The organism is Acinetobacter sp. ME22 (genome assembly GCF_022012315.1).
Lineage (GTDB): Bacteria > Pseudomonadota > Gammaproteobacteria > Pseudomonadales > Moraxellaceae > Acinetobacter > Acinetobacter brisouii_A.
Window position 1 is genome coordinate 229,088 of sequence record NZ_JAKLTL010000001.1, and the last position, 230,686, is coordinate 459,773.

Here is a 230,686-nt window from a genome sequence, read left to right on the forward strand (position 1 = left end):
TGAAACAGCATCATTCGGCTTCATAATGGGTAAATCACTTCTTGGTTAAAAAATTAGGATAATTTAAACGCTATCAGGCTCTTTTCTCAAACAAAATAACGTTTATACTTGCTAACTAGTTTACAGTTTGCTTATGCTTCTCTCAACAAAAAAACCCATGGCTTTTTGTGCCATGCTCAGGAGATTATGTAATGAGTTTTCCTCAAGTCGAATTAAACACCAATAAAGGTCGTATTGTTCTTGAGCTTAACAGCGAAAAAGCGCCTAAAACAGTCGCAAACTTTTTAGAATATGTACGTGATGGTTTCTATGATGGTGTAATTTTCCACCGTGTCATCGATGGTTTCATGATCCAAGGTGGCGGTTTCGACGAAAACTTCAAAGAAAAAGCAACTCGTGATTCAATTGAAAACGAAGCTGACAACGGTTTAAGCAACGATGCTGGTACTATCGCAATGGCGCGTACTCAAGCACCTCACTCTGCTTCTGCACAGTTCTTCATCAACGTAAAAAGCAACTCTTTCTTGAACCACTCTGGCAAAACAACTCAAGGTTGGGGTTATGCCGTGTTTGGTAAAGTGGTTGAAGGTATGGACGTTGTTGAACAAATCAAAGGTGTTCGTACAGGCAACCGTGGTTACCACGCTGACGTTCCTCTTGAAAATGTTGTGATCGAAACTGCGAAAATTATCGCTGAGTAATCCCTCCTAGCCTCCCTTTACAAAAGGGAGGAAAGTCCCTCTTTTTAAAGAGGGATTTAGGGAGATTAAAAAAAAGGATACCTTGTGACCTACCTGTTTATCTCTGATTTACATTTGTCACCTAATCACCCTCGACTTGTTCGGGGGTTTTTAGCTTTATTAGATGACTATCAACAAAAACAGACCCAACTTTATATTTTGGGTGACTGGTTTAATGCATGGATTGGAGATGACAACCGATCTGCATGGCTCGATGAAATCGTAGCAGCGCTTCAGAAATTTACTTCACATGGAAATCAAGTCTACTTCCAAGTTGGAAATCGTGATTTCGCATTAAGCCAAAAGTTTCTCAATCTATTTTCAGGTCAACTCTTGCCTGATATAACAACATTAAACATTAATAGTCGTACTTATCGCCTTGAACATGGCGATGCACTATGTACCGATGATGTTGCCTATCAACGCTTTAAAAAGATTATTCGCAATCCTGTACTTGTGTTTATTTTGCGACGAACACCACTGAGTTTCCGTAAAAAACTGGCTGAGGGCTTTCGACAAAAAAGTCATGAATCCAAACAAGAAAAACATGATGAAATTATGGATGTTAATCAACAAGCCGTTGATACTGCGCTAAAAGATGTTGATGTTCTCATTCATGGACACACCCACCGCCCGATGATTCATCATGAAATCAATGATAAACAACGTATTGTGCTTGGTGACTGGCGTGAAAAAACGGGTGAAGCGATGATCTTAGAGATTATTGAAAATGGGCAACCACAATTTAAGTCTTATACGTTTTAATTCATCTCTCATTTTTAAAAACAACAATGGTGCAAGCCTTCAAAGCAAAAAGACTTGCACCGTCATTTTTTAAATTGCTTGATCAAAAAGCAAATCTACTTTGGATTTGTCTGCCAAGTTTTGCATATAGCGATTGACCTTATTGCCAAATTGCAGCCCTTTAACAATCGACAAAGAACGCAAGAGTGGGAAGAGTTTAAAATCAATTAAATGGACATCTTCACGTGTATCGACTAAGTCTTCAAGCTCTAAAAGTTTTTGATTAATTTTCGCGAGATGCTCACCGCTATTCGCCATTAAATCATCCAAATCACCAAAAACTCGGGTTTCGCGTGCAACAAATGCAGCACGTGCTTCATCGGTTGCAACTTCTTTAAACTGCCCTTTGGTAAAACGTGGCACAACCAACTTGTAAATTGCATCTGCACTGTCTTTACACCATTGTTCAAGCTCAGGAGCATCTACTTCCTGCACATAAGATGGCTCAGCCAATTGATCTAAATGCTGAACAATATCCAGACTTTCAGTCATATGGGTACCATCTTGCTTTTGCAAAATTGGAACAACTTTTTTACCCACCAAACGTGTTGGCGTTTCTGCATCGCCTTCCATAATCACTTCATACTGCATATCAAGCTGTTTTAAGCCACTAATCATGCGGGTTCTCAAGCAAAATGGGCAGTGTTCGTAAATATAAAGTTTCATGCCATTCCCTCTCATTGTTATTCAACATTAATGTACCGAATATGATCATTTTCAACTAAAAATACAATTTAAAATAAGAGATTTATCGTTAAAAAATGCTGCTAAATTACCCGAAAAGTCTTATAAAGCAGAACAAAATCCATTCTCTTAGAATTTATGGCTTCATCAATCAACTTCGTTACATTACAATGCTGAAGCAACGTGTAGGCTTTCGGGCAAACAACACGACTGAAAAAGCAATAAGATACGGCATATGACTCAGCATGACCCACAAGGGCTAGATTCCCATCTAAAATCTTGGCTATATGCCTCAGGTTCACTGACTCAACAATTGACTCAGCTTGCAGGTGGCTCATTTCGGGTTGAACCCTTACAAGAATCTTTTCAACGTATGCAACGCCAAGACAGTTTATGGTTAGGCATGCCTCAGCAACATACTTCATGGGTTCGTGACGTCTATTTATATGGCTGTGAAGCTGAACCTTGGGTACGAGCTAAAAGCATTTTTCCGATTTTAAGTTTGCAAGGTAAAGCTCGCTGCTTTCGGCATTTGGGACAACGCCCAATTGGACATTATTTATTTCAACGTACCACGCCCAAATGCGAACGGCGTGTGCTGCATTTGAGTGAAGGCTGGACTCGGCAAAGTTGTTATACTTGGCATGGCTGCAAATTCATTGTCCAAGAAACTTTTTTACCTGCATTTGAACGCTTTATACAAACATTGTAATAAGGACTGCTATGGCAACGGTACAACACACCAGCTGGCAACAGCGCTTACAAGCCTATTATTATCTGTGTCGTTTTGACAAACCAATTGGTACTGAACTGGTTTTATGGCCAACCATGTGGGCGCTTTGGGTTGCAGCAAAAGGGATTCCTGACTTTAAAACCCTGTTTGTGATGTTTCTCGGCGTGGTCTTTATGCGTGCAGCAGGTTGCGCAATCAATGACTTTGCTGACCGTAAGGTCGATGGTCATGTGGCGCGTACCAAACAGCGCCCGTTGGCAACAGGTGTAATTCAACCAATTGAAGCTGTGATGGTTTTCTTGGCTCTGGTTGCTGCCAGTGCTTGTCTGCTGTTCTTTCTACCAATTGCCACATTTTACTGTTCTTTTGGAGCATTAATTCTAGCGTTCATTTATCCGTTCATGAAACGCTATACGCATTTGCCACAAGTGTTTCTCGGTGCTGCATTTTCTTGGGCAATTCCCATGGCATTTACCGCAATGGGACGTCCACTGGATTTAACCTGTTGGTTGCTTTACTTCGGCAACTTGGCTTGGACGGTTGCTTATGACACTCAATACGCGATTACTGACCGTGAATATGATTTAAAAATTGGTGTGAAATCTACCGCAATTTTATTTGGTCGTTACGATATTCCAATTATTAACCTGTTACAGGCAGCCAGTGTCATTCTGATTGGTGCAGCTTTATATCGTGAAGACATCCTGCATCCTTATGGAACAATTGCTTTGTGTATCGTGATTGCAGACTATATTTATCAATGGACACAAACCCGTCAGCGTGAACCACAGCGTTGTTTTAAAACTTTTTTGCATAACCGTTGGGTGGGTATGATTATTTTTGCAGGAATTTTTATCGCTCTACTTTAAAAAATTTCATGTCACTCAGAAACAAAAAGCCCAATCAACAGACTGGGCTTTTTTATTGCTCTGTTGAGACGCCGAAACATCTCAAACCAAGCCAACTAAAACTTAAAGCTGTACCAATTCTTGAATGAATTGAACCGCAGCATCAAAATCAGTTTGGGTCACGCTTGAATCTGCTTGTTCAGCATCATCAACAATCACCACAACACCTGTTTCACGAAGCAAGCTGATTTGTTCAGCAGTGAAACCTGATTTCGCGATCGCAACCACACCAGTTTCAAGTAACGCGCGTTCAAGCTGTTGCGCTTGAGCAAACACTTCAGCAGTCACCGCCAATACCGCAGATTTTTGACCCAAACGTGCAGCACGTTCTTCAGCCGTCACTGGGCTTGTATGCGCAGTCCATTCCACAGACTCTTCAACCATACCCGCGCCAACAGTCACGTTGTTTAAACGGTCGATGAAGATAAATGAACCTGTGTAACGGCTGTCTTGGTAACGGTCAAATACCACTGGCGCATCAAATTCGATGGTCACGTTGGCAATTGCATTCAACTCAAGTGCTTCAACCTGAACATGCTCAAGCGTATTGACATTAGTACGGAAGTTAATTGCTGTCACTTTAGCAGGAACAGTTTGCGTACCAATTTTCAAGTTATACAGCTTGCCAACCACCAATGGGTGATCTGCCATCCACACCACAGTGGCTTTGACTGAACGTGAAATGGTTGGAACACCTTGATCTGCGCGAACCAACATGTTGCCACGTGATACGTCAATCTCATCATTTAAAGTCAATGTGACCGCTTGACCTGCAAATGCATGCTCAAGATTGCCATCAAATGTCACGATTTCTTTGACAGTTGAAGACTTACCAGATGGTAAAGCCACAACTTTATCGCCGACATTAATTTCACCCAGTGCAATCGTACCTGCGAAACCACGGAAGTCGAGGTTCGGACGGTTAACGTACTGTACAGGGAAACGGAAATCATGTTTTGCTGTATTACGGCTGATTTCAACAGATTCCAAAGTACCCATCAACGTTTCACCTGTATACCATGGGGTATTTGGTGATTTGTTGACAACGTTATCGCCATTCAATGCTGAAATCGGTGTAAATACGATGTTACTTGGCTGACGGTCACCCAACTGGCTCACAAAGTTTGCATAGTCCGCTTGGATTTCATTGAAGCGTGCTTCAGAGAATTCCACCAAGTCCATTTTATTGATGGCAACAATAATGTTCTTGATACCCAATAGGCTCGCAATATACGTGTGACGACGAGTTTGAGTTTGCACACCATAACGCGCATCAATCAAGATGATCGCTAGGTCACAGGTCGATGCACCTGTTGCCATGTTACGTGTGTACTGCTCATGTCCTGGAGTATCAGCAATGATGAACTTACGTTTTTCAGTTGAGAAATAACGGTAAGCGACATCAATGGTAATCCCCTGCTCACGTTCTGCTTGCAGACCATCAACAAGAAGTGCCAAGTCAGGCGCATCGCCTGTTGTACCGACTTTCTTACTGTCACGGGTTACGGCTTGTAATTGATCTTCATAGATCAATTTTGAATCATACAGTAAACGACCAATTAAGGTACTTTTACCATCATCGACGTTACCGCAAGTTAAAAAACGCAATAAGTCTTTGTTTTCATGTTGTTTCAAATACGCCAAAATATCTTGGCTAATTAAATCTGATTGATGCGACATCGCTCAAACTCCACAAATTCGTTGAAATCGGCTTTTAATCTTTAAATCCACCTAAATCCTCCTTTGATAAAGGAGGACTTTCCTCCATTTTTTTCGGGAGTTCTCCCCTCTTTATTGAAGAGGGGTTAGGGGAAATTTCTAAAGAGATTAGAAATAACCTTCTTGCTTTTTCTTTTCCATCGAGCCTGCTTCATCATGGTCAATCATACGACCTTGACGTTCAGAACTTGTGGCTAAAAGCATTTCTTGGATAATTTCCGGTAAGGTGTCCGCAGTTGATTCAACCGCACCAGTTAACGGATAACAGCCAAGGGTACGGAAACGTACCGACTTCATTTGTGGAACTTCGCCTTCACGTAATGGGAAACGTTCGTCATCGATCATGATCAATGTACCATCACGTTCAACCACAGGGCGCTCAGCCGCCAAATACAACGGAACCAATGGAATGCTTTCCAAATAGATGTATTGCCAGATGTCTAGCTCAGTCCAGTTCGACAATGGGAAAACACGAATGCTTTCGCCTTTGTTGACTTTACCGTTGTAAATATTCCAAAGCTCAGGGCGTTGGTTTTTCGGATCCCAGCGGTGTTTGCTGTCACGGAATGAATATACACGTTCTTTGGCACGTGATTTTTCTTCGTCACGGCGCGCACCACCAAATGCTGCATCAAATTGATATTTATCCAGCGCTTGCTTTAAGGCTTGCGTTTTCATGATGTCAGTATATTTTGAGCTGCCATGATCGAACGGGTTAATGTTCTGTGCCATACCCTCAAGATTTTTATGTTCGATCAATTCAAGACCAAGTCGTTTGACCATGTCATCACGGAAAGTGATCATGTCCTTGAATTTCCACCCAGTATTCACATGCAATAATGGAAATGGCAATTTTGCAGGATAAAAAGCCTTCATTGCCAAATGCAACATTACTGCTGAGTCTTTACCAATCGAGTAAAGCATGACGGGATTTTCGAATTCCGCAGCGACTTCTCGAATAATATGAATACTTTCAGCTTCAAGCTGTTTAAGGTGAGTTAATCTTTCCTCAGTCATTGATATACCCAGCTACACGGAAATTTTGCGCTTTATGTTAGCATGTCTAGCGCACAATAGTGTGACTCTAAATCATTATGATTTCTGAATACCTAAATCATTTTTTCTGCTTTAGAAGTTTTATTTTTCAAAGGTTTGCTGATTAAGCATTTCGCTCATTTGCAGTTTTATTCATAAGCTATGCATTATATTTTATATAGACCAACCACATCAAAGCAGCCTCTATTTTTACAGCAAAGAATCTTCTTCTATCGCACGGATTAAACTTTAATTTAAAACTGTCACTAAGCTAACTGATCATTACTTCTAAAAGGAATTTAAAAATATTGGAATGCTTAAAATACCTCATTAAAATTTGGTGAGATTTTGGATATTTGACAGATTACAACTTTTCTCCCTATGATCAGAACAAATCATCATAAAAATGAATTCAATAAACAATGCCGATCAACAATAAGTTTCTACCCCACTATCATTTTATAGAAACGCATTCGATAAAAATCGCAGCATCTCAAGCAGATGTGATGCATGCTGTGCTTAATTATCGGGGTGATGATGATACTTTTTTCAAATTGGCGATTGGCTTAAGAGAGCTGCCGATCAGACTGCTTGACAAAATCACGGGGCAACAACGCATTTCTAAACAAGCCTTCGGTTTAGATAATTTCACACGATTAGAACACATCGAACAGCGAGAATTGATGATGGGCTTGGCAGGAAAATTCTGGCAGCTTAATTATGGACAAGTGCCAATTCTTGACGCAGCATCTTTTTTAGCATTTTCAGAATCAGGCTCAGCCAAACTGACCTTGCATTTTGTCGCGGAAAAGATCAGTGATACGCACACACAACTCACGACTGAAACACGTGTTTTTTGTGTTGATCAAAAAGCATTGTCTAGCTTTCGCCCCTATTGGTATCTGATTCGACCTGTGAGTGGTTTGATTCGCAAGCGTATCTTAATCAAAATCCAAAAAAATTCTCAAATTCAAGATACCTAATCTTTAGACTTCTGTCACAAATACCTTTATATTTATATTTATATTTATATTTTTTAATAACAGATTTTATGAAAAACGAAATTATGAGTAAGTCTGAAGTAAATTTTCTTCTTACTTTATTTTTTAGTCTGGCAGGTTACTCTGTATTTATGTTTTATCTTCTTGCAAAAAGAAGCAAAGGAATAAATTATTTCGAAGATTTGTATTCACTAAACCAATTTTTTGCATATTTTTCTATATTTTTAATTTTTATTGTGGGGAAAAAAATTAAAAAAAATGCAAAACAAGAGAAAAAAATTTTAGCTTTAGCTTTTAGTATTGGTATTTTACTAAGTTCTATGTTTTTTACGATAGTTTTATGATTAATAAGAATTTACCACCCGAACTTAAACAATAATTTGATTGTAATACGATGCAGAATCTAGCCATTTCTATGAATTTTTCTATACGTTATAAATTCTAAATCTGCGTTTAGATTCTATTAAAAAGAGATCTTTCACACAATTTTACGCATTCTCTTACGGTAAATTTGTTGTGTTTTGAGAGAATGTCCACATATTATCGAATGATGAGTTAAAACCGAATTATGACCGAATCAGGATAGCATATGGATCTTCTCAATCTCACCCAACAACGCTACACCACGAAAGCTTACGATCCAGATAAAAAAATTCCGCAAGACCAAATCGATTTATTACTTGAAGTGTTACGCCTCGCGCCATCATCCATCAATATTCAGCCGTGGCATTTTATTGTGGCACAAAGCCCTGAAGCCAAACAGCGTATTGCCCAATGTATGACGGGCAAATATGCCTATAATGCGCCTAAAGTTCTCGACTCATCCCATACGATTGTGCTGTGTACCCGTACTGATGTAACAGAAGACTATTTGGAGCATTTAGTCACACAGGATGATGTTGCAGGTCGTTTTAAAGATGAAGCGACCAAACAGGCACAACGTGAAACCCGTGCAGGCTATATCGACTATTATCGCAATGAAAAAGGCAATATTCAGCACTGGATGGAAACCCAGACCTTTATTGCACTAGGTGAATTACTGTTGGCTGCACCGATTTTAGGTATTGATGCTACACCAATCGGTGGTTTCGATGATGCTGCGGTCAATCAGGAGTTCGACTTAGTAAATCAAGGTTTCCATAGTTCTGTCGTGCTCACGCTTGGTTATCGCAGTGAAAAAGATTTCAATGCCCAATTACCAAAATCACGCTTAAGTAAAGAAGAGTTGTTTACGATTCTTTAATTTAACCGTATGACTTAGGCTATTTTGAGCCTAAGTCATACTCATGGCCAAGCAATCCACACCAATTAAACTGAGTAATAATCCAATAACTGTCATCTTATTTGGCTTTTCTTTAAAATAAATCAAACCACTCAAAACACCTAAAGTCACAACACTGACATTCATCACCACAAAGACCACCGCAGGTGCATCTTTGAGTAATTGATGGGCTTGGACATAAAAAGCGATATTGGCAAAGTTGAGGACACCGAGCAAAACACCCGCAGGCAGATTCTTCACTTGCCACTGCTCTAGTTTAGACAGACTGACAAAAATTGCAGATGCAACACCTGCCACCATAAACATCAAATTCAGACTCAAAGCAAATTGTTGACCTAAGCTACTGTTGTATTTCAATAAAATATCCACCAGTGCATAACCTGCCCAAACACTTGCCAAGAACCATCCCGCCTTGCTGCTTTGTGTTTGAGTAGTCGCTTGCGTTTTGGCAACAATCAGGCTCAATACCGCAGCAATACCCAGTGCTACACCCAATAATTTGAGACTCGAAAATTGTTCATGAAACACAAAATAGGCTGCAAGTAATGATAAAACGACCGATAGGCGCTGAGCCACTTCAGTTTTAATAATGCCTGCATACTGTAAAGATTTGGCTAAACAAAAGAAAATACTGGGTAGCAACACACCGAGCACACCAATCAGCCACCACGGCGTATCATGAATATTTAAATGAGCAAAATCGGGTTTAAACCACAACCAACATAAAAGACTTGCGGTGACATAGTTCCAGACAATCATTTGCAAAGCTGAAAAATCTCGTTGCTTGAATTGTTTCAAAACAATCGACACCGCAACACTGCATAGTGCCGCAAAGAAAATGAGAGTCATGTATGAAGATCCATTTTAATGATTGGGAGATAATTTAGGTAGGTGATACACGATCCATCATAAAAAAGGCGATTGTGAAAACCGCCCTGTTCAATCTTAGAAAAATGCTCGCATACTCAGCAAAGTACGATAAACACCCCACAGCAATGGCAAACCTACAGCCATCCACGCCAAAACCACCCAAAGTACAGGCGTTGTCTGTACAGGCTGATCGGTCACTGCATGTAAATTTTGTATTTCGGCGTGTTGTCGATCTTGCATCAATTTCTGCTCAGCAGCCAGTTGTTCAGCACTCATAAAATGCTTGGCAGCCACAGGACGAATCAATAAGTTGCAGATTAGACCGATAACCAGTAAACCCACCAAAATCAACATGGTTTGATTATAGACCTGACTGGCAGGAATTCCCAAAGCCAATTGATAATCACGCATATTGTTGACCACAACAGGGCCAATAATCCCTGCGGTTGCCCATGCCGTGAGTAAACGTCCATGAATTGCACCCACCATTTGCGTACCAAATAAGTCTGCCAAATATGCAGGAATCGTGGCAAAACCACCGCCATACATACTAATGATTAAACAAATTGCAGCGACAAAGTAGAGCTTCTCGCCAGCATTAGCAAAAAATGGAACACTGGCATACAGCAATCCGCCGAAAATAAAAAATACCGTATAAGTTGCTTTACGCCCGATTTGATCGGACAGACTTGCCCAGACAATCCGCCCGCCAATATTAAATAGGCTCAGTAATGCCGTGAAACCTGCAGCAATGGCTGCGACTTTTTTGAGTTGCTGATCATCTAAGGACTGAAAACTTAAATCAGGTAGCCCGATTAACTGCCCTGCAAAAACTTCCTGCAACATGGGAGATGCCATTCCAATGATGCCAATCCCTGCGGAAACATTCATACACAGTACCATCCATACCAACCAAAATTGTGGAATTCCCCAAACTTTACGGGCATGGACATGATGTGGAGTCATCAACTGCTGTTTTTTCGGCTGAGGCTGCCAGTTGTCGGGCGTCCACCCTTGTGCAGGAATACGATATGCCAATGCACCACTGACCATAAATACAAAGTAAATCAGCGCCATGACGACAAATGTCTGTACTGCACCAATACTGGTTGGCGTTGAAAAATATGCCATGAGTTCAACGGCTAAAGGTGAGCCAATCATCGCACCACCACCAAAACCCATAATCGCCATGCCTGTTGCCAGCCCCCGCTTATCGGGAAACCATTTAATCAAGGTACTGACAGGCGAAATATAACCAAGTCCTAGACCAATCCCCCCAATCACACCAGAACCAAGCAGCATTAGCCAAAATTGATGGATATAAATGCCAAAAGCAGAAATGAGCATGCCTCCACACCAGCAGACAGCACTGATTAAACCTGCTTTACGTGGGCCAACCCGTTCTAACCACCCACCCCAGATTGCGGCAGAGCTTCCAAGCAGTACAAAAAATAAGGTGTACATCCAGCCAAGCGTAGAAACTTTCCAATCACAGCTATGCACAAAAAGTTGCTGAAAAAATCCAATATCGGGCACACAAGGAATCGACTGGCTAATCCCTAATGCTTTAGACAATGGCAACCAAAATACCGAAAAACCATATGCCATTCCGATACATAAGTGAATCGCTAAAGCGGCTGGTGGTACAAGCCAACGGTTAAATCCAGTCCGTGCAATAATGCGCTGTTTGGATAAAAATGCAGGGGGATGCTGCTGCGAGTTTGAGGGCATAAAATTCACTCCATTTTTCTGCCCCCCGATATACACGTTTGTGCTCGGCTTGTCCACGATCTTTATCGATGCACAAAAAATTAAATATATAATCTATAGATATTTTTATTCGTCAGGTTTATTTTGAGATAAATCAACTTTTTTATTTCGATGTAGCCCTACAGAAATAAAATAAATATTATTTTTCAATCGTTAGAAGAAAAAGCTATGCGTAGTTTATTTTATTTGATTCCTATAATTTTTATTACAGGATGTTCAAGCACTGGCGTTGTTCCAATAGGACAAAACTCTTACTTTATTGGTAAAAAAGATGGAACTCCAGGAATTGGTATTTCACTCAAAAATAAAGCATATGTTTATCAAGAGGCAAATCTTTTTTGTTCAACTATGCATAAAGAAATCTTTGTTTTATCTGAAATTACAATCCCTACATTACCTGCTAGACTTGGATCAACTGAATTACGATTTAAATGCATTTAGTAAATCTTTTTTGCTTAGTATTTCTCAAATCAAACAGCAAAGTCTAACTAGACTTTGCTGTTTTGCTATATTCACTGCTTGAGCGAACGCTTAGAAATTATAAGATAATTTGACAAAGTAGTTACGTCCATACAGCTTGGTCGCAAAGTAAGTGGTTTTATCTTCCAAGTTAACATCAGTCAAATTGCGTACACCATAGTCCACTGTAAGTTTCTTGCTAACAGGTGTAGAGAAGGTTAAATCATACGTGGTATAGCTTGGTAAACTGATGGTATTTGCTGAGTTATACCATTGTTTCCCAATATAATTTGCTGCAACAGTTGCTTTAAACTGTTCTACGATAGTCCAGTCCAGTGCTGCATTGGCTGTCCATTCTGGACGCTCAGTCAAATCTTTACCTGTCGCTTTGTTTGTAGACTCCAAATAAGTGGCATTGGTTTTAATTCCTAAACGATCATTGAAACGATAACCTGCTGTTAATTCAACACCACGGAACTCGGCACGCGCTGTATTCCCCCAACGATAAGGCACTGTCGCACTATTTGCTCCTGTATTGGTTGTTCGCTCAATCAGGTTTTTGACATCATTTTCAAATACTGTGGCACTCACATTCCAGTTTGGACGGGTGACAACCAATGAAGCTTCATAGTTGGTACTTTCTTCTGGTTTTAAATCTGAATTACCATAAATATAGCAACTACCACCACAACTGATCATTTTATAGTTTGAATCAAGCTGATAAGGTGACGGTGCTTTATAGGCTTGACCAAAACCACCTTTTAAGACCACCCCTGGGGAAAACTCATAGGTTAAATAAGCTTTGGCAGTCGCTTTGCCCTCAAAATTGTCAAAGTCATCATAACGTGCGCCTAATGTTAAAGTCAGGTCATCACGCAGCTTGGTATCATTTTGAGTGAAAATGCCGTAACTTTTTTGCTCATTACCACCACTAGAATAAGAAACTTTATCGGTGATTTTCTGGTTTTTAAAATCAACCCCTGCGGTTGTGCTGTTGATCCACCAGTCAAAGTTAGCAAATGCACGCGCCAGTAAGTTTTCCTGCTTATAACTACGTTGTTGCGGTGTGTCATATTCTGAATCATTATCATCAATATCACTACGCTCATAACCGATATAAGCTTCTGTTGACCCCCAACCCCATTTTCCACGATGCGTCAACCCAAGATTGGTACGATTAATTTCTTGAGATGCATAAGTCGTTGCGCTGTCATAAGTCAATGGGCGCTTATCATGGTTATAACCAACATCAAAGTCGACACTTTGCTGATCACTCACATCCCATGTCAACGTTCCCATGACATTTTGGCTTTGTTTTTCAACAAAATAAGCGCCTTCATAGTTACTGGCTGAAGTGTCTTTGGTATTACGGTACCATGCATCTTTATCAGTTACTGCAGCCGATAAACTGAAGCTGAGTTGATCTGTTAATCCACCTTGTACCGATGTCCCATAACTGAATTGGTTACGCCCATCACCATTTTCAAGACGATTGTATTGGGCATAAGCCGTCCCTGTCAGTTTTCCTGCTTCTGCCTTTTTGGTGATGATATTAATCACACCACCCATTGCATCAGAGCCATACAATGATGACATTGGCCCACGAATCACTTCAATTCGTTCGATACTGTTGAGTGGAATCGCGCTCCAGTCAAAGTCGTTTCCACGCCATAATGCACCCAATGATGACATGCGTTTACCATTAAGCAAAATTAGAGTGTAACTGCCTGATGTATCACGCATACCACGAATCGTGATTTTATCTTGTCCAGTGTTATAGTTAACCACCCCAACTTGTCTCGACAATACTTCAGCCACATTGGTTGCTGCACTGCGGGCAATCTCTTCTTTTGTGACCACACTGACAGATGCAGGTGCTTTATCAACAGATTCTTCTTTTAAAGATGCAGAAACAACAATACTCGGTAACTGAGTGACGTTGTCCTCCTCTGTCTGCGCTGTATCTTCTGCAAAAACCTGACTTGCCATTAAGCTGACCACAGTAAAGGCCAATAATTGTGGATATAATTTCATTTATATTCCTAAAATCATTTTAAATCTGTAAATACAGATGCTGTATCTTGACGCTTAGAAAAATAATGTCGTCAACCTCGATGACAGCACCTCAAAAGATCTTGCTTAAAACGCTCTATATTTTCATAAAACGTTTACTTTTAAGACCTTGGCGATATTAACATAATATTAACGAAAATATAAATAATTCTCATTTATAATTAATTTATTATTAAGTTTTGTGTGCGCAAGACTGCATCTCCACCCCGTTATTTACGGTTAATATTTAATTTTTCTCTATGAATTTTATCGACTTTTTTAAAGATTCAGACGTTGTATTTCCTTTGCAGAAACAACAGCTTCATCATGATGTTTTTTTAGCAAAATCTAATATTGAAATGCTGATTGCCACACAAAGTGGATCATATTTTGCCATGCCAAGCTATATGCAACATGCGAGTGCTAAACGCCAGCATGAGTTTTTTGTAGGACGTCTATTGGCTCAATCACTGCTTTGGCAATGCTATGGTCTACATTACAACATTACGGATGAGAAACAGCGTTTGCCGATTTGGCCCACTGGCACTTTAGGCTGTATCAGTCACCATGCCGAAACTGCCGTTGTTTTGGTGAGTCAGTCTGCACTATATTTGGGGGTGGATGTTGAACGCTATATTGATGCCTGTCAGGCAGATGCGATGCTCCCGCTTCTGTTACAGCGTCAAGAACAGCAAAATTATTGGCGTGTTTTACAACAGCATTTAGGGACAAGCCCCGCATTAACTTTGCTGTTTTCAGCCAAAGAAAGTTTATATAAAGCTATTTATCCGCATGTACAACACTACGTTGATTTTTTAGAAGCCAGTTTAATTGCCTTGGACTTAGAACAACAACGCTTAGGCTTTTGTCTTCGTGCCGAACTCACCAAACAGCATCAACTTTTACCTTGCTACTGGATCTATTGGCAAATGAATGAACATGAAGTGCTGACATGGGCATGGCAAGCCTCAACTTAATACTTTTTATGTCAATAATTAAAAAAATCACCGATCAATAACAACAGCCAGTCGAGCAAAGCACTTGCTGGCTGTTAATTTAGGTCGTTTCTGTGATTTTAGACCACTAATCTACTGATAAACTTGGATCTTGTAAGGGTGCTTTTTGGACACTTTCAAACTTAAATACAGCGAGCAATCCGATCAGCAACGATACTGTTCCAAAGGTCACAAGGCTTTGCGTTAGCGATGTTAATTTACCCAAAACGCCCAATGCCGAAGTGGCAACCGCATCTCCTGAGGCATCTTGTGCTAGCCAAATGGCATTGATCCGACCTAAGTATTCGTCAGGAGTATGTCCTTGTACAATCGTGTATTGCAGTAAGTTTGCTACAGCCATCAAGTATCCAAAGACGACCAATATGGCTAAGGCAAAGCTCAGCTGTGTGATACAACCCATCAAAATGAAACAGGCAAATGTTCCCAAGCAAGCATATAACATGGTCTGCCCTGGACGTTGCAAAGCTGCAACCCAACCGCTAAACAATGCGCCCAATGTCGCGCCCAAAGGTACAGCACTATAAAGTAGCCCCAATTCAAATGCGCCCGCATGAAAAACATCTTCAATCAGTGCAGGAAAAGTGATGCGGATGGCACTCGAAAAGGTCAACACCGTTCCGATCAATACCGTGCCACCCACGACTTTATGCTGTAGTAAAAATTCGATACCTTGCCACAATTGTTTAAGTGGTGAAAATGCCTTGCGATCAAGATCTAGTTTGGGCTTTAGACTCGGTAAATTCAGCAAGAGTAAGACCGTCAGCACTGTGCCAATGGTTGCTACCCAAAAGGTAGCGACCACACCAGTACTGGCAATCAAAATTCCGCCAACCGCGGGAGAAATAACCGTTGCCAAGCGCACAGCAACCATACTGATTGCACGGGCTTGCAGTAAGTTTTCACGCCCGACAATCATCGGCATCACAGACATCATCGCCGTTACACCAATCGCCCCAAAAAAGCCATCCCAAATTGACAAAGCATAAATCGTCGCTAAATGAGGCTCTGTCAGCATGGCATTCACTGCCAAACCCATAAAACCAAAGGCACACAAGCTACGTGCCAATAAAATCAGTCGTTTACGATCATAGCGATCCGCCAGCAGACCACCAAACAGCAAGCCCACAAACATTGCAATTCCCTCACATGCCATTGCAATTGCAACCTGCAAGGAGTCATGCGTCAGTTGAAAAACCTGTTGAGGAATTGCCACCACCAACATGCCAATTGTCAGTAATGATACGGTACGAGCGATAAACACATCTCTAAAATGTCGATTGTGTTTTAACAGACTAAAATCTGTGATTAAAGAACGTTTCATGAACCGCTCACCACAGCCAATGCCTGACACAATTCATGATTTAAAATTTTCCCAAGTTCCACAAAAGTTTCAGGCGCCAATAAATCTTCATGTGTGGCATAAGGCAAACGGGTCAGTTGTAACTCTCCAACCAAGCCTGACCAATCCCGTTCAGGCTGAATATAGTTGGGTAAGGATTTTTCTGCGACTACAACATGTATTTTCCCATGATAATGCGGCGTTTTATGTGCTCTTAACAAGCGTACAGCATCACGATAATTGGCAAAAATATCCGCTTGTAAACGCTCTGTTTCTGCAAGCATGGTTTCATCAGCATCACTTAAAACTTGCTCAAAGAAGTGTAACTGTTCCTGTTCAGCCTCTTGAGTAATTGCCTCTGCATTTTCATCGTCCCAAGGATGAATTTCCGCAGGATAGGTGTCGAGTAGCCCAACATACGCCACCGTTTTACCCAGTGCCTGCAAACGTTCTGCTACACCATAGGCAATCATGCCACCTAGCGAATAACCGAGTAAGCAATATTGACCTTCGGGTTGCAGCGTTAAAATCTGCTCGACATGATACTGAACCAATGCCTGCATAGACTGGCTCTGACTCAATGCGCCTGTTGGGCGTGGTGACTGTAAGCCAATTAAACTAATCTCAGGGTGAATATGACGATTTAAGATACTGTATTGCCATGCTGCTCCTGATCCTGGATAAATACAAAACACAGGTGTGGTTTGTGCCTGACGAATCTGTAAAATTTCGTCTAAACCCGTCTGTTGTACCTGATGTAGCCGATCTTTAAGGGTAATGTACTCTGCCAGTTTCTCAATACTTGCACCTGCCATAATTTGACTGACAGGAATTTGCACCTGAAACTGTTTACGAATTTCAATTGCCAATTGCATCGCCAACAATGAGTGCCCACCTAAACTAAAAAAGTCATCTTGAACGTGCAAATCACGCTGTGTGCCAAGCAATTTTTGAAAAATACTGACCAATGCAACTTCCGTCAAACTCAGTGCTAGACGTTGTGTATTTTGCTGCTGCATGCGTTCAGGCTGAGGTAAGGCTTTACGGTCTAATTTACCATTATGACTGACAGGCAATTGGGCTAGAACGACATAAGCAACAGGCTGCATATACATCGGTAAACGCTTTTGCAAGGTCTGTCGCAATTGCTGTTCTTCAATCTGATTGAGAGCATCTTCACGTTGTAAATAAGCCACCAATTGACGTTGATCACCGAGCGCATGTTGAGATGATGTTGATTCCTCAGCAAAATCAATGGCATGTACCACGACATTTTCAATATCAATACATTGGCGAATTTGCTGTTCAATTTCAGCAAGTTCAATTCGCTGCCCACGGATTTTAAGCTGATCGTCAACCCGCCCGACATATTGCACAGCGCCATTGTCCAGCCAGTAAGCGTGATCGCCTGTGCGGTACATCCGCTCACCCTCAGCAAAAGGATGAGCAACAAAACGCTGTGCGGTCAAAGCCGTTTGTCCCAGATATCCCAATGCCAGTTGTGTTCCCGACAGATACAACTCACCTTCTACGCCCAAAGCCACAGGACGCAAATATTGATCTAAAATATGCAATTGCGTGTTCCAAACAGGGAATCCAATCGGGATACTGTTTGATGTTGTGCCTTGAAGTGCCTGACGTGCATCATAGTAGCTGACATCGACTGCGGCTTCAGTTGGTCCATATAAGTTATGCAATTCGGCACGACTGTACTGAACAAATTGTTTAACCAATGCCGTTGGGAGGGCTTCCCCGCTACAAAATACCCGTTGCAATGGCAACTCGCAGGGTTGTTGTGCCAAGTACTGTACAAAGACCGCAAGCATGGATGGGACAAAATGCACTGTTGTGACACGATCACGCTCAATACACTGACACAATACTTGTGGATCCTGATGGGCATTGACAGGTGCCATCACCAATTGCGCACCGACAAGATATGACCAGAAAAATTCCCAAACTGATACATCAAACCCACACGGCGTTTTTTGTAAAATCACATCTTGCGCTGTGAGTGGATATTGAGATTGCATCCACTGAATACGGTTGACAATCGCCTGATGTGAAACCTGTACGCCTTTTGGTCGACCTGTTGTTCCTGAGGTATAAATCAGATAAGCCGCTGCATGTTGTGAAATCGTATTGGGTTGATAAGTACTGACATCTATCGGTGTAGCAAGCAAATCATTGAACTCAATCTGTATCAACGTGCTTGGGAAATGTGCTGCCAAAGCTGAAGTGGTGATTACCGCTCGTGCCTGAGCATCTTCAAGCATAAACGCCAGTCGTTCATCTGGTAGCTGTATATCAAGCGGTAAATAACATGCCCCGAGTTCAATCACCGCCAAAATCGCCAGACTCAGTTGCACTGAACGTGGCAATGCCACCGCCACAATATCCCCTGCCTGTACACCTTGCTGCTGTAGACGCTGTGCCAAGGCATAAATTTGCTGCTCTACTTGGCTAAAACTCAGTTGATGCTGTTGATCAGCTAAAGCAGGCTGTGTGGCATATTCACGATAAGATTTACGCAATAACTGCTGCAAGGTATTCACGGACAAAGGCTGTGCCGTCTGTTGAATCTGCTGAAGTAGCGCCCGCTCTGCTGCAACCTGTAGCGGATATTGGCACACAGGCAAATCAGGCTGTTGCAGCGCAATCTCAATCCATTGTTCTAAGCGCTGTAAAACATGTACAGGCTGTGACAGTACACCACGCTGCTCTAAAATCAATTGAATCTGCATGTCAGGAATAACCAATAATGCCAATGGATAATGGCTATATCCACGGTTAGAGATATCATTGACCTGCAACTGATCCAATTGATAATTTTCATAACGATGGTCAGGATAATTTTCCACCACTAACAAACTATCAAACAGCGAGTTTTGTCCTGTCAGTGCCTGAATTTCACTTAAACCCAGTGCATCATGCTCCAAATGGCGAACATGTTGTTGCTGCAAACTTGCGAGTTGTGCCCACAAGTTCTGCTGCATGTCTAATTGTACCCGAACAGGCACAGTATTTAAGAATAGCCCAATCTGTTGTTCCAGTCCCGTAATGGCAGCCGAGCGCCCCGCTACAGGTGTTCCAAATACAATATCTTCACGGTGACTGTACTGTGCTAACCACATCGCCCACAGCATTTGCATAAAGACATTTAAGGTAATGCCTTGTTGTTTAAGCTGCTGCTGTAAACGGCTAGACAGTTCAGGGCTCAGCGTATACAGATGCTCTTGGACAGGTTTTTGCTGATTTTTTTCAAATAGATTCAGCCCCGTACAGCCTTGCAAATCTTGCTGCCAAATACTTTGACTTTCTGTCACAGGTCGAGCAATCAATTCGGTAATCACGCGATCATATGGCTGTGCCAATGTCACAAGGGGTTGTTCAAGCTGTTGATAGGCTGCAAAAAAATCGTCCAAGAATAACGGCGTTGACCAGCCATCGGTCATCAAATGATGAACCAAAATCAACAACTCATAGTGCTGCTCATGCTGTAACACCACCGCACGAATCAGACCATACGGCTGATCTACGGTCAAAGGCTGCTGAATCACCTGTTCAATCTGTACAGCCAAATCGGCATGATCGGTTACAAACCAGTGCAATGGAAAATCTGAGGTCGGCACGGTGTCATAAACAAAAATCGCCTCATCTGCCAGTTGCTCATCGAAATGCCCTGAAAGCTGCGGATGTTTGAGCAAGACAGCATTCAGGGCTTTTTGTAAGCGCAACTGATCCAGTTGACCTTGCAAACGAATATGGGTAAATGCGCTATAACGTGCATTGTGTGACTCTGTTTGTGTATGGAACAACATGCCTTTTTGTAAAGGCAATAGTGCAACAGCCTGAGTATTTTCACCCCACTGCTGGCGGACTTTTGCCAAAATTTCAGGGGGTACTGACGCTACAACCGCAGGAGTTTGTTGAGTTTGTTGCTGAACACTATGCTGTAACTGGGCGACACGTTTTTGCTGAAAGACCGCACTTGGTTTGAGCAGATAACCTTGTTGACGCAGTTCAGTACACAGCATGATCGCAGAAATACTGTCACCACCAATCGCAAAAAAGTCATCGTTTACACCAACTGCATCCAATTTCAAGACTTTTGCCATCGCCTGACACAAGCGCTTTTCCAAATCAGTCTGCGGAGCTTGGGCTTTACTGGATGCCTGTGGACGAGGCAAGGCTTTTTTATCAATTTTTCCACTGACATTACGTGGGAACTCAGCCAAAACCATCAAAGCCGAGGGCACCATGTACTCAGGTAAACGCTGATGTAACAACTCCAGATAAAACTGTGCACGCTGCTCGGCAATGTCAGGGGTCAACGTCACATCTCGTACCACACAATAACCAAGCAAACGGTGGCTGTTATGAATTGGCTCAGCAATAACCGCGATACTTTCCACATCAGGTAACACTGAAAGCGCATTTTCGACTTCGCCAATCTCAACCCGATACCCACGAATTTTGATTTGGTCATCACAGCGTCCCATAAACTCAAGTTTACCTTGCTCATTCCAGCGAACCAAATCCCCTGTACGATACATGCGCTGACCATGCAAATATGGATTGGCAATAAAACGGGTACTGCTTAAATCGGCACGCCCCAGATAACCATTGGCAATTCCGAAGCCTGAGATATATAACTCACCAATCACTCCTGTCGCACATGGATTAAGTTTCTGATCAAGCACATAAGCAAAAGTATTCCCAATCGGACGACCAATCACAGGGCGTTCTGTCTGTTTCAGTTCCGCTCGGAAAGTGTCGACTGTATATTCGGTAGGACCATATAAATTGTGGGCAAAGAGTTCAGGTTGAGCGTTGAGCTGCTGCCATAACGACAAAGGTGCTGCTTCCCCGCCAATCAAGATTAAACGCGGATGATGCTGGTGAGGTGCAAATAATCCGTTGCTGATCATCTGTGCACAAAACGAAGGCGGTAAATCCAGTGTATCAATTTGACGCTGCTGAATTTCTTGTACCAATCCATAGGCATCACGGCGCATATTTTCATCAAAAATATGCAGCTCTTGTCCCCAGAGCATCCAGAAAATCTGTAACCATGAGGAGTCAAACGAAAATGAATGGGTATGTGCTGCACGTAGAGTACGCTCAGGGAAACGCTGTGCTACTGCTTCTAGCACAGGTTGATACACGGTTTCGCGATGCGACAAGATCAGGTTCAACAATGAACCATGTGTATTCATCACACCTTTCGGGCGACCTGTACTGCCTGAAGTAAAAATAACATAGGCAACATCTTGGAAAGCAAATTCGCGCTGCTCAGCCCAAATCTGTTCGCTAGGTTGCTGCGCAATCTGTTGCTGCGTTGCGCGATCATCGAGATAAACCTGCCGAACACCCTCAGGCAACTGCTGTTGTAAATGTTGATGGGTCAAGACAAAGAGTGGATGCGCATCTTCACACATCATGCCCATACGGTCGATCGGATAATCCAAGTCGAGTGGCAAGAAACTAGCACCACTGTTGAGTACCGATAGCATCACCACAATTGATTCGGTAGAGCGTGGAATTGCCGCAGCAATCACAGTATTTTTCTTGGCTCCCATCGACCACAAATAGCGGGTCATTTGGTTAATTTTCTGTGCCAGTTCCGCAAAAGTCACTCGAGTCAGTGCTGTGCTTTCACCACTCACCAGCGCTGTACGTTCAGGGTAGCGACTAGCCTGCTCATAGAAAATATCTAAGACATTATTGTATTTTGTCGGATGGCTAAATTGTGGCCCTGTGCCATACGCGAGCAACGCTTTTTCTTCTTGTTGACTACAAATTTTAAATAAATAGCAGGCGGTATTGGGTTCTGCCAAACACTGCTCTAACAATAAACTTAAACGCTGTGCATGGGCTGCAAGTTCAGTTTCAGTATAACGCACCCGATCAGCACGGAGTTCAATCATTAACTTCTGCTGTTGCAGCAAAAATGAAAACTCAAAGTCATCAATTGGTCCCGTGGACACGTGATGCGTAGTTACTGTTTCACCATGAATCTGAAAATCTTCATCAAACGCTTTATAGTTCAATACAGGGCCATATAAGCGCTGTTCAGCATCAACGGCTTTTAAATCTCGTAAAATCTGCTCAGCATCATACGCCTGATGTGGGCGAATCAATTTATTGGTTTGTTGTATATGCTGTGCCAAACTCAGCCAACTGTCCTGTGCTTGAACCTGATATTGCACAGGCAGCACATTCACCGTAGGTAAACTGGCTCGCAGTGCTTTAAAACCTAAACGGCGCATAAATGGCACACCAACCACCAATTGGGTCTTTTGTGTCATACGGTGCAAGTACAGCACACTCAGTGCCATCATCAAATCAGGCAAAGTAAGCTGTTGCTGTTGTGCAAGTTGCTGAATTTGTTGAGTAATCCCTAAACTCAAGACAATTTGATGTTTATAAAACTCGGCTGTCGTGTGTGCTGCCTGATGCTGCTGACTTAGACTGACAGGTGTCGCCAAAGCACGGCTATAGCTGTGCCAAAAGTCTCGATCTTTTTGAAATTGCTCACTCTCTACATAATGCTGTCGTTCTTGCACAGCACTGAGCATCCCTGTAAACGGTGTTGCTGAAACCGCCTGATGTGCCAATAATGCTTTATAAATCTCCAGAACCCGTTTGCTGAGTTTGGTCAAACTAAAACCATCGAGCATAATATGATGATAACGCTGATACCAAAAAATCTGCTCCGAAGTTTGAAACAGCACTTGTCTTAGCAACGGCTGAGATTGCTGTTGTAAAGACTTCGGTTGCAAACGGTCACTGTCCATCCATTCCCAAACACGTTGCACCGCATCGGCTTGGTTCAAATGACGAAAATCAAAGTATTCAATATTGATGACTTTGTCGGGATTGAGCCACAAATATGCCTCTTCAGGCAGTGTAGAATATTCGGCTAATACTGAATCTGCTTCATGCAAACCTTGCTGAATGGCTTGCCTGAAAACATCTAAATTCAACTGAGCAGGCAGCTCAAGACAATGCGCAATATTATATAAGCCTGCCACTTCACTTAAATGATCTGCCAAAAAAATACCTTGTTGTGTCGATAAAAGTGGCAGCTTTAATTCATGTTCTAAAATCTTATTGTTGAGTACTGAGGTCATAAAAATCTCTCTTTCAGTTCAAGGCAGATGACTGAAAAGGCTGAATGGATTGCCAGTGTTGAGTCACATACTCAAGACAGGCCTCACGGGAACTTGGCCCATAGACATTGCTCCAGCCCAAAGGCTGTAATTTAAATGTCGGCCACAGGCTATATTCGCCTTGGGCATTTTTTAGAACTAAAAATTCGCCCTGTGTATCATCAAATGGATTGAGATAATGATCTTGAAGCTCTGACATAACAAAACCTTGTTTTAATGTAATTGAAGCTGGTGCTGAATCCCTTGCAATAACGGATGAAACCAGCACACCCAGTCATGACCACCTTGAAAAGTGCGGTAGTCTATCGATAAAGAAAATTGAAATTGTTGAAAAAAATCTTCGGAATCTTGGCGCATATCCTGCTCCAAAACGCCTGCTGCCAAATAAATACGCGATGGCTGTGCTTGCATGGCAGGCAAAGCTTGAGCGAACAATGCTGAAAATCGTCCCTGCGCATTTTCCCACCACAACGAACTGGACAACGCCACCACACCTGCCAACCTGTCAGGAAACTGACTCAGCATATAGAGCGCAGACAAACCACCTAAACTTTGTCCAGCCACAATCAGCGTAGCCGATGCAGCATCAGGAAATAACTTGGGCAATAAATCCTGTAGAATGGCATTGAGAAAATCAGTATCACAGCTCAACTCTTGCCAACGCAGAGCCACATCAACACTATCGACCAAGACATAACGAGCCGCGGGGATTTGCTGCTGTTGGGTAAGCTGCGCCAAGCTTGGAAAAATAGACAATTGCTCAGCCCATATTTGCCCATCAAACAATAAGACAATCGGCAAGGCGGCTGGTGAGGATACAACGGGGCTGAGTGAACTGCTGTCCCACCACCAGATTTTACGGGGTTGTGCAGCATCTGAACGATGCCAAAAATACAGATTGGGGACTGTCCGAGGTTGATCTAAAAAACAACCTGCTAGTTGTTGTTTCAAATCAATATAATGCACACAACTGCTCATGGCTGTGCGATACCTTAGCGGATTATAAACATCTACCACACTCTCTTGCAGACGCTCACACCACCATGAGCGAATGTGTGCAGGCGCTTTAGGCGGAGGCTGCTGAGTTGCAATCAAGTTATAACTCCCCAACCAATCCGCAGTAAACTCAGCTTGCCAAACATAGACATCGCTATCTGCAATTGCCTCTAGCTCAGTCAACTGCTGAGTAATATGCGCTGTATGTGAATATACATCGATAAAATAGCGTTGCTCTGCCTGCCCTCGTACCACAAAACTCAGACAGACCCGACCATGTGCTAACACTTCACACAGCGGTGTTCCCTGTTGTGACAACAGATTCCACCATGCCTCACTTCCTAAATCAGGATGCTGCAAGAGCGGATGTACAGGCAACGTGTTCAGCATAATGAGACAGGCTAGAAAGCAAAAGATGTCGCAATCTAACAAAATATTCTTGATAATGTAAATGATAATAATTATTATTTTATAAATTTTAAATTTCCATTATTAAATATAAATCATTGTTTTTAATAATTTATACTAAAATTTCAGATTAAAATACAAACAAAACAAATATGAAAAATCCATGAACATTCATCAAATTATAGTAATTTTTGATAATGATAATCATTTGCAAAAATATAAAAAGCATTGAATAATGCCCCTCGTCGCAAGTCAGGAAAACTTTAAAAATGCAAAATAGTGTCATTGTGACTGGCGCTGCTCAAGGTATTGGTGCAGCAATTTGTCAAGATTTACTTCAACACGGCTTTCGTGTGATTGGGATTGATCAACAAGCGATATCCGCATGGTCAATTGACTCTACTCAGGAAAATTTTTCTGCGATTTGTTTGGATATTACACAACAGCAAGAGAGCCAAAACTGCTTACAGCAGCTCCTCAGCACACATCAGGTCGCGGGCTTTGTCCATGCTGTTGGTATTTTACGAATGGGCAAACTCCTTGAAATATCAGAACAAGACTGGGAGGACTCCTATCGGGTCAATCTCAGAGCTCCTGTCTTTTGGCTGCAACAGATTGCTCAACATTTTTGTTCAAAAAATCAAGGCAATATCGTGGTGATCAGTTCCAATGCTGCACGTATGCCACGTATGAATATGGGTGTCTATGCCACCACCAAAGCGGCTTTAAGCCACTATTGCCGTAACCTTGCCCTTGAAATTGCAGGTCATGGTATTCGCTGCAATATTGTTGCCCCTGGCTCAACACGGACAGCCATGCAACAACAGCTTTGGACGAATGATGAAGTACCAAGTCGCGTATTAGAGGGGGACTTAACCCAATTTCGTACAGGCATTCCGCTTGGAAAAATTGCAGAACCTGAACAGATAGCACAGGTGGTTCGTTTTTTATTGTCCGAAGCGGCAACGCAAATCACCATGCAGGAATGGGTGATCGATGGTGGCGCAACATTAGGCGTGTAGCTCACGCAATTGCCAATAATGATTATTGCTTCAGGACACAATTATGTCAGTTTATTCTCCGTCTTTTATCCGTCAGCAACTGGGGGCTGTCTCCCATATTCAACTTGCCAGTGAGGTTTTGAATTGTCGGGATCAGGCACAATTTTTTTATAACACACCAGATTACACCTTAATCAGCGAAAAAGTTCATGCTCAAGTCCAAGCTCCCCTTCAACCCGATACAGCACGACTGCAAGACTGGTTGAATCAAGCCAAATCACAACTACAAGAGGTGATTAAACAAGGACATGTCGATGCCAAAATTATGGGAGGACTGCCCTTTTCAACGGAGCAAGATGCCCCTGAATTATTGATTAGTGACAGCCGATGGATTCAAAAGCTCTTTTTTCAACCACAAAAATCTTCTGACAATAGGCTTAAACATTATCGCTATCATCCTGAAGCGGCAGCTTATCAGGCAGGTGTACAAGTATTGGTCAATGAAATGCAGCAAGCTCAGCTCAACAAGGCAGTTCTTGCACGTTTGGTTGAACTTGAATTTGAGCAATTGATTAATATTTCTGATGTTTTCCAAAGCCTTGTGCAAGACAACCCCGATGGTTATAACTATGCGATTGCCAGTCACCCCCAACAGCACGGCTGGTTTATTGGTGCTAGCCCTGAACTCTTAATCGCAAAACAACAGGCACAGGTTTGGAGTCAACCTGTGGCAGGCACATTAGCACGTAGCCTCGATGCTGTAACAGATCAAGACAATGCGCGACAACTGTTCAATTCTGAGAAAGATCAGCTTGAGCATAAAGTGGTGATTGAAATGATTGCCGATCAACTCAATCCTTTTTGTAAGCAATTACATATTCCTAAACAGCCCTCGCTGATTCGTACACGGCGTTTATGGCATCTTGCGACTCAAATTCAGGGTGAACTTAAACATCCTGACACCCATATATTTGATCTGGTAGAAGTTTTACATCCGACACCTGCGGTTTGCGGGCAGCCACCTCAACGGGCGCGTCAACGCATCCGTGAGCTTGAACCTTTCCAACGTGAACTCTTTGCAGGTGCGATGGGCTGGGCAGATGGCAAAGGCAATGGTGCTTGGTCTGTCACCGTGCGCTGTGCACGGATCTATCAAAACTTTGCCCGATTGTTTGCAGGTGCAGGGATTGTGGCTCAGTCTGACCCGCAACTTGAGCATGCTGAAACTGCCGCCAAGTTCCGTACCGTCCTTGATGGTTTGGGTTTAGACAGCCAGCGACTTCAACCTTAAAAAAAACACACAGAGAATTAACATGTTTAAATTTTTAGACGGCGCTGTGCCTTTTCCCAGTGACTTTGCCGAATACTATCGCCAGAAAGGATATTGGCTTGGGCAAAATCTAGATCAGTTCTTCAAAATCAGCGTAGCTCGCTATCCAGAAAATAGTGCGATTATTTGTCAGCAGCAACACATCAGCTATCAGGCATTAGATGAATTGATTGATCGCTGTGCCAGTGGCTTATATGCCAAAGGCTTACGTGCAGGAGACAAAGCCATTGTACAACTGCCAAATCGCCATGAATTTTACGTGGTCTTCTTTGCACTGATTCGACTAGGCGCACTGCCTGTGATGTCTTTACCCGGACACCGCCATGCTGAACTTTGTAGTTTCTTGCAACAAACTCAAGCGACCGCTTATTTCTGCGCTGATCTTGGGCCACAGAAATTTGATTTTCGTGGACAAGCCCGCATTTGTCAGCAGCAATCTGCAACGCTGAAACACGTTTTTGTGTTAGGTGAAGCTCAAGAGTTTGAGTCATTATCAGACTTGCTGCATAGTCCTGTTATCACTGAAGCCATGCAAGCGAGCCCTGCGGCACAGATCGCTTTTTTACAGTTATCAGGTGGCAGTACAGGCGTTCCCAAACTTATTCCACGCACCCACGATGATTATTTATACAGTGTGCGTGAAAGTGCTGAAATCTGTCAGCTCAAAAGCCACTCTCGTCTATTGATGGTGTTACCCGCAGCACATAATTTTTCAATGAGCTCAGCAGGTGCTTTAGGCATTTTCTATACAGGTGGCTGTGTGGTGTTAGCAGCAGATGCCAGTCCAGAAACTGCATTTTCCTTGATGCATCAACATCAGGTCACAGATGTTTCGCTCGTCCCTGCGCTGATTGCACCGTGGTTAGCTTATGCTGAACGTCAGCAGGATGATATTTTGTCTAAACTTCATTGTGTACAGGTCGGTGGCGCTCGCTTATCCGATGCAGTTGCAGCACGTTTACTGACAGAATTTTCGGTCAAGCTTCAGCAAGTATTTGGCATGGCTGAAGGTTTAGTGCATTACACCCATTTGAATATGAGTCATGAGCAAATCATCCACACTCAGGGTTTGAAAATTTCAGCCGATGATGAAGTGCTGATTTTAGATGATGATGATCAACCCGTAGCCGATGGTGCAATCGGACATTTACTGACCCGTGGTCCATACACCATTCGCGGTTATTATCGGGCAGAGGAACATAATGCGAACTCATTTACACCCGATGGCTTTTATCGGACAGGTGATTTGGTACGACTGCGTGAAGATGGCTGTATTGTGGTCGAAGGTCGTGCCAAAGAACAAATTAATCGCGGTGGTGAAAAAATTGCCACTGAAGAAGTTGAACAAGCCATCATGACGCATCAGCGCGTGGCTTTAGCTGCATTAATTGCGGTTCCTGATGATGTCATGGGGGAAAAAAGTTGTCTATGTGTGAAATGGCAAGTACAGGAGGATGATCCTTCCGCAATTCGCCTAGCAATGCAATTACGTCAGTATTTGCAACAATATGGTCTGGCAACGTTTAAAATTCCTGATCGAATTGAATTCTTAGATCAGTTCCCTTATACCGCATTTGGCAAAATCGATAAAAAACAGCTCAAAACAAAATTTGGCGTACAGCCAACTTCCCTTTCAGTTTAAAACATAGGTATTTTATGGCTATTCCACGTATTGCAAGTTATCCAATGCCTGAGATTGCACAATTTCACAACAACAAGGTCAACTGGCAAGCTGACGCGAAGCGTGCTGTGCTACTGGTCCATGACATGCAGCAGTATTTTCTCGATTTTTATGATCAGACTCAAGCTCCCATTCCTGAACTGGTTGCACATACCCAAGCCTTGATTGAATTGGCACATGCCCAGCAAATTCCTGTGGTTTATACCGCACAACCTGGCAACCAAACACCTGAACATCGTCAATTATTAAGCGATTTTTGGGGAAAAGGTTTGCAGGATGATCCTCAAATTACACGTATTTTGCCGAGTGTTGCCCCTCAGCCTCAAGACATCGTCTTGACCAAATGGCGTTATAGCGCTTTTAAATTTTCTGATCTTGAAGATCTGATGCAAGAGTGGCAGCGTGATCAGCTAATGATTTGTGGCGTTTATGCACATATTGGCTGTCTCACCAGTGCCCTCGAAGCTTTTATGCTAAATATTCAAGCGTTCCTCATTGGTGATGCTTTGGCTGATTTTAGTCAGGCAGAACATGAAATGGCATTAAATTATGTGGCTCAACGCTGTGGTCACGTCCTCTCAACTGCTGAACTTAGCCATGCTTGGAAGAAAACCATGCCTGAAGACCATTCTACTTTTTCATCTGATCAAATCCGCCAACTGGTGGCTAAACAGTTAAACTTATCCGTCACTGACATGGAAGATGAAGATGACTTACTCATGCTTGGACTGGATTCAGTACAACTCATGAGTTTAGTGAGCCACTGGAATGCTTTGGGTGCAGGTCTGAGTTTTGAAGAACTGGCTGAAAGCCCGACGCTTCACAGTTGGATTCAAAAGTTATCCAAAACTGCATCTGCATCATAAATCATTTCTATCGGGTGTGATGCTATTGTCATACCCGACATTTCAAGAAACTTCATGATGAGGCGAACTCGACAAAATTGGACTTTTGTAATTGTTGTTTGAGTTGTTTGACCAAATACTGTAGGTCTTCGATGGCTGTATATGCACCAAAACTAAAGCGAATCGCCTGCTGTGCCAACTCAGTCGAACGCCCTAAAGCGATTAAAACATGTGAAGGCGCTGGATTTTTTGAGTTACATGCAGAACTGCTAGATACCGCAGCTATTTTTTTAATATTTTCAATGATTAAATCGGCATTTTCCCCTTTAAAGCTCACATTTAAATAGTTCGCAACATTCTGCTGCGGATGACCATTTAACACCACTGAACCAAGTTCCTGCAAAGATGTCCATAAATAATGTCGCAACTGTCTTAAGCGAACTTGCTCACGCTGAATATGCTGTGCAGCACGGTGAAAAGCCTCACCCATTCCCACAATTTGATGCGTTGCCAACGTCCCCGAACGTAAACCACGCTCATGCCCACCACCATGAATCTGGGTTTTAATTTGACGTTGTATGCTACGACGTACGTAAAGCGCACCAATCCCTTTTGGCCCATAGACTTTATGTGCAGATAAACTCATTAAATCTACATGTAGCGCATCGACATCAATCTCGACTTTTCCTGCTGCCTGTGCCGCATCGACATGTAAAATAATATTGTGCTGCTGAGCCAGTTCACCAATCGCTTGAATATCGGTGAGTGTGCCAATTTCGTTATTCACCAACATTAAAGAAATTAAAATGGTATTGGCTTGAATGGCTTGCTGGACTTGTTCAGGGCGAATCAAACCTGTATATGGTTCAGGCTGTAAATAGGTAATTTCAAAACCTTGTTCTTCGAGTTCGGCACAAGTATCTAAAATGGCTTTATGTTCAATCAAGCTGGTAATAATGTGTTTGTTTTGATGCTGATGTTGGGCGGTAATGCCTTTGAGTGCGAGATTATTCGATTCGGTTGCACCCGATGTCCAAATCATCTCTTTTGAGTCTGCACCAATTAACTCAGCGACATATTGACGCGAACGCTCTACAAGTTTTTCAGCATCTAAACCATAGTGGTGCGATTGCGATGCAGGGTTGCCAAAATCTCCGTCAAAGGACAAACATCGTACGATTTCATCAGACACCTCAGGTAATACTGGGGTTGTCGCGGCATAATCAAGATAAATTAATTTAGTCATTTTTATCACGGGATGAATGAGTATTTTCTTATTATAGGGTGAGCTTTTGGTTTTGTTTTATAGCAATTTTTTAGAATAACATCATCGATTTAGATAAGCAGATTTATCACTTTTTCTGCTTTGATTATCTCAATTTCAACGCTAAATAAACCCCTCGTAAAAATAAGTTAAAATCATATCTTTAAGGACTTTATTTAACTTTTAACTGAGCTAAAAATAAAAAAAGGCTATGCTGATATAACCTTTTTATTTCAATATTGGATCATTTAATTATGAATAATTTCTACCAGTTTACGTTCTAATAATTCTTGATATTCGATTTGCGCCTGTAAAAACTCAATTCTTTCGGCAAGTTCTTCATCACTGAGCTTTGCATTTTTCTTTTTAATTACTGCCCGCAAAGACTGAATTTTGTTGCCTCGTTGAATGACCACTTTTCTCAGAAAATTCAATTTTCTATCCAAGAGTTGACGTTGAATATCCTTATCAAGCACCTGATCAAATACCGCATTCATAAATTATAATAACTTTCATGTAATAATATGGGGCAAAGAATAGCATTGTCTGTGTAACAAGAACATAGTGGAACTGAAATTTTTCTGTCACATATTTATCATCTGGTCAAATAAACTTTATGTAATCTAAACCATTTATCAGCTTAAAAATTTAAATTTTTAATTCATTGTTTTTGATTTTATAGCTAGATTGGGCTTGAGCAATACGCCATATTCCATGACGTATTTGCATTAATATTATAAAACACGAGACAGAAAATTTCGGGTACGTTCTTCACGGGGATGCTCTAAAACCTGTTCAGTATATCCCTGTTCAATGATTTTCCCTTGATCCATAAATACAATATAATCAGCAACTTCTCGCGCAAATGCAATTTCATGGGTAACAATCACCAACGTCTTGCCCAGTTTCGCCAAGTTCTTAATTACATTCAGTACTTCACCGACCAGTTCAGGGTCAAGCGCAGAGGTTGGCTCATCAAATAAAATAACTTTGGGATCAAGCGCCAACGCCCGTGCAATCGCAACCCGTTGCTGCTGCCCACCCGATAACTGCTTGGGAAATGCCTCTGCCTTTTCACGTAACCCAACCATCATGAGCAACTGATTGGCTTTGGCAATTGCCTGCTGCCTATTGAATTTTTTATGCGCCAACGGTGCTTCAATAATGTTTTGCAGCACGCTCAAATGTGGAAACAAGTTAAAGTTTTGAAAGACATAACCCACCGATTCACGTTGTTTGAGTAATTCTTTTTCTGATAGTTCATAGAGTTTATCGCCCTTGTTTTTATAACCAATAAACTCACCATCAATCTGGATAAAACCACCATCCACTTTTTCCAAATGATTCATGGTGCGTAGCAAGGTCGATTTTCCTGAACCCGAAGGGCCAATAATCACGGTGACTGAACCCGCAGGAATCTCCAGTGATATATCTTCAAGTGCCTGATGAGCGCCATATTTTTTAAAGACATGGCTGATTTTGATCTGACCGCTTTGGGTATTTGTCGTTGCAAGATTAAGACTCATGGCTGACTCCGACCTGACTAATTTTATTTGGCTTCGCCCATTTCAACCATGCAAACAGACTCACGCTTGATTTACGTTCGCTACGTGCCAACAGCGACTCTACATAATACTGCGCTACAGCAAATACACTGGTAATAATGATGTACCACACCGCTGCAACCATGAGCAGAGGAATCACTTCCTGATTGCGGTTATAGATCATCTGTACCGTATAAAACAGTTCAGGCATTGCCAAGACATAAACAATCGCCGTGCCTTTGGACAAGCTAATACATTCATTGACAATCGCAGGCAAAATACTGCGAATGGCTTGCGGCAAAATAATCCGCGTGGTGCGTCGCCACCATGACAGCCCCAGTGCCGCAGAGGCTTCAAACTGCCCTTGATCAACTGCAACAATGCCTCCGCGAATCACTTCGGCGGTATAGGCACTTTGTACAATCGCCAGTCCAATCAGCGCAGTGGTAAATTGATCAAGTGCATTAATGGTTTTATAACTGGCAAAGCTAATATCAGTAAATGGAATACCCAAGCCAATATGCTCATATAAATATGAAAAGTTATATAAAATAATCAGCACCACGATCAGTGGGAGTGAACGAAATAGCCAGATATATAGCCATGCGACACTTCGAACCAACCACGATGAGGACAATCTCATCATGGCTAAAATTCCGCCAAACACAAAACTGAGTAACATTGCAAAAATAGTCAGTTTTAAAGTCAGATATAGACCGCTTAAAATCGCAGGTTCAAAAAACCATTGCCGAAATACCGACCATTCCCATTGTGGATTGAAAAAAACCGATTCAATCAATACCGCAACAATAAACAGCGATACCACAACGCCCAAATAACGCGTAGGATGCTTTTTCGCCACAATTTTATACGTAGGTTCAGAACTCATGGGGAATGCTCCTACAAAGCTTTGCGAAAAGGCAGCGTTCCCTTGAGCGCTGACTCGGCATAGTGTTCAAAGTTAAATTCGGGATTCAGCTCAAACTGCGGTTCATAACCTAAACTTAAATACAGTTTAACTGCAGGAATTTGTTTAAAGCCCGTGGTCAGATACACATGTGAATAGCCTGCCTGTTTGGCACGGCGTTCCAACTCTTTAACAATTTTGGCAGCCAACCCTTGTTTGCGTAAGTCACTGCGTGTCCAGATGCGTTTTAGTTCTGCGGTCTGTTCGTCATAGCGTTTATACGCCCCCATCGCAATAATTTCATTATTACGCTGCAAGGTTATAAACAGACCATTGGGCGGTGCATACCATTCAGCAGGTTCTTCTTTGTCCGATTTGGACTTTTCGGCATACTCATCAGCATGCCCGCGCTCGGCGAAGAAATCTCCATAAATGGCAAAGTATTCATTAAATAGCCCATCAATGAAGGGCTGTACCTGCTGCGCATTGACAGGGACATCTAAAAATTGGTCGCTAAAACTATTCATGTTTTAATCTCCCAAACCTTGCGGATTAATTTCAGAATGACTCACAGCTTCATCCTGCACGCCCCAACGGCTTAATACTTTTGCCAGTGAACCATCTTGAATCACGCCATTGAGTGCCACATTGACTGCATCCACCAAACCTGTGCCTTTTTTCAAGGTCACTGCAATATCCGCAGTTTTTGGCCAGCCACCTGCCAGTGAACCGACACGTTTTAGTGCTGCGCCGTTTTTGATTTGCCAAGCGCCTGTTGAGTTTGGTGTGAGTAACACATCGGCACGACCTGACTGCAAGGCCAAGACTGCCGCAGCATTGTCCTGTAAATACACAGGTTTGGCAGGTTTCAGACCTTTTTTCTTGTTCTGTTCAATCCAGTCCAGCAAGATTTTTTCTTGGTTAGTCCCCGCCCCAACAATCACATTTAAACCTGCAACATCATCCGCCTTTTCGATTTTTTGTACGCTACTTTTCTTGGCACTAAAGAAGCCAAGTACATCATGACGGTACGTAGCAAAGTCGAATTTCTCTTTGCGTTCTTTGGTCACAGTAATGTTAATCAGTGCAGCATCATACTTGCCTGAAGACACACCCAAAGGCCAGTCTTCCCATGAAGTCGGTACAAGCTTGAGCTTTAAGCCCAAACTGTCTGCCACCAAACGTGCCGTATCCACTTCAGTGCCAATATAAGTCTTATTATCTGCGGCAAGTGCGGATAATGGCGGTGAGTTCTGTGCAATCACCGCAACGGTCAAGTAGCCGTCATTGACAAATTTGTACTGCGCAGGAATCTTGGCGATTGCCGCAGGGTTTTTCTGCACATCAATCGGTTGGGTATTTTCTGCCAAAATCTGCTTTTCTGCATCTGATTGTTGTGTTGCTTGTGCTTTGCTCGCAGTAGTGGTTTCTTTGGCTGTTGCTGACTCAGTTTTACTGCATCCCACCAGACTGGTCACAGTTAAACCGAGGGCTAAGCTTAAAACAATTGAACGGTTAAACGACATCGGTGATTTCCTTTTCTGAGTGAGTTTCAAACTGATTCTGTGGTGCTTTTAAATTAAAACTAGAACGTAAGGTCGAGCCTTCATATTCAAGGCGATACACGCCGCGTTGCTGCAAGATGGGTACAACTTTTTCAATAACTTGATGAATAGTATTGGGTGTAACTCCTTGAATAATGAAACCATCAGCCGCACTTTCATTAACCCAAAGCTCAAGCTGATCAGCCACCTGTTCGGCTGTACCATGAAAATGTGGAAATGGCGTGGCAATACGCAATGCCAAATCACGCAAGCTATAGTTGTGCTGTTTGGCCAATTGCTTAATTTCTTGGGTAGTACTGCGGAAACTGTTTTCACCCAAATTTCCAACATCAGGAAACGGTGCATCAAGATCATGCTGAGCAAAGTCATAATGCTCAAAGAAACGTCCCAAATAGTTCAAAGCATCCTGAATCGACACCAGTTCGGCAGTTTGCTGATATTGGCGTTCCACATCGGCAGCATCTTCCCCAATCAACACTGGAATCCCCTGAAAAATCAGTAGATCATCTGCCTCTCGCCCATATTGAGCTAAACGCTGTTTGACATCGGCATAAAAGGCTTGTGCTTCTTCCAAGCTGTTTTGATGGGTAAAAATCGCATCGGAATGTTTGGCTGCCAATTCCTTACCACTTTCAGAGGCACCTGCCTGAAACACAACTGGACGTTGCTGTGGCGTACGTTCAATATTCAGCGGCCCTTCCACTTCAAAGAATTTGCCCTGATGGTGCAAGGTATGTAATTTATGTGGATTGAAGAATTGCCCCGATGCTTTGTTACGTACAAAAGCCCCTTCACCCCATGAATCCCATAAGCCTTTTACGACATTTAAATATTCATCGGCAATTTCATAACGCAGCGCATGTTCAGGATGCTGCTTTTTCGAGAAGTTTTTAGCAGTGCCTTCTAGCGGTGTAGTCACCACGTTCCAGCCTGCACGTCCCCCACTCAAATGATCCAAGCTGGCAAACTGGCGCGCCACAGTAAATGGCTCACTGTATGAGGTTGACACTGTTCCCACTAAACCAATGTGTTTCGTCACACTGGCTAAAGATGACAGCAAGGTTAAAGGCTCAAAACGGTTTAAAAAGTGCGGAATCGACTTTTCATTGATGTATAAACCATCGGCAACAAACACAAAGTCAAATTTGGCTTGCTCAGCGCGAATTGCCAAATCTTTGACAAATTCAAAGTTAATGCTGGCATTAGCAACCGCATCGGGATGGCGCCATGCCGACATGTTGCCACCCGCGCCGTGTAAAATTGTACCTAAACGAATTTGTTTTTTATTTGACATAATCTATCTCTCTTATGATGTATGGAGTTGCTGCAAAGCAGCTTGTGCCAGTACGGCAAAATACTGTGCTGCGGGGAAAATTAAACGGTCATCGGGTTCAAACTGCGGATGATGCAAACCAAATGGACTACCACTGCCAATGCTGACAAATGCCCCTGAAATCTTGTCCAAATAAGCGGCAAAGTCCTCACCACCCAAGTGCAATGCGGCTTGGATAACCTTATAACCTTGTTGCTCTGCCACCTGACTAGCAAAGTCCGCCCAATCTGCTGAGTTAATCACGGCGGCAGGGCCTTGCTGCCACGTCACCTTAATTTCTGCGCCATGTGCTAGCCCCAAACCCTGTGCGATTTGTTTAAAATGCTGCTCGACTTGTAGACGTGCCGCAGCACTATGCGTGCGAGCTGTACCTTCTAGCTCGGCACGTTCAGGCAAGACATTCCACGTATTACCCGCATGCAACTGCGTGACGCTGACAATACAGGTTTCCAAGTTATCCACGACACGGCTCGGAATACTCTGCACCGCATTGACCAGTTGACTGGCAATATAAATTGCATCGTGTCCTTCATGTGGTCGCCCTGCATGTGCACCTTTGCCTTTGACCGTGATATTGAACTTATCCACGTTGGCATAAAATGCACCTTGTCGGGTGGCAAAAGTACCAACAGGTAAATTTGGCTCGTTGTGCATACCAAAAATTGCCGATACACCATCTAAAATGCCAAGTTCCAATACTTCATGTGCACCGCTATAAGTTTCTTCAGCAGGCTGAAAAACGATGCGAACGCGCCCTTGTAACTCAGTCTCTCGCTGTTTAAGTAACAGTGTTGCCCCTAAAATCACTGCAGTATGTAGGTCATGACCACAGGCATGCATCACACCATGTTCTTGAGAAGCAAAGCTTTGTTCGGTTTGCTCAACAATCGGTAAAGCATCGATATCGGCACGTAAAGCCACCACAGTTTGCCCCTGCCCGATCTCAACCACTAAGCCTGTTTTTAACCCTTGTGCATGACTCTCGATGCCATGCTCAGCCAGCCATGCCTGAATCCGCTTCGTGGTCTGATGTTCATTGCCTGACAGTTCAGGATGCTGATGCAGCTCACGACGCCATGTTTGTAATTGCTGTTCGAGCGTTTTAACTTGTGCATTCATGTTGCAATCACCCTACGCCGCAGCCAAATCAGCAACATTTGCCAGTAAGTCCAGTGCAGCCAAACGCTGCTGATGCTCACTCAATGGAATTTCAACAATCAGTTCGTCAATCTGATGCTGCTGATATAAAGCACTGAGCTGTTGGCGAACCTCTTGTGCCGAACCTTTGACAATGTTGAGTGCTTCTTTTTGCAGTGATGCGATTTCTGACTGCGCCTGTTCAGCAAACTCATGTGCCATCTGCTCGCTCAGAACTTTGACTTTTTGACCATTGGCCAGTTGCAATGTCCAGACTGATAAATCCTCTGCCCATTTTTCAGCTTGCTGACGGGTTTCAGCCACCACGATTTGCAAGGCGATAATGGCTTTTTTATGCGAGTTACGTTGTTTAAATGCTGCCAAGGCCTCTTTTAAAACCTGCTGATTGCCATTTAAATGTGCTGCAAACACAAAGTTCCAGTTGAGTTCTGCTGCCAAAATCGCACTTTCAACACTCGCCCCAAGTAAAAATAATTCCGCAGAGTGTTCAGGAATCGGCGTTGCTGGTAAATGCTCAGGATCTTCAGTCAAAGAACGTGCCTGCAAATGCTGCTGTAGCAGTTGCAATTGCTGTCTAAAATCACCTTTTTCATCCTGATGCAGGCCGCGCTGTAACGCTTGAGTCGATTTTGGTAATCCCCCTGGAGCTTTTCCCACGCCTAAATCAATCCGCTGTCCGCCCAATGTGGCAAGCACGTTAAAATTCTCAGCCACTTTATATGGGCTATAGTGCTGCAACATTACCCCACCAGAACCTAAGCGAATGTTTTGGGTTTGTGGTAATAACCATGCAAGCACCAGTTCGGGAGATGGGCTGGCATAACGCTCGGTCAGGTGATGTTCAGCTACCCAGTAACGATAAAAACCTAAAGCTTCAACTTTTTGCGCAATCTCAACTGCATGTTGTAATGCTTGGGTGGCATTTGCACCTTCTGCGATTGGACACTTGTCCAAAAAACTTAATTTCAAACTCATCATTATTCTCAAAAAGAATGTTTGAGCGATTCTTGCATGGGATTTTTTGAAAATTAAATATTAAAAAATGGTTTACTTGTCATAAAAATTTATATGTTTTATTTATTATACTTATATATAAATATTAAAAAAATATATAGAAAAAACAAATATCTATCATTTTTTATCTTATTTGTGATTTTTTGTTTCATTCGTATTATCCGAAAGCTCCTCATCACAAGTGAATCAATTTAAATGAATTTTAAACTTAACCGCTTCGCCATTCTTGGCTTGTTGCTGTCCTCCACGAGCTATGCCCAAGTCAGCCTGATTGACACCAATCAGGTGTTCAACGATCAAGATCATTTCAGTCTGACCACTTCGGGCAGCATTCGTTTACAAGCTTTAAATTTTGAAGATTACAACAGTTCGAACGCATCACAAAAATATCGACGCAATGGTTATAGTGCTGCCAGCCGTATTTATCTGGATGCCGATTATAAAATCAATGACACCACACATCTGATTTCCGAATATGAAACCTATATTAACCCTGCCAAAATTCTGGATTGGGATGGGCATTATTCAAAATCTGACCAAAATTTGAATACGGCACAGCTTTATTTCGGGGTACAAGATGACCGTTTTGGGACATTGAAATATGGGCAAATTTCCAGTGTTTACTACGATGTAGTCGGGGCAAAAACCGATTTATGGGACTACTCACCACTGGCACAACCTGCAACATGGAGTACCCAAAGCGACTATGATGGCACAGGCACATCCCGCAAAACCCTACGCTACGAGAAGAAAATCGACAAACTCAGCGTTTATGCTGCCTATATGTTTAAAGATCAGACTTATCCATCTGCCAATCTGGAATACAAACGCAAAAATGGGTTTGCCTTAGCGACAGACTTAAAAATCACACCAAATTTGAGTTGGGCAACTGGATGGCAACACACCAACAGCGATTTGATTAATACCAGTGATCACAGCAAGAAAAGCTATAAACAGGACATTATTGGCACATCGCTATTTTTCTTAAAAGACCCGTGGATGATCGGGATTGGGGGTGGCTGGTATAAAAATATTCACCCGAGCTACATTTTGGATGGCAATAACAACTACGCTGTCGATCAGTTCCTCGATACTGAATCCTACGGGGTGGAATACTATATCGGCTATAAAATTCCTGTCGACAAATTTGCCGTACAGTATGTACGCCCTTACTTTATGGGTGATCGTTTCTCTTATGTCAGTGGTCGTAAATTTTACCGAAAAGACAATGGTTTAGGTTTATCTATCCGCTTTAAACATGGCATTGGTTTCGACTATGAGCATTTCTTTACCCAAGACTCATACAACACGCCTGACATGGACTTATTCCGCTTACGTTATGAATTTTAAGCAATGCCTTTAAATGCAGATCAGTCTTCATCTGCATTTTTTCTATAAGTTAATCACTTTATATTCTATATCGAATCAAAGACATAGAAGATTTCATCTTCTAAGATAAATCCCGATTACACATCTACAGCATGATATTCAAGGAATCACATGAGCTTAACCATTTGGGGCAGACCCAACTCTCTTAACGTCCACAAAGTTTTATGGCTCGCAGCAGAGCTTGATCTTGAGTTTGAACATATTTTTGCAGGGCAACAACATGGCATCATCAACACCCCTGAATTTCGCGCACTCAACCCGAATGGCTTAGTCCCTTTACTGAAAGATGGTGACACTATTCTTTGGGAATCGCAGATTATTTTGCGCTATTTGACCGAAGTCTATGGCAAAGACTCTTTATGGATTGCCGAACCACGCGCACGTTTTGCTGCGGAAAAATGGCTCGACTGGTATATCACCAGTGTTTTGCCTGTGTTTAGCGTGGTATTTTTTAATTTGGTGCGCCAACCTGAAGATCAGCGCGATTTGGCTGCAGTTGAAGTCGCAGCAGAAAAACTGTCAAAACTACTGGATATTGCCGATGCTGAACTGGCACGCCAACTATATTTGTCTGGGGAACATTTCGGTGTTGCTGATATTCCTTTGGGACTTGCAATACATCACTGGTTTAATTTGGGCTTAGATCAACAACAGCATCCATATTTACAGGCATGGATTGAGCGTATTCGTAGTCGACCACATTTTCATAAAATCGCCAGTGTACTTTAAGCAGCTTGATGCTATTTAAAAAAGCAGGAAGCAAAATGCACACAGATTTTGCTTCCTATTTTTTATTTAAAATTGCCTTCCAAGAATTGTTTTAAACGCTCACTTTTCGGATGAGTCAGGACTTCTTTCGGATCACCCTGCTCTTCGATTTTCCCTTGATGCAAAAAGATCACCTGATTCGAGACATGGCGTGCAAAGCCCATTTCATGCGTCACGACAATCATGGTTCTCCCTTCTTCTGCCAAGCCTTGCATGACTTTCAGGACTTCACCCACCAGTTCAGGGTCTAAAGCGCTGGTCGGTTCATCGAAAAGCATCACCTCTGGTTCCATCGCCAAAGCGCGGGCAATCGCAACCCGTTGTTGTTGCCCACCCGACAAAAATGCAGGATATTTATTTTCCACACTTTCGTTTAAACCAACTTTACGTAAATATTTACGCGCACGTTCTTCTGCTTCCGCACGTTTCACGCCCAGTACATGAATCGGGCCTTCAATCACATTTTGTAAAACCGTCATGTGTGACCACAAATTAAAATGCTGAAACACCATCATGAGCTGGGTACGCATTTTTTGCAGTTGTTTGGGATCAGTTGCTTTCAGGTTGCCATGTTTATCAAAAACAGTTTGTAGCTTCTCACCATTGAGTTTAATTGAACCATTACTCGGCTGTTCTAGAAAATTAATACAACGCAAGAAGGTACTTTTCCCCGAACCCGATGAACCAATGATACTAATCACATCGCCTGCTTTGGCATCGAGAGAAACACCTTTGAGGACTTCATTATCCCCGAAGGTTTTACATAAATCTCGAATCACCAGTTTTGCTGAATCTTCCATCTGTATTCTCCTAATGATCCGATGGTTTTAAAAATGCCAACCAGCGTTTTTCCAGTTTGCGGAATATGCCAATCAAGATAAAAGCCAAACAGGCATACAGCACTGCGGCGATCCCAAAAGCATTAAACGTTTCATAAGTTGCTGAATTGACATCGCGTGCAACTTTCAAAATATCAGGCACAGTTGCGGTAAAGGCGATGGTGGTTGCGTGCAACATCAAAATGACTTCATTGCCATAAAATGGCAAGGCACGGCGCAACATTGAAGGAATAATAATGCGGGTATAGCGTTTCCACGGTGACATACCAAAAGCCTGTGCAGCTTCGATTTCACCGTAAGGAATCGAACGGATTGCCCCTGCAAAAATTTCAGTGGTATATGCACCTGTGTTCAGTGCAAATGCCAAAATGGTACATTTCAAACCACTTTGGAAAAAATCATTTAAAGCTTGATGATCATGCACAAAATCAAAGCTATAAATCCCCGAATAAATAATCAGTAGCTGTACATACAATGGCGTACCACGAAATACATAGGTAAACAGCCATACTGGACCACGAATCAATGGATTACTCGACACCCGCGCAATCGACAGAGGAATAGACAACACAAAACCAATCGCAATCGACAGTACCAACAGCCATGATGTCATGGCAACGCCTGTCATTTGAAAGCCATCTGTCCACAGGTATTGCTGCCAATATTGTTGAATAATTTCAATCATAATTGCCCCTTTTTGACGCCAGCAGAGTAACGGCGCTCAAGCCACATCAAAACGAGATTGGAAACTGTGGTAATCGCAAGATAAATTGCCGCAGCAAGGACACTAAAGTAAAACACCTGCATGGTGCTACGACCTGCATCTTGGGTAATTTTGACAATGTCTGTCAGCCCAATCAACGAAACCAAAGCCGTCGCTTTAATCAGAACCTGCCAGTTATTGCCAATTCCAGGCAATGCAAAACGCATCATTTGCGGAAATAACACTCGACGAAACACTTGAAATGGCGTCATGCCATAAGCATAAGCAGCTTCAATCTGCCCTTTGGGTACAGACTGAAACGCCCCACGAAAAGTTTCGGTAAAATACGCCCCATAAATAAATGCCAGTGTAATGACACCAGCCGCGAATGGATCAATATCGATTTGGTCCATTTGCAAAGAGTCAGTAATTGAATTGAGTCCAAGCTGAAGGCTATAGAATAGAAGCAGCATAATGACCAAATCTGGAACACTACGAATCAGGGTGGTATACACTGTTGCCACATATCGCACCATTTTAATGCGAGATAGCTTACAAACTGCGCCAATTAAGCCAATAATCACCGAGAGTAAGAGCGATAACAGTGCAAGTTTTATGGTCATCCAAGTGCCATCCCATAGCACAGAACCATAACCAGACAAAAACATACTCATCTTCTCCAAGTAAAAACAATCGATCTGATAGTGATGAGAGTAAAGCTCATAGAAAAAGTGTCGGTACTAGACCGACACTTTTCTCTGAATTAATAAATACTGAAAGGGAAATATTTTTTCTCTAATTTTTTATATGTTCCATCAGCAATAATTTGTGCTAAAGCTTTGTTAATGTCATTTTTCAGGTCTACATCTTCCTTACGTAAACCAATTGCCGCACCTACACCTAAAGTTTTGGCATCTACTACATTGCCACCTGCAAAGCCAAAGTTTTTGCCTTTTGGTGATTTCAAGAAGCCCGCATCAACCATCAACGCATCTTGCAAAGAGGCATCTAAACGACCTGACATCATGTCTTGATATAGAATATCTTGGTTTGGATAAGGTACAACATTCACGCCTTGCGTTGCCCAGTAAGCTTTTGCATAGCTTTCTTGCATCGTACCTTGTTGAACACCAACGCGTTTACCTCTTAAAGAAGCTGCTGTTGGTAGTAATGGTGAGCCTTTTTTCGCAATCATACGCGTTGGCGTGTTATAGATTTTATTACTGAATGCGATTTGCTTAGAACGATCGGTAGTCACGGTCATTGATGAAAGAATACCATCAAATTTTTTCGCTTTTAATGCTGGAATCATGCCATCAAAAGAGTTTTCAACCCATACACATTTTGCTTTCAATTTAGCACAAATGGCATTCCCCAAATCGACATCGAAGCCTACCAATTTGTTACCTGGTGCTTTGTATTCGAATGGCGCATAAGAAGACTCTGTACCAAAACGAATAACTTTCCAGTCTTTTGCTTGAACATTTGTACCGAATGCGGTCAACAACAATGTAGTTGATACTAATAGTTTGTTCTTCCAGCTTTTCATCAAAGTTCCCCTGATCAATCAATTTATTGAAGATAATGCAAGAATTTACACACTTACCCATCTTCCCTGATGTACGAAAAAGCAATTTATATGCCAAGAAAAATCAAAGTAACTGATCTTTCTACCAAAGAATATGACGATTATGAGATACATAAAATTATTTTAAAATATTGATTTAAAAACAATATGAATTAAATTTTATGGATTCCATTCCATATTACAGTCAATTCTAAAAATTGCTTATTCCCCAAAAACTGTATCTTATTTTTAATCAAAACTGTATCTGTTTTACAACTTTTAAATTCTCTATCTTGAACTGCAAAGTACAGTTTGCTTGATCTATCAAGTCAACGGACTCAACTCCATAGAGGATATAAATATGTTAGCGTTAATCACGGGTGCTTCATCAGGCTTTGGATATCACATTGCGAAAAAGTTGGTTGAGTCAGGTTATGACGTGATTGGAGTTGCACGGCGTATAGACAATCTAAATCAGCTCCATGCAGAACTTGGACAATCCTTTTATCCGTTGGCTTTCGACTTGACGGACTCCACTGAAAAATTAAAAGAAGCTTTGGCTGCTGTGCCACAAACATTTCAAATCAGTCATATTGATTTACTGGTCAATAATGCAGGCTTGGCGCTCGGCTTAGAATCCGCAGATAAAGCAGACCTAGAAGATTGGTACAGTATGATCGATACCAACATCAAAGGACTGATCAGCATCACGCACTTAGTTTTGCCGTATATGGTGGAGAAAAAATCAGGCTTGATTATTAATATCGGTTCTATTGCAGGTTCATATCCCTACCCAGGGGGCAATGTCTACGGTGCAACTAAAGCCTTTGTGAAACAATTCAGTTTAAACCTTCGGGCAGATCTCTCGGGTACAGGTGTACGCGTTTGCAATATAGAACCTGGGCTATGTGGTGGTACGGAGTTTTCTCTGGTGCGCTTTAAAGGAGATACCGAAAAAGTCAAAGATTTATACGACCACAAAAATCCGATCTTGCCTGAAGATATTGCAAATACGGTGGCATGGGTCGCAGCTCAGCCTGTACATATCAACATCAACCGTATTGAAATAATGCCAACCTCACAGTCTTTTAATCCATTAAAAGTGGTTGAAATGAACTGACTTTAAATATCGAATGTTTCATTTGAATTATGGCAATAAAACCAAAAAATTAAGGAGCTATCACGAGCTCCTTAACTGATCTATCTAACACTGCTGTCAGATAAATTAAATTGAATCAAAGACTCAATTAATAGCGTTCAACCATTTTCTCTAAAGAAATTGGACGAATCTTGTCAGCATTGCCCGCAGTACCAAATGCTTCATAACGATCAACACAGATTTGTTTCATTGCATCAATCGTTTTTGCAAAGAATTTACGTGGATCGAATTCACTTGGTTGTTCTGCCATCATACGACGAATCGCGCCAGTAGAAGCCAAACGTAAGTCAGTGTCGATGTTGATTTTACGAACACCGTGTTTGATTGCTTCAACCAATTGCTCAACTGGCACACCGTAAGTCTCGCCAATGTTACCACCAAATTCGTTGATCACTTTCAACCATTCTTGTGGAACAGAGCTTGAACCGTGCATCACAAGGTGAGTGTTTGGTAATGCCGCATGAATTTCTTTAATGCGGTCAATTGCCAAGATGTCGCCTGTAGGTGGACGGGTAAATTTATATGCACCGTGTGAAGTACCTACAGCAATTGCCAAGGCATCAACATTGGTATCTGCAACGAATTGAGTTGCTTCTTCAACTGAAGTTAACAATTGAGAGTGGTCAAGTACGCCTTCTGCGCCTACGCCATCTTCTTCGCCTGCCATGCCTGTTTCAAGGCTACCTAAACAACCGATTTCACCTTCAACAGAAACGCCACACGCATGTGCCATTGCAACAACACGACGTGTTACGTCAACATTGTAGTCATAGCTTGTTGGTGTTTTGCCATCAGTTCCCAAAGAACCATCCATCATCACTGAGCTAAAGCCCAACTGGATTGAACGTTGACATACGTCAGGACTCGTTCCATGGTCTTGGTGCATTACCACTGGAATATGTGGCCATTCTTCAACTGCTGCCAAAATCAGGTGACGCAAGAATGGTGCGCCTGCATATTTACGAGCACCCGCAGATGCTTGAACAATAACAGGTGAGTTAGTTGCATCTGCAGCTAACATGATTGCACGCATTTGTTCTAGATTGTTTACGTTAAATGCTGGTACGCCGTAGTTGTGTTCTGCAGCGTGATCCAAGAGCTGGCGCAACGAAATAAGAGCCATAGTATCCTCCCAGGTAGTGGGCTTTATTCTACATGTTGCTGAATTGCAATTCAGCATCAAAAAACATCATTTAAAAAAAAATCCCTGCATAGGCAGGGACTTTTATTAAAAAATCAACAAATCATTGAGCTTTTGCTTCAGAAGCAGGGGCATCAGCATCTTGAACGTCTGTATTTTTTTCATCAAGTACAGGTTTATCCAAAGCATTAATTTGAGCTTGTTGCTCTGGAGATGTCGGTTTGTCATCTGCCGATGCAGCAGCAGGTGCTGAACCAGATGCTTGCTCAGTTTTAGCTTCTTCTGACTTTTTTGAACATGCAGTGAATGCAAGTGGTGCAAGGCATGCCAATGCAATGATCAGTTGTTTTTTCATGAAACGCTCCTAGATGGGCTTAGGCGCGCTCAAGTAAAACAGCCACAGCAGGCAAAGTTTTACCTTCTACAAATTCTAAAAACGCACCACCACCCGTTGAAATATAGCTGATTTGAGATGCAACGTCATACTTGTCAATCGCAGCCAAAGTATCACCACCACCTGCAATCGAGAAGCCTTCACTTTCTGCAATCGCCAATGACAATGCTTTTGTGCCTTCGCCAAATTGATCGACTTCAAACACCCCAACAGGTCCGTTCCATAGGATAGTCTTGGATTGTTTCAGTAATGTTGCAAAAGTCGCTGCAGTTTCAGGGCCAACGTCTAAAATCATGTCATTTTCGGCAACATCTTCAACTTTTTTCACAATTGCAGGCGTGTTGGCTAAAGAACCCAAGAAATCTTCAAAGTTGATTTGTGTTGCATCGGCAACCACAACATCGGTTGGTAAAGGTACAGAAACTTTCGCAGCAATTGCTTTAGCCGTGTCGATCAGGTCAGCTTCATACAGTGATTTACCGACATTGAAGCCTGCTGCTGCCAAGAATGTATTGGCAATCCCACCACCCACAATAATCTGGTCACAAATCGTTGAAAGTGAAGTTAAAACATCAAGCTTCGTCGATACTTTAGAGCCTGCAACAATCGCCACCATTGGTTTCGCTGGCGTTTGTAAAGCACGACCTAAAGCATCAAGCTCGGCTGCAAGCAATGGGCCTGCTGCTGCAACTGGCGCAAAACGTGCCACACCTTCAGTTGATGCTTCTGCACGGTGTGCTGTACCAAAGGCATCCATTACAAACACATCACACAGTGCTGCATATTTTTGTGCAAGTTCAGTGTTGTTTTTCTTTTCACCATGATTAAAACGCACGTTTTCAAGCAACACCACCTGACCTGCTTGAACTTCAACACCTTCTAAATAGTCAGTGATCAGTTGTACATTTTGCCCCAATGCTTCAGTTAAGTAAGCAGCAACAGGTGCTAAAGATTGTTCTGGTTTTGGCTCGCCTTCCACTGGTCGACCAAGGTGTGAAAACACCATAACTGCAGCGCCTTTCTCAAGAGCTGCTTTAATTGTTGGAAGTGCAGCACGCAAACGTGCATCACTGGTAATCACACCATTTTTGACAGGCACGTTCAAATCTTCACGAATAAGGACGCGTTTCCCTGTTAAATCAAGGTCTGTCATGCGCTGAAAATTCATGGAATGCTCTCTTTCTGGTTTGCTGAAATTTAAAATCGCGCCATTTTAAATGATTATGCAAAAAAAGATTAGCTTCTTTAGTAGAAAAGCTGTAGAAAAATGTGGTTTTGATTATGATAAAGCATCTTTAAAAAATATTATTGTGTATGTCTATTCATCCAGATCCAAAAATTAACCGACTCAATGTGTTTGGTGAGGCGCTGGCAAGCTGTTGTTTTGACCCGATTACAGGCTACTTTCGTAATGGTTTTTGCCATACGGCAACCACCGACTTGGGACAACATACCGTTTGCGCCCGCATGACGGCTGATTTTCTAAATTTTTCGCAAAAAATTGGCAATGACCTGATTACCCCATTGCCTGAAATTGGTTTTCCCGGACTCAAACCAGGCGACTTTTGGTGTATCTGTGTCAGCCGTTGGGTGGAAGCTTATGAAGCAGGTCATGCACCCAAACTCAAACTGCATGCTTGTCACCAGTCAGTGCTGAGCTATGTGCCGCTTGATGTATTGATGGACTTTGCCGTCTAATGAAACAACCACAGATTATTTTGGCATCAAGTAGCCAAACCCGAAAAGCCTTGATGGATCGTTTAGGCTTAGACTATCTCGCAATTTCGCCAGATATTGACGAGTCAACCCAAAACGAAATCCATGCGGATGATTTGGCAAAACGCTTGGCTTTTGAAAAAGCTCGCGTGATTGCCGAACAATATTCAAATGCCATTGTGATTGGCTCAGATCAGGTGGCATGGCGTGAAACTGCACCACAAGACTTTATCGGTAAACCGTTGACTGTTGAAAATGCCATTCAGCAATTACAACTCAACTCAGGCAAAACGGTGTATTTCAGCACAGGTTTAAGCGTGCAACATCTGGCTTCAGGTTTTGAGCAAACCTTGGTTGAACGCTACCAAGTCAAATTCCGTGAACTCAGTCTTGACGAAATTCAGCGTTATATTGAAAAAGATCAACCACTCCACTGCGCAGGCAGTTTTAAATGTGAAAGTCTAGGAATTAGCCTATTTTCCAGCATGACTGGACAAGATCAGACCACATTGATGGGGCTACCGATGATTCAACTGTGTACACTACTGCGCCAACTACACATTCAAATTCCTTAATCTTTTAAAGGTACTCGCATGTCTCAACCTTTAACCATTTTAGGCGGTATCACCGCAGAACAGTTTCTCAATGAATACTGGCAGAAAAAACCACTTTTAGTTCGTGGTGCATTGCCTGAAATTGCCAATATTTTAGAACCCAATGATGTGATGGAACTGGCGCTTGAAGACAATGTCAGCGCACGTTTGATCAAACAGAAAGACCGTGATCCAAATCAATGGTCAGTGAAATCATCACCTTTAGCTAAAAGTGATTTCCAGAAAATGCCAAAATTGTGGACGCTTCTGGTTCAGGCAGTTGACCATTATTCAATGGATTTGGCAGAACTTTGGCAACGCTTTAGCTTTATTCCACAGTGGCGCCGCGATGACATTATGGTGTCTTATGCACCTAAAGGCGGTTCAGTGGGTAAACACTTCGACTTTTATGATGTGTTCTTGGTTCAAGGCTATGGTCATCGCCGTTGGCAGCTTGGGCAAATGTGTGATGCAGACACCGCATTTGTACCCAATCAACCCCTAAAACTGTTGCCAGACATGGACATCAATTTTGATGAAGTCCTTGCACCAGGCGACTTGTTGTATGTACCACCAGGGTTGTCACACTACGGCGTTGCAGAAGATGACTGCTTAACCTTCTCTTTTGGTTTCCGTATGCCAAATGTCGCCAACATGATGGATCGCGTGAGTGACCAGTTTGCTGACAATGCTTTACTGAAAAATCCATTGGCAGATATTGCACGCACACTGCCTCACCGCGTCGGTCAGATTGATGCCGAAGAACTCAGCTATCTCAAACAGCAAGTTTTAGCCCAATTACAGGATTCACCTTTGCTTGATGCTGCAATTATGTCGCTGATGAGCGAACCTAAATATCCTGATAACGTGCCAGAGCCTGATGAAATTGAAGTCGCTGATTTAGAGGCGGTGCTAGATCAAGGTTATTTACTGCAACTTGAACCTGCATCACGCTTACTTTATAAACAGCAAGAGAATGAAACCCTGTTCTGGGGTAATGGCGAAGCACTGTGCATTTCAGCTGAGTTTACTGAAACTTTAGCAGCCATTGCCGATGGTCAGCGTTTTGAGTTAAATGAGCAATTTGCTCAAGAGGAAATTTTGGAAGATTTAGCACACTTGCTGAACGAATCCATCTTAATGTTATTACCGCCTGACGAAGACGCTGAATAAGCCGAAGGTGTGACTTACATATAAAGTGTAGGTCACACCCTATCAGATTAACGATTGAGTAAACGATAAATTGGTGTCAATGCCAGCATTAAAATCACAAAGAATCCTGCATAATGCACCCATGAATATTGCGAGCCTTTGCCTTGCCATACTTGAAGTTGTATCGAATCTACGGCTAAATTTTCACGTTCTGACAATTCCGCCAATGCAGTATAAGATAATCCCATTTTATCCTGACCAATCGAAAAAGGGTCTGAGGCAATAACTAACAAGACAGGTGCGTTGATTTTATAACCATGATCATCCTCATCACTAAATACTTGTGGTGAATATTGATTACTTTCAGTCATTCGAATCCCTCCAAACCAACGCATATTGACTTTGCCATCTTGTAAAGCATGTCCTTTCACCACGATCACAAAACGGTAAGGATTTTCCTGACGGGTTGGAAAATCAATCGCAATATTCGGACGACTAAACACATCTTTGATCTGAGGCATTGGGCTTTTATTAATTGCATCAATCTGTTCAGAGCTTAACTGAATCGAATTCACCAAAGTCTGACCATATTCGCCTGTTTTCGGCTCATGATCAGCTCGACTGCATCCCCCAAGCACCACACTCACCAACAAAGCAACGAGCCAATACATTGAATTTTTCTGAAAATTTAAATTGATCATTTCATCTTCTTCTTAAATTAAAAAACAACCGCACTAATATGACGATCTAACAGCCAACGCAACACGAGACCACGCTCTTGTTCAGGCAAAGACAGGCTATATTCAAAAGTCCGAATCACTACATCACATTGTTTACGCTTGTCAGATGCAACCTCACCTTGATTGATCATGTCAGCATCTGCGCCATACTCTTGACGCAGACGTTCAGCAACGCCTTGCCATGCCGTTGGCATTTGCATACGTTCCACCACTGAACGTGAGCCCGAATGGGTCAAAATATAACTCAGTGCATCAGCGGTTTGTTTTTGGGTCGAATCAGCTAAAAGTTCACGTACTTGTGCGGGTGGAAGTTTGCTATAAAGCGGAAATGCAATCGCAAAACAGCGATCTGCCCGTCGAGCATCATAAAGTTGTTGTAGATAAGCTTGTGCCCATAAATATTGCCCCTGATCATCGGCTTGCTGCTCAATCACACGGCGTAATGACCACCAAAATGAACCAGAAATCACAGCTCCAACATCATCATTTGGCAAAGCCGTATTGGCGGCTTGCATGGCTTCTTCATAAGGCTTGGCATGGTGTTGTTTAAAAGGCTGCAACAACACCAACTGATTCAGTTTTTGTTCACGTTCAGCAATCGGATTATTTTGAACAACTGCGGATGAATCGGATGATGAAAAACGATTCATCGCATAAAATCCTGCAAAAATAACAGCGATGACAAGAAAGAAATTACGCATAAGTCGATGAATTTATCATATTATTCTTAATTACAAATCTTAACATAAATAAAAATAGTAAAATACAATATATAAAATTTTAATTTAAATAATTCAGAAAGTTTCTCATTCATAACAATTTAAAACTTGTACCACAAGCAGCTTATTGGCAAGTTACTTGATAGTATTCACTTATTTGAAAATAAAAAATGGCTAGCCCTGCTCAAACTATACGACATCGTTTACTCAACACATTTTTATCGCGTCATTCTGTTTGGTTTCTATGCTTATTGATTTTTATTACTCTCAGCTATTTTGAACTATTTGACAATCCTCAATATCCTGAATACTTCTTAAGTACCCCTGTCATTCATAGTCTTTGGTTGATGAGTTTTTTACTGAGTTTGCTTGGTGTCTATGATGTCCTACAAAACCGACATTCCATTTTAAAAAACTACCCGATTATGGGACATTTTCGTTTTCTATTTGAAGACTTTCGTCCTGAGATTCGCCAATATTTTATTGAAGCTGATCAAGATGCATTACCTTTTTCTCGTATGCAACGTTCCTTAGTCTATCAGCGGGCTAAAAATCAAAATGCAGACAAACCATTTGGTTCAATCATCAACGTTTATCAGGAAGATTACCGTTTTATCACACATTCGATGCTGCCGTGTAAACCTGCTGACCCAAGCACCTTTCGCATTCAAATTGGCAATGCTCAATGCCAGCAGCCTTACAGTGCCTCAATTATGAATATTTCAGCCATGAGTTTTGGGAGTTTAAGTGCTAACGCAATTCGTGCCCTCAACTTAGGTGCAAAAATGGGTGGCTTTTATCATGACACGGGTGAAGGTAGCTTGAGTCCCTATCATTTAGAGAATGGTGGTGATGTCGTTTGGCAGATTGCCAGTGGCTACTTCGGCTGCCGTACCCTCGATGGGCATTTTGACCCTGTGAAATTTGCCGAACAAGCTAAGCGCCCACAAATCAAAATGATTGAGCTTAAACTGTCACAAGGCGCTAAACCTGGACATGGCGGCATTTTGCCTAAAAATAAAATTTCAGCAGAAATTGCCCAAATTCGTGGGGTTTCTCGGGATCAGGATTGTATTTCCCCTGCCCGACATTCAGCTTTTAGTAACCCAATTGAAATGCTGCAATTTTTACAACAACTGCGTGAGCTTTCTGGTGGTAAACCTGTTGGATTTAAACTCTGTATCGGACAACCTTGGCAATTTATGAGCATTGTCAAAGCCATGTTAAAAACTCAAATCTATCCTGACTTTATCGTTGTGGATGGCTCTGAGGGTGGCACAGGTGCAGCACCCATTGAACTGAGTGATTATATGGGTACGCCACTACGTGAAGGCTTACGTTTTGTCCATAACACGCTCGTTGGCACCAACTTGCGTCAGCATATTAAAATCGGGGCAAGCGGCAAAGTCATCAGTGCATTTGATATTGCCAGCACTTTTGCATTGGGCGCTGACTGGGTCAATTCTGCACGCGGCTTTATGTTTGCTATTGGTTGTATTCAAGCGCAAAGTTGTCACACAAACCAGTGCCCTGTCGGCGTGGCGACTCAAGACAAAGAACGCCAAAAAGCATTACATGTGCCAACCAAAGCTGAACGAGTGTTTAATTTTCATAAAAACACCTTACATGCGCTGTCAGAATTGATTGCAGCGGCAGGGTTAGAACATCCATCTGAAGTGAAAGCGCATCATTTGGCTCAGCGCCTCAATGACCGTGAAATCAAAAATTATGCGCAATTACACTTTTTCTTTAAAGGCGGTGAACTGCTGAACTGCGACATCAAAGATGAAGAAAACTTTTATTATCGAATGTGGAATATGGCAAGTGCTGAATCTTTTTAGATTCAGCACCAATCTATTTTATTGAACCATTTTCAATTCAGCCAATAAAGCACGGTTAAATTTCACTGGGTCTTGCATTTGCGGTGCATGACCCATATTGGGAAATTCAACCAGCTTGGCATGTGGAATACGTTGAGCCGCCTGTTTTCCCAATACATTGTAATGACCGATTTGCTGTTTGACTTCAGGCGGTGCAATATCACTCCCAATAGCAGTCGTGTCACTGGTGCCAATAAATAAAACTGTCGGCACCTGAATGTTTGGAAGTTCATAATACACAGGCTGAGTAAAAATCATGTCGTAGATCAAAGCTGAATTCCAAGCCACTTTTTTATGTCCTGAACCTGCATTTAAACCTGCCAGCATATCCACCCAGCGGTCATAATCAGGCTTCCAATGCCCCATATAGTAAGTTTTTTGTTCATATGCACGAATACTTTGTACACTCAGCTTTAACTCTCGCTGATACCATTGATCCACCGTGCGATAAGGTACACCTTTGGCTTTCCAGTCTTCCAAACCAATGGGATTGACCAGCAGCAATTGCTGCGTTTCTTTCGGATACATCAGCGCATATCGAACAGCAAGCATACCTCCTGTCGAATGCCCCATCATTACTGCATTTGAGATATTCAAATGTTGTAATAAAGCATGGGTATTTTCAGCAAGCTGTTGGAAGCTGTACTGATAATAGTCAGGTTTTGTTGATGTGCAGAATCCAATTTGATCAGGCGCAACTACCCGATAACCCTGTTGGGTTAAAACCTGTATGCTGTTTTGCCATGTCGCAGCGCAGAAATTTTTCCCATGCAACAAAACCACAGTACGACCATTTGGATGTTTTGGATGCACATCCATATAACCCATTTTTAAGTTTTGTTGCTGTGAATCAAATTGGAAAAATTGTAGCGGATACGGATACTGAAATCCTTCTAAATGTTCGCCATAGGTTGGCGCAGCAAAAGTCGGGAGACTTGTAAAGATACTTAAGCCTAGAATGGCTAAGGTATAGCGCAGCGTTTTTTGCTTCATACAAAATCCTTAAGCAAAGATAAACTGCGCTATTGTCCTCTATTCAAAGTAGAGCTGACTATGACTAGCATGTAAAAATGCAGGAATCAGACCTGTCAGTGCAGCACGAATATCTTCCCGCTCATTAATCAATTGATGCGAACCTTCTTCAAGCATCAACAAGGTCTGTAAACGGAATTTTTTACGAATAAATTCAATATTATATTTCCAATCTACTGTTTGATCGAGTGCACCTTGTGCAAGCCAGACTGGAACACGACAGGCTGGACGTTCTTCCATTTCCTGCATCCATTTTGACATCGCCAAAATCCAGTCCATGCCCATCATTCGTGGTTGCAATGGATCTGTTAAACGAATAAAACGTAAAAACTCTGGGTTGTGGTTATTGCGACGGAAATGACGTGGAACCTGACGACGGACACGGCGAATAATGCCGAGTCCAACAGGGTTATGCCACCATGCAGTTTTGGCAGGTCGAACCAAAGGTGATAGAAGCAGAACCCGATCAACAAAAGGATTTTTCCGCTGTTCAGCATAAGCCAGTAAATGATGCATAAAAATAGCACCTCCTGTACTTTGTCCAATGCCAAGCCATGGTTTAGGTAACTGATCGGCATTTTTCACATAGTGGTAAACAGCACCAAGGACATCTTGATAATGGTTAAAATCCTGAATACTGGCAGGCGAACCACTACTTAAACCATGCCCTGGCAAGTCAAAGACCAACACACTAAACCCTTGTGCTAGAATTTCGCGAATAATGGGTTGGTAGATTCCACTATGTTCTAAATAGCCATGCAGTAAAAATACCGTTCCCTGCACAGGCACATCTTTTGGTTCAAAGACTTGGGTATGTAACTTAAACAAGGGCATTTCGATATAGCCTTGCCAATATTGACATTGCAAACGATCTAAACCATATAGCTTCTGATAAGCCAATAAATCAGGTGATGGTTGATAGGCACGATTTAAGTTTAGTGCAGGCAATAAATTTGCGGTGACTTCTCGACTCGGTACAGGCAAATCCAACTGTTTTAAAATGGATGGCGTTAAAAATGGAATATCAGTCATATTAAGGCACCTCTCGACAATCACTCACGCCAAAAACGACATCGCGAATGCTTGCCAATAATTCATAATTGGCACGGCGACTATGATCATAGTTCTGAACCGATGGTTTCCAACTGGTGAGTCGGGTTGGCATCGGTGCATTGACTGGAATTGTGGTGATTCCATTCATCGCAAATAAACGCCGAGTACGTGGCATATGATATTGATCGGTAATTAGCATCACTTTGGGTGCTCCGCCTTTTTTTTGTAATAATAATGAACTGAAACGGCTATTTTCACAGGTATTCATACTACGATTTTCTAATAATTTTGCAGAAAGCCCATGTGCTTTTAACCAAGTCTGCATATACGGGGCTTCAACACCACTCAAAACAATCGGCAGGTGATTACGTTTTTCGAGTGCTAATGTCGTTTCTAAACGCAACTTCGTGTAATTATTCACCACAATATCTTTGCGATTTTTATCTAAAGTTAACCCCCCCCCTAACACGACAATTGCAGAAGGCTGAGAAGCATCATTACGTTTCATGTCAGCACTCGTTTGTGGTGATGAACTCACTTGCTGTAGCTCACTATACATCTGCTGATTGACGACTTCGCTGGCACTGGTGTCTACAGGATAAGTTTTTAAAAAATGAATATATTTATCCATCAATTGCAAATTATCAGGCATATCCAAGTTAGCAATTTCACTGGCTAGACGCGTATCATCAGCTTGTAATTCTTCACGCAGCTCATGTTTTCTATGTCTAAGTACTTTTTCAATTTGCTGATCAGGCTGTAAGCTATTTTCATGTTCTTGATTACGCTTAATTTCAGACTCTAAAAGGTCATAACGCGCCTGAATCAAGTTTAAACTGGCAGCATCTTGACGACGTGCAGCATCTTGCATGACTTTTAAGTATGCCTGACGTGCAACCCACAAGTCCGAACCTGGTTCCAAGTCATCATGCTCACTCAAGGCTGCCATTTGCTGACTACGGGCTGCAACCGTATTGACTTCAACAGGTACAAAACGGTTCAGTAGAAATAAAATAAACTTTGAATAAAATGGCGTATAAACCAACACGGTAAGACATGCCATCAGTCCAAATAGCACGGCTGCCACTCGGACAAAACTGACCATCCAATGTTGTTTATTGGTCATTGTTACACACTCACATGCGGTTGAATCAGACCCAATTCATTAAACAATACAGGTTCAGGCGCCAGTGTAACACCAAATTTTTGTTGAACTGCGGCTTGTACTGCGCGATAAGTCAATTGCACATCATCCAAACTTGCCGCTTCATAGTTCACCAAAACCAATGCTTGCCGTGCAAACATACCCACTGCGCCCAAACGCTTTCCTTTCCAGCCTGCCTGATCAATCAACCAGCCTGCCGCAATTTTCACCTCACCGTTGGGCTGTGGGTAATGTGGCAGGTTTGGATAAAGTTGTGAGAGTGCCTGATACTGAGCAATTGAAATCACAGGATTTTGAAAGAAGCTGCCTGCATTTGGAAATTCTTTGGGGTCAGGCAATTTACTTTGGCGAATTGCAATCACCTGTTTTTGCAGATTTTCTGCGGTCTGATCTTCACCGACAGCCTGACGTAAATCACCATAAGCCAATTTTAAATTGGGCTGTTTGCAAAGCTTAAATGTCACTGCCACAATGACATAACGGTTTGGCTGTTCTTTAAAAATACTGTGACGATAAGCAAAATGACATTCTGCAGCACTTAAATTTGCAAACTGTTCAAGCTCACGGTCATAGACATGTACTTGCTCAATAAATTCACCTGCTTCCACCCCATACGCACCAATATTTTGTACAGGCGATGCACCGACCAAGCCCGGAATCAAGGCGAGATTTTGTAAGCCAAACCAATCATGTGCTGTGCTATACAAAACAAATTCGTGCCAGTTTTGCCCTGCCCCCACTTTCACCCAAACATACTGATCATTTTCATCAAGCACATCAATACCTTGAAGATGGATATGAATCACCAATGCTCGAATCTGTTGAGGAAGTAACATATTGCTTCCACCAGAAAGGATCAGAACATTCAACTGCTCCGCTTTGGCATAAGCCAGTGCTTCCTCAAGCTCGCCCGTTGAGGCGATCTGTACATAATGTGATGCTGTTGAATTTAAATTTAATGTATTCAACGCTTGCAGTTGAAAATGCTGTTTAACTTGAATCACTGAAACAGAACCTTATTGTTTTTGTGAAGACTTAAAGACAAGAACCCATGCCCGACTGGCAATTTCACACTGATCGAGCACCTGCTCAAACCCTGCTGCACCGCCATAGTACGGATCGGCAATTGCTTGACCTTGAAATTCGCTCGCATGCTCGGTCATCATGGCAACCTGTGCCCGAAGGCTTTGTGTAGAAAACTGCGCTTGGGCTTGCTGTTCAATACGCTGAATATTTTTAAGATTTTGTTCATCCATTGCGAGAATCAGATCAAAATCCTGAAAATCTTGGGGAGAGAGTTGGCGCGCTCGCAAATTAGACAAATCATAGCCACGCTGCTTGGCATATTGCTGGCTACGCGAGTCAGGCGCTTCACCAATATGATAAGCGGCTGTTCCAGCAGAATCGACATGTACATTGAGTTGCTGTTGCTGACAGAAGTGGCGCAGAACCGCTTCAGCAGTTGGAGAACGGCAAATGTTTCCTAAGCATACACACAAAACCTTGTAAGGCTGTTGCGACGACATGTCCGACCTCAATAATTGCTTAAATATCAATTATATTATTTTCATTTCAAAGATGAAATACAGCTCTATAGACTTTGCTTAAACAAACGCTATTTCTTGTAAAGAAATACAACGATCTTGTATCTTGTTCAGCAAAGTCTTGACTTAATCCTGTTTGAGTTGAATCTGCTGAATATCACCATCGAATGTGTTGAGTAATTGCTGCACAATCGGATCTTGATGAATCAGATCAGTAGCACGTTGTTGCGCTTTTTCACGGCGTAATTGTTGCATCATATAGGGCGTGACTTGAGTGACATCCCCATACTGCACTGAAAAACGCGTATTTTGCCACTGGTCTTTCAACGCTTGTTCGAGGTTGTGTTGCTGTTGAGTCAACAATTTTTCATATTGCTGGGGAATATGAAAAATACTTTCACCATTAATTTGTCCATGCATTAAACCATACTGTGCCAGTTCTTGAACAGCAGGCGATAATGCACTATTTCTAAACCAGTATTCCCATTTTTCAACTGTCCACTCACCCTCAAGCTGTTGCTCAGGCAATTTTAAAATATCTTGTGGTAACAGTTGTGCATCTGATTCAACAAACTCATCTTTGTTCGAAGCAGTCACAGATTGCTCAATCACAGGTTCAGAGACTGACTCAACAACAGGCTCAGCAAATAACGAGAATGTATCCGCTTCAGGTTCAGATAGCTGAATATGCTGTGTAGTCTGTTGCTCAAGTTCATCAGGCAATGCAAACGGGAAAAGATTGTCTTCCGTGTAAATATTAGCAGCAATCACTGGATGTTGAGCTGAAGGTAAATCAACCTCAATCAGTGTGCTTTCATCGACTGCATCAAACTCGACTAAGGTTTTCGGTGACTCAACCTGTGGCTCGACTTCACTGACTATTGGCTCAGACTCAGACTCAGACTCAGACTCAGACTCAGGCTCAGGCTCAGGCTCAGGCTCAGGCTCAGGCTCAGGCTCAGGCTCAGGCTCAGGCTCAGGCTCAGGCTCAGGCTCAGGCTCAGGCTCAGGCAAGCTTATCGCAGGTGCATCAAAAGCAACAGATGAAGGAGATTCAACCGTTTGAATCACTTCATTGATTTGTAAGGGACGAAATGCCAGCAAGCGTAAGATGCACATTTCAAAACCTTGCTCTTGTGTCACCGCCCATGTCAACTCGGAACGACCTTTACACGCGATTTGATAATACAATTGCAAATCTTGCGCAGAAACCACTTGAGCCAGTTTCTTAATTTTCTGATTAATTTCCTGACTGTATTTCAAACTTAAATCTGGCAAATATTGCATCAGTGCCAGTTCATGCAAGGTCGAAATCAGCTGATCTAGCACCAATGCCACATCAAGTGCTTGATGACGAAATTGCAGCAATAACTGACTGACCTGTTGAGGTTGATTTTGATGAATCGCCAGAATCAAATCATAAATAATCGAGCGGTCAATCAGACCAAGCATATCTTTAACATCTTGATGCTGAACTTTACCCTGACCATAGGCAATCGCCTGATCAGTTAAAGACAAGGCATCCCGCAGCGACCCTTGTGCCGCTTCAGCAATTTGCCAAAGCGCATCTGGCTCAGCCTGAATCTGTTCTTTAAGTAAAATATCATCAAGGTGATGATGAATTTCATTGGCATCCAAAGGACGCAAGGTAAATTGCAGACAACGTGAAATGACAGTAATTGGTAATTTTTGTGGATCGGTGGTGGCAAACAGGAATTTAACGTGTTCAGGCGGTTCTTCCAATGTTTTCAGCAAAGCATTGAAAGAATGCGTAGAAAGCATGTGTACTTCGTCAATCAGGTAAACCTTAAACCGCCCTTGCGTCGGTGCATAAGGAACGTTGTCGAGTAACTCACGTGTGTCTTCCACTTTGGTACGTGATGCCGCATCAATCTCAATCAGATCAATAAAACGCCCTTCATTGACCGCACGACAGGTTGCACAGGTTTCACATGGGGTTGCTGTCACCCCTGTTTCACAGTTCAAGCACTTTGCCAGAATCCGCGCAATGGTAGTTTTCCCTACGCCACGCGTCCCTGTAAACAAATAAGCATGATGCAAACGTCCACGTTCTAAAGCACTCATCAGTGCTCTAGCCACATGGTTTTGCCCAACTAATTCATTGAAATTACGAGGACGGTATTTTCTAGCAAGAACTTGATACATGTATGCTCCTTTCCACGCTGCTAAGCATACTGTTTTTTTTAGCAATAGTGAATGCAACGCTATTTATTCGCTTAAATAGCAACATGTTTATGCTCAAGATTTGCATTTTCTTGAAATACTTAGGCTATTTATGTGAATAAAAATCTTTCACCTTAATCATGGAATGACTTACAAACTCAAAATTTCACCCACAACATGCGGCTTATGCGATTTGGCGTTGCGAATTAAAAACTGATTGATGGTTTTGCTTTGTTGATGCGTCATCAACTCAACCTCTGAAGGTAAAAATACAGGCAGTTTAAAACTGACATCTGCTTGATATTTTTCAGGCAGGCTCAAGGCAGCCAGTGCTTTGGCTTTTGTCCACATGCCATGTGCAATCGCCTGTTTAAAACCAAACGCTTTTGCAGTCAAAGCATGTAAATGAATCGGGTTGACATCCCCCGAAATCAGTGCATAACGGCGTCCTGTACTCTCACTAATTGACCAGCGATCATGCAACATCCATTCTAAATTGGCTTTTTCTGTCGGTTTTTCTTCAACACGCGCATTATTGGTTTTTTGACGTGCCAAATAAGTACTCACGCCTTGCATCACCACGTCATTACCGACATAAACTTCGGTAATAAACTCAAATTGTTGCCCTTTATGATGCGGCTTCATTTCACCAAAACGACAACTTAAACGATATTGAAAATTGGCTGCCAATGGTTTGTATTGCGTCACCTGATTATGAATGTGTACCAAACCTAAAATCGCAAATGGAAAAGCTTCTTGCGTCATCATTTGCATTTGTAAGCTTTGAGAAAGCACCGCAAAATAAATTGCAGGCACATAACCATTATTTGAAAAACCGCAAATTTGGTTGTAAGAACGTAAATGTTTGGCATCGACATGAAAAGCATCGACCACATATTCAACTTCAGGCAACTGTTGTTCTAGTCGCTTATTTCTTAGGATCAATCCCTGAATCACTTTTGGATAAGCAAAATAGGGTTTTGGAAATTGACTAAAATGACGTGTTCTCATGATGCACCTGTTTTGATTATAAAAAGAAAAATGGGGGATGATTTCTCCCCCAAACTTCGCATGATTTTAAGCGCCAAGCAAGCTTTGTCCACAAACCCGTACAATATTGGCATTCACGCCTGAAGACGCAGGCGCGGCAAACCACGCAATGGTTTCTGCAACATCGACAGGCAAACCACCCTGACTCATCGAGTTCATACGGCGACCCGCTTCACGGATCGCAAATGGAATCGCAGCCGTCATTTGCGTTTCAATAAATCCAGGAGCAACTGCATTGATAGTAATGCCTTTTTTCAAATGTGGTGCGGTGTATTTCACTAAACCAATGACTCCAGCTTTTGAGGTGGCATAGTTGGTTTGCCCTAAATTCCCTGCAATCCCGCTAATTGAAGACACACAGACAATACGCCCTTGCTCATTCAAAGCATTATGTTCAAGCAAATAGTGATTAATCCGCTCAGCCGCAGATAAGTTGATGTTAATCACCATATCCCAAAACTGCTCTTTCATATTGGCAAGGGTTTTATCTCTTGTGACCCCTGCGTTATGCACCAAAATGTCCAGACCACCCTGTTGCTGACAAGCCTGTGCAATTTTTTTACCCGCATCGGCAGCGGTAATGTCGAGCGCCAAGGTTGAACCGCCAATACTTTGCGCCACTCGATCGAGATCGGCTTGTTGTGGTTCAACATCGAGACAAATCACATGCGCGCCATCTCGCGCCAGTACATGCGCAATCGCTTCACCAATACCACGACTCGCCCCTGTGACCAATGCGGTTTTTCCTGAAAGCGGTTTTGACCAGTCGACTGCAATGACATCCGCCTTTTGCACCACAACCACTTGCCCAGAGACATAAGCCGAACGTGGTGACAAGAAAAAGCGTAAAGTCGATGCCAGATTTTCCGCCGCATCTGGCGCTGCATAAACCAACTGCGCCGTAATGCCTTTACGCAACTCTTTGCCCAAAGACTTTACAAACCCGACCAAAGCCCGTTGGGCAATGGCTTGAGAAACTGATTCAGCTCGATCAGGGTCAACCCCAACAATAACAACCCGACCTGAAGTTTGAATTTGTCGGGCAATCGGGTGGAAAAAATTGTAAATATCTTTGAGCTGTTCTGTACTATGGATACCTGATGCATCAAAAACAATGGCTTTAAAGCGAGGACTTTTAGTTTCAGGGCTAAAAACGCTCACGTCTAAATCTGCATTTTTGGCTTGCTCAAGTAACCCTGCATCCTCTACCACATAGGTATTGGCATGTACCTGTCGCAAGGTTTCTGCAATTGCGGATGTAAAGTACGCCTGAGCTGTCGTCCCCAACAAAACTGCCCCCTGAATCACGGGGGTTGCCGTTCGGTAACGTTCCAAATCGACAGGTGCAGGAAGTCCGAGGTGTTTAATGACAAATTTACCAATCGGCGTTGTAGAGAAATGTTGATATTGATCGGTCATAATAATGTTCTCTTCGCTTCGGTGAATCATATAGATACAGCATGAAACACATCTAGAGGGTCGATAATTTTGAAATTATCATACTGAAATTGCGTATGAGATGTGTTGACTTGAATCGTTGTTATTGTGTCATTTCGGTCAATTGCCCGAGTTCTATTCTATGCTATGGTAAAACAAAATTATCTCTAATTTCACTTTATTTTTCCATCCAACCTTTTTTCATTTTTTGCACAGGAACATCACTATGAGTCAGACTACTATTCGTCGTGTTGCAATTTTGGGTGGCAATCGTATTCCTTTTGCCCGTTCTAATGGTCCTTATTTGAAAGCTAGCAATACCGACATGTTCACTGCTGCGCTCAATGGTCTGGTTGAACGCTTCCACTTACAAGGGCAACGACTGGGGGAAGTTGTTGCAGGTGCTGTTCTTAAACATAGCCGTGATTTTAATTTAACACGTGAATGTCTGCTCAATAGTCAGCTTGCGCCTGAAACGCCTGCTTACGATTTACAACAGGCTTGTGGCACGGGTTTACAGGCAGCTTTTGCGGTTGCCAATAAAATTGCACTTGGGCAAATCGAAGTCGGGATTGCTGGCGGTGTCGATACCACCTCAGATGCACCCGTTGCACTCGGCGATGGCTTACGCAAAGCACTGCTTGAACTCAATGTTGCCAAAACTGCAAAAGCCCGCCTTCAGGCACTCAGCAGCATCAACTTTAAATCGCTGATCGAAGCCCCTAAAAATGGTGAACCCCGCACAGGTTTATCGATGGGTGAACATGCCGCTTTAACTGCTTTAGAATGGGGAATTTCTCGTCAGGCACAAGATGAGCTTGCCGTTGCCAGTCATCATAAACTGGCTGCTGCCTATGAAGCAGGTTTCTTTGATGACTTGATCACCCCATTTTTAGGCTTAAACCGCGATCAAAACTTACGTCCAGATTCTTCTATTGAAAAACTGTCAACTTTACGCCCTGTATTTGGTAAAGGTGACAATGCCACCATGACCGCAGCGAACTCAACACCTCTAACTGACGGCGCATCCTGTGTATTACTTGCCTCGGAAGAATGGGCCAAAGCCAATGGACATGAAGTTTTGGCCTATTTAAGTTTTTCTGAAACAGCAGCAGTTGATTTTGTGCATAAAAAAGAAGGTTTGCTCATGGCGCCTGCTTATGCTGTGCCACGCATGCTCGCTCGTGCCAATTTAAAGCTACAGGATTTTGACTTTTACGAAATTCATGAAGCCTTTGCCTCACAAGTCCTCAGTACCTTAAAAGCATGGGAAGACCCTGAGTTCTGCCAACAACGTCTTGGTTTAGCCGAACCGCTAGGTAAAATTGATCGTAGAAAACTCAATGTCAATGGTTCATCTCTTGCTGCAGGTCACCCTTTTGCAGCGACAGGCGGGCGCATTTTAGCCACTGCGGCCAAACTGATTCACCAAAAAGGTTCAGGACGTGCATTGATTTCAATTTGTGCCGCAGGTGGCCAAGGTGTAACTGCAATTGTCGAAAAATAAGATCTAAATCTTTTCTATATGCATTCAACAACAAGTAACCTTGTGCGACACATAAGGTTACTTGTTTGTTTTTTAGCGTCTGTTTATTATTTTGTAAAAGGATGTGTTGATTTCAAACAGCTAGGGAGTAGGCATACATCAGGATATGTAATAAATGATAAGAATAGAATGAATAATGCATTTGTTGGTTCAAAAATTGCACTATTTTAGAAAAATACCAACAACGATACAGGGTGATATATATGTATAGAGCTGATCACATCGTTAAAACTTGGAAATACAGTGCAAGTTCTCGTTACTTAAAAATTTTTTATGCAGATGGTACAGCCGTATTATTTTACTCTGTACCCCGCTTTGTTTATGACAGTATGTTACGTGTGCAGAATAAAACAGCATTTATAGAAAAATATCTCACTTATAATTTACACTTTTCAAGCGTCATGCTTGCTTAACCAAAACACATAAGCCTGCCCCAATCGCCAAGTGACTCATCACAAAATTTGTGTCAGATTTTATCACTGAAATAAATTCTGACACTTCCCTAGCATGCGAAATTACACGATCAATCACAATCATTCCTCGTGGTTTCACGTGTTGGGGTAAATATTGCCAATAAGATAAATATTCACTCCGCTCTGCATCCAAAATAATCAGATCAAAGCATTGCGTTGTCTGCTGCAAAAACTGCAATGCGTCACCAATCCAAAAATCAATCGGTGTTTTTAAGTCAAAGGCTTGCAAGTTCTGCTGTGCAAATATACTTCTCTCAGGTTGTTTTTCCACACTAATCAGATGCCCTGTACTATTTTCAAGCATTTTTGCAACCCATAGTGTGGTAAAGCCTGCGGATGTGCCGATTTCAAGGATGTTCTGACTATTTTGTAAAGTAATGAGTTGAGAAAGAAACAGTACAGACTCTAACTCCATACTGCCATAACGCGCCAAACGATGATCTTGCTGGGAATCATGTTGTTTCAGTTGTAAATACAGTTGTTTTTGTTGCTTTAGAAACTGTTCATCAATCATTCACAACCTCTCTTATTCATCATTATTCTAAGCGTTGGATTAATTCAAAACGTGGACAACTTACGCCATTTTCTAAGCTTACCTGTTCAACAAACATGCTTAATGGTCGAATCCACATGGAGTAATCTCCATATAAACATTGGTATACCACATGTTCTTCCTCAGTTTCACTATGTTTTGCAACTGTAAATACTTGGTAAAGCTGACCTTTATAATGTCGATAGATACCACGTTGTAAAGGCATAAATAAATACTCCAAATTATAGCCAGTTCAATATTGATTTTGATGACATAAAGACATCACGATACTGGCAAAATTGATCGCCAGTTGTGATGGATTTTCCGCATGATACGCCAAGCCAAGACTGACATGTGGCACAGGTGCTTGCAATCGACAATGCTGAATACCCGCCAGTTGCACCTGAATCACGGACTCAGGTACCAAAGAAACACCCAAGTTACCAGAAATTAAAGATAAGATAGACACTAACTGAGGTGCGCTTTGTCCAATTTTCGGGTCAAATCCTGCCTGTAAACACGCTTGTACAATCGCATCATATAAGCCCATTCCTGAAAAAGATTCAGGAATCATAATAAATGGATCATCTTTGAGTACAGTCAAAGCCAAAGCCTGTGCATGTTTTGCTGCAGGATGATGTGATGGCACAACAGCAACCAAAGGTTCATCCATTAAATGCTGAATTTTTAATGCTTCTGGTTGAGGATCTGAAGGTCGGAGGAAAGCAATATCGACTTGTTCATTGAGTAGTTTTTGAATCAATGCTGCTGAATTGGCTTCCTCAATTTTTACTTTCACCTTCGGATAAGTCTTTTGGAACTCACGAATTGCCGTCGGAATCAGTGGGTTTAATGCTGCTGTTCCTGTAAAGCCCAAATTTAACTGTCCAAGTTCACCATTGGCAACTTGTCGTGCGATTTGAATAGCTTCCTCAGCACGTTGCTGCAAAGGCTGTACAGCCTGTAAAAAAGCCTGACCCGCTTCAGTGAGGACGATACCATGTGGATTACGGTGAAATAGGGCTGCCCCAATTTCATTTTCCAAATCGCGAATTTGCATACTTAAAGGTGGCTGACTAATCCCTAAACGCATGGCGGCTTTGGTCAGATTTTTTTCTTCTGCTGCCACTAGGAAGTAGCGTATATGCCGAAGTTCCATATATAAAACATATCAAGGTACATATTTAAATATATTAGAAAAATACCTAGTAAATTGCTAGATTAATCTCGAATAAGTTCCTTATAAAATCTCACCAATTGAGTATTTATCATGTCTAGCGACTCATCATCCAAATCCGTTCAAGTTCCTACAGAAACTTGGACGCATCGCTCATCTTCTCCACGCACCCGCCCCACTACAAAAAATCTCTGGATTCAACAAGGCTCTCAAGACTATTACCGTGCAGGTTTTGCCCTGTTCTTATTGGGCTTTGCCAGCTTCTCCCTGATTTATTGTGTACAGCCGCTTCTTCCTGCATTTTCACATAGTTTTGCAATTAGTCCTGCAACCAGTTCCTTGGCACTGTCCTTAACCACAGGCTTACTGGCATTCTCGATTGTATTAGCCAGCGCATTTTCACAAGCCTTCGGACGGCGTGGCATTATGTTTATTTCAATGGCAGTCGCCTCTGTTTTAAATATCATCGCTGCATTTATGCAAGAGTGGCATGCACTGCTGATTGCTCGGGCGCTTGAAGGATTGGTTCTTGGGGGTGTCCCTGCTGTTGCAATGGCATGGCTGGCTGAAGAAATCGATCCTGCGCATTTGGGTAAAGCCATGGGGCTTTATGTCGGAGGTACAGCCTTCGGTGCAATGATGGGTCGAGTGGGTATGGGACTAATCAGCGAATTTTATTCATGGCGGATTGCCCTTGGTGTACTTGGTATCATTTGTCTCATCTTTTCTTTTGGATTTTTTCAATTACTGCCTAAATCTCGCAACTTTATTGCTCAACCCAGCTTTCGTGTCAGCTTTCATATGCGGACATGGGGCAAACATTTAAAAAACTTGGGTCTTATTCGTCTGTATGCAGTTGGCTTTTGTTTGACCAGTATTTTTGTCACGCTATTTAACTATGCGACTTTCCGCCTATCAGGTGCGCCATATTCATTTAGTCAAACCACCATTAGCCTGATCTTTTTGGTCTATGCATTTGGTGTAGTGTCTTCATCAATCGCAGGAAGCTTAGCCGATCGCTTTGGTAAACGCCCTCTAATGCTGAGTGGTTTTATCATTATGGGTTTAGGGATTTTATGTACTTTGGCAAACCCAATCATTGCAATTATTGCGGGAGTTATTTTAGTCACCACTGGATTCTTTATCACTCACTCTGTGACTAGTGGCTGTGTTGGCCCTACAGCAGGTGAAAATAAAGGACATGCCGCATCTTTATACTTATTATTTTATTATATGGGTTCCAGCATCATTGGCTCAGTGGGTGGCTGGTTTTGGTTACACGGAGGCTGGTCAGCAATTGTCAGTCTCACCCTTGTCTTTGCTGTGATTGGTAGCATTTTATCTTTAGTGCAAGTCAAACATTAATTTAGGTTGTTTATGCTTTCTCCTCGTCCTACCGTCGTTTTTATTCCCGGTTTACTCAATGATAAAAAATTGTGGCAATATCAAACAGATGCTTTGTCACAATACGCAGAAATCATTGTTGCAGACTTGTCACAAGATGACAATTTACCCGCAATGGCAGCACGAATTTTAAATCAGGCACCCGCAAAATTTGCGCTTGTTGGACTGTCTATGGGGGGCTATGTTGCTTTTGAAGTCATGCGTCAAGCACCTGAGCGTGTGACTAAACTTGCACTGTTTGATACCAGTGCCCGCCCTGACAGCGCGACTTCAGCAAAACACCGCCAAGCGACCATACATTCACTCAAAGTCGGTCGATTTATGGGAGTAACCAATAAATTACTTCCTCAAATTATTCATCCATCTCGTGTGCATGAACCCTTCGCTGAAGAAATTAAAGCTATGGCTCAGCGTATTGGTGGCATCGGCTTTATCAATCAGCAAACGGCTATTCTCGCTCGCATAGACTCACGCCCATTATTGGCAGACATTCAAGTTCCAACATTGATTGCAGTGGGTGAAAATGACCTTGTAACGCCTGTAAAACTCGCTCAGGAAATGCATGAAGGGATTGCACATTCACAACTTCATATTTTTAAACAGTGTGGGCATTTACCTCCTATGGAGTGCCCTGAAGAAACAACTCAGTTGTTACGTGACTGGTTACAATAAAAATGAGGCACTGACACTGTTACATTTAGACATTGTGACAGTGTCAAGCAAGATGAAAGTCGTATTGTTCAAATAGTAAAAATGTTTGAGCCTATAATACTCTCGTTAGCAAAATGTAAATTTCACTTTTTCGATTTCAAGAAATCTCTAGACTAAGCTCAAATACAATCATAAATGAGAGGAATTCTTGATGAAACAAATAATTATGCTGAGTAGCATCTGCATTGTCTTAGGTCTAACAGCATGTCAAAAACAGCCAAATCCTGAAACAGGCGCATCGACTGAACAGCATTTAGATAAAGCTGCCGAACAAGCTAAAAATGATTTTAAACAAACAGTAGATACCGTTTCAGCCAAAACCAAACAAGCATCAGACCATGCTGCCAGTGAACTTGATCGTACGATTAATCACACTGAAGACCAAATTCATAAAGCCACAGGGGATCATCAATAATGCTCCCATTTTCATTGTCATATCAAAGTTAATATCTTATGTCTACATTAAATCAGCTCTCATTACAGTACCCAATTTTTCTTGCACCAATGGCAGGTGTATCGACCCCACAACTTGCCGCCGAGGTTTCCAATGCAGGCGGTTTAGGTTCATTAGGTCTAGGTGCAAGCTCAATTGAGAGTTGCCGTGAGCAGATTTTAAAGACGCAGGCATTAACCGATCAGGCATTTCAGGTCAATTTCTTTTGTCATCGTAGTGAAGTGCTTGATCCTGATGTTGCACAGCAATGGATTCAGCATTTACAGCCGTATTTTGCTCAGTTCGGGCACCATGCTCCCGAACAGCTCAACTGTATTTACCCAAGTTTTCTAGATTCTGATGATTATCTTCATCTGATTTTAGAATTACGTCCTGCGGCTGTAAGTTTTCATTTTGGTATTCCACATCCACATCAAATCCAAGCTTTGAAAGAAGCTGGAATTATCACGATGGTGACAGCAACCAATTTAAATGAAGCACAAGCCATCGAACAGGCTGGAATTGATCTAATCATTGCTCAAGGCATTGAAGCAGGTGGACATCGTGGCATTTTCCACCCCCAACGCGATGCAGCATTGAGTACCGCAGAGCTAGTTCAACTTTTACATCAATACTGTAACCTTCCGATTGTTGCGGCTGGTGGCATAATGAATGGTCAGCATGCCCAACATTTACTCGATCTTGGGGCATCGGCCGTCCAACTGGGAACAGCATTTATTCAGTGCTCATCTTCCAATGCCAATACCATGTATCGCGAAGCATTATTTGATGAACCTGTAACACAAATTAGCGCAGCAATTTCGGGTCGTCCTGCACGCGGTATTGTAAATGACTGGCATAAATGGATTGAACAACTTGATCGTCCAGAAATTCCTGTTTACCCTTATAGCTATGATATTGCTAAGCAACTACATCAGCTTGCAGCACAACAACAGCATCAAGGCTTTGCTGCATTTTGGGCAGGAAGTCAAGTTGCTGAAATTCGTCAACTTGAAGCTGCCGAACTCATCTATACCTTGGCAAAAGAAATGCGTTTGGCTTAATGTGTCTCAAGTAAACTGATGGATTCAACTTGCACATCGTCCATATTTTCCCCTTGACCAAGCAATAAATCGAAGTAAGCTTCCACCACTTTCGCTTGTTCAAGGGTCGATTCAACCTTGTACATATTTTGACGAAACTCATTACTTGAATGTAAACCCTTGGTATACCAAGCAATATGTTTACGTGCTATACGACATCCTGAATATTCGCCATAGAACTCATACAGCTCGTTCAAATGTCCAAGCAAAACGGTTTTGACTTCTTCAATACTCGGTGCAGACAAATGTTGTCCTGTTTTTAAATAATGGGCAATTTCACGAAAAATCCACGGTCGACCCTGAGCAGCACGACCAATCATAATCGCATCTGCACCTGTGTAATCGAGTACATATTTAGCTTTTTCAGGACTGTCGATATCACCATTGGCTATCACGGGAATATCAATATGACTTTTCACTTGTTTAATCAGTTCATAACGTGCCGTATTTAAATACATGTCTTCACGGGTACGCCCATGTAGTGCTAACGCTGCAATGCCTGCCTGCTCAGCACGTTTCGCCACCCGCATAATATTTTCATAACCATTCAAATAACCGAGACGTGTTTTTAAAGTCACAGGCACATCGACAGCAGCAACCACAGTATCTAAAATTCGAGCGACCAAATCTTCATCTTGAAGGAGTGCTGAACCTGCCAGTTTGTTGCAGACTTTTTTAGCTGGGCAACCCATATTTATATCGACAATTTGAGCGCCATTCTCAACCTGATAACGTGCAGCCTCTGCCAATTGTTCTGGGTCTGAGCCTGCAATTTGGGCTGAGATTGGGGCAATTTCGCCATCAAAATTGGCGCGATATAAGCTTTTTTTGCTCATGCGAAGTGTTTTGTCAGCAGTCATCATTTCACTGACCGCATGCCCTGCACCAAAGTATTTACATAGTGTTCTGAATGGCCGATCCGTTACACCTGCCATCGGCGCGACCCAAATTTGGTTACGCTTTGTTTTATCGAACAATTCTTCAATAACTTTGTTTTTACTCAATTTTCCAATTCCTATATTCTCAATCATTTTCCAACATTCTGAATCATTCTTTACTATTCATTGCTAAAATAATGCTACAATTTTCTTAATTGTAGCATTATTAAAAAATGTAGCATTCGAATAGGTAAATAAATATGGGAACAATTACAAAACGTCAGAAAATTGATGGGAGGTTTACTTACACAGCACAAATACGCATCAAACGACCAGATAAAACCACATTCAACAAAACAAGAACTTTTGCCAAAGAATCATTAGCCAAAGAATGGATTAAACGAGTTGAAGCAGAAATACTTGTTAATCCCGCTATTTTAAATCCAGAAACTCAAACTGTGTCAAAAACTTTAGATCAGTTTATCGAGAAGTATATCGAAGAAATTGGGAATGAATTTGCCGGGACGAAGAAAGCTGCTTTAAAAAATATTTGTAACTATGATATTTCTCAAAAAGATGTCTATACCCTTTCTCGCCAAGACTTCTCAAATTTTGCTATTGAGCGGCGTAAAGGCAATCCTATGGAAATGATTGATGGTGTTAGTCCATCAACCGCTCTGAAAGACATTTCGCATATCTCGAGTGTTCTAGGCCATGCTGAGCTTGTTTGGGGAGAAGATGTTGCAAACGCCAAAAATGAACTATCTCAAGCAATTATTGGGTTAAAAAAAGCCCGTATCGTTACCAAGTCCAAAGAGCGTGATCGTCTGATTACAACAGAGGAACTTTTCACACTCACAAACCACTTTTATAAAGGCTGGAAGCGCGTCCGTAATGCTATTCCAATGCATTTGGTAATGTGGCTTGCGATCTATACTGGTCGCCGCGAAGGTGAACTGTGTGAAATGCGGCTTGAGGATTTTGATCGTAAAAACAATCAATGGAAGATCCGTGATGTTAAAAATCCTGATGGCTCAAAAGGCAATCATAAATTTGCACATCTGGAGCCTAATGCCCTATTGATCATTGATGAATTACTTGAACCTTCGACACGTAAACGAATGCTAGAGCTTGGTTATAGTGACGAGCTTTTACTGCCTGTTAATGTTCAAACTGTTTCTGACTATTTCCGTAGAGCATGCAGATTGAATAACATCATGGATCTAAGATTCCATGATTTACGGCATGAAGCAGCAACTCGCTATGCCGAAGATGGTTTTACCATTCCCCAACTTCAAACAATCACCCTTCATTCATCTTGGGGTAGCCTTAAACGCTACGTTAATTTAAAGAAACGTGGCAAGCGTATTGAGTACCAAGATGCTATTCAATTTGCAAAAGAACAATTTGGTGAGAATTACTCAAAATTTGCGCTTAAACAGCGTTATATTTCTGCTGCAGATATTGCCGATGCTGAAGAAGCATATTCAGTAATTGAATCACCGAATAACCTCAATACTGACTATCCTTTTGTTAAGGAACTATTAGAAAAGTTCATCAAATCATTTAGACCAACAAAAAGTGTCATTGATTCATATAAGGAGAAATCGAATATTCAAAATATTTTCTCTTGGAATGAGCTGCAGCAAAACTTCGTTGTTCCTTATATTCAGAATGTCTGGGAAAATTGGCTATCAGAAAACTCAGATATTCCATGGGATCTACTCCCTAATGATTCCACACATTTTGGGATCAAAGGATTAGATCTCTTAAGACTAGATGGCAATCGAGTTTACAAATGGGAAAAAGACATTTCTACATGGATCGACATAACTCGTTATTATAGTTATGACCAAACAAACCTTATCCAACGATCTTAACAATTTGCATAGGACAAAAAATGATACCTAAACACCTATCTGATGAAGGATTAACTCAGAAATTGATCCCTGAACGCTTTATCCCTGAAAAGCCAGAAGAGCTAAAAGACAAGAATGTTGTGTACATTTTTGATAGCTCAGACTCTTTCAACTTAACATACGATGAATTGGTTGAAATTGTTAGTAAAGCCCGTGAAGCTGGACCAAGAATGATTCCAGTTTTAGGTACGGTGAAATAGTGAAATACAGCTAACTCACCTCAATTTCAGGAGCACACTAGGGCGTGTCCTCATTTCATTTTATGAGGCAAATTAGCTCTTATTTTATTCAATAAACAATCATATTGTTTGTTAAATATTCAAATATAAGCATAAACATACTCATTTTTGAGCTATTTCCTCAAATGAGGACACACCCTAAAGTAAAAATAAAGAAATTATTACTCACTATCAATTTTCTACTTAAAAGTATCAAGGGGTGTTGTCATTTGGATTTAGATCTAACCAAGATGCAAAAAATTTAAACGATATCTCAATACATCTTAAGTAAATTTCAACTATTTTTGTATTTTTAAAGAGTCGTTTTGACATCATTAATATGATATTTAATGAAAATCAAAAACTTAAAAACATAATTAAAGATCAATTTCTATTTTAAAAATATAAATATATAACAATAACTTAATTCACTTTGTTTCAATATATTTTTAATTATTTCTAAAAGCATAACTTTTTGTTTATAATGACACAAAATGTGAACTAGATAACACTTTATGAAAAAAACGATCATTTCCTCAATCTTAATTCTTTGTTCTGCAAGTAGTTTTTCAGCAACAAAATCAGAGAAAGAAAGTATGTATTGCTATTCTGTACCTCAGAAACAAGGCATCTATATGTGTAAAACTTGGGATGAACTCTCTACAGAAAACACGGATGATGCAGCAAAACTGACAGAATCGAATAAAAACACCCCAAAAACAACCTCGACTGGGATTAACGACTCAAAAAATACTCTTGTCGCCAAAGTTGACAAACCTAAAGACAATACCGTTAAGCCTGACTTAAAAATTAAAGCCGCAATCGTGGCTCAAAAACAGGAAAATGCTGTAGCTCATCCTGAGAAAGCTAAAGTCGGAACTCCATCGGATACTCAGGCGAAAAAAGATCTCAAGCCAGTAGTAAAACCTGCAGATAGTGTAAAAAATAAGCTCACTGATAGCACTGAAAAAAACTGGATGATTCAAGTCGCTTTGGCTGCCAACCAAGAAAAGGCTGATCATATTGTAGATAAGTTAAAGAACAAAGGTTATGCAACAAAAACCAGTGTCACAACAAAAGGCGTTCGTGTTTTAGTTGGTCCAAATGATTATCAAGCTGCAAACGAATTAAAAAGCAAATTGCAAAATGATAACAGTCTAGATGCCCAAGCGGCTTGGCTGCTGAATTGGTCAAAATCAAAACAGTAAGCATAACCTGATGATAATAATAATATGATGCTCAGAAAATACTGATTCTGAGCATCTCAACAATAGTTCTATACAGCAGATTTCCTCGTAAAAATAAGTGAATCTAATTTTAGTTTTTAATCTGTAAATCTGAAAGATACTGGGACAACTGTGCTTGAGTAGTTGTTGCTCCACCACAAACAATTACCAATACATCATCTGTTTCAGCCACACTAATTTTTTGATCATATAAAATCGATAAGGTTGCCCCACAAGCGGGTTCAACTAAAGTACGATGATCATCTAAAAATTTCTGACAAGCCAAAACAGCTTCCCGATCAGAAACAGTCAAGCCTTTTACTTGATAACGCTGGGAAATTTGAAATGCATTTTCGCATACTTGCTTGGCTGCAAGTGTCGTAGCGATACCTGTAACCTGATCTAAAACAATATTTTTCCGCATTTTAATCGAAGTATTTAAAGATGCTGTCCCTTCCGTTTCAATTGCATAAATCGGAATATCAAGTTGATGTTTCAATAGACCTTGCTGTATGCCAGAAATAAGGCTACCACCGCCCACCGATAAAACAACTGCACTTGGTCGAACGCCATCAGCCAGCACCTCATCAATGATTGTAGCAACACCATCCCATAAATATTGATCATCAAACGGATGAATATAAATTGCTTGCGAGGTGACATAGGATAATGCCAATGCATTGGCATCAACCCAAGATGCACCATGCACAATTACTTCAGCATTTTCTTTACGCATCAACTCAATTGCTCTTTGTGATGTTGTTTCAGGAACAACAACGACAACAGGGATATTCAATTGTTTGCCCAAATAAGCAACTGAAATTCCTGCATTTCCACCAGATGAACTAATAAATTTTTTGGCGCCCTGTTTGGCGTACTCTTGACAGGCTTGCCCAATACTGCGCTGTTTAAAGGAGCCTGCGGGTTGCGAAGATTCCATTTTTAACCAGACATTACAGTGATTGAGCTGACTTAAGATACTTGATCGAATTAAGGGCGTTTTTATAGACATGTATTTTAAAAAATCTTGAGTAAAATCTGAAGATTGATACTACCTAATTCAATATTAAGTTTCAAAAAATTATTTTTACTATAGATTTCATGTAACAGACGCTATAGTATATTAATTCCATATTTTTTTTATGGAATTATTTGTTCTCAAGATAACATAAAAAAAACAACCAATTCATGATCAGAATTTTAAAGAGACTCAAGATGGAATGGAATGAAAGTTATAATATTGGAATCGATGTGATTGATCATCAACATCGACAAATTTTAGATTATATTAATGTTTTAGAAGAGATCCGAGTCAATGGTCAGCACGATAAAATCAAAGATGTACTTGATGATTTAATCGACTATACTCAATCTCATTTCAGCTTTGAAGAAAATTTACTGCAACAAGTCTGTTATCAGTACTTACCTTCACACAAAGGCATACACGAATTATTTGTAAAACGATTAGATGACTATCGGCAGCGCTTCAACAATGGAGAGTCGATTGAAAATGATTTGTACCGTTTGTTATCCAAATGGTTAATTAATCATATCCAGCATGATGATCAGGATTATGTAAATTCAGTGCGTGATAATATGTTGCAATATCTACACGCCCAAGAAAAGAAAAAAGGAAAAGGTTGGTTTGCACGGTTTTTTTAGCTGATTTTTCCTGTGATGGCGATCAATCAATTTATATGATTCGTGCTTAATACCATTCAGAGTCACAGCAAATTGTCATATCATGCCCTGCTTTACAATTGACTTACAATTTGCTGTGCTCCTTCTATAAGCGCAAGAATTGGATTTTACTGATAGACCTGATTTGCTAATCTAAAATGAAATCCAATATATCCTGTGTGCAATTATGTCAGCATCTCTAAATTATTCTCGCATTGCAAAAGCAATTGAATATATTCAGCATAATTTTCAACAACAACCCAATTTGGCGGAAATCGCTGCACATGTCCACCTTAGCCCAGCACATTTTCAGCGCTTATTCACTGAATGGGTAGGAATTAGTCCTAAAAAATTCCTGCAATACACCACCATACAACATGCAAAATCCATTCTAAAGCACCCACCTAAGATCACTTTGTTAGATACGACATTCGATGCAGGATTATCTAGCTCAAGTCGCTTACATGATTTATTTATACAAATAGAAGGAATGACTCCCGCTGAATATCGACATGGTGGACAAGCCTTGCAAATTAATTACAGCTTTGCAGAAACGCTTTTTGGCAAAGTACTGATAGCATCAACACTAAAAGGAATTTGTTATTTGGCATTTATAGATAATGAAGAAACTGCACTAATCTCATTGATAGAACAATTTCCCAAAGCCCAGCTAACCGAATACAGTGATGCATTACAACAGCAGGCTTTACAGATTTTTCAGTTCAACCGTGATAATTTATCAAAAATAAAATTACATCTTAAAGCGACTGCTTTTCAGCTTAAGGTTTGGGAAAGTTTGCTTAAAATCCCGATGGGACAGCTCAGTGCCTATGGGGCAGTTGCCAAAGACATTGGTCAAAAAAATGCTGCTCGTGCAGTAGGAACTGCTATAGGTCATAATCCTGTGGCATTTTTGATTCCCTGCCATCGAGTGATTCAAGCCTCTGGAAATTTTGGTGGATATATGTGGGGAACAACCCGAAAAACAGCGATAATTGCGTGGGAAAGTGCCAAAGTCGAACAACTGAGTGATTAAATATCAAATGCAGCTAAGGCAAAACCTTCACAAAGATGAAAATCAGAAAAATTTTCTTAAAAACTTATTTTAATAGCTCTTCATTAAGTTTTAGTAGCCAAGGATCTTTCTTTACCCAATCTAGAAGATCTAATTTCTTACATCTTTCAGACTCATTAATCGATATATACTCACATCAATCCGTTTTGCATTCCCATTGAAGCCATAGCAATACTGAAAAACAATTTTGCCTTTTGGAGAAATTCTGACAGAAAAAAGTCCCTATTAGCAATAACCGCTACTTTTTCTGGTAATTTTCCGTTATTAGACTTTAATCAAGAATCACTAAGTACCATAGTAGTCTTGAAATATTGAAGTGATATACAATTCTAATCCATCAATATATCTGCTTAAATATGTACACAAAAATATTTGGTACATGAATTTCTTAGTTGAACTTTGAAATATTTTGAGAGCCAAGTTTTAAGCAAATACTCTTATTATTCAAAAACTAAAGAAGTTTTTTTATGGAGAGAAATTGAACTTTGAAAAGTTTTAAGGAACCTTAAATGAACAAAACTATCGTCATGTTCGATATGTGCTGTTGATTTTATAAGGTACTGAATTTAATATAAAAATATATAAAATATCAGTATATTTAATTTTTATGTACACTTTTATGTACACTATTTCAAACATCTAATAAAATAGTCAAAGAGCATACTCACATTCAGCTTTTGCATACTGTTCTTGATCTTGCTCGTACAAACCCAGCAGAAATAAAAAAGCAATTCTCAATTGTCGTGGCAAGAACTGTTACGGAGCTGCAAGGTATTTCTTGCATTGAAGTTGAACACACACCACCAAGTAAGAAACAGATTGTGGCCAGTCGCTCTTTTGGATCTCGAGTCACAGAGCTCAACGACTTAAAAGAAGCGATTAGCATGTATGCACAAGATGCCTGCTCTAGATTACGTGCAGGTGAGTTGCTTTGTGGATGTATCGTGGCTTTTGTACAGTCTAATCCCTTTGATCCTAATGTGCCTTTTTATAACAAAGCGATTTCTTATGCTTTTTCTGAACCTACAGACTGTGTCATTGATCTTGTTAAAGCCGCAACTGCGATACTAGATCATATCTACAAAGAAGGCATCAAGTACAAGAAGTGTGGGGTGATGCTAACTGGATTAGAACCTAAAGGTGGCCATACCTTTGATCTTCTCACTGATATGGCCAAGATTGATAGAAATGAAAAGTTAATGTGTGCTTTTGAAAATGTACATGAACGGTTTGGGGAAAAGAAATTAGGTATAGGTGCTTGCTATATACCGAACCGCCCTTGGTCCATGAGTAGAGATAAATTGAGTAGAAATCCATTCACTTGGGATGGATTGATTAGCATTAACTCTTAACTTCAAATTTTTATAAGCTTACAAACAGAAAAGTTATAAGGTAAAATTTTACTAAAAGTTGGTATTGTTATTAGCTGACTACTATGCAACTTATCAGTTGTTTTTACTTCTATAAACCTAACTTCATTATCTTTTACGATTATTAAATCGGGCCAACCATTTCTATATGTATATGGATCCTCAGAAAATTTTCTTGCGACCCTTATAAAAATTTCTAAATCAATAGCATCATACAATGCTTCACAACATTGAAATGATAAATTTGGGTGTTGTGATTTTATAAAAGGCTGCTTAAAAATTTCTCGTAAATTTGATAAATATTTTCCTCTATTAATGCTACGAATCGAATTTATGATCACAGACTCTAGTCCTTTATGAATTGTAAATTGAGCTTCAAGATATCTGCTACAAGCATCATTCCTATCATTAAATGGATTTAGTTGAGTTAATTTATCTAACATCAATGCTTTTAAAACTGTTAGGATTGTATAGCCTTCAATGAATGAGCCAATATAACCCTGTTTTTCATAATATTTTAATAATGCTAATTCCGGTTTAGCATCATAAGCTATTTTAATCTCTTCAAAATCAATCCCAGACTCTATACATTGATCTTTTAATGATAATCTTTTTTTCATATTAATTTCCTATGTACAATAGATTGATATTTTTTATTTTAAGTAAATAACTCAAAGTTAAATTTCATGTATATAATATATCTTAATAAAATTAGTTAATATATGGAATTTTGGAAAAATGAAAATTAGTAAAAAAATAAATTTTATTGGACACAATTATTAATGCAAATATTTGATTTTATTAGTAGAAATAACTCAGCTATAGAAGCTATAGTTGCTATTTTAAATTTAGTTTTGATTGGATTTCTAACATTTAGAGGTTATTTACTCCAAAATAAAGCTCAAACAATGGAGCTTTACTTTAGAATCCAACAAGAATCTTTTTTGTGTATGAATGTTTTCTCCGATTTAGTCATATTTTTTGAAAATATAGAGACTAGCTGCTCTTACTATCTAAGAGACTTACATACTAGAGGGTCAAATGACCCATTCCATGAGGAAAATGTAAAAGTAAATTTATCAAATATTATGATAATCTCTAGAGAGATTTTAATATTAAAAAATAATTTTCAGTCATTTAATGACCGATTAGTCTTAGAAAAAATACCAAATCATATTTTGCAAGATCAAATAATCAAGGTGGTTCATCTTAAAAGTTTATTATTAAATAATAGTCCTAAGAATTCATATGAATCTAATACGAATGGGGCCAAGTCAATTTGGTTGGATGATGAAGTTAATATAGATAATGCATTTAAAGCAACAATCAACTCATTAAAAAGCATCGAAAGCATTATTTCTAATATTATTTAAATAAGCCCTCACTTAGAGGGCTTCACCCCACTTGCGACTACATTTAATTGTTCCTCTAATTTTTCTGCATCAATTTCGTGCCCATCAGCTGCTTTTGCGATTTCTCCACCTCTAGTTGCCAAGTTTTCGAGTACGAGATTGCAGGTTTTGGTGTACTCCGCGATGTCTTCACTGTTGGCGTTGGACAAACGTTGGTTTGCAATACTGATTTGCTCTGACAGCCCGCGATTAGCCAGATCAAGATCATGAGCGGCAACAACCGCATTTTGTATTTTTTGACTCGCATTTTGTTCTACCTGTAAAAGTTGCTCAGCCCATTTCTGTTGCTGTGTGGCAACCGTAGTCTTGGCTGTTTCAATTGCTGTTTTTTGGTCTGCTTTGTATTTATCAAAATCAGCTTGAACCTGATTCACTTTCTCATCACAAACAGCACCAGCTTTATTCAAATCATTAGCCAAACTATTGCTCTGCCACGTCTGGAATACGCCATAAAGCACAAGAACGATAATCAAAGACCAACGCTTATTTGACATGATCCAGATAAAAACCTTGCCTAGAAAATTCCAAATCGCTTTTATGATTAGAACTGCTGTCATGCATTTGCTCCCAAACACTTCTGCATACGTGCATGCTGACGATTCCATACACCTGCACAACCACGGTTTACACGACAATCCACTTTCTTGCCGCCTACACGTGAAAAACGCCATGCCTCCAGTGATTTACAAGCTTGAACGTATTTACCTTGCTTTAAATTGCTCAGCATCTTGGATGATGACCAGGCACCCGTCCCAAACTGATAAGTGAAGTCCATATAAACATCATATTCATCCTGTGAAAGCTTCACGCCTGACAGTGATTTGTTAAAGACTTTCGCATCTTTGGCCATGTGTACTTTTAGGTATTCAAGCCCTTGTTTTTGGGTAATAGGTTGGTCTGTAATCTTGATTTTTGAGCCATCAGGCTTAACTGTTGAGCCAAAACCCTGTGTCACGACTCGGCCCGTGTCATAGTACGGCTTTGAACGCCACCCCTCGTATCCAGATGTCCATAAAACTCCGCCTGAACTGACCATTGATGTAAGCAATACGGCGATTTTAGTCTTGTTCGACATCACGCCCTCCTTTCTCTATTTTTTTCATTTCAAGTGCATGTATCTCTTGGGCGCGTTGGTCTGCTTTGTACTTGTAATACCAAGTCACAACAGAGCCAAAAACACTTACCAAAAGGCCGCTAATTGCAGCAAAAATACTGATTAATAAACCAATATCTAAGCCACCTAGCCACGTAAACACCCCTGTTGCACCACCTGCTACTGCAGTCTTTGCCGCCATTGCTGTCATGCTTGCTGCGGTATCAATTGCTTGCTGATCTGCCACGGTTTCCCCCGATTTTGGCAATAAAAAAAACTCCACGTTTGAACGTAGAGTTTTTAGAAATTGAGGAAATTAAGCGAGGCTTACAGGGGTTGGGTCTTAATTGTCAAAAGCAAAGCGACCTTCATCAAGGATCTCATGATGCTTCCTAGGAATGTAAACACCACTTTCAGCATTATCGATGCGGCGCATACGGTTACGATAGCTTTGCATCGCATTTGGCTTGGTGATACGGCGCGATGGGTTCTTGGCATTGAACTGCTCAATTTCACTCCAAACTTCCGACAATGCTTCTTCATCATCATTCATTTTGGCACGTGAGAATTGTGCAAGTAGCTGAGAACGTCTCGCTTGTAAGCGTGTATTCATTTGATAAATAGCGGATTTCCCCTCAGTCGCTGTACGGACATCAGATGGCGAGAAGCCAAGTGCTTGACCAATCACACCCATGGTACTAACTTCATCCAAAATGCTAATACCTGTCTTATCTTGAGCACCTTCCATTTGATAGCGCATTGACTTTAATGGAGATTTTAAAGCAACTGGCAACATATCTTCCAAACCGCGCCCAAAGTTACCATCGCTAATATTGTTTAATCCTTTTAAAAAGTTTGTGCCAATCCCTGCCACTGGTCCAAGTGCCCCAGCCATTGCGGATTCAGCCCAACGCTGTCCCTCTAAACCCTCCTGAACATCAGGTAAGATCAGACTATTCAAGCCAACACGCCCAGAAATATCCCACGGCGTAGCACGTGATACCCCTTTCGCAATCATATTTGATGCCGTATCACCAAAGAGATCCGCCAGCATGTTACGCAATGCCACCTCAGCATCCCATGGCTCATCATCACTACCACCAATCATGGATGCCCCAGCTAATAACATACCGACTAATGGCAAGCCAAGTACGCCAGATGCTAAGGCATGAGTCGTCAATAGACCTGCTAATGTTTTACGTGCCTGTGCTCGATCTTCTGGCTTTTCTGCCTTAATTGCTTGATATGCTTGGCGTGTCAGCAAATAAACCATGTTTTGGCCAAACTGTTTGAATAGGAAAATAACTTTGGCCACATTGCCTTGCATGAGTCGTGGACGGTTACCTGCACTATAGTCAAAATGACTTTGGTAGGTTACATCTGCTGCCTGATCAAATGCTTCGGTATGGCTTGCTCCACTTTCTTTAGCTAAACGATAACCTGCCATAAAGGTAGCAGATCGGTTAAAGCGTTCCGCGTGGTGAAACAAGAAGCTTGCCCAGCGCATAATCGGGCGTAGTTTCCACATCACACCGCTATCCTCACCTTGAGCAATACCAGCCAAGTCATGTGCCTGAGTGACATCAATCACCCCTCGGCTTACCGCTTCATTGTATGCTTGTAATTCTTCACCAGTAAGAATCTTAGATAGATCATTCTTGGCTTTGACTGCCTGTTCAGATGCCTTTATTAATGCCTGGCTAGATTTCTGATACCCCCACTTTGCGCCCATTACAGGTAAAGTCACTAACGGTGTTTGCAGTAAGTTTACAACTGCTGATGCTGGCGATAGACCAAGGTAATATAGGAATCCGACACTGGTAAGCGTACTCGAGAGTGGATTTGATTTTGGATTCATCAAATTTTCATGTCGCTTTTTCATTTCACCGATGACCCGTTGAGCAGTTGGATGATGATATTCAGCATCTTCCTTGGTCTTGTTATCCGCATACTTTTGCATTTCTAAGAGTTGGTCATCAAGCAAATCTGAATAGCGTAATTTCGCAAGGTATCCAGCACCATGAAGCATGTTCTGAGCAAATGCACGGCGAGCATCTTGGCTAAAGCCAGCAGTCCCTTTGCGGTGAATCCCATGCTTTGCCCAAGATAAGTCAGGCAAAGAAGCTAAATAAAGCTGTCCTAACGTATCTTCTAACTGCGCTTTCTGGCTTGGTGAGATACCTAAATTGTCCAGCTCATTATAGAGATTTGACATAAAGCCACGACCAACCATGTCACTCTTGGCATTGTAATCCTTATCTAAGATGACTTTATCAACCTTACTATCAGGGTATTTCCTGATAAGTTCAGAACGTAATGCGTATGCTTCCGCCTCTGTTTCCGCACGACTCACACTTTCAACTTGATCATTATTGGCATTACGCACAATCACCACATATTTACCAAAACGCGCCAATGGGAAATAGACACCTTTTAATTTGTGGAAAAAGTCTGCATCCATTTGCTGCAATAATTCAGCTTTACGCTCATTACTCATGCTGGCACGTAAGATCCGTTCCCGGATCGCATCACGGATATTTTGATGCTGCTTAGAGTAAGCGTTACGTGCATCGGTATAGACCTTCTGAGCTTCAGGTGACAAGCTTTCAAAACGCTGTCTTAAGGCAACATATTTCAGGTAGTTATCACCGTGCTGGTGAGGTTTAGCTGGGTCAATCTGTGCCAAGGTTGAATCATGCATCAATTCAGCTAATGCATGCTCATCACTCAATTCACCCCATTTACGGGCTAAGGTGTCAGCTTCGGCACCAGCATCGTTTTTATCAGCGTCCATTTGAGCGACTAAATCGCTGTATTTAGTCAACTGCGGTAAAATCTTATGATAGATTTCTGTCAATTGACGGCGACCTAATGCCTGTAATCCGATCTTTGACCAGTCTTTTAGGGTATGCCCCATGCGCCGCTGAATGGATTGTACAGACGCATTTTTAATACTTTCACTGAGTTTATTCAGAGATTCATTAATATCAAAATTACGACTGTATAAAGGATTATCTTGATACTTGACTAAATCTTCATTTGTTTTAATATTAGAACTTGAAAGGTCAGCATCTGATTGTAATTCCTGTGGCAATTGAAGCCCGTTGGTTTTTAGAAATAGCTGGCCTTTTTCTTTATGCCAATATAACAAATCACTATTCAGCGCACGTTGTAGCTGCAACTTAGATCGTCCATAAACACTTACAACATTCACAATTTCAATATCTGAATTGGATTTTTTGACATGTAAAGCTGCAACGACAGGTTTTTCTTTACCAGTTATTGAATCTGTTTCATGCAATTCAGTTAAAACTACATAACCATCACGTGAGGCTGTATCACCAGATTTAAAAATAGCAATTGGATGATTAATTTGCCGAGGCAACTGACGTAATGTTTCAGGTGTTAAATTATGCAAATTACTGTGATTTCCCTGCTCAATACCTAAATGCTCACCCATCACTTTTTCAATGGTTCGGCCATGAATAGTGATCGATGCTCCTGGCATTCCAATCATTTTTAAAACATCAGGTGTTTTACCCAACTTGATAAATTGCTGCGGTGTATGTCCAGCAAGAATACGGTCAATTGCTTTTTGAAATGGCGAGTGTTTGCTTTCATTCAGTGAATACAGAGTGTCGCTGTTCTTCTCAAAGAAATTGACAACATCATCAGGGCTGAGTACACTTTGACCAGAAGCCTTACGGTCTACTACTCCCCGCAATTGGAGCGGGGGAAGCGTCAGATCAGTGAGGCTTTTCTTTTGATTGAAATAAATTACATTCCCTTTCCCATTTTGATTTTTAATCCAAGTCTCAAAATTATTTTTACTATATGCACTGGCAATCTCATTAAAATGATACTTACCTTTTCGCTTATCAAGATGAATTGCGGAAATGAATGGGTTTCCATCTGTATCCTGTAGATTTGTTACGATAACCAATCCACCTGCTGTATCTGATTCCAACACCATTACAGGATTGGTAATTTCACCAAATAGTTGTTTAGCTTGTTCTCTTGTTAATTGATGTGCATAGTCCTGTTTACCATCAACACGCCCCATAATTTTTCTTAAAGTTTGTTTATCCAGTTCTAAAGGTAAATTCTGAATATTCAAACCTTCACGGACAGCATTTAAAGCAAGTAATACTGGTGGCATTTTCATCTTTACAGGCTCTGGATAGCTTTTTATAGACTCAGCCAATCGATCAATTTCTTTAGCCACACGTTGCTGTTCAGCCTCGGAAATTGTAAAAGCATCTGTAAAGACTGACTTATCTTTCTCACTAAAACTGATAGCTTGTTGGTCGGTATGGTTAGCAGATTTGTTAATCATACGCTCAGCCAGTGCCACCATATCATCTTGATTCAAGTTGATATTCATACCAAGACGATCAAAGAGCCAAGCTTTTACATTTGAGATTAAATTGCTGATAAATGATTTCAATGCACCTTTCTGAATCGCATTTCTAATCTGCATGTGACTGGCAAGCGATAGCAAGTAAGGTAGATATTCGAGCTTTTGGGTTGCTGGATCTGACTCACGCTCAGCCAGTCGCTTAGCCTCGGTAAAAACAGGATGGCCACGGCGAACCATCTCATCAAACTGCTTCATCAAGTTTGAATATTGTTCCTGGTTCATCATGTTCTGGAAACCGCCATGACCGCCAAGCTCATGCAGAAATGTCGGGATGATGCTATCTTCGGTCAATGCATCTGCAATTAGAGTGACCTTGCCATTCTGATAAAAACCTTCAATCCCTTGCTGATCATAGGTTTCAAGAATATTTAGCTTACTATCTTGTTCCAATTTTGAAATAATGGCTTCGCCAAATCGTGAAGAAAGCTTATCTCGAATTTGTTCTACCGAAGTGGTAGTACGTGTTTCTGATTGACCACGGCTGAATAATTCATCACCATTATTCTTAGAAATGTCTCGATCTTTATATTTTCCAAAATACTTTTGGTCAACAACCGCTTTACGTGCTTCAGCCAAAAACATCATTAAATCAGCATCGTTATAGCGAGATAATAGTTTTTCAAAGCCGTGATTACGCAACCACTGGCGAAGATAACCCACAACTTCTTTTAATTTCTGTCGAATCAGTGGTTTTTTTTCAGCATTCTGTGCAATGAATGCAAATAACTCCCCTACCAGTGCTTGCTGCACATCTGATTGAGTATAAATGCCATCTTTAGCTGCTTGAGTATACGGTTGGATATATGCACCCTCAAACTGCTGCATATCCACATTATTTTCCTTAGCAATTTTGCGGATACCCTCTAAACCACCAAGTGCATTATAGAGCTGCTGTAACTTGGTCTTATATTCTTGACCAAAGATCTGCTGAACACCCAAATGCCCAATGATTTCATGTGCTAATAATTCCTCATAAGCATCAAATGTAGTAAGCTGCTTGTCACTATCTCCATATACCTGATCGGCAACCACATAGAGTGTGCCATTATGCCAAACACCACTTACATCATAATTTTTGGTATCACCATTTTCATCTTGGTAAGTTGCATCTTGTTGTATTTTCGTTGGAAGTCCATCAAAGCTAGAAATGACTTGAATATTAAAGCCCCCTTTAATTCCAGCAGTTCCAACAGTAATTCGCCCATTCAGAGACGTATCTTGTGTAGCGGACAATTTGAGATGATTAAGAATCGCAAGAACACGCTGAATAGCGGTAGTAGCAGAGAGAGTTCCAAAAATCGTATCCAGTGATGAAACGCCTTTGCGCTCTTGATCAGGTTTTAATCTCTCACGACTAAATTTTTCAATGACTGACGTTCTTTGCTCTACTTCACCCGACTTTCTTGCTTTGATATAAGTTTCTAAATCAACACGATTTTTTAAGAAACGATCTAAAGCACCTGATGAAACAGCTTTTCGAGTACTTCGTTTACCATTAATAACTTCATTTTCACTTTGTTTATGGGCTTTTTGGATTTGTTTATTTAAAAGTTTAAGTGAATTTTCCAAATCTGCTATAGATGCCTTACCGTAAACACCGCTATGTAAATCACTTATGGTTTTTTGACGAATCTTTTCTGCATGAATTTGCTCAATACTTTCTTTTATTGTTTTTGGCTGATTCGACGAACTTTCATTTGATTGGCCAGTTCTTTGTCCTTCTCCTGTTGTGCCGTTCTTTCCAGCATTTGAGTCATTAGCTCTCTGGCTTCTGAAGAGGTTTTGTTGCTGCTTATTTTTTTCTTGGTTGGAGAGTTTTTCATTTACACCTCGAATTAGTTCTTGCCCTGTAAGTTCAGGTTCACCAAATATATTTTCACCAGCTTTAGTTTCTGTAGCTAAACCAACAAAATACTTTAATGCACTCGCAACAGAATCTCGGCCACTTGGACGGTTGTAGTTTTCACCACGGAAAAATAGACGGATAAAATCCTGTGTCACTGGATCAATCTCGCCCTCAAAAATATCACCCTGCTCGATCACTTCTGAAATATGTGTACCAGTCGCACGTGCATGGCGAACTAGCTGTACAGCTTCAACTAAGTTCGGTGTAACATCGACACGGCGCGAAATCGTGCCATTTTCAGATTGTTCACGCATCAATGCCCAATCCCCTGAGACATCGAGCAAAGCATTACCAATCGCTTTAATATCGCTATCGGTATTTTCTAAAATTTCATGCAGTAAGCTTTCATCGCTGTAGGCTTTATACAACAAAGCACCTTGAATTCGACGTACTCCATTTTGTGATAATGAGCCATCATCCAGGATCATATTGCCAGCTTCAGTATGGCCAATCACTTGAGACATGAACTGGCGAACAAAACCTAAATTCTTTGAAAGCGTTAAATCCCCTCCACGATATTGACTCAAAATTGCATCATTCAGTTTTGTTGCATCGCTTTGTGCCTGTTCTGTGGCGCTCAAATTCAATGTATTGGACGTATTTGCTTCTTTGGTAAAGTCCATACGATCTTGCATCGACATCGGTGTCATACGCTCACGAACCAATACAGGATGCTTCATGCCTGTAATGTCATGACCTTCGGATTTCAACCAGTTACGATAATGCTCCGCCTTGCCTTGAGCATACGCTTGGGCAATTGCCAATGTACGACCGTTACCGCTTTCAACAATATTGTCGCTCGATACAATTGGCGCACCATGAGATGCGCTTGGACTTTTCCCTAACAGGTTGGGTTTTAAATCATTGGCAATTGAATTGATCTGATGCAGTGATGCTAGGCGTGTGCGGTCGCGTGGCTGCAACTCTTGAGGGTAAGCCTCGTTGACCGTGCCTGTTGATGTATTAGATGCAATCAGATCCGATGCTTCAACAACTTTTGGGCGTACCTGTAAATCTCGCCCTGCGGCTGTTGTGACTGTTTCGGTCTTATCATCAAACTCTGCTGAAGGTTTTGTGGTATCACCCTCTTTAAGCCACTGTTTAAAACCATTCATGGTCATTGCACGAATGTGGCCAACCTTCCAACCTTTATCGAAATTCGCCTGATATGCCTTGGTTGCCGTGTCCTGATCATTAAAACCAAGCATGACTTTATGCTCATCAAACTTTCCAGTTTTCTGGTCAACCTGGTCTACGACATAAACATGCTGTGATTCAAGATCAGGGCCAATATAGCTATCGACATGATCGCCATCTGCCCCCATGGTCTTTTTAATATAGCCATAGTGGTCAGTCATGGTGTGCCGCCATTCTGTACCGTCTGGACGTTGCCCTGTACGATCAGATCCACGTGGGTTCTCAATCGAAATGTCTAGGCCATGAAATTGGACATGTCCTTTCTTGTAATTTCCAGCCTCCTTTTGTGCCTGTGTCGGCTCAGGCAAATTGTTCTCAGGACTGGTTGCTGCCGTATGTGCTGAAACTTCTAAATCCTTGGCAGCGGATGCAGCTAGATTTGCTTTCAATTCATTAATTTGCTTACGCAGCTTGGTTTTTTGAACAACATTTTTTTCATTAGAAAGCTGATTTTCTAATGCTGTTATTTGATCTTGAGGATCATGTACTTCCTGACCAGCAGCTTGATCAGTAGATTGGTGAGCATTATCCAAAGCTGTTGGGCTTTCACTTGCTGCTTGAGTTTCTGTCTTGCCATTTTGTAGATTGTCTTGCGCGGTTTTTGAGGCATTACTGTTTGTTCCTTCTAAGAAATTATTAAAATCAATCAGTGAACTTGGATATTCACGCTGTTCAATACGGCCTGTTTTTGCGCTGGTGAGTTTTACAATTGCCTTATCACCTGAAGCATTCGGTTCAACCTGAACATTGCTAAATGAAGGGGAGTTTTTGTAGTAGAGAAGATCTGTTGCAGGTCCTTTGCCTGTTAAGGATGATTTAGATTCTTCTAAGGTAGATTTATCACCCTGGTATTGCTGAACAGCCTGTTTCGCAACATCTTGAGCATAGCCAACCGAGCCAACGGCCTGATTGCTGGTGAATGTCGGTTTTACTGAGATTGGAGTAGCAGATTCATTTTGTTGAGGACGTGATTTGCTTGCATTGTCAGCTTGCGTATTTCCTTGCTGTAATGCTGCATTTTCAAAGCCTGTCCCAAAGGATTGTCCATTATTCTGTTCCATTAATTGACGATAATCGCTTGGCACTGCATCACTAAGCGGTGCAACGGTTTGACCTTGTGTTTGCTGCTCTTGTACAAGACTTGTTTGTAATACTGACGAGGCACCTGAATCTAACGCTAAAGCTGCTGCTGATGACATTGGGCCATTATTGGGATCAATACCCATTTGCTCAGACAACTTTTTTTGATTAATTAGAGGTTGTTGAACATCACTAAATGGACTTAGAGTGGGGTAATCAATAAGTGGATTTGGGGTGCTGTGACCATATAAATCATTAAATTCCACTTGTGATTGCAGATCTTTGGTTCTTTTAGAATCAAAATCAATCGAATTATCATAAATTTGGGGGGTGGTAGTATCTAATGACCAATTTGCATGTGCTGGTGTTTGGCTGTAATCAATTCCATTATTTATGTTTTTTTGAAATTCATTTAGATCAGTTTGACTAAGATCAGTTTGTGGTTGCGTGTAATCAACTCCATTTTCATAGCTGAGCGTATCAGGCGGCAGCTTGCCTTTATCGATTACTGGTGCAGGAGGAATACCTGTAAGATCATAAAGTTTACTTTCATCAATAATTGGAGATGAATTATCAAATTGCTCTAAAAATGGAGATTGGATATTACCTGACTGTTCATTAGAAGGTAAGTTTGGTTGCTGTGTTTCTACAGCTGCCTCAGTATTTCCATGACCTGAACGGCGTAATGCTCCACCAGCTCCAGCTAGACCACCACCTAATGCACCCAATGCAGCAGAATCGACATAATCTGTAACTGCTTCTTTACTACCTAAATCTTGTTGTGCACCCCAACGCTCAATTCCTGTCTGAATCCCTTCGGTTGCACCTTCTTTTAACATTCCCATCGGAATAGTTTTTGCAGCACGTTTTAAAATATTGGATGAATTAGAGCCTCCATGTAATACACCCTTTAACATGCTCATATCGGTTAGAGTATCAACACCTGCTGCAGCTAATCCGGCACCTGCAACACGAGCTAAATCACCACCATCAAGTGTACGACCATCTTTCTCAGCTTGCTCTAATGCTTCTGGATAAATTGAACCTGCTTCTTGTACAAAATTACTTGCACCTAAAGCAGTCCCTGCACCATATTTCACACCTTTATTAATTGCTTGTTTTGCTGCTTCCTGTGCTGCAAGACTACCAGCTTCATGCTCTACAGCATTTGCCAATCCTTTTTGTACAATTTTCTTACCAACAAACCCACCAATACCGCCAGTTGCCAGTGCTTGCAGAGCTTGCCCACCAACATAACCCGTACCATAACCAGCCCAATCACCTAGACTAGCATCACCATTTAATACTTTTGTAAATGAGTCACTATCTTTTGAAATATCTTGAATTTTTTGGGACTGATTCTTATAAATATTCATCCCATAGCTTTTGACTGCGTCACTTCCGATTGCATCGCCAGCCAAGCCAATTACACCACCAATCGTTTGTGGCACTTGGCGCATAGCTGTTTCAAAACCACGGCTAAGATTGCCTTGTTCTTCTGATTTTTCATTTTTTTCTTGTGGAATATCAAATTTTAATTTTCCACTTAAAATATCATCAATCTGACCCATGACACACTCCTATCTAGTATGTCATCTATGATTCTTATTTTTGTCTTTTAGGTCATGCCTTAGAGGGGTGGGACTACTAAGCACATCTCAGCGATTAGTTGAATGCCAATAATCTCAAGATGATATAAAATATTAAAAATTAAGTTATTACTTTTTTAAGTCATAGCGTAAATATTTTGAATAAATTCATTTTAAAAAATTATAGATAATGGTTTCACTTATGTTTTGTAATCAATGTGGTCAATCAAATAGTAATGATGCGAAGTTCTGTAGTGGCTGTGGTGCTCGATTAGAAATTTCAAATACTCAAAATACAATTATTGAGCAGCAATCAGTACAAACCCAAATGAAGCAGATTGAACTTTGGAATCCAAATGCTGCTGCAAACTGGAGCCTTTTATTTACACCTATATTTGGCTCATATTTACAATTCAGAAATTGGCAAACTCTAGGCAATAAAGATGAGGCAGACAATGCAAGAAACTGGTTTATTTTTTCAATTTTATTTATTCTTTTTATAAATCTAGGTGCGCCATTTATTTGGGATGATCCTGTTAAATTGGATACATACCCTAGAAGCTTAGGACTTTTATATCTTATTGTTTGGTACTTTTCTTTCGCTAGAATTCAACCTAAATATGTTAAAGAAAAACTCAAAGATACATATGAAAAAAAATCTTGGACAATCCCGTTGTTAAGTGGATTGGTTATTTTATTTGTCAGTGCCTTCATTTTCTTAATTATTGGGGATCTTATAGCAAGCAAAGTTCAATTACAGAAAACTCCAAGCGACTCCACACAAACAACTAGCTCAAAAGAACAACCAGAAAATGGAATTATCCCTCCCATATCTTCCTCTTTAACTTGCAAAGAAGATTCAGGCTCTTCAGCCAAAGGATTAGAATTTTATGGTCCGATCAGCTACAAACTATCTGATAACAACCCAGTAAAAACAGAAATAACATGGGGCGTTAAATATACAGATTTAAATATGCAAAATGATGCACATACAGGGTCATTACGTATACGTCTGTATGCTTTGTCTGAGCCTTATTCTGGGTCTGACTTAAATGGCTATGTTATAGGAGAATACTATCCTCATTTCAATAGCGATGGCTTAGCTTCAGAAAATCAACTTATAGTTAATCATTATGTAGAGAGCATTATTTCTAAAGATGAAAAGCATCTCAAAATACCATCAGGAAAATACTGCACAGTAATTACACTTGAGGAATTTGATCAACAAAATTGCTCAAGTGCTGATAATTTTTGCATTCAGTCGTGGATACAATTTAAGAATCCTTCAACTTTTTTTTAAACAATCACACGATAGATACACTAGGACTTGTCCTCATTTGAGGTAATAGCTCAAATTCGAATATTCAACAAACACTCTGATTATTTCTTAAACAAAATGTAAGCTAATTTGCTTTATTAAATGAAACGAGGATACCGCCCTAAAAGAAAAAGCCGAAAAAATCGGATTGTATTTAAACACGCCACCTTACGGTGGCTTTCCTGTCTTGCTAATTATTTTGATAACCCAAATCAGCAAGCGCCTTTCGCTTACTAGCCTCATCAAGTGATTTATTATTTACAATCGCTTGAGCAGCAGGATTTTGATGGATTGGTATTTGCACTGTTGTATCAACAAATTTCTGCGTCTTCGTATCAAACAATCTTTGTGGCTGAGTAAGTGTCCCTTGAGCTTTATCATCCCACTGCTGTCCACCGCCCACAGTGATATAACGATCTTTACCTGATTCACTCGACTGTTTCACCTGACCACGCAGAGTGGCTAATGCTGCCTCAGCCGCTTGTCGTTCCTCTGGAGTTTTTGCTTGATCATAACGCTGTAAAGCATTTAGCTCAGCACGTTGTTTCATGATCTCTGGTGTATAACGGCTTTGTTCCAATCCAAACTGACGATTTGCCAAATCATTTGTTGCATTGAATTTCTGGGTATCTTGGGCAAGACCAGCAAAGTAACGATTATTTTGCCCACCTTCCTGTAGATCTGCACGATAGTTAGCGCCAGCCTGACCCATTGCTTCACGCTGCAATGCGGCTGCGTTATTTGCATCGGTTTTATAGACATCATTGGCACGATTATCAAACCCATTCTGCAATTCTACAATCTGATTACGTTGGCTTGCTGTCAATCCTTTTGATCCTGGTATTGGTTGACTTACATCATCAATTCTCTTTTGCAATGTATCAGCAGCTTGACTACTATTTCCTAAACTGTAAACACGTGCACCAAATCCACCACCATTTCCAACAGAAGCTTCACGCTGTGCAATTGCATTTTGAATTTGTTGATCATTGGGACCCATTTCACGGGTATTGGCAAGTAAATTAGCCACGCCACGTGGATCACTTGTTCTCCTCATTCCAAACCCAGAATTTTGCAGTTCAGGAATACCTGCTGCATGGGCTTGGGCTGCTGCCGCAGGATTACTATAGCTAAAGCTATTCCCTTTTTGCTGAATCGCATAAGGATTTGACTGAGTGCTTTGCTGGTTTTGCGGCTGATCTTGACCTAAATTAAAAATATTATTAACAGGTGTTTTTGCTGCTGCCTGTTTAGCTGCTGCTTGCTGTGCTGATTTATCGCCAAATGGATTATCTGTCACACCTGTATTGTTATTGGTTGTTGGTACTTTGGGTTTAGGTTGTGCATTTGGTTTGGGTGATGGTGCAGATTGATCTCCACCCGTTCCTAGAAAACCATCAATTGCATTAGCAACTGGTCGCCCAACAGTATCATAAGCCTTTTTACTAACATCGTATGCAGCCGCAGGAACCGCACCCACAACACCACGTACCATCTGCCCTACTCCTTGAGCATAATTTCCCTTACTAATACTGTTTGCAGCAGCATCTCTATTAGTGCGAAGAACATCTGCGGTAAATGAATCATCTGGCACACCACTAGCAGGGGTACCATTCGCAAAAAATAACTCAGGCTTACCACTTTTCCCAATCTTTACATTAGAGCTATTTTGATAGTTTGCCAATGCTTCAGGATTTAAGCCAAGCTGAAGATCATTGCCCTGTCGGGAAGCATATCCAGTACCCTGTTTTAAACCAAAGCCTTGCTGGTCAACTGGTGTATGTGTTGCTTGCTTCATACGATCAAGCACAAAGCCACCTATAGCTTGCAATTGCTGAGGATCAGCTAAATATTCCCCATCTGAAACATTCACACGAACAGATTGGGGACTTCCTAGATTTTTAAGATTTTTTGCACCAATTTTTTGTGTGGAATCTGCTGGCATAATATAACTGCCTACAGGCACATCTTTCTGGATACTATCGGAAGTGCCAGTTCCAGCACCCTGAATCATCCCTGACTCATCTTTCTTTGAGCGTTTTAAACCATACATGTGTTATCACCAAAAATTGCAATACCATGTATGGTTTAGTTTTTGAGCCTTTTTCTCCAGCCTTACAGGGATTAGTAACTATAGCTGTAGCTTGTGCTCGTACTGGTGCTGGTGCTTGTACTCTCGTTGACAGATCCAGAGCCACTAATACTTGCCGAAACATGCATGGCTGACATGGCACCCGAAGCAAGCTGTGCATGCACCTGACCTGTTGCTTTCACTGCTTCAATCGCCAGCTGCGCTTTTTGAATGGCATTCTGCATTTTTGCCTCGTACTCCTTCAGCATCATTTCTGCGTATGCAATATTGGTACGGACGTTCATGTCCATGTACCGTGCCTGTGTTTCAGCGTTGGCAATTTGCGTACGCAAATTCATGTCCACGTATTTAGAGTGCGTTTCAGCATAGGCAATATTGGTTCTGGCATTCATATCCGCATAACGCGCTTGCATATCGGCATTGGCAATATTGGTACGCATCTTCATGTCGATATACTTGTTATAGACATCGGCATTGGCAATCGTGGTGCGTAATGCCAGATCCGCATAATGTTGATGCACCTCAGATACTGCAATCGCTGTACGTGATTTCATATCGGCAAAACGCGCTAAAGCATCCGTATTTGCAATGCCAATACGCATCCGCATCTCTGCGTATCTAGCCTGTGCATCGGCATAAGCAATTTTGGTACGTGATGAGGATTCAATCACGTTGGCCTGAGTGCTGAGCTTTGTTGTTTCTACACTGGCTTTTGCCTTGAATGCTTCAACCTGTGCATTAAATACTGACGTTTGGTTCTGTGCAGCACTCATTTTTGCATCGATGTCAGCTTTGTAGGCTTCGATATTCGCCTGATATTCAGAAAGCCGAATTCTTGCAGCCTCCATGTGCAGATCTGCTTGCTTGCTCTTAATATTGGCTTTGGTTGAAATGCCTTCAACGGTTGAAGCATACATACGCGCCAAGGTGTCATACATTCCAGCCTTGGTCGCTTCCGCCTTAACTTGGGAATCATATACATCGATCTTGAGTTTTTCAGCATTCATCTGTTCAGAATACGCCTGAACTTCGGTTTTATAGACATCAAACTTGGATTGGATTAAAGCGGCTTTGGCAGTTTGCCCTTGCACCATTGCCTTATAAATCTCAACATTAGACTGCACAGCTTCGATCTTGGCTTTAAATAGCTCTACTTTTTGTTGGTTAATTTGACCAATAACCGACTGTGCATCGAGCATGGTCTTATACGCCGTAATCTTAGAGATTGTCCCCTCGATCTTGGTTTTATAGACATTGACCAATGACTCAAACGCCGTATTCTGTGCATTGAATAAGCTGATCTGAGCATTCAAAATACTGATCTTGCTATCAACCTGAAACTTGGCTAACTGCATCACATTGCCAACATAAGCCAGCCAAAGATCCTGCTTCATCTTCTCAAGTGCAATGCCCTGTTCAGTCAGGAAGCGGATATGTTCAAGCTGCTTATCGAATGCTTGAACCATGATGTCACGATTCAACTCAGCCGCTTTCAGGCGACCTTGCTCACGGACGACGGCGATCTGCTTATCTAATGCACCCTGCGGCAATGAAAAGCCACGACTAGCCCATGTTTCAGTAATCTCCTGAACCGCCTTTTCCGTTTCCGCATTGTCACGCTCACGCGCTCGGTTAAATAACGCATCTTCGACCGCTTGCGGCAATCCCAAACCAACGTGCGAACCATCTAGCCACTGGCGGATCTCAAGGACTAGCGGCTTAATGGCACTGTCCACATTTGCCTTGTAGTAGTCCTGACTAACTATGCTTTTGGTGTCTGCCAGAATCACATCTAAATTATCAGGCATCGTCACACTAAAAGTGGGTGCAACCCCATCAAAAATAGGCACTTCCTCATACTGAAATGTTGGCAAGTTGATTTTTTCCAATACATCCATATCAGGAAGTACTAGAGTTGGCGCATCAGGAATGATCACATCATCATTAACCACTGGTCGATCAGGTGCATCAAACTGCGTTAAGCTTGGTACTGTTGGTAAATTTAAGATAGGTGATGCTGGTGCATCAGGAATATCCAAATCACTTAAATCTAACGATGTCAGTAGATTATCTAAATTTACTTTGTCAGGCAGATTACCAGTATCAATATTACTTGCAGCAAAAGCTGGTAATGTTGGTAAATTAATAGTGGTATCAATGTCTGGAATCTGACTTACATCCAAAAATGCTGGGGTACTGAGATCATTGCTTAAGATCGGTGCATCAGGGATATCAATGTTTAAGCCATTGAATGTAGGTGCAACCATATCTGTTGGTGCTTGAATATCAACATTGATCGTTGGTGCTGTGGGGAGATTGGCATTAAGATCAGGAATCGTAATGCTTGGCATCGCAGTAAAGTTACTACTGCTTGGCGTAGGTAAATCTTGAGGCTCATCAACCGCATCGACCTGAATGTTCGTCAAACTAGCCAGAACTGTTGATACTTCTGAAACAAACCCATTTGCCAACTGCTCAAAATAAGCCATCTTATCTTGAACTTGAGTGATCGACTCTTGATATGCATTTTGATATTCACTATCTGCCATGACTTATACTCTCCGCTTCGTTGCGGCAAGGTCAATATTCAAGTCATTGATATAACCGTGCTCACCACTAATATTGATTTCAAAACTAAAATGACGGCCACGTAAGCCACGCCCAAAGAGCACTCGCCCATTGGTTAAATAGTCTGCTGTTTCTGTAGGTAGTTGATAAAAATACGTCTGCTTGACACCCGATTGGGTTGTTCCAACTCCGACTTGGATCTGCTTTGAGCTGCCCGATAATTCATATTCAAGATAGGCTGCTACAGGATGAACCAATTGACCACGCCCTAAATCAATCTTGCCTGTGGTCAACTTTCCTTGTACTGGCATTTCAGCATTCAAGCGATACACACCATCTTCACCCAAACCATAAAGCACACCATCAATGACAGCCAAATCCTGATAGTTATAACCGTCATAGCGGCTCATGGCCCAAGTATCAGCATTGGCAGTCCAAGCATAGCCAGTCGTTGGTTGATTTAGGATGAGATCATCAATAAAGATATGGTCTTGAATATACTGTTTTGCAGTTAAACTCCCTTTGGCCACATCGTGAATGATCAGTTTTTCTGTAATATGCTGCGAAAAAGTGATTGATGATTGGAGTTGATCCGAAATCACAGCTTGTTCACGAATAGCCTCAGTTGCTCGTACACGCGCATTTACTGTATCTGAAACTCGCAAAGCATCCATGACTGTATCAGCATGAACACGTATGCTTCTGTCAGTCACATGAATCTTTTCTTTGACTGTGACATTTGCTTGCTTGTAGCTTCTATCGTAGTCAGCAACATGTACTTGATCCACTATTATTGTGCGACTCTGATCAAGTACAACATCTGTAGCAGTGAACTGCTCTGTAATCACATCAGAACGACTCAAATGATCATTTATAGTATCTGTAATTGAACATTGGTCTACGATTAACTGAGTACGATTCACCACCTGTACCACTTGATCTGCAATGGTACATTGTTCTGTAACAAGGTGAACGGCGTTAATTTCTTGACTTATATCATCGCTGACCGCAATGCTGTCTTTAACAACTTGTAAGACACAATATGTCGTATTTTCAGAAATATAAATTGAGTCTGCAACAAGATCAGTCGTCACGACTGAAGAAGCATTATCATCACTTTGAAAATTAAAGTTAATTAAATCGTCAGAAGTTATAGATGTGCTTGCTAGTTCTGAAAATTTAAAATTAATTAAACCTGAATCATTACTTCCGTGCTTGAAACTAAAATTGATCGAGTCATTAGACGTTACAGATGTGCTTGCCAGTTCTGAAAATTTAAAATTTTGGTTATCATCACTCATTGATTACTCCAATAAAGTGCTGTGCTGTTTCATTGTTGGCAAAAATCGTACTGCCCCATGACTTTCGATCATCAGCACTACTGCTTAGCCCAATATTGACATACTGTTGAGTGCCAAATACAACCCTACAGCCATCAACATAGCGACTAGAATAAAGACCTTGTGAATTGCTTAACTGGACTGCATTATCAAGCGGTGTACCGTGGATCGTATATTCTTGAGTCCAGACACCCCCATCACCTGATTCACCTATTACAGGAGTGTAGTAAGTTGTGGTTGTGGGTGGATAATTTGAGGCTGATTCACCTGTACTGGCCCATGATCCCCCATCATGAACGATCTTGGTTCCATCTGTGGAATATGTAGCTTCCTCGCTAATTACATAGCCTTCAGAAGTTGCTTCATATTTATAGCTATACTGATCCTGTATTTCGCTGGTAAAAGTTTGCTGGTATGAAACCTCAGGAGAGGTGGCAGCATATTTATAGACAAGTCCTGTATTTCGTTGGAACCATGGGATAACAGCAAAACTATTTAAAATACTATAAGTCTTTAATGTATCTATAACATCGAACCCAAAAAGGTACGATCTTGATAGAACTCCATAGCCACCAATCGCGTTATATGCCCCATAGGTTTGATACATTTTGGCCATCTTTGCGCTAACAGATTCAGTTAATCCGAAAACTGAATAAGCCCCATTCAATCTAAAATCCAAATCAGTCGTATAGAAAACACCATTGTTTGTATAGTATTTAAGATCATACGTTCTTTGATAGGTGGATAAACTATTGGGTGGTAACGTCCGATCTACAGGATCGTCTGGTTTATCCCAATTAATATAATATTTAATAACTTTTAGCGTATCGCCAACATAATATCCATAAACAATAGTGTCGCAATTTTTCCGTTTTTCTCTAATCTCATTCTCATCGGTCAAACTCAACCCTGCTGGTGAAATCACATCAAAACTATGATCACTCGCTACATTGGGAAAATAAATCTCTGGATAGGCAAAATAACTCCAAATGTAAACACTCTGCGTGGACGAGGGATTAAGGTAAAATGATGCACCCGATACACCAAGCTTCTTATATTTAAATGAGGATTGATTGAAATCCAGCGTATCGTAATACAGATAACCCTCACCAACTTTGCTCAACACACCAATATGACTTGCTATCGGATCAAGTTCAAGTTCATTCCAGTAATCCACTTCACTATCATTTAGTGTGCTGCCATTGCCTGCTCGTTCAATAATTAAATCAAGTGAACGGCGTAGCTTATACTGAATTGCATTCGCCTTAGCTGTACCCTTGTCCATCAATGCTGATAACTGACCGATATAGCTTGCAACGGAAGCGGCGTTATCCGTAGGCACTGTAATTTTACTAATCCAACCATGTGTCGTTGTCGCTGCATTCAGCGTAAGCGTTAGACCGTAAGCATAACCAACCTTATAACCATCACTATCAGTGGCATAACACGTATTAAAGCCACTACTTCCAGTTGTATTAAACGTCCAACCGCATGAGTCACTATAGGCAGTCTTGGCGTAAAAAGTGCTCATATCGCAAAGCTTAATAATTACACCTGCTCGCTGCCATGCTGCAAAATCATCAGAATCAGTAGGAAAAGACTCACCACTCGGTAATGCTCCAAACCGATTCAAGATGGCCAGTAATTCTGTATCCTCTTTTTCAGTCACATAATCTTTAAATTCACTAGTCGCTGTGGCTGGTATGATCGGTAAAGGCATGGCATACAAACCTGAGCTTGTGATTTGTAATAACCATGGTTCATTATTGGTATCAAAGCCAACAGCGTGAGTCTGAGAGGACTTATAATCATACTGAAATTGTCCATTGCTGGATGGCAAGCCTGTATATCCTGGTAAACGCACTCCATCGAGCTTTTCCTGTATCTGCTCAATGGTTTTATCAGGCATGGTAAATCTAACTGTTTCTAAGATGTTTTCATCTTCATCTGAATTGGTATTTTTCGTGAGCTGCTTGCCATACCCCCCAACAATCTGCATCACCTCAGCCATCGCGCCGCTATACCAGGTTGGGCGTTGTAATACATATTGATGGGATGCGCTGGCAAACTCAGGCACAATCGTTGTGTTTACGGATACGTTGAACCGTTTTAAGGCAAGTGTTTGCTCAGGTAGATCCGCATCATCGTCATAATGCACAAGCCTTTTTTGAGTCAGTGAGCTTACAGTGACCGATACTGTAGCCTCAGTATCGGCAGTATCTACAGCATCGCTACTAATCCCACCACAAAACAGCATTGGGATATACAGTTTTGCTAGGCCGTCCGTAGTGTTGGCAACATCACTTGGCTGCTTGTAGATCATGACTTTAAAGATGCCACCCATGTGCTGCACAATAAAACGCCCACCATCAGGCAGGTCGTAATATTTTCGCATAGTATCTAAGCCGCATGTGTCTTTAAAATTTAAAAAGCTGCGTACTACAGCACTCACATACGCATCATCGCTGGAAGTTAGACTACCACCACCTTCGATGACAAGACCATGCGGTTTAGGGCTATACATAACATTAAACCGAGAGATCTAGCTCATAACCAAGTTGGTACACATCCCCATTTTGGAAAGTACGAGCAGATGCAAACTTAGTTGCAGATACAAGCACTCCGCTTGTTCCACCACGGGTACTATTGGTGAGTAATGCTGCACCTGTGACGCTTAGGGTTGCTGCTGTTGCAATTGTTAAAGATGCTGTTGCTGACAGATTACTAATTGAACCACCTGAAGCTTCGCTTGGTGTCCATGCTGGACGAGTAGCATTGGTGTAGCCTTCAGTTGTACTTGTGATTTCAGATGCAACCGATGGGAAATTTGAGGCAGTCCAATTGGCTGCTGGTGCTGTTGCCCCACCAAACAGCGCCAAGTAATACCCTGCTGGCTTAGCAGTACTACCTAGAGCAACATTTAAGATATGAGTGAGACCTTCAGTAACCACAAGGTTCTTAGTACACGACCATTCTCCATCATTAACACGGTCAAAGTATTTACCTGTGACTTGGATGCCTTGTCGTGGGAAATACAAGCCATCTTCGGTAAGATCATATTGTTCTTGATCAAGAGAGCGTTTAAGTTCTTTGCGTAGTCCGTTGTTCATGTTTGCAACCTAAGTCAGCAATAAAATTGCCCTTAGGTTACTGTGGTTATGATCCTTCGCCCTAGCCTTACAGACCTACTGAGTTTTGCGGTAATGCCTTGAAGCTTGCCAGCTTGGTACTGGATGATCTGCCCTGTTGCTGTACCTAATACATAGCCATTCTCTGCTAGCCATAAAGCCGCATTTGAGTTTTGGGAAACATCATCCCCGACCAAATCCGCATCCACCAATATACAGCTATCGTAAATCGGTGCTTGAGTTGATTTTCGGGTGTAAGTCATATCCTTTGGTTGAGATCCTGTTAGAAATGCAACATGATCGGTTTGGCCAACCCAAATCCCACCATCGACAGGCTGAATGAAGGTAATCCGCTGCGGCATCATCATATAGCCATGGCGTTCATCATAGAGGTGATATGCCATCGGCTCAGAAAATTTGATTACATTACGATCTGCGGTAATCAGGCGACCATTCCAGTACTTCATAAACTTGCCACTTGGCATAGGTGAAAGGTGCTGAAACTGTGCCATTTTTCTTAATCGCCCAATTTCATGGATAGAGACTTGGTTGGTCGATACTGGATAAGTCCCAAACTTGTATAACTCACCGCCATTGCGTTGTGTCACATAGATGGCAACGTCTGTCACGGTATCATCAAGACAAAAAGGCAAAGTCACATTGATGCTCAAGTCATTGGTCTGGTCATAATTGCTCTGGCCAGACAATTCAATATGAGTCATTGCCGATACTGCTGATTCAACCGCATTGCGAAGCCATGAGATAGCGACACCGTATTGACCTGTTTTAAGCGTACCATTGCCATCTTGCTGCAATAACGGCGAAGCTGGTGTATCAATCGTTAAAGGGCTGACCGCTAAACCATTATAAGAAAATAGACCTCTTGAGCTGTTGATATAAACTAAGTTGTTGATCACTTCAAACCGAACATTCTGACCAACATAGATCAAATTCTCAAAAGTCCATGTTTGAGGGTTCACCTTGACCAACTCCCCCTCAACAATAGCGAATACATCTTGATGCAATGGGCTTTGCCATAAAGACTCAAATTTTAACGGCGTGACAAGCTTTCCACCTTTGCGTAAATGCAACTTACCTGTCGGTGAAATATCAACATTCAGGGCATCACGCACAAATAATGTAGGTGCATCACCTCCGCGCTTTAAGGCATCATCATCCTGAACATTGTTCATACCAGCCAGTGGAAATAGTTTCTCTGCCATTGTTGCACTTTCCATCTTTCTGAAATTAAAATTATGAGTAAATTCAGGGCTATTATTAACCCTGAATTTAGTTGCTTGCTATTACGCGATTACGCTTCACCACGTGGGCAAGTACCCCAAACAGGATAATGGTTACTGGTCAATGGGCTACCTACGGCAAATTGATCTGGTAGTGTATTTATATGAGTCACACACCATAACGACAAGTCTTGATTAAATGCTGCTGTGTTATAGAACATTGCATTCATATTGCTTGCGCTCTGCACAGACCATCCAGAAATATTTTGATTAAACGTGCTATTACCTTCAAACATCGACCAGAACATTGTGCCATTCGAGACATCCCAAGAAGCCAATGATTGATTAAATGCCGAATAGGCAAACGTCCCTGTGAAATTACCGACCTGACTCACGTCCCAATTAAGCGGCTGGTTAAAGGCGGTTGCCCCAAAAAAGATGTAAGCTAAAGACTGAACTTGTGAAACGTCCCAATTGGAAATATTCGGATCATTCAAGATTTCACAGCCTGAGAACATCGATTCAAGACTCCGTACATTCGGGCCTTGCTCAGGAACATGGGTCAAATGAATTGATTTATAAGCAGGCAGATATTGGGTTGCAGATGAACCTGCATGCCAGATACGGTTTAAAGCACGGCTTGGATAGGACACAATTTCAGCCAGTGCTGTGCCACCCAGACGCACATCACTGTCTTGATTACTATCAGGTTTGAGAATACATAAGGCTAAACCTGCACGTTCGGCTGAGATATTGGTCAGCCCTGTATTCAGGTTGAGAAGATCACCATTGGCAAACTGGATTTGCTGGATATTCTCACTGACCAGCATGCCTTCAATCAATTGAGCCTGAATGGTATTTTCCGCATCAGACTGAATCTGAACATCGGATAAGGAATTCAGACACACCGTATAATTGCCATATCTGGCATTGGCATTCTGATCCAGTTGTCCGACGGTTGGGTTGTAACCATCATCTGAGTTCATCATCAAACTGACCTCAGCATACTCACTACCTGTCAGTGTTGTTGAATCTGAGCTGGTGCGAAGCTGTAATCGTAATGCTTGATCCGAGATATTCTCTAGTAAAAAGACAAAATTCGGATCATATGAGATATTTGGATCAAGTGCCTGATAATCACGTACTTGCAAGTAATCACTAAGATTCTGGCTGATATAGTCACGAACAGTGTCATGGAAGCGTTGTCCTGCAATCGCATCAATTCGATAGCTTTGCTGGTTTAAGGTAATTTCGGTATATAAACCATCCACTACATCATCTGCATCTACAAAAACAGCGACTTGATGAGTTGCTCCATCACAACTAATCACCGTAGCAGCAGCCACAATCGCGATTCGATCACGAACAAGCCCCTCAAAATCTGGTGAATCATCGTTATCAAGGCAAACCATAAATACCTTTTCACTATTCTCTGCGGTATGGGTGAGTTCATAGTCACCATTCTGATCACTAATGGCACTACCGAGTAAAGCGCCATCAGTCCGCCGATACATAAACAACTGGCAGTTTGCCATGATGTTGCCATCAGGATCGACAATACTGCCTTTAACAGTTCCACTCATGTGTTACCTCGACAAGATGAATATTTAAAAATTAAGGCATAAATGGGATGACGTGATGCGGCACATCTTCGCGTGTAATACGGCGTAGATCGCTATCTGGACGTTGGCCAAAGTATTCCGTAAATGCCTGTTCAGCCATTGCCGCACGATTCGCATCAAAAAACTCTGCATCGGGTACGCTAAATGCCTGAGCTAAAGCCCACTGAATTAAGTGAACATGATGTAAGCTGTTAATCTCAGGCTCATCGGTATCATCCTTCATATTCACCAATGGCACACGATAGCCTTCTAAGCGAATTTTGTAGTCTTTGTCGGGTACGGGTGATAAGTGAAAATTGGTATCGCTCTGAATGATGTACTTAGGCTCGCCTGTCATTGTTCGCCAATCAAGGGAGCAGCCGTTGTAGATACGATCCAATGTTTCAGGTGATACCAACAGTAAGTTTGCTGGTCGATAACTCGGTAAATCTAATAAACGTGCTGATGAAATTTCATATAATGATTCGTGTAATTTATATTGATTTTGCCCAGATAGAACATCAACTTCACAAACATCACTATTAATCCATTCACGAATTAAACGTCCACGAATACACGCTTCTTTGACTGCATCGTTCAGCCACGCGATTACGTCCTCATCATCATTGAAATAAGGTTCAACCTTGTCATTGGCTTGAACACGAAAACGGCGAATCAGATCCTCCAGTTGCATTACACCACTCCAAATTGATGAATAAACTCAGCAACCTGTGTGCGTAAAGTTGCAACATTATTTTGCTTATTGAGTTTTTGCTGATACTTGTTGTAGGCATATTCAATCAAAGCATCTTTGGTCATTTGATTGACGACATCAATTTCATCAAGGACGGCGGTTTGTTCCTGGTCTTTCTTTTCTTGCTCCAGTTGAGCATTGGCAAGGACTGCCGCCGTATCATCAACAGCCTGTTCTGACTCGGTAGAGTCATCACTTTCAGCCACATAAAGCTTAAACTCAGGATGCTTTAACAAATTGGTTGCCAAATCACTGGTTACGTTACGCACCTGCCCTGTGGTGAAGGTCAATGCTGAGTTATAAAGATGGTCTTTAAACAGTGACTTGTTGCCAACGTATTGAATAGCAACTCCACTTGATGTCGTGGTTGTAGCTACTGTAGCAATCGCAGTATTCTTCTGATCTGCTGCCTTCTGACGTAAGCTGATCACTTCCGCACTTAATGCCAGGTAATCTTCGGAGTCAGGCAGATTCTTAACGAGATGTACTGTAGAGCGGAACAAGTAATCTTTGGCTTTTTGCGCTTGTGGTAATTCATCATAAGGCAAGAAACATGGATGCAGTTTATTTTCAACGTCTTTCACTTCGCCGTATGCCCAGCCTTCAGCTTCTTTTTGCTTATACCAAGCTTCGTGGCTTTGCTCTGGTGTTGCGTCAGGATTGGCAATGTGCATTTCTACACCTGCAATAATGCTTTGCTTTTGAGAGTCTGGTGCATCGTCCCATGTCGGTTGACTGGTATCACCCAAAGATAAGCAGTAAGCAGCATTAATTCCGTGGCAAATCATTGCAATCGCTAGAGTTTTCATCTTCTCATCCTTATTATTTTGAATAAAAAAAGGTGATGTAAGCGGCTCTGAAACCTACATCACCAAAAGTGCCAATTATTTAGGACCAGTCAATTCACCTGTTACGGTGAACTTAATGTCACTGGCTTTGTCGTTTTCTGCACCACCAATAGTTAAAATCAAACGTGCTGGCTTGGGTAATGTCACCAGTGTTGAACCATCTGCACGTTTGCGCCCTGCGGCTGCCAGTGATGCGGCTGCCCAAAAGTAGTCATCATCTTGTGGTACTGCTTCAACATCGACATCATCGCTATATTTGAAGCCGAGCTTACCTGTGACCGATGCTGTCATTGGTATGGTAATGAGTGCCTGAGCATCATCGAGACGCATACCTTCAGGGAGTTCACCAAGATCAATCACATCACCACTCGCAAGTGCTGCTGTAGCATCTGAATCAATGACTTGGCCAGTCGCATTGGTTGCTAATAAAAAGGTTAATACCGTTAAGTTGCCATACGGCGATAAGCCACCGAACTGCCCGTAACGTGATGCTGTACGCTTAATCATTGCCATGTTTTAAATTCCTTCCATCAAATTGTAAAAATCGCCTAAACCCTTATGGATTTAGACGAAATTGAATTACTTACCACGACCTAAGCACGGTACAGCCGTATCCACGACAGTTACGCCGTAATCGGTGAACTCATTGCTATCCCCATTATTCACATCAAAGCGGATCTTCGATGTACCCATGATTGAACCAATCAACAATTCCCATTTGTCGCCGTGATCCATCTCTTTCTCAGACCAGAAGAACGGTACACCTGACTTGTCACTTGCAGCCAAAGCTTGAGCAAGCGCCTGTCCACCTAAAATCACAGAACGATCAATCGCAAAGTTTTTACCGTTCTGACTAAAGCTATTAGGCACAACGACACTTGATTCGACTTCACTGTTATATGAAGCGCAGTATTTGATGGTGTCGCCTGCATAGAAACGGATTGGACGTGGCATTTTGCGGATAATAAATCCATTCCACAAACCAACGTCACCTAAGAACAATGGATGTTGTTTCGCTTGGCTTGCTCGCGCAAGTGACGCAGATTGGAATGAACGGAAACCTGGTTGTGCTGCAAATTTGTTGTATTGCGCTGGAGAAACTAACCACACGCGGATTGGGCTATCTTCGGCGGCTGCATCACCTTCAAACTTACAAATCGGTGGTGGTAATGGCATTTCATCCATAACCGACTTCATTGAATCCACGGTATCCATGGTGAAAAAGTCAGTTGTTGAAAGATCAATTTCACCTGAGTTAGTGTTAAAAAGCTGAACACCAGAACCATCTACGATGTAGTGGCGGTTCTTGGTAGGCGCTTTAACACGGTTAATCATGATCTCTTTGAAGTCTTTATGGGAATCAACAGGGACAACCCATTCAATGTTGTCGTGAAAACCACGCGCACCACACATATGCACAAGTGAAGATTGATCCATGTAGCGATCCATCAAGTTCTGTGCAACGGGACGGCCAAGCTTACGCAGATCCGCAGGGCTACGAATCTGTGACATGACGTTGCCCAGATCCACAGGGAAACGTGCCTGATTAACACGTAAGCGGTCTTCATTCAAAGACATACCCACGCCACGACCTTCAGCATAGGCACTGCCCATAATCGGATACGCGCCTACAGGGTTCAGTAAGTGGAAAGTGACTTCATCACCCTTACCTTTCCCAAGATCCTGCACACGGACAATTGGCATATCTGAGCTGGTTTGTTTACGCAGTGTATTTTCAGCACCAGCTTCACCTTTAGGCATTTTCCCTGCCAATCGGTTTAAGGTGCTATTACGTTGCATGTTGGTTGTGAACAGGGCAACGGCCTGTGTCGTCATATTGGTTTTATCGCCGAACGAGGCATTGGTTTTTGTCATGTTTATTACTCTCTACACGTTTGTTTTACACACGGCGATCCATGAATTGCTCAACCTGTTCAGGTGTCCAGTTGCTCATTTCTTCGAGCATTTGCGCTGGTGACATTGCTGCCACGCGCTCATCACGAGAAACGCCTGCTGGTGAACCTGCTGGCAAATCAGTAAGGCTATGTGGTACTGGTGTTTGAGCTTGTTTTACAGCTTGTTGCGCTGCTGCCATGACCGCATCATTATTTGGCTGGGCAGCTTGAGTTGATTGGGTTTCGGCTTTGTATAATCCTAAAAGTTCTACGACCTGAGCCGCATTACCTTGATTAAGAACTGTTTCATACGCAGATTGAACAAAGCTAGGTTGCTTATTAATCCAGTTACCGAACTCTTGTGATTCCACAATAGATTCAGCATCAGGGTGCGCCGTAAAGATTTCATTAAAGTGTGCTTGCTCTGCACTGATCTGCTGCTGTTGGTGCATCGGTGATAGTGCTGCATTCACACGTTGATCAACAAGCTTTTGAATACCTGCTGCCAAGTCCTTTTCACTGAAATCACCAAAGATTGCAGGATCTACACCCTGATCAATCGCTTGCTGAGCGAGATTCGCTTGGTTATCTTGTAGCGTTGCTGCTTGACCTTCTTCTTGACGTTGCTGTGCTTCAGCTCGAAGATGCGCTAATTGTTGCTGCGCCTCATCAAACTTCTGCTTCCACTCCTGACCTTGTGAACGTGCTTCTACAAGCTTTTCAAAAGGAATGGTATGTTTTCCATCTTTTGCCATTACCACGGCGTTTTCAGCATTTAATTGACTTTCATCAACTGGCTGCTGTTGTGCCTGTGCTCCAGCATTCTGCGTATTGCCTTCGCCTTCGATTGGAGGTATTGCTTCTGTCTGTACTTGGGTAGCTACTGGCTGGCCACCTTCTTCCGCATTTGCGGTATCGCCATTTAACGCTTGCTCTAAAAGCTGCGCTGCAAGTTCAGGTGATGCTTTACCACCGTTAGCTTCAATCAACTCGTTTTGTTGCTCTGTAATATCCATGTCTTTCCTACTACTTATCGCTGTAGCCGCTAAGGTCTGAATGGCTAGAGTTATCTAGCGTTTAGCTGCTGATTGCTCAACATGAGGAAAGTTTCAGGGATTTAATACAGAGGGCGTTAGCCTTACAGGGGGAGATAAAAATGAAGATTTGAAATTAAACTTGGTATATTTAATCAGCATTAAAAAAAATTATTGGGTAAATCCACTAGTCATTAATTCTATGATAGTATTAAAAAAACTATTTAATTTAGTAATATGCCTAGCTATAAAACACGTCATTTTAATACAGCTCAAGAGCTATGGAACGCTATTCGACCAGAAGAAATTGGTCATCATATTGGTCATCATAACTACCCAATTTATAGGGGACAGGCTGATTCTGATTGGAAGCTTTTGCCTAATGCATCAAGAGGAATCAAAAATAAAACTGTCCTTGAGCAAGCCCAATATGAAATAGAGCTAATTCTTCATTTTCTTGATTACTGTGATAAAACAGGGATACAAGTACCTGGTGATATACCACAGACTCGTTTAGCTTTAAAAAAGGCTTTGAATTCAGTTAATAGAGCAGATAAATTCAATTGGCCTCATCCAAAATTTTATGAAATTTTAGCATTTGCACAACATTTTGGAGTTTCCACTAAATTATTGGATTGGAGTAGAAGGTCATTTGTAGCTGCATATTTTAGCTCTAGTGAGGCTGTAAAATTAATCACAAATTGTATTCAAAATGGAAAAAAAGTAGATTGGAATAAGAATCTAGCAATTTGGATTTTGGAAACAGGGATTATTAATGCAGTTAATAACAAGGGATTATATAGTTTAGAATATAATGCAGATGAAGAACACAAATTACCTCTCAATATCGTAAATATTCCAAGCGGAGTAAATCCCCATATTGCTGCACAACAAGGGTGTTTTACTATATTTCGATACATAGAAGATAATTCTAATTCAACAGAGATTTTGGATGTATTTAATCCTAAATTTTCCAGTGAAAAAACTATAGATACATCATCAGATATGTACTTCATCAACTACTTACACAAATGGTCATTACCATATAAAGAAGCTCACAAATTGTTATATTTATGTGAACAATATAACGTAAATGCAGCATCTATATATCCTACCGCAACTGGAGCTGGTTATGCTGTTAGAGACCGAATGAATATTGAAGTAATTAAAAAATATTTAAAACAATTTCAATATTATGAACCCAATATCAAGTATTTAATTATGAATTACAAATCACTTAAACTAAAATAATTTAGAAGTTAGTTGTGCCTAGTAATCACTCTAAAGATGAACAACAAATAAAAAACCAACATCCTTGATGTTGGTTTTTTATTGACAAAGAATTAACGTGAGTAAGAATCTTTACTTCCGATAAAAACTGTTAAATCTTATCCACCAATTCAGATAGTTTGGCACGTGCTTTATCTGTCACAACACCACCAACATTCGTTGTCCGTAAAATTTCTAGCAATAATTCTATGGTACGGTGGTTTGAATTCCCATACGAAGCACTACCTAAGCATGACTTAGCTTCACCTACAGATCCAGATGATTCCCCACAATTAACAGCAGTTGGCACTGGTGGTTCACCATCAAGACCTTGGCTTGTCATTTGCACACTATTCCCATATGCCATAATTTTTAATTCTTCCAAAGTTACTGCTTGGTTCTTATGATTTGTGAAATAGCTAAATGCAGTATTTGGGCTAGATAAATCAGCGCCTTCAGCATCAAAGAAATCAGCAAAAATGCGCCCATCTGAGTGTGAATATAGGTACGGGGCCGTACAAGGTACATTGGAACCCCATTGATAACCCAATTTCATAAAAGCATCACATGCTTCTAAAAATTGAGCATGGTTGCCAAGTTTAATTTTTAAATCTTTTAACATGTGATTCACTCCAAGATAGTCCAGTCTTCAGCAAATAGATCGCCTGTACTTGGTGTCCAACCCATAGCTAATGTGTCTTGAGCCGTCTTGAGTGTACAATACGGCGCAACATCAATAAAACCACCTAGCTTTTCAGCATGTGCTTTGTTGTGGGGATTCCAGATATAGGTTGATTCAATTTGCTTGGATTCACCTTGAGCGACCACATATTGCAAATCATTCCAACATGAACGAGCTACCTTTTTGCCTTGTTTTAATGCCATCAGCGCATCACCAAAATTCAGGCTTCCATTTTGACGATAGGCATTATCAAAGACTTCTTGAGGTGACATGGTGATATATCCAGCATGACGTTCGTCATTCGGCTTACCGCCGTCCGTGTATTCAACGAGATATACTGGTTCGTTTGGGTCTTCACCTTCTGGAATATTCCAGCCACGATATTCGCAATATTCACCACGACTCATAGGTGTTGCCAATATTGACTTAGTACCGATATATGCAACCATTGCTACAGCTAATGCTTTTTTCATTATTTCTTTCCATAAAAAAGACGATCATTTGATCGCCTTCATTATTTCTATCTACATACTAATGGTCATGCCTTACAGGGGTACATTAATAGATTATGATTGATTACATTTCTTTACATAGTGAATTTCAGGAAACCCCTTTTAAATCCATTGCTTAGCCAATCAAAACTTTAATAACGATTTGTTTTTTATTGCTTTTTTATTGCAGCCATGAAAACATCCAATTATAAACAATAGCCAATTGGAGCTGCTTAATATGAAGAAAAGAAAGACGATGTTATTCGTAGTGGTTTGTTTGTTTATGCCTCATGTGGAGATAAAGCCACATGTATTCGATGTGAGTATTTCAATGAGTTCACCCCTCGTTGAAATCAACAAAGAGGTGAACATTTACAACTAACACTATGGGGTGATGAGGGTCGGCAAACTATCATCACCCTAGCCTTATAATAATTCAAATCAGAAAGATTGCATACTTCTATGCCAACTAGCTTTCAATCACCTTAACCTGAACAATGCTCAAAGGCACACGATTACGGCGCGAAATTTCATTGCTAATATCGTCAGGATGTTCGCCGTGTAACGCAAGCATAGACTGTGCTATATCCTCATCAGTAATATACCCACATCCCCACGATGTGCCTGTACCTCGAATATTCTTTTCGACATCCAATATGGTGTAATAACCTTTACCAAATAGTTTGGTTGTGCAAATCACAAAAGGATGGCGAACAGCTTTAACCGCATACCAAATATTTTCATTATCAAATTTTACTTTTTGACATTCTTTCAGTTGTTTAGGATCAATATTGCTCATTTTGGTTCCAATAAAAAAGACAAGCGATCATGCTTGCCTTGATTATTGGTGAATATAACAAACCACTCATGCCTTACAGGGTTGGGTAACTTGCCTGTGTATCACCCCAAATTATCACTCGTCCTTTCTGTTTCAATCCCCTGCATTCCTGTACCTGCATGTTGCGGTACTGGTGGATTCATGGGGCTGGTATTCTCATGCACCTGTGGCATCTGCTGATTAGGTGCAGCCTGTACGTTTGCTGGCGTAGGATAGTTTGGATCGTCACCCATTGGATTAGGACGTTGATACCCTGCTCCTTTCATCACCACATCAGCAACAGGAGCAACTCCTGGCATCTGGACGACCTGAGCACCTGCTTGCATTGCGCTAAAGGAAGACTGAACACCTGTTTGTACGGTTTTGGCATCAATAAGCTTAATATCGCTATCTGTTTTGCGCTCTCTAAGCTCCAGCTCACGCAATTTAATCTCATTACCTGCATTTGCAAGGGCTTGTTTAACGGCTTCTTGGATCTGCTGTTGAATTTGCTCAGGTGTCTGTGCTTGGCTGGCCTGTTTAATCGAATCAATAATTTCCTTCTTGTATGGAATATCCGTAAGCGCCATAAGATAAGGAAGTACTGCAACTTGAATATTGGCAGGTAATGATTTGATAACTTCAGACAATGAATTAAGCTGCTGCTCTTTGAATGTGCTAGTACTTGGTACATCATCAAGAACGACTTTCAAGCGAACGCGCTGCACATCATTTGAAACATAAGGATAACCAAACTCGTCCACTTCGGGCTTATTGATCATAATCTCACGCTCATCACGTACCGCATCACCTTTAATCTTTATGGTATGTGGACGTGTACCAAAATCTTCAACAATCATAGATAAAAGCATTTCACCCATTAACGTCCGTGCTTCGCGAAAATTATCCATGATCTTCATCAAGGTTTGATTCGATTGCTCAATCTGCAGCTGCTCTTGCTTGCCTGAATTAGCATTGCCCTTCTTACCCTGAAAACCTGATGTGATATTGCTGACACGCTCGATAGCTGCACGGTTGTCATTGAGTAATTGGAAATGCTGCTGAGATAAATCAAAGTCACGCTTCACCTCAAAACGTGCACCTGATTTCTGCATATGATTTGCATCAAGAATAATATCGGCATCTGGACGTGCAACCTGACGGCGTAATTGCTCATCTGTCATCGCTACAGCACCTTTGGTACGCTCAACACGGGTAACACTCATGCCCCAACGTAACTTAGAGATACCACTATTGATGCTATCCTGGTTGTACTTCATACGGCGTACAAAGCCATAAGGAATACCAGTGTTATCTTCTTTAAATCCCCAAAATGGAACGTATGGGAAATAATGATGCGAATATGGTGAAGGACTATCATGCAAACAATGTGGACCAAGCCAATATGAACGCCGTACCTTAGATACTGTTGCCTGTTCTACAGTAGCCATACCCTGAACAATCGCGATTGCATGAGCAATATTGCCATCATCGTACTCAACAACACGACCATCTTGGAACCGTAATACAGGTACATTCACCCAACGGCGATACCAAACCTCTGCAATATTCATTTCCTTGGATGTCGGGTTATACCAGTATTGCTCACTGATCGTATATGAACGTGCTTCAAGCCATGCATTGTTTAGATTGGTACTCATACCGCCACCATCCAATACAGATAGATCTTGCTGCCACCATGAGCCACCATAGCGCCCAACGGTTTGTATCAACTCTTTATGCATCGGAAATGCAGAAATAAGCCGTTTAGGATGAACCCAGCGTGTACGGCGTAACCAGCGCGCATCACTTAAATCAGGTTCATTGGCTTTCATATCCCAGTGAATCTCGTTGCGGCGCACAACAACACAGCGATATGGAAATTTAAACGGATCTTTCTCACGCTTAACCTCAACCCAACCAAGACCACAAGCAATCTGTGTATGAAACGCATCACTACAGGCTTTATCTGCTTTGGACTGCTTCTCAGCCAAGTTCAGCTTATAGTTCAGTGCATCAGCAACGTCATCACCATCATCACCATTGGCTTTGACACGCCAATCTGTACGTGTCTGTAGCTCATAGCCTTCAACCGATAAAAGTGCTGGACCAATCATGTCCTCAATCGCTGGCGGTATGCCAATCTGCTGCATACGTTTCAGCAATTCACTATCAAGTTGGTTGCCGTCAGCATAATCCATTTCTTTATCTGCAATAGATCGCCATGCTGGTTGCTCTTGGATCTCATGCATAATCTCAGTCAATTCATCGACTGTGAGCAGATCCTCAACATCATCCTGATCTTGTGTGCCTTGTTGTTCTTCAATCATGCTAAAAATCTCTCTAAAGTCGCCAATCGGGTGCAGGTGCTTCTACATAACCATGCTGTTTGGTTTGGTTGTTGCTATTTGTACTTTGGCCATAAGGATTTTGGCTAGCCGTATAGACGTAATCGTCCAATAGTCCTGATTCTTTGGCTTGTGCATGCTGACGTAGTGCATCTGCGCCTTCAGAACAGCCATTGGCTTTGTTGGGTTCATCAATAAAGCGTTTTTCAGATTTAGAAAATTTCTTCTGATAGCCTTCGATACGTTTAATACCCAAGTCACACCGCTTTTCATCAAACCAGTAGTTTTTCATGCACTTGCGAGTTAATTGAATGCCTGTATTCAACAGTGTGATTCGAGGAACAATCACAAAATTATGACCAGGTAATAAATCCTCTAATTGTTCTAGTGTAGATTTATTGAAATCACCTAAACGTCGATGTGCTGCATCATGCGGTAAATAATGGGTACCAAATACATATCCATGACTGGTAAGCTCTGCCACATAATGCTGTAGGTTTTCGCCGTGTGCCTCGTAACAGTTAATAAAACGATCTTGTTGATTCATTAATTGGTGATACCAGATAAAACAGCCATCACTGTTCCCTATATCCCAAAAGGTGTTTACTGGTATATCTAGGACTTCAACAGCACACACACCGCCACGCTTTCTTAGCTTCAGCATATCTTTGGCATAGTAGTTGCCGTCTTTGGCCACTTGGAAAGCTTCTTCAGGGAATGAAGGATATTCCTGCCACATTTTCGCTTGATCGCCTTTCAGGTCGTTATCGCGAGTAATGACGTACCAAGCACGTTGATCAGGATCAAGATGGCATTCAATGCCCATCTCTTGCTTAACTTTTTCCTCTATCTCATCAAAGTTTTGGTGATCTTCATGCGAAATATGAACACTGGACGCATCGAGACGATACTTAGGTTCTTGCCACCAGGCATAGAAATGGAAGCGATAGTCTTTAAGACCTAGTTTTTTACGCGCTGCATAGTTTGCTTGGGCGATTTGAACCATCTGATAGAACGAACCGTTACGACCTTCCGCCGTTGATTCGATGACCAAAACGCCGTTGGTCGGTACGGTTGGGATAGAACCAGTAATCACCTCGTCATCTTTGGCTGGATCTGTGGCACAGATCTTCCCGAACTCAGAAATATGCAGACGGTGAATGGTACCCGAACGGAATGAGGTTGCTACGCGGATGGTTGAACCGTTGTGAGCAAATTCCATTTCTGATTTATTGCAGGTTTTAAGTGGAAAACGCTCACGGATCTCAGGCGGTAAACTATCGTACGCAAATTTGATCTTATCTTTAAAGATATTGAATACGGTTGGAAGATCTTGAGCGATGATGCCGCAATTCTGATTGGCATTAAATAAGGCATGATCAAGCCATAGAATACAAATCAGTGTTGTGAAACCTAGCTGACGTGCTTTCAGAATAATATTGCGGTACCACAACCGATCTAAGAATCGAATCTGTGCATCATTCGGCTGAAACGGCAATTCAAACGTATCAGCCGTTTGTAGTTCGCCGTACTCATCCCGAAAGTCATCACCTTTAATTTTGATCTTGTACAGGCAACCACTAAAAATACGCCACTTAGGATCAGCCAAACAGCGTTCTAATTCTTGCTCATTGGTTGGTAAGGGTTTGAGGTCTGTATTATAAATAACGCCAGTCATGCTATTTCATCCCATTTTGTGCGAAATAGAGGTGAAATAGGCGCGTGTACGTGCATGAAATTGTTTTGAGCAAGGTAATCATGCGTCAGATTCACGTACATGTGCTTAATTCGCATAGTCTTTATCCTCCGCAACTGGTGAAAATGCAGAGTTATTATTTTGAGCAATGCGATTAAGTAGCGATTGAAGCGGATCGACTGCAGTATTTTCTTTGTCGTCTAATCCAAATGCCTGACGTTCTAACGCGATTAAGGTTCTAAGCGTATCGCTCAGATCCTTCATGGACTTCACACGACCAGGCAATGAAATGATCTTGTGGTAAATGTCATTGAGTTTATCTTGACCTTTTTCATCCTCATCACGCATTAGTTCACCAAGATCTTCCAGTAGCTCTACATTCACAACACCGACTTGATGTTCGAGCTCATCAAATAACTGCATAGCAATGGAACGTGAACGCTGGATGTCTTTACGTTGAGAGAGTCTTACGGCGGCTTGTTGATGTGCATTAGCATCAATCGTTTCTTTTTCTGAAATAGCGGTTTGGGTGCGTACTTCACTGCGTACCAACTCTTTGCGTACCAAATCCTCCGCTTTTGCATTAATTTTTGCGGATAAATCACGGGACCAATCATCGCGCTTTGCTCGTTTACGAATTGCACCATCTGAAATGTCATGTTCAGCTGCAATTTCGCGCAACGACTTTACACCAGCCCGATAATCAAGCTCGATTTTTTCCCAATCAATTACTTTCTTTTCTGACATGATCACTAAACCTCATTTGGGTTTAATGATCATTGATTTATGGCACGGCGGTCTAACCTTAGAGGGGTGGGAAAAGAAAGGCCCTCAATCGAGAGCTTTTTTAAACTATGCTTGCAATCAAACTGAGTGGATTTTAATTCCACGCTCTTTTTTTAAGTCATAAAAACTATTCCCACCAAGCTGCTTACGCTGCTGTGCATTAAAAAACTCTACATATTCCCTTTTGGTTAATATCTTGTACTCAAATATGTCTTGGATAATGACAGGCATACCATATAAGACAGCAACCACTTTTTCCATAGGGCAAGAATTATCAAAAAGGTTTATAGCTTTTGATTGAACCAGCATATTAAATTTTTCTTGAGAAAGAAGAATAGCATAAGGATCATCTTCGCTAGTCTCAGGTTCTTCAAATTGTGCAACATGAGTCATCAATTGCTCATACGTTAAGGGCTTAACACTATCAATGGACGGCGCTGTACCTGTACTCAAACCATTTAATACTGTATCCGTACTCAAATGATCCAATATTGATTTTTGAATGACATCAATCATGTTCATAGAGTAATTCTCCTTGTGTCCCCTTGCCCACCAAGCCCTCAACTTGCCGTTTAAGTTTCCGTACCTGACCTGATACTTCACTCTGAAGTATGGCCATATGATGGCCCATTTCAATATTCGCGTACTGCATAGCCTCTGCAACCATAAGATTGCCAAGAGTACGCGCTTCACGTGGCGTTAATGTCAAAATCTGGTCATCCCCAATATCAATTTTCACAGTACCGTCAGGAAGTAGTGTTTTTGACATAAGACGTGCTGGACGGTGCTTTGGTGCTGGAACAAACACACCGCGCTGTACGCGAACAATGTAACCAGAATCAACCAAATAGCTCAGGCGGTCATCAATGATTGAAAGTTTCAGGTTTGTTAGCTGTGACAAAGTCTCTCTCGTCACAATCTGCTCTTGATTATGTAGATCCTTAATCGCCTCAAGAATTAAATCTGCATTGCTTTTATTGCTCATACACTCACCTGACCCTTAACAACTTTAACTTTTAATTTTCCGCCTTTAAAAACAGGCTGTTTCATCATGAAAAATTTAGAGATCTGAGAATCGTCACAGATCAATTGCGCTTTCATCAAAGCATCAAATATCGGCTTTACCACGTTATCAGCATCACGTTTCACCTTATCTGGTACGTGATACTCCATAAAAACTTGTACTTCGCCCAAATAATTGAGAGGTTTCACAAAACGCTGAATCACGGCGCGGAAGTGATGTGCTCGATGACTCAGATATTTACGTCCACGATACCCAGCTTCAACCCAATAGTGGTTTACGGTAGGTGGAGTCATCAATATCTCAAACTCAATAAGCACATCATCCGATGAATCAAATACGGTACCTTGAATCTGCTCGGCTGGAATTTTAGGTTCAGGGTTAGGATCTGCCTTCTTTTTTTCCTTTTGAACCTTCTTGTTACGGCGTTGCATCAAGCGATTAAACTCAGCGTTTGAGACGAAGTAAGTCATTGATCCCCCTTACATAGGCTATCGATCTTAATCACCACGGTAGACCCTCCTTTTGAATGGTTGCCCCAAGCCAAATCAGAAAAAATGCAGTAATTCCTATATAAAGAAGTGCTCTATCACTCATGATCTGACTCCAAGTATTTTTTAATACGCTCACCAATCCATTTCATAACCGGGACAGCCATTGAATTGCCTAAAGCCTTATAACGATGTGTTGCTGCTGCTTTTGGAATGTTGGTGTAGTTGTCTGGAAAACCTTGTAGGCGTTCACATTCAATCTCTGTGAGATAACGTGCAGCATGAAAAATATGAGATGGTAAATATTGAAATATTGCCTGATTGATTGCCCCACCAGCCTTGCCACCTGTTCTCAATGTTGGTGAAACATTCAAGGCAAGATCTCGCAAGTAATCATTTTTCGTACCACAATATAAAACGCCGTGACGATCCATACCTGTTAATGTGGGTGCTTGCTCACTCTTAAATCCAAGTCCATTACCACCTGCATTAATTGATCGACCAATGATGTTGCCTTGAATACCGTAAGTAATGAGATAGCCTCTATCGCAGGTCGCCAATATAGTGGGATAGGTTTCATGCGAAATTGCTGCATTAGCTGTCATCCCACCAATACCTATTACATGCTTAATGTAGTAATCACCGCAAAATGCTTCTTGATTACCTAGCCACTTTTTTTGGCCATGCGATGCTAAAAGTGGTGGAGTGTAGGTTTTTCCGCTAACAGTTGTGCTTGCATTTCTAGTGTGGCTCTCACAACTTCTGGCAAGACTTTCCCCCTTGCTTCCGCCCTTCTCAATATTCCCAAACATGCCTTGGGACTCAAAAAGTACTTCTCGGATACATTTTGTTCGAGCACTTGCGACAACAAACACTCGCTTGCGCCGTTGGGCGAGTCCAAAATATTGAGCATCAAGGACTCTCCAATAGACTTGTCTTTGTGGTCCAAACACACAACCAGCGTTTGACCATTTTCGCCCTGTCGGTTTAAGTTCACTCCCCGAACCTGACAAAGCTCCCAAAAAGCAGCCAAATGCGTTGTCTTTGGTGTTGAGTACTCCTGGCACATTTTCCCAAACGATAACGGCTGGCTTAGATCCTCGAATAGATCTTGTTGTATCAATTTCATTTGCCAATCTCACAAATTCAAGGGTTAATTGCCCTCGATCATCACTTAAAGAATTCCGTAAGCCCGCAATGGAGAATGCTTGACATGGTGTTCCACCAACAAGAATCTCAGGTGCTTCAACCTGCTGGTTTTTGATTTGCTCTGCAATTGCGGTCATATCTCCAAGATTGACCACTTCTGGGTAGTGATGATCTAAGACCTGACTAGGAAATTTTTCAATTTCTGAATACCAAGCAGCATCAAAACCTAATGAATGCCAAGCAACTGTGGCAGCCTCAATACCTGAGCAAACTGAACCGTAACAGTATTTCATGCCGCACCTCACTCACATAAACCATAAACAGAAGAACAAGAGGTTGTATCTTCTGTGAGAGGTATTAAATCGTAATGCTTTCCCCCTCTCGTAGTTTTTGACCACTCGACTAGCTCACGGATTCCATGACCTCGCTTATCACTGGTGAGCAGCGTCGCGGATCCTCTCCGCGACGCTGCTCCAACCATGCGTTCCCAGCTTTCAATTCGATCAATTTCTTTAGGAAAACGGTCAGCAATCTGTCGTAATTCAGCCTTATTACAATGAATACAAGGCATACAACCAACTCGTCCCATTCCCATTTTGTAAAGCGGATTAGGATCAATATTGTGTTTCTTATGCATGTCAAAACAGTCAGCAGCAGACCATTTAAGAATCGGTCGATAATTTGTTACACCATCACCAATGTGGTCAGACATTGGCAGTTTTGACCGATCCAAAGACTCATCAGCACGAACGCCTTGCCATGAGATAATTTTGAATCCTTGATCAATAAGCGGAAATTGAAGTTTGTAGAGAATTACTTCACGTTTAAGTTCTGTTGAACAAAATCGTGCTTTAGTTGAAGGGAAGCGCCCTTTCCAAATGCACAAATCTAGAAATGAATTACCTGTGGCATGGGTATGTTTTAATGCCCGAATAGCGCGACGACGCGTCCATTTGCCACGCACAAATTCGCCACGAATTACCTTAAATAAGCGATTACGTTTATTTTCAATTTGTTTTGAAAAATCAGCTTTTAGCCATGTAATTGGCACACCAGTTTGACATTCCAAATATCGAACATAATCATAAGTAACTTGATGTTCATTTCCAGTATCGGCAAAAACAGCCATAAGATTAGGTGCATTGCATTCAATTGCACGTAATAGAGTTGCTGCACTATCCTTGCCACCTGAGACAGAAACAATATTCAAGACTGGAAAGAATGGAGCCTTAAAATATGCATTAATGATTGGAATTAATTTCATGCTGCCATCTCCCCTAAAGCAAGAACACCGTCAAAACCAACACGGCGCAGGTGCTTCTCAAGTTTTAGAGCCTCAGAAGGGTTTTCAAGCTTACGAGCAATACGGGCTGCAAACTGTTCACGGCTTTCACCGACTTCAGCAAACTTACTGGCATATTCAGAATCGTGAGAAAGTCGGGTTGCAAACATGGCAATTTGCTTCGGTTGTAAGCCAACGGTTTGATGCTGCGTTGATGCTTGTGATGCAGTTTTTGGTTTAGATGCTGGACGACGTGTTAATCGCTCATATTTGAAATAAGCGGTAATCATCCAGTTTGCAAAAAACTTGAGCATTTCATCATCCGAGTGTCCACGTGTTTTGTTGTACTCAGTGAAATTGGAAAGCTCTTGATTAAACCAGGTGGCGGTTTTGATTTCATTGAACTCGATATGTTCGTTGATTGAACAAATCAAAGATTCCAATTTTTTAAAATCAAGCCACGTGTTTTTTTTATTTTGAGAGTGTTTTTTGATAGTTGTATTTTGTGTGTTAAATTTTTTAACTAGCAGCAGTAAAAAATTTTTACTAGACTGGTTAAATTTTTTAACTAGCACTGATTTTTTGTCAGCAAAGTTTAAGTGAATACCGCTTACTTTATAGCCTGAATTAATGCCTGTTTTCTCTTGAATTTGAGGGTAGTTAAAATTTTTAACTAGGTTGTTTTTAGGTTCAAAATCTTTCAGCAAAGCCTTTTTATTGCGAGGGAACTTAATAATTTTCCCTAGGTTGTAATCATCAATCAGTGAATAGACGTTACCGTATTTAGATAGATGGTGTTTCTTCACCAAGCCCACTTTTGCAAGCTCTTTTAAACAGCGTACAACTGTTGGACGACTCTTTTTAGAAAGTTCCTCAAGCAGCGAAATAGAAAGAGCATCAAAATCTTTCGTCCAGCCGCGAGTTTTACGAACAATCAATAGGTAAATTTTGACTGCTGCATCGCTAATTTTATCCATCGCTTCATCAACAAATGCGTTAGCAACCATGAAGCTATTGGGAATAAATCGACTCATGCTTTTTCTCCCGATTCTTTAATGTGCTGTGCCCAGCCTTTACACGGCTTCATACGTTTACGATCTTCGCTGGTCGGGCAATCAAGGTTTTCAATATCCTTGTGGCAATAGAAGACCTTTTCATTTTTAATGGCGTATGCTAGATCTGCCTGAGTGGTAAGAGAGTGATTAGCTAACGTGCCGCAACGGTAGGCACAACTCTCACAAAGAACAGCTTGCTTAGGTGCTTTCTGAGCTAAGATCAACCCATGTAATGCACCCTGAAAACTTGGCATATTCAGTTTTTCAACGGTATAAGGATGAATGTCGCCCGTTGTGACTAGATGCAAATGAAGTGTTTCGTCACAAGATGCGGCGTAATCAACACCCGTCCAAAAAACGGAATGAAATGCAGCTAACACTTCATCCTTTGATTTATCTGCAAAAATAGCTTGAATGGCGTTCAGGCGCTCCGCTTTAGGCTTTTGAACAATATCGGTTAGAGCGAGAATTAAGGTGGTATCCATCATGATTCACCACCTTCAACTACACGAAAGTCAATTACCCAAACCCACGGATTTTGAGACCAGGTATCTGGTCCATGGATCTGCTCCCATTGCTCAATAAACTTGGGCTTTTTACAGTCACGCAGTAAAGCTGAGCCGATTCCCTCTTTTACACAATCTGCTTCGGAAATCTCATTGAGGCGTTCAATGCGAACATTGGTAATTTCAAGCAAAATACGGGATGCCCAACGTGGCATTTGGACTGGTGGCTTCCAGGAACCCTCTTTACCGTCAAGCAAGTCGTCAGCCCAAGCTGCAAATGAATATTTCTCTAGACGCGGATCGTCATAATTTATTAATCCATCCTCGCCCTGGAAGCTTTCATTCTCTACAACACGTATCACTTCACTATCTGCTTTATAGGCAAGTGCAATTTCACCGTATAGATTTACTCCAGCCCAAGTTTCACGAACCCAAAGATGATCCCCAACCTTTCCAAATGGACAATTAGCTAAAGCAAGTGTTCGATATCCCATTAAGCCAAACCACTGGTCTTCTTGCTCGCGCCACTCAATTACATCTTTAAGTGCAAGCTGATCAACCCACATTTCCGCAGGACAATCTCCGCCTTGTTTAGCCTTGAGGATTCGGCGCAATTGAATCTTACGCCCTTCCAAGACGGCTGTTATTTCTTGGGATTTTAGGAGAATTGGACGTGCTTTCATGAAACCTCCCCTTGTGCTTCAAGTGCCCGTTGGTGATGCTTTTCAACATCGGGTAGAAGGCGCTTTTTAGCCTTTAGTTCAGCAGTAGTTGCACGGCGTAAAATAGTGAATCCAAAAAGATCCTTGTTTCCGCTTGAATCTTCCACACACGCGCATGGGTATAAAAAGTGCGGTTTACTCACAACCGCCGTGACCACAAAAAGATCATCGGCGAATCTTGGGTCAACAATGACCACAACATCATCAACTACAAAGTTTTCATGAATAAGCGGCATTGAAGTTAGACCGCAGGTTTCAATTTGCTGAACAAGGCATGTGCCACATGATTCAGTTTTAAATTCGGTGCATTTCCCCAGGCATGGATGCTCGATTGGGTGTTCTAATTGCTGTAATTTCACGTTATTTCCCCTGTTTTCTTTTGGCAAAGCCTCTGCCAACACATTCCAGTACACTTTCAGCAATGAGGCTTCTTTCGATTTCTTTCGCTATGCTCCAGTGAAGGCGAAAATCCCATTCAAGTTTTTTTCTAAAATCTTCACGGCATACTGCCGCGTTGCTGACGGTGTAATTTCGTTTGGCCAGATTGTTCTGAGCCTCTTTAAACATTTCGTCAAAGACACACATTGCTGCTGTGTGCCATTGTCTGAGTTGCTTGATTCGGTCTAAGTTTGGTTTTGCTGGGCGTTCGTCATGCATTTTTTCCCTCAACCAAGTTAGTGATTACCTCTAGCAATGCCTGGTCAAATTCACCTGAAGCAATAAAGCGGTCAATCAGGTTTGGTGATGGCAGCAGATCCGCAAGATGTTGGTCGGTCTTACAGTTTGGACAGCCATCGAAGTACTCTCCTGTTTCTTCATCAAACAGGTCTTTAGCAAGCTGCTGTTCTGTAAATAACTGGTTGCACCAAGTGCATTGGATCGTTGGTTTCAAAACGGACTCGCAAAAGCTGTTAAAAGCACTGGAATTGCCAGTGCTAGGTTGTTGTGTTAAATTCGTCATAAGTCTTCGTTCAGTTAATTGCTGAATGGCAAGAGAAGCTCAGTTGGTCGTAACAACTGAGCTTTTTTTGTGTTTGGATCTCGTGGGGTAACATCACGAATTGGTGGTGAAGGCATAAGCTCAAAGCCACCAGTATTCTTTGTATCTTCGGTAACTGTGGTCAGATCAATTGGCATTTGTAGACAATTAAGCATCTCCTCAACCTCCGAGACGATCTCAATGGCTGCTATACGCATAAGCTCTGATGAGCCATTCAATTTCCTTGAACGAGCAATACGCTCTAATTTGATCTTTAATTCATCCGTACATTTAAACGTGACGCTTGATGTTAATTTTTCAGACATAAGCCACCTACATAAATGGTTTGTGTTTAAGTGCTTTTTTCTAAAATTCAGTGGTTATGCAATTAAGTCTTGGAACTCTTTAAGTGATGGGCAAAGGTCAACTGCTTTAAATTTTCCTGATGTTGCTTTTTCAGCTCGGAAAGCTACTTTCTCAGACATATTCCAACGTCCTGAAACGTACCCACTAATCGTTGATTGACTAACAGTTAATGCCGAAGCTGTAGCAATTTGACCACCAAAATGATCAACTAAATTTTGATAAATCGTTTCCATAGGTGTCTCAAAATATAAGTAACACCTGAAATATTATTAGTATTCTAATATTAAATCAATAAGTATTCTAATTTGATTTAATATTAGTTGACTAATATATTTAACTTAGATATTAGGAGTAAGTATTGATGCTTAAGGATCGTCTTAAACAAGCACGGAAAAATGCTCAAAAATCACAAGTAGATGTTGTGAATGCTGTTGGCATTACACAGTCAGCGTATAGTCAGCTTGAAACTGGGAGAGTAGCATCCTCATCATTCTTACCAGCTATCGCAAATTTTTTAGGTGTTGATGCATATTGGCTATCTACAGGTAAATCGCCCGACAAAGTAGATAGCGACATAAAAATCGCTCCGATTGAATTTAGAGCTGGGGAGCGTAAGTCTACAAATGTAAGAATCCCTGTTTATAAAGACATCAAAGCTTCTTGTGGTTCTGGCATCGAACACTTTTTGGAAGATGTAAGTGAATATCTAGATATAGATCCATATATCTTAAAAATTATGGGTATTCAAACTAAACCTGAAAACCTAAGAATCATTTATTCGGCTGAATACAGTATGTGGCCTACCGTTGCACCTGATAGTCCTTTATTTGTTGATATATCAGATAAAGACCCAGATAGTCTTAAGAATGGAAATGTTTATATCTTTACTCATAATAATGAGTTAAGAATGAAAAGAATTTTTGTAAGTTATTCAGGTGAAAAAACTGTGAGATTAGCAAGTGATAATCCTGATAAAACAAGATACCCAGATGAGTTCATTACAAATGAAGAATTAAACTCAATCAATTTTGTTGGTCGCTTAGAAATTGCGTTAGTAAAACCATAATCCTTAGTGCTACAAAGGTAGGGTTCATACAACTATTAAACTGGGTAAAATGAATCATGTATAAAGTCATCGATAATTTCTAACATAGCAGATAATAATACCAAATCAATTGGATTAATGCTTGATTTAGAAAAGATCATTAATATTATTTAATAATTAACATTATCTTAATATAGGTTTATCATGTTTGATGTTCATATTGCATTTACTGCTATAGCAGTTTTTATTATTATCAGTTTTGGGATTTATTACTTAATTAAATTCACACCCAATAATGCTGTTTATTCTCCCACTATATTAACAACACTTGGTATCTTTTTTACTTTTTTTGGAATAGCTTTGGGACTATGGAATTTTGATTCAACGAATATAGAAGCAAGTATACCATCACTACTGGCAAGCTTAAGAACTGCTTTCTGGGCATCTGTATTTGGTGTTGGTGGTGCTGTAATAATTAAATTAAGGCACTTCAATTACATGCAAAATGCATCTAAAGAAGCAGAAGTAACGCCTAATGACATGCTAAAAGAATTACAAAATATTGATAATAGTATTAAAGGCAAAGATAACAGTGATCTCATCAGAGCGCTTGAGAATTTTACTAAATCACTTGGCGAAGATATCAGCACAAATATTGCTGAGCAAGTTGCTCTATTTAAGGATGAAAATAAAAACCAATTTGATAGATTAATTGAAGTTCAAGAGAATGCACTTGATCAAATTAGAGAAGGTGCTACAGCAGAGTTAATCGATGCTTTAAGAGAGGTTCTTCAAGACTTTCAAATCACAATTACAGACCATATTGCAGATAACTTCAAAGACCTTGCAGATGCTGTGAACCATTTAATTACTTGGCAAAAACAGTATGAAGTTCAGATTCAGAAAAGTACTGATTCTATGGAAGTCGCAGCAAATCGATACGTTTCTTTGGTTGAACATGCTGAAATTTTCCATACAACCTCAGAAGCACTGAATGAGCAATTGAATTTATTTCAAGAGCAATTGTATGCACTAAAGTCTCTACTCACGGATCTTAATAGCTTGGTGACAGTAACATCAAAAGAAATACCTGAAATTGAGCATAAAATTATAAATATTAGCGAACAGATTTCTAAGTCATCACAAAAATTTAATGAAACTATTGATAGCTCAATTGCTAAAACAGCAAGCCAAACTGAAATTCTAACCGCTGGTATTGAAAAAGCCATTAGTGTATCTATTGAATCTCTTGGGAAAAATGCAGCAACACTTATGGAACAGATGATTAAAGACCATAAATCATTAAATGAATCTTTAATTAATACCTATAAAACTGTCAATGGAAACAATAGGTAATCAAATGTTTTTTAAAAATAAAGCTGAATCGGATGAAAGCCATTGGATACCCCTAGCTGACCTAATGACTGGTTTGATGATGATATTTATGCTCATTGCCATTCTTTATATGTCTCGAATTAATCACATTGCTAATGATTATCAAGATGTTAAAAATAATCTAGGAAGAACATTATGTGGTGAATTTGCGAAAAATTTAAGCGAATGGCATGCTGAATGTGATCCACAAGCACTTGTAGTACGCTTTAACTCTCCAGATGTTTTATTTGACACAGGCGAGTCTGTATTAAAGCCAAAATTTGTTTCAATTTTAAATGATTTCTTCCCAAGATACCTTAATATTATTTACTCCGATAAATTCAAAAATAGTATTGAAGAAATACGTATTGAAGGTCACACATCAAGTAGATGGGGACAAGGGCTTACTTCAGAAAATGCATATTTTGCAAACATGCAATTATCTCAAGCTCGAACTCAAACTGTACTAGAACACGTACTTACTATGCCAAATATTCATCATAAAGATTGGCTAAAAAAGCATGTTACAGCAAATGGATTATCCTCATCACATCCTATTCTTAATAAAGATGGTAGTGAAAACGCGATAGCATCCCAACGTGTTGAAATTAGAATTAAAACTAATGCTGATAATCGATTAAATGAGATGTTTAAGGTGACACAATAATGAGTATTGAACTACCTGACTTCAATTTTGATGAGAAAATTAAAAAGTTAAGGCAAGAATTAAAAATACCAGATGGCTATTTTGCTAAATATGGAAATACGCCATCGTTAGCTATTCCTCAAGACATCGTAATTAAAGCATTATCAAAATCAGATGTTAAAATTTCTAAATCAAATCTTTTATATAAAGAATATCCTGATGGTCGACGAGATTTAGTTTTAATTCATATTTTTAGTTTTAGTGACTATGAACCAAAATTCCATTTTGCTAACTGCAAGACACTAATCGATCAACGAAAAAACAAAGGCTTTAACCGTTATGTTGAAACTCATCGTGTAGATGGGCTATTTGATGTTGATTACGTTGGGTCATCTATAGGCATTAAAAAAGGTAAACAAGTTAAAGAGCTTAAAGTATGTCAAAACTGTTTGCTTTGTATTAATTATAAAGGATTTGGCTCCTATAACGTGAGTTCATCTACGGACAAAGCAAAAGCAGTAGAAGAATTTAATATTGAGGAATTTTTCAGGACATATATAGTTTCTTTATTTATAGAGAGAGCTACGCCCTTTTATCAGGCTCAGAGTAATAAGTATCCGACTAATTGGTCATCTATCAGTAAACAAACTCGAATAAAAGCAAACTGGCAGTGTTCATTGTGCCAGATTGATCTATCTCATCCTAATTATCATCAGTTTTTAGATGTACACCATATTGATCGTCAAAAATTCAATAATACTGAGAATAACCTACAAGTACTTTGTATTGGATGCCACTCATTACAACCAGGTCATGAGCGTATGAGAGGATCACCTAGATATAATTCCTTTTTAGCCCTACTTGATCATCGGTAATTATCCTTACTTTGAAAGCCTCACATTTGTGAGGCTTTTATCTTTGATAGTATTAGATTAGAAAACTAATAAAATATAAGTAAATTATTGACTGTTTATATTAGTATGCTAATATTTGATCACAAGCAACAAAAAAGCCCTGAGATCTTGGCGGACACAGGGCTTTACAAATAACTTTGCGAGGTCATTATGTCTCAACGCGTATCACACAGTCAAACCCCAAAATTCGACTCTAACAAAAGTCAAACAACCGAACTGTTATATCGTGAGCCAACAGCTCAAGAACAACGCCCTAGTCGTATCAAAATTGCGTTAGTCAACGCGAAAGAATTTGCATTGTTTGCTGCCATCGGTACGATCTGTTACGCCGTGATTACTTTTGTGATCTATAGCTTGTTTGGGAGATAAGGCAATGAATGCTTATTTTGACCCAACACTTGCTCCAGCACCAATTGCACTCAACATTGTAGAAGGTATGAGTAATGCTCAATACCATGCTCGTCCTGAGTATAGTTCTAGCCAGCTTAAAGATATGATCCGTTCTGCGGCTCACTTCTACTCATACAATATTGCCAAAGAACATGAGAAAGAGCGTAAAGCCTGTATGGACTTTGGCACACTGGCACATACCCTTTTTCTTGAGCCTGAGCAATTTTTAAATGAGTTTGTGATTGCTCCTGTGTTTGATCGCCGTACTAAAGCTGGTAAAGAGGAAGCTGCAGCGTGGGAACAATCCAATGAAGGTAAAACCCTAGTCACAGAAGAACAAGTACAAGGCGCTAAACGTATCGTTAAGAACCTTCAAACCTTGAGCATGTACGGCGTTATGCAAAATAACTACGGTATGGCTGAGGCAAGTTTCTTTTTTACAGACCCTATCTTTTGTTTAGAGCTACGTGTACGCCCCGACTGGCATGTTGTGCCCTGCTCTGCTTTCCCCAATGGTCTAATCCTTGACCTAAAAACCACCAGTGATGCACGTGCTATCGCATTTCAAAGACAATGCGGCAACTTTGCCTACGACCTTTCTGCGGCCATGTACCGCGAAGGATTTCAGCAAGTTTATGGTACCGAAAATAAGCCCGACTTCATTTTCTTGGTTGCCGAAAATACCGCTCCATTCAACGTCAAACAGTACAAAGCTTCAAGCCTGTTTCTATCGGTTGGTGAACAACGCTATTACCGCGCTAAAGAGCTGCTTAACGAGTCGCTTGTACTACAGGAGTGGGATGGTTACTCCAAAGAACTGGAAGAAATCAATCTACCGTCATACATGCTGAAACAAGCACTACAACACGAATTTAACTAATTTTTTGGATAATAATTATGAATACTGAACAACAACACACCAATCAAGTTACTCCAACTGCCCGTCTTAACCAGTTTATTCAAAAGCACAAAGCTCAATTGGAATTAGCTTTGCCAAAACATCTTAATGCTGATCGTATGGTGCGTTTAACTTTAACAGCATTCAGCCAAAACAAGGATCTGCAACAATGCGATCAAAACTCTATTTTTGCCAGCATCATCATTGCCTCTCAACTTGGGTTAGAACCTGGTGTAAATGGTCAAGGCTATTTAATTCCATACAGAGGCAAATGTACATTTGTTCCCGGTTGGAAAGGACTTGTTGATCTAGCACAACGTGGTGGTCGTGCATCCGTTTGGACGGGTGCGGTATATGAAGGCGATTATTTCGATTACATGCTGGGTGACTCTCCATATTGCCATCATCGTCCGTGTGGTGAATTTGATGAAGAAAAACTAACCCATGTTTATGCTATTGGTCGTGTTAAAGACTCGGAAATGCCTGTTATTGAAGTGTGGCCAATCCGAAAGGTTCACGCACATTTCAAAAAAACTGTAGTAGCAGCACTTCAACCAAACCACTACAGTAAAAAACACTTTGAGGCGTATGCAAAGAAAGTTGCTTTGCTTCAAGTTTTGAAATACATGCCTCAATCAATTGAGCTATCTACGGCGCTTGATGTTTCTAGTGCCAATGAGCAAGGCAAAGGTATCACCATTGATGGTGATTTTATTACGGTAGACAACGGATCTGATGATTCATCATCGGACGTTCAGCCTCAAGATTTAGACCAGCGCGTGAATAATGAGGTTCAACCTCAGCAAGCGGTAGAAGAACAATCTCAAGCATTATCTGTTGCAAATGTTAACTCTCAAGATGATTACCATCGCTTAAAAAATCAGATATTGCGTTGTAAAACACTAGATCAACTTGATTTTATTGAAGAAGAAGTACTAGAGGTTGTTGATCTTAATCAGCGTAAAGCTTTGGTACACATGGTTAAAGCACAACGAGTGAATATAACCAAAACAACTACGGTTGTTGAGGATGAAAAAGACCCTCAGAGTACAACCAAAAAGACACGTACACGTAAAGCCAACACTCAAGCTGATCAGGTTGCTGTTGAAGAATCAACAGTTAGCGAAACCACCTCTCACTCTCCAGCTAGAGAAGTTTCTGCTCCACAAAAAAGCTCAGATGAAGTTCGTAAGCAATATAGTGCTGAACTGCATAAAGCCCAATCTTTAATTGAAGTTAATGATTTTGTTGGTCAATTTGAAAGTGATAATCGCCTGACCGATCAACATAAATTTTACCTACATGAAGTTGTACATCAATGTGCAGCAAAATTTGAACAAGAAGCTACAGCACAGCAACCTATTAATGAAATCAAAAGCAGATCGTCTCGAGACGGCATTGAAAAAATGATCAAAGATGCAAACGATCTTGGTTATTTGGAAACGACTGTGGCTAATACGATTAGCGGTTATAAATCTAGGCTAACTACTCAAGATTTTCAGGCTGTTACGAATCTATACGCACAGCGCAAAACTTTATTTAGTCAACAGAACATGTTTGAAGCCAATCAGTCTGAGAACCTACCTTTTGTAGATTCAATGATCCTAAAGATTCAACATGCTAAATCTGTCGATGAGCTAGTTGTAATCATCACCGACCCAGACGTAACAAGAGCAAATGACAAGCGCATCAATGATGCGTATGACAGCCGACTGGCTGAACTCAAAGATTAACAAATATGGGATACAGGAATTCCTGTATCCCATTATTTGGAGGATATAGCACATGAACTCGGCTAGAGAGTTAAAAAATCATAATGCAGCATCAGACTTTGATAAAGCCAAAAATAAGGTTTTACAGGCTTTAAATGCTGATCCATTTGGCCTAACTATTTCCCAGCTAATGACTGTCTGTCGCCTAAGCCAAAAAACGCTTAAACAGATTATTCCTACCCTAAATTTAGAGGAAGAAAACGGCGTTTATAAGCTGTCTTTAAGTGAAAAAAAGAAATTGCCTTTAGAAAGCAAGGCTGCTTCCGAAAATATGAATTCTGAGGAAGAAGCGCCGAAACCTGTAAGAGATCCCAAAATGAAAGTTGTAAAAAGAGCTACTGTTAATCCACCATCAACGAAAGTTAGTGGTCGCTTCACTTCACATGAAATCAAGGCACTGGCAAAAAGAGAAGATCGTCTTTATGCCGTTATTAAACAGCATGACGGATTGTCACATGGAATGATGGTTGATCTTGTTGGGGACTCTATAGAAGAAATTATTTCATTTGCATGCGTTGTTAAAAAGCACAGTGACAGTATTGAGGATGCTAAAGCTGCTGGTGAATTTATTGATAGCCTTGGCGGTAAATACCAGAACATTATTCAGAAATATTTTGATCCGTCTAACCCTGAATATAAACCACGTGAAAATGAATATTTACCCGTAAAAAATGAATGCAAATCACCTAAAAGTGAATATAAATTGCCTGAAGGTGAAATTTTCATGCAAAAAAATGAAGATATGCCATCAAACATGCAACCTGAGCAAGTTGCTATTCCTTCGCTAGAAAGCTGTAAATCGCTAATCAAGACAACAACTTTTAAAACACACAATCTCTTTTTAGATAAAGATCAAATTGACGATCTTCTTAAAGGTGCATTTGGCCTAGAGACAGTGGTTTGGAGAACACAGGGCAGTAAGATCCTGGGCGTTCAAATGAGTCGTACAGAAAGTATTGAGGGTTAAGTAATGAGTATGGCCATCCCTCAAAAACTCAGCCAAGAAATTGAATCTGAGTTAAAGGCATTTTGCCAGGAGCATGCTCTAGATCAGCAACAGTATCAGCGTCTCTGTGACATTGTTGATAAAGGGTACTTACTGGCTGAGCACGTTACTCAAGCTGCACTTAAAAATCAGTTCAACTAAACACTTGAGCAGATATTTGCACTTTTACTTAAGAATTTTAAATTTATGTGCATATTTTTGCTCAAAAAAAGAATTAGTGATTCATTCCCCATAGTCGAAACTAAATTTACAAAGAGCTCATGTATGGCGATATATATCTCAACTTCGGAAATTTTAGAAAGGTACCAAATAACTAAAGGTACATTAATCAATATGCGAAATCGCAACAGAGATCCTTTCCCTGAACCTATGTTCAGGGGTCATGGAAGAGCGACTAATCTTTATGGGATTAAAGCGGTTGCTGATTGGGAATCAAGAAATGGTTTTATTGACTCCCTTGGCATTGAGCCATTATCAAATCGATCATAATCACTCAGAATGGCACAAAGCTTATCAAACCACTTAGCATAAGCTTTTGCCTGAGGTTCTACATACTCATTCAGGTCATAAGTTCCCCAAATTTGCGGTAAAGCATGACCAAGCATGATTTCACATATATGTGGAGGTGCAAATTCAGCGATATGCGTTCTCATTGTTCGTCTTAAATCATGTGTGACCCAATCAGGCATTGATACTCCAAAGAACTCTTTAACTTTCTCCGTGATGTATGGCGGTATCGTAGTTTGAAAGCCTTTCTTAACCATCCCATATCTATCAGCCCTCATCTCTGGAAAGGCATATAAGCAATCCTTTGGAGATAAAGCAAAGACTTGCTTTAATAATTCTTCAACCTGAGGAATCAGTGGTCGAATGATTGCCTTTCTTGAACGATGCCCTGTTTTATGCTGCTCTGGAGGGATCGTCCAAATATGTCGAAGAAAGTCAAAATCAGATTTCCTTGCGGTACGTAATTCACTTACACGACAACCAAAGATCAATAGTAGTAAGTACAGTGCCTTATTTTTTGGAGTCAGTTTTGATTGCATCATTGAGTGAACAACCCAAAAGATCTCTTGTTCAGTTAGATATCGAGTCCCTACATTTTTCTTAACATTCAGATCCACGGCTCTTAGGTGCTGCAAAGTTGTGTACTTGAGCTTTCCATGTATTGAGCCCCATCTCATAATCATTTTAAGATTGCCTAAAATTTTGACTGATACGGTTTTTGCATAGCCTGCAATTGTGAAAAGCAATTTGGACCACTCTTGGAGTGTGACTTCATCACAAATTCTTTTACCTAATCTGGGATAAACATGTATTTCAAATGCACGTTTATCCCCTTCAACCGATACTTTATCTTTAGCGATAACAGCAAACCATTCATCACTAATCTGCTTCACTGTAGGCTGGGCAATATATGTTACTTCTTCCTTAAGTTTGAGCTGCAAAGGATCTTTACCCTGATCCAGCTCAGTCTGATAGTTAATGATCTGGTTTCTAGCATCTTTCAGACTCATTAATGGATATGTGCCCACATCAATCCGTTTTGCCTTCCCATTGAAGCGATAGCGATACTGAAAAACAATTTTGCCTTTTGGAGAAATTCTGACAGACAAGGAGTCTCTATCAGCAACAACCTCTACTTTATCTCGTAATTTTCCGTTATTAGACTTTAACCAAGCGTCACTAAGTGCCATAGTAATTTTGAAATATTGAAGTGATATACAATTCTAATCCATCAATATATCTGCTTAAATATGTACATAAATATGTACACAAAAATATTTGGTACATGAATTTCTTAGTTGAACTTTGAAATATTTTGAGAGTTAAGTTTTAAGCAAATACTCTTATTATTCAAAAACTAAAGAAGTTTTTATGGAGAGAAATTGAACTTTGAAAAGTTTTAAGGAACCTTAAATGAACGAAACTATCGTCATGTTCGACATGGATGGAACACTGTTAGATTTAGCATTTGACCAATTTATATGGAATGAACATCTACCTCAGCATTATGCACACCAACATCAATGCTCACTCGCAGATAGCCAAGAAAAGCTTTTCCAGTTTTACCAAAAACATCAGCACACCTTACAATGGTATTCTTCAAAATTTTGGTCAGAAATCGTAGGTAGCGATGTACTACAACTTCAGCATCAATTTCGCCATAAAATTCAAGCGAGATCAGGCTGTCATGAACTGCTACGTGCCTTAAAGCAACATAAACAACAGTGTTGGATTGTAACCAATGCCGACATTGCAAGCCTAGCTCTAAAAATGCAAATGACAGGTCTGAGCAAATATTTTGAACAGATTATTAGCAGTGAAAGTATTGGATATCCAAAAGAACATCCAGAATTTTGGACAACACTACAACAACGTTACCCATTTGACCCTAAACAGTCTGTATTTATTGATGATACTGCTCGTGTTCTTGATAGCGCTAAACGCTTTGGAATTCAGCAGCTTTATACCATTGCCCAGCCCTCTAGCCTTGAGCCTGCACGAGATAGTGCTAAACTAGATTATCCAGTGGTTGAAGAACTCACCGACCTACTGGAGTTACTTTCATTGAATAGACCATATAAGGATATCCATGACAAAACAGCATGACACCCCTCCTGCTGATCATATGCGTGTTGACAAATGGCTATGGGTCGCTCGTTTCTTTAAAACTCGCTCTCTAGCCAAAGCTGCGATTGAGGGCGGAAAAGTCCACCATCAAGGTGAACGGGTAAAAGTTTCCAAAGAAATTCGGGCAGGTATGGAGCTCACCATTCAGCAAGGTTTTGATAAAAAAACGGTCATGATTATTGGGCTAACAGAAACACGCGGCCCCGCCCCCATTGCACAACAACTCTATGAAGAAACCGTGGTCAGTGTCGCTCGTCGGGAACTGATTGCAACACAACGAAAAATGAATAACCTAGCAAGACCTGAGTATCGACCAAGCAAAAAAGATCGACGCCAAATTGGCAAATTTAAACAAGAAAACGACCAACAGTATGCTGAATATTGGTCATATCATGATGATGCTTAGCACGACATATCATGTCGCAGAACAGCAATTTTATATAGCTAATCGAAATCAATTCTGTCACTATGAACATCGTGGACATGCAACAAACCTAGACATCCACTTTGAGTATAGTGACACATTTACATCGTTTTTGAGGTTGTGAGATGGATGAGAATAAAAGCAAAGCGCTCAATGCCGCTTTAAGTCAAATTGAAAAACAATTCGGTAAAAATACCGTAATGCGCCTTGGTGACAATACCGTACAAGCTGTCGAAGCCATTTCAACAGGTTCACTGACTTTAGATATTGCCCTAGGAATTGGTGGTTTACCGAAAGGGCGAATCATCGAAATTTACGGTCCTGAATCATCAGGTAAAACCACCATGACCTTACAAGCGATTGCCCAATGTCAACGCGCTGGCGGTACCTGTGCCTTTATCGATGCAGAACATGCTTTAGATCCACAATATGCCCGTAAGCTTGGTGTAGACATTGACAACCTCTTAGTCTCCCAACCTGATCATGGTGAACAAGCTCTTGAAATTGCAGATATGCTCGTCCGTTCAGGCGCAATCGACCTGATTGTTGTCGATTCGGTTGCAGCACTGACACCACGTGCTGAAATTGAAGGTGAAATGGGCGACTCTCATATGGGCTTACAAGCACGTCTAATGAGCCAAGCCTTACGTAAAATCACTGGTAATGCGAAACGCTCTAACTGTATGGTGATCTTCATTAACCAAATTCGTATGAAGATTGGCGTGATGTTTGGTAGCCCAGAAACCACAACAGGTGGTAATGCACTGAAATTCTATGCTTCTGTACGCCTAGACATTCGCCGTGTTGGACAAGTCAAAGAAGGCGATGAAATCATTGGCTCAGAAACCAAAGTCAAAGTCGTCAAAAACAAAATGGCGCCTCCATTTAAAGAAGCACTTTTCCAAATTTTATATGGCAAAGGTGTAAACCAGTTAGGTGAACTCGTTGATCTTGCTGTTCAACAAGAAATTGTACAAAAAGCAGGAGCTTGGTATTCGTATCAGGGCAGTAAAATTGGTCAAGGTAAAAATAACGTCATTCGCTATTTAGAAGAAAATACTGCCATGGCTCAAGAAGTTGAACGCATGATTCGTGAACAATTATTAACAACTTCAAATGCAGCTTCAAATCAAGAGAATGAAGAACCTGCTGAATTTTTAGAAAGTTAATATAAACTCCACTAAAACGCCCTACGGGGCGTTTTTTGATTTTTATGGAATCCTTAAATGCGCAATTTCAACCCAGATCATCCGCCACAAAAAACCATGAAAGGCGCCCGTCTACGTAGCTATGCCTATGCTTTGTTGTGTAAACGCGAATACTCCAAAGCTGAATTAAGAACTAAACTGAATCAGTATGCCGAAGACAACAATGAAGTTGAGCAACTGATTGAAGAACTCAGTCAATATCAGTATCAAAGTGATCAACGTGTTGCTGAGCAAGTCCTGTCTAGCCAAATACGCAAAGGCAAAGGCCCACGACGTATTTATCAAACTTTACAGCAAAAAGAGGTCGATCAAGACTATATACAAGAACAAGTACAAGAAACTGATTGGTTAGAACATGCTTATCGGCTTAAAGTAAAAAAATATGGAACTCAAGTCGAAAAAGATCCAAAATTACAAGCAAAGCAAATTCGCTTTTTGCAATATCGAGGATATGATATGGATGTGATCTTGAAAGCTGTACGAAGAAGTGTACAAGAAGAATAATGGTGGCAGCCCTACTAGCGAAACTTCGGCACATCATAGATCTGTTACCGTTGCTACCTTCCGGTCCTGGCGGGGTTCACAGAGTATAATTGCGAGGCTACCAGCAGGGCTACCATTACAACGACAAGTATAGAGATTTTTAATTAACATGCAATATAAAATCAGTCAATTTCCACAAAATCCGAACCGTTTGATTATTAAAGAATCATATTGTTTTTTATTTTAGCCAAAAATGATGTGTCTCTTGAATCTCTCACAAAGAAATGCTGAAAAATTGTAAAGCTTGCTTGCTTTAAATCCAGTAAAATTGATAAATAAACGCTAAAATCTTAGCAAGCATTTTTGCTTTGCCTTCTTATTTTGATTTATTCAGGTTCTTCATATGAAGCTTAAAAAGTTAGCATGTGCCCTGCTAGCAGCCACCACTACCGCTGCAGTCTTGGCTGCACCGATTGAAAATGTTTCATTGAGTCAAAATAATAGTAGCGGCTCAACCAATATGACAACAACGAATTCTTCAAGTAGCAATGTTCCTACCAATGTGAACTGGGAACTCATGCAGCGTATTGATCAACTTGAAAATCAGGTACGTAGTATGCGAGGCATGATTGAAGAGCAACAACATACGATTGATCAGCAGCGCCAAGACCTAGACAATCATTACAATGACTTAGACCAGCGTTTACAACTCCTTCAACAAAAAGTCGATGGAGATGATGGTTCAGGAGCTTCAGAAGATGCCACCAGTGACGATAGTAGTGCATCAGATGCAACTCCAAGCAACAACTCAACAGCACCAAACAGCACATCTACAACTCCTCCTCCTGTAGCCAAACCAACAACAGATGCAGGAGTACCCCCAGCAAAAAAGCCGCTGAGTGAAAAGGATGCTTATACCTTAGCACTCGATGCCTACAAACAAGGTGGTGCTAAGCAAGCCATCAAACCCATGCAGGATTTTATTAAGAATTACCCAGACAGCATTTATATTGGCAATGCACACTTTTGGCTCGCTGAATTTTATTTGGCAATAGAACCTGCCAATTATAATAATGCTAAAAAGAACTATGAAATTGTGTTTAAACAATTCCCTCAGTCAGCCAAGGCGCCTCGTGCTTTATATCAACTTTATAGCATTGCTAAAAATGTTGATCATAACAATGTTTCTGCCAACCTTTATCGACAACAACTGCTGAAACAATTTCCAAAATCTACGGAAGCAGGCTATCTAAAAAAACCATAAGCTCTATCAATTATCATAAAAAATCCAGTCAATGTGACTGGATTTTTTCTCTAAAGCAATTATGAATTCTTAGACTTCCAATATTTTAACTTAGAAGTCTGTCCAATCCCGACATTGAAGCTATTGGTTGGATCAAGCTTCTGATAATGCTGTTTCAAGGCAGGCTTAGCGACATATAAATGTCCGACATTATGCTCTGCTGGATACTCAGCACCCCGATGGTCGAGCAGTTTCCACATCTGATGTTCCATATCTAAAGTATCAACGCCTTTTTTCACGATATAGTCTTGATGGAACACATGGCATAAGAAATGCCCATAATAAAGTTTATGGATAATTTTCTCATCTATCTCTTTCGGTAAGGTTTCTAGCCAATCACGGTCATTACGGCGTAACGCAATGTCCAATGGCACAATGTCTTCGACTTCGCTACGATGGGTATCCCGATAACGAATCGCAGCACCCGCAACCGCAAAACGGTGCAAGAATGCTTTACGCCCTTCATCGGCATCACATAAGAAGTAGTTACCAGTTTCACGATGCTCAGCAAAGTAACCTGCCAAAAACTGCTGAACCTGAGCCACATCCTGATCTTCAATACGCAAGATCAAATGATGCTCGTATAAATCACGGAACTGGTTCATACGTTTCGGCAAATGATTTGGCAACAAATGAGTCATGATTTGCAAGACCTTATCGGTCAAGCCACGTATCCCAAATTTTTCCAAGAAACCATCCACCTTATCTTTCATGGCAAAGGCTTGTGGCACTTTGGCTGTACCAAACTTCTCAATAAAGACAAAGGTATCTTTACCGTACTCAGCACCGATGTCATACGCCACTCGGTGAATATATTCACCTGCAATCGGAATGCGAGGTAAATCTTGCAACAAGAAACGACGAATTGCTGTCAAATCATTAATGGAATTTGAACCTACATAAAACACCTGACTTTTGATTTTTTCAAAGGTGTCTAGACGTACTGCAAAAATACACACTTTACCTGCCGAGCCTGAAGCCTCAAACAAGCGACTTGGATCAGCATTAAAACGTGCAGGTGTTGCTTCATCGACCTGACAAACATCATGGGCATAATGATGATCTGACGCACAGCGATGTTCCGAATTCTCGACATCACCCGATTGATATTGATTTTGCTGCAGGCGTGTCAAAATTTCTTCAGGGGTTTGACCCAAGTTGATACCTAGATGGTTGACCAACTCAAGCTTGCCCTGCTCTGTCACACGCGCATAAAGTGCCAACTCAGTATAAGCAGGCCCACGGCGTACCAAAGCCCCACCCGAGTTATTACATACACCACCCAAAACTGATGCACCAATACATGATGAACCAATCACAGAATGTGGTTCACGGTTATATTGCGCCAATTCACGCTCAAGAGCATCCAGTGTAGCACCTGGTAAACAAATCACTTGCTTACCGTCATTAATGACTTGGATACCCGCCAAGCGACGTGTGCTGATTAACACCACAGGACGATCATAGTCATCGCCATACGGTGTTGAGCCACCTGTTAAACCTGTATTGGCAGCCTGCATAATCACGATACAATCCGCATCTACCGCAGCTTGTAAGACCTGCCATTGCTCCAACAAATTTGCTGGCACAACCACTGCTAAAACTTTACCTTCACCGAAACGGCGTCCTTGACGATACAAACGCGTATGCTGATCATCAGTCAGGACATGTTGTTCACCCACGATTTTTTTTAACTGCTGAATCGTTTGAGCGTGATTTGCGTGTGACATAAGTATTCTCTTATTTTGCTAGACGGTCTAAATTCACAAGGCAATCTGAATTGATGTCTTGAATGGTTTTCGCACCCGTTAAGGTCATTGCGACTCGCATTTCCTTGTCAATCAGTTCCAGTAAGTTAGATACACCCTGCCCACCTTCTGCGCCGAGTGCATAGACAAATGCACGTCCTAACATACACAGATCGGCACCCATGGCTAGCATACGTACGACATCCAAGCCATTACGAATACCTGAATCCACCAAAATTTTTAAATCACCTTTCACGGCATCTGCAATCGCAGGTAAAGCACGTGTTGTCGAAAGCACGCCATCGAGCTGACGACCACCATGATTGGAGACCACAATCCCATCTGCACCAAAACGTACCGCATCTTTGGCATCTTCTGGGTCTAAAATGCCTTTAATCACCATTGGGCCATCCCAGAAATCACGAATCCACTCTAGATCTTTCCATGAAATAGATGGGTCAAAGTTTGCACCTAACCAGCCAATATAATCTTCCAGACCTGTTGGTTTACCCAAATATTTAGAGATATTACCTAAGTCATGCGGACGACCAAGCAAGCCGACATTCCATGCCCAATGTGGATGTGCAAAAGACTGTAAATAACGGCGCATCGCTGCATTTGGCCCACTCATACCCGAATGAGCATCACGGTAACGCGCCCCTGGTACGGGCATATCCACCGTAAAGACCAATGTTGAGCAACCTGCCGCTTTAGCACGTTCCAAAGCATTTTTCATAAAGCCACGGTCACGCAGTACATACAACTGAAACCACATTGGGCGTTGAATCGCTGGGGTAACTTCTTCAATCGGGCAAACAGAAACTGTTGATAAGGTAAATGGAATGCCTTTTTTATCGGCAGCAACTGCAGCTTGCACTTCACCACGGCGGGCATACATGCCTGTCAAACCCACAGGTGACAACGCCACAGGCATCGATAATGTTTCATCAAAAATCTTGGTTTCAAGACTCAGTTGAGACATATCATTGAGTACACGCTGACGCAGTGCAATTTGAGATAAATCTTCGACGTTTCGCTTTAAAGTATATTCTGCATAAGCCCCACCATCGATATAGTGGAACAAAAATGGCGGCAAACGACGTCGTGCCGCTTCGCGGTAGTCATTTGAGGAAGAAATGATCATTTTAAATCGATCCTTTTTAAGCGAGATGAGCGTTTTAGACGAGCTTCTGCTTCGTCAATCGCACGCACCTGTTGAATAATAAATTCGATATGCCCACACACCGATGAACGTGCCAACTCAGGATCTTGTTTATCAATGGCATCCATCACCTGAAAGTGCTGCAAGTGTAATTGTCCAAATTGGTGAGGATCGGTATAAATCTTTTTACGACCCAAAACGACGTTGTATTGCAATAAGTCAAACAGACTCCGCATCATTTGCGTCAATACAATATTGTGAGAGGCTTCAGCAATCGCCAAATGAAAGTTAGCATCGGATGCTGAGGCTTTATCTGCATCACCAATCGACTGGAAATGTAACACCTGATCATAATAATGATGAATCTTGGCACGATCTTCTTCAGTTGAACGCTGCGCTGCATACCAAGCTGTTCCACCTTCTAAAATCAGGCGTGCTTCCTGAACATCGAAACGATATAGCGGGTCTTGATCAATCAGATCACTGAGCGGCTGAATAATAAATTGGTCAGACCAATCACTTTGAGGGCGTTTTGCCAAATAGGTTCCAGCACCTACACGACTTGCGATCACCCCTTGACTTGAGAGTTTTTGCAGTGCTTCACGCAATGAAGAGCGTGAAACACTGAGTTGTTCACACAGTTGACGTTCTGAAGGTAGCCGATCACCCACCTGCATACTCTGTTTTTCTATCAGGTCATACAGGCTTTGTACTACACGATCGGCTATTTTCATCTTACTTCCCTTCGGTCAATCTGCAACTCATGGAATCATCCATGGAAAAACATAGGCTTGAAGGGTAATGATAATACCAATCATCACAGTAAATGCGATACTGTGCTTCACAGTGAAACGGAATAAATCAGATTCTTTACCCACCAAACCGACCGCAGCACACGCAATGGCGATTGATTGCGGTGAAATCATCTTACCTGTTACACCACCTGAAGTGTTTGCAGCAACAAGCAATACGTCTGGCACGCCAATTTGATGTGCGGTAGTCGCTTGCAATGCACTGAACAAGGCATTTGCAGAAGTATCTGAACCTGTCAAGAACACACCCATCCAACCTAAGAATGGCGAGAAGAAGGTAAATGCTTGACCAGTATGCGCCAAAGCCAATGCCAATGTTGCTGACATGCCTGAGTAGTTCGCAATGAAGGCAAATGAAAGTACCATGCCAATCGAATAGATCGGTGTTTTTAACTCTTTCACGGTTTCAGCAAAAGTTGCCACTGCCGCAGCAGGACGCATTTTCAATACAACAATCGAAATGATCGCTGCAAAAATGATTGCTGTACCTGTCGCAGAGAACCAGTCAAATTTAAAGATCGCATCATAATCAGTCGGTTTGCCTACCACTGGTGGCATTTTTTGTACCAATTGATGCAAATATGGGACTTTGATGGCAATTACCCAATCATGTAATGCACCATCTTTGGCAAACAAGCTCTTGAATGGCTTGATGCTCCACAATGTGACCATTGCGGTCAAAATCATAAATGGAGACCAAGCTTTAAAGATTTGACCCGCAGTATGTTTTTGCTTTTGCTGTTCTAAAATTGTGTTATCAACCACACCATCTTCATTCGAGAAACGGAAAATATGTTTTGGTTTCCAGAATTTAAGTAGAAGAGTTAAGCTTACCAAAGATGCAATTGCTGCAGTAATGTCTGGAAGTTCTGGGCCAACAAAGTTTGAAGTCAGGTATTGCGCTAAAGCAAATGCACCACCACCGACCAAGATCGCAGGCCATGTTTCTTTCACACCACGCCAGCCATCCATAATCGCCATAATCCAGATCAGAACAATCGGCACAACAAATGGTAATTGACGACCGACCATTTGGCTAATGGCATGAGTTTCAACACCTGAAACCTGACCCGCCACAATAATTGGAATCCCCATCGCACCAAATGCCACAGGCGCAGTATTCACAATCAGGCACAAACCTGCGGCATACAATGGTTTAAAGCCAAGCCCTACCAACAATGCAGCAGTAATAGCCACTGGCGCACCAAAGCCCGCAGCACCTTCAAGGAAAGTACCAAAAGCAAAGCCCACCAAAAGCATTTGTAAACGCTGATCTTCTGTAATCGACAGAATACTTGAACGAATTACATCGAATTGCCCAGTTTTTACCGAAACTTTGTAGAGGAACACCGCACCAATAATGATCCAAGAAATCGGCCAAAGCCCATAAAAGAAACCATAAACGATAGATGCAAAAGCCATACTGGTTGGCATTTGGTATGCAAATAACGATACCAGCAATGCCAGAACAACAGTAATTGTTCCTGCTACGCTGCCTTTCAGACGAAATACAGCCAAAGCAAGGAAAAAGAAAATAATAGGGATCAGGGCAATCAGGCTAGATAGCCAGACATTACCCATAGGATCATAAATTTGTTGCCATTGTTGTAGCATTCTCTTCTCCTTGAAATGCTTCGGCGATATCTATAAATGAACATTGAATGCTTTAAATTGGTCATACCAATTTTATTTAAAAACATCAATTTGTTGCCGAATAGTAATTATTCACACCCAAAAGATCAAGATTGGTCTAAATATTTTATATATTGGTCTGACCAATATAAATAGAAATTTATTTCACTTTTCTTTTAAAGTGATCATTTAAAAATTTATAATTCATTTTAATAATCATAAAGATAGTCAAAAAAATTGGCTGTTTTAGCGCACACAAAAAATAGTTTGCAACTTTAGTCTAAGAAGGGGCTTAATTGCGCTCATTTATTAGTCTTCATAGAATTTATCTGGAAACTCAAGATTCACAAATCCAATTCGATATCACAACTTTTTCAGTTAGTATGCAGTGATACTTTCCAAGACTTTTGGCACGATGACCGATTCAGCAGAATACCTTGATCATATTTTCCAACAACAAAAAAAGGCTTTTTTAACCGCCCAATATCCAACGCTAGAACAACGCCGCACTCGACTCAAACAATTAAAAACTTTATTGCTCAAACACCAAGATGCCATCATTGCTGCGATTTCTGCCGATTTTGGGCATCGCAGCAGCGATGAAACCAAACTGGTGGAAATGCTGCCGAGCATTATGGGCATTCAGCACAGTCTGAAACATCTTAAAAAATGGATGAAACCGAATCGCCGTCAAGTCAGTATTTTGTTTCAACCTGCTCAGGCTTATGTGCTGTATCAACCTTTGGGTGTGGTTGGCATCATTGTGCCGTGGAATTACCCTTTGTTTCTAGCGATTGGCCCACTTTGCCAAGCCCTAGCCGCAGGCAATCGAGCGATGCTGAAAATGAGTGAATTTACCCCCAATTTCTCAGCTTTATTTAAAACCATATTGGCTGAAGTTTTCCCTGAAGATTTGGTGTGCGTGATCACTGGAGATCATCACATCGCTGCCAAGTTTTCAGCACTGCCCTTCGATCACTTACTGTTTACAGGTGCAACCTCGATTGGTCGACAAGTCATGCGAGCCGCATCGGAACACTTAACCCCTGTCACTTTAGAGTTAGGTGGTAAATCACCAAGCATTTTAGGTAAAGATGCGCCGTTTGAAGAATCTGTACGTCGAATTGCGTTTGGCAAAGCCATCAATGCTGGGCAAACCTGTGTCGCACCTGATTATGTTTTTGTTCCCGAAGACTTGCTCAATCGCTTTATTGAAACCTATCAAAATGTCATTCGGGAATTTTATCCAGAACTCGCTCACAATTCTGATTGCAGTCAAATTATCAATGCACGTCAAACCCATCGTCTACAAAGCTATTTAGATGATGCACAAGCACAAGGCGCAAAGATTACCTCGCTTTACCCTGCAACCGAGCAGCATTTTGGTCATTATCTGGTACAAAATGTACATGATGATATGTTGCTGATGCAAAATGAAATTTTTGGTTCGATTTTGCCAATTTTAACTTATCGGCATATTGATGAAGTGATCGACTATATCAATCAGCGTCCACGTCCATTAGCGCTGTATTATTTTGGTTACGACAAAAATGAGCAGCAGCACTTTATCAAGCACACACATAGCGGTGGGGTCTGTTTAAATGAAACCTTGGTTCACGTTGCACAGGACGACTTACCTTTTGGTGGTATTGGGGCTTCAGGGCTTGGGCATTATCATGGACATGAAGGTTTCTTGACTTTTAGCCATGCCAAGTCCGTCTTTGTCCGTCCAAAATTCAGTTTGATGAAACTGATCTACCCACCGTATGGCACATGGCTACAAAAACTGATTTTCCCTCTATTTTTACGTTAATCATGCATCAACCAAGCTGTTGCATCACACGTTGCAATACCTGATAAATCCGTTGATCTGCTGACTGCGCCACATTGAAACGTAAAAACTGGTCAGCAGATTGGCGAACACTAAACACATTTCCAGGCGCTAAAATAATACCTTCTTGCAAACACAGCTTAGAAATTTGCTGTGCCGAATACCCTTCTGGCAACTGACACCACAAGAACATTCCCGATTGAGGAATCAGCCAAGGACGAATGCCTAAAGGGGCCAATTTCTGTATGGTTTTACTCATTGCCAATGCCAATTGCTGCTTTAACCACTCCACATGTTTTCGGTAAGCATTGTCGGTTAATGCATGATAAATTAGTTCTGTACTGAGCTGATTATTGTTAAAACTGGTCGCAATTTTCAGATCAATCAATTGCTCAATCCACTGTTGTTGCGTCACAATATAACCACAACGCATTGAAGCAGAAAGTGTTTTAGAAAAACTCCCAATTTGGATCACCTGAGCAAAACCGTTCAATGCCGCATAGCGTGGTGCAGGCATATATTCAAAGTCTGCAAAAATATCATCTTCCACAATAATTAAATCGGTTTGCTCGACCATTTTCAGAACTTGATAAGCTGTTGCAAGTGACAACTGACCACCCGTTGGATTATGAATACCTGAATTAGTGATATAAAGTCTCGGTTTATGTGCTAAAGCCTCTCGAAACTGTTCCAGATCTGGACCTGTCGCCGTCCAAGGAATCGAAATGGTTTTGACCTGATGCGTTTTTAGCAAAGCATGAAAATTAAAATAACAAGGGTCATCAATCAGTACAACATCATTGGGATTGAGAAAAAGTCGACAAACTAAATCAATGGCATGTGTACCACTATCGGTCAATAAAATTTGATCAGGATGCGCCGTTACCCCAGTGGTCTGCATGCGCTGAGCAATTAAATGTCGAAGCTCGGCAAAACCCAAGGGTTGACCATAACTCACCAAATGCGATGTTGTTGATCGTGAAACAGTTCGTAAAGACTTACGAATCAGATCTTCTGTCATCCAGTGTTCAGGAAGCCAACCACAGCCTGGTTTTAAATGACTTGCATCAGCCTCTAAAGACTGCCGAGAAATCCATAATGGATCGACATCACGATCTAAACGGGGTGCGATTGCCGTAAAGGCATAAGATGCACGAATGCCAGTGACAAAATAACCAGACCCCGCTCTAGCCTCAATCCGTTGCTCCGTGACCAAACGCGCATAAGCTTCTATGACCGTTGAAATAGATACATCCAACTGCTCTGCAAGTTGCCTGAGGGATGGCAAACGCGAGCCTGCAACCAAAATTCGGTTTTCAATTTGTTGATGAATATGGGCTTTTACCCGTTCAATTTTACTCGATGTAGTTAACTCATCCATAACAGTTGTAATTTTTATACCCTAACAGTTTTATTCAATTGTATGGCTTTGTGGCTGTTTCAACAAGCCTCTCATTTTATACATTCAGATCATTGGATGGAGAGTCTCTCAATGTTGAATATTTCACGTGGTTGGTTAAGTGGATTTTGTGGCGTGTGTATTTTTGCAGGTTCGCTGCCTGCAACACGTTTGGCTGTTGTCGGATTTAGCCCTGAGTTTTTAACGTCAATCCGCGCACTGATTGCGGGTATCTTGGCTTTATGTACCGTACTTTGCTTTAAACAGCGTTTACCCTCTATCACTCAGTTTAGATCACTCATACTGGTCGCCATTGGGGTCGTATTGGGCTTTCCTTTATTTACAGCATTAGCGCTCAAACAAATGAGTGCATCTTATTCAATTGTATTCGTTGGATTATTACCTTTAGCAACTGCTATTTTTGCCATCCTATTGGGTGAAAAGAAACCACCTTATCAATTTTGGCTGTTTGCAGTGCTTGGCAGTTGTAGCATTATTGCTTTCATCTATATGTCACCGCAGACACAACACCCGATTTCTGCGGATTTGTATATGCTGGCAGCGATTTTACTTTGTGGACTAGGTTATGCCGAAGGTGGTCGTTTATCGAAAGATTTGGGTGGTTTACATGTTATTTCTTGGGCGCTGATCTTAACACTTCCCTTTATGTTATTTGGCAGCATCTATTATTTCCCTCAGAGCTTTAGTCATGTCACATTCAGCGCATCTTTAGGATTACTTTATGTGTCTCTATTTAGCATGTTTATTGGATTTATTTTTTGGTATCACGGCTTAGCCACAGGCGGTGTCGTTGCAGTGGGGCAATTACAATTACTACAGCCTTTTTTGGGTCTGGGTTTATCCGCAATTATTTTGCATGAATCTGTCGGCTGGTCAATGTTTTTAACCAGTTTACTGGTAGTTGGCTGTGTAAGCTTTGCCAAGAAATTTTCTGTTCGCTAAATACATCTCTCGGTAAGTCATTTACGGCTTACCAAGCTTGGTTCTATTTAAGTACTTAAATCCAGATCCATGAGAAAATCATTTAAAAATCATATTCAAATATCAGTTATTTAGATAATGAAAATGATACCTATCCTACATGTAACAACTTATTGCACATTCTATAAACACTTACACTGCTGTTTTATCACTCAACATACGTTCAATCTGAACAAAATGGTCAATGCCTTTTAGTTTATGAGGACAATTTAGTTCAGACAAAAGTACACTTTCTGCAAGTTTTGTTTAGGACTCAAAGTCTTTTTCAATAAAATACTTAGGCTATTACGCCTAATCAAGGGATTAATTTTGTCAACATCATGCTCAATAAATCGTGTTAAAAATCTTGAAAATTATAAAATTTACTTAATTTATTCATATATTTAATTATTTAAAATCCTATAAATCGCTTAAAATAAAAGTGACCATAAAACCTAACTTTGTTATAAATTCCACCATTCCAATTGTTTTTATTTAGTGTTAGTGTAAACAAGCATAAGAGTTCAAAACATTCCAAAAAATTAAAGATACATACAAGTTTTATGTTTTCAAAATGGCACTTTTTAACATTGTTAATTTTCCCAAAAATTTACAAGATATACGCATAATTTGATTTGTTTATTCTGTATAGATAAGTACAACTTGCAAAATAATTACAGAATTCAAAGCAAAAACCCGCCAACTTTGTAAAGATCTTGCAAAAAATGATTGCAATTTCTGACTGGAGCGCACTCTATGACTTCACGTATTTTGGTCATTCACGGACCAAATTTAAATTTGCTAGGAAAGCGCGAACCTGAAGTATATGGGCACCTCACCTTAAACGACATTAATCAAAGCCTGATTGAACAAGCCAAACAACTAGATTGCTCTTTAGATACATTTCAAAGCAACCATGAAGGCGCAATTGTCGACCGTATTCATTTAGCACAAGAACAAGGTGTGCAATTTATCATTATTAACCCAGCAGCATATACACATACATCGGTTGCATTACGTGATGCGCTGCTTGGGGTCAATATTCCATTTATTGAAGTGCATTTATCCAATGTGCATGCCCGTGAAGCCTTTCGTCATCACTCATACCTCAGCGATAAAGCCGTTGGTGTGATTTGTGGCCTAGGTGCGAAAGGCTATCACTTTGCACTCAATTATGCGATTTCTCAACTTTAACCTTCTCATTAATCTTCATAAGGAATACGAACACCATGGATATTCGTAAAATCAAAAAACTCATCGACTTGATGATTGAATCTGATCTTCACGCGATTGAAGTAAAAGAAGGTGATCAATCGATTGCTTTAACTCGCCGTAGCCCTGCACCAATCCAAATGGGCGTTGCTGCAATGCCAGCACCTGCTGCTGAAGCTGCTGCTCCAAAAGCAAAAGCACCACGTGGTGTTGTTGAAACTGCACCGATGGTTGGCGTGTTCTATGCAGCGTCAAGCCCAGGCGAAGCACCATTTGTTCAAGTAGGTCAAACAGTTTCTGCGGGTGATACACTCGGTATTATCGAAGCAATGAAAATCATGAACCCAATTGAAGCAACTCAAAGCGGTGTAATTGAAGAAATCTTGGTAAAAAATGGCGAAGTGATTGAGTTTGGTCAACCGTTATTCCGTTACCGCGCATAATTACGGGGACTCACAATGTTGCAAAAAGTTCTGATTGCAAACCGTGGTGAGATCGCCTTGCGAATCACCCGCGCTTGTAAAGCCTTAGGCATTAAAACCGTTGGTGTGTATTCTAGCGCCGACAAAGACTTGATGCATTTGCGTTTTGTCGATGAAGCTGTATGTATCGGTCCTGGTACAACCAGCGAAAGTTATCTTAATATTCCAGCATTATTAACTGCTGCTGAAGTTACAGGTGCAGATGCCATTCACCCTGGTTATGGCTTCTTGTCTGAAAATGCTGAATTTGCAGAAATGGTTGAAACTTCGGGCTATATCTTTATTGGTCCACGCCCAGAACACATCCGTTTAATGGGTAACAAAGTTTCGGCAATTACCGCAATGCGTAAAGCTGGCGTACCCACAGTACCAGGCTCTCAACACGCAGTAACACCTGCCAATGCAAAAGAAGAAGCAGCGAAAATCGGTTTCCCACTGATTGTTAAAGCCGCTTCTGGTGGTGGTGGTCGTGGTATGCGTATTGTTGAACGCATCGACACTTTGCTTGAGTCTGTACAAGCAGCTCAACGTGATGCTGAAATGTGGTTTGGTGATGACACGGTCTATATGGAACGTTTCTTACAAAAACCTCGCCACGTTGAAGTTCAAATCTTGGCAGATGGTCAAGGTCATGCGATTCACCTGTACGATCGTGACTGTTCTTTACAACGCCGTCACCAGAAAGTGCTTGAAGAAGCGCCTGCACCAGACTTGCCTGAGCAAGCACGTGCTGACATTCTTGAAGCTTGTGTACATGCATGTAAACTTATGCAGTACCGTGGCGCAGGTACGTTTGAATTCTTATTTGAAGATGGCGAGTTCTTCTTCATTGAGATGAACACACGTGTTCAAGTTGAGCACCCTGTGACTGAAATGGTCACTGGCGTTGACATCATTGAACAGCAAATTCGTATCGCATCTGGTTTAGGTTTAACCCTAAAACAAGAAGACATCGAAGTTAAAGGTCATGCGATTGAATGCCGTATCAATGCTGAAGATCCAACAACGTTCCTACCATCTCCAGGTCGTATCGAACACTTCTATGCGCCAGGCGGTGCTGGTATCCGTTTAGACTCTCATATCTATTCTGGTTATAGCATTCCACCTTATTACGATTCTATGATCGCGAAATTGATCGCACATGGTAAAGACCGTCATACTGCGATTGCTCGTATGCGCCAAGCCTTAGATGAAATGATTTTAACAGGTGTGAAAACCAATATTCCATTACATAAAGATTTGATCTTACAAGACAAAGCTTTCTGTGAAACAGCGATGGATATTCACTATCTAGAAAATCATTTGCTTAAACAGCTTGAACAACCTGTTGAAGAAAAAAAATCTGCTTAATAACCTGAGTTAATTTGCAGTAAAAAAGCCCAATACAATGTACTGGGCTTTTTGTTTTTCTTAGCATATCAGGATCTAAATCTTAACCTACTTTTTTCAGCAAGACTGTCCCAACCGAATAACCTGCACCAAATGAACTTAAAATTGCATATTCATCCACACCAACTTCATGTGCCGTTTTATGCATGGCAATAATCACACCTGCTGAAGAAGTATTGGCAAATTCATCTAAAATAATCGGGGCACGTTCAGCTTCTGCATGTTTACCTGCGACATATTTCAAAATCAGTTCATTCATGTTGGCATTGGCTTGGTGTAACCAAAAGCGTTTGACCTGATCGGCAAGCAACTGGTTTTTCTCAAGTTGTTGATTAATCATCTGCGCGACCAATGGACAGACTTCTTTAAATACCTTACGTCCATCTTGATTAAACAATAAAGCATCGCCAAAGGCATCTTCACAACGGTTTAAAAAGCCAAAGTTATTGCGAATATTGTTCGAAAACTGGGTTTGCAAACTGATATCAACCAGTTCAAAACCTGCTTTGTCTGAACTTTCTTCAATAATCGTCGCTGTCGCAACATCACCAAAAATAAAATGACAATCGCGTGATTTAAAGTTGAGATGTGCCGAGGTAATTTCGACATTCACCATCAAAACACGGCGCGCACCTGCCTGAATGGCATCATGCGCCTGTTTCAAACCAAAAGTCGCCGAAGAACACGCCACATTCATATCATAAGCATAGCCTTTGATGCCCAATGCCGACTGAATCTCAATCGACACGGCAGGGTAAGCACGCTGCATGTTGGAACATGCCAAGATCACCACATCAATCTCGTCAGCCGTCACACCCGCTTGCTGCATGGCCTGCTTGGCAGCAATGACGCCCCACTCCGCTTGTAATGACAATTCATCATTACTGCGTTCAGCCAAACGTGGATACATACGGTTGATATCTAAAATGCCTGATTTTTCGACCACATAACGGCTTTTAATGCCCGATGCTTTTTCAATAAACTCTGCACTTGAGCCATGCAGTTCCGCAAGTTCACCTGCGGCAATTTGCTCAGCATGGGCTTGGTTGTAGCGTTCTACATAAGCATTCAAGCTTGCGACCAGTTCCTGATTACTGATTGCTTCGGCTGGATGAAATAACCCTGTCCCTGTAATACGAATGCTCATGTCAAATTCCTCAATTATTCAAAAATCAAATCAAAGACCCAACTGTTGCCAGTGTTTTTGCAAACGATTTTCGGAAATTGGCATCTTGGTTTTCATTGGCTGCGAAAATAATGAAATTCGCTGCTCTTCGACCATGGTGTACAATTCTCGCAATCTTGGGTCATTTTTATATTTGAATAATTTTTCCATCCAAGCATCGATCTGATCAATGGCAGCAGTATCTCTTTGCAAGTTATTTGGTAGACGCTCCAGTCGCATCATGAGTGCCTTCAAATAGCGTGGGAACTCTTGCCATAAGCTCAAAGGTTGTGTATAGACGAAATTATCCAGTTGCATCAAGTCTAACTGGTCTTCAATATCATCCATATTCTTGCCAAAAATGCTTTGATCAAGCGTAAGTAATTGACGGCGAATGTTTTGCCACGGAATAAGAACGTCATTGAGCACGCTTAAAATGTGCTGACCATGCGTCAAAAACTGTTTTTTGACCTGAGCCAGCAATTCTGCAAACGCTTTAGCATCGACTGGCAATTCATTAATTGCTTCATCCAGAGTGGCATAAATCAACATTTGTTCCAGTTTGGCTTTATCACCAAGTGGCGAATAGGCCAAAGCCAGTGGCTTAGAAATCTGTTTTTTCAACTGACGAATCGCATCGCCCAATTGTAAATGAATCAGACGAATCACCCCTTGCTTATGCTGATGCATTGCTTCGGCTTGATCATTAAAGGTCTGAATCACCACACCCGATTCATCTTTAGCATCGAGTTTAGAAAAAGCTTTGGTCGGAACCAGTGCCTGAAACTGCTTGACCACCACGCCCGTAACTTTTTGAGCAGCTTCAAACACAAATTGCTCAGGGAAAATTTGAAACTCGCCTTTGGACTGTTTGACTGGTCGATGGGTTTCAGTACGACAACGTGCCTTCAGTTCAGACAGATCACGTCCTTTTTCAATAGTGCGACCTTTTTCATCCACCACCACAATAAATGGCAAGAGGTACGGATCAACACGCTCAAATGAAAAATCTTTTTCAGTAATTTGCTCACCACGTAGCGTAAATGCTAGATACTTAAAAATGTGCTCACGTAAATGCACCGCATCTACGCCACTGAGTAATTTTTTGGCGGTATCGGGAATCGGCACGATATTACGGCGTTTATCTTTTGGCAAAGCTTTCAGTAAAGCTTCAATCAAATCCAGACGCCAACCCGGAATTCCCCACGACCAGATATTTTCATCGACCTGTGGCAAGGCTTGGACAGGAATTTTAACGGTTGCCCCATCCTGATCATGGCTTGGGTCAAAACGGTAACTGGTCGCAAGACGTAGCTCGCCATTGTGCAAATAATCAGGGAATTGCTGCGTGGTTGGACGGTCACTTTGCCAAAGTGCATCATCTTCCACAAACAGATAACGTGGCTGTTTCGGTTCAACCGTTGCACGCCAATCTTCAAACGTTCGGCGACTGGCAATGTCCTCAGGCACACGCGCGGCATAGAACTGGTAAATGGTTTCTTCATCCACCACCAAATCGCGACGGCGCAATTTATCTTCAACACGCTCAACTTCTTCAAGTTTGAGTAAATTGTGCTTTAAGAATGGTGGTGTAATCCCCAATTGACCTGTCGTTAAAGCATCACGCAGGAAAATTTCATGCGCAGCCGCATGATCCACTTTTTCAAAATTAATTTGGCGTTTTGGCTCAATAATTAAACCAAACAATGAAATTTGTGCATACGCATTCACAATGCCTGACTTCTTCGACCAATGCGGCTCAAAGTAGTGGTATTTCAGCAAATCACGCGCTGCAAGCAAAATCCATTCAGGATCAATCTTCGCCAAGGTGCGCAAATATACCTGCGAGGTTTCGACCATTTCAAAGGCCATCACCCACGAAGTGCCTGCTTTATGCAAACTACTGGCAGGGAAAATTCGGGCTTTTTGCTGACGCACGGCCATATAAACATTGCGTTCATCGGTTTTATTGGCAATAAACGATAACAACCCTGTCAATAAAGCACGATGCAGATTTTCATAACTGGCAGGCTTGTCATTCCACGACAGTTTGAGACCTTCTGCCAGTTCAACCAACTGCTGATGAGTTTGTCGCCATTCACGTAAACGTAACCAACTTAAAAAATGCTGACGAGCGAAATTACGGCGTTTATTTTCGGTCATCGCTTCGCGATTGCTTTGCAGTGTGTCCCAAAGTTTTAAATAAAACAGAAAATCAGAATCTGCTTCTTTAAATAACGCATGTTTCTGGTCTGCTTGGGTTTGCTTATCGGCAGGACGTTCCCGTGGATCTTGCACCGCCAATGCACTGACCACCACCAGAATTTCTTTGAGCACTCCAAAATGCGAACCTGCAACGATCATACGTGCCAGACGCGGGTCGATTGGCATTTTTGCCATCATTTGTCCGACTTTGGTCAGAGAATCTCCCCCAACCCCTCTTTTAGAAAGAGGGGCTTGTTCAAAGGAGGATTTAGGAGGATTCTTCTCTGTCAGCGCACCAAGTTCAATCAGAAGCTTACGCCCATCATTCACTAGACGGTGATCAGGCGGTTCAATAAAATCAAAGTCTTCGAGATTACCGAGCCCCAAACTTTGCATCTGTAAAATCACCGATGCCAAGTTGGTTCGTTTAATCTCAGGTTCGGTAAATTCTGGACGACTCTGGAAATCTTCTTCGCTATACAAACGAATACAGACACCCGCAGCAATACGACCACAACGACCTTTACGCTGATTGGCAGCCGCTTGTGACACCGCCTCAATTGGCAAACGCTGCACCCGTGAACGATAGCTATAACGCGAAATACGTGCAAAACCACTGTCAATGACGTAGCGAATATTCGGTACAGTCAATGCAGTTTCAGCGACGTTGGTGGCAATAATAATGCGTCGACCTGCACCACCGGGATTAAAAATCCTTTGCTGTTCAGACAGTGCTAAACGTGCATAAAGTGGCAAAATTTCGGTATGGCGTGGGCCGTATTTCTGTAAAGTTTCTTGCAGTTCGCGAATTTCTTGCTCGGTACTGGCAAAAATCAAAATATCAGCGTGTTCAGGATGCCCTTTTTCTACGGCATCGGCAAAACATTCTTCAACAGCCTGAACGACGGCGCGCGGCAAATTTTCTTCAAAATCATCAAAGGCATCATCATCACTACCGCCAATATTCATTTCAGAAATTGGACGATAACGCACTTCTACAGGGAAGCTACGACCTTCGACTTCAAAAATTGGCGCTTGACGGAAGTATTCACTAAAACGGTTAACGTCTAATGTCGCCGAAGTAATGATGACTTTTAAATCTGGGCGTTTTGGCAATAACTGCTTCAAATAACCCATGATGAAGTCAATATTGAGCGAACGCTCGTGTGCTTCATCGATAATAATCGTATCGTATTTATTTAAAAATCGGTCATTTGACAGTTCTGCCAATAAAATCCCGTCCGTCATTAAACGGACGATCGAATCATTGGAACCTTGTTCATTAAAACGGACTTTAAAACCAATCGACTCGCCCAGTTTTTCACCGACTTCTTCAGCGATACGCTGTGACACACTGCGCGCAGCCAAACGACGTGGCTGGGTATGCCCGATCATGCCTGTCAAGCCACGCCCTGCAAGCATGGCAATTTGTGGTAATTGTGTTGTTTTCCCCGAGCCTGTTTCACCCGCAACAATAATCACCTGATGCTGTTGAATCGCGGCAATCAGACGCTCAGCATATTGAGTAACAGGTAAATCTTGATTCAGCTTAATTTTTGGTAAACGCTGAAAACGTGCTTTGACTTGCGCATTGGATTTTTCAAATAATGCTTGGTACTGCTGTTGATCCGCATCCTTTGTCTTGCCTAGTCGATTTAAACGATGTCGGTCACGCACCATAACCAATTGATCTATATTTAAATCACTTTGCACCGAATGCTATCCTCATACATAAAAGAGGCTAGTTTACTCGACTCTGATCTTGATAGAAAGAATTACATTTCCAAGTTTTTTCAACAAAGCCCTTGAATTTAAAGCTGTCTATCTTCATATTTAGTCACAGTGATGCGAAATAGGATTGTGACTGTCATCACCATGCAATAGATGACCCTAACAATCCTACTTGTAATAGGTGAAAGGTGTTGCAAAAATCAATGATTTATTTTTCCGATTTATTGCATTAAAAAATACTATTTTACCAATGATGTTTTTTTTCTTATTCTAAATTTCGTAAACAGATTACTACTTCCATCCATCTTACGGAGATAATGATGAGCTTAATTAATACTGAAGTTAAACCATTTAAAGCAACTGCATACCACAACGGTCAATTTATCGACATCACTGAAGCTGATCTTAAAGGCAAATGGTCTGTATTCTTCTTCTATCCAGCAGACTTCACTTTCGTTTGCCCAACTGAACTTGGCGACCTTGCTGACAACTACGCTGAATTCAAAAAATTAGGCGTTGAAATCTTTGCAGTTTCTACTGACACGCACTTCACACACAAAGCTTGGCACGATTCTTCTGCTGAAATCAAAAAAATCGAATACCCAATGGTTGGCGATCCAACTTGGACACTTGCTAAAAACTTTGAAGTGTTAATTGAAGAAGCGGGTCTTGCTGACCGTGGTACTTTCGTAATCGACCCAGAAGGTAAAATCCAAATCGTTGAAATCAACGCGGGTGGTATCGGTCGTGATGCTCAAGAACTTCTTCGCAAAGTTAAAGCTGCTCAATACGTTCACGCTCACCCAGGTGAAGTTTGCCCAGCTAAATGGAAAGAAGGTGACGCAACACTTGCTCCATCTATCGACCTAGTAGGTAAAATCTAATCTTCTGATTAGCTAATATCTAAAAGAAGAACCTCCTCATTTGAGGGGGTTCTTCTTATTGGGTATTCAATCGTGAATATTTTTATACTACTTCAAACATCACTTTTAAAAATTTATCCCCTTTAAAGTATCAACCAAGCAATGACTAGCAAGTTATCTTGTTAAAAATAGTCAACTGTATTCACAAAACTGAGGGGTACTCATTTAAAGAAATAGCTCAAAAATGAGTATGTTTATGCTTAAATTCGAGCATTTAATAAACAATTTGATTATTTTTTGAATAAAATAAGAGCCAATTTGCCTTATAAAATGAAATGAGGACATGCGATTGGCAGCATGGCTTTGATTTACTCAATGGTGAGATTATCGCTGTATATTGTGAGATCACCACCACAGTTATGCACTAAAATACCGTATTTTCCGACGAAATAAGTGTGAGTATTTTCAACTTCAAGATTGTAAACAGTCGTGGTTGCATAGTCTTCGTCTTTCCAAACAATCTCATTTGGGTCTTTACGTTCTTGCGTTCTAAAACCATGGAAATCTGCTGGCACACCATCAGGCACACCAAAGGTCTCCCGAAGTTCCTGCTCATAATTAGGAATAAAGCTTGCAAACTTATCTAAAAATGGGTGTTCTCCTAATTCAAAACTTTTAAGTTCCTCTCCAGTGGTAAGGTTAATTTCTATAGCACGGATATTCGCTCCTGTATAACTTGGATATACACCAATATTTGGCTTATCAGTGCTATAGATAGTCGCATACTGTGTTTTATCACCTAGTTGATTGACATCATAAAGATTGCCTAATGTATCAACAACTCTATCTTTAGCCGAAAGATTGATAGCTTCCACCCAACCTTTCCCTACTACCCAAAATGGATGATTTGCTGTTACGAGTAGGTCAGCTCTAGGTTCTTCGCCATATTTTTCTTTAATTTCATCAAGTCTATCTAATCGTTTCATTATAGATAGACTTTCATTAATCCAGTATCTGAAACTAACTCTAATTACTCGTTGCTGTTCAGTTTTTATAACATTTTTGACCGTTTGATAGTTGATTGTCTTATCATTTTCATTTTTCGATAAGACTTTATCACCTACTTGTACTTCTTGGATTGGGATTATTCCTCGCTCAGTATGTACCAGTGTACCGCCCACGAAACAGACATGGTTAGACTCTAAGCTATTACAATCTTCAAGTGACTGTTGCAGTCCACCTGTCATTTTCATGGTCATAAACTCTGGAGAATTGACAAAGTCACGTTTTGGATTGCCGATATCACGGGCTAATTTAATTTTCCCTTCATTTTTTAATTGAGTTCGAGTCACATTCACCATTTTAAAATTTCCATTCTGATCGTTTAGACTTATCCAATCTTCGGGAGTGGATCTTTTGCTAAAGTTAGCTCCCTGTTTGTGGCAAAACTTCCACTTTGTTATATAGGATTTTTTTCGCTTGGGTGCGGTTGGTATCTTTAGGACAGTTGGTGTTATGCACCCAAATACCATGTTCACCGACAAAATAAGTATGAGTATCCGCTACCTCAAAGTTATATACCGTGGTTGTTGCCAATGGCTGACTGGTTGGGTCAATGACCTCATCCGTCTTAAAGCCAAAGAACTCTGCGGGTACCCCGTCTGGTACACCAAAGGTTTCTCGAAGTTCTGCTTCGGATTCAGGGTTGGTACGGTTAAAGCGACTTAGTATCGGGTCATCATATTTTGCACTACCTAACTCTTGCCCTGTTTCCAAATCAACATAATAACCGCCAAAAATATTGGAATAGCTTGGTATAAAACCAACATTAGACTGATCTGTCTGATAGACGTGTGCTCTCACAGACTCGTGATAACCTGGATTACCTAGATAAAAACGGTTGCCTTCCTTGTCCACAATAATATCTTTATCGGTCAATAAGCCTGCTGCTACCCAACCTTTACCTACTACCCAAAATGGGTGATTATCCGTCACATATAAATCGAATTTAGGTATTTCACCATTATATTTTTCTCGAATTTTCTCTCGTAAAACTCTAGTTTCTGAACGTGGTAAACTCGTATCATACCAATAGCTTAAATTAATTTTTACTATTGGAATATTTTCGGTTTTGACGGTACGGACGACAGGTTTATAGACCAATTCCCCTTCACCACTTTCATCTTTTGACAGTACTCGGTCACCGACTTTGATTTGTTCAATTGGTACAAGTCCGTTCTCAGTATGAATCAATGTACCTGCCAAGAAACAAGCAAATTGGAACATTGGACGATTATCAAAATCTGCGTTATAGTCCACCTCATCAATCTGACGCTGGACGACACGTTCTAAATCACTATATTTGAGCGACCGTCCTCCGTCATCTGCTTGCTTAATTGCATGAACAACTGCAGTAATGCTATCAATAGTGCGAGCCATCGTGGCATCAAAACCATCTTGGGTTTTAAGTAAATCTTTTGATAAATAGATAGTCATCTCTTTGGTAACCTAAGTTAAATATTTTTATAACGTATCGTTTATAAATATAAAAATTTGAAACATAAGGCTTCTCTATAGATCATATTACCGAATTACTTTATATCTTGGATGATTTTTGAAAAATATTGAATGAATCTTTAGAGAAATTCCTAATTTCTAATCAAAATCACTCAAGACAAAAAATCAGCTTTAAGCCTATCTAAAATCATGAGAATTATGCCCTTATTTTATGAGAGTTATTACTCGCAAGACGTTACAAGTTCTTTAAATGTTTTATTGTCACTATAGTCGTTCCTTTTTGAAAATCAGCTTTCCATAAACTTAATTATAACTTTTTTATTGAAGTTATCCCTCGTTGTTTACAAGCATTAAGCTGTTTCTTTCATTAAATCAAAGTAATGGATACAGAACTATTAAAATTTCTTTTTATATCATCAAACATTGATTCGTTTGCTCTTGGCAAGTTTAAGACCAGAATTTAATCGCTAGACATTATAATTTACGTCATTGATTTCATCAGCATAAGCTGAAAAGGATGCTGCTGTTGCGTTGATTTTTCTGCTGTTTTCTCACGAAATAATGCACCTGTACGATATTTTGCAGTATTTGATAAAATAATACGGGCATCATCATTGGTGACTACCGCAATTTGATCGAGCATTTTAAGCTTTGGCAATACCAATTGATCCAGTGTCGATACCAGTAAATCAATCACAATGACCCCAACAAATTGCTGATCAACCATCACAGGATGCGAAAAGGTAATCGTATAAGCATGATTACAAATATAATCGACATAAGGCCCTTCAACATAGGGCTGCTTATTTTCGGCGGGATGATTAAACCAATCAAATAAGCGAAAATCTAGACGCTGCTGCATTTCTTGATAACTTTCAAGCTCTGCTTGCTGAATTTTCTGATCTTTTTTGTACCACCACTCTAGTGTCCAATAGCCCTGTTGCTGATCAGTCGCAGCAGAATAACTCGCAAACCCCATACCATGACTATACTGACTCTGCTCCAAAGCAGTTTGAATATAAGTTTGCAAGCGATTTCGGTCAGATTCAGTTAACTTCACACCCCCTTGTGTGAGAATCGAATCTGACGAAAGCACTTGACTGGCTTGTGTTGCCAAATGTTGCGCCGCTTGAGTAATTTCTATTACCACTTGGTTCAACATGGTCTGAATCTGTTCAATTTGCATTTCACTCATGCTTTTCTTCCTTAACTACACTTTTTATCTTGCTCAAACAGAATCAGAATTGTGTTTTGGCATTACAATGTGAGCTTATACTCAAGCATTTCATCTGTTAATCCATAAAGCAAATTCTGTGCCTGTTGGGCAGCAGCTTCAGCATCCTGCTGTTGCAAACATGCAAATAGCTTTAGGTATTGTGCAACAGTTTGCAGATGAATTTTATCGTTTTTATACAATGTCGCAACCAATGGCAACCATTCTGTTTGAATAGCAAGCTCATGATTGGCTAGTCTTGACGATTGAGCATATGCAACAAGCGTCAACAAGCAACGCATGTCTGTTTGGGCTCGTATGTCTGGCTGCTCTGCATTTTGGAAAACCAAAATCAGTTCATGCAGTTTGGTCAATTGTTGCGAGGTTGTTCGCTGAGTCGCAAGTTTGGCACTATGCGATAAAATCGCACTGTGAAACTCCGATAAATCGGCGAGGTATTCGTTACTGACTTGGCGTAAAGGTTGTTGCTGTAACACTTGATTTGCAGAAAGCTCACAAACGAAGCTACCTCCATTTCTTCCACGGCGTGTATCAATGAGTCCTTTTACACGCAATGTATTCAGTGCTTCACGCACAGTTACAGGTGACACTCCCATAAGACGCGATAAATCAGCTTCATTCGGAAGCTGTTCATTTGCTTCAAGCAGCCCTGCAATAATTGCATTACCTAATCGTTCTACGACCTGTTCAGAACGTGTCGCTTGACCGATTGGTGCATATATAACGGTATGTGCTGTCATCGCTAGTTCTCGTCTAAATCAAGCTTCATGCTTGATACGGTAGGCTAAAAAATAAAAGCTCTCCATAAAACCAGTCATCCCTATTCTTTCTAGTCAATCTCTAAAATCAGATATTGCTGAAATTCCATTTCTGATTTTGATGTATTGGGCATTGATCTGTTTTCCAGATCATTCTTCGCTCAATTAATCATCAACTATTGTTTTACGGATGCAGGGATTATAACAAATCGCTTTTCAATTGATGTTGTTTCTTGAAAAATCAACGATAATTTTGACAAATTAAAATGATTGGCTGCATTAATCTCATAAAAACCCCCTGAATATCTGAAAATGAGAGCAATTATTTATCTAATTTATAATTTTTTCCACTTTTTTTATTATATAGTTTTTAATTCATATTAAATATAAGTTATTGTTTAATATAATTAATTGAAATAAAAAAATGACATATAATTTATTATACAAAATGCAATTGGATATAAAAATTTATTCAGATCAATAACCGATTTTATTTTATTGTTTTGTAAATAATGGACTTGCACTATAAATTTATCATTTTTAGCCTTCTATAAAATTGGGTTATTTCTAACCCAAACAGTATTTTCTTTCAATAAAATCAAAACACCATTGAAAAATAAACGTATAAACTAAAATACATAAGGTTATACTAATATCAAGCAATAACGCATTCCAAAAACTTAAATTCAAACTATATGCAATTAATGGCACACTAATAAACAACAGCCCGCCCTCGAAACCTATAGCATGCAAAACACGTACAGCAATGCCTCGTTTTAGATGCAAATAACATTCCAACTTCTCAAATAAATTGTTATAAATCATATTCCAAAACACAGAAATAATCGCCATTGCCAAACCTAAGCTTCCTGTCAGTTCCATCGGCATTTGCAACAGATAACTCAGTGCAATACTCATCATCAGCAATAAAATTGCTTCGTAACTGATTGCATGAATCCACCGCTTTTTTGACATCAACATAAAATTTCATCTTTTTCACTTGGAGTAAATCCATTTTATTTTTATAATTTTGATTAATCGAATCAGATTCTTTCAGAAATATTGATAGATGAATATTAATCAAGAACAACTCAATATTTTTAAAACAGTCATGGAAACTGGCTCTTTTTCTGCTGCTGCACGACAACTGGGTAAAGTTCCATCTGCAATTAGTATGTCAATTGCCAATTTAGAAATTGATCTTAATCTGAAATTATTTGAACGAATTGGTCGTGAGCCTAAACCCACAGATCAAGCCCATGTTTTGTATAAAAAAACGCTGCTCTTACTCACAGAAATACAACAGTGGGCTCAACACGCACATGCGCTCAGTACAGGTTTAGAATCAACTCTGAGTATTGTTGTGGTTTCCGAGCTGATTCACACTGAATGGACTGACTATATCGCACTGCTCGAACATGAGTTTCCCATGCTGCAGATTGATATTTTTTCTGCACCTCAAGAAGATGCTTTACGAATACTGATGCAAGGTGATGTTCAATTTGCCCTGATGTTTGAGCGTGAATCTCTTGATCATCGTGAATCATTTATTGAATTAAAACAGGAAACTCTTGTTCCTGTGGTTAGTTTGCAGCACCCTTTAGCCCAGCAACAGCAGATTAGTCTTGAAACTTTACGTTATTATCGCCAAGTTATTGTGACTGCAAGAGATCGTCATATTAAGCCTGAACTATTATTTTCTTCCCAATATTGGCGTACTGACAATCATCAACTTGCACTCTCGCTCATTCTGAAAAACCTTGGCTGGGGGTTGCTTCCACTGACGATGCTCCAACAAAACCCACTTTTATATACACAACTTAAAATTTTAGATATTTTGGATATTACGCCTCAACTCGACTATTACATTGATTTAGTTTGGAATAAAGAAGCACGATTGGGGCAAGCCAGCCAGTTTTTGATTGACCATGTTCGTTCACAGCGCCTTAAAAAAGTGCAGTAAGTTGCTTTTTTTTATCTACAGCTATGCTATAAGTAATGAAATTGAAAATTTCTGTTCTATAAAGTTTAAGACAATGACTGATTCAGCTTTATCCCAATTAAAAAAACTCACCACAATTGTTGCTGATAGTAGTGACCTAAGTGCCATTGAACAATTTCGCCCACTTGATGCCACCACCAACCCCTCATTGATTACTGCTGCGGCAAGTCAAGAAAATAGTCGTGAATTAATTGAAGCGGCTTATGGTCAAGCCAAAGCTGAAGGCTTAACGCATGATGCTTTGATTGAACGAACCATTGATATTTTAACTGTTAAGTTTGGCGTTGAAATTCTTAAGCTGATTGAAGGACGTGTTTCAACTGAAGTTGATGCAAGCCTGTCTTATAACACCGAAGCCACGATTGCAAAAGCAAAAGAGTTATTAGCCCTATACGCAGGTTATGGCGTAGATCAAAATCGTATTTTGATTAAAATCGCATCAACGTGGGAAGGCATTCAAGCAGCGAAAGTACTTGAGGCTGAAGGTATTCATTGTAACCTAACACTTTTATTTGGTTTGCATCAGGCACAAGCCTGTGCAGATGCTCAGGTAACCCTGATTTCACCATTCGTTGGACGCATTTTAGACTGGTATAAAAAAGCTGAAAATGTTGATCATTACCCAATTGATAAAGATCCAGGGGTATTATCTGTTAAGGCTATTTTTGACTACTACAAATCTCATGGCGTTAAAACAGAAGTTATGGGAGCGAGTTTCCGCAGCACCGCGCAAGTTTTAGCCTTAGCAGGTTGCGATCTGTTAACTGTTGCACCAAATTTATTGGCTCAACTACAAGAAGATCAGTCAAATGTTGAAGCACAATTAATTGCCGTTCCTTCTAGTCATGAAACTGCGCCTGAATTATTAGAGCATGACTTCAAAACTGCTTTAGAGCGCGATCTGATGGCATCTCAATTATTACAAACTGGAATTGATGGTTTTATTAAAGCTCGTGATCAATTAAATACGCTACTCCGCCAATCTTTTGGTGAAAATGCAGAATTAAAGCTCTAATATTAACCCTATCTTTTTCACATACCGAAATCGCTTATTACCGCTATTTCGGTTTCTTTATGGTCGCTCATCGTGTTTGGGATTATTGATCTTCCAAAATTCATTATTGGAACTATTTTAATTGTTTTATTGCCTGGTCCAAATTCATTGTATTTACTTGCAACTGCCTCCCGCTACGGTATTAAACGCGGGTATCAAGCAGCGCTGGGGATTTTAACAGGGGATAGTATCCTGATTTTAGCTACAGTACTTGGAGCAGTATCTTTAATTCATAGCTATCCTATTATTTTTACTGTTTTAAAAGTACTGGGCGCTAGTTACTTAGGCTATCTAGGGTTTAAATTATTTTTACACAGTATTGGCATTTGGAAAACTGCTAAACAAAAAAGTTCTGTTCTTGCTGAACCACCAGAAAATAATGGGATAGAACCTAAACAACTCCACCCATTTCGTACTGCATTGACCATTAGTCTGCTGAATCCCAAAGCGATTCTGTTCTTTCTGTCTTTCTTTGTACAATTTGTTGATCCGAATAGCACGATGCCGATGCTGAGCTTTTTTATTTTAGCTGTTATTTTACAATGCATCAGCTTGAGCTATTTAACCAGTTTGATTTTTGGTGGGCGTAAACTTGCAGGTTATTTCTCTCGACAGCAACATCTTGCCAGTCTTGCAACCTGTGCTGTTGGTGTATTATTTTTGACTTTCGGTGCTAAACTTGCATTTTCTACAATTTAAGAAAATGCAGGAAATTAATGACCTAAAGTTTTGGAAAATAAATTCATAATCAGAACACCTGCAATAATAAAGCCGATTCCAATTAAAGCAGGTGTATCCAGAATTTGTTTAAATGCGTAATAGCCAATCATCGCAGTAAATACTATTCCGACACCACTCCAAATTGCATATACCACACCAATATTCAGTGTCTTAGTCACTTGAGATAACAAATAGAATGAGATGCTATAGCATAAAATTACCAAAACAGAAGGGATAAGCTGGGTAAAACCTTGTGATTTTACCAAAAATGCTGTTCCTAATACTTCAGCAACAATTGCACAGGCTAAAAACAGATAGGCATACAGCATCACGTTCATTGACTTTTAACTCAATCAAAAAACATATTTTAAAACATACACTCATAAAAAAAAGCGTATTTTTATACGCTTTTTACCCAATCACTGGATTATGGCATTGGCGGTGCATCAGGTCCATGACCACCATAAATAGCACCCAATAAAATTGCACTAATTACACCTGTCGCAATGGCAGTCAAAACATATTCTCCATTGACATACATCCAACGGTGACCACGTGGCGGCTCAGGTAGACCACGGTCACGCCAGTCATTCACTTGATAATGCCCATTATTATAACTTGGAGGAATAGGCTGACCACGTTGCCAGTCATGAGATGGGCGAGCATCATTATGTTGCATACGGGAATCCATATACTGGTGATCATCAGACCCATGTCCACGATCATCATAAGGATCAGCCATTACTGCCATACTCGAACCCAACATGGCAATTGAAAGTGCAGTTACTGCGAATATTTTTCTCTTTAACATGAACGAATGTCCAGACTTGTAAATCTTATGCCCTATTACGCCATGAAATCCAAGAGAAAATATGAATAAATACACCTATTCATGTAGCATTTATCTATATATTACATCGCCCAATTAAACATCTGACCAAATGCATAAACAACAATCATAAGCATCACAACAGATGAAGAAGTTAGTAATAATTCTAAAGTTGTCATATCCCACCTTTTGATTAGGTAAGTTGAATATTTTTTATACAGCAATCATGAAAACAATTCAACAACAAAAAGATAAATAACACCAATATTTATATACAAAACCTTATATTTTATATTTTATCTGTATTCTGATGATTTAATCATAATCATGAATCAGAACTAAAACCCCATTTTTAAAATATAAATATCCCATTTTGTATGCCCATTGTTCAACTGCTCCCTTTTCAGTCACAATACGTTGAACATGGCGAGGACTTCCCCAATTTGAATTCTCAACTTGTGCCGCTGTCATCCCTACCTTTGGATCATAACGAACGATGTGCTTTTGCTGCTCAGCTGTGGGTGATGCTTTCTTCTGCGTTAACTCTTTTCCCTGTGCACAAGGGGCTGCCTGATAGCTAATTGCTCCATGTACATTACACTTGTGTATCTCCTGTGCTTGTGTCATCGATGTTATTATTGCTAGTCCAGTAAATGCGAGTTTTTTCATTTGATTTATCAATTACAAATATTTTACATAAATATAATATAAAAAAACACGTATTAAAATAGATTAATGTTTTGACAAAAGTTTATATTTTTAGAAATCTTCAATTTTCATTACAGCTTTTAAAAAATAAGCACCATATACATCAGCTACAGCTAAAACCAATGTATATGATGTTCTCAATCTACAACATTAAGAAGACAGCATCGCATTTAAAACCTGAACTGGATGCTTTGCTGTTTCCTGTTCAATTCGTTTAATCTGCGTTCGACACGAATAACCTGTCACCAAGAAGTGTGCGCCATGCTGCTTTTGTTTCTCCTGCCAAGACTGGCTATAAATCTGCTGCGAAAGCTCACGGTGCTCAGCTTCATGCCCATAAGTACCCGCCATACCACAGCAGCCCAAAGCCAAAGTTTCAAGTTTTAGATCAAAGGCTTTAAACACGTTTTGCCACTGTGCAGTCGATGCAGGAACTTGGGTGCGTTCAGTACAATGCCCTGCCAAGTAATAAGTTTGTGCTGTAACTGACTTTAGATTTTGCACAGGATAATTTTGCAAATGAGCAACGAGCCATTCCTGCAACATCAATACTTTAAAGCTTGCTGCCGCAACAGGCTGTTGATATTGCGCCTGATATTCTTGACGATAGACCAGTGTCATCGCAGGGTCGATACCAACCAGTGCCAAACCTGAAGCTGCTGCTTTACTGAGTAATGCGCTACTCTTGGCACGTAATTCCTCAAACTCTTGAATAAATCCATGCACATGCAATGGTTTACCATTTGGAAAATACGGCAAAATGTAAACTTGAACCCCTAATTTTTTCAGCAATTCAATGCTGTCCAAGAACACAGGAGTATCAAAATAGCGGGTAAATGCATCCTGTACCAAAATCACCGCCTGCTCCGAGGCTTTAGGCAGATTTGAGCAATCTTGTTTGAGCAGAATTGCACCAAGTTTAGACAAATCAGCATTGGCTTGTGGATGGAACAATGGAATATCCACGACTTTGAGCAAATCACGTTGCAGGCTTTGCACCAATTTTTGCTTTTGCACAAAGTTATACAACGATGCAAAATTTGCCATCATCGGCATAAAACGTTCTAAGTTACTGATCAAATAGTCTCTTAAAGAACGTGAATTGCGTTGATGGAATTTTTCCAAGAAGCGCGCTTTGCTATCTGGAATATCAACCTTGACGGGACATTGCCCTGCGCAAGATTTACACGATAAACAGCCATGTAAAGCATCATAAACTTCACGGTCAAAGGCTTGAGTTTGCTCACCCTGATTTTCACGTCTTAGCCATTCTTTCACCAAAGTTGCACGACCTTTTGGCGAGTGAATTCGATCTCGGGTCACTTTGTATGATGGACACATTGGATCATCTAAATCAAAGTTAAAACATGCGCCATTACCATTACAGTGCATGGTTGTACCAAAAGTTTCCCAGTCATTTTTAGCAACTTGCTTGTCTGATTCACCACGTAGCGGCACTTCAAGCAATTTGATCAAACTGGCTTGTGGCTGTGTGTCTGGCGTTGAAATTTTTCCTGGGTTTAACTGGTTATTTGGATCAAACAAGCCTTTAACTTTTTGAATCAGTGGATAAGACTTGCCAAAGAACACAGGTGCATACTCTGAACGCAAGCCTTTACCGTGTTCCCCCCAAATCACACCACCATATTTATGCGTTAACTCGACGATCTTATCGCTGATCAACTGCACCATTTTCGCGGATTCAGGATCTTTCATGTCTAACAGTGGACGCACATGCAATACACCTGCATCGACATGCCCGAACATGCCGTAGGCTAAACCTTGACCATCCAGTAATGCTCTAAATTCAGCAATATAATCTGCCAAATGTTCAGGAGGCACAGCCGTATCTTCCACAAACGGTTGCGGGCGTTTTTCCCCTGTCACATTACCGAGCAAGCCCACCGAACGTTTACGCATACTATAAACATCGGTGATTTGCTGGTTGCCATTGGCGAGCGTTAAACTGAGACGTTTAACACTTTCATCCTGCTGTAAATGCTGAATAAATTTTTGTTTTAATACTTCAAGCGCTTCAGGCGTTTCAGCATCAATCTCAACCAAGTTAATCCCTTGAATCACATAAGGCGCTTCAGGCTCAGGGAAATACGGCGAAACTTTCTGCCAGACAATATCATTCTTGGCCAAGTTCAACACTTTAGAGTCAACCGTTTCAATCGACAATGGATTAAGTGCCATCAAAGCTTTGGCATCTTTTAACGCATTTTGGAAATTGTCATAACCAATATTAATTAAAGCACGATGTTTTGGAATCGGTAAAACACTGACTGTCGCTTCAGCAATAAAGCCAAGCGTCCCTTCACTACCACATAAAATATTATTGATATTAAAGGTTTGCTCGTCATACAGCGCAGGCAAATCATAACCTGTCAGCGAACGGTTTAATTTTGGAAAACTCTGCTCAATCAGTTCTTGGTTATTTTCAACAATCTCTAAAAGCTGCTGATAGAGTTTTTTCTGAAACTCAGATTTATCGGCAATACCTTGGCTAAATTCTTGTAGATTCAATGGCTTTGAATCCAGAATTTCAGCATTAATCAGTACTGTTTTTAACGCAAGAACGTGATGATGGGTTTTACCGTAACGACAACTGCCCTGCCCGCTGGCATCGGTATTGATCATACCGCCAATGGTTGCGCGGTTTGAGGTTGACAACTCTGGCGCAAAAAACAGTCCGTGCTTTTTCAGTTCGACATTTAACTGATCTTTGACCACACCTGCCTGCACGGTTGCAGTACGGCGCACAGGGTCAATATCCAAAATTTTATTCATGTGTCGAGACAGATCGACCACAATGCCATTGGTCAATGACTGTCCATTGGTGCCTGTACCGCCCCCGCGTGGTGTAATCACCAATGACTTAAACTCATCCCGACTTGCCAAACGCATAATGCTTTGTAAGTCCTGAATATGTTTCGGATAAATCACCACTTGTGGAATAAACTGATAAATCGAATTATCGGTTGAAAACACTTGTCTGGCTGCATCTGAACCATCAATATCGCCCGCAAAAACTGGCTGTAACTGTTGGATAAATGCTTGAGTGGCTGAATTCAGTGTTGGATTAGTCATAACTCGGGTCTAATAAACAGGCTTAAAATTAAAATGATTGTGGTGAATCACTCACGAGGGTTTGAGTCAGCAATAAAATAGAGATCGTCTCTCTTCAACCTACTCAAGCAGTGCTTAATGATTCATCCTGCCACAAGGCATAATAAGGTATCGGATCATACACTGAACACCCTAAAGCTGCCTCAAAGATTTCCTTCTTTTGCTCAAATATTGGGTGTTTCAATACACGAAATCAGACTGGACAATACTTTCAAATATGATTGGGATCAATGAGATGTACTGAAATACCATTAAACAGGGTGCTTCATAATATTCAGCATGACTAGATTACTCTGCATCAACAATCAAAAGCTCGGCAGATAATCTGCTCAGCGATGTTAAGCATAACAATTCTATTTTTTGATCTATAGATCGCTGGCTGCTATTTTTAAAAAATCGCCATGACTTTTTTTCACAACATCCAAACAAATTGGAATAATCGGCAGCAAAAGCATTCTAAAACGCTTTTACTGCCATGATCTCTATTTGCTTAGTGCATTTTTAAAGGAGGTCTTGCCGATCGAGATAAGCGATCTTTTAAAATAAAGACACTGGTTTTCCAAAAACCATGTAAAGCCATCTGATGGAAGCGATATAAAGAAACGTACATCATCCGCGCACAAAAACCTTGAATGTTAATATTCCCTAAAATACTGCCAACACTGGTTTTTTCACTGAGCGACACCAAAGAGCCTTTATCCTTAAATACAAACTCAGGCAATCCAGCTTGCTCAATATGTGCTTTGAGTGCCTGTTCAAGGAAAATGGCTTGCTGATTTGCCACTTGGGCACGCGGTGGAACTGCACGTTGCTGCCCAGCAGGGGTATAACTTGCACAATCACCCATCGCAAAAATATGCGAATCCAAAGTTGTTTGGAGTGTTGAATGAACAATAAGCTGATTGATACGGTTCGTTTCCAAACCTGCAATATTTTTGAGAAAATCAGGCGCTTTAATACCCGCTGACCAAACTTTCAAAGTTGCAGGTAAGGACTGACCATTTTCAAAATAAATAAATGAATCATCAATTTTCGTCACTTTATGTTCAGTTAAAACATTCACTCCCATTTTGAGTAACTCTGCCTGAGCCGAAGCAGAAACTTGCTCAGACAGCCCTGGTAAAACTCGGTTTGATGCTTCAATTAAACTGATACGGACATTTTCAGGGGAAACTTTAAAACCGTATTTACAAAACTGATGTGCTGCATAGTGCAACTCTGCTGCCAGTTCAACACCTGTTGCCCCTGCTCCTACAATCGCAATATCCAAGCGTTTGTTGGAGATCGTGTCATCACCACGACCTGCGACTTTGCTTTGGGCTTGCAAATACAAATTTAAAAATTCATTTTGGAAGCGGTCTGCCTGCTGTCGCGAATCTAGAAAAATACAATGCTCTTTTGCGCCAAGCGTACCAAAATCATTGGATGTTGAACCAATTGCAAGCACCAAAGTGTCGTATGCCAATGTACGGCAAGGTGCAATCATCTCCCCTGATTTTGAATCCATTTGTTCCAAAACAATATGCTTTTGCTCACGATCAATATCACTCATACGACCTAAACAAAATTCAAAATGATTTTTCTTGGCATGTGCAAAATAATTAAGTTCATCTTCCGATGAATTTAATTTACCTGTCGCAACTTCATGCAATAAAGGTTTCCAAATGTGAGTCAATGCGGCATCGACCAATATGATATGGGCTTGACCACGCTTACCGATACTGTTGCCCAGTCGGGTTGCGAGTTCCAACCCACCAGCACCACCACCCACAATCACAATACGATGCGGATGCACAACTTGTTGCTTAACTTGAGAATTCATATTCTCTCTCCAACTTTTCTGATGGATTTAAACCCCTAATGTTTAAATTCATCAAAAAATGGGTTTCATACCTATTTTTTATAAATGTTCTCTATTTCCAAAAAATATTTTTATAGATAATCACATATATAAATATATACCATTTCAAAATAAAATAAATAGATTTTGAACAAAAAAAATCCACAGCTTTGTAAACAACAAACGCTGTGGATCAATTCATAGTTCAATCGACTTCTGTCATCATGAACTAAATTTGCTGTATAAATACCTCTTTAAGAATGATCAAACTGGATTGCAATCCTGTTGAGTCATTCTGGTTTTGATCATATAAATTAATTAAGCTGCAACATTGACCTGATTAATTTTGCTCAGTGCTTCTGGGCTATTCAAAATCTTCATTAATGTAAAAGAAAAGACATCATGAATTGCGTGATCTTCTACAGCTTGATGTAATGGTTTAGTAAAATATAGTTCTGTCAGTGAACCTCTGAGTACCAATTTATATAGATCAACAACTTGAATTAGCTGATTTTTATAATAAAAACTGGCTTTTCTTAAACTAATCTCACTAATATTTGCCTGCTGATTCAGCGCATCATAAAAGGCTTTAATATTTTCAGGTAAATAACGATGGTCTAAAAACTGATCATCATCTAGCTCAAATTTTAAAAATATATCCTGTTTTGCTAAATACACAGATGTTCCATTTGGATGATGCCAGTCTGCTACTTTAACTAAAGCTTCTATGTCGATGAGTTTCATAGGATTTCCTTATTAAATGCTTGAAATATTTTTTGTACTGCATACTTAGATTTATAAATCTTTAGAATTTTTTTTCAAGTGATTCAGTTAAAAAATTTATTCAATTTTTTCATCATTTTTTGTTTACAACATATTGCTGTAAAACAGGCTTAACCCGACTTTGTATTAATTGCCAGTCTTTTAAATTTGACCGTCTATAACGCACAACAACTTTTGCTTTAAAGTCAGGTAACAATAAAAAGTTGTGTTCACAATTTGGTCTGCGTGCAAGATTGGCACAGTAAATAACTGCTGTTACATGACCCTGATTATTTTTATGCATATAGATATCTTCAGAAACACCATAATCAGGTATTTGATCTAACCTATATTCAGACAACCCATACAACTCTTTACCTGTGGCATGATAATTAAATATAGGGTTTGGATCTTTTGTCATAATACTCCCCCACAATGCATCTAAGTCTAATCCGCCACTACGCCGCCCTGCATTGATATTGACTCGTAACTACTTACTATCATCTCGGTCATGTTCAACTCGATATAGGTCTCTAGATTTTGGCGGAGCTCGATAATAAAACTCATATAGCATGCCATCGGTATAACGCATTTCAAAACTCACGTCTGTCATGACGGAGTCATAGGTTCTTGATTGTTTTTTATAAGCTTTTTTCTCTTCTGCTGTACCACCCCATAGATCAGGAGAGTCATCATATTCCCAAACTAAGAATATAGTTTGAGGTAGCTTGACGGGCTTTCCACCCAAGTTCCCAACCCAATACTTTAAGCCATACTGATCCTTGGGTCTTTCAAATTTTGGTTTGTCTGAGTTTTTTTCTTTTGAATCACTGACGGATTTAGATGCCTGATCGCAGGCAGTCAACATACAAGATAAAATCAAAAGCCCGAGTATTTTGAATGTTTGATTGGTCAACGGATGCATCAGCAACATGGAATTTTCCCAAAAATAAAATCCACTGCCTGTTATTGAGTGGATTGTGATTTATAATCATGAAACAGCTTTTATTGTTATTTTTTAGTCTCTTTTACGGCTAAAACAGCACAAAAGAATCTCTAAACCGTTATAAAAGCAGTCTATTTAAGAAATGCGTTAACATTATAGATTATTTTAATTTATTTTATGCAAATTGAGGTAGATCACGTACCTCAGTTTGAATGACCAGAAAATTTTGAAGAAGATTCTAACTTTAGCCCCGAAGTGATTGCCCTGACCGATGGCTTCTCGCTACCGTGGCTGCAAAAGAAACACTGTGAAAGCGGAGGAATTCCATTTTTCAAACCAACATCAAAAACAGCACTCTACAAAAAGAAAGATGTTGCTGAGTACGTTAACAGCCACCGAATGCAACATACAGCTTAAATCTAACCCGCATCATGTGGGCTTATTTATTGCTGTTTTAACTTTTCAATAAACTCTGCTTTATAGTGCTTCAATACGATATCTTCTATTTCATTCATGGCTTCATATAGGCGCTTATCACTCACTTGTATATATTCAGATGTCATGTCATTGTCATCACTGTCTTTTTTATGGTTCAGTAGCCGCTTAATGGTGTAGTGACCATAATCCAAACCCTCAGCTATAGAGCCAAATGTTCTGCGTAAATCATGGAATGTAAATTTCACGGCGCACAGATCATTAATCTTTGATCTGACTTTGGAAATATTGACGATATGTCCAGACTGCGATTTTGCAGATGGAAATACAAATTCACTTTGAATGTTGCGTCTACGCTTTTTCATTAGCTCAAGTAAGAATTCCCCCATAGGTAGCATATGCGGCTCAGCGTTCTTTGGGTCTATAGACGTAATGGTTCCATATTTCAGGTCTATACTCGACCATGGTAAAGACTCACATTCATCTCTACGAAAGCCCGTCAGGATTAGCGTTAAAATAAAGTCCCGATTAGTTTCAAGCGCCTGACCTCGATCTTGATATTCAAAGATTGCTCTTATCCAGTCTGATAATTGATCTTCATTAATATAGGTCTTACGGCGCTTAATTTTGTTCCAAACTTTTCTTGCACTGAGTGTTTTTGTTGGATTGTATGGAACGAGTAAAGGCTGGTCATCTTCACCAAGATAGTGTTCTACTGAAAAGTTATATATAGCTGAGAAAACACGCATAGCCATATTCGCTTGTGCCTTACTCCTTTGACTAAGCTCGGCATGTTTTTCCTGAATCATTTTTCCTGAGACTTCATCAAGTTTAAAGTTGTGCCAGTCTGCGAGGTATTTGTCTCGTACGATAATGTAGTCTTGAACTGTTCTTGGTTTGAGTGATTTGAGATTTAGGTAATTGTCAAATGCAGCCTTGACAGTCGGCTTTTGCTTTTCGGTATTTATTCGCTCATCTTCTTCAACAATTCTTTTTCTTTTTTCTTCGTTAGGATTAATACCCTGTGACATCAAGAGGAGTTTTTCACGAGCTATTTCTCTTGCTTGAACTAAGGTGATATTCCCATGTAGACCTATAGTAGACCTAACCGTCTTTCCTAAGACCTTTTTCTCAACAATGTAGGATTTATAATTAACATTTACACGCACAGCAAAGCCAATCAACTCAGAGTCTCGATAGATCGATGGTACTAACTCTAGTTGGTCAATAAATGACTTTGTTAGCTTTACTCTTTGAGATGACATATATAAAATCGCAATCTGTTGCTATATTAAACAATATATCACAATACTTTCTACGGTCTACCATGCGTCTACTTATAGAAAATACTTGATAATTACAAGAATATTGATTAGTATGCACACATCCCAAGTGTTTGATAATATTTCGCTTCACTTGTTAGAGGGCCTATAGCTCAGTTGGTTAGAGCAGCGGACTCATAATCCGTTGGTCCCGTGTTCAAGTCACGGTGGGCCCACCAAATAAAACAACCACTTAGATGCATTAATTCTAAGTGGTTTTTTTGTTTTATGAATCCATGTAAGCACTATGTAAGCAATTCAAATAAATACTAATTACATGAAATTTGGTCTATGCTATGACCAAAAATACAAGAACAGGGTTAGCATGAAAACATGGCTCTACTTCTACATTGAGCACACGATCAAAAATGGGCAGCCTTTCTACAAAGAGTATGGTTGGGCTTTGGGTTTGAAAAGTCAGTATATGGTTTTGAGTGATGCTCTCAGTTAAAGTTTTTATGCAAAAATTCCGACTTAGTTAAAGTGGGGTGTCTTGGTTGACAAAACTCAATTCCAGCAATAATGAAGCATAAATGTTAAAAACCTCCCGAAGGAGGTTTGCTATCTACTCATCATCTAGTGGCAACCTATGCTGATCACCAAATCTTTTATCAATTTTCAACTCATATTCTTGTTTTGTTGAAGATGATTCTGCCATTTCTAGAACACGACCCAAATGCATTCTCAATGCCCTTGTTCCTATTTCATTCAAAAATTGGAATAGCTTCTTCCCTTTATCTCCATCTTTTGATTTAGATTCCCTGAGTAAAGATAGTAGCTTACCATTGCTTTTGGCGAGTGGGTGGTAGATATGTTTAACAGTTAAATGTTTAAACTCCCATGGCCATCCGCGTTCTGGTAATTTGATATCATAGATTCGAGCCCATTCTTCATACAATTCCAAAGGAAATTCTTTCTCATATTTTTTCGCTTCATCATTTACAAATTGTTTAAAAGCCTGAATAAATTGCTCTTTTGAAGAATCAAATCCAGAAATCTTATAAACTAATTCTTGTATTCCAGACTTTGCGGAAGCTGATAATAAAACTCTTGCCTGAATAGCAACATGCTTTTGATTTGACTTTAAATCACCAGACTCATCGGCAGTTAAAATTGCCTGACATACATCAATTAAAGTGGTTACATCATATCCAAAAACTGTTAGATCGGGACTGCCTAATCCTGTATTACCGCTTTGAAAAATAATTGGATTTTTAATTTTCTCACTAAGTTCAGGGCTGATGTATTTACTAATCGTTACCCCACTAATAAATCGGGTGAATGCAGACCCACCACCACCTGTTAAACCAAGAGCAGCACCCATGCCTCGTTGGCTAATAACCGCTGTTTTACTCTCATTATCTAACACATAACAATCAATATCTAAATTAAAGTCATCCTTGAAATTACCCCTACGAATAGCAATAAGCGGTTTATTAGCTTTATGCCTAGCTAATGCGGCATGTCTAGCTATTTCACTCCTGCGTTCTGGACTTAATTTACTAGCTCTAGCAACAGCTCCTTTTGCCTTTCCTTCTACTTTTTTTGGGTTTTCTTCTGTCATTTGCAAGCATCTTAAATAATTATCATGCTTGCATTATGCTTTTCACAAAAGCCAATTGCAAGCATATTTTTTAATATTATGCTTGCATATATTCATACTTATTAATGAGAAATCCTTATTTCACTGCTTCAACCAATGCTGCATGCTTCGCTTTACAGTCATTGTATTTATCAACCGTGTCCATACGACAAAATAGACTAATAAGCTCACGGGTAAGCGACATACTGAAAACTATCCAGTAAAAAAGAAAGATGAGTTTTTGGGGTAGATGATTAAGGGCTTGGAATCCCAAGCAACCACAAAACTGTCTACAGCCATATCCAGTTTATAAATCCGTTAATATTACTCTGCCATTAGTAATATCAGGGTTTCTTTTAATCATATCCTCAGCAAGTGAAAAATCGTCTTTATCTGAATATATATAGTTAAGAGAATCCTGAATTTGTAATGAATTATAGAATCTGACAATTTTTTCACTAACTTTTTTTGCCATACCTTCCTTAATTGATGATATTAATATTTCGGCATGTAATTTATCTAGATCACTTATTTTATGATTACTAGATTTGCAAGTCTTTATAGAATCCACTGCCTTTATCAAAGATGAGATAAAAACTGGACAAATAAATGAAAGGCTTAATTTTTTTGATAATGGAATCTGTATTTCAATACCAGGGAGTCCAACTCCTTTATTCCCTCTAAACTCCCTAGGCCAATAGTTATACATAACGACAGGATTGTCGCTAATCATAAAACTTGCCCCTGATGGTGCTTTTAAAAGTACTATATGCTTTCGGTATAAGTGGTCTGATATGTCAAATACGCTTTCATCAGTGAATAAGATATGTAACTTATCTATTTCTTCTTTTTCTAATAACTTAAAATTTCCAACGCTACTAGGATCAATTCCCATATTTTTTAGCCAATCGGCCATACTGGTATTTAGTTGATTAATAACCTCTCGTTGCTTTTTTACTCTCAGAAGAAGGCTAGCAACAAATATACAGAGAAATTGATGGTCTTCATCGGTAATATTTTTAATTGACTCATCATCACATATTTTTTTTATCACTTCACCGCATCTTGCTTCTAATTTTGACAATTTATACTCTAATGTATACTTTTCTCCACCAATGTTTAAGTTATAGAAACCGTTCTCACTGGCACTATCTTTAACAGTGGTAATAAATTTTTTTACTTGGGACTTATTAAATGCAAATATTTGATGTTTCTTACTGAATGAAAAATTTCTCAATATAAACTGAGGCACATAATGTTGTTTTTTTGGGGTATCTGCCTTAATTTTATCCATATCTATCACCACACTAATTATTAATATTACATATATTTATACAGCAGTAGACATATTTTTAAATAGGCAATATAAGCAAGCCCTCACTTGAGGGCTATTCTCAAACCATAAATAAAGCCTTTTCAGCTGCCCGACGATTCACCAATCCCTGAATCCGCTTACCATTGTCAAATACCCAACGATCAAACTGACTGGCAGCAGCAGTAAAGTTGGACTGATTCAACAGTGTTAGTAAAGTGCTTTTAACAAATGCTGTTTCACCGACGTTGTACACAAAGCTGGCCAAAGCATCAAACTGATTTTGAGTCACATGGATCTTGATGTATTTATCCAGGCATTGATCCACCCATTCACAATCATTTTTTAACCAAAATTCAGCTTGTGCCTGAGTACAGCTATCGCCTTTTTTGACTGATTTACCATCTGGATATTTGATTGTTCCATAGCCAATCGTCCAGACTCCACCCGTATCCAGATATGCCGTGGTACGCAAGCCTTCTGACTGGCGGATCAGCACATAACCCTGATCTGAAATATCACGTTGCCCTGTGACTGTGGTGGCTTTCAATTCAAAACCGATCATTTGAGCAAACACTGTCAGTCCATTTTTTTCAATGACTGCATCGCCTGCGGTAACTTGTGCCTGTGTCAATTGTCCACCCGACATGGCACGAAGCCAGCTATATGCCTGGGCGATCTGTTGAGTTTGATCTACGCTCATATTTTGCTTTCCTATATGCATAAAAAAACCGCCCGAAGGCGGTCATGGTGAATGGTGTTTAATCAGCCTGATCATCATGTAATTCGGGCTGATAAATCTTTTTACCCAGATGTGAAAGTGCTGGCAGAACAACTGTTGAAGCAATCAGCTGGTACTCTACAGGCATCAGCTTGTAGTCCAGTGACCATTGCAGAATGTTGGCTGCCAAAATTAAAAAAGCCCCCAAATATGGGAGCTTTACGCTTAAATACTTCAATGCATTCTCATCAATGAATTTCATACTATCTCCAGTTTTTTAACTTACCTTTTAACCATGTTTCAATGAAGGCGCTACCAACGATGCCTAAACCCGATGCAATCCCCACCAATGCCAATGGATGAATTGCTGGGAACTGAATCACAACAACGCCTGCAATGACGCTAACGGCTGAGCCTAACAGTGTTCGACCAATCACCAGACGAGCAGTCAGTTTTTCATTGGAGACCAGCAATTTAGCCAAGCCAATGATTGCTCCCAAAGTGAATAATGTTAGAAATGTTTTCTCATGCTCCTGCATGAATCCCCCTTATTTTTGGCAATAAAAAAGCACCCGTTTGGGTGCCTGATTGTTTTAAAGTTTAAACTTCTATGCGTCCAACAGTTCCAGTCGGCGCACTTCGCTTTATTTCAGTGCCAGCGATATAAACACGATCACCGACACTAAATTTAACTGCACTGGTACATAACAAAGTACCTGTGCCATCTACAACTAAAACTTTGTAATTTGGGTGGTCTGCACTGGTGATATTTCCTATAAATTCAGGCGTTTTAGGCAATAAATCTAAAAATTTCTGATATGGATTACTCATCTATCACCACCCTTTCAACGTCAACAGTCTGAATAACTTTGTCGTATGTAAAAGAGATGTCCACTTTATCGACAATGCCCCACCATTCGCCGTCATAAGCTAGGATTTCACCAAGCTCACAATGACCTACAGTTTGAGAAATTGGCATCTGTAGAGTATGGACTTCAACCAATCCAGCTTTAGCTAGAAATGCCTTACCAGCATTACCGTAAGCTGAAGCAGCCGTATAAAGTGGATTATTTTGGGTTTCGTACTGTGTTGCGCCATCTGTACCCGTTTTAACGATTTTATAGGCATCACCTGTTTTATCGTTGGTGAGCCAAACGGCGTTATATTCAGGGTAACGTGTGTCACTAATACCGATATTTGTTGCTATAGAAGCAGGAACAATACGGTCATACTCAGACATTTCAATCGCATCCCAATACGTTTTTTTATACTGTGATTTGATGCTTAGAACATTGCTATCAGGCTCACTATAAACAAAGCCACCGCCTGCCTCTGCAATCAGCTTAATTGCCGCTATAGGCGCTAAATTTGAATAAGAAAAGCTCCCTGCTGGCACAATCCAACCAAGTGCATCTATTAACTCCCAATTCAAAGCAATTGTGCTATTCACACGGTCTAATTCTGCCTGAACCAATTGCACAGACGTTCTTTCATTTTCTTGCGTAAACGTCCGTGTTGGTGATGTAGGCCCATCAAGTAGCGCTGTTGGGCTTCGTCCAGTCACGGTATAGGTATTATTTGCAAATTGAATCGACTGTGAGCGATCTTCAACTAACATTCGATAATTCTTGCCATTTATCGACACAATTAAAACAACGGGATTGCCATCGGTACTACGTGTTTTATTGATCTGACTTGCTGGCACAGTTAAGCTGAAATCCCAACACCATTTAGAGCGATCAGAACCAACACGACCATTTAAAACATGGACAATGTCGCCCGTATCTTCTCTTGTAATTTGTACATCATTCACAATATGCCAACCTTGGACTGGTGCAATCTGCGGAATACAATCATCATTTCCAAAATCTAAAATGATGTTATCTGCATCCACATCTATGCATAAACATTGAAAATCAAAATCGCCTGTACCTTCATATTCTTGTGTTACTGGATCTGGCCACGGATCAACGGCATGTTTTCTGTAATAAATAGCCTGTCCATGTTCCCAATTGATTGAACTAGAGGTGATCAGCTCTAGGCCCTTGTCGAACTCAAATGAATAGTGCTTTTCAAAGACTTGGGCCACTTCATGCGAATATGTAAACGCTTTGCGCTGGTGTTCTAGTTCAACCCAATGAACGGCGGTATCCTGGTATGTTTGTTTAGCGGCTTGCCACGGCAATGCCTGCTTTAATCGAATAGCTTCATCTACTTGCCACGCAATAAAAACAGAAGGTTGTAAGCCTATCGCTTTTTCAAATGTGGTTTTTACAGTGCGGCTAAGCGTTGTGGTTCGCTCATATTCGATTGAAACGCCGTTACCTATTCCTAGACTACGTGCAAAAGAAAAGGCGCGTAATAGCGCCTTATGTATTGGTTTCTGCCACGGTATTGCTAAAGCCTGAATATGTGCTGTGGCGCTTTGGTAGCCTGCTGTAAATCCAAGACTTAAACCCAAGTTAAAGTTAATATCGAAATGGGCTTGTATATCAGCAATACATGACAGATTGACAAAAGCATCCAGTGAGCCTGTGACCAGTGTTTTAAGTGCCTGTATATCACTTAAAATGCCTAAATCAACATAAGCATCTAGCGTACCTGTTGTGATGATGAGTTCATTATCTATAAACTCTAAATCGGTTGAACCTGTAGCAAGTTCTTCAAAATCTAATACAACGCCTGAACCATCGTTAAACTCTAAATCTAATGATTCAGTGGCATCATCCTCAAATTCTAAAGTGATATTTAACCCATCTAGGTCATCTGGAATAACACCCACATTTTACCCCCTTATTCAGCACCCAAATAAGGCTTTAGCTTCAGTGATGTAAGATTGACTGCGCTACCTTCGGCTAAGTTGTTATTTAAGAGAGTAATATCACTTCCAACAGTGAAATCCATAATCGCCAAGCCATTGCCATTGTATAGCCGCGCCCACGTTGCTATTCCTGCGGTTGTGACTAACGCCGTGTCTGTCGACTGTAAATTAATACTGTCAGTATTGGTTTGTTTCAGTGACGGTTTAGGCAATGTGAGCGTTACTAGTGCTTTGCTGGCATCTGCTGCGGTATCTATGCTGGATGGCTTGCTATCACTATAAAAAACAAGGGTAGCATTAGCGCTACCCTGATCAATATATGCAGAAAATGCGGCAAGCATGGCTAAGCCAGCGCCTAAGCTTGGATAGTTCATAATCTACCATCCTTCGTTTTAACTTTATCTTGAATCACGGCGTTGTACTGCTGTGCTGGATCAAATGCCACTACAAAACATTCAAGTCCAATCGCAATATTTCTGAACTTGTAAGAACCATCACTTTTAGATGTGGTTTCCCATAATAATGCCCTTGTGTCTTTACGAAATAAGCAAACTTGGGCAGAGGGATAGATTTTCCCCAGCTTTTTAACTGTACCTTTGGCAATGCCAAAACCCTGATTTGCATTTGCTACTGTAATGATTTTTTTACCAATTGACGGCATGACAAAATAACCACGCTCAGCCAATTTTGCATAATCTGGGGTATATCCTCCCCAAAATGCCCGAAAAATTTTAAGAGACAATTTTAATCTCCTCAAGAGGCACAGCAATAAAAGCTGATCCAGCTAAAGACCCTGATGATGCCATTTGCAAAGCGATTTTATTATTAAAGTCAATATCTGTTGTAATAGCTGGATTGTTTGCAGAACTAGATAGATCAAGGATATTTGCATTAAAATAGTTTACTGTATATGCCCCATAGACATATCCAAGATGCTGTGAAGTTGATGCCTCAATTAAAGGCATGGGAGAACATGCCGTCGTATTAAAACTATCAATATTATTGCTGTAATATGAATTTAAACCAAAATTTGATGTAGCTTGTTCTAATACATAATTATTACCATTCTTTCTTGAAACCAAAGATAAATTACCAAGATATATAGCTTGAGCAACCAAAGGATATGAATTAAAAGCTGTACTAGACACATTGGTTGCATTATAACCAAATACAACCATCTGACTTTTGAGATTATCTAGATCAGAATACAATGTTGAACATGGGAGAATTGCGTTTATTTGCCCCATGCAGGTATTGCTATAATAACCATTATTTAAAATAGCTAAGTGGTAAATACTTCCAATAATTAGACCTTTACCAAAATAATTATATCCTTCTGAATATGTGTAATTGTTATATTGGGTGGTTGCCAATTGACATAGAACAAATTGAAATCCTGTTTGTGGTGTTATCGCCGTTGCATGCAGCGTATTTGTTGCTGTATCTGTGATTGTGCCTGTTGTTGTATCAGCACTCATCCCTACGCATACGCCGACACTTGAAACATAGCCAGCATTTAACTGAAAAACAAAACGCACATAAACGTCTTGCTCACTCAGATTCTTCATTTTATAAAGATGAACACTGCTATCTTCATATAATAATGACCAACCCAACGGTGCAATATATGTCGTAATTGTTCCACTTAAAGCCGATGTACTTGAATCAGTAAACGTAACTGTTTGATCCGTTACACTGTCAATATACACTTCTTTGCTATAACCACCCGTTGCTATTACTTTAAGCACACGATCAGCAGCATAGCCATGCGATACACCAAAATTCAATGTGACCTGATTTCCAGTGATTGAAACTGTTGCACCAGATTTCTGATTATATCCAGTCGCCAAAAATTTCTTAAACACTGCTGGAAATAAAACCTTTGAGCCTGAACAAAAATCTAAGCCCACATCTGAAAAATCAAACATTTTTGTTTGTGTCTGCTTAATCATGAATTTGCTCTCAATAAAAAGCCCACTGGTAAAAGTGGGCCTATAAAGTGGTAAATATTTGGTAAAAATGGCGCTTCAACTGGTATAAAACGCCGTTTTTTGGTTAATTTTCTACGCTACTCGGTCAATATCACCGATGAACATAAATTGTGCTGAGTCCGACAAAACAGAAGGTTCAGAGGGTTTTACTGTGCGAATACACCAAATCGGATAAGTTGCGGCTTTGGTATCGAAACGCAAGACATTACCATTCACCCAACCAGAACCCCAACCTAGTGCTTTAATCGTGAAATACGGCGCATTTGTGACGGGATTAATAGGCGAACAGTCATTATTGATTGTTCCTGTTGCAATCTGTCCACTATATTCACCAATAATTCTAAAAGCTGTTGTGCTGGTAAACACAATCGCCCAGCGTTCCTGTATAGCGCCGTTGTTAGTGACATCAATAGGGTAAAGCGTATCGTTGTAATTTGCTGAAACGCTTGCACCTGTTGCGCTGTCATTAAATACATCTGACCAAGAAGCCTGTACAAATTTATTGGTGTACCGAGCGAACATATCACCGATGACTAATCCAGAACCAACAATTGAATCGGATGCAGAATAATTATGTGTGATTGGCTTATTTAATGTGATTTGACCGTTAATTTGAACATCACTAACAACCCCAATATCGTGATAACGATATTTTGCAGACAACGGCGGAACCAATGAACCCAATGCAAAATCTCCGCTAAGCGTGAACTGCCCATAATCATAGTTCACGGTATATAACGATGTATTAACCTTTGTGCCTGATGAATCCTCTAACTCACAAAATGAAATACGCTGATCACTTAAAGCATAGGTTTTTCCTGCAATGTAATCAGGCAAAGTAAATGATTTAGATGAGCTAATGACTGCAATATCACCTGTTCTAAAGATGGGTACACGCCCATCTGTGGGTAATCGTGTGGCTGATAGACCTAAAATGCTCTCATCCAGTGGAATTGAGCTATACCCCACGGCGTTATAGACAATTGAATCAGATAAAACCCAAATTGGGACATCAATATAGGTCTTGGCATCTTCAGTATATTCATAACGCTGGTCGTACCAGTCGTATGCCTCAATTTCGGCGCGGTTTGTTTCTGTGATTTGGGTTTTTGTACGAAAAATAATTTCACCCATGCCATAGTCCCAATTAAACCAGCCTGATGCAGATTCAGTATCAATTGTCCCATCTGTGCTTGGCGTAACTGAAATTGTCCCACCGTCTAATTTAGTCGCTCGAATCGTGACTGAATCAGGACGCAAAGGCATGACACTTGAACGAAACCCAATATGTGAAGTGGACAAGTTATCCATTGTCGTAACCAATCCTTGCAAAACTGGTGCATTCGATGCACCACTATTCCAAGAACTCAGCTTAACTAGACCGTTAGAATATTGCACCGTACCAGCATAAGTACCTGATCCTGTTGTTACGCTTGGATCACGATATAAAAGCCCAGCTCGGTCAAAATAAACTGAACCACCAAATAGAAACCGCATTGATCCGCTTAATATTGTTTCTGCATAGCCGTCTGTTAAATCAAACTGCAATATTGAACCCGTTGGTGTTTCATTACCATTTGATGCACTAGACGTATCTCGATAGTTCATTGATAGCGTAAAAACACTATTTAACGGCGTGTCTAGTTTTGATGCTTTATAAGTATATGATTTATATGGATAGCCAGAGTTACTATATTTATAAGCTGTCACAGATTTACTAAAAGCAACGGATGGATTCATGGTAATCGTCCGATTCAGATAGTCGATTGTTCCCTGTTTTGCCCCTGTATCTGTACGAACCATATTTCCCGTTGTTTCATCAATGGGGACATCTTTATAGTTGAGCGTCCATACTCTGCCACTTGCTTCCTCATCTGCTGATGTATATCCGCTAAAAGAAAGCGCTAATGCAACACTATTGTGTTTAATTGCCCCAGTTCCCGTGACAATAATTTCTGAATTTACAGTTCCATTGCTTTCAAATACAGTCTTTAGCCCTTTTTCATAACTCACATTCAGGGTGGTTCCACCATTTGGAAGCACATTAGGCATTAACTTGGCGGTACTGGCTGCATAGTCAATTTTTCCTGTTGCATCCCCAGTGAAATTTCCTGTCCCATCATCTGTCGCGGTTTTGGTCACACCGTTATAGAGCCATGTAACAGATAGAGAGCCATTCAGGATATTATCTGCATCAAATTCAAGCGGGAAATAGGCTTTTGAAACTGGCATGTCTGCACGGGAATATAGATGCAAATCTTCCCCCCAAGTCATAAGAATACCTGAGCCGACATCTGGCAATGCACCACAGGTTAGAAGGACTGTACCCGTACTATATTCGATTGTACCCGTGCCAAAATCGGTACTTGATCCAGATAATAGTCCAGCGCCATTATCCGTAAGTGTATAGACTTTGCCCAAAGCCACATAAGAAACTTTTAACGATTTTGGCGCAGGGATTGGCGCTAAAGTCTGAATCCAGTTTAATGCACGGTTTTCCTTGGTCACTTGAATAAGCAATGTTTCTTGTGGTCGTGACGGCGTAGCGGCTGGCTTAAAAACAAAATTGATGGTTGCCGTTCCTGTGCCTGCATTGCTTGTCCAATTGATTAGTCCATATTGGTAGTCAATCGTGCCATATACTGTGCCAGTAGAATCAACCAATTGACCGCCTTTATCTGTTAATGCTGCACCAAAAACAGTACAACTAAACGTATTTGGCAATACTGCACAGCCGATATAACACGCCTGAGTCGTGCTAACGGTGATATTTTTGCTTGTACTAATGGTTTCATCATTAGATGCGATTAGCGCCGTATTTTCACCTGAAGCACTCACATCGGTAACAGGGATTTCCGTTTCAGCGCTTGGAATGATTTGGATATATGCACTTTTTGCATTAATCACAGTATCAGCCACGGAAACATCTTCTAATAGTTTTACTGAAGCATAGTATTTACCCGTATCAGCCACGATGGTTTCACGTACTAAGGTCTGTGATTTCGTTCCGCTATACCATTGTGCTGCTGATACTCCGACAAAATCATATTCAAGAGCGCTATTAATCGTATAAGTTGCAATCTGATATTCAACTTCTTTTTGATCAACCACAATTTTAGCTGTACGTGTGGCAACAGCAGTTACACGGACAAATTGAATTTGTTCTGTGCTTTTACCTTCATTCTGAGCAAGAACCAAAGTTGTTCCAGCAGGATAAGCTGTTTCTGAGGTAAATAATGCTGTTTGGATCTGCTTCATGCCCTGATATGCAGTATCAAGTAATGACCCAGCAGCCTGTCCACCTTTGGCTAAATAGTTCTCTACACGGTTTTGAGCGCTGCTACGGGTATCAGTCCAGCTTTCAGTAGAAAATAGGCTAACAGACACATTTTCATCGTCTGGATTCTTTGCAATAAATGCGATTGCACCCATAATCTTCGCTGTATCATTGGTGTTGAGAGCAAAGAATACTTTACGCATAGACACATCACCCATTGCCCGATCCAGCATAGATGTATCATCAAATACGTTATTACTATACCCACCTTCAACCTTTTCACCGTTGTACTGTCCACCGCCGTCATCTGTATCGGTATTGCGCTGTGAACCATAGATAACAAGGTTATTCGTTTCAATTACCATCCCGTGTAAACTCCAAAAAACGTATAGTTACGTTGTAATAATCATCTTCCGAAATGGTCGGAAATTCTTTGACTGGCGTAGCTTCAAAGGCTTTACCGTTATGGTTGAAAATGACGTTAAAAGATCGTTTGTCATGCGGATATGTAAACTGCAATGTGAACTGTTCAGCTTGTGCAAGTGACCAGTCATAAAGCTTGCTTAAGTCTTTGCGTTTGATCCAGCCTTGAGTAACGTCTTTAGAAAGAAGGGTAATTTCACGCCCTCCCTTCTTTTTTCCTTCCTGAACAATGGGTGTGCCATCCACGGCGAACTCAACATTTTGTGTGATTGGTTGCCAATCAAATTCATCTCCCCACAAAAAACCGTCCTCAAGTTGGACGGTTTCCTTTGTACTATTACATTCTAAGATCATGTTTAAGAACTCTTTTTATGTCGCCCCAATGTTGAGAAAATTTCTTCTAACGTATCTGCTTGTGATTGTGGCGCTGTTACTGTCGCGGTTGTGCCATTTGGTGCCTCAATTTTGATGGTGCGTGTCGTACCTGTTGAATTATTCAGATTTGCGACTGCACTTGATGTTGTATCAGTCGTGGTTTTGCTTTGCTTCGCAGCTTTTTCAGCATATTTCTGCAACTGCTCATCAACCGCAGCATAGTTCGAGATGTTTTTCGAACCAGTCCGCATTTGTGCATACATCGAATTGTCATAACCGTGGCTCAAGTAGTAATCACGCGATGCATAAGCTGCACCTGTATTACTTTGACCTTTGGTTTGGTTATAGATTTTGCTTGCAAGGCTTTTTGCTTTTGAATCGTCATAACCCTGACTTTTCAATTGCTGTTCGATGTAGTCTTGGGTTAGCCACAGATTGCTTGCTGTGACTTTCTCGCCTGCTTTGGCTGCATTGCTTACGCTATCTGCAGCACTGTCCCAAGCATCTTTGACCTTATTGGCCTGATCCGTTGCAGTATCACCGAGGTTTTGAAAGCTATTACTTGCGCGTGTTGTTGAACGTAGAATGGCATCAACGGAGTCAACAGTTTGAGATGATGCATCTACAATTTCGCGTGTAGTTTTAACTGTCACATCGCCAGTATTACTAATTTCAACATTCAAGCCAGCCTGAGCAGCTTTCGATTTTGCCGCTGCAATAACAGCTTGATCGCCTGATGCAACAGCAGCTTGCATCACCTGCTCATAAGCAGACTTCAAGCCACTGGCAGTTGCCTTGCCGCTAGACAAAATAGTATTGAAACTTGCTAAGGATTGTTGGGCAGAAAGCGCCAATTGCTCCTTGGTTTTAATACCCAATGCTTCAAATGCTTGAGTAACTGGATCAATAGCACTTGGTAATTCGGCAGCACGCAACTTGATAGCAAGTAGACCTGCATCAACTTGCTGTGTTGAAAGTTTTCCTGCTTGACCAAATTCCTGAAGCTTCGCTTTTGCTGCATCAATTTCAGCTTGGCTTTTAGCTGTCCCTAGCCATTTCAACCATCCAGTATAAACAATTTCTGCTGCCTGACTTCCTGTAGCGCCAAGTGCATTCATGCCCTTGGCAAGGTTATCGACTTGCTCCTTACCTGTTGCAAAACCTCTTGATAGCTTTCCTAGTGCTGCATCAAGATCGATACCCAAAGCTGTTGCTGATTCTTTGGCAGCACTAATAACACCCACATTTGAAGAAGATGCAGCTTGTTGTGCCTGCAAGGCATAAAGCTTCTTTTTCTCCAATAGTTTTTGTTCTTCGACATCAATTTGAGCCAATGCCTGTTTAGCGGAATTTAATGCTGTTAAATCACCACTGGCTTTGGCCGCCACAATCTGCCGATTGATTTCAACGCGTTTGGCAGCACTGGTTTGTACAAAGGTGTTGTACTCATTTTCAGCATCTTTTGCTTTTTGAATTGCTGCTTGCTGATCCTTTACTGATGCAGCTGACTTCTGCCATGCGGAAACACTAACATTTCCAGCATTATCAACTGTTGCAATATAACCTTTGGTTAATAGGTCAGCCTGTAGGGTTGAATCCATAACCCCTTTATTCGCTGCAACTGCTGCTTCGGCATAGGCTTTAACAGCATTAACTTTACTTCCCTCTACCTGTTGAGAAGTTGCACCCTCTTTCTGTTTTGCTGAAAGGACTTGATCCATTGCAGCTTTTGCACTGGAAACCGCTTCGGCATTCTTTTGGTCTTGGTTTTTTCCAATCTCATTGAGTGCTTGAACGCCTTTCGATTTAAACTGATCAGCACCATTTGAGGCTTTTTGATAGTACTCCTGTGCTTTTCTTGCCATTGCATCCATATCGGCAAGTGCTTGAGTTTTTGCATCACCCCAAGTGAATTTAGCTTTTAGACTTGACCATGCTGCTGATAGATCATAAATAAACCCAGTAAATAAATTAACCCCGATACCAATCGCAGTAAAACCGTCGTTTAAGAATCCAAGTGCAACATTGATTACCTGTAGAACTTTAGTAAAACCATTGGTCTTATCTTTTGCTGAATCAATACCACTAGAGAAACCTAAAAGCTGATTTAAAGATGTATTAAGTGCATCTGCAAGTGATACACCTATTTCAACTAATGTTGATAACAGTGATTTTAAGGTTTCATAAGCTGAGCTAAGTGCATTTTTAAGCTCTTTAATGGTTGCTGGATCAATATTTGATAATCGATCACCAACCCAAACAAAACCATTCCCAATATCTGTAAGTAATTGGTCAACAATATCCATACTGTTAGCAATGGTGATCATCCACTGTGCAACAGTTTTTGATGCACCATTTGACTGATCCATTGTTCCAATCAAGATTTCCCATTGGGATTTAATACGTTGAATTGCATTACCAATAGTGGGTGGGAATTTGCTAAATTCGTCACGAACAGCTTTGGACTGGTTTTGTAATGCTTTAAGCGCAACGGATGCTGTAATTTGACCCTGACCAGCCATATTCCGTAATTCACCTGTTGTCACACCTAAGCCATTTGCCATGGCTTTTAATAAGCCAGGCGCTTGCTCTGCAACACTATTAAACTCTTCCCCTCTGAAAATTCCGGAATTTAAACTTTGTAGAAATTGGTAAAGAGCCGCCTCTGTAGAAGCTGCCGCACCACCGCCATTTTTAATGGCCATATTAATGGTGTTGGTTAAATCCAAGCTTTGTTGCTGAGTAAGACCCATGGTCTTACCAACATCATTGATTTTTACATAGAGCTGTGCGGTTGCGTCCAAGCTACTGTTAGTCATTAGTGCGGATTGGTGCACACCAGCCATAGCTTGTGCAAAGTTACCTGTATCGCCAATAGAGATTCGAATTCTGGCACTTAGATTGGTATATGAGTCCGCAGCTTCAGCAAGACTTTGTACGCTTAATCCAACACCAAGAGTTGCCAGTGATGCTGCCAAAGTTGTAACAGTGGTTCGCAATACACCATACGAGCTGCGTAAACGATCTACAGACTCAGTTGCCCGATTGGTACTTGAAGCTACATCATTATTGGCTATACGCGCTCGGCTTCGGTATCCATCTAATGCACCAGATACTTGGCTAATACCGCGCTCTAGCTCTTGGACTCGGTTTCTTGCACGCTCAATATCAGCAGGTGATGCACTTGTGGCTGAAAGTCGATTTAACTCAAGACGTGCATTATTTAGTTGCTGTTCATAACGGCGTAATTGTTCTGTTGCTTGTGTTGCAAGCTGCTCAAGTTGCTGACGTGTATGGGTTGCACTATTACCATTCTGATCAAGGGTACGCCCAACGTTTTCAAGTTGATTAACCAGTGAACCAACTCGACGTTGAAAATCTGTCGGTACTGGTGGGGTTTCCATTGCAGCACGTGCGGCATCTTCATATGCACCAACCGCTGTACGGGTTTGATCGACTGCCCGTGTTAATTGCTCAACCCGTTGACGTGCATTTTCAATATCTGTTGGTGTGGCATTGGTTGCGGCAAGTCGATTGAGTTCTAAACGTGCTGCGGCTAACTCGGTCTCAAGACGAGATAACGACTGTTGCCCATATTGAGCCATCTGACGAAGGCTTTCACCACTAAGCTGTGATAGATCACCCACTTGACCAATTGCCCGAGTAGCATTATGAAACTGTTGGACCAATGACGAAACATCGGCTTGAATTTCAGATAATCCGCGTTGTGATGCATTTAACTGAAGTGATAAATCTAAACCTGAAGTTGCCATACTTTTTCTCGAGCAATAAAAAACCCACAATTAAGTGGGTCATGTTTATGAATAATCTATTTTACGTGATAAGCATCTGCTGCTTTGATGTTTCCAACTCTGAAATCAAGCCTCTTATCTTTTTAGGTATTTTTGAGAAGCATTCTGTGGATCCGCTAAATGATTTTTGTGGGGAGTACTTATATTTACTTAGCAATTTATGAATCTGCTTTTCCAAATCCCAAACTGTTTCTGCTAAACCATTAACTTCATTTAGAATTTTAAATTCATATGGAAGTTTACGCTTTGAATCAAATCTAATTTTTGCACCATAATAAGATATACCGACCTTATAAAAAAGTTCATTTTTATCGAAGCATTCAATTAAATAAAGATAACAATACCCATTTGCAAATTTTTTACAGTATTCAACATAATTTTCTTTCGTGTGCCCTATGGTAATAGCACATTCAGGGCATCCACTTCCGTTTTTATGAGTTTTAGCAGTTTGCATAAATGAACCATGTTCTTTGCAAATTATCTCTACTTTATTAAAAGCCCCAGTGTAGGAAACATTTGAATAGTCATATCGTTCCCCATGCTTTTCCTTAAACTGTTTAATTACTTCTTCGGTACTCAAGTTATAGTTACCTGCACAAATTGGACACCCATTGCCAACCTTATGACTTCCAACTTCCTGCTCGAATACACCATGGGTTTTACATATAATATTTATCTTTGTTTTAACATTAGTATATGAGACAAGAGAGTAATCATATCGATCCCCATGAACTTCTTTAAATTGACTTATTGTTTCTGCTAATGTTAATTTCTGAGTCCCTGCGCATTTAGGACACCCTTGTCCTTTTAAATGACTTTGTGGTGTTTGCTTAAACACCCCGTGATCTTTACATACTATTTCGACCTTTCTAGTAATTAACTTAAAATCAATTAAAGAATAATCATATCTATCACCATGAATTTCCACAAAACCTTTTACTATTTCTTCTAGTGTTTTATGTCGACCAATACATTTTGGACATCCATTACCCTCTAGGTGATGCCACGGAGTTTGCTCAAAAACTCCATGATTGCGGCAAATTATTTTTACTTTTTCGTCAGTATTTTTATACTCTACAAGTGAATAGTCATATTTATTGCCATGAGCAGATTCAAACCGCTTAAGAACATCCAGTAAGTTACTTCTTTTGCCATCATACATACACTCAGCACATCCCTGTCCTTTTCTATGCATTCCAGGTAATTGTTCAAATGCTCCATGTATACGGCATATAATTTTTACTTTAGTAAGACTGTGCACATATTCAACCAATGAGTAATCATACAAATCACCATGTTTTTTCTTAAATTGTTCAATGATTTCATCAGTTGTATATTTCGCCATAGTTTTTATAAAACCTGTATATTTATCCTTTTATTATAAGGCTAATTATTCACTACATAATACGCTCGAACTCCATTCTTAATAGGCTCGCACTTCATCAAAATATACTTTGGATTGTTATCAAAAAATTCCCAAAGTGCATTTACTGCCAAAGCATAGGTCATTGATGTGAAGTCTTTATTTTTCATTATGAGCGTTTTGAAATTTCATCATTTGACACATAGTAGCGATTGCCATTTTTACAATCTACAAACGACACTATCTTTGTTGGGTAGATTGACATGCTTTCTGAATATGCTGCTGTTTCAACCATGTCACACTCATTAAGCTCCGAAACCAACTTAGCAGCCTTCTTGTCATGCTCATAAATAGCCTTTAAGCCATCCTCACCAACTTGATCAAAAAGCTTAGGGAATCCTGTTGCTGTATATGGCTGATATGCACCAGACATAATAATTGCTGAATGATTATTTTCAGTTTTTGGCGCCTGTTTTTCTTCAACCTGATCTGAGTTTATAGAGACAGTTTCTTGATTGTGTACTGGGCTAAACACCTTGACTATGATTATCAGCAGTACAAACACACCAACCAAAATTAAGAGCTTATTTTTTGATTTTTTATTTTCCATCTTCTACTCATTTAGAACAATTTCAATATTTTGAAAATATCTTAATAAATAGACACTTTTTAATCAACCACACTGCATATCATGTATAAACTTACTAAACCCTGCACCATCCGCACTATAAGCAATACGCATAAGGTTGACCTGTTGAATCATCTGCTCTTGATCACGGCGCTTAATCGCCTTCAGGTACTCAGTGAATGCCCCATAAGTCATATTCATAATGCTTTCGTGTGAATGGCCATGAGACACAAGAATCTGGAATGAATCAAACCACGTTGTTTTATCTTTTTTCTCAGACTGTTTCTTCTTGGGTTTAGCCTTAGGTTCATCCTCTTTTTCAGCAAAATAAGCTTGGTTGGCTTGTATGACCACCGCAATAAAGCTTGCGATATGCAATAAACATGATAGATCCACAACAAAATCTTTAACCACTATCTGGCACAGCGAAACACACTCACCAAAAAAATCTTGTGTTAATTCATTGAGCAAATCATCCGTCAATTCACGACCATTAATAAATTTCTTTACAGGCTCAGAAAAAGATAACCACTTGTCAAAGTCACGCATACAGACCTGACCAACTGCATACTCAACTTCATTCAATGGCAAAATCATCTGCCCATTTTTTGCGAGAAAGAAATCATTCATGATCAAATCCTAAAAAATAGGCACAAAAAAAGACGCTTATGCGTCCCATGTGCCTATTTTTGTACTTAATTGAGCTTTTTAACCCAAGTAAACAATACGTCCAAAACCACCAAGTTGAGAGTCTTCCTGTTTTGTTGTGTCAGCAAGCGCACTGCCCTTAATTGTGATTTCGCCAGTTTCTTCATTAATGAAGTCCATTTCACTGTCTACAGTCGGCTTTAAGCGCCATAACTCCAAAGCCAGTTTTTCATCTGAAATGGTGTCGATACCTTCAAATAAGTAGTAGTACTCATTGGTATCAGGCAAGGTGAATAATGTACTTGCCTTAACATCACCTGTCGTAAAATCAGCAAGTAATGGCTGAGTCAGGCCATCCAAACTAAGAATCGTGATTTTACCGAAATCAGCTTCAAGTTTGTAATGAGTGCCTTCAACCAATTGAACTGGTGTACCAGAAGTTGAGTCACTTAGCATCACATTGGTTAGGTTAAAGCCATCTAGTTTAATGACATCACCAACTTTCAAGTCTGAGCCAAGATCTGCATCCTGAATGCTACTAGAAGCAATGTCTTGATAATCTGCTTGAAATGCCAAAGCAATATCTTCGGGCTTTTGCTCATCCAATGTCAAAGTCATATCGACTGAGCGAGTTTTAGTCCACTCGCCAACTTTCTGACGTTGCCCTGTCTTTGTTTCATTTTTTGAGTATGTATCAGCCTTAATTGCAAGTTTTACGGATGTCTGGTTGCCCAGTTCACGTAAAACACGTACACCACTGGCAACATTCAGAGCGATTTGAGATCGTCCTTGCAGTGATAAAAATTTATATTGTTCAGCCATCTAATGACTCCTAAGTGAATATCTGTATTTCAAACATGAATGGGAAATATGCAAATCCCGATTGACCACCAATCCGCACAGGGGAATTGGCTCTTTTTAATGGGCGATAGCCTTTGACCTTTAGATCAAAGCCTTGCAATGTATCAAGAAGCTTACGAATCAATGGATCTGCCTGAGCGCGAATTGAATTGGTATCCTGAAGCTGAGCAGCTTCATCACGCACACAAAGCACAATCAACCATTGCTGGAAAGTAGTGGAAAGCTTGCCATTGCCAGTACTATCCGCCACACGATCATCAAAATAGATGATGCTTGCCGATGGTGCACAGTTAGAGGCTTCGATCATTTCCTCAATACTGAACGGCGTATTCACCTCGATTAGCTCTGGCATTTCTGCCTTAATACGTTCCAGTAATATCGGCTCGGCTGCAAAATAATTATTAATCACTGTCATAGCTACACCACAAAAATTGCAACTGAATCGCCATATTCCTCAGCCTTATCCTTTTCCTCATTCAAGAAGATCAAAACTGCTTTGTTTGTGGCAACTTTGTTGAGCCAAGAAATAGCATCGTCATAATCCTGTCGAACATCTTCAGGGGTTTTGCTTTTGTACAGGTTTTTTCGCGCAATATTGCCGACCACACGTTTAAGTTGATCAGGTGTAGATGGCAATGGTGGGGGATATTTAACAGCAATATAGCTATCAGCTTCAGTACATGCACTGGAGATTGCTTGGTTTGTGACGTTCTCATCACCTGCCTGATTTCCAGAAATGTTACGCTCTAAGCGTACAATCTCTGTTTCACCAAACCATGCAATCATGTCATTACGGGTGATATAAGCCATTTTTACCTCTATTTCACAATGCGATAAGTCACAGACTGCCGTAATTGACCTGTATCAATTAATGGCTTGCTGCTCTTTTTGCGCTTGATTGTTGATTGCTTTAACGGCGTAAACTTGCCATTCACCATGTATGACTGAATATCTGCTTTCGCCTGCATGCCCAAGGTTTCTTTAATCTTGGTCGGTGTGGTTTTAAACAGAAGCAATTGCTTCATCTGAGCAAGCAAATAACTTCCATACTTACCTTTGTTCAACTGCAATGAAGCACGCATGAATGAACGCTCAGGGATATTTGCACCAGGTGCGCCATATTCATGAATAGCAGCTAGATCCTTCATGGTGATGGTACGTTTACCACCCTTGCCACTGGTGATATGTGGCTTACTGTCAAAAAAACCGACTTCAACCTTTCCCGTAAATTTCTGGGCTTGTTCTTCAATCTTTCGTATAAACCACGAATCACCTTCAGATATTTTTGCCTTTATCTTGAACATGGCCTACACCTTAGGAAGTTTGGGTTTCACCCTCACCTGCATCTGTTGCCGCAGCAGCATCTTTAACAACCGACAGATCACCTGACTTAAGTAGAGCTGCAAAGACTGGATGGGCTTTCATTGCTTTGACCTGATCAGCACTTAATTCTGTTGCAACACCTTTCTTCAAGACAACTGCACCCGATGCGGTATTCATTGAAACTTTGGCCATTGAGCCTTGGTACTTATAAGTTGGCATTTTCTATGCTCCTAAAATGACTAAAGCCACATCATCTGTGGCTTTTTAGTCATTGCATTGTTATGGGTTAAGGTTTTTGTGGTACGTCTAAATAACGTAATGAATCGACACGCTTTAACCAAACACCTTGGTACAGGTAGTGACCAGGTGTAAACAGGTCTAGGTTTTGTGGTTGTGGTGCAAGGAATTCCAAATCCTGTGGAATACGCATTTCAATACACGATGGATCACGGCGATAAACCGTAATACGGCGTGTACCACCTACACCCTGAGTTTCACAGCGGCTTGTACCACGGAAAGTCACTGGCTTGTTCTGCAATGCAAGCAGGTTATTTTTAGAAATCCATTCAAATAATGTGGTTTCTAAATTATCTGCCAAACGACGTGTAGTTAGAACACGCATTAACGATGTTGGTAAAAGCACCATGTCAGGTGTGATTGCTGGGTTATATTCACTTGCATCAATTGCATCCGCTAAAACATCGTTAATATCAGCAAGGATCGCATCAGGAGTAGCGCTCTCCCATGCTGTGGTTGCTGTATTTAGGCTGACGCCATCTTGGTTGAATAAACCATATAAGCCTTCATTTGGCTCACCAATCCACGCAATACGCGACATATGTTTTTCAAAGCCAAGACGTGCCGCTTCAATTTTGTCAGCTTCAAGCGTAATACCAGCAGCACCAGCGGTTGCTAATTCCATGATGGAATACTGATACCCCACCACACCAGCACGTGTTTTTAATGAAATTTCATCATATTTGACTTCTGCCAGTGGAACTTCACCACCAGTACCACTATATGCCTGACCTTCACCAACACCTGACTTACGAATCAAATCGTGACTGGTACCAACCACAGCAGGGAAACCCACTTTAGTTGGGATGTACTGGGCATACTCAGTTGCCTCAGTCATCAATGGACCCATATTATCCTGAGTCGTTTCGTACTGCACAAGCATTCGCGCTAGGCTTTGCAGATTGAAGGCATCGCCCACCTGAGCTTTAAATTCAGGTGTATATTTCTGCAATAATGCAATTTTGCGATTAATTAACTGTTCTTTCGTTGGCATGAATTATGCTCCGCGTAATTGCACGATAGCCATGCCATCTGCATTTGAAATTGAATCCCATGTTGCCCCGACAAGTTCGGTACCATCAGTGGCAGATGCTTGTAGTGAACCAAGCGGCTGATCCGTTGTAGCATTTCCTGAGCGCACATAAACTTTGCCGCCAGTTGTTGCAATCGTTACAGTCGGCTTAACCCAAGTACGACCAACGCGCATCACAGGTGGCACGTCATATTGCTGATAGGCTTCATTACCATCAGCATCTTTGCCGTTTTTACCAATGTGCTGATGCACTACAATTCCAACAGGGCGTAATACCCCATTGAAAGCAGCACAACGCACACCATCACCCGCATCACAAGCAACCTGACCATCATTGAGTGTTCCGGTTCCAGCCATTGGCATAGAACGCACGTCTTCGGGGGTTCCTTTTACACGCTGCCCCACTACAGCGACATTTGCATTTAGTTGCATCGCAACTCTCCATTAATTAAATGATTGTTTCCACGCATTGGCTTTGCTGTTGCCAACAGATTGGTTGCCTTGCTGACCATTGCCATTTGGGGTATTGGGATTTTTACCATCGCCCACAAAGAGATCGTTAAGCGGATTTTGCGCTGGAGTAGTTGATGCTGTTGCAAGCAACGCACGGAATACCGTGTCAACTTGATCGGGTTTTGCATCACCCACTGCAACTGCACCCAAGATAGCCCCAACCAGAGCATCACCAGCTTTAACCGCAATAGCATCACGTTTAATTTGCTCACAAGAAGCCCCTTCTGTTTTGACATCAGGATTCAATTTTTTTGCATCAGCAATAACCGTGGCACGCTCATTTGCCAATGCTTCAAGTTTTTCAGGAGTCACCTGATTGGCTTGCAGATCCACGACTTGTTGCTTGAGCTGAGTGTTTTCAGTTTGTAGAGAATCTGCTACAGCTTGAACAGCGACAACCTCACTTGAGAGTGAAAACTCTTTATCACCAATCTTTAATTTGGCTGCTTTTAAGTTTTCAAGTTGCTGTTCTTGCAACTGCAATGCATCTGCCAGTGCTTGGTTATCACCAATCTCAAAACGGATGCCGTTTACTTTGATTTCCATGGATTTCCCCTTGGGTTTAATGTGTTGATTGTTTCTATCGCCAATACGGCAATCAGGGCCAGCACGCCCCCATTGAACTAATGCGACATGATTGCCTTCGATGTTTTTAAACTCTGCCTGATACGGCGTGCCATCTGGTGAGGTACCACCAGTTAAATCAAGCTCTGCTGCATACCCCAAGGAAAGCTCAAGGCGCTGATTGCTTTGAATCTGTTGTACGATGTTGCTGTCTTTAATCAATAAGTCAGCAACCAAGTAACCATCTTCTTGGCGAACATTCGATACGGTACCAATGTGATGACTACGCCAAGTCGCAGCATTCATCACATTACCTGGTGGGTGATCATCGGTTGCATCAACGCCCTGAAAGCTCTGGATTGTTGCTGGATTGAATAGCTCAGCATCACTTGTAAAAACATTAATGACCTGATCATTGCTAAAGCCTTCGATACCGCCAAACTCATAAGCGTTGTATTGGCGAATCTGTGGGGCTTTGGCTAATTTGGCATCCTTGCACAATAAAAAACCCTCTGGTGTGAGGGTTCTTGTGGTTTGTGCTGGGGCGAAGTCCCCAATCTTTATATGAAACTGTCTTTTCATGATGGAAGTACCTGTTGTTTCATTACTTCTTCTGGTGAAGGAGCATCAGGGTCAAATAGATTTGCTGTATATGGGACTGCAACACAACGACACCGAATAGGAATACCAGGATGCCCGTCACTTGGTGGGTCATCCCATGCAAATAGCTTCCCATTCCGTGCTCGATGTGTATGCCGCACACGCTCATCTTGAGAAGTCACCCATGTGTAATGAGTAATTCCAAGGCTTTGTTGACGTACCTGACTTAATCGGCTGTTGATCTTACCCATCTGGTCGATAGCAATCAGCCTTGCACGATTATCGGTAGATTGCCCAAGCTTCTTAATTTCCTCAGCAATTTCACTTGCACGCTGACCAGATTGCAGGCCATTAAAAACGATTGTTTCAATCTTGCCGAAGTACTGCACAGGAATAGATTTGATCAAGGCGACATTGGAGGAAATGGCTTCATCTAATGCATCCTTGATCTCAGAATCTTTAAGCAAACCTTTTAAATCAATACCAGTTTGCTTGTAGATGACCACTGATAACTGATCGTCACTCGATTCTTTTTGGTTAGCCACAATCTTCTGAGCAATTTGCAAAGCAATTGAATCGACCGCCTTAGTGATCTTATCGCTCACTTTATTCATGGCACTTTTGACCAGATCCAAGAATCCATCATTCACCAGCACGGCGCTATCACCGATATTGCGCTGCGTGATGACAGGCAATAGGTCTTCATCAATCGCATCTTGGCATTGCTGACTGATAGCCAACAAAGCTGTCATGTACTGAACTTCAATCTTGCGAGAAACGAAAATAGGTTTCGGCTTTGCCTTAGGTCCACGTTTCGACTTACGGTTGATTTGGATCAACGGCGCTAGGGTTGTTAGCAGGGTCATGATTTGCTACCGCCAGTTCATCTAAGATTTTGATATGCTGATCGTCAATAAAGTCATAAGCGCCATCTTCCCGAAGTTGTTTGGCAATCATGGCTTCTGTGATAACCCCCTTCTCTAAGTACCCAACATCACGATCCATGTTGTTTTTTTCGACCTCAGAGCGTGTTTTAGCATCCATCTGCCACAGCGTATTGAAGACAAAATTAAAGCCTGTAGGGATAACTCCAAACAGGCTTTTATAGATCAGCACTAATATTGGCATGAGTATGGGTCGCAGCATCCAATTCTGGTCAGTAGCCAACTTGTCGTAGTAGTTCCGCAGATCAAACTCACCGCTATTGTTAAGACCAGATGTTGTTTGCCCAAATAAGATTGTAAATGGCATATCTGCTGCACCTGCCGTTTGAGCTGCATACTCACGCATCAGGTCTGGTAAACCGCTAAAGTTATACGACTTAGTCTGGTATTCCTCTTCGCTATCGATTACCAGCATGCCGTTAATGCTTTTCATTAAAGCTGCTGCCGAGAAACGCTCCATAAGCTGTTTTAGCTGTGTATTAATGGCACCCATTAAACCAGGAAAGCGAATCACATCAATCTTTGCTTCATGCACCAGACTTGCCGCACCTGCAGCTGTACTCGCAAAGTTTCGCAAGGTGTAGTAGATCGACAGTAACAATGATTCCTCATCATCATTCTGAGCAAATCGAATCAAACGTGACGCATGGACTTTAAGCTGTCTGCCATTATCTTGAGAAACTCGATAATACACTGGCTGTTCAGGCTCACCCATTGTTTCTTCAAGTGGCAAATACTCCTGATTCATCTTGGAAACTTTGGTTTTCTTCAAAACTGTAAAGAATTTTAAGCTACCTTGCTTCATGGTATTTAGATCAAATGACTGATCCAATGGTTTACCATCAGCAACACCAAGAAAAAGATAAGCCACACCATATAAGCGTGACCAGATCATTAACTTGGAAAGTCGCTCAACAATCTTAAACTTAACAATCGCTTCATTCAGCGTATTGATATGTTTATCGTCAATATTTTCGTAGTACCAACCAGCACGAAGCATATCCTGCACAGGTCGATTGACGATCTTTTTAGCTAACCAGTCCTGATATACAGCTTCATAGTCATAATCAGTTAAGCTAACTTCTTTCGCAAAATGCCCATGACTGGCTTTATCTCGACCAGTATTTAGATTGCTTACAAAGTTTGTATAAGCGCCATCAACCACAGTCGTAGTTTGCTGCGCTTGAGTTTTTTTGCGCCCCAAGGTGTTACTCCTAATCTAATAAACCATAAGAGCTAACCGCTGGTGTGGTGCTCATAATTGCAGCATCTGCCAAGTTTGGACTTGGAATGCCACGTTTTGCCAATTCTTCTTTACCCTCTACTTTGACCTTGCCATCTGCGCCATATTGGCGGCGTGGTGTGGACAGTTCATCCATGAGCTTTTCAAGGTTTGGGCAACTACTATCGAATGCCATTAATTCTTCAACATTGAATTGCTGACCATTGCGAACGGCGTTATATGTGTTGCGTAGACGATCTGCCAAGCTCCACCATGACTGAGCCTTGAGATTATTGAACATGTCCTTGTTGTACATGTCCGTGCCTCTATACTTGCTGTCTGGTTGCCACACCTTGCCGCCTGCAACAAACTTACTGTAACGAATATGGCGGTTCTGAGCTTCGTTCAGCTCTTGGAACTTTGCCCCTGCACCAGCACCAACCCCGATACTGTCATAAATGATCTGAGAGTTTTCGAGAACGGCGCGTGTATATGTTCTTGTACAGCTTTGTAGCAATTCATCTTCTCGGGCTTTCCATTCATCTGTCCATTGAAGAACTGAACCATGTGTCTGCACATTGGCACATTTATCTGCACCACCATCGGCAACGTCAAAGCCTAGGCGTTTGATGCCTTCAGGTTTGAACTTCAAGACAGTGTGAGCATCCACCGCAGCCATAAGCCAAGAACGCTTAATTACCACGTCATCGTCATCATCGCGCGGAACGCCAAGGTAGATATGAGCGTAATCGTCGTAATCTTCCTCTTTGGCTGCATTGATAACATCAAGCATGGTCTGAGAAAGAAACGGATTTTCCAAATAGTTGATTAAGCGTGAAATCGTTTTAGGTGGCGGCTTCAGCACAAAGCGCTTATATACAAAGTCATTTGCCAGTTTCGGGTTAAAGACAATCCAAAACTGCGAGTAATCCTTACGAATTGTTGGCTCTAAGATTTCCCATTGTTCCTTAGAAATATTATGCGCTTCCTCAAGCCAACAAATATCAATCGATTCCAAAGACTTCACTTCATCAATATTCCGCCAAAGACCATAGAACATGAACTCTGTGCCAGTGTATTTATTGATGATCTTATTTTTCAGAATCTCAAAACGATGCTTTAAGCCAAAACGCTCGATCTGAATTTTCAGCAATGAATATACTGACTCTTCAATTTTGTTCTGGAACTGACGAGCACATAAAATCCGTAGCTTGTAGTTATCTGCGAGAAAGATTGCAAACCCTGCTGCATCCCAAGACTTGGAAGATGCGCGGCCACCATACAACACCTTGTTTCGAGCTGGCATTAGCCAAAATGCTTCAAGAACTGGATTCAGAGTCGCTTGAATTGGAACGCCCATAGAAATGCCCTAAGCCCGATGGATAATCGTGCTGTTGTTTATTTGTGGTTTCTGTCTTATTGGTAAACTGCCCGCCCATTTCCTTAGCAGCCTGTTCAGCCCATTTAGGGGTTAAGACTGGGTTATTTGGGAAAGCATCAATAAGGTTTTGCAAAAGCTGCAATCTGTAGCGTTTGTTTGCAACTGGGATTGCTTCAAGTTCTTCATTGGCAATACGCCGATATTCAAAGAATTTGTCGCGTAGGTCTTGGCTTAAGTCTTTACCAATCTTTTTTGTTGGATCGTATGCCTCACATTGCTGCGGGGTCACATCAATATTAAAAATATCTTTTACTGACTTAGATGCTTGAGTTGGTGTTTCAAACTCGGCAAGCATCCTAACGATGAACAGCTTCACCTTTTTAGTAATACGTGCCATTTCCACCATTCCATCTAAGTACATCTAAGTAAAATGGCAAAAAAATTTAAACCACCTTCAAATAACAAGTGCCACATGCATGATAAACATCAGCTTTTGATACTTCAGGACGTGAGTTCACAGCTTTTGCCATTTCTTCAATTTCCTTGCTTGTTGCCCCATAACGGCGTACCACACCCACAAATTCTTCAACATCGTGTGAGCGAATTTCTAATTTTGGTTTGCCAGTTTCACGGTTATATGAAGGAGTTCCCCACTCATCCAGTTTATGAGCAATGTGATAAAGCTCATGTTCGATCAAAGCACAGAAATTCACATCATTTGCCTGTCGTGCATATTGGGCATCAATCGTGATGAGATAATCAGGCATGATTTGAAACCACTGGTAATATTGTTCTTCTTGCCGTGCCTTCTTCCAGCCACCAGCATTGATCATGATCTTTTCAGCTTGACCAACCACAAAGCGACCTTGCTTTCTAAATCCACCATTGGCCCACATCACGGCGATTTGTGGGTAATGAAAAGCACTCAAATGCTGATGATCAGGGTTAAATAATTTATGTTCTGGATTAAGAAAGATTCGTTTAATCCATGCCCATAATTCAGGTGCAGGAGCAAAATTAGGTGTATCTAATGCGAAAAGCCAATCAGGTGGGTATGGTCGTTGCTGAACAACAAAGCCGACATCGTTTTTCATAAATTGTTCCCAATAAAAAACCTCCCGAAGGAGGCTTATTGTGTTACCAATTTTCCAATACTAACAGGCAATGGCAACAACACTTCAATGGAAGGCTTATCACTTCTATCACCATTCCAATACTTATACGCTAGCTCAAATGTATTCATTACTTGCCCACCAATAGTCAACAAAGACATATCACCTAAAAAATATTCTTCACTTTCCACTTCAAATATATTTGCATTTGGACTTCGGTAATTATTTTTGAAAGTATGAGCATCGTTTTTACTCTGCCAAGCAAACATTGAAGTAAATCTAGATGGTAATGTTGGAAAATCAGCTCTCCTAACTTGCTCAAAAATTGCTTCTATCATTGGAGATATATGCACAAGTTGCTTACTCCCACTTTTAGCAACAAAGGCTGGATATCCAAATAAATATGACTGCCCATGTAAAGATATGCCATTTGGATAGTTTCTACGAAAAGATTCAACTAGCTGATCCTCAGAAATCATCCCTGACATTGTAATTTTCATCGTTTTTGATAGATCAGTAATTAACTCTAACCTTTTTCCTGAATTCAAACTACTTTCTCTATCTACTGTAAAAAACACAGTCATTCTATGCACTCGTTATTTATTAAGATAATAGATTATAAGCTCAAACATCTAATTTTCAGGAACTTTCTTTTAACTATTGCATCGTTTGCTATCGCCCATACCGCTTAATATTCTGCCGAATAGTCTCAATATTCCCGTCAATCTGCCGAATGCGTTTGGCACACTCAAATCGAAAAGCCTGTGTTGAATTAAGATGATTCAAACTGAGTATTTTTTCTTTATCTTCGTGCAGCTTTTTGAGATTTTGTTTTGCTTCGATGATGTCCATAAACACCTCAAATAAAAAACCCAGCACAATGGCTGGATTAGTTAGTTTATTTATATAGTTAAGACCAAATGTTATGATTTTTTAAGTATTCATCTAGTAAATTTTGATCGCCATTGAATACATAAAATTGCTTTTTGCTATCGTTATTAAATCCAACCGTTTTCAAAAAATATGTTGGATTAAAATCATCAACTTCTACAAATTCACTAGCAGGTAGTGAATACACACTTATTGGATTATCTGGGTTTACCAGTCTTACTTCCAGACCAGTGGAATCAACCATTAATCCATCAAATTCACCACCAATACATAACACCTTCATACACCAATCACCTTTGATTACTATTTATACACAACTTACATCAATATATAATCAAAGACCAAGCATTATTTTTTATTTTTACAATTAAATCATATACTTATAAACTATAGTACACTTAAAGAAAAGAAAAACCCCGCCAATATATTTAGCGGGGTTCGGAGTGCTGAACGCTCAGCGAGTCATTATCTAAATCAAACAATTCACATAATAAAAGTAAACTTTTTTGTTGACTTGGTAAGCAAATTTGTTTACTATAGCTTTATGTTAAACAAAACGAGGTAAATGTGAAAAGACGTGATCTAGTTCGGTTTTTGGAACAACTAGGTGCGGAGTTTAAAGAAGGTGGAAAACATACAAAAGTCTTCCTAAACAATAAACAAACCACCATCCCAAGACACACAGAGATTGATGATCGACTAGTCAAGGGAATAAAAAAACAATTAGGAATCGAGAGTTAGCTCTCGGTTTCTAACCGAACCACGATTTTCACATCAGGAGAAACTATGCTATATCCAGCAAAATTTGATCTACAAGATGGATGCTATGTTGTAAGTTTTCGGGATATTCCTGAAGCGTTAACACAAGGCTATTCAATCGAAGAAGCACGAGAAATGGCAGCAGATGCGTTACTCACAGCAATGGACTTTTATTTCGATGATAATCGTCCAGTTCCACAACCTAGTGCATTAGAGCAAGGTGAGGAACTTGTAAGCCTACCTATCAGTGTCTGGGCAAAAGTCCTACTTCTCAACTTAATGCTTGAAAAGAAAATCACTCAATCTGAACTTGCTAGACTGCTCAAAAAGCCAAAACAGGAAGTCACTCGCATCGTTGATTTAAACCATGCAACCAAAATTGATACCATTGCCGATGCACTAAAAGCCTTGGGCAAACAGCCGCAATTTTCAATAGTTTAAAAAAGAAACCCGCCTAATCATGGCGGGTTTTTGTATGCCGTAATCTGTTCAGCTAAGGAGAATAAAAAACCTCCACAAGGAGGCTTTATTTAATAATATATTTTTTATACTTCTTAGGGGTGTCTCCTGAATTTTTAACACCATTCTGCATTCTTAGTAATAATTCACCACTAATTGGATCAGCAGGTCTCCAAATACCATTATTCACACATGTATGGATATGACTAAAGTGCTCAATTTCTAACTTTTGATAGTACACAAAACTATCATGATCAATAAATGGATGCTCGCCTTTACGAACTATACAGGTAGGATCGAAGTATTTTCCTTCATATATAGTTGTAATATTAACTTTGACAATACATAGGTGATTACCAAAACCTAAATCTGGAAAGTGATTAGGATCAAATAGAACCACATTTAAATGGTCTTTCAGTCCATCTGGTCGAAAAAAAGCATCACCAACTTTTCCTTCCCAAGCCATTAAATTATCCTAACAAGACATGTTTTGATTTGCTCGATTAATGCGAATCTCTGTCTCCATATCATCTAAAATATGTTTCTTGAGTTCATCATTAAAACCTAGCGCCATAAATAAGGTATCATATTGTATTGGGAAACTACTAGCACCTGGGTCATCCCATTCTTGACAATGTGCATGAGTCCAGTCAACTAATTCCCAACGATTGAGATGACCGAACTCATCCCAAACCCCAGCTAATAAAGATATATCATTGTCACTTAATTCCAATAAATCATCTTCATCACGTACTAGACTTTTATCTCTCAATGCAACTTCATTGTTTGAACGATCTGAAATCCACTCATTCCAAAAGTCTTGATGACGTACAGCACCATTCATTACATTGTATGTTATAGACAGAACTGGACCATGCTTCATAGAAACTAAACTATCACCTATTAATGGTCTGTGAAATTTTCTAAAAGACTCGCGCTCTGCAAGATAAAGAAGTTTCATTAACTTTAGAACAGGTAGATGCCCATGTGCCTTATACAGAAAAAAAGCTGTTGCTTGGGTCAACTTTTTTTCATCAAATAAAAAAAGATTATCCATAACAGGCAATTCCATATAAATAAGACTTAAATTTCAATTGAGTATCACACAACAGATAGTAACTTTGATGATTAAAATTGATAGACTATTAGGGGTATTATAGTAAGCCAACAATTTTTTGCAGAGTTTATAAGCTTGTCTGCTTACGTTGTACTGCTACCACAACAATACTATAATATTAACTAAAGTTTTTTCTGTCAATAAATAGTACTAGCATCACAGCAATACTATTTAGTTTTACTATAATTTAATAACAATTACTACTATCCCATTATCATTACTATCAATCCAAAACAATCGTTTTAAAAAGTTAAGCATATCCCTATCCTCAAAACTGGCTCGCCATGTAGGACTTGAACCTACGACCCTAAAAACGGCTCTAACCAACTGAGCTAATGGCGCATAAAAAAGATTTGGCAATCTGCCATACCCTTAAAAATAGCTCCCACAGCTTTACCTGTACTGTGGGCTACAGCTACTCACCTACTTAAAAAACCACTGGATGGGCACAGTATTTTATTTTCGGTTTTCGGCGTGCATTCATGGTGGGGGCATCACTCCCAATTCTGATTGTTTCCTGCATATCCCATCCATGCGCGATGAACTGCATGGGTTGTACCCGCTTTCGTGGGGTCTTACGCCTGTGTGTTCCAGTTAGGCAAATTTGCATAACATCACAGGTTGATTACCTTTTCGGTTTACTTATTCATAAAGCCACCACTTAGTTGGGTTTATGGAATTTCAGGCAATAAAAAAGCCCACCATAATGTGAGCTTTGCAGTTGGTCTCGGTTTGAACCCTAATACGACCAGTATAGAGAAAATATAGCTTACGTCCGTATAGCTTGTCAATTGATTACTTTTCTCATGTTTTTTCGGTATTCATAAACATAAAAATCAATCTCATCAATCATGTCTTTGAGAATAATATCAACCATGGTTTCTAAGTAAGCATAGTTCTTACTGTAAGTATCTGCCTTGATCTCAGTGATACCGAAAAACTTCAGGATGCCTTGTAGCTTCCGATCTTCTTTTATGTCTGGGCGCAATGAAAGAGCAACACCCATTCGAGCGACCTTATGACAAAAAGCCTTTAAGTTAAAGTGCTTGCGCTGAGTCTCTTTTGATGCAGCCTCATACAAAATTCCAGCAACATGGTTTACTAAAATGTTGAATGATTCTGTATTATCTCGATAATCACCCCAAACCAAAATTGAGCAATATGCTTGAGTCGCTGGATCTTCGATTGAAGCAATCGCCCCACAACGATCTTGCCAAGTAACTGGCTCTAGGTTTGTGTCTTTTTCACTAACCTCATAATTTGCTGTTTTAGCTCTCATTTGCTGTCCTAACCACTCAATATTAGTTAATTTGTCCGCCACTGCATTCATCCCAATCACCTCAAACTAATTGCCTAATTTCTTTAACCGCAAGCCCTGACTTAACTTGCTCTGTGCTATATCTCAAAACCGTAAAACCCAACTTTGCTGCTGTGTTGTACTTTTCCATGTCTCCTAAGTAGCCTTTGCCCCGTGTATGCCTACCCCCTGACCAAATCCCACCTTCCACCTCGATCAACAGCTTTGTACCTGTGATGTGGAAATCTGCTTTCCACTTACGTTCAGAATGAAATTGATACTCCTGGATGAACTCAATCTTTTCAGTTCTCAAGTGAAGTGCCAGTGTTGCCTCGCCCTCACTTTGAACTCGTTGTGTGCCGTGCGACTTGGCACGGCGTTTCTTTGCTGGCTTCTTTGTTAAATTTCTGTATTCAGCGATTGATATGCTGCTCATTCATATCGCCTTTAATTACCTGTCTTAACTCTTCAATGCAGTCATTCAAAGTATTTTGAACACAATCCTCACTTGCTATTTGATCGGCATACTCAGCATCTTTTTCCCACTTTTGAATCAGTAGATTGATTCGAGTTTCAATCCCCTTGATCCGCTTTTGCTGCTCCTGCCACACCGCCATAGCAGGCTCTTGAACAATTGCCAGTTCAGCACAATTGAAGTTTTTTATAATTTCCCAAACTTTTTTAATACTCATAAAAACCCCAACGCATGATTAACGCCATAACTCGATGCCCCTGCCACAAGGCAGAAGGCGATTAAAATAAGCATGCAAATTAGAAAGTCGTTTGGGTTCATACCGCACCTCCGAATAGGTCGGTTTTCTTCTGAGCTTGTGGATTAATCCAAAGGCATTCTGTGCGTAACCCTGTACCACGACCTGCAGAAATACGTGAAGTAGTTTCGACTCGATGCCAATCTTTCAATTTTTCGTCATACAAGTCATTTGGGTAACCCGATAAAATCACCATTCCTTCTAGCTCGAGTAATTTCTCAAGCAACTGGACATGATCATCATCTGCCATTTCATGTTTGTAATAGCTGCCAGTCTTTGCACCACCGTATCGAGTTTCGTGAACATACGGCGGATCTACATAGTGCAAAGTGGTGTCTGCATCATGATCTTGTAAAACCTGAATAGCTGGACGATTTTCAATAAGCACACCTGACAAACGCTCACAGACAAAAGCCAAATGATCAGGATACGAGGCAAACAATGATTGAGCTGTTCCGTACTGGCGTTTAGTGTCAATACGAAAGCCTGTACGCCCTTTGGTAGCTCCTGCCGAACCGAAACCCATCTGTGCACGGATAATGATGCTTCTTGCACGCTCAATATCGTTGTCCGTCTGTTCCCAAGCCAAATCAAATTCTTCTCTTGCATACGGCGTTAGAACGAGTTGCTCAATTAACTGGCCACACTTTTCTTTGTTGCGTAGAACTTTGAATAAATTAACAACGTCACCATCGAGATCGTTGTAAACCTCGGCGTACGCTCTTGGCTTTTGAAGCAATACACCTGCAGCACCGCCAAACACCTCTGTGTAGCAAGTATGGTTAGGGAAATGACTAATCACCCAATCAGCAAGGCGAAACTTACCACCGTGGTAGCGAATCAATGGCTTGTTCATGCCACACCTCCGAACAAATCCAACGTCCACTCATCACGCACAGCTTTAGCATTAGGTTGTTTTGCTTTCGCTATCGGTTGCATTGGTGGCGCATATTCAAGCTCTAGCAACTCATGCATAGAGAATGCTTTCTCAAACTCTTTCTGAGTCGGGACATGTTGAACCAGTTGCCAAAATTCACAGTCATTTGCCAAACCCGCCAATGCTTTGTCAGCTTCAGCTTGAAGAAACCACATGTAGATATGTGATGAGGCATTAGCAGGTATTGAGATGCTTTTCTTACGTTTTTGCTCTTTGAATGCTTCAACGAATTGCAGTTCAAGCGCCTGATCCGCTGCAACTTCAAGTTCATCTTCACCAATCAAGCCCAACCAAATTTTGAATGCTTCATTTTCAAAATCACAAAGCCCAGCAAATTTAAAATCTGTGCGTGGTTTTGGATAAGTTTTGCAATAACTCGCATCCGAATATTCTTGAATTGCTCTCATACCGAAGCCCCCTTAGCCTTTGCCTCAGCCACCGAAGCGCTCACAACTCGACTCACGATCTTCTGACCGTTGTTGTATTTAGGTTGTGAATGCCTACCCTGCTCCGCAAGAACGGCTGCAAAGTGTGGCTGTAGCTTGTCGAAATACGCTTTCTTGATTGATCCGCTACGTTTCAACATAGACAACGTGGATGGGTCAAAATCAGCCAAACATGCAAGCATTTTGATTGACCCAGTGAATGAGCTGACCACAGCCAAAAACTCCTGATATTGCTCATCCGTTGCTAGCTCAACATCCACCTTTTCACGGAAAACGTCTTTCATTGGCTTCACGTTCGAGAACTTCTGCTCAAGAATCAGATCAAGCTCAGCTTTCAAACTGTGATGTTCGTCATTGCGATAAGCGTTAAGCACCGCTTTTACTGCACAAAGCTCATACGGTGGACGGCGCTTGCTCTCGGCTAAGATTTGAAGTGCTTCTTTGATTTGTTCTGAAATGTAGATCATGCGACACCACCCATCCGAGCATCCGCCCAGTTGCAGGTAACAACAGCTAGGCCCTTATGATTCAATCGAGACCACAACCGATCCCCAAGATCATTTCGCAACTCTTGCAAAGTCATGTTCGATACGATCATGGTTGATTTGTTTGCGTCATAGCGTGAGTACAACACTCGATGCACTTTCTCCAATCGCCATGATTCACGGTCATGCAAACCATATTCATCAAGAATCAGCAAATCGTACTCGGTGTAACGTTGAATCACATTCCGCTCAGAATCATCACGTTTACGGGCTTCAACAATTTCATCAGCCAAGTATTCACTGGTGATGTAACGGGCATACAGGCCCTTTGCCATGATTGTTCTTGCTGTCGCACAAGATAGGTGTGTTTTACCTGTGCCTGTTGAGCCAACCATAATCAAATTAGAAACTTCACGGCGTGTCATTGATTTTGCAAATTCAACCACTTGGTTTCTGACCTGAACCTGTGCTGGCAAGTTCGTGTGGTAGTTTTTAAAACCCGAGTTTTCGTGCAGCTTTGGAAGCATCGAACCTGCAAAGTGTTTTTCACGCATCATTGCGTTCACATGCTTGTAGTGCTCTCGGTTGTTATCAGACACAGTACGTTTTGCACACTCAGGACAAACTTCACCACCAGGTGTGGAAACCAAGTTAACCAAGTGCAGGTTGCAAATTCTTTCAACCACTGGAAATTGTGTATTTAAGACCATAGCGTTCATACAAACCCCTCTGGTAATTCAACCAATTGAAGATCACCTGTTGCCTGTGGCTCATGTTTCCACTTCTCGTTCACATTGCGATCAGCTTGTATTTGGCTGTTTTTGTTTTGCTTGACGTGTTGCGGTTTTTTGAACTCAGAGATCAACCACCCTGCGAACTTTCGGGTGCGCTGGTTTTCAGTCAACATGGATTTGTTTTCCCAGTGAGCATTGAAATTACCCAAATGGAATTTGTAATCAGGCATATCGAGAACTGATTGCGCTTGAACACCCACGCTTTCACGAATCACATTGAGCAACATGTTTTGATCAGGTGTCCAAGTTTGCTCTTCGGCCTGAGCTTGTTCGCCCTCGCCTTGTGTGTGTGCTTTTACACTATGGTTTATGGTTATTGGTTTATGGTTATTGGTTAATGGTTTATGGTTAGGTGGCGATTCGTGTTGTTGTGGTGGCACTTCGTCACCAGAGTTACACGTTTCGTTCACGCTTGGTGCTTCATCGTGAACGGATTGTTTCTTAACTTTGCGTTTTTCCTCACGCTCCTTAGCGATTCGTGCATTGGTTTCTGCTTTAGCTTTGTATGCTTCAAGCTCTTCTTGGATATGGCTTTGCACATACAAACCATCAATTTCAGTGAAGAATCTACGCAAAACAAACTTAACTGCTGCCTCTTCTTCCTCTGTACGTGCCCATGCCCACTCCAAAGCTTCATCAAGTGTAGGGAATCGCTCACGGTCATAGCACGAATCAAGCAGAAGCGTGTACGCTCCGTGCTCAAGCATGGACAATCGCCCTGCCTTTTTGTGATAGTCACCAATATTTCGTTTGTAGTAATGCATCATTCATCACCATTCGTGCACACGGCGTTACCACCGAAAACTGATTGAAAAGCAGCATCAAAACCGCCTGACTGGATAAACCCATCAATGATGTTTGGTTCTTCGGAGCAATCTAGGCAGACAAAGCCTGTTGCTGTACGTGACACCAGTTGATCTGAACCGCAGTAATCACATGCAGGTTCTAAAATTAAGCAATGGTTGCAATGAGATTCTTTGAACTCTGTGCATTTGCCTTGGCATGGGTGTTGTGGTAAATTGGATTTGTTCATATGATTATCCTGTTTTTGAACACTAAGCCTGATCTAGTACATCAGGCTTTTTCTTTGTCTAAATTCCCATGAATCCCTTCAAATCCCTCACAGAATTCAACCTCGGTACTCAATTCCCGCAACAAAGCCGATACTCCCAAGCGCTCGAAAGATTTTGCTTGTAAATTAAGTACATGCCACTCACCTGCAATTTCTTTTTCAAGAAGATATGCAAGGTACTGAGCAAGGTCTTTACCTTTGATATTTGAGAGAACTTTTGCCCGTTCATGGTTCTCGGGAGATAAACGAACATGTGTAGATTTCTTTTCAAGACTCATAAATTACCTATGCTGTTTTTGCTTGATTACGTACGTAATCAAAATCTGCATGACATAAATCATCACATGGCACTTTTCCTTTACTGGCTTTATCAATTCGAATCGCCAAATCAGCACCGCATTTTTTGCTTACGTAGATAATTTGATTAAGGTTCCCAAGGCTTGTTTCGCATTTTTTTGCAAACGCATGCCTTTCTTCGACTGTCATATTCGACAAGTAGGCTTTTAACTTTTCAGTATTTAGAGAAGACATTCTAAATCTCCCGATGAATTATTTAGTAAATACTAATTTTAATTACTAAACATGTCAACGATTCTTTAGAAAATACGAATTTACTTTTTACTAAAAACTAGATGAAATATTGTTATGGATATAATTTCTTTAAGACGCAAAAATTTGCGCGCAGCCATTGATGCTGTTGTTAATTCAGGACGTTTTAATTCAGATGCTGCATTTTGCGAGCATTACGATTTAAACCCTAGTCACATATCCCAACTTGTCAAAGGGCATGGGAGCTTTGGCGAACGCGCTGCACGCAATTTAGAAAAGAAAATTGGCTGGGAAGCAGGATTTCTAGATAAAGAAATTTCAATTTCAGAAGCAAGCGCTACTCCTCGCATAGAAGAAAGTAATGTTAGCTTTACTGGGAAACCGTTAAGAAAAATACCTGTACTTGACTTCGTTCAGGCGGGTTTGTGGCGTGGTGTTGTCTATGATGGCATTCACCCTATTGGGCATACATACACTGACTATGAAGGTATTGTTCCTAAAGATGTATTTGGTGTGACTGTGGATGGCTTGAGTATGTCACCACGTTTTATGCCAAATGATGAACTTGTAATTGATCCAAACCTCGCACCACAACCAGGTAACTTTGTTATTGCCCAAAATGGCGACTATGAGGTGACTTTCAAGAAGTACCGCGTCACTGGGTACGATGAAGAAGGTCGTGAGCAATTTCAGCTAGTACCGCTAAATCCTGACTTTGGGGCACTTGATTCTGTACAACATAGAATCAGTATTATTGGTGTGGTCGTAAAACATATTCAGAATTTAAGATAACAACAGGCAGCTTAAGCTGCCTTTTTATATTAAGAAAACTGTGAACCCGACACAGTCCTAGAACAGATCGGGTGGAGAAATTATGATTGAATTATCTGTAATTGATATTTCTGGACATAAACCTAAATCACTATACGCAAGAGAATTTATGGTTCATCCTCGCATTGGTGAGTGGATAGATATTGATGTCGATGGTCAAAGCATAATGTATGAAGTGGTTAAGGTTGCTCATTCGACAAATGGTGGTGATTCGGATTTATATGTAAAGCATCTAGGAGCAACCTCTCAAGTTGTTGAGAATCTTTGCTGTAAAAATGATTAGAAATATTGAGACAACTTTCATTAAGTTGATCTGGATCAGTAATAATTACACCAATTAATTGATGACCTGTAATTGATGAATTATCTTTGATGGTTAGTAATTTCCCTTTTTTAGTAATCCCAATCATATAAAAGACCCCTTCCAACCCGACCCAGTGTCGGGTTTTCTTTTGCCTATATTAGCAATCACTAAAAATAATTACTAACTTTATTTAGTAAATACTATTGACATAATATTTAGTAAATACTAAATTAATAATCACCAAGACAAACAAAAAGCCCTGACACTTTCGACGGGATCAGGGCTTTACAAATAACTTGCGAGGTCATTATGTCTCATATCGAATCACAAAAGCAACTCGTTGAGAAGCTTATTCGTAATCAAGACGAAAAGCGTCTACGTGCTATTGCTCAAATCAACCCAATGCCTGAATTCGAAATTCAACCTGAAGCTGCTACTGAACCTCAAAACAGTGCAGGCGGTTTGCTTTATTCAAGCATCATTATTGTTGCTGCCGTGCTCTCTACAGCAATGTTGCGTTCTTGCGCTGACCAGGACTCTCAAGCTGTCTTTGAAGCTAAAGCTCAGATCATTCAGATCGAGCGTGAACATGCCAACGATTCTCTATATGCAGCAGCTAAAGGAGATCGTCAATGAACACTCAAGCGTATATCCCGCAACTCCTTAGTCCTGAGCAAGTACATGAAGCTCTGGCTAAACACATCAAAATGGAATTCGCTGAAGTTGGTACGAATGATTGGTCTCTTATTGATGAGAAATCAAACATTGGTATTCGTGACTTTTATTCAGGCTTTCTGAAATTCCGCTTCGCTGGTGGTCTTGCTCATGCAGATGAACGTGACCGCAAATTACGTGCTGCTTCATTCTTCTGTGAATGCCTTGAACCAGATGGCAGCAACAATGAGCGCTATCGGGTTGGTTTTGATCATCCGAGTGTTTATGTATTGGTGCGTTCACCAGGTGCAAATGCAAACACTAAGCTGAAAGACTTTGAATTCTATAAAGAGTCTAACGGGAAACTGTACTTGTACAGCATCTCTGAAAAAGTGATTGAAGCAATCTACAAGGCTCGCACTGCTAAGCAAAATGCAGCTTACAACCAAAAGCTTGAGCAAACTGGGCATTTTCAGTCGCAGGGTTACAAGGATTACAAGCGCAAACAACGCGGTCTTTCGGTTCGATAAGGGGAAATGGTCATGACAACAATATTCTTTAAAAAAGCCGAACGTAAAAATGCAAAATTGCGCTTGGCTTTATCAGGCCCTACTGGTGCGGGTAAAACAGAATGTGCCTTGCGATTAGCAACTGGTATTGGTGGTCGTATTGCTGTGGGCGACACGGAAAATGATAGCGCATCACTATATGCAGACCAATATAACTTTGAGTCTGTAAACATCACACCACCCTACACTCCAGATAAATTTGTTGCGGTGATTAAAGCGGCTGAAAAAGCAGGTTTTGACACTTTAATTTTGGACAGCATTACTCACGAGTGGTCAGGTGTTGGTGGTTGCTTGGAAATGGTTGACAAGCTAGCACCAAAATTTAAAGGAAATACTTGGGCTGCATGGAGCGAAGTAACCCCAAAACACCGCATATTTATTGATGCAATTCTACATTCAAGCATTCATATCATTGTTACCCTGCGTTCAAAAATGGATACCATTCAAGAAGACTTGGGTAATGGTAAAAAGAAAGTTAAAAAAGTCGGCATGAAGTCTGAGCAACGTGAAGGCATTGAGTATGAATTCACAACTGTGCTTGATTTGGATGCTGACCATATTGCGACTGCAACAAAAGATCGTACTCGTATCTTTGCAGAACCATTGATCATCACAAATGAGACAGGTCTTCAATTACGCCAATGGTTACTTTCTGGATCTGCTGACGTAACTATTGATGGCAATCAATTTCTTGAAATTGAAGAACTAATGCATCAAGCAGGCGTCCCCATTGATAGCTTTTGCGCCAAACGCAAGATGAATAGCTTGATGGATATTAAGCAACAAGTGTTTGAAGAAACAAAACAAAAACTGATTAGCATGATTCAAAACAAAGAGCGCACAGCTCGAGAAAATGATGCCCGCCTTAATCAGCAAAACCACCAGTCTTCCAATGATGATCAGCCAATTACCGCTGAACAACGTGATGATCTACAAGCCTTCATTACTGAGCGTGGCTTAGATGTCAAAACTGTTTGTGAGAATTTTGGCATTGATTCACTTGTGGCAATTCTTCAAAGCCAACTTGAGCGTGCAAAACAAGATATTGGTCAGATGGCGAAAAGAGGTTTAAGAGCATAACCACCACCCACCGACAGGAAGTCTCGCTTGGCTGTAAGCGCGGTGGATCAGCCTGTAGCCCCTCATGTGGTGGGGAAATAGTGAAAGACCACTCCTTGGTCATTCTGCCAGTTGTTGGCGCAATTGGCATGAAAGAGTAACTAGGAACAGAAAAACCACTAGGCAAAAGGTCGAGGAAGCAGCCACCCCTCTGCGCCGATGGGGGTTAATCAATTTTTGGAGAGTTTTGCATGAGCACATTAAAAGATTTAAACAAGCATCTATTTGATCAATTAGACCGTCTTTCTAATGCATCAAAAGAAGATTTAGAAACTGAGCTTCAGCGCTCTGAATCAATTCAAGGCGTAAGTGAGCAAATTATTAAAGCTCACACTGTTCAGCTAAATGCAGTGAAGTTGGTTGCTGAATATCGTGGCTTAAATCCAAGTCAAAAAGCGCCTTTGATTGAAGTTGGCGATGCAAGTATTGAGGTGTGATATGCCAAAAGGAACACGAATCAAATATACAAAAGAAATGGAAGATTTTCTTCACAACCATACTCACATGTTCCGTGGAGAAATGACCAAACTCTTTAATGAAACTTTTGGCACCAGTATCTCACGTCGTGTACTTGGCTCTAAGTGTGAGCGGATCGGGGCACTAACTGGGCGCACTGGTCGGTTTGAAAAGGGTCAACCAAGTTGGAATAAAGGCTTGGAGTTGAGCGGTAAATACAACTTTAATGGCTTTAAGCCAGGGCATGAACCTCACAATAAAAAGCCAGTTGGTTACGAGCGACTCACAAGGGATGGCTACATTGAAGTAAAAGTTGCTGAGCCAAATACTTTTAAGCAAAAACATCGTCATGTCTGGGAACAGCATCATGGCCCAATCCCTCAAACCCATGTGATTGTATTTAAAAACATGGATAAAGCTGATTGTCGCATTGAGAACCTGGAACTGATTACACGATCTGAACTTGTGCGATTGAATCAACTTTACTCAAGCATAGCTACACCTGAGAGCAATGAGACATGCATTTTGTTAGCTCGCATCAAAAACAAAACTCATGAATTGAGAGGTAAGGCATGATCAAGTTCCCTGAAAGTTTAGAAAAAATGAAGCCAGAGCAACGCTGGCAATGGTTTGATCGTCAAAAAGAGCTTTTGCGTAAAGCTGCCAAAGATGGTGTCGAAGCAACACTTAGCTCTGATCTATCCGAGTGCTTCATGTTCATGCTTGATTTGAGTGAATTAAAACACTGTCAAATGATTGCCATGCATAACAACGCTGTTGTTGTGGCTGCATGTGCATTGATTGAGAAGAATGCCAATGAGTCGCGTGACTGGTTATTAAATTTGCTAGAACAAGCAGATGATCCAACTTGGCAGATGTATGAAAAAGCTCAGGATTATTTTGATAAGCATTATTTGCCATACCCTGAATCTATTCAGGAGCATCGTGAAAATATTGCCAAGCAAGATCAAGTTTTTACTGAAGATAATGAGCGCTTTGCGGTTTGGTATGAAGAAAATTTGCTTCCACTTTTGAAAGGCGGTGAGAAATGAATCTAAATGACAAAAAAATTGTAGTTGCAATTGAAAATGCTGTTTGTGAGCAACTTGAAGCTTCTGGTATCAATACCGATCCATTCCGCCTTGATGGTGAAAAGATTGTTGATGTGATTTTGGAGCAGCTTGAAGGTTTTGTTTTGGTGCCGAAAGAGCCGACTGGAAAAATGATATCCGCTGGATATGAGAGCAAAGAGCACATTAATAATTTAATTGTAAATTACAAAGCCATGATCGAAGCAGCACAGGGAGAAGAAGAATGAGCCAAACTAGATTAAAAATTCAACCAGTAGAACTCAGACCAGAAGAAAAACTGCAGCAATTAATTGAATCAGGTGCAAGCTTAGTCAATACAATCGATGCAGCAACAATCTTAGGTTACAAACCAAATACTCTACGTGTTTGGGCAAGTCGTGGATGCGGGGATTTAAAGCCAGTGATGACAAAAAATGGCGCAAAATGGCGGCTGACAGATATTCGGAATTTAATTGGGGCTTAGGTCCCTTTTTCATTCACTTCTAACATGCCAGCTTGTTCCAAAATCCAGTTTTCAATTTTAGTATGATGTATCCGTAGCAGATCCACTGGTCGATCTTTGTAATGTTTTTCAGCAGTAGCACTCGGTTTATGGCCCATGATCTGCGCCACAACACCTGTTGGAATATCCAACCATTCAGCCAAGTTACTGAATGATCGTCGTAAATCATGAATCGTAAATTTAGGAAGCCCTTTTTCTTCTAGCGCACGATAATAATTTTTACGAATATCAGTTATATGTCCCGATGCTGATTGCTCACTCCAAAAAACAAAATCAGATTGAGGGTGTTTTGGTAACCTAGATAACAACTGCTCAACGTATGGTGTCATCGGAATTATTCGATCCTCTTGTTCTACTTTGTCCCAGATGCTAATTGTTTTCCACTTGAAGTCTAGCTGTGAATATGTAAGTACACGCATAGACTCAGAACGTGGGCCTGTCAAAATACTGATCTGTAAAAATGTTCGATGCATAATATTGTTGATGTCATTTACAGCAAGAAACCAATCTTTGAGTTGATTACGTTGAACTGAGTTCTTAACCGGCTTAAGCACTGGCACAGATCTACGCACACGCTTAGCTTGATGGACCTTTGCATTAATTAATTCAGAATATTTTTCGTGTTCTTGGCACCAATTAATACAGGTTCGAGCAAGTCTAAATGCAAGTGCAGCCCTTCCCGGTCTTGTCTTTGATTCATTATTTTGCCAATTTATCAATGTATCAGAGTCAATCTGAACAAGTGGAATATCTAGCAATGGAGTTAATACTCCTGGTATTGTTAAACCATGCCCACGTTTCTTAGGTTCTCCGCCTCGATGAGAAATCGTGTAATGGTCATGCAAGTGGCGTTCAGACCAGAGATTTTTATTTGCTTCTATATATTCTAGAAATACTTGCCCAAAGGTAATTTTTGAATTTTCTTTTTTCTGTGTGAATTCATCATTCTTCTGATCTTCTTCAGCTTTGTTTCGTCGTGGATCGATGCCTTGATCACATAACTGTTGTAATCGTCGTGCTTCTTTACGAGCATCATCTAATGACCAAATATTTACATCACCAATTGTTATGCGTAAACTTTTACCAGAAACACGATTTTGAAAGATGTATGATCTATTTTCATTTTGAGTCACTCGAACAGATAAACCAGGTGTATCGATATCCCAATAGAAAATTTGATTTTTACATTCTTCTGGCTTTTTTAGTTTTTGAACTTTATTAGTTGTGAATTTGAGTTTCATTTTTCTCAGATGTGGTTACATGGGTGTGGTGTAAGCACTATGTAAGCAAATTAATTCAATATTCGTCAACGCTAATAAACACCAACCAAAAATAAGATACTGAAATTTAATAATATTAATAAATTTAATCAACATACGTGAATGCTAGTAAATACGATTTAGGTGGGACTCATAATCCGTTGGTCCCGTGTTCAAGTCACGGTGGGCCCACCAAATAAAAAAAATCACTTACGTGTACTAATCGTAAGTGATTTTTCATTTTAGCTGCTTGAGCTTCAGTTGTAATATTTACAGTAATTGTGTCACCTACATTTGGCATGTTATGTTTTTAATTCAATATCAATACATTATTCATCTTTGGTGCATAATTGGTGTTTTAAAAAATTCATCTACATTTTTAATTTGACTCACAACTCCCAATCTTCAGTCATTCTATTTACCTAGCAGTTTCATCGAAATTGGCTTGATAAAACTAACTTAAACCGTGATAAAAAAGCAATAAAAAAGACTCCCGAAAGAGTCTCTTTTTACATCTGAAATGGCACGAAATTAAATTACAGTGCTCGCCACTTCATAATGTGTTTTATCTAATTTGCCTTGTTTAAATAACCAAGTTGCGACCTCTGGCCAAGAGTACATAGCCGACTTCGATGCCAGTCCATACATCGGTCTTGGAAAGTTTCCATCACCCCGTTTGTTTTGAGCATACAGCGAAAGCGCCTGTCGGCTCATGCCTGCCCGTTCTGCCATTTCAGAGAGTGTAGAAAAGCCTTGTTCCTCTACAATCAAATCTGAAAAGCCAAGTGAGCGAATATTGTCTAAAGCCGATGTAATCGCTTGCGCTGCGCTCGGTGCTTCACGATCAAACTCTAGGTAGATGGTGTCGTTATAGCTACAGAGCAATGCATCGTCACAGCCTGCTTCAAAAAACTGGTCTTCGAGATCTGCTAGGTCTGAACGTGCATCACGTACCACTACGGTGAAGTGATATGTATTCATAGTTCATCTCCGTTGCATTGTTTAACTTTACGAAGGATCTGTTTTGCATGAGTTTCTGGGTCTTTTGGTGTGCTCCAGACACTCATTTGATGTTCGGCATGCCCGAGCACGCATTTTAAGCGACAGAATGCATGCCCTGATTTGCCTGTATCTACAACATCCCAACCGTTATCTATCGCGTATTCGATGGCTTCTCGAATATGCTTATTAGGATGTTTTTTCATCTTTAATCCTTTTACTATTGTTAAATTATATACAGTTGTTGACATTTGTCAACAACTGTATATATGCAGGCGCATTAAACCAGTTTAGCTTTTATTTTATGAATTTAAATCATATTCATTTTGGTAAGCATCTTCTTGTGATTTTGAAAATTCCAGATTATCCGAAATAAGACCTTCTACAATTGCAAAGAGTCTTTTCATATCGCTAAAGACTGTATCTGGTACATTGTAGACCTTCTTTACATACTCAGCCGTTTTTTCATGATTATTACGGATTGCATCAATCATGACGGATAGATCTGCTACTTGCTCATATGCCAAGGCGTAGCCTTCGGATACATCACTGGCATCGTAGGATTTGACTTGTTCTTTCGGTTGTACCATACTGTTCATAGTTGATATTCCTGAATATTGACAACTGAAAGCCCTTGATTCCGCCAAGATTCATGAGGGCTTTTTTATTGCCTAAATTAAACATGGTTGTTACCTAATAGTTTGGAAAGTCTAGTTAAGCCTTTTGGAGTGACCCTCACCTGCTCTGTGATTTTGTTTGAACCATCACCACGCGTTACTTCTGTCACTTTATGTTCTAAAAAGCCTGACTGTACTTTGTCTTGATAACCGACGTAGTGAGCTGAACCTGTTCGCTTGTAGATCCACTGCTTTTGAGATAGGAAAGAAATAAAATCTTTAGGACGTATTTGTAAGGCTTTGGCTGCATCCGTTAAACATAAACTACCATCCGCAGTCGCAATTCGATCAAAAGCATCAATGGTTGGTTGCATGACTTCAACTTTCTGCTCCAGTTCAACCATTTTTTCAGAGTAACCAAGTAGTAACCCACGTAAAATATTTGGGTCAGAGAGTGCCTGCATGGGGTCAACAGGTTTTGAAACTTGGGCTTCTAATTCTTGCCAACGATCTACCAAACGAGCGGTAAACTCTGGGCAAAGTTGAGCGACTACGATGATGCTGTCTCGTTTGCCTTGTTCGCCTGAAAATTTACAAACTTGAGTTGTACGGATACGCCCCATAGTATCTTTAGATTGTTTATCCTCAATTTGAGGTTGGACAATTACACCAGTATTTACAAGGCTTTCAATAGTACGCTTAACATTGTCATGGCGTTTTTCTACAAGTTCAGCAATTTCTAAACTTGTCATGGTTTGAGTTTGTAATGGAACAATTGCATTCATACTTTAACTCCTTCTTGAGCGATCAATAATTTGACTGCCTTGTTAATTAAAAAGTTCATTGAACGTTCTTCACGCTCACCTTTAGCTTTCAGTTGCTTATGTGAATCAAGTTCCAAGCGAACTTTTACATATACAAATTCTTTAGGTTTCATACCTTCTCCAAATGCCACACTTTGTGGCTTTTAATTAATATAGCCACACTTTGTGGTAATGTAAATACGTAAACTAAAATATTTGCCACATTTTGTGGCTTTAGAGGTCATTTATGAGTAACCAAGCCGATCACACTATTGTTCGATTACGCGTTCCTCCTGAATTAAAAGAGAAAATTGAAAAAGCTGCCGAAGAAAATAACCGTTCACAAAGTGCTGAGATGGTTTCTAGGCTTGAAGAGAGTTTTTCTCGACAATTAAGCCAAAATGATCAACTTGATATTTTCATCAATGTTTTAGAAAAACTGATTCCAGGAATGGAAGTTAATTCCACTTCTAATTTTCTAGTTGATTTAATTAATATGAGAAAAAAACAAGAGCTTAAAAAATAGATTAGATTCATAAAAAGCCTCATCGTGGGTGATGAGGTTAGTAAAGCAAAAAATATAATGTGTCATACAAGTGCCACACCTGAATTAATTTGTGACACATGAAATACTACTTAAATTCTCTTATGTGTCACATGTATGTGACATATAATTAACTATATGTTTTATAAATATTTATTTTTTATTTGTAATAGCAATAATTCTCTTAGCAAGATTAGTTAATTCTAATGTTTTAACAGATCTTACTTCGTAACCCCTTTCAGACAAAAGTTGTTCTACTGATTTACTGTGCGATTCGACATATTTACCATTTATATAGATTTCTTCCCACACCTCAAATGCTAACTTTAACTCTGGTGCATGGTTAGGGTGATTAATATCAAGGGCAGGATGTTGGTCTAAAAGATTAGGGTTAGAGAATGTGTCTAGTGTTTCTTGTTGCGTAACATCTCTAAGTTCTTTCAGTTTTGGATGCATGTCATACCACTCATCACTAAAAGCTTTAGGCTGAGAGTCTCTATAATTTTTTAATGCCTGATTTAAATCTTTAATATTTAAATCACCATACTTAGCCGAACCAAATACCTCATATCCAGAGCAAATATTAACTTTTAAATCTTTTAAAGGTTGAAAACTATAAAGGCTGTTTATTTCAATATGTATATGACCGAACTCATACATAAGCTCATCATCGTAACTATTTTCAAACCTTGTACTATTATATTTACTATCTGTCAAAATATTTAAAATACTATATATAGCTTTTGTTGAATTCAAAATATCTAAAGGAATGCAATCTACTTTACTTATCTTAATATATGCAATAGCTTGACTCTCAAACTTATTCAAGAGTAAAAAAGAAGATAGTTCATAAATTAATATATCAAAAGTATGGCAAAAATCTTCTATGAGATAAATAAATGAAGAATATTTTTCTTTATTCTCTTTTAATACCTCTGATAAAAAAGGGCTAAATGCTGACTGCTCTATGCTCAGCACCTCTACTTTTTGAGTAGGAAAGAGTATGTCTTTAAGTTCTTTAAATTTAGCTAAATCAGCTTTTTTCCAATAATATTTTTCAGCTTTAAGCTGAATATCTTCAATAATTTTTTCTTTTTCTTTAGTTGGATCATTTATATCATAAATTAATTTTTCAATTATATCTTTAATTACAACATACATGCCGTACAAAGGATTAACTTCTGTTATTTGATAGAATGAATTTAAATGATAGAGTTTCAAAGCAGATGTCTGAGCATTTATGTGTCCTAAATATGACCCAATCTCAGTATAACTATTTGTATTGGATAATAATTCAATTAACTTCCACACCCCGATATATGTTTCATTAATCAGCTTTGCTTTTTCATCTAACAACCCCATACGCCCAGTTCCATTTCCCTAGAATTTTATCTTTAAACTATACCCCAACTTGCCCCACTTGTGGGGTAGAATTTATGGGTAAGGTATTGTATTAAAAGTACATCAAAAAATTAAAATTATTAGAGAAAAAAAACTATAGATATATACTATTCTGTAACTTGAGGATTTTCAGGAGGCTCAATTAGTATTGGAGATTTAAAAGCATCTTTCTTAAAATCATGTAAAAATATACTGCATGTTGCACAGCGTTCAGAATATCTCAAAAAAAGGTAACCTATTGATAAAAAAATTATAGGCCACATAACCAAAAGAAATATACTTACAAGCATGCCTCTTTCATAATAGCTGACTATCCAGCTAATATATTTATTCATCATTACAAAGGGTATTATTCCAATAAATGCAAAGATGAAATATCCTACAACACATAGCCAAACTCTTTTCTTTGTATATTTAGGAGTGATTCCTGTAATTGCTCCTAATGTATCTCTTTCTCTTTTCAGTAGACCTCTAATTTCTGCATATTCTTTAACCCAAAAATCCGCATTTTCATATTGAGAAAAAAATCTAGCTTCTTCATAAGTCAAATAATCATTATTGAATAGTGACTTTGCCAACCTATCTTTATACAAAATCGTTTTTTTATTTAAATCTTTACTATCAAAATCAAGATCTTCAGCTAGCTTTAAAAGCTCAGCTCGGCTTTCCCGACCATTCTTTAAATGTGCTAATTTATTATTTAAATAAGCAAGTATTATTGGTAAGAATAGAGCTGTAATTGCACCAATAATTTTTAACAAAATTTCTAGCATATTTCTATCTTTATAAGTTTAAAGCCGATTTAGGACTGATTCTTAAGTTTGCCAACCAACTTTTAGGACTAAAAATGGAGTTTGTCAACCAAATGTCCTTTTTACAACATGATATGAGGAAGAAAAAGCATCATCAGATGCTCTTTGATTTATATCCACCAAACCTTTATGATCCACCAAAAAATTCGGATTTGCTAATATGTCTATTGCTGGCTACAACAGTTTGATGACAACATTTAATACCACGGTTATGAGTAACATATCCATTCAAAGTATTTTCTCTCGAAATCAAAAAATCTTGATTTGAATTATGATAGCTAGTGAAAGTCCCCCAAAGGTTCTCTAAACCCTGCCACGTGCCACCATTCGGAAGCGCATAATTCACTGAATAAGTACCTAAAGGAACTTTCAGCTCGGCTGTCCTGTCTTGTGGCAACTGAATCACCGCAGCAATTTTGTTGGTCGCTTTATCTTTAACTGTAAAAACCACATCATAATTTTCAGCTTCAAATGTAATTTTTCCAACCCTAGAATTCTGATGACTCATAAAAGAGATCACTTTCTTTCTAAAAGGAATAGCATCTTGTTTTTCTTTTAATTGCTTCTGTTCAGCAAGATTTTTAAGCCGAATTAACTCATTTTGTGCATCGGTATTGGCTTGCTTTGACATGTTCTCCGCTAAAGTGGTCGATCCTTGATGCTGACCTTTAATGAACTCTGATATGTAATAGGCTAAAACTACTGTAACAACAAGACCAATAATGGCTGTTGCTCCAGAGTTATTATTTTTGTTCTTTTTTGATTTAAATGCCATGTATCCCTCTAAAATCAAAAGTTTTTATATTTTATCTTTTGGTATTTTTCCATAATAAGGCAGATATGTAAATAAAATGGTCTTGGCTAGAGGGCTTTACTCTAAACGATGGTTGACCAAGCACTTTAAGCATAAAAAAAGCCATGTGAAAAGTTCACATGGCTATAAAACGAAAAAACTACAGCGTACGTTAAAAAATAGTTTCCTATTAAAAATAAGTATATAAAATTATTTATGAAATCTGTCAAATACTATTTTTATTTTTTTGTTTCTGTGACAACATCCCACGCCTGACTCAGTCGCCCCGCATCAACTGCGTGTCCGTCAGCTTTTTCTGCCATTGCTCGATATTCTGCTGTACATGCTTCGAGTAACGCTCCGTTGGCAACGGTGTAGTCAACGATGGTTTCTTTGGAAGCTGTGGACAGACGTTGGTTGGCACGACTGATCTGCTCTGACAGCCCACGATTAGCCAACTCAGCAGCACGAGCGGCAGCAGCCGCATCTTGTATTTTTTGACTTGCATTTTGTTCTACCTTTAGAAGTTGTTCGGCCCATGTTTTTTCTTGGGTAATTGCATTGGTTTTAGCTTTTGCATTGGCTTCGGTTTGATTGGCTTTGTAGTGTTTTAGCTCAGCTTTGACTTGGTTCACTTGGGTTGTGCATTTGGCATCGGTATTGTTCAGATCGCTCGCTAAGCTGTTGACCTGCCATGTCTGGAATACGCCATAAATCACTAGGACAATGATTAGTGACCAGCGTTTATGTGCCAATACCCACAAGAAACAGGCACAAAAAAAGCGCCAGACGGCACTCAGAATTGCGAGGGCTGAAATCATAAGTTTGCTCCCATACATTTGTTGTAACGTTCAAGCTGTCGTGTATAAACGCCATAGCAGTTATTACTACGAATTGAGCAATCTCGCCCTGCAGCATATTTGTATTTCAGCAGTGACCTACATGCCTGTACGTACTGGCCTGTTTTGAGGTTCTTCAACATGGAGGACTTCGCCCACGTGCTTTGCCCGAACTGGTAAGAGAAATCGGCATACAAGTCGTATTCATCTTGCGAGAGTTTGATACTTTGCAAGGACTTGTTAAACACGGGCGCATCTTTGGCATAATGTGCCTTGAGGTATTCAAGCCCCTGCTTTTTTGAGACTGGCGGATCAGTCATTTTGACTTTGCGACCGTCAGGGTGAACCGTGTTGCCAAATGCCACAGTGGGCACACCACCAATGTCTTTGTATGGTACCGAACGAAAGCCCTCTTTTGAGCCTGTGTACGCTATGCCTGTATCACTGACACCCTGAATAAAAAAACCGCCAATGGTGGCGGCTAAAGTGCCAATCACGTAGTATTTAGTCTTGTTCGACATCACATTTTTCCTTTTTTAACGATTCAAGATAAGCTTGGTGCTCAATTGCATCGCGTTTGTCTTTCTTTCGTGCATAGTGCCAGTTCATCACCAAGCCCCCTACACCGATCAGCACACTGATCCAAAACCCCAAATCCAGTGAAGCCAACCACGATGAAAATGCGCCAATACTTCCGCCATACATGGCCGTTTTACTGGCGAGTAGTGTTGAAGCGGTGTTATCAAATGCCTGTTCAGACACGGTTTCCCCCTTATTTTTGGCAATAAAAAAGCACCCTATTCGGTGCAATCCAGTTCAATCTACTATTAACTTTCTGTGATTTCCTGAACGCCTAAATCGTCGCTCCGCACAGCATCTTCAGGCAGATCGGCTTGCTGTAATGCTTCAGCATAGGCAATGGCTTCCTCTTGTGAATTGACTTCAATTTCATGTTCAATACGGTAGACACGGTGGGTTATGACTTTAAATTTCATCTTATTTATTCCTGATCAAGTATTTATAAAATCTTTATCGTTGTTGTAATAAAGATCACTGTAATTAATTGAGGTAATCGTGCCATCACTGGACTTTTCAGTGACTAAAAACAGATCCCGTCTAGCTCCTGTATCACGGGTGATGATGTACTGGGTACAGCTCAGATTGCCGTCATATTCCAGAATCAGACTGGCGGTGGGTGCACGTGCCAGCAGCACTTCATGTTCATCATCCCCCTGAGTTACGGCAATCACATCCACGGATTTGTTAGGCAGTTGCAGGTGAATGACATAGTTTTGCCCTGCCTCCAGTTCACAACGCTGTGAAAGCTCTAGATATAAACCATCCTGATCCAGCACAGCCCCTGAGCTGATCATCTGTTGTTTGGTGTCATCCGCCACCAGTAGCAGGTCATTACGGGTGATCAGATCCGCTTCGTGATAGGTCTGAAACTCCACGGCACGTCGTTGATAAATCAGCTTGTTATAGGCCCGATAAGCCAGCAGCTTCGCCTGATTTTCATGGGTCACGCCTTTGGCATCGATGCTCTGCGGATTGACCACATCATCATTGGGTAGATTAATTTCGCTTTCAGACCAACTGTCATCGGGATCTGTCCATGTCAATTTAATCCCATCGTAGTCTTTGTTGACTCCGAAATTACTGGTGCGTTTTTCTGACTGCGGCACTTTGTTGCGATGGTTAAACAGTAAGGTCGGCACGTCCTGCGGCTGCTCAAAGGCAAAGTAAACGATGTTGGATTCACGTCGGGCATCACAGAACAAGACGGATGCCATTGCAGCCAGTGTTTCTTCATAGGACATCTTGGCATCATCAAAAGTGTAGTTAAACTCAATCGCTGTGCCAAAGTAGGCATTGATTTCTGAAGCGGTGGCATACAGGCTTTCAATGTCCAGTGTCTCAAGACTCCGTCGCCCAATCAGTGGATCAACCGTCAAGGCACAGACCGCATCGGCAAAGTTGTTACTAGCGGTCATTTCTGTGGATTGAGTGCCTGTGGCATAGCTATACAGTTTACGGGTGGCAATACAGTTGATCTGACGTTCTTTGACCGAGAGTGCGCCATCGGTGGCCAGTGTTTTGGTGCGGACAATGGTCACATCAGGGTAGCTGTCTTGAGTGGATTGCTTGAGCAGAAACACATCTTTGAGCTTGACCGTTTCATAGCTATTGCCATTTGACCAGACCGCCCAAGTTTTTGCTGATCGAAAGCGGATGCCATAGTGCCCAGACTCCAAATCTAAGTAGACACTCTTACCAAAGCTATCAATGATATTGCTCCACTGAATGAATGCGTAAGATAGAACCTCCCCGACCTCATCGCCATTGATATCCAGATATTGATATTCAATGGTTAGTTGGACTCTAAAATCCTTGCGAACGCCATCTTTAGTGACCTGATACAAGCCTTGTGGAAAATTGAAGTTGAATAACGCACGTTCGGGATTGTCGAATTTTAAGTAATACCAGCCCACCCATTTACTGGTGACAATGGCAAGGGAAATCTCTGAATCAGTGCTGAGTCCTTGTGTTGTCCCCCCAAAGTCGCTGCTGAGTTTATCCCAATCCGAATTGACTGAAGATGCATTGGCCAGTGTGATCTGATCCTCCTGAACTGCCCCAACGGTATAGGTTTCATCGAGGTTAATGCTGTTGCTTGAATCCGTTAAAGTAATCCCTGCGCTAATGCTGTAATCCGTATCGACTTGCGACCAGTTGTAATTGACCGTACTGGCATTACTCAGTTGAATCGTATAGATATAATCTGATCCGCTAACGCTTTGAGCCACACTAGAAACTTCAAAGCTTCCTGATAAATCATAGGACTGTGATGATTTTGTGATGGATGCCCCTGTCAACGTCAGCCGCTGATAAGTTGCAAATCCTGCAATATTCTGAGTGCTGGTAACAATCACTTGCCCACTGGCATTGACAGTGGCTGTACCAGAA

General features: G+C 40.6%; 227 protein-coding genes, 1 tRNA gene, 1 other RNA gene and 4 pseudogenes (2 of these 233 cut by a window edge). 73 read left to right on the forward strand and 160 right to left on the reverse strand.

Annotation, left to right across the window (positions count from 1 at the left end; all coding sequences use genetic code 11):
- Positions 1 to 24: the 5' portion of a glutamine--tRNA ligase/YqeY domain fusion protein gene (locus LVY74_RS01145; protein WP_237813464.1), read on the reverse strand. Its footprint begins 1,704 nt before the window's first position; the window shows 24 of its 1,728 coding nt (coding positions 1-24); the start codon lies at positions 22 to 24; its stop codon lies off the left edge, out of view.
- 167 nt (positions 25 to 191) lie between these two features.
- Here LVY74_RS01145 and LVY74_RS01150 point away from each other — a divergent pair, with 167 nt between their 5' ends.
- Both LVY74_RS01150 and LVY74_RS01155 read left to right on the forward strand, forming a co-directional pair.
- Complete coding sequence (locus LVY74_RS01150; protein WP_151710762.1) at positions 192 to 701, forward strand: peptidylprolyl isomerase; 510 nt, start codon at positions 192 to 194, stop codon at positions 699 to 701.
- A gap of 84 nt (positions 702 to 785) precedes the next feature.
- Positions 786 to 1,505, forward strand: a complete 720-nt coding sequence (locus tag LVY74_RS01155) for a UDP-2,3-diacylglucosamine diphosphatase (protein WP_237813465.1) — start codon at positions 786 to 788, stop codon at positions 1,503 to 1,505.
- Between the two features lie 69 nt (positions 1,506 to 1,574).
- Here LVY74_RS01155 and grxB read toward each other — a convergent pair whose 3' ends face one another.
- On the reverse strand, positions 1,575 to 2,210 hold the full coding sequence (grxB, locus tag LVY74_RS01160) for a glutaredoxin 2 (RefSeq protein WP_237813466.1): 636 nt from the start codon (positions 2,208 to 2,210) through the stop codon (positions 1,575 to 1,577).
- Between the two features lie 253 nt (positions 2,211 to 2,463).
- Here grxB and LVY74_RS01165 point away from each other — a divergent pair, with 253 nt between their 5' ends.
- Complete coding sequence (locus LVY74_RS01165; RefSeq protein ID WP_237813467.1) at positions 2,464 to 2,940, forward strand: chorismate--pyruvate lyase family protein; 477 nt, start codon at positions 2,464 to 2,466, stop codon at positions 2,938 to 2,940.
- An 11-nt stretch (positions 2,941 to 2,951) separates the two neighbouring features.
- Positions 2,952 to 3,830: a 4-hydroxybenzoate octaprenyltransferase gene (ubiA, locus tag LVY74_RS01170; RefSeq protein WP_237813468.1), complete on the forward strand. Its 879-nt coding sequence runs from the start codon at positions 2,952 to 2,954 to the stop codon at positions 3,828 to 3,830.
- A 102-nt stretch (positions 3,831 to 3,932) separates the two neighbouring features.
- On the opposite strand, the gene cysN is transcribed toward ubiA, so the two are convergent.
- The gene (gene cysN / locus LVY74_RS01175; protein WP_237813469.1) at positions 3,933 to 5,549 is read right to left on the reverse strand and encodes a sulfate adenylyltransferase subunit CysN; all 1,617 of its coding nucleotides are present in this window, start codon (positions 5,547 to 5,549) and stop codon (positions 3,933 to 3,935) included.
- A gap of 147 nt (positions 5,550 to 5,696) precedes the next feature.
- Positions 5,697 to 6,605 carry a sulfate adenylyltransferase subunit CysD gene (cysD, locus tag LVY74_RS01180; RefSeq protein ID WP_111894356.1) on the reverse strand — a complete coding sequence of 303 codons (909 nt, stop codon included), beginning with the start codon at positions 6,603 to 6,605 and terminating at the stop codon, positions 5,697 to 5,699.
- Between the two features lie 524 nt (positions 6,606 to 7,129).
- On the opposite strand from cysD, the gene LVY74_RS01185 reads away from it, so the two are divergent.
- The 3 genes from LVY74_RS01185 to nfsB all read left to right on the forward strand — a co-directional run bounded on the left by LVY74_RS01185 (position 7,130) and on the right by nfsB (position 8,867).
- On the forward strand, positions 7,130 to 7,606 hold the full coding sequence (locus tag LVY74_RS01185; protein ID WP_237813470.1) for a hypothetical protein: 477 nt from the start codon (positions 7,130 to 7,132) through the stop codon (positions 7,604 to 7,606).
- A 68-nt stretch (positions 7,607 to 7,674) separates the two neighbouring features.
- Positions 7,675 to 7,968 (forward strand): hypothetical protein, encoded by a 294-nt coding sequence (locus LVY74_RS01190; RefSeq protein WP_237813471.1) that lies wholly within the window; start codon positions 7,675 to 7,677, stop codon positions 7,966 to 7,968.
- Between the two features lie 245 nt (positions 7,969 to 8,213).
- The gene (gene nfsB, locus LVY74_RS01195) at positions 8,214 to 8,867 is read left to right on the forward strand and encodes an oxygen-insensitive NAD(P)H nitroreductase (RefSeq protein ID WP_237813472.1); all 654 of its coding nucleotides are present in this window, start codon (positions 8,214 to 8,216) and stop codon (positions 8,865 to 8,867) included.
- A 30-nt stretch (positions 8,868 to 8,897) separates the two neighbouring features.
- On the opposite strand, the gene LVY74_RS01200 is transcribed toward nfsB, so the two are convergent.
- Positions 8,898 to 9,755, reverse strand: a complete 858-nt coding sequence (locus tag LVY74_RS01200) for a DMT family transporter (RefSeq protein ID WP_237813473.1) — start codon at positions 9,753 to 9,755, stop codon at positions 8,898 to 8,900.
- 96 nt (positions 9,756 to 9,851) lie between these two features.
- Positions 9,852 to 11,507, reverse strand: a complete 1,656-nt coding sequence (locus LVY74_RS01205; RefSeq protein ID WP_237813474.1) for an OFA family MFS transporter — start codon at positions 11,505 to 11,507, stop codon at positions 9,852 to 9,854.
- Between the two features lie 207 nt (positions 11,508 to 11,714).
- Between LVY74_RS01205 and LVY74_RS01210 the strand changes: the two genes are divergently transcribed.
- Entirely contained in the window at positions 11,715 to 11,987 is a 273-nt protein-coding gene (locus LVY74_RS01210; RefSeq protein WP_237813475.1) for a hypothetical protein, read from the forward strand.
- 90 nt (positions 11,988 to 12,077) lie between these two features.
- Here LVY74_RS01210 and LVY74_RS01215 read toward each other — a convergent pair whose 3' ends face one another.
- Positions 12,078 to 14,039: a TonB-dependent receptor domain-containing protein gene (locus LVY74_RS01215; protein WP_237813476.1), complete on the reverse strand. Its 1,962-nt coding sequence runs from the start codon at positions 14,037 to 14,039 to the stop codon at positions 12,078 to 12,080.
- A 278-nt stretch (positions 14,040 to 14,317) separates the two neighbouring features.
- Between LVY74_RS01215 and LVY74_RS01220 the strand changes: the two genes are divergently transcribed.
- Positions 14,318 to 15,034, forward strand: coding sequence for a 4'-phosphopantetheinyl transferase family protein (locus LVY74_RS01220; protein ID WP_237813477.1), 717 nt, complete (start codon positions 14,318 to 14,320; stop codon positions 15,032 to 15,034).
- Between the two features lie 106 nt (positions 15,035 to 15,140).
- Here LVY74_RS01220 and entS read toward each other — a convergent pair whose 3' ends face one another.
- The 4 genes from entS to fes are packed head-to-tail and all read right to left on the reverse strand — an operon-like array spanning position 15,141 to position 24,973.
- Positions 15,141 to 16,394, reverse strand: coding sequence for an enterobactin transporter EntS (gene entS, locus LVY74_RS01225; RefSeq protein WP_237813478.1), 1,254 nt, complete (start codon positions 16,392 to 16,394; stop codon positions 15,141 to 15,143).
- Positions 16,391 to 23,548, reverse strand: coding sequence for a non-ribosomal peptide synthetase (locus LVY74_RS01230; protein WP_237813479.1), 7,158 nt, complete (start codon positions 23,546 to 23,548; stop codon positions 16,391 to 16,393). The genes entS and LVY74_RS01230 overlap by 4 nt, the downstream gene beginning before the upstream one ends.
- Before the next feature lie 13 nt (positions 23,549 to 23,561).
- Positions 23,562 to 23,786 carry an MbtH family protein gene (locus LVY74_RS01235; RefSeq protein ID WP_237813480.1) on the reverse strand — a complete coding sequence of 75 codons (225 nt, stop codon included), beginning with the start codon at positions 23,784 to 23,786 and terminating at the stop codon, positions 23,562 to 23,564.
- Positions 23,787 to 23,800: 14 nt separating this feature from the next.
- Positions 23,801 to 24,973 (reverse strand): enterochelin esterase, encoded by a 1,173-nt coding sequence (gene fes, locus LVY74_RS01240; protein WP_237813481.1) that lies wholly within the window; start codon positions 24,971 to 24,973, stop codon positions 23,801 to 23,803.
- A gap of 287 nt (positions 24,974 to 25,260) precedes the next feature.
- Here fes and LVY74_RS01245 point away from each other — a divergent pair, with 287 nt between their 5' ends.
- From LVY74_RS01245 to LVY74_RS01260, 4 genes are read left to right on the forward strand one after another with little or no spacing between them, the layout of a single operon-like run.
- Positions 25,261 to 26,013 (forward strand): SDR family oxidoreductase, encoded by a 753-nt coding sequence (locus LVY74_RS01245; protein WP_237813482.1) that lies wholly within the window; start codon positions 25,261 to 25,263, stop codon positions 26,011 to 26,013.
- Between the two features lie 43 nt (positions 26,014 to 26,056).
- Entirely contained in the window at positions 26,057 to 27,283 is a 1,227-nt protein-coding gene (locus LVY74_RS01250; protein WP_237813483.1) for an isochorismate synthase, read from the forward strand.
- 16 nt (positions 27,284 to 27,299) lie between these two features.
- Complete coding sequence (locus LVY74_RS01255; protein WP_442862765.1) at positions 27,300 to 28,964, forward strand: (2,3-dihydroxybenzoyl)adenylate synthase; 1,665 nt, start codon at positions 27,300 to 27,302, stop codon at positions 28,962 to 28,964.
- A gap of 14 nt (positions 28,965 to 28,978) precedes the next feature.
- The gene (locus LVY74_RS01260; protein WP_237813485.1) at positions 28,979 to 29,869 is read left to right on the forward strand and encodes an isochorismatase; all 891 of its coding nucleotides are present in this window, start codon (positions 28,979 to 28,981) and stop codon (positions 29,867 to 29,869) included.
- Between the two features lie 52 nt (positions 29,870 to 29,921).
- On the opposite strand, the gene LVY74_RS01265 is transcribed toward LVY74_RS01260, so the two are convergent.
- The 9 genes from LVY74_RS01265 to LVY74_RS01305 form a co-directional block, all read right to left on the reverse strand.
- Positions 29,922 to 31,094: a cysteine desulfurase family protein gene (locus LVY74_RS01265; RefSeq protein WP_330847860.1), complete on the reverse strand. Its 1,173-nt coding sequence runs from the start codon at positions 31,092 to 31,094 to the stop codon at positions 29,922 to 29,924.
- Positions 31,095 to 31,360: 266 nt separating this feature from the next.
- Positions 31,361 to 31,609, reverse strand: coding sequence for a hypothetical protein (locus tag LVY74_RS01270; protein ID WP_237813486.1), 249 nt, complete (start codon positions 31,607 to 31,609; stop codon positions 31,361 to 31,363).
- A gap of 237 nt (positions 31,610 to 31,846) precedes the next feature.
- Positions 31,847 to 32,638, reverse strand: coding sequence for an amino acid ABC transporter ATP-binding protein (locus LVY74_RS01275; RefSeq protein ID WP_237813487.1), 792 nt, complete (start codon positions 32,636 to 32,638; stop codon positions 31,847 to 31,849).
- Positions 32,628 to 33,545 carry an amino acid ABC transporter permease gene (locus tag LVY74_RS01280; protein ID WP_237813488.1) on the reverse strand — a complete coding sequence of 306 codons (918 nt, stop codon included), beginning with the start codon at positions 33,543 to 33,545 and terminating at the stop codon, positions 32,628 to 32,630. The genes LVY74_RS01275 and LVY74_RS01280 overlap by 11 nt, the downstream gene beginning before the upstream one ends.
- An 11-nt stretch (positions 33,546 to 33,556) precedes the next feature.
- Positions 33,557 to 34,090 (reverse strand): GNAT family N-acetyltransferase, encoded by a 534-nt coding sequence (locus tag LVY74_RS01285; RefSeq protein WP_237813489.1) that lies wholly within the window; start codon positions 34,088 to 34,090, stop codon positions 33,557 to 33,559.
- Between the two features lie 3 nt (positions 34,091 to 34,093).
- Positions 34,094 to 35,089, reverse strand: coding sequence for an ABC transporter substrate-binding protein (locus LVY74_RS01290; RefSeq protein ID WP_237813490.1), 996 nt, complete (start codon positions 35,087 to 35,089; stop codon positions 34,094 to 34,096).
- Positions 35,079 to 36,422 carry an LLM class flavin-dependent oxidoreductase gene (locus LVY74_RS01295; protein ID WP_237813491.1) on the reverse strand — a complete coding sequence of 448 codons (1,344 nt, stop codon included), beginning with the start codon at positions 36,420 to 36,422 and terminating at the stop codon, positions 35,079 to 35,081. The genes LVY74_RS01290 and LVY74_RS01295 overlap by 11 nt, the downstream gene beginning before the upstream one ends.
- A gap of 12 nt (positions 36,423 to 36,434) precedes the next feature.
- On the reverse strand, positions 36,435 to 37,580 hold the full coding sequence (locus tag LVY74_RS01300) for an amidohydrolase (RefSeq protein WP_237813492.1): 1,146 nt from the start codon (positions 37,578 to 37,580) through the stop codon (positions 36,435 to 36,437).
- A 12-nt stretch (positions 37,581 to 37,592) separates the two neighbouring features.
- Entirely contained in the window at positions 37,593 to 38,594 is a 1,002-nt protein-coding gene (locus tag LVY74_RS01305; RefSeq protein WP_237813493.1) for an MsnO8 family LLM class oxidoreductase, read from the reverse strand.
- 234 nt (positions 38,595 to 38,828) lie between these two features.
- On the opposite strand from LVY74_RS01305, the gene LVY74_RS01310 reads away from it, so the two are divergent.
- Positions 38,829 to 39,983 (forward strand): porin, encoded by a 1,155-nt coding sequence (locus tag LVY74_RS01310; protein WP_237813494.1) that lies wholly within the window; start codon positions 38,829 to 38,831, stop codon positions 39,981 to 39,983.
- Between the two features lie 150 nt (positions 39,984 to 40,133).
- On the forward strand, positions 40,134 to 40,751 hold the full coding sequence (locus LVY74_RS01315) for a glutathione S-transferase family protein (protein WP_237813495.1): 618 nt from the start codon (positions 40,134 to 40,136) through the stop codon (positions 40,749 to 40,751).
- A 62-nt stretch (positions 40,752 to 40,813) separates the two neighbouring features.
- Here LVY74_RS01315 and LVY74_RS01320 read toward each other — a convergent pair whose 3' ends face one another.
- The 4 genes from LVY74_RS01320 to LVY74_RS01335 form a co-directional block, all read right to left on the reverse strand.
- On the reverse strand, positions 40,814 to 41,590 hold the full coding sequence (locus LVY74_RS01320) for an ABC transporter ATP-binding protein (RefSeq protein ID WP_237813496.1): 777 nt from the start codon (positions 41,588 to 41,590) through the stop codon (positions 40,814 to 40,816).
- Between the two features lie 10 nt (positions 41,591 to 41,600).
- Positions 41,601 to 42,314 (reverse strand): ABC transporter permease, encoded by a 714-nt coding sequence (locus LVY74_RS01325; protein ID WP_151710663.1) that lies wholly within the window; start codon positions 42,312 to 42,314, stop codon positions 41,601 to 41,603.
- Positions 42,311 to 43,000 carry an ABC transporter permease gene (locus LVY74_RS01330; protein ID WP_111894344.1) on the reverse strand — a complete coding sequence of 230 codons (690 nt, stop codon included), beginning with the start codon at positions 42,998 to 43,000 and terminating at the stop codon, positions 42,311 to 42,313. The genes LVY74_RS01325 and LVY74_RS01330 overlap by 4 nt, the downstream gene beginning before the upstream one ends.
- Positions 43,001 to 43,095: 95 nt before the next feature.
- Positions 43,096 to 43,881, reverse strand: a complete 786-nt coding sequence (locus LVY74_RS01335) for an ABC transporter substrate-binding protein (RefSeq protein WP_237813497.1) — start codon at positions 43,879 to 43,881, stop codon at positions 43,096 to 43,098.
- 379 nt (positions 43,882 to 44,260) lie between these two features.
- Between LVY74_RS01335 and LVY74_RS01340 the strand changes: the two genes are divergently transcribed.
- Complete coding sequence (locus tag LVY74_RS01340; RefSeq protein ID WP_237813498.1) at positions 44,261 to 45,019, forward strand: SDR family NAD(P)-dependent oxidoreductase; 759 nt, start codon at positions 44,261 to 44,263, stop codon at positions 45,017 to 45,019.
- Between the two features lie 127 nt (positions 45,020 to 45,146).
- On the opposite strand, the gene fba is transcribed toward LVY74_RS01340, so the two are convergent.
- From fba to LVY74_RS01355, 3 genes are all read right to left on the reverse strand, one after another.
- Positions 45,147 to 46,181: a class II fructose-bisphosphate aldolase gene (fba, locus tag LVY74_RS01345; protein WP_151710667.1), complete on the reverse strand. Its 1,035-nt coding sequence runs from the start codon at positions 46,179 to 46,181 to the stop codon at positions 45,147 to 45,149.
- A 121-nt stretch (positions 46,182 to 46,302) separates the two neighbouring features.
- Positions 46,303 to 46,554, reverse strand: a complete 252-nt coding sequence (locus LVY74_RS01350; RefSeq protein ID WP_151777753.1) for a hypothetical protein — start codon at positions 46,552 to 46,554, stop codon at positions 46,303 to 46,305.
- A gap of 19 nt (positions 46,555 to 46,573) precedes the next feature.
- Positions 46,574 to 47,761, reverse strand: a complete 1,188-nt coding sequence (locus LVY74_RS01355) for a phosphoglycerate kinase (RefSeq protein WP_151777754.1) — start codon at positions 47,759 to 47,761, stop codon at positions 46,574 to 46,576.
- A gap of 146 nt (positions 47,762 to 47,907) precedes the next feature.
- Between LVY74_RS01355 and LVY74_RS01360 the strand changes: the two genes are divergently transcribed.
- Genes LVY74_RS01360 through LVY74_RS01370 form a run of 3 tightly spaced genes read left to right on the forward strand, consistent with a single transcriptional unit; the run spans position 47,908 to position 50,075 of the window.
- Positions 47,908 to 48,291, forward strand: a complete 384-nt coding sequence (locus tag LVY74_RS01360) for a DUF2237 family protein (RefSeq protein WP_151710670.1) — start codon at positions 47,908 to 47,910, stop codon at positions 48,289 to 48,291.
- Positions 48,291 to 48,884, forward strand: coding sequence for a Maf family protein (locus tag LVY74_RS01365; RefSeq protein ID WP_237813499.1), 594 nt, complete (start codon positions 48,291 to 48,293; stop codon positions 48,882 to 48,884). Before LVY74_RS01360 ends, LVY74_RS01365 begins: the two co-directional genes overlap by 1 nt.
- A gap of 18 nt (positions 48,885 to 48,902) precedes the next feature.
- Positions 48,903 to 50,075: a ribosomal protein uL16 3-hydroxylase gene (locus tag LVY74_RS01370; protein WP_237813500.1), complete on the forward strand. Its 1,173-nt coding sequence runs from the start codon at positions 48,903 to 48,905 to the stop codon at positions 50,073 to 50,075.
- Positions 50,076 to 50,122: 47 nt separating this feature from the next.
- Here LVY74_RS01370 and LVY74_RS01375 read toward each other — a convergent pair whose 3' ends face one another.
- Positions 50,123 to 50,755 carry a hypothetical protein gene (locus LVY74_RS01375; protein ID WP_237813501.1) on the reverse strand — a complete coding sequence of 211 codons (633 nt, stop codon included), beginning with the start codon at positions 50,753 to 50,755 and terminating at the stop codon, positions 50,123 to 50,125.
- Positions 50,756 to 50,772: 17 nt separating this feature from the next.
- Positions 50,773 to 51,495: a hypothetical protein gene (locus LVY74_RS01380; protein WP_237813502.1), complete on the reverse strand. Its 723-nt coding sequence runs from the start codon at positions 51,493 to 51,495 to the stop codon at positions 50,773 to 50,775.
- A 188-nt stretch (positions 51,496 to 51,683) separates the two neighbouring features.
- On the opposite strand from LVY74_RS01380, the gene LVY74_RS01385 reads away from it, so the two are divergent.
- Positions 51,684 to 53,354, forward strand: a complete 1,671-nt coding sequence (locus LVY74_RS01385) for an FMN-binding glutamate synthase family protein (protein ID WP_237813503.1) — start codon at positions 51,684 to 51,686, stop codon at positions 53,352 to 53,354.
- Positions 53,355 to 53,372: 18 nt separating this feature from the next.
- On the opposite strand, the gene LVY74_RS01390 is transcribed toward LVY74_RS01385, so the two are convergent.
- From LVY74_RS01390 to LVY74_RS01425, 8 genes are all read right to left on the reverse strand, one after another.
- Positions 53,373 to 54,386: an alpha/beta fold hydrolase gene (locus LVY74_RS01390; protein ID WP_237813504.1), complete on the reverse strand. Its 1,014-nt coding sequence runs from the start codon at positions 54,384 to 54,386 to the stop codon at positions 53,373 to 53,375.
- Positions 54,387 to 54,425: 39 nt separating this feature from the next.
- Positions 54,426 to 55,457 (reverse strand): alpha/beta hydrolase, encoded by a 1,032-nt coding sequence (locus tag LVY74_RS01395; RefSeq protein WP_237813505.1) that lies wholly within the window; start codon positions 55,455 to 55,457, stop codon positions 54,426 to 54,428.
- 1 nt (position 55,458) lies between these two features.
- A complete protein-coding gene (locus LVY74_RS01400; protein WP_237813506.1) occupies positions 55,459 to 56,604 on the reverse strand; it encodes a YdcF family protein in 1,146 nt (381 codons plus the stop codon).
- 2 nt (positions 56,605 to 56,606) lie between these two features.
- Entirely contained in the window at positions 56,607 to 57,644 is a 1,038-nt protein-coding gene (gene murB / locus LVY74_RS01405; RefSeq protein ID WP_237813733.1) for a UDP-N-acetylmuramate dehydrogenase, read from the reverse strand.
- A 15-nt stretch (positions 57,645 to 57,659) separates the two neighbouring features.
- Entirely contained in the window at positions 57,660 to 58,169 is a 510-nt protein-coding gene (locus LVY74_RS01410; protein ID WP_237813507.1) for a low molecular weight protein-tyrosine-phosphatase, read from the reverse strand.
- Between the two features lie 144 nt (positions 58,170 to 58,313).
- Entirely contained in the window at positions 58,314 to 60,353 is a 2,040-nt protein-coding gene (gene dnaX, locus LVY74_RS01415; protein WP_237813508.1) for a DNA polymerase III subunit gamma/tau, read from the reverse strand.
- A 168-nt stretch (positions 60,354 to 60,521) separates the two neighbouring features.
- Positions 60,522 to 61,382: a MaoC family dehydratase gene (locus LVY74_RS01420; protein WP_237813509.1), complete on the reverse strand. Its 861-nt coding sequence runs from the start codon at positions 61,380 to 61,382 to the stop codon at positions 60,522 to 60,524.
- 66 nt (positions 61,383 to 61,448) lie between these two features.
- Positions 61,449 to 62,840 (reverse strand): 3-oxoacyl-ACP reductase, encoded by a 1,392-nt coding sequence (locus LVY74_RS01425; RefSeq protein WP_237813510.1) that lies wholly within the window; start codon positions 62,838 to 62,840, stop codon positions 61,449 to 61,451.
- A gap of 241 nt (positions 62,841 to 63,081) precedes the next feature.
- On the opposite strand from LVY74_RS01425, the pseudogene LVY74_RS01430 reads away from it, so the two are divergent.
- Both LVY74_RS01430 and LVY74_RS01435 read left to right on the forward strand, forming a co-directional pair.
- Positions 63,082 to 64,365 (forward strand): annotated as a pseudogene (locus LVY74_RS01430) (acetyl-CoA C-acetyltransferase); the annotation flags it as partial.
- 242 nt (positions 64,366 to 64,607) lie between these two features.
- Positions 64,608 to 64,817, forward strand: coding sequence for a KTSC domain-containing protein (locus LVY74_RS01435; protein WP_151778365.1), 210 nt, complete (start codon positions 64,608 to 64,610; stop codon positions 64,815 to 64,817).
- On the opposite strand, the gene LVY74_RS01440 is transcribed toward LVY74_RS01435, so the two are convergent.
- From LVY74_RS01440 to LVY74_RS01450, 3 genes are read right to left on the reverse strand one after another with little or no spacing between them, the layout of a single operon-like run.
- A complete protein-coding gene (locus tag LVY74_RS01440) occupies positions 64,804 to 65,391 on the reverse strand; it encodes an O-methyltransferase (protein ID WP_237813511.1) in 588 nt (195 codons plus the stop codon). The genes LVY74_RS01435 and LVY74_RS01440 overlap by 14 nt on opposite strands.
- A gap of 22 nt (positions 65,392 to 65,413) precedes the next feature.
- Positions 65,414 to 65,635 (reverse strand): DUF1653 domain-containing protein, encoded by a 222-nt coding sequence (locus tag LVY74_RS01445; protein WP_237813512.1) that lies wholly within the window; start codon positions 65,633 to 65,635, stop codon positions 65,414 to 65,416.
- A 27-nt stretch (positions 65,636 to 65,662) separates the two neighbouring features.
- Entirely contained in the window at positions 65,663 to 66,568 is a 906-nt protein-coding gene (locus tag LVY74_RS01450; protein WP_237813513.1) for a LysR family transcriptional regulator, read from the reverse strand.
- Positions 66,569 to 66,679: 111 nt separating this feature from the next.
- Between LVY74_RS01450 and LVY74_RS01455 the strand changes: the two genes are divergently transcribed.
- From LVY74_RS01455 to LVY74_RS01470, 4 genes are all read left to right on the forward strand, one after another.
- Positions 66,680 to 67,951, forward strand: a complete 1,272-nt coding sequence (locus LVY74_RS01455) for an MFS transporter (RefSeq protein WP_237813514.1) — start codon at positions 66,680 to 66,682, stop codon at positions 67,949 to 67,951.
- A gap of 12 nt (positions 67,952 to 67,963) precedes the next feature.
- Positions 67,964 to 68,662: an alpha/beta fold hydrolase gene (locus LVY74_RS01460; RefSeq protein WP_237813515.1), complete on the forward strand. Its 699-nt coding sequence runs from the start codon at positions 67,964 to 67,966 to the stop codon at positions 68,660 to 68,662.
- A 190-nt stretch (positions 68,663 to 68,852) separates the two neighbouring features.
- Positions 68,853 to 69,116 (forward strand): hypothetical protein, encoded by a 264-nt coding sequence (locus LVY74_RS01465; RefSeq protein WP_237813516.1) that lies wholly within the window; start codon positions 68,853 to 68,855, stop codon positions 69,114 to 69,116.
- Positions 69,117 to 69,154: 38 nt separating this feature from the next.
- The gene (locus tag LVY74_RS01470; protein WP_151709151.1) at positions 69,155 to 70,198 is read left to right on the forward strand and encodes an NAD(P)H-dependent flavin oxidoreductase; all 1,044 of its coding nucleotides are present in this window, start codon (positions 69,155 to 69,157) and stop codon (positions 70,196 to 70,198) included.
- Here the strand turns inward: LVY74_RS01470 and dusB are convergent.
- Positions 70,195 to 71,241, reverse strand: a complete 1,047-nt coding sequence (gene dusB / locus LVY74_RS01475; protein WP_269090915.1) for a tRNA dihydrouridine synthase DusB — start codon at positions 71,239 to 71,241, stop codon at positions 70,195 to 70,197. The two genes, LVY74_RS01470 and dusB, sit on opposite strands and share 4 nt — an antisense overlap.
- 134 nt (positions 71,242 to 71,375) lie before the next feature.
- Here dusB and LVY74_RS01480 point away from each other — a divergent pair, with 134 nt between their 5' ends.
- The 3 genes from LVY74_RS01480 to LVY74_RS01490 all read left to right on the forward strand — a co-directional run bounded on the left by LVY74_RS01480 (position 71,376) and on the right by LVY74_RS01490 (position 74,460).
- Positions 71,376 to 72,995: a tyrosine-type recombinase/integrase gene (locus tag LVY74_RS01480; RefSeq protein ID WP_237813517.1), complete on the forward strand. Its 1,620-nt coding sequence runs from the start codon at positions 71,376 to 71,378 to the stop codon at positions 72,993 to 72,995.
- 20 nt (positions 72,996 to 73,015) lie between these two features.
- Complete coding sequence (locus LVY74_RS01485; RefSeq protein WP_111894296.1) at positions 73,016 to 73,234, forward strand: hypothetical protein; 219 nt, start codon at positions 73,016 to 73,018, stop codon at positions 73,232 to 73,234.
- 533 nt (positions 73,235 to 73,767) lie between these two features.
- The gene (locus tag LVY74_RS01490; RefSeq protein WP_237813518.1) at positions 73,768 to 74,460 is read left to right on the forward strand and encodes an SPOR domain-containing protein; all 693 of its coding nucleotides are present in this window, start codon (positions 73,768 to 73,770) and stop codon (positions 74,458 to 74,460) included.
- Positions 74,461 to 74,569: 109 nt separating this feature from the next.
- On the opposite strand, the gene LVY74_RS01495 is transcribed toward LVY74_RS01490, so the two are convergent.
- The gene (locus tag LVY74_RS01495) at positions 74,570 to 75,490 is read right to left on the reverse strand and encodes a pyridoxal-phosphate dependent enzyme (RefSeq protein WP_237813519.1); all 921 of its coding nucleotides are present in this window, start codon (positions 75,488 to 75,490) and stop codon (positions 74,570 to 74,572) included.
- Between the two features lie 203 nt (positions 75,491 to 75,693).
- Here LVY74_RS01495 and LVY74_RS01500 point away from each other — a divergent pair, with 203 nt between their 5' ends.
- Together LVY74_RS01500 and LVY74_RS01505 are read left to right on the forward strand one after the other, a co-directional pair.
- On the forward strand, positions 75,694 to 76,140 hold the full coding sequence (locus LVY74_RS01500) for a bacteriohemerythrin (RefSeq protein ID WP_237813520.1): 447 nt from the start codon (positions 75,694 to 75,696) through the stop codon (positions 76,138 to 76,140).
- Positions 76,141 to 76,345: 205 nt separating this feature from the next.
- Positions 76,346 to 77,194 carry a methylated-DNA--[protein]-cysteine S-methyltransferase gene (locus LVY74_RS01505; protein ID WP_237813521.1) on the forward strand — a complete coding sequence of 283 codons (849 nt, stop codon included), beginning with the start codon at positions 76,346 to 76,348 and terminating at the stop codon, positions 77,192 to 77,194.
- A 135-nt stretch (positions 77,195 to 77,329) separates the two neighbouring features.
- Here the strand turns inward: LVY74_RS01505 and LVY74_RS17830 are convergent.
- Positions 77,330 to 77,466: pseudogene (locus LVY74_RS17830) on the reverse strand (tyrosine-type recombinase/integrase); the annotation flags it as partial.
- Positions 77,467 to 77,910: 444 nt separating this feature from the next.
- Between LVY74_RS17830 and LVY74_RS01510 the strand changes: the two are divergent.
- Positions 77,911 to 78,585: pseudogene (locus tag LVY74_RS01510) on the forward strand (DinB/UmuC family translesion DNA polymerase); the annotation flags it as partial.
- A 2-nt stretch (positions 78,586 to 78,587) separates the two neighbouring features.
- On the opposite strand, the gene LVY74_RS01515 reads toward LVY74_RS01510, so the two are convergent.
- Positions 78,588 to 79,223: a VRR-NUC domain-containing protein gene (locus LVY74_RS01515; protein ID WP_111894286.1), complete on the reverse strand. Its 636-nt coding sequence runs from the start codon at positions 79,221 to 79,223 to the stop codon at positions 78,588 to 78,590.
- A 162-nt stretch (positions 79,224 to 79,385) separates the two neighbouring features.
- Here LVY74_RS01515 and LVY74_RS01520 point away from each other — a divergent pair, with 162 nt between their 5' ends.
- Positions 79,386 to 79,976, forward strand: a complete 591-nt coding sequence (locus LVY74_RS01520; protein ID WP_237813522.1) for a hypothetical protein — start codon at positions 79,386 to 79,388, stop codon at positions 79,974 to 79,976.
- Between the two features lie 8 nt (positions 79,977 to 79,984).
- Here the strand turns inward: LVY74_RS01520 and LVY74_RS01525 are convergent, their stop codons facing one another.
- The 4 genes from LVY74_RS01525 to LVY74_RS01540 form a co-directional block, all read right to left on the reverse strand.
- Positions 79,985 to 80,572 (reverse strand): hypothetical protein, encoded by a 588-nt coding sequence (locus tag LVY74_RS01525; protein WP_237813523.1) that lies wholly within the window; start codon positions 80,570 to 80,572, stop codon positions 79,985 to 79,987.
- On the reverse strand, positions 80,569 to 81,090 hold the full coding sequence (locus LVY74_RS01530; RefSeq protein ID WP_237813524.1) for a glycoside hydrolase family protein: 522 nt from the start codon (positions 81,088 to 81,090) through the stop codon (positions 80,569 to 80,571). The genes LVY74_RS01525 and LVY74_RS01530 overlap by 4 nt, the downstream gene beginning before the upstream one ends.
- Positions 81,074 to 81,355, reverse strand: coding sequence for a holin (locus tag LVY74_RS01535; protein WP_151710822.1), 282 nt, complete (start codon positions 81,353 to 81,355; stop codon positions 81,074 to 81,076). The genes LVY74_RS01530 and LVY74_RS01535 overlap by 17 nt, the downstream gene beginning before the upstream one ends.
- A 96-nt stretch (positions 81,356 to 81,451) precedes the next feature.
- Positions 81,452 to 91,282, reverse strand: a complete 9,831-nt coding sequence (locus tag LVY74_RS01540; RefSeq protein ID WP_237813525.1) for a PLxRFG domain-containing protein — start codon at positions 91,280 to 91,282, stop codon at positions 81,452 to 81,454.
- A 220-nt stretch (positions 91,283 to 91,502) separates the two neighbouring features.
- On the opposite strand from LVY74_RS01540, the gene LVY74_RS01545 reads away from it, so the two are divergent.
- Positions 91,503 to 92,600: a zinc ribbon domain-containing protein gene (locus tag LVY74_RS01545; RefSeq protein ID WP_237813526.1), complete on the forward strand. Its 1,098-nt coding sequence runs from the start codon at positions 91,503 to 91,505 to the stop codon at positions 92,598 to 92,600.
- Between the two features lie 208 nt (positions 92,601 to 92,808).
- Here the strand turns inward: LVY74_RS01545 and LVY74_RS01550 are convergent, their stop codons facing one another.
- From LVY74_RS01550 to LVY74_RS01605, 12 genes are all read right to left on the reverse strand, one after another.
- The gene (locus tag LVY74_RS01550; protein ID WP_237813527.1) at positions 92,809 to 94,671 is read right to left on the reverse strand and encodes a hypothetical protein; all 1,863 of its coding nucleotides are present in this window, start codon (positions 94,669 to 94,671) and stop codon (positions 92,809 to 92,811) included.
- 71 nt (positions 94,672 to 94,742) lie between these two features.
- A complete protein-coding gene (locus LVY74_RS01555) occupies positions 94,743 to 97,259 on the reverse strand; it encodes a hypothetical protein (RefSeq protein ID WP_237813528.1) in 2,517 nt (838 codons plus the stop codon).
- A 3-nt stretch (positions 97,260 to 97,262) separates the two neighbouring features.
- On the reverse strand, positions 97,263 to 98,579 hold the full coding sequence (locus LVY74_RS01560) for a hypothetical protein (protein WP_237813529.1): 1,317 nt from the start codon (positions 98,577 to 98,579) through the stop codon (positions 97,263 to 97,265).
- Complete coding sequence (locus LVY74_RS01565) at positions 98,572 to 101,142, reverse strand: hypothetical protein (protein WP_237813530.1); 2,571 nt, start codon at positions 101,140 to 101,142, stop codon at positions 98,572 to 98,574. Before LVY74_RS01565 ends, LVY74_RS01560 begins: the two co-directional genes overlap by 8 nt.
- Positions 101,143 to 101,146: 4 nt before the next feature.
- Entirely contained in the window at positions 101,147 to 101,728 is a 582-nt protein-coding gene (locus tag LVY74_RS01570) for a hypothetical protein (protein WP_237813531.1), read from the reverse strand.
- A gap of 32 nt (positions 101,729 to 101,760) precedes the next feature.
- A complete protein-coding gene (locus LVY74_RS01575) occupies positions 101,761 to 102,969 on the reverse strand; it encodes a hypothetical protein (RefSeq protein WP_237813532.1) in 1,209 nt (402 codons plus the stop codon).
- Positions 102,970 to 103,058: 89 nt separating this feature from the next.
- Complete coding sequence (locus LVY74_RS01580) at positions 103,059 to 104,570, reverse strand: BspA family leucine-rich repeat surface protein (RefSeq protein WP_237813533.1); 1,512 nt, start codon at positions 104,568 to 104,570, stop codon at positions 103,059 to 103,061.
- A gap of 31 nt (positions 104,571 to 104,601) precedes the next feature.
- Positions 104,602 to 105,282 (reverse strand): phage adaptor protein, encoded by a 681-nt coding sequence (locus LVY74_RS01585; RefSeq protein ID WP_237813534.1) that lies wholly within the window; start codon positions 105,280 to 105,282, stop codon positions 104,602 to 104,604.
- A complete protein-coding gene (locus LVY74_RS01590) occupies positions 105,282 to 106,151 on the reverse strand; it encodes a RyR domain-containing protein (protein WP_237813535.1) in 870 nt (289 codons plus the stop codon). The genes LVY74_RS01585 and LVY74_RS01590 overlap by 1 nt, the downstream gene beginning before the upstream one ends.
- A gap of 75 nt (positions 106,152 to 106,226) precedes the next feature.
- A complete protein-coding gene (locus LVY74_RS01595) occupies positions 106,227 to 106,703 on the reverse strand; it encodes a hypothetical protein (RefSeq protein WP_237813536.1) in 477 nt (158 codons plus the stop codon).
- 66 nt (positions 106,704 to 106,769) lie between these two features.
- Positions 106,770 to 108,065: a phage capsid family protein gene (locus LVY74_RS01600; RefSeq protein ID WP_237813537.1), complete on the reverse strand. Its 1,296-nt coding sequence runs from the start codon at positions 108,063 to 108,065 to the stop codon at positions 106,770 to 106,772.
- Between the two features lie 25 nt (positions 108,066 to 108,090).
- Entirely contained in the window at positions 108,091 to 109,101 is a 1,011-nt protein-coding gene (locus tag LVY74_RS01605; protein ID WP_237813538.1) for a hypothetical protein, read from the reverse strand.
- Positions 109,102 to 109,356: 255 nt separating this feature from the next.
- Between LVY74_RS01605 and LVY74_RS01610 the strand changes: the two genes are divergently transcribed.
- On the forward strand, positions 109,357 to 110,370 hold the full coding sequence (locus LVY74_RS01610; protein WP_237813539.1) for an FRG domain-containing protein: 1,014 nt from the start codon (positions 109,357 to 109,359) through the stop codon (positions 110,368 to 110,370).
- 130 nt (positions 110,371 to 110,500) lie between these two features.
- On the opposite strand, the gene LVY74_RS01615 is transcribed toward LVY74_RS01610, so the two are convergent.
- From LVY74_RS01615 to LVY74_RS01705, 19 genes are all read right to left on the reverse strand, one after another.
- The gene (locus tag LVY74_RS01615) at positions 110,501 to 111,010 is read right to left on the reverse strand and encodes a hypothetical protein (protein ID WP_237813540.1); all 510 of its coding nucleotides are present in this window, start codon (positions 111,008 to 111,010) and stop codon (positions 110,501 to 110,503) included.
- Between the two features lie 5 nt (positions 111,011 to 111,015).
- Positions 111,016 to 111,543 (reverse strand): DUF2829 domain-containing protein, encoded by a 528-nt coding sequence (locus tag LVY74_RS01620; RefSeq protein WP_237813541.1) that lies wholly within the window; start codon positions 111,541 to 111,543, stop codon positions 111,016 to 111,018.
- Positions 111,544 to 112,030: 487 nt separating this feature from the next.
- Complete coding sequence (locus LVY74_RS01625; protein ID WP_237813542.1) at positions 112,031 to 112,360, reverse strand: hypothetical protein; 330 nt, start codon at positions 112,358 to 112,360, stop codon at positions 112,031 to 112,033.
- 101 nt (positions 112,361 to 112,461) lie between these two features.
- Positions 112,462 to 114,708 carry a portal protein gene (locus tag LVY74_RS01630; protein ID WP_237813543.1) on the reverse strand — a complete coding sequence of 749 codons (2,247 nt, stop codon included), beginning with the start codon at positions 114,706 to 114,708 and terminating at the stop codon, positions 112,462 to 112,464.
- Positions 114,709 to 114,721: 13 nt separating this feature from the next.
- Positions 114,722 to 116,404 carry a terminase gene (locus LVY74_RS01635; protein WP_237813544.1) on the reverse strand — a complete coding sequence of 561 codons (1,683 nt, stop codon included), beginning with the start codon at positions 116,402 to 116,404 and terminating at the stop codon, positions 114,722 to 114,724.
- A 105-nt stretch (positions 116,405 to 116,509) separates the two neighbouring features.
- Entirely contained in the window at positions 116,510 to 117,169 is a 660-nt protein-coding gene (locus tag LVY74_RS01640) for a hypothetical protein (protein ID WP_237813545.1), read from the reverse strand.
- Positions 117,170 to 117,286: 117 nt separating this feature from the next.
- Positions 117,287 to 117,730, reverse strand: coding sequence for a hypothetical protein (locus LVY74_RS01645; protein WP_151778334.1), 444 nt, complete (start codon positions 117,728 to 117,730; stop codon positions 117,287 to 117,289).
- The gene (locus LVY74_RS01650) at positions 117,717 to 118,193 is read right to left on the reverse strand and encodes a hypothetical protein (protein WP_237813546.1); all 477 of its coding nucleotides are present in this window, start codon (positions 118,191 to 118,193) and stop codon (positions 117,717 to 117,719) included. The genes LVY74_RS01645 and LVY74_RS01650 overlap by 14 nt, the downstream gene beginning before the upstream one ends.
- Positions 118,190 to 118,702, reverse strand: coding sequence for a RusA family crossover junction endodeoxyribonuclease (locus tag LVY74_RS01655; protein ID WP_237813547.1), 513 nt, complete (start codon positions 118,700 to 118,702; stop codon positions 118,190 to 118,192). The genes LVY74_RS01650 and LVY74_RS01655 overlap by 4 nt, the downstream gene beginning before the upstream one ends.
- A 116-nt stretch (positions 118,703 to 118,818) precedes the next feature.
- On the reverse strand, positions 118,819 to 120,162 hold the full coding sequence (locus LVY74_RS01660; protein WP_237813548.1) for a DNA cytosine methyltransferase: 1,344 nt from the start codon (positions 120,160 to 120,162) through the stop codon (positions 118,819 to 118,821).
- An 8-nt stretch (positions 120,163 to 120,170) separates the two neighbouring features.
- On the reverse strand, positions 120,171 to 121,133 hold the full coding sequence (locus tag LVY74_RS01665) for a phosphoadenosine phosphosulfate reductase domain-containing protein (protein ID WP_237813549.1): 963 nt from the start codon (positions 121,131 to 121,133) through the stop codon (positions 120,171 to 120,173).
- A complete protein-coding gene (locus LVY74_RS01670; protein WP_237813550.1) occupies positions 121,130 to 122,185 on the reverse strand; it encodes a hypothetical protein in 1,056 nt (351 codons plus the stop codon). The genes LVY74_RS01665 and LVY74_RS01670 overlap by 4 nt, the downstream gene beginning before the upstream one ends.
- Positions 122,182 to 122,694, reverse strand: coding sequence for a hypothetical protein (locus LVY74_RS01675; protein ID WP_237813551.1), 513 nt, complete (start codon positions 122,692 to 122,694; stop codon positions 122,182 to 122,184). Before LVY74_RS01675 ends, LVY74_RS01670 begins: the two co-directional genes overlap by 4 nt.
- Complete coding sequence (locus LVY74_RS01680; protein WP_237813552.1) at positions 122,691 to 123,395, reverse strand: hypothetical protein; 705 nt, start codon at positions 123,393 to 123,395, stop codon at positions 122,691 to 122,693. The genes LVY74_RS01675 and LVY74_RS01680 overlap by 4 nt, the downstream gene beginning before the upstream one ends.
- Positions 123,392 to 123,793, reverse strand: coding sequence for a hypothetical protein (locus LVY74_RS01685; protein WP_237813553.1), 402 nt, complete (start codon positions 123,791 to 123,793; stop codon positions 123,392 to 123,394). Before LVY74_RS01685 ends, LVY74_RS01680 begins: the two co-directional genes overlap by 4 nt.
- Position 123,794: 1 nt before the next feature.
- Positions 123,795 to 124,091: a hypothetical protein gene (locus LVY74_RS01690; protein WP_237813554.1), complete on the reverse strand. Its 297-nt coding sequence runs from the start codon at positions 124,089 to 124,091 to the stop codon at positions 123,795 to 123,797.
- Positions 124,084 to 124,395 carry a hypothetical protein gene (locus LVY74_RS01695; RefSeq protein WP_237813555.1) on the reverse strand — a complete coding sequence of 104 codons (312 nt, stop codon included), beginning with the start codon at positions 124,393 to 124,395 and terminating at the stop codon, positions 124,084 to 124,086. Before LVY74_RS01695 ends, LVY74_RS01690 begins: the two co-directional genes overlap by 8 nt.
- A 14-nt stretch (positions 124,396 to 124,409) precedes the next feature.
- Positions 124,410 to 124,739 (reverse strand): ribbon-helix-helix protein, CopG family, encoded by a 330-nt coding sequence (locus LVY74_RS01700; RefSeq protein WP_151778341.1) that lies wholly within the window; start codon positions 124,737 to 124,739, stop codon positions 124,410 to 124,412.
- Between the two features lie 54 nt (positions 124,740 to 124,793).
- Positions 124,794 to 125,012: a YdaS family helix-turn-helix protein gene (locus LVY74_RS01705; RefSeq protein ID WP_237813556.1), complete on the reverse strand. Its 219-nt coding sequence runs from the start codon at positions 125,010 to 125,012 to the stop codon at positions 124,794 to 124,796.
- A 128-nt stretch (positions 125,013 to 125,140) separates the two neighbouring features.
- Between LVY74_RS01705 and LVY74_RS01710 the strand changes: the two genes are divergently transcribed.
- From LVY74_RS01710 to LVY74_RS01750, 9 genes are all read left to right on the forward strand, one after another.
- On the forward strand, positions 125,141 to 125,845 hold the full coding sequence (locus tag LVY74_RS01710; RefSeq protein WP_237813557.1) for an XRE family transcriptional regulator: 705 nt from the start codon (positions 125,141 to 125,143) through the stop codon (positions 125,843 to 125,845).
- A gap of 183 nt (positions 125,846 to 126,028) precedes the next feature.
- Positions 126,029 to 127,180, forward strand: coding sequence for a hypothetical protein (locus tag LVY74_RS01715; RefSeq protein ID WP_237813558.1), 1,152 nt, complete (start codon positions 126,029 to 126,031; stop codon positions 127,178 to 127,180).
- Positions 127,164 to 127,865, forward strand: coding sequence for an OmpA/MotB family protein (locus tag LVY74_RS01720; RefSeq protein WP_237813559.1), 702 nt, complete (start codon positions 127,164 to 127,166; stop codon positions 127,863 to 127,865). Before LVY74_RS01715 ends, LVY74_RS01720 begins: the two co-directional genes overlap by 17 nt.
- Positions 127,865 to 128,719 carry an HNH endonuclease gene (locus tag LVY74_RS01725; RefSeq protein WP_237813560.1) on the forward strand — a complete coding sequence of 285 codons (855 nt, stop codon included), beginning with the start codon at positions 127,865 to 127,867 and terminating at the stop codon, positions 128,717 to 128,719. The genes LVY74_RS01720 and LVY74_RS01725 overlap by 1 nt, the downstream gene beginning before the upstream one ends.
- A gap of 189 nt (positions 128,720 to 128,908) precedes the next feature.
- Positions 128,909 to 129,127: a hypothetical protein gene (locus tag LVY74_RS01730; RefSeq protein ID WP_237813561.1), complete on the forward strand. Its 219-nt coding sequence runs from the start codon at positions 128,909 to 128,911 to the stop codon at positions 129,125 to 129,127.
- Between the two features lie 4 nt (positions 129,128 to 129,131).
- Positions 129,132 to 130,028 (forward strand): PD-(D/E)XK nuclease-like domain-containing protein, encoded by an 897-nt coding sequence (locus tag LVY74_RS01735; RefSeq protein WP_237813562.1) that lies wholly within the window; start codon positions 129,132 to 129,134, stop codon positions 130,026 to 130,028.
- Between the two features lie 17 nt (positions 130,029 to 130,045).
- Positions 130,046 to 131,779 carry a recombinase RecT gene (locus tag LVY74_RS01740; protein ID WP_237813563.1) on the forward strand — a complete coding sequence of 578 codons (1,734 nt, stop codon included), beginning with the start codon at positions 130,046 to 130,048 and terminating at the stop codon, positions 131,777 to 131,779.
- A gap of 52 nt (positions 131,780 to 131,831) precedes the next feature.
- Positions 131,832 to 132,785 (forward strand): hypothetical protein, encoded by a 954-nt coding sequence (locus LVY74_RS01745; protein WP_237813564.1) that lies wholly within the window; start codon positions 131,832 to 131,834, stop codon positions 132,783 to 132,785.
- Positions 132,786 to 132,788: 3 nt separating this feature from the next.
- The gene (locus LVY74_RS01750; RefSeq protein WP_237813565.1) at positions 132,789 to 132,965 is read left to right on the forward strand and encodes a DUF4344 domain-containing metallopeptidase; all 177 of its coding nucleotides are present in this window, start codon (positions 132,789 to 132,791) and stop codon (positions 132,963 to 132,965) included.
- Between the two features lie 260 nt (positions 132,966 to 133,225).
- Here LVY74_RS01750 and LVY74_RS01760 read toward each other — a convergent pair whose 3' ends face one another.
- Positions 133,226 to 134,521: a tyrosine-type recombinase/integrase gene (locus tag LVY74_RS01760; protein ID WP_237813567.1), complete on the reverse strand. Its 1,296-nt coding sequence runs from the start codon at positions 134,519 to 134,521 to the stop codon at positions 133,226 to 133,228.
- Between the two features lie 223 nt (positions 134,522 to 134,744).
- On the opposite strand from LVY74_RS01760, the gene LVY74_RS01765 reads away from it, so the two are divergent.
- From LVY74_RS01765 to LVY74_RS01780, 4 genes are all read left to right on the forward strand, one after another.
- The gene (locus LVY74_RS01765) at positions 134,745 to 135,437 is read left to right on the forward strand and encodes an HAD-IA family hydrolase (RefSeq protein WP_237813568.1); all 693 of its coding nucleotides are present in this window, start codon (positions 134,745 to 134,747) and stop codon (positions 135,435 to 135,437) included.
- Positions 135,421 to 135,864 (forward strand): RNA-binding S4 domain-containing protein, encoded by a 444-nt coding sequence (locus LVY74_RS01770; protein WP_237813569.1) that lies wholly within the window; start codon positions 135,421 to 135,423, stop codon positions 135,862 to 135,864. Before LVY74_RS01765 ends, LVY74_RS01770 begins: the two co-directional genes overlap by 17 nt.
- A 143-nt stretch (positions 135,865 to 136,007) precedes the next feature.
- Positions 136,008 to 137,051 (forward strand): recombinase RecA, encoded by a 1,044-nt coding sequence (gene recA, locus LVY74_RS01775; RefSeq protein WP_237813570.1) that lies wholly within the window; start codon positions 136,008 to 136,010, stop codon positions 137,049 to 137,051.
- Positions 137,052 to 137,108: 57 nt separating this feature from the next.
- Complete coding sequence (locus tag LVY74_RS01780) at positions 137,109 to 137,594, forward strand: regulatory protein RecX (protein WP_151777890.1); 486 nt, start codon at positions 137,109 to 137,111, stop codon at positions 137,592 to 137,594.
- A gap of 9 nt (positions 137,595 to 137,603) precedes the next feature.
- Here LVY74_RS01780 and ffs read toward each other — a convergent pair.
- Positions 137,604 to 137,700, reverse strand: an RNA gene (ffs, locus tag LVY74_RS01785) — signal recognition particle sRNA small type.
- A 276-nt stretch (positions 137,701 to 137,976) separates the two neighbouring features.
- Between ffs and LVY74_RS01790 the strand changes: the two genes are divergently transcribed.
- Entirely contained in the window at positions 137,977 to 138,837 is an 861-nt protein-coding gene (locus LVY74_RS01790) for a YbgF trimerization domain-containing protein (protein WP_237813571.1), read from the forward strand.
- A gap of 59 nt (positions 138,838 to 138,896) precedes the next feature.
- On the opposite strand, the gene dld is transcribed toward LVY74_RS01790, so the two are convergent.
- The 4 genes from dld to lldP are packed head-to-tail and all read right to left on the reverse strand — an operon-like array spanning position 138,897 to position 144,212.
- Positions 138,897 to 140,606, reverse strand: a complete 1,710-nt coding sequence (gene dld, locus LVY74_RS01795; RefSeq protein WP_237813572.1) for a D-lactate dehydrogenase — start codon at positions 140,604 to 140,606, stop codon at positions 138,897 to 138,899.
- Positions 140,607 to 140,616: 10 nt separating this feature from the next.
- Complete coding sequence (lldD, locus tag LVY74_RS01800; protein ID WP_237813573.1) at positions 140,617 to 141,768, reverse strand: FMN-dependent L-lactate dehydrogenase LldD; 1,152 nt, start codon at positions 141,766 to 141,768, stop codon at positions 140,617 to 140,619.
- Positions 141,765 to 142,520, reverse strand: coding sequence for a transcriptional regulator LldR (gene lldR / locus LVY74_RS01805; protein ID WP_237813574.1), 756 nt, complete (start codon positions 142,518 to 142,520; stop codon positions 141,765 to 141,767). The genes lldD and lldR overlap by 4 nt, the downstream gene beginning before the upstream one ends.
- Positions 142,521 to 142,547: 27 nt before the next feature.
- Positions 142,548 to 144,212, reverse strand: coding sequence for an L-lactate permease (lldP, locus tag LVY74_RS01810; protein WP_237813575.1), 1,665 nt, complete (start codon positions 144,210 to 144,212; stop codon positions 142,548 to 142,550).
- 433 nt (positions 144,213 to 144,645) lie between these two features.
- On the opposite strand from lldP, the gene LVY74_RS01815 reads away from it, so the two are divergent.
- Positions 144,646 to 146,043, forward strand: a complete 1,398-nt coding sequence (locus tag LVY74_RS01815; RefSeq protein WP_237813576.1) for a coniferyl aldehyde dehydrogenase — start codon at positions 144,646 to 144,648, stop codon at positions 146,041 to 146,043.
- 7 nt (positions 146,044 to 146,050) lie between these two features.
- Here LVY74_RS01815 and LVY74_RS01820 read toward each other — a convergent pair whose 3' ends face one another.
- Positions 146,051 to 147,442, reverse strand: a complete 1,392-nt coding sequence (locus tag LVY74_RS01820) for an aminotransferase-like domain-containing protein (RefSeq protein ID WP_237813577.1) — start codon at positions 147,440 to 147,442, stop codon at positions 146,051 to 146,053.
- A gap of 111 nt (positions 147,443 to 147,553) precedes the next feature.
- Between LVY74_RS01820 and LVY74_RS01825 the strand changes: the two genes are divergently transcribed.
- The 4 genes from LVY74_RS01825 (at position 147,554) to accC (ending at position 151,485) form a co-directional block, all read left to right on the forward strand.
- Complete coding sequence (locus tag LVY74_RS01825) at positions 147,554 to 148,423, forward strand: DMT family transporter (protein ID WP_237813578.1); 870 nt, start codon at positions 147,554 to 147,556, stop codon at positions 148,421 to 148,423.
- 774 nt (positions 148,424 to 149,197) lie between these two features.
- Positions 149,198 to 149,635: a type II 3-dehydroquinate dehydratase gene (gene aroQ, locus LVY74_RS01830; protein ID WP_237813579.1), complete on the forward strand. Its 438-nt coding sequence runs from the start codon at positions 149,198 to 149,200 to the stop codon at positions 149,633 to 149,635.
- Positions 149,636 to 149,670: 35 nt separating this feature from the next.
- Positions 149,671 to 150,096: an acetyl-CoA carboxylase biotin carboxyl carrier protein gene (gene accB, locus LVY74_RS01835; protein ID WP_111891384.1), complete on the forward strand. Its 426-nt coding sequence runs from the start codon at positions 149,671 to 149,673 to the stop codon at positions 150,094 to 150,096.
- 15 nt (positions 150,097 to 150,111) lie between these two features.
- A complete protein-coding gene (accC, locus tag LVY74_RS01840) occupies positions 150,112 to 151,485 on the forward strand; it encodes an acetyl-CoA carboxylase biotin carboxylase subunit (protein ID WP_237813580.1) in 1,374 nt (457 codons plus the stop codon).
- Positions 151,486 to 151,567: 82 nt separating this feature from the next.
- On the opposite strand, the gene LVY74_RS01845 is transcribed toward accC, so the two are convergent.
- Together LVY74_RS01845 and hrpA are read right to left on the reverse strand one after the other, a co-directional pair.
- Positions 151,568 to 152,671 carry a beta-ketoacyl-ACP synthase III gene (locus LVY74_RS01845; protein WP_237813581.1) on the reverse strand — a complete coding sequence of 368 codons (1,104 nt, stop codon included), beginning with the start codon at positions 152,669 to 152,671 and terminating at the stop codon, positions 151,568 to 151,570.
- A gap of 30 nt (positions 152,672 to 152,701) precedes the next feature.
- Positions 152,702 to 156,607 carry an ATP-dependent RNA helicase HrpA gene (hrpA, locus tag LVY74_RS01850; protein ID WP_237813582.1) on the reverse strand — a complete coding sequence of 1,302 codons (3,906 nt, stop codon included), beginning with the start codon at positions 156,605 to 156,607 and terminating at the stop codon, positions 152,702 to 152,704.
- 338 nt (positions 156,608 to 156,945) lie between these two features.
- On the opposite strand from hrpA, the gene ahpC reads away from it, so the two are divergent.
- Complete coding sequence (gene ahpC, locus LVY74_RS01855) at positions 156,946 to 157,509, forward strand: alkyl hydroperoxide reductase subunit C (RefSeq protein ID WP_111891336.1); 564 nt, start codon at positions 156,946 to 156,948, stop codon at positions 157,507 to 157,509.
- 347 nt (positions 157,510 to 157,856) lie between these two features.
- Here the strand turns inward: ahpC and LVY74_RS01860 are convergent, their stop codons facing one another.
- Both LVY74_RS01860 and LVY74_RS01865 read right to left on the reverse strand, forming a co-directional pair.
- Complete coding sequence (locus tag LVY74_RS01860) at positions 157,857 to 158,849, reverse strand: hypothetical protein (protein ID WP_237813583.1); 993 nt, start codon at positions 158,847 to 158,849, stop codon at positions 157,857 to 157,859.
- Positions 158,850 to 158,913: 64 nt separating this feature from the next.
- Positions 158,914 to 159,984, reverse strand: coding sequence for a Hint domain-containing protein (locus tag LVY74_RS01865; RefSeq protein ID WP_237813584.1), 1,071 nt, complete (start codon positions 159,982 to 159,984; stop codon positions 158,914 to 158,916).
- A 125-nt stretch (positions 159,985 to 160,109) separates the two neighbouring features.
- On the opposite strand from LVY74_RS01865, the pseudogene LVY74_RS17835 reads away from it, so the two are divergent.
- A pseudogene (locus LVY74_RS17835) lies at positions 160,110 to 160,373 on the forward strand (IS982 family transposase); the annotation flags it as partial.
- Between the two features lie 113 nt (positions 160,374 to 160,486).
- Here LVY74_RS17835 and LVY74_RS01870 read toward each other — a convergent pair.
- From LVY74_RS01870 to aceI, 3 genes are all read right to left on the reverse strand, one after another.
- Positions 160,487 to 161,200 (reverse strand): cache domain-containing protein, encoded by a 714-nt coding sequence (locus LVY74_RS01870; RefSeq protein ID WP_151778060.1) that lies wholly within the window; start codon positions 161,198 to 161,200, stop codon positions 160,487 to 160,489.
- A gap of 62 nt (positions 161,201 to 161,262) precedes the next feature.
- Complete coding sequence (locus LVY74_RS01875; protein ID WP_151710307.1) at positions 161,263 to 161,979, reverse strand: FadR/GntR family transcriptional regulator; 717 nt, start codon at positions 161,977 to 161,979, stop codon at positions 161,263 to 161,265.
- Positions 161,980 to 162,564: 585 nt separating this feature from the next.
- Positions 162,565 to 162,978 carry a chlorhexidine efflux PACE transporter AceI gene (gene aceI / locus LVY74_RS01880; RefSeq protein ID WP_237813585.1) on the reverse strand — a complete coding sequence of 138 codons (414 nt, stop codon included), beginning with the start codon at positions 162,976 to 162,978 and terminating at the stop codon, positions 162,565 to 162,567.
- A gap of 88 nt (positions 162,979 to 163,066) precedes the next feature.
- On the opposite strand from aceI, the gene LVY74_RS01885 reads away from it, so the two are divergent.
- The 3 genes from LVY74_RS01885 (at position 163,067) to leuE (ending at position 165,752) form a co-directional block, all read left to right on the forward strand.
- Positions 163,067 to 163,960: a LysR family transcriptional regulator gene (locus LVY74_RS01885; protein WP_237813586.1), complete on the forward strand. Its 894-nt coding sequence runs from the start codon at positions 163,067 to 163,069 to the stop codon at positions 163,958 to 163,960.
- Between the two features lie 73 nt (positions 163,961 to 164,033).
- Positions 164,034 to 165,014: a transaldolase gene (gene tal / locus LVY74_RS01890; protein WP_237813587.1), complete on the forward strand. Its 981-nt coding sequence runs from the start codon at positions 164,034 to 164,036 to the stop codon at positions 165,012 to 165,014.
- 72 nt (positions 165,015 to 165,086) lie between these two features.
- Positions 165,087 to 165,752 carry a leucine efflux protein LeuE gene (leuE, locus tag LVY74_RS01895; RefSeq protein WP_237813588.1) on the forward strand — a complete coding sequence of 222 codons (666 nt, stop codon included), beginning with the start codon at positions 165,087 to 165,089 and terminating at the stop codon, positions 165,750 to 165,752.
- 14 nt (positions 165,753 to 165,766) lie between these two features.
- Here the strand turns inward: leuE and LVY74_RS01900 are convergent, their stop codons facing one another.
- The 9 genes from LVY74_RS01900 to LVY74_RS01940 all read right to left on the reverse strand — a co-directional run bounded on the left by LVY74_RS01900 (position 165,767) and on the right by LVY74_RS01940 (position 175,690).
- Positions 165,767 to 166,111, reverse strand: coding sequence for a DMT family transporter (locus LVY74_RS01900; RefSeq protein WP_237813589.1), 345 nt, complete (start codon positions 166,109 to 166,111; stop codon positions 165,767 to 165,769).
- Positions 166,112 to 166,200: 89 nt separating this feature from the next.
- Positions 166,201 to 166,584, reverse strand: coding sequence for an RcnB family protein (locus LVY74_RS01905; RefSeq protein ID WP_237813590.1), 384 nt, complete (start codon positions 166,582 to 166,584; stop codon positions 166,201 to 166,203).
- Between the two features lie 333 nt (positions 166,585 to 166,917).
- Positions 166,918 to 167,271 (reverse strand): hypothetical protein, encoded by a 354-nt coding sequence (locus LVY74_RS01910; protein ID WP_237813591.1) that lies wholly within the window; start codon positions 167,269 to 167,271, stop codon positions 166,918 to 166,920.
- Positions 167,272 to 167,460: 189 nt separating this feature from the next.
- The gene (locus LVY74_RS01915; RefSeq protein ID WP_237813592.1) at positions 167,461 to 170,403 is read right to left on the reverse strand and encodes an FAD-binding and (Fe-S)-binding domain-containing protein; all 2,943 of its coding nucleotides are present in this window, start codon (positions 170,401 to 170,403) and stop codon (positions 167,461 to 167,463) included.
- 529 nt (positions 170,404 to 170,932) lie between these two features.
- A complete protein-coding gene (locus LVY74_RS01920) occupies positions 170,933 to 172,264 on the reverse strand; it encodes an NAD(P)/FAD-dependent oxidoreductase (protein ID WP_237813593.1) in 1,332 nt (443 codons plus the stop codon).
- A gap of 336 nt (positions 172,265 to 172,600) precedes the next feature.
- Positions 172,601 to 173,026: a hypothetical protein gene (locus LVY74_RS01925; RefSeq protein WP_151778698.1), complete on the reverse strand. Its 426-nt coding sequence runs from the start codon at positions 173,024 to 173,026 to the stop codon at positions 172,601 to 172,603.
- 112 nt (positions 173,027 to 173,138) lie between these two features.
- Positions 173,139 to 173,465 (reverse strand): hypothetical protein, encoded by a 327-nt coding sequence (locus LVY74_RS01930; RefSeq protein WP_237813594.1) that lies wholly within the window; start codon positions 173,463 to 173,465, stop codon positions 173,139 to 173,141.
- A 69-nt stretch (positions 173,466 to 173,534) separates the two neighbouring features.
- The gene (locus tag LVY74_RS01935; RefSeq protein WP_237813595.1) at positions 173,535 to 173,978 is read right to left on the reverse strand and encodes a hypothetical protein; all 444 of its coding nucleotides are present in this window, start codon (positions 173,976 to 173,978) and stop codon (positions 173,535 to 173,537) included.
- 455 nt (positions 173,979 to 174,433) lie between these two features.
- Positions 174,434 to 175,690 (reverse strand): site-specific integrase, encoded by a 1,257-nt coding sequence (locus tag LVY74_RS01940; protein ID WP_237813596.1) that lies wholly within the window; start codon positions 175,688 to 175,690, stop codon positions 174,434 to 174,436.
- Positions 175,691 to 175,849: 159 nt separating this feature from the next.
- Between LVY74_RS01940 and LVY74_RS01945 the strand changes: the two genes are divergently transcribed.
- A tRNA-Ile gene (locus tag LVY74_RS01945) sits at positions 175,850 to 175,926 on the forward strand.
- Between the two features lie 386 nt (positions 175,927 to 176,312).
- Here LVY74_RS01945 and LVY74_RS01950 read toward each other — a convergent pair.
- The 31 genes from LVY74_RS01950 to LVY74_RS02100 all read right to left on the reverse strand — a co-directional run bounded on the left by LVY74_RS01950 (position 176,313) and on the right by LVY74_RS02100 (position 205,724).
- Positions 176,313 to 177,311: a P63C domain-containing protein gene (locus tag LVY74_RS01950; protein ID WP_237813597.1), complete on the reverse strand. Its 999-nt coding sequence runs from the start codon at positions 177,309 to 177,311 to the stop codon at positions 176,313 to 176,315.
- A 325-nt stretch (positions 177,312 to 177,636) separates the two neighbouring features.
- Positions 177,637 to 178,623, reverse strand: a complete 987-nt coding sequence (locus LVY74_RS01955) for a DUF4238 domain-containing protein (RefSeq protein WP_237813598.1) — start codon at positions 178,621 to 178,623, stop codon at positions 177,637 to 177,639.
- 100 nt (positions 178,624 to 178,723) lie between these two features.
- Positions 178,724 to 179,344, reverse strand: coding sequence for a lysozyme (locus LVY74_RS01960; protein WP_237813599.1), 621 nt, complete (start codon positions 179,342 to 179,344; stop codon positions 178,724 to 178,726).
- Positions 179,345 to 179,402: 58 nt separating this feature from the next.
- Positions 179,403 to 179,624, reverse strand: a complete 222-nt coding sequence (locus LVY74_RS01965) for a hypothetical protein (RefSeq protein WP_237813600.1) — start codon at positions 179,622 to 179,624, stop codon at positions 179,403 to 179,405.
- Between the two features lies 1 nt (position 179,625).
- Positions 179,626 to 179,901 carry a phage holin family protein gene (locus LVY74_RS01970; RefSeq protein WP_237813601.1) on the reverse strand — a complete coding sequence of 92 codons (276 nt, stop codon included), beginning with the start codon at positions 179,899 to 179,901 and terminating at the stop codon, positions 179,626 to 179,628.
- A gap of 61 nt (positions 179,902 to 179,962) precedes the next feature.
- Positions 179,963 to 180,193, reverse strand: coding sequence for a hypothetical protein (locus LVY74_RS01975; RefSeq protein ID WP_237813602.1), 231 nt, complete (start codon positions 180,191 to 180,193; stop codon positions 179,963 to 179,965).
- Positions 180,186 to 182,144: a hypothetical protein gene (locus tag LVY74_RS01980; RefSeq protein ID WP_237813603.1), complete on the reverse strand. Its 1,959-nt coding sequence runs from the start codon at positions 182,142 to 182,144 to the stop codon at positions 180,186 to 180,188. Before LVY74_RS01980 ends, LVY74_RS01975 begins: the two co-directional genes overlap by 8 nt.
- 11 nt (positions 182,145 to 182,155) lie before the next feature.
- Positions 182,156 to 182,557 carry a hypothetical protein gene (locus tag LVY74_RS01985; protein WP_237813604.1) on the reverse strand — a complete coding sequence of 134 codons (402 nt, stop codon included), beginning with the start codon at positions 182,555 to 182,557 and terminating at the stop codon, positions 182,156 to 182,158.
- Positions 182,554 to 182,925, reverse strand: coding sequence for a hypothetical protein (locus LVY74_RS01990; RefSeq protein ID WP_237813605.1), 372 nt, complete (start codon positions 182,923 to 182,925; stop codon positions 182,554 to 182,556). The genes LVY74_RS01985 and LVY74_RS01990 overlap by 4 nt, the downstream gene beginning before the upstream one ends.
- Positions 182,915 to 184,135, reverse strand: a complete 1,221-nt coding sequence (locus LVY74_RS01995; RefSeq protein ID WP_237813606.1) for a hypothetical protein — start codon at positions 184,133 to 184,135, stop codon at positions 182,915 to 182,917. The genes LVY74_RS01990 and LVY74_RS01995 overlap by 11 nt, the downstream gene beginning before the upstream one ends.
- 111 nt (positions 184,136 to 184,246) lie before the next feature.
- Positions 184,247 to 187,816 carry a hypothetical protein gene (locus LVY74_RS02000; RefSeq protein WP_237813607.1) on the reverse strand — a complete coding sequence of 1,190 codons (3,570 nt, stop codon included), beginning with the start codon at positions 187,814 to 187,816 and terminating at the stop codon, positions 184,247 to 184,249.
- Entirely contained in the window at positions 187,806 to 188,228 is a 423-nt protein-coding gene (locus LVY74_RS02005) for a hypothetical protein (protein ID WP_237813608.1), read from the reverse strand. Before LVY74_RS02005 ends, LVY74_RS02000 begins: the two co-directional genes overlap by 11 nt.
- 2 nt (positions 188,229 to 188,230) lie before the next feature.
- On the reverse strand, positions 188,231 to 192,022 hold the full coding sequence (locus LVY74_RS02010; protein ID WP_237813609.1) for a tape measure protein: 3,792 nt from the start codon (positions 192,020 to 192,022) through the stop codon (positions 188,231 to 188,233).
- 61 nt (positions 192,023 to 192,083) lie between these two features.
- The gene (locus tag LVY74_RS02015) at positions 192,084 to 193,406 is read right to left on the reverse strand and encodes a DUF723 domain-containing protein (protein ID WP_237813610.1); all 1,323 of its coding nucleotides are present in this window, start codon (positions 193,404 to 193,406) and stop codon (positions 192,084 to 192,086) included.
- Between the two features lie 187 nt (positions 193,407 to 193,593).
- Positions 193,594 to 194,034, reverse strand: coding sequence for a hypothetical protein (locus tag LVY74_RS02020; RefSeq protein ID WP_237813611.1), 441 nt, complete (start codon positions 194,032 to 194,034; stop codon positions 193,594 to 193,596).
- Between the two features lie 63 nt (positions 194,035 to 194,097).
- Positions 194,098 to 194,682 carry a hypothetical protein gene (locus LVY74_RS02025; protein ID WP_237813612.1) on the reverse strand — a complete coding sequence of 195 codons (585 nt, stop codon included), beginning with the start codon at positions 194,680 to 194,682 and terminating at the stop codon, positions 194,098 to 194,100.
- Positions 194,683 to 194,760: 78 nt separating this feature from the next.
- A complete protein-coding gene (locus tag LVY74_RS02030) occupies positions 194,761 to 195,522 on the reverse strand; it encodes a hypothetical protein (protein ID WP_237813613.1) in 762 nt (253 codons plus the stop codon).
- A gap of 10 nt (positions 195,523 to 195,532) precedes the next feature.
- Positions 195,533 to 195,976, reverse strand: a complete 444-nt coding sequence (locus tag LVY74_RS02035; protein ID WP_237813614.1) for a phage tail terminator protein — start codon at positions 195,974 to 195,976, stop codon at positions 195,533 to 195,535.
- Between the two features lie 2 nt (positions 195,977 to 195,978).
- Positions 195,979 to 196,371 carry a gp436 family protein gene (locus LVY74_RS02040; protein WP_237813615.1) on the reverse strand — a complete coding sequence of 131 codons (393 nt, stop codon included), beginning with the start codon at positions 196,369 to 196,371 and terminating at the stop codon, positions 195,979 to 195,981.
- A gap of 8 nt (positions 196,372 to 196,379) precedes the next feature.
- Positions 196,380 to 196,865 carry a hypothetical protein gene (locus tag LVY74_RS02045; RefSeq protein ID WP_237813616.1) on the reverse strand — a complete coding sequence of 162 codons (486 nt, stop codon included), beginning with the start codon at positions 196,863 to 196,865 and terminating at the stop codon, positions 196,380 to 196,382.
- Between the two features lie 10 nt (positions 196,866 to 196,875).
- Complete coding sequence (locus tag LVY74_RS02050) at positions 196,876 to 197,103, reverse strand: hypothetical protein (RefSeq protein WP_237813617.1); 228 nt, start codon at positions 197,101 to 197,103, stop codon at positions 196,876 to 196,878.
- Positions 197,104 to 197,170: 67 nt separating this feature from the next.
- Positions 197,171 to 198,175 carry a major capsid family protein gene (locus LVY74_RS02055; RefSeq protein WP_237813618.1) on the reverse strand — a complete coding sequence of 335 codons (1,005 nt, stop codon included), beginning with the start codon at positions 198,173 to 198,175 and terminating at the stop codon, positions 197,171 to 197,173.
- A gap of 3 nt (positions 198,176 to 198,178) precedes the next feature.
- On the reverse strand, positions 198,179 to 198,646 hold the full coding sequence (locus LVY74_RS02060; RefSeq protein WP_237813619.1) for a structural cement protein Gp24: 468 nt from the start codon (positions 198,644 to 198,646) through the stop codon (positions 198,179 to 198,181).
- A 12-nt stretch (positions 198,647 to 198,658) separates the two neighbouring features.
- Entirely contained in the window at positions 198,659 to 199,873 is a 1,215-nt protein-coding gene (locus LVY74_RS02065; RefSeq protein WP_237813620.1) for a DUF2213 domain-containing protein, read from the reverse strand.
- Complete coding sequence (locus LVY74_RS02070) at positions 199,870 to 200,757, reverse strand: phage head morphogenesis protein (RefSeq protein ID WP_237813621.1); 888 nt, start codon at positions 200,755 to 200,757, stop codon at positions 199,870 to 199,872. The genes LVY74_RS02065 and LVY74_RS02070 overlap by 4 nt, the downstream gene beginning before the upstream one ends.
- Positions 200,711 to 202,039, reverse strand: a complete 1,329-nt coding sequence (locus tag LVY74_RS02075; protein ID WP_237813622.1) for a DUF1073 domain-containing protein — start codon at positions 202,037 to 202,039, stop codon at positions 200,711 to 200,713. Before LVY74_RS02075 ends, LVY74_RS02070 begins: the two co-directional genes overlap by 47 nt.
- A gap of 10 nt (positions 202,040 to 202,049) precedes the next feature.
- Positions 202,050 to 203,417, reverse strand: a complete 1,368-nt coding sequence (locus tag LVY74_RS02080) for a PBSX family phage terminase large subunit (protein ID WP_237813623.1) — start codon at positions 203,415 to 203,417, stop codon at positions 202,050 to 202,052.
- Positions 203,377 to 203,835, reverse strand: a complete 459-nt coding sequence (locus LVY74_RS02085; protein WP_237813624.1) for a DUF2280 domain-containing protein — start codon at positions 203,833 to 203,835, stop codon at positions 203,377 to 203,379. Before LVY74_RS02085 ends, LVY74_RS02080 begins: the two co-directional genes overlap by 41 nt.
- 46 nt (positions 203,836 to 203,881) lie before the next feature.
- Positions 203,882 to 204,532: a putative metallopeptidase gene (locus tag LVY74_RS02090; RefSeq protein WP_237813625.1), complete on the reverse strand. Its 651-nt coding sequence runs from the start codon at positions 204,530 to 204,532 to the stop codon at positions 203,882 to 203,884.
- A gap of 35 nt (positions 204,533 to 204,567) precedes the next feature.
- Positions 204,568 to 205,134 (reverse strand): DUF2441 domain-containing protein, encoded by a 567-nt coding sequence (locus tag LVY74_RS02095; protein WP_237813626.1) that lies wholly within the window; start codon positions 205,132 to 205,134, stop codon positions 204,568 to 204,570.
- A 326-nt stretch (positions 205,135 to 205,460) separates the two neighbouring features.
- Entirely contained in the window at positions 205,461 to 205,724 is a 264-nt protein-coding gene (locus LVY74_RS02100) for a hypothetical protein (RefSeq protein WP_237813627.1), read from the reverse strand.
- Between the two features lie 284 nt (positions 205,725 to 206,008).
- Between LVY74_RS02100 and LVY74_RS02105 the strand changes: the two genes are divergently transcribed.
- Together LVY74_RS02105 and LVY74_RS02110 are read left to right on the forward strand one after the other, a co-directional pair.
- Entirely contained in the window at positions 206,009 to 206,182 is a 174-nt protein-coding gene (locus LVY74_RS02105; protein WP_237813628.1) for a type II toxin-antitoxin system HicA family toxin, read from the forward strand.
- A gap of 45 nt (positions 206,183 to 206,227) precedes the next feature.
- Complete coding sequence (locus LVY74_RS02110; protein ID WP_237813629.1) at positions 206,228 to 206,641, forward strand: type II toxin-antitoxin system HicB family antitoxin; 414 nt, start codon at positions 206,228 to 206,230, stop codon at positions 206,639 to 206,641.
- Between the two features lie 85 nt (positions 206,642 to 206,726).
- Here LVY74_RS02110 and LVY74_RS02115 read toward each other — a convergent pair whose 3' ends face one another.
- The 13 genes from LVY74_RS02115 to LVY74_RS02175 all read right to left on the reverse strand — a co-directional run bounded on the left by LVY74_RS02115 (position 206,727) and on the right by LVY74_RS02175 (position 214,108).
- Positions 206,727 to 207,125, reverse strand: a complete 399-nt coding sequence (locus tag LVY74_RS02115; protein ID WP_237813630.1) for a hypothetical protein — start codon at positions 207,123 to 207,125, stop codon at positions 206,727 to 206,729.
- Between the two features lie 9 nt (positions 207,126 to 207,134).
- Positions 207,135 to 207,716 (reverse strand): Panacea domain-containing protein, encoded by a 582-nt coding sequence (locus tag LVY74_RS02120; protein WP_237813631.1) that lies wholly within the window; start codon positions 207,714 to 207,716, stop codon positions 207,135 to 207,137.
- 847 nt (positions 207,717 to 208,563) lie between these two features.
- The gene (locus tag LVY74_RS02125) at positions 208,564 to 209,106 is read right to left on the reverse strand and encodes a hypothetical protein (protein ID WP_237813632.1); all 543 of its coding nucleotides are present in this window, start codon (positions 209,104 to 209,106) and stop codon (positions 208,564 to 208,566) included.
- 10 nt (positions 209,107 to 209,116) lie between these two features.
- A complete protein-coding gene (locus LVY74_RS02130) occupies positions 209,117 to 209,509 on the reverse strand; it encodes a DUF559 domain-containing protein (protein ID WP_237813633.1) in 393 nt (130 codons plus the stop codon).
- Positions 209,487 to 209,765 carry a hypothetical protein gene (locus tag LVY74_RS02135; protein ID WP_237813634.1) on the reverse strand — a complete coding sequence of 93 codons (279 nt, stop codon included), beginning with the start codon at positions 209,763 to 209,765 and terminating at the stop codon, positions 209,487 to 209,489. The genes LVY74_RS02130 and LVY74_RS02135 overlap by 23 nt, the downstream gene beginning before the upstream one ends.
- Before the next feature lie 97 nt (positions 209,766 to 209,862).
- Complete coding sequence (locus tag LVY74_RS02140) at positions 209,863 to 210,699, reverse strand: DNA adenine methylase (RefSeq protein WP_237813635.1); 837 nt, start codon at positions 210,697 to 210,699, stop codon at positions 209,863 to 209,865.
- On the reverse strand, positions 210,696 to 211,187 hold the full coding sequence (locus tag LVY74_RS02145; RefSeq protein WP_237813636.1) for a hypothetical protein: 492 nt from the start codon (positions 211,185 to 211,187) through the stop codon (positions 210,696 to 210,698). The genes LVY74_RS02140 and LVY74_RS02145 overlap by 4 nt, the downstream gene beginning before the upstream one ends.
- The gene (locus LVY74_RS02150; RefSeq protein ID WP_237813637.1) at positions 211,184 to 211,693 is read right to left on the reverse strand and encodes a hypothetical protein; all 510 of its coding nucleotides are present in this window, start codon (positions 211,691 to 211,693) and stop codon (positions 211,184 to 211,186) included. Before LVY74_RS02150 ends, LVY74_RS02145 begins: the two co-directional genes overlap by 4 nt.
- A complete protein-coding gene (locus tag LVY74_RS02155; protein ID WP_237813638.1) occupies positions 211,690 to 212,430 on the reverse strand; it encodes an ATP-binding protein in 741 nt (246 codons plus the stop codon). Before LVY74_RS02155 ends, LVY74_RS02150 begins: the two co-directional genes overlap by 4 nt.
- Entirely contained in the window at positions 212,427 to 213,272 is an 846-nt protein-coding gene (locus tag LVY74_RS02160) for a YdaU family protein (protein WP_442862763.1), read from the reverse strand. The genes LVY74_RS02155 and LVY74_RS02160 overlap by 4 nt, the downstream gene beginning before the upstream one ends.
- Positions 213,269 to 213,538, reverse strand: coding sequence for a hypothetical protein (locus tag LVY74_RS02165; protein WP_237813639.1), 270 nt, complete (start codon positions 213,536 to 213,538; stop codon positions 213,269 to 213,271). Before LVY74_RS02165 ends, LVY74_RS02160 begins: the two co-directional genes overlap by 4 nt.
- A gap of 41 nt (positions 213,539 to 213,579) precedes the next feature.
- On the reverse strand, positions 213,580 to 213,855 hold the full coding sequence (locus tag LVY74_RS02170) for a hypothetical protein (protein ID WP_237813640.1): 276 nt from the start codon (positions 213,853 to 213,855) through the stop codon (positions 213,580 to 213,582).
- A gap of 7 nt (positions 213,856 to 213,862) precedes the next feature.
- Complete coding sequence (locus tag LVY74_RS02175) at positions 213,863 to 214,108, reverse strand: hypothetical protein (RefSeq protein ID WP_237813641.1); 246 nt, start codon at positions 214,106 to 214,108, stop codon at positions 213,863 to 213,865.
- Between the two features lie 114 nt (positions 214,109 to 214,222).
- Between LVY74_RS02175 and LVY74_RS02180 the strand changes: the two genes are divergently transcribed.
- The 10 genes from LVY74_RS02180 to LVY74_RS02225 all read left to right on the forward strand — a co-directional run bounded on the left by LVY74_RS02180 (position 214,223) and on the right by LVY74_RS02225 (position 219,613).
- Positions 214,223 to 214,918, forward strand: coding sequence for a LexA family protein (locus LVY74_RS02180; RefSeq protein ID WP_237813642.1), 696 nt, complete (start codon positions 214,223 to 214,225; stop codon positions 214,916 to 214,918).
- 82 nt (positions 214,919 to 215,000) lie between these two features.
- Positions 215,001 to 215,240, forward strand: a complete 240-nt coding sequence (locus LVY74_RS02185) for a hypothetical protein (RefSeq protein WP_237813643.1) — start codon at positions 215,001 to 215,003, stop codon at positions 215,238 to 215,240.
- Between the two features lie 330 nt (positions 215,241 to 215,570).
- On the forward strand, positions 215,571 to 215,897 hold the full coding sequence (locus tag LVY74_RS02190; RefSeq protein WP_237813644.1) for a hypothetical protein: 327 nt from the start codon (positions 215,571 to 215,573) through the stop codon (positions 215,895 to 215,897).
- Entirely contained in the window at positions 215,894 to 216,445 is a 552-nt protein-coding gene (locus LVY74_RS02195) for a hypothetical protein (RefSeq protein WP_237813645.1), read from the forward strand. The genes LVY74_RS02190 and LVY74_RS02195 overlap by 4 nt, the downstream gene beginning before the upstream one ends.
- Before the next feature lie 12 nt (positions 216,446 to 216,457).
- Positions 216,458 to 217,564: an ATP-binding protein gene (locus LVY74_RS02200; RefSeq protein ID WP_237813646.1), complete on the forward strand. Its 1,107-nt coding sequence runs from the start codon at positions 216,458 to 216,460 to the stop codon at positions 217,562 to 217,564.
- 230 nt (positions 217,565 to 217,794) lie between these two features.
- Positions 217,795 to 218,040, forward strand: a complete 246-nt coding sequence (locus LVY74_RS02205) for a hypothetical protein (RefSeq protein ID WP_237813647.1) — start codon at positions 217,795 to 217,797, stop codon at positions 218,038 to 218,040.
- Between the two features lies 1 nt (position 218,041).
- On the forward strand, positions 218,042 to 218,635 hold the full coding sequence (locus LVY74_RS02210; RefSeq protein ID WP_237813648.1) for an HNH endonuclease signature motif containing protein: 594 nt from the start codon (positions 218,042 to 218,044) through the stop codon (positions 218,633 to 218,635).
- Positions 218,632 to 219,111 (forward strand): hypothetical protein, encoded by a 480-nt coding sequence (locus tag LVY74_RS02215; RefSeq protein WP_237813649.1) that lies wholly within the window; start codon positions 218,632 to 218,634, stop codon positions 219,109 to 219,111. The genes LVY74_RS02210 and LVY74_RS02215 overlap by 4 nt, the downstream gene beginning before the upstream one ends.
- Positions 219,108 to 219,377: a hypothetical protein gene (locus LVY74_RS02220; protein ID WP_237813650.1), complete on the forward strand. Its 270-nt coding sequence runs from the start codon at positions 219,108 to 219,110 to the stop codon at positions 219,375 to 219,377. Before LVY74_RS02215 ends, LVY74_RS02220 begins: the two co-directional genes overlap by 4 nt.
- Complete coding sequence (locus tag LVY74_RS02225) at positions 219,374 to 219,613, forward strand: hypothetical protein (RefSeq protein WP_237813651.1); 240 nt, start codon at positions 219,374 to 219,376, stop codon at positions 219,611 to 219,613. The genes LVY74_RS02220 and LVY74_RS02225 overlap by 4 nt, the downstream gene beginning before the upstream one ends.
- On the opposite strand, the gene LVY74_RS02230 is transcribed toward LVY74_RS02225, so the two are convergent.
- From LVY74_RS02230 to LVY74_RS02255, 6 genes are all read right to left on the reverse strand, one after another.
- Positions 219,610 to 220,893 (reverse strand): tyrosine-type recombinase/integrase, encoded by a 1,284-nt coding sequence (locus tag LVY74_RS02230; protein ID WP_237813652.1) that lies wholly within the window; start codon positions 220,891 to 220,893, stop codon positions 219,610 to 219,612. The two genes, LVY74_RS02225 and LVY74_RS02230, sit on opposite strands and share 4 nt — an antisense overlap.
- Positions 220,894 to 221,442: 549 nt before the next feature.
- Positions 221,443 to 221,892, reverse strand: coding sequence for a transcriptional regulator (locus LVY74_RS02235; protein ID WP_045794233.1), 450 nt, complete (start codon positions 221,890 to 221,892; stop codon positions 221,443 to 221,445).
- Entirely contained in the window at positions 221,889 to 222,116 is a 228-nt protein-coding gene (locus LVY74_RS02240; protein WP_004752848.1) for a hypothetical protein, read from the reverse strand. The genes LVY74_RS02235 and LVY74_RS02240 overlap by 4 nt, the downstream gene beginning before the upstream one ends.
- A 96-nt stretch (positions 222,117 to 222,212) precedes the next feature.
- Positions 222,213 to 222,509, reverse strand: coding sequence for a hypothetical protein (locus LVY74_RS02245; protein WP_237813653.1), 297 nt, complete (start codon positions 222,507 to 222,509; stop codon positions 222,213 to 222,215).
- 77 nt (positions 222,510 to 222,586) lie between these two features.
- A complete protein-coding gene (locus LVY74_RS02250) occupies positions 222,587 to 223,312 on the reverse strand; it encodes a phage antirepressor KilAC domain-containing protein (RefSeq protein ID WP_237813654.1) in 726 nt (241 codons plus the stop codon).
- Complete coding sequence (locus LVY74_RS02255) at positions 223,309 to 223,464, reverse strand: hypothetical protein (protein WP_004901066.1); 156 nt, start codon at positions 223,462 to 223,464, stop codon at positions 223,309 to 223,311. The genes LVY74_RS02250 and LVY74_RS02255 overlap by 4 nt, the downstream gene beginning before the upstream one ends.
- 113 nt (positions 223,465 to 223,577) lie before the next feature.
- On the opposite strand from LVY74_RS02255, the gene LVY74_RS02260 reads away from it, so the two are divergent.
- Complete coding sequence (locus LVY74_RS02260; RefSeq protein ID WP_237813655.1) at positions 223,578 to 223,856, forward strand: Arc family DNA-binding protein; 279 nt, start codon at positions 223,578 to 223,580, stop codon at positions 223,854 to 223,856.
- Between the two features lie 171 nt (positions 223,857 to 224,027).
- On the opposite strand, the gene LVY74_RS02265 is transcribed toward LVY74_RS02260, so the two are convergent.
- From LVY74_RS02265 to LVY74_RS02300, 8 genes are all read right to left on the reverse strand, one after another.
- Positions 224,028 to 225,236 carry a hypothetical protein gene (locus LVY74_RS02265; protein WP_237813656.1) on the reverse strand — a complete coding sequence of 403 codons (1,209 nt, stop codon included), beginning with the start codon at positions 225,234 to 225,236 and terminating at the stop codon, positions 224,028 to 224,030.
- A 146-nt stretch (positions 225,237 to 225,382) separates the two neighbouring features.
- A complete protein-coding gene (locus LVY74_RS02270; RefSeq protein ID WP_237813657.1) occupies positions 225,383 to 226,048 on the reverse strand; it encodes a hypothetical protein in 666 nt (221 codons plus the stop codon).
- A gap of 166 nt (positions 226,049 to 226,214) precedes the next feature.
- The gene (locus LVY74_RS02275) at positions 226,215 to 226,862 is read right to left on the reverse strand and encodes a hypothetical protein (protein WP_237813658.1); all 648 of its coding nucleotides are present in this window, start codon (positions 226,860 to 226,862) and stop codon (positions 226,215 to 226,217) included.
- A gap of 257 nt (positions 226,863 to 227,119) precedes the next feature.
- On the reverse strand, positions 227,120 to 227,701 hold the full coding sequence (locus tag LVY74_RS02280; protein WP_237813659.1) for a hypothetical protein: 582 nt from the start codon (positions 227,699 to 227,701) through the stop codon (positions 227,120 to 227,122).
- Positions 227,698 to 228,240, reverse strand: a complete 543-nt coding sequence (locus LVY74_RS02285) for a glycoside hydrolase family protein (RefSeq protein WP_237813660.1) — start codon at positions 228,238 to 228,240, stop codon at positions 227,698 to 227,700. The genes LVY74_RS02280 and LVY74_RS02285 overlap by 4 nt, the downstream gene beginning before the upstream one ends.
- Positions 228,224 to 228,481, reverse strand: coding sequence for a holin (locus LVY74_RS02290; RefSeq protein WP_237813661.1), 258 nt, complete (start codon positions 228,479 to 228,481; stop codon positions 228,224 to 228,226). Before LVY74_RS02290 ends, LVY74_RS02285 begins: the two co-directional genes overlap by 17 nt.
- Before the next feature lie 65 nt (positions 228,482 to 228,546).
- Positions 228,547 to 228,714 carry a hypothetical protein gene (locus LVY74_RS02295; RefSeq protein ID WP_237813662.1) on the reverse strand — a complete coding sequence of 56 codons (168 nt, stop codon included), beginning with the start codon at positions 228,712 to 228,714 and terminating at the stop codon, positions 228,547 to 228,549.
- 15 nt (positions 228,715 to 228,729) lie between these two features.
- Positions 228,730 to 230,686, reverse strand: the 3' portion of a protein-coding gene (locus LVY74_RS02300) for a host specificity factor TipJ family phage tail protein (protein ID WP_237813663.1). It continues 854 nt past the right edge of the window; the window shows 1,957 of its 2,811 coding nt (coding positions 855-2,811); the start codon falls outside the window, past its right edge; the stop codon is at positions 228,730 to 228,732.

Bases quoted from the DNA above. Each gene is read 5' to 3' on its own strand.
- LVY74_RS02060 (WP_237813619.1), bottom strand. From the start codon at position 198,646: ATGCAACTAAATGCAAATGTCGCTGTAGTGGGGCAGCGTGTAAAAGGA.
- LVY74_RS02035 (WP_237813614.1), bottom strand. From the start codon at position 195,976: ATGACAGTGATTAATAATTATTTTGCAGCCGAGCCGATATTACTGGAA.
- LVY74_RS01185 (WP_237813470.1), top strand. From the start codon at position 7,130: ATGCATGCTGTGCTTAATTATCGGGGTGATGATGATACTTTTTTCAAA.
- LVY74_RS01725 (WP_237813560.1), top strand. From the start codon at position 127,865: ATGAGTATTGAACTACCTGACTTCAATTTTGATGAGAAAATTAAAAAG.
- LVY74_RS01315 (WP_237813495.1), top strand. From the start codon at position 40,134: ATGAGCTTAACCATTTGGGGCAGACCCAACTCTCTTAACGTCCACAAA.
- LVY74_RS02005 (WP_237813608.1), bottom strand. From the start codon at position 188,228: ATGATCTTAGAATGTAATAGTACAAAGGAAACCGTCCAACTTGAGGAC.
- LVY74_RS01355 (WP_151777754.1), bottom strand. From the start codon at position 47,761: ATGAATTTTCAGCGCATGACAGACCTTGATTTAACAGGGAAACGCGTC.
- LVY74_RS02280 (WP_237813659.1), bottom strand. From the start codon at position 227,701: ATGATTTCAGCCCTCGCAATTCTGAGTGCCGTCTGGCGCTTTTTTTGT.
- accC (WP_237813580.1), top strand. From the start codon at position 150,112: ATGTTGCAAAAAGTTCTGATTGCAAACCGTGGTGAGATCGCCTTGCGA.
- LVY74_RS01400 (WP_237813506.1), bottom strand. From the start codon at position 56,604: ATGACCAATAAACAACATTGGATGGTCAGTTTTGTCCGAGTGGCAGCC.
- LVY74_RS01385 (WP_237813503.1), top strand. From the start codon at position 51,684: ATGGCTAGCCCTGCTCAAACTATACGACATCGTTTACTCAACACATTT.
- LVY74_RS01720 (WP_237813559.1), top strand. From the start codon at position 127,164: ATGGAAACAATAGGTAATCAAATGTTTTTTAAAAATAAAGCTGAATCG.
- LVY74_RS01495 (WP_237813519.1), bottom strand. From the start codon at position 75,490: ATGTCTATAAAAACGCCCTTAATTCGATCAAGTATCTTAAGTCAGCTC.
- LVY74_RS01745 (WP_237813564.1), top strand. From the start codon at position 131,832: ATGAACTCGGCTAGAGAGTTAAAAAATCATAATGCAGCATCAGACTTT.
- LVY74_RS01300 (WP_237813492.1), bottom strand. From the start codon at position 37,580: ATGAATGCACAAGTTAAAACGCTCGAACAGCAATTACAAACATGGCGT.
- LVY74_RS01555 (WP_237813528.1), bottom strand. From the start codon at position 97,259: ATGGCAGATAGTGAATATCAAAATGCATATCAAGAGTCGATCACTCAA.
- LVY74_RS01500 (WP_237813520.1), top strand. From the start codon at position 75,694: ATGGAATGGAATGAAAGTTATAATATTGGAATCGATGTGATTGATCAT.
- LVY74_RS01235 (WP_237813480.1), bottom strand. From the start codon at position 23,786: ATGTCAGAGCTTCAAGATCATTATCTCAATCCATTTGATGATACACAG.
- LVY74_RS01935 (WP_237813595.1), bottom strand. From the start codon at position 173,978: ATGTTGCTGATGCATCCGTTGACCAATCAAACATTCAAAATACTCGGG.
- LVY74_RS02070 (WP_237813621.1), bottom strand. From the start codon at position 200,757: ATGACCCTGCTAACAACCCTAGCGCCGTTGATCCAAATCAACCGTAAG.
- LVY74_RS01350 (WP_151777753.1), bottom strand. From the start codon at position 46,554: ATGAAAAAACAACTGATCATTGCATTGGCATGCCTTGCACCACTTGCA.
- LVY74_RS02210 (WP_237813648.1), top strand. From the start codon at position 218,042: ATGCCAAAAGGAACACGAATCAAATATACAAAAGAAATGGAAGATTTT.
- LVY74_RS01900 (WP_237813589.1), bottom strand. From the start codon at position 166,111: ATGAACGTGATGCTGTATGCCTATCTGTTTTTAGCCTGTGCAATTGTT.
- LVY74_RS02065 (WP_237813620.1), bottom strand. From the start codon at position 199,873: ATGAAAAGACAGTTTCATATAAAGATTGGGGACTTCGCCCCAGCACAA.
- LVY74_RS01440 (WP_237813511.1), bottom strand. From the start codon at position 65,391: ATGATTGATGAACAGTTTCTAAAGCAACAAAAACAACTGTATTTACAA.
- LVY74_RS01270 (WP_237813486.1), bottom strand. From the start codon at position 31,609: ATGAATGCGGTATTTGATCAGGTGCTTGATAAGGATATTCAACGTCAA.
- LVY74_RS01540 (WP_237813525.1), bottom strand. From the start codon at position 91,282: ATGGGTCAGATTGATGATATTTTAAGTGGAAAATTAAAATTTGATATT.
- LVY74_RS01920 (WP_237813593.1), bottom strand. From the start codon at position 172,264: ATGAATTCTCAAGTTAAGCAACAAGTTGTGCATCCGCATCGTATTGTG.
- LVY74_RS01205 (WP_237813474.1), bottom strand. From the start codon at position 11,507: ATGCCCTCAAACTCGCAGCAGCATCCCCCTGCATTTTTATCCAAACAG.
- LVY74_RS01770 (WP_237813569.1), top strand. From the start codon at position 135,421: ATGACAAAACAGCATGACACCCCTCCTGCTGATCATATGCGTGTTGAC.
- LVY74_RS01250 (WP_237813483.1), top strand. From the start codon at position 26,057: ATGTCAGTTTATTCTCCGTCTTTTATCCGTCAGCAACTGGGGGCTGTC.
- LVY74_RS01280 (WP_237813488.1), bottom strand. From the start codon at position 33,545: ATGAGTTCTGAACCTACGTATAAAATTGTGGCGAAAAAGCATCCTACG.
- LVY74_RS01190 (WP_237813471.1), top strand. From the start codon at position 7,675: ATGAAAAACGAAATTATGAGTAAGTCTGAAGTAAATTTTCTTCTTACT.
- LVY74_RS01565 (WP_237813530.1), bottom strand. From the start codon at position 101,142: ATGTATAGCCCTAAACCGCATGGTCTTGTCATCGAAGGTGGTGGTAGT.
- aroQ (WP_237813579.1), top strand. From the start codon at position 149,198: ATGACTTCACGTATTTTGGTCATTCACGGACCAAATTTAAATTTGCTA.
- LVY74_RS02205 (WP_237813647.1), top strand. From the start codon at position 217,795: ATGAGCACATTAAAAGATTTAAACAAGCATCTATTTGATCAATTAGAC.
- LVY74_RS02295 (WP_237813662.1), bottom strand. From the start codon at position 228,714: ATGAAATTTAAAGTCATAACCCACCGTGTCTACCGTATTGAACATGAA.
- tal (WP_237813587.1), top strand. From the start codon at position 164,034: ATGACTGATTCAGCTTTATCCCAATTAAAAAAACTCACCACAATTGTT.
- LVY74_RS01825 (WP_237813578.1), top strand. From the start codon at position 147,554: ATGTTGAATATTTCACGTGGTTGGTTAAGTGGATTTTGTGGCGTGTGT.
- recA (WP_237813570.1), top strand. From the start codon at position 136,008: ATGGATGAGAATAAAAGCAAAGCGCTCAATGCCGCTTTAAGTCAAATT.
- LVY74_RS01815 (WP_237813576.1), top strand. From the start codon at position 144,646: ATGACCGATTCAGCAGAATACCTTGATCATATTTTCCAACAACAAAAA.
- LVY74_RS01395 (WP_237813505.1), bottom strand. From the start codon at position 55,457: ATGACTGATATTCCATTTTTAACGCCATCCATTTTAAAACAGTTGGAT.
- LVY74_RS02190 (WP_237813644.1), top strand. From the start codon at position 215,571: ATGTCTCATATCGAATCACAAAAGCAACTCGTTGAGAAGCTTATTCGT.
- LVY74_RS01640 (WP_237813545.1), bottom strand. From the start codon at position 117,169: ATGTCAGAAAAGAAAGTAATTGATTGGGAAAAAATCGAGCTTGATTAT.
- LVY74_RS01480 (WP_237813517.1), top strand. From the start codon at position 71,376: ATGGGAACAATTACAAAACGTCAGAAAATTGATGGGAGGTTTACTTAC.
- dld (WP_237813572.1), bottom strand. From the start codon at position 140,606: ATGTCACACGCAAATCACGCTCAAACGATTCAGCAGTTAAAAAAAATC.
- LVY74_RS01260 (WP_237813485.1), top strand. From the start codon at position 28,979: ATGGCTATTCCACGTATTGCAAGTTATCCAATGCCTGAGATTGCACAA.
- ahpC (WP_111891336.1), top strand. From the start codon at position 156,946: ATGAGCTTAATTAATACTGAAGTTAAACCATTTAAAGCAACTGCATAC.
- LVY74_RS01975 (WP_237813602.1), bottom strand. From the start codon at position 180,193: ATGAGTAATCCATATCAGAAATTTTTAGATTTATTGCCTAAAACGCCT.
- aceI (WP_237813585.1), bottom strand. From the start codon at position 162,978: ATGTTGATGTCAAAAAAGCGGTGGATTCATGCAATCAGTTACGAAGCA.
- LVY74_RS02200 (WP_237813646.1), top strand. From the start codon at position 216,458: ATGACAACAATATTCTTTAAAAAAGCCGAACGTAAAAATGCAAAATTG.
- LVY74_RS01375 (WP_237813501.1), bottom strand. From the start codon at position 50,755: ATGATCAATTTAAATTTTCAGAAAAATTCAATGTATTGGCTCGTTGCT.
- grxB (WP_237813466.1), bottom strand. From the start codon at position 2,210: ATGAAACTTTATATTTACGAACACTGCCCATTTTGCTTGAGAACCCGC.
- LVY74_RS01700 (WP_151778341.1), bottom strand. From the start codon at position 124,739: ATGTCTGAAAAATTAACATCAAGCGTCACGTTTAAATGTACGGATGAA.
- LVY74_RS01730 (WP_237813561.1), top strand. From the start codon at position 128,909: ATGTCTCAACGCGTATCACACAGTCAAACCCCAAAATTCGACTCTAAC.
- LVY74_RS02285 (WP_237813660.1), bottom strand. From the start codon at position 228,240: ATGTCGAACAAGACTAAATACTACGTGATTGGCACTTTAGCCGCCACC.
- LVY74_RS02155 (WP_237813638.1), bottom strand. From the start codon at position 212,430: ATGAACGCTATGGTCTTAAATACACAATTTCCAGTGGTTGAAAGAATT.
- LVY74_RS01715 (WP_237813558.1), top strand. From the start codon at position 126,029: ATGTTTGATGTTCATATTGCATTTACTGCTATAGCAGTTTTTATTATT.
- lldP (WP_237813575.1), bottom strand. From the start codon at position 144,212: ATGCTACAACAATGGCAACAAATTTATGATCCTATGGGTAATGTCTGG.
- LVY74_RS01220 (WP_237813477.1), top strand. From the start codon at position 14,318: ATGAATTTTATCGACTTTTTTAAAGATTCAGACGTTGTATTTCCTTTG.
- LVY74_RS02225 (WP_237813651.1), top strand. From the start codon at position 219,374: ATGAGCCAAACTAGATTAAAAATTCAACCAGTAGAACTCAGACCAGAA.
- LVY74_RS02140 (WP_237813635.1), bottom strand. From the start codon at position 210,699: ATGAACAAGCCATTGATTCGCTACCACGGTGGTAAGTTTCGCCTTGCT.
- LVY74_RS02045 (WP_237813616.1), bottom strand. From the start codon at position 196,865: ATGTTCAAGATAAAGGCAAAAATATCTGAAGGTGATTCGTGGTTTATA.
- LVY74_RS01960 (WP_237813599.1), bottom strand. From the start codon at position 179,344: ATGAGCGTAGATCAAACTCAACAGATCGCCCAGGCATATAGCTGGCTT.
- LVY74_RS01665 (WP_237813549.1), bottom strand. From the start codon at position 121,133: ATGAAATTAATTCCAATCATTAATGCATATTTTAAGGCTCCATTCTTT.
- LVY74_RS01740 (WP_237813563.1), top strand. From the start codon at position 130,046: ATGAATACTGAACAACAACACACCAATCAAGTTACTCCAACTGCCCGT.
- LVY74_RS02230 (WP_237813652.1), bottom strand. From the start codon at position 220,893: ATGAAACTCAAATTCACAACTAATAAAGTTCAAAAACTAAAAAAGCCA.
- LVY74_RS02135 (WP_237813634.1), bottom strand. From the start codon at position 209,765: ATGAGTATTAAAAAAGTTTGGGAAATTATAAAAAACTTCAATTGTGCT.
- LVY74_RS01845 (WP_237813581.1), bottom strand. From the start codon at position 152,671: ATGAGCATTCGTATTACAGGGACAGGGTTATTTCATCCAGCCGAAGCA.
- lldR (WP_237813574.1), bottom strand. From the start codon at position 142,520: ATGAAAATAGCCGATCGTGTAGTACAAAGCCTGTATGACCTGATAGAA.
- LVY74_RS01460 (WP_237813515.1), top strand. From the start codon at position 67,964: ATGCTTTCTCCTCGTCCTACCGTCGTTTTTATTCCCGGTTTACTCAAT.
- LVY74_RS01365 (WP_237813499.1), top strand. From the start codon at position 48,291: ATGAAACAACCACAGATTATTTTGGCATCAAGTAGCCAAACCCGAAAA.
- LVY74_RS02215 (WP_237813649.1), top strand. From the start codon at position 218,632: ATGATCAAGTTCCCTGAAAGTTTAGAAAAAATGAAGCCAGAGCAACGC.
- LVY74_RS01910 (WP_237813591.1), bottom strand. From the start codon at position 167,271: ATGAAAAAACTCGCATTTACTGGACTAGCAATAATAACATCGATGACA.
- LVY74_RS02015 (WP_237813610.1), bottom strand. From the start codon at position 193,406: ATGGCGAAATATACAACTGATGAAATCATTGAACAATTTAAGAAAAAA.
- LVY74_RS01545 (WP_237813526.1), top strand. From the start codon at position 91,503: ATGTTTTGTAATCAATGTGGTCAATCAAATAGTAATGATGCGAAGTTC.
- LVY74_RS01575 (WP_237813532.1), bottom strand. From the start codon at position 102,969: ATGGCAGAGAAACTATTTCCACTGGCTGGTATGAACAATGTTCAGGAT.
- LVY74_RS01690 (WP_237813554.1), bottom strand. From the start codon at position 124,091: ATGCATGACGAACGCCCAGCAAAACCAAACTTAGACCGAATCAAGCAA.
- LVY74_RS01610 (WP_237813539.1), top strand. From the start codon at position 109,357: ATGCCTAGCTATAAAACACGTCATTTTAATACAGCTCAAGAGCTATGG.
- LVY74_RS01595 (WP_237813536.1), bottom strand. From the start codon at position 106,703: ATGGCAATGATTAAGCGTACAGCATCACGTTACGGGCAGTTCGGTGGC.
- accB (WP_111891384.1), top strand. From the start codon at position 149,671: ATGGATATTCGTAAAATCAAAAAACTCATCGACTTGATGATTGAATCT.
- LVY74_RS01585 (WP_237813534.1), bottom strand. From the start codon at position 105,282: ATGCAACTGGAGGATCTGATTCGCCGTTTTCGTGTTCAAGCCAATGAC.
- LVY74_RS01940 (WP_237813596.1), bottom strand. From the start codon at position 175,690: ATGTCATCTCAAAGAGTAAAGCTAACAAAGTCATTTATTGACCAACTA.
- LVY74_RS01265 (WP_330847860.1), bottom strand. From the start codon at position 31,094: ATGACTAAATTAATTTATCTTGATTATGCCGCGACAACCCCAGTATTA.
- LVY74_RS02170 (WP_237813640.1), bottom strand. From the start codon at position 213,855: ATGAGTCTTGAAAAGAAATCTACACATGTTCGTTTATCTCCCGAGAAC.
- LVY74_RS02260 (WP_237813655.1), top strand. From the start codon at position 223,578: ATGAGTAACCAAGCCGATCACACTATTGTTCGATTACGCGTTCCTCCT.
- LVY74_RS01645 (WP_151778334.1), bottom strand. From the start codon at position 117,730: ATGAACATGATTGATGTCATTCAAAAATCAATATTGGATCATTTGAGT.
- LVY74_RS01515 (WP_111894286.1), bottom strand. From the start codon at position 79,223: ATGAAAAAAAGATTATCATTAAAAGATCAATGTATAGAGTCTGGGATT.
- LVY74_RS01875 (WP_151710307.1), bottom strand. From the start codon at position 161,979: ATGACAGCACATACCGTTATATATGCACCAATCGGTCAAGCGACACGT.
- LVY74_RS02270 (WP_237813657.1), bottom strand. From the start codon at position 226,048: ATGCTAGAAATTTTGTTAAAAATTATTGGTGCAATTACAGCTCTATTC.
- cysN (WP_237813469.1), bottom strand. From the start codon at position 5,549: ATGTCGCATCAATCAGATTTAATTAGCCAAGATATTTTGGCGTATTTG.
- fba (WP_151710667.1), bottom strand. From the start codon at position 46,181: ATGGCTCTTATTTCGTTGCGCCAGCTCTTGGATCACGCTGCAGAACAC.
- LVY74_RS01885 (WP_237813586.1), top strand. From the start codon at position 163,067: ATGAATATTAATCAAGAACAACTCAATATTTTTAAAACAGTCATGGAA.
- LVY74_RS02130 (WP_237813633.1), bottom strand. From the start codon at position 209,509: ATGAGCAGCATATCAATCGCTGAATACAGAAATTTAACAAAGAAGCCA.
- LVY74_RS02025 (WP_237813612.1), bottom strand. From the start codon at position 194,682: ATGAATGATTTCTTTCTCGCAAAAAATGGGCAGATGATTTTGCCATTG.
- LVY74_RS01425 (WP_237813510.1), bottom strand. From the start codon at position 62,840: ATGACCGATCAATATCAACATTTCTCTACAACGCCGATTGGTAAATTT.
- LVY74_RS01915 (WP_237813592.1), bottom strand. From the start codon at position 170,403: ATGACTAATCCAACACTGAATTCAGCCACTCAAGCATTTATCCAACAG.
- LVY74_RS01970 (WP_237813601.1), bottom strand. From the start codon at position 179,901: ATGCAGGAGCATGAGAAAACATTTCTAACATTATTCACTTTGGGAGCA.
- LVY74_RS01370 (WP_237813500.1), top strand. From the start codon at position 48,903: ATGTCTCAACCTTTAACCATTTTAGGCGGTATCACCGCAGAACAGTTT.
- LVY74_RS02010 (WP_237813609.1), bottom strand. From the start codon at position 192,022: ATGGCAACTTCAGGTTTAGATTTATCACTTCAGTTAAATGCATCACAA.
- LVY74_RS01230 (WP_237813479.1), bottom strand. From the start codon at position 23,548: ATGACCTCAGTACTCAACAATAAGATTTTAGAACATGAATTAAAGCTG.
- LVY74_RS01865 (WP_237813584.1), bottom strand. From the start codon at position 159,984: ATGACTATCTATTTATCAAAAGATTTACTTAAAACCCAAGATGGTTTT.
- LVY74_RS01695 (WP_237813555.1), bottom strand. From the start codon at position 124,395: ATGACGAATTTAACACAACAACCTAGCACTGGCAATTCCAGTGCTTTT.
- LVY74_RS02100 (WP_237813627.1), bottom strand. From the start codon at position 205,724: ATGAAGGTGTTATGTATTGGTGGTGAATTTGATGGATTAATGGTTGAT.
- LVY74_RS01630 (WP_237813543.1), bottom strand. From the start codon at position 114,708: ATGATTGAAGAACAACAAGGCACACAAGATCAGGATGATGTTGAGGAT.
- LVY74_RS02245 (WP_237813653.1), bottom strand. From the start codon at position 222,509: ATGAACAGTATGGTACAACCGAAAGAACAAGTCAAATCCTACGATGCC.
- LVY74_RS01445 (WP_237813512.1), bottom strand. From the start codon at position 65,635: ATGCCTTTACAACGTGGTATCTATCGACATTATAAAGGTCAGCTTTAC.
- LVY74_RS01550 (WP_237813527.1), bottom strand. From the start codon at position 94,671: ATGTATGGTTTAAAACGCTCAAAGAAAGATGAGTCAGGGATGATTCAG.
- LVY74_RS02020 (WP_237813611.1), bottom strand. From the start codon at position 194,034: ATGGAAAATAAAAAATCAAAAAATAAGCTCTTAATTTTGGTTGGTGTG.
- LVY74_RS02185 (WP_237813643.1), top strand. From the start codon at position 215,001: ATGATTGAATTATCTGTAATTGATATTTCTGGACATAAACCTAAATCA.
- LVY74_RS02165 (WP_237813639.1), bottom strand. From the start codon at position 213,538: ATGAACAAATCCAATTTACCACAACACCCATGCCAAGGCAAATGCACA.
- LVY74_RS02275 (WP_237813658.1), bottom strand. From the start codon at position 226,862: ATGGCATTTAAATCAAAAAAGAACAAAAATAATAACTCTGGAGCAACA.
- dnaX (WP_237813508.1), bottom strand. From the start codon at position 60,353: ATGTATCAAGTTCTTGCTAGAAAATACCGTCCTCGTAATTTCAATGAA.
- LVY74_RS01330 (WP_111894344.1), bottom strand. From the start codon at position 43,000: ATGTTTTTGTCTGGTTATGGTTCTGTGCTATGGGATGGCACTTGGATG.
- LVY74_RS02090 (WP_237813625.1), bottom strand. From the start codon at position 204,532: ATGAAAAACGATGTCGGCTTTGTTGTTCAGCAACGACCATACCCACCT.
- LVY74_RS02080 (WP_237813623.1), bottom strand. From the start codon at position 203,417: ATGGGCGTTCCAATTCAAGCGACTCTGAATCCAGTTCTTGAAGCATTT.
- LVY74_RS02050 (WP_237813617.1), bottom strand. From the start codon at position 197,103: ATGCCAACTTATAAGTACCAAGGCTCAATGGCCAAAGTTTCAATGAAT.
- LVY74_RS01590 (WP_237813535.1), bottom strand. From the start codon at position 106,151: ATGAAAACTCTAGCGATTGCAATGATTTGCCACGGAATTAATGCTGCT.
- LVY74_RS01985 (WP_237813604.1), bottom strand. From the start codon at position 182,557: ATGAACTATCCAAGCTTAGGCGCTGGCTTAGCCATGCTTGCCGCATTT.
- LVY74_RS01670 (WP_237813550.1), bottom strand. From the start codon at position 122,185: ATGAGTCGATTTATTCCCAATAGCTTCATGGTTGCTAACGCATTTGTT.
- LVY74_RS02095 (WP_237813626.1), bottom strand. From the start codon at position 205,134: ATGACTGTGTTTTTTACAGTAGATAGAGAAAGTAGTTTGAATTCAGGA.
- LVY74_RS01680 (WP_237813552.1), bottom strand. From the start codon at position 123,395: ATGAAAGCACGTCCAATTCTCCTAAAATCCCAAGAAATAACAGCCGTC.
- LVY74_RS01605 (WP_237813538.1), bottom strand. From the start codon at position 109,101: ATGGATATTACAGAGCAACAAAACGAGTTGATTGAAGCTAACGGTGGT.
- LVY74_RS02120 (WP_237813631.1), bottom strand. From the start codon at position 207,716: ATGGATAATCTTTTTTTATTTGATGAAAAAAAGTTGACCCAAGCAACA.
- LVY74_RS01660 (WP_237813548.1), bottom strand. From the start codon at position 120,162: ATGAAATACTGTTACGGTTCAGTTTGCTCAGGTATTGAGGCTGCCACA.
- LVY74_RS01580 (WP_237813533.1), bottom strand. From the start codon at position 104,570: ATGAGTGGAACTGTTAAAGGCAGTATTGTCGATCCTGATGGCAACATC.
- LVY74_RS01340 (WP_237813498.1), top strand. From the start codon at position 44,261: ATGTTAGCGTTAATCACGGGTGCTTCATCAGGCTTTGGATATCACATT.
- cysD (WP_111894356.1), bottom strand. From the start codon at position 6,605: ATGACTGAGGAAAGATTAACTCACCTTAAACAGCTTGAAGCTGAAAGT.
- LVY74_RS01390 (WP_237813504.1), bottom strand. From the start codon at position 54,386: ATGAAGCAAAAAACGCTGCGCTATACCTTAGCCATTCTAGGCTTAAGT.
- lldD (WP_237813573.1), bottom strand. From the start codon at position 141,768: ATGATCATTTCTTCCTCAAATGACTACCGCGAAGCGGCACGACGTCGT.
- LVY74_RS01285 (WP_237813489.1), bottom strand. From the start codon at position 34,090: ATGAATAGTTTTAGCGACCAATTTTTAGATGTCCCTGTCAATGCGCAG.
- LVY74_RS01435 (WP_151778365.1), top strand. From the start codon at position 64,608: ATGTATAGAGCTGATCACATCGTTAAAACTTGGAAATACAGTGCAAGT.
- LVY74_RS01245 (WP_237813482.1), top strand. From the start codon at position 25,261: ATGCAAAATAGTGTCATTGTGACTGGCGCTGCTCAAGGTATTGGTGCA.
- LVY74_RS02235 (WP_045794233.1), bottom strand. From the start codon at position 221,892: ATGAATACATATCACTTCACCGTAGTGGTACGTGATGCACGTTCAGAC.
- entS (WP_237813478.1), bottom strand. From the start codon at position 16,394: ATGAAACGTTCTTTAATCACAGATTTTAGTCTGTTAAAACACAATCGA.
- LVY74_RS01635 (WP_237813544.1), bottom strand. From the start codon at position 116,404: ATGACTGGCGTTATTTATAATACAGACCTCAAACCCTTACCAACCAAT.
- LVY74_RS01210 (WP_237813475.1), top strand. From the start codon at position 11,715: ATGCGTAGTTTATTTTATTTGATTCCTATAATTTTTATTACAGGATGT.
- LVY74_RS02000 (WP_237813607.1), bottom strand. From the start codon at position 187,816: ATGGTAATTGAAACGAATAACCTTGTTATCTATGGTTCACAGCGCAAT.
- LVY74_RS01860 (WP_237813583.1), bottom strand. From the start codon at position 158,849: ATGGTGAATGTGACTCGAACTCAATTAAAAAATGAAGGGAAAATTAAA.
- LVY74_RS01455 (WP_237813514.1), top strand. From the start codon at position 66,680: ATGTCTAGCGACTCATCATCCAAATCCGTTCAAGTTCCTACAGAAACT.
- LVY74_RS01925 (WP_151778698.1), bottom strand. From the start codon at position 173,026: ATGAAACTCATCGACATAGAAGCTTTAGTTAAAGTAGCAGACTGGCAT.
- LVY74_RS01470 (WP_151709151.1), top strand. From the start codon at position 69,155: ATGTCTACATTAAATCAGCTCTCATTACAGTACCCAATTTTTCTTGCA.
- LVY74_RS02030 (WP_237813613.1), bottom strand. From the start codon at position 195,522: ATGGCTGAACAATATAAATTTTTATCACTGCAAGGACGATCTCAAATC.
- LVY74_RS02195 (WP_237813645.1), top strand. From the start codon at position 215,894: ATGAACACTCAAGCGTATATCCCGCAACTCCTTAGTCCTGAGCAAGTA.
- LVY74_RS01760 (WP_237813567.1), bottom strand. From the start codon at position 134,521: ATGGCACTTAGTGACGCTTGGTTAAAGTCTAATAACGGAAAATTACGA.
- LVY74_RS01765 (WP_237813568.1), top strand. From the start codon at position 134,745: ATGAACGAAACTATCGTCATGTTCGACATGGATGGAACACTGTTAGAT.
- LVY74_RS01905 (WP_237813590.1), bottom strand. From the start codon at position 166,584: ATGTTAAAGAGAAAAATATTCGCAGTAACTGCACTTTCAATTGCCATG.
- ubiA (WP_237813468.1), top strand. From the start codon at position 2,952: ATGGCAACGGTACAACACACCAGCTGGCAACAGCGCTTACAAGCCTAT.
- LVY74_RS01335 (WP_237813497.1), bottom strand. From the start codon at position 43,881: ATGAAAAGCTGGAAGAACAAACTATTAGTATCAACTACATTGTTGTTG.
- LVY74_RS01615 (WP_237813540.1), bottom strand. From the start codon at position 111,010: ATGTTAAAAGATTTAAAAATTAAACTTGGCAACCATGCTCAATTTTTA.
- LVY74_RS01465 (WP_237813516.1), top strand. From the start codon at position 68,853: ATGAAACAAATAATTATGCTGAGTAGCATCTGCATTGTCTTAGGTCTA.
- LVY74_RS01620 (WP_237813541.1), bottom strand. From the start codon at position 111,543: ATGAAAAAAGCATTAGCTGTAGCAATGGTTGCATATATCGGTACTAAG.
- LVY74_RS01380 (WP_237813502.1), bottom strand. From the start codon at position 51,495: ATGCGTAATTTCTTTCTTGTCATCGCTGTTATTTTTGCAGGATTTTAT.
- LVY74_RS01200 (WP_237813473.1), bottom strand. From the start codon at position 9,755: ATGACTCTCATTTTCTTTGCGGCACTATGCAGTGTTGCGGTGTCGATT.
- LVY74_RS01490 (WP_237813518.1), top strand. From the start codon at position 73,768: ATGAAAAAAACGATCATTTCCTCAATCTTAATTCTTTGTTCTGCAAGT.
- LVY74_RS01420 (WP_237813509.1), bottom strand. From the start codon at position 61,382: ATGAGAACACGTCATTTTAGTCAATTTCCAAAACCCTATTTTGCTTAT.
- LVY74_RS01930 (WP_237813594.1), bottom strand. From the start codon at position 173,465: ATGACAAAAGATCCAAACCCTATATTTAATTATCATGCCACAGGTAAA.
- LVY74_RS01290 (WP_237813490.1), bottom strand. From the start codon at position 35,089: ATGTCGTTTAACCGTTCAATTGTTTTAAGCTTAGCCCTCGGTTTAACT.
- LVY74_RS02040 (WP_237813615.1), bottom strand. From the start codon at position 196,371: ATGGCTTATATCACCCGTAATGACATGATTGCATGGTTTGGTGAAACA.
- LVY74_RS01560 (WP_237813529.1), bottom strand. From the start codon at position 98,579: ATGAGTGATGATAACCAAAATTTTAAATTTTCAGAACTGGCAAGCACA.
- LVY74_RS01675 (WP_237813551.1), bottom strand. From the start codon at position 122,694: ATGATGGATACCACCTTAATTCTCGCTCTAACCGATATTGTTCAAAAG.
- LVY74_RS02085 (WP_237813624.1), bottom strand. From the start codon at position 203,835: ATGGCACGTATTACTAAAAAGGTGAAGCTGTTCATCGTTAGGATGCTT.
- LVY74_RS01655 (WP_237813547.1), bottom strand. From the start codon at position 118,702: ATGACTTACTTCGTCTCAAACGCTGAGTTTAATCGCTTGATGCAACGC.
- LVY74_RS01870 (WP_151778060.1), bottom strand. From the start codon at position 161,200: ATGAGTGAAATGCAAATTGAACAGATTCAGACCATGTTGAACCAAGTG.
- LVY74_RS01410 (WP_237813507.1), bottom strand. From the start codon at position 58,169: ATGTCGTCGCAACAGCCTTACAAGGTTTTGTGTGTATGCTTAGGAAAC.
- fes (WP_237813481.1), bottom strand. From the start codon at position 24,973: ATGCTGAACACGTTGCCTGTACATCCGCTCTTGCAGCATCCTGATTTA.
- LVY74_RS02115 (WP_237813630.1), bottom strand. From the start codon at position 207,125: ATGGCTTGGGAAGGAAAAGTTGGTGATGCTTTTTTTCGACCAGATGGA.
- LVY74_RS01325 (WP_151710663.1), bottom strand. From the start codon at position 42,314: ATGATTGAAATTATTCAACAATATTGGCAGCAATACCTGTGGACAGAT.
- LVY74_RS01450 (WP_237813513.1), bottom strand. From the start codon at position 66,568: ATGGAACTTCGGCATATACGCTACTTCCTAGTGGCAGCAGAAGAAAAA.
- LVY74_RS01295 (WP_237813491.1), bottom strand. From the start codon at position 36,422: ATGTCAAATAAAAAACAAATTCGTTTAGGTACAATTTTACACGGCGCG.
- LVY74_RS01965 (WP_237813600.1), bottom strand. From the start codon at position 179,624: ATGAAATTCATTGATGAGAATGCATTGAAGTATTTAAGCGTAAAGCTC.
- LVY74_RS01705 (WP_237813556.1), bottom strand. From the start codon at position 125,012: ATGGAAACGATTTATCAAAATTTAGTTGATCATTTTGGTGGTCAAATT.
- LVY74_RS01710 (WP_237813557.1), top strand. From the start codon at position 125,141: ATGCTTAAGGATCGTCTTAAACAAGCACGGAAAAATGCTCAAAAATCA.
- LVY74_RS02150 (WP_237813637.1), bottom strand. From the start codon at position 211,693: ATGATCTACATTTCAGAACAAATCAAAGAAGCACTTCAAATCTTAGCC.
- LVY74_RS01150 (WP_151710762.1), top strand. From the start codon at position 192: ATGAGTTTTCCTCAAGTCGAATTAAACACCAATAAAGGTCGTATTGTT.
- LVY74_RS01520 (WP_237813522.1), top strand. From the start codon at position 79,386: ATGCAAATATTTGATTTTATTAGTAGAAATAACTCAGCTATAGAAGCT.
- LVY74_RS01955 (WP_237813598.1), bottom strand. From the start codon at position 178,623: ATGGATAAAATTAAGGCAGATACCCCAAAAAAACAACATTATGTGCCT.
- LVY74_RS02055 (WP_237813618.1), bottom strand. From the start codon at position 198,175: ATGCCAACGAAAGAACAGTTAATTAATCGCAAAATTGCATTATTGCAG.
- LVY74_RS02255 (WP_004901066.1), bottom strand. From the start codon at position 223,464: ATGAAACCTAAAGAATTTGTATATGTAAAAGTTCGCTTGGAACTTGAT.
- LVY74_RS02125 (WP_237813632.1), bottom strand. From the start codon at position 209,106: ATGAATGCAGTGGCGGACAAATTAACTAATATTGAGTGGTTAGGACAG.
- LVY74_RS01215 (WP_237813476.1), bottom strand. From the start codon at position 14,039: ATGAAATTATATCCACAATTATTGGCCTTTACTGTGGTCAGCTTAATG.
- LVY74_RS02110 (WP_237813629.1), top strand. From the start codon at position 206,228: ATGCTATATCCAGCAAAATTTGATCTACAAGATGGATGCTATGTTGTA.
- LVY74_RS01950 (WP_237813597.1), bottom strand. From the start codon at position 177,311: ATGACAGAAGAAAACCCAAAAAAAGTAGAAGGAAAGGCAAAAGGAGCT.
- LVY74_RS01570 (WP_237813531.1), bottom strand. From the start codon at position 101,728: ATGAACAACGGACTACGCAAAGAACTTAAACGCTCTCTTGATCAAGAA.
- LVY74_RS01525 (WP_237813523.1), bottom strand. From the start codon at position 80,572: ATGACAGCAGTTCTAATCATAAAAGCGATTTGGAATTTTCTAGGCAAG.
- LVY74_RS02175 (WP_237813641.1), bottom strand. From the start codon at position 214,108: ATGTCTTCTCTAAATACTGAAAAGTTAAAAGCCTACTTGTCGAATATG.
- LVY74_RS01735 (WP_237813562.1), top strand. From the start codon at position 129,132: ATGAATGCTTATTTTGACCCAACACTTGCTCCAGCACCAATTGCACTC.
- LVY74_RS01820 (WP_237813577.1), bottom strand. From the start codon at position 147,442: ATGGATGAGTTAACTACATCGAGTAAAATTGAACGGGTAAAAGCCCAT.
- LVY74_RS02250 (WP_237813654.1), bottom strand. From the start codon at position 223,312: ATGAATGCAATTGTTCCATTACAAACTCAAACCATGACAAGTTTAGAA.
- LVY74_RS02180 (WP_237813642.1), top strand. From the start codon at position 214,223: ATGGATATAATTTCTTTAAGACGCAAAAATTTGCGCGCAGCCATTGAT.
- LVY74_RS01505 (WP_237813521.1), top strand. From the start codon at position 76,346: ATGTCAGCATCTCTAAATTATTCTCGCATTGCAAAAGCAATTGAATAT.
- LVY74_RS02145 (WP_237813636.1), bottom strand. From the start codon at position 211,187: ATGAGAGCAATTCAAGAATATTCGGATGCGAGTTATTGCAAAACTTAT.
- LVY74_RS01275 (WP_237813487.1), bottom strand. From the start codon at position 32,638: ATGAGTCTTAATCTTGCAACGACAAATACCCAAAGCGGTCAGATCAAA.
- LVY74_RS02220 (WP_237813650.1), top strand. From the start codon at position 219,108: ATGAATCTAAATGACAAAAAAATTGTAGTTGCAATTGAAAATGCTGTT.
- LVY74_RS01485 (WP_111894296.1), top strand. From the start codon at position 73,016: ATGATACCTAAACACCTATCTGATGAAGGATTAACTCAGAAATTGATC.
- LVY74_RS01165 (WP_237813467.1), top strand. From the start codon at position 2,464: ATGACTCAGCATGACCCACAAGGGCTAGATTCCCATCTAAAATCTTGG.
- LVY74_RS02160 (WP_442862763.1), bottom strand. From the start codon at position 213,272: ATGATGCATTACTACAAACGAAATATTGGTGACTATCACAAAAAGGCA.
- LVY74_RS01790 (WP_237813571.1), top strand. From the start codon at position 137,977: ATGAAGCTTAAAAAGTTAGCATGTGCCCTGCTAGCAGCCACCACTACC.
- LVY74_RS01650 (WP_237813546.1), bottom strand. From the start codon at position 118,193: ATGAGCAATAAAAGCAATGCAGATTTAATTCTTGAGGCGATTAAGGAT.
- LVY74_RS02265 (WP_237813656.1), bottom strand. From the start codon at position 225,236: ATGGGGTTGTTAGATGAAAAAGCAAAGCTGATTAATGAAACATATATC.
- LVY74_RS01530 (WP_237813524.1), bottom strand. From the start codon at position 81,090: ATGTCGAACAAGACTAAAATCGCCGTATTGCTTACATCAATGGTCAGT.
- LVY74_RS01780 (WP_151777890.1), top strand. From the start codon at position 137,109: ATGCGCAATTTCAACCCAGATCATCCGCCACAAAAAACCATGAAAGGC.
- LVY74_RS01305 (WP_237813493.1), bottom strand. From the start codon at position 38,594: ATGAGTTTGAAATTAAGTTTTTTGGACAAGTGTCCAATCGCAGAAGGT.
- LVY74_RS01750 (WP_237813565.1), top strand. From the start codon at position 132,789: ATGAGTATGGCCATCCCTCAAAAACTCAGCCAAGAAATTGAATCTGAG.
- LVY74_RS01625 (WP_237813542.1), bottom strand. From the start codon at position 112,360: ATGAGCAATATTGATCCTAAACAACTGAAAGAATGTCAAAAAGTAAAA.
- LVY74_RS01600 (WP_237813537.1), bottom strand. From the start codon at position 108,065: ATGACAAAAACCAATGCCTCGTTCGGCGATAAAACCAATATGACGACA.
- LVY74_RS01360 (WP_151710670.1), top strand. From the start codon at position 47,908: ATGTCTATTCATCCAGATCCAAAAATTAACCGACTCAATGTGTTTGGT.
- LVY74_RS01995 (WP_237813606.1), bottom strand. From the start codon at position 184,135: ATGATTAAGCAGACACAAACAAAAATGTTTGATTTTTCAGATGTGGGC.
- nfsB (WP_237813472.1), top strand. From the start codon at position 8,214: ATGGATCTTCTCAATCTCACCCAACAACGCTACACCACGAAAGCTTAC.
- LVY74_RS01320 (WP_237813496.1), bottom strand. From the start codon at position 41,590: ATGGAAGATTCAGCAAAACTGGTGATTCGAGATTTATGTAAAACCTTC.
- LVY74_RS01310 (WP_237813494.1), top strand. From the start codon at position 38,829: ATGAATTTTAAACTTAACCGCTTCGCCATTCTTGGCTTGTTGCTGTCC.
- LVY74_RS02240 (WP_004752848.1), bottom strand. From the start codon at position 222,116: ATGAAAAAACATCCTAATAAGCATATTCGAGAAGCCATCGAATACGCG.